The sequence below is a fragment of the Deefgea sp. CFH1-16 genome (genome assembly GCF_016881365.1).
GTDB lineage: Bacteria > Pseudomonadota > Gammaproteobacteria > Burkholderiales > Chitinibacteraceae > Deefgea.
Window position 1 is genome coordinate 2051184 of record NZ_WLYT01000001.1, and the last position, 226552, is coordinate 2277735.

The 226552-nt window shown below is 48.7% G+C and carries 232 protein-coding genes, 4 tRNA genes, 3 rRNA genes and 19 pseudogenes (2 of these 258 only partly in view); 120 read left to right on the forward strand and 138 right to left on the reverse strand.

From position 1 onward, the window contains the following. The 3 genes in view from GKO28_RS11280 to GKO28_RS11290 are tightly spaced (at most 19 nt apart) and all read right to left on the reverse strand, a layout consistent with a single transcriptional unit that may run on beyond the window. Positions 1–459: the 5' portion of a YgcG family protein gene (locus GKO28_RS11280; RefSeq protein ID WP_182076317.1), read on the reverse strand. Its footprint begins 441 nt before the window's first position; the window shows 459 of its 900 coding nt (coding positions 1–459); the start codon lies at positions 457–459; its stop codon lies beyond the left edge, outside the window. Continuing rightward, entirely contained in the window at positions 459–1052 is a 594-nt protein-coding gene (locus tag GKO28_RS11285) for a LemA family protein (protein ID WP_182076318.1), read from the reverse strand. Before GKO28_RS11285 ends, GKO28_RS11280 begins: the two co-directional genes overlap by 1 nt. Positions 1053–1071: 19 nt before the next feature. Then, a complete protein-coding gene (locus GKO28_RS11290; protein WP_182076319.1) occupies positions 1072–1536 on the reverse strand; it encodes a YhcH/YjgK/YiaL family protein in 465 nt (154 codons plus the stop codon). A gap of 114 nt (positions 1537–1650) precedes the next feature. Here GKO28_RS11290 and GKO28_RS11295 point away from each other — a divergent pair, with 114 nt between their 5' ends. Next, positions 1651–2094 carry a hypothetical protein gene (locus GKO28_RS11295; RefSeq protein ID WP_203564110.1) on the forward strand — a complete coding sequence of 148 codons (444 nt, stop codon included), beginning with the start codon at positions 1651–1653 and terminating at the stop codon, positions 2092–2094. Between the two features lie 61 nt (positions 2095–2155). On the opposite strand, the gene GKO28_RS11300 is transcribed toward GKO28_RS11295, so the two are convergent. Then, entirely contained in the window at positions 2156–4960 is a 2805-nt protein-coding gene (locus GKO28_RS11300) for a valine--tRNA ligase (protein ID WP_182076321.1), read from the reverse strand. Positions 4961–5243: 283 nt separating this feature from the next. Here GKO28_RS11300 and GKO28_RS11310 point away from each other — a divergent pair, with 283 nt between their 5' ends. The 5 genes from GKO28_RS11310 (at position 5244) to GKO28_RS11325 (ending at position 9552) form a co-directional block, all read left to right on the forward strand. After that, positions 5244–7586, forward strand: a complete 2343-nt coding sequence (locus GKO28_RS11310; RefSeq protein ID WP_282099278.1) for a glycosyl hydrolase family 18 protein — start codon at positions 5244–5246, stop codon at positions 7584–7586. Position 7587: 1 nt separating this feature from the next. Next, positions 7588–7983: a chitinase C-terminal domain-containing protein gene (locus GKO28_RS21515; protein ID WP_307838996.1), complete on the forward strand. Its 396-nt coding sequence runs from the start codon at positions 7588–7590 to the stop codon at positions 7981–7983. 184 nt (positions 7984–8167) lie between these two features. Further along, on the forward strand, positions 8168–8653 hold the full coding sequence (locus GKO28_RS11315) for an SRPBCC family protein (protein ID WP_182076322.1): 486 nt from the start codon (positions 8168–8170) through the stop codon (positions 8651–8653). Then, positions 8650–9087 (forward strand): EVE domain-containing protein, encoded by a 438-nt coding sequence (locus GKO28_RS11320; protein ID WP_182076323.1) that lies wholly within the window; start codon positions 8650–8652, stop codon positions 9085–9087. The genes GKO28_RS11315 and GKO28_RS11320 overlap by 4 nt, the downstream gene beginning before the upstream one ends. Before the next feature lie 9 nt (positions 9088–9096). Further along, the gene (locus GKO28_RS11325) at positions 9097–9552 is read left to right on the forward strand and encodes a MarR family winged helix-turn-helix transcriptional regulator (RefSeq protein WP_182076324.1); all 456 of its coding nucleotides are present in this window, start codon (positions 9097–9099) and stop codon (positions 9550–9552) included. A 237-nt stretch (positions 9553–9789) separates the two neighbouring features. Here the strand turns inward: GKO28_RS11325 and GKO28_RS11330 are convergent, their stop codons facing one another. Then, complete coding sequence (locus tag GKO28_RS11330) at positions 9790–10290, reverse strand: HPP family protein (protein WP_182076325.1); 501 nt, start codon at positions 10288–10290, stop codon at positions 9790–9792. A gap of 109 nt (positions 10291–10399) precedes the next feature. On the opposite strand from GKO28_RS11330, the gene GKO28_RS11335 reads away from it, so the two are divergent. Next, positions 10400–10588, forward strand: a complete 189-nt coding sequence (locus GKO28_RS11335) for a helix-turn-helix domain-containing protein (protein WP_203564111.1) — start codon at positions 10400–10402, stop codon at positions 10586–10588. Between the two features lie 4 nt (positions 10589–10592). Next, positions 10593–10949 carry a hypothetical protein gene (locus tag GKO28_RS11340; RefSeq protein WP_203564112.1) on the forward strand — a complete coding sequence of 119 codons (357 nt, stop codon included), beginning with the start codon at positions 10593–10595 and terminating at the stop codon, positions 10947–10949. 260 nt (positions 10950–11209) lie between these two features. On the opposite strand, the gene GKO28_RS11345 is transcribed toward GKO28_RS11340, so the two are convergent. The 4 genes and pseudogenes from GKO28_RS11345 to GKO28_RS19920 form a co-directional block, all read right to left on the reverse strand. Next, the gene (locus GKO28_RS11345; RefSeq protein WP_182076326.1) at positions 11210–12244 is read right to left on the reverse strand and encodes a hypothetical protein; all 1035 of its coding nucleotides are present in this window, start codon (positions 12242–12244) and stop codon (positions 11210–11212) included. Beyond that, complete coding sequence (locus GKO28_RS11350) at positions 12216–12671, reverse strand: DNA polymerase III subunit chi (protein WP_182076327.1); 456 nt, start codon at positions 12669–12671, stop codon at positions 12216–12218. The genes GKO28_RS11345 and GKO28_RS11350 overlap by 29 nt, the downstream gene beginning before the upstream one ends. Before the next feature lie 44 nt (positions 12672–12715). After that, a pseudogene (locus tag GKO28_RS19910) lies at positions 12716–13653 on the reverse strand (leucyl aminopeptidase). Beyond that, positions 13559–14185, reverse strand: coding sequence for a M17 family peptidase N-terminal domain-containing protein (locus GKO28_RS19920; RefSeq protein ID WP_182076328.1), 627 nt, complete (start codon positions 14183–14185; stop codon positions 13559–13561). Before GKO28_RS19920 ends, GKO28_RS19910 begins: the two are co-directional and overlap by 95 nt. Before the next feature lie 189 nt (positions 14186–14374). On the opposite strand from GKO28_RS19920, the pseudogene lptF reads away from it, so the two are divergent. The 7 genes and pseudogenes from lptF to GKO28_RS11390 all read left to right on the forward strand — a co-directional run bounded on the left by lptF (position 14375) and on the right by GKO28_RS11390 (position 19739). Next, positions 14375–15359: pseudogene (gene lptF, locus GKO28_RS19925) on the forward strand (LPS export ABC transporter permease LptF). A gap of 4 nt (positions 15360–15363) precedes the next feature. Beyond that, positions 15364–16437, forward strand: coding sequence for an LPS export ABC transporter permease LptG (gene lptG, locus GKO28_RS11370; RefSeq protein ID WP_182076331.1), 1074 nt, complete (start codon positions 15364–15366; stop codon positions 16435–16437). Positions 16438–16499: 62 nt separating this feature from the next. After that, positions 16500–17327, forward strand: coding sequence for a UDP-glucose 4-epimerase GalE (gene galE / locus GKO28_RS11375; protein WP_282099279.1), 828 nt, complete (start codon positions 16500–16502; stop codon positions 17325–17327). Next, positions 17311–17514, forward strand: coding sequence for a hypothetical protein (locus tag GKO28_RS22860; protein ID WP_282099280.1), 204 nt, complete (start codon positions 17311–17313; stop codon positions 17512–17514). Before galE ends, GKO28_RS22860 begins: the two co-directional genes overlap by 17 nt. A gap of 125 nt (positions 17515–17639) precedes the next feature. Continuing rightward, the gene (locus tag GKO28_RS11380) at positions 17640–18977 is read left to right on the forward strand and encodes a hypothetical protein (RefSeq protein ID WP_182076332.1); all 1338 of its coding nucleotides are present in this window, start codon (positions 17640–17642) and stop codon (positions 18975–18977) included. Continuing rightward, positions 18977–19102, forward strand: coding sequence for a prepilin-type N-terminal cleavage/methylation domain-containing protein (locus GKO28_RS22865; protein ID WP_374220766.1), 126 nt, complete (start codon positions 18977–18979; stop codon positions 19100–19102). The genes GKO28_RS11380 and GKO28_RS22865 overlap by 1 nt, the downstream gene beginning before the upstream one ends. After that, on the forward strand, positions 19047–19739 hold the full coding sequence (locus GKO28_RS11390; RefSeq protein ID WP_182076334.1) for a hypothetical protein: 693 nt from the start codon (positions 19047–19049) through the stop codon (positions 19737–19739). The genes GKO28_RS22865 and GKO28_RS11390 overlap by 56 nt, the downstream gene beginning before the upstream one ends. 11 nt (positions 19740–19750) lie before the next feature. On the opposite strand, the gene GKO28_RS11395 is transcribed toward GKO28_RS11390, so the two are convergent. The 6 genes and pseudogenes from GKO28_RS11395 to ispB all read right to left on the reverse strand — a co-directional run bounded on the left by GKO28_RS11395 (position 19751) and on the right by ispB (position 23521). Beyond that, complete coding sequence (locus tag GKO28_RS11395) at positions 19751–20320, reverse strand: ATP-binding cassette domain-containing protein (protein ID WP_247646500.1); 570 nt, start codon at positions 20318–20320, stop codon at positions 19751–19753. Then, entirely contained in the window at positions 20272–20622 is a 351-nt protein-coding gene (locus GKO28_RS11400) for an ATP-binding cassette domain-containing protein (RefSeq protein ID WP_182076336.1), read from the reverse strand. The genes GKO28_RS11395 and GKO28_RS11400 overlap by 49 nt, the downstream gene beginning before the upstream one ends. Continuing rightward, positions 20615–21280 (reverse strand): molybdate ABC transporter permease subunit, encoded by a 666-nt coding sequence (modB, locus tag GKO28_RS11405; RefSeq protein WP_182076337.1) that lies wholly within the window; start codon positions 21278–21280, stop codon positions 20615–20617. Before modB ends, GKO28_RS11400 begins: the two co-directional genes overlap by 8 nt. Next, positions 21273–21674, reverse strand: a complete 402-nt coding sequence (locus tag GKO28_RS11410; RefSeq protein WP_182076338.1) for a molybdopterin-binding protein — start codon at positions 21672–21674, stop codon at positions 21273–21275. Before GKO28_RS11410 ends, modB begins: the two co-directional genes overlap by 8 nt. Next, a pseudogene (gene modA, locus GKO28_RS11415) lies at positions 21671–22297 on the reverse strand (molybdate ABC transporter substrate-binding protein); the annotation flags it as partial. The gene GKO28_RS11410 and the pseudogene modA, both read right to left, overlap by 4 nt. 198 nt (positions 22298–22495) lie before the next feature. After that, entirely contained in the window at positions 22496–23521 is a 1026-nt protein-coding gene (gene ispB, locus GKO28_RS11420; RefSeq protein ID WP_203564314.1) for an octaprenyl diphosphate synthase, read from the reverse strand. Between the two features lie 406 nt (positions 23522–23927). On the opposite strand from ispB, the gene rplU reads away from it, so the two are divergent. From rplU to rrf, 16 genes and pseudogenes are all read left to right on the forward strand, one after another. Next, positions 23928–24239, forward strand: coding sequence for a 50S ribosomal protein L21 (gene rplU / locus GKO28_RS11425; RefSeq protein WP_173533189.1), 312 nt, complete (start codon positions 23928–23930; stop codon positions 24237–24239). Between the two features lie 16 nt (positions 24240–24255). Beyond that, on the forward strand, positions 24256–24537 hold the full coding sequence (gene rpmA / locus GKO28_RS11430; protein WP_173533190.1) for a 50S ribosomal protein L27: 282 nt from the start codon (positions 24256–24258) through the stop codon (positions 24535–24537). 193 nt (positions 24538–24730) lie between these two features. Beyond that, the gene (obgE, locus tag GKO28_RS11435) at positions 24731–25891 is read left to right on the forward strand and encodes a GTPase ObgE (protein WP_182076340.1); all 1161 of its coding nucleotides are present in this window, start codon (positions 24731–24733) and stop codon (positions 25889–25891) included. A gap of 242 nt (positions 25892–26133) precedes the next feature. Continuing rightward, entirely contained in the window at positions 26134–26823 is a 690-nt protein-coding gene (locus GKO28_RS19930; RefSeq protein WP_247646501.1) for a hypothetical protein, read from the forward strand. After that, complete coding sequence (locus GKO28_RS19935) at positions 26811–27398, forward strand: hypothetical protein (RefSeq protein ID WP_247646502.1); 588 nt, start codon at positions 26811–26813, stop codon at positions 27396–27398. Before GKO28_RS19930 ends, GKO28_RS19935 begins: the two co-directional genes overlap by 13 nt. 113 nt (positions 27399–27511) lie before the next feature. Beyond that, a complete protein-coding gene (locus GKO28_RS11445) occupies positions 27512–28171 on the forward strand; it encodes a hypothetical protein (protein WP_182076341.1) in 660 nt (219 codons plus the stop codon). A gap of 259 nt (positions 28172–28430) precedes the next feature. Continuing rightward, the gene (locus GKO28_RS19940) at positions 28431–30134 is read left to right on the forward strand and encodes an ATP-binding protein (RefSeq protein WP_247646503.1); all 1704 of its coding nucleotides are present in this window, start codon (positions 28431–28433) and stop codon (positions 30132–30134) included. Then, a complete protein-coding gene (locus GKO28_RS19945) occupies positions 30043–30789 on the forward strand; it encodes a hypothetical protein (RefSeq protein ID WP_247646504.1) in 747 nt (248 codons plus the stop codon). The genes GKO28_RS19940 and GKO28_RS19945 overlap by 92 nt, the downstream gene beginning before the upstream one ends. Next, positions 30786–31265: a hypothetical protein gene (locus tag GKO28_RS19950; RefSeq protein ID WP_247646505.1), complete on the forward strand. Its 480-nt coding sequence runs from the start codon at positions 30786–30788 to the stop codon at positions 31263–31265. Before GKO28_RS19945 ends, GKO28_RS19950 begins: the two co-directional genes overlap by 4 nt. A 50-nt stretch (positions 31266–31315) precedes the next feature. Then, positions 31316–31456 (forward strand): annotated as a pseudogene (locus GKO28_RS22870) (class I SAM-dependent RNA methyltransferase); the annotation flags it as partial. Further along, complete coding sequence (locus GKO28_RS11455) at positions 31451–32449, forward strand: class I SAM-dependent RNA methyltransferase (protein ID WP_374220767.1); 999 nt, start codon at positions 31451–31453, stop codon at positions 32447–32449. The pseudogene GKO28_RS22870 and the gene GKO28_RS11455, both read left to right, overlap by 6 nt. 405 nt (positions 32450–32854) lie before the next feature. Continuing rightward, positions 32855–34388, forward strand: a 16S ribosomal RNA gene (locus GKO28_RS11460). A gap of 128 nt (positions 34389–34516) precedes the next feature. Then, a tRNA-Ile gene (locus GKO28_RS11465) sits at positions 34517–34593 on the forward strand. A gap of 7 nt (positions 34594–34600) precedes the next feature. Beyond that, positions 34601–34675, forward strand: a tRNA-Ala gene (locus GKO28_RS11470). 360 nt (positions 34676–35035) lie between these two features. Further along, positions 35036–37928: ribosomal RNA gene (locus GKO28_RS11475) — 23S ribosomal RNA — on the forward strand. A gap of 255 nt (positions 37929–38183) precedes the next feature. Beyond that, positions 38184–38297 (forward strand): 5S ribosomal RNA (rrf, locus tag GKO28_RS11480). The 16S, 23S and 5S rRNA genes sit together here with 2 tRNA genes alongside, the layout of an rRNA operon. A gap of 196 nt (positions 38298–38493) precedes the next feature. Here rrf and GKO28_RS11485 read toward each other — a convergent pair. The 7 genes from GKO28_RS11485 to GKO28_RS19965 form a co-directional block, all read right to left on the reverse strand. Beyond that, complete coding sequence (locus GKO28_RS11485; RefSeq protein WP_182076342.1) at positions 38494–39330, reverse strand: NAD(P)H-hydrate dehydratase; 837 nt, start codon at positions 39328–39330, stop codon at positions 38494–38496. Further along, on the reverse strand, positions 39330–39452 hold the full coding sequence (locus tag GKO28_RS21525; protein WP_282099281.1) for a hypothetical protein: 123 nt from the start codon (positions 39450–39452) through the stop codon (positions 39330–39332). The genes GKO28_RS11485 and GKO28_RS21525 overlap by 1 nt, the downstream gene beginning before the upstream one ends. A gap of 47 nt (positions 39453–39499) precedes the next feature. Further along, positions 39500–40129: a flagellar brake protein gene (locus tag GKO28_RS11490; protein WP_182076343.1), complete on the reverse strand. Its 630-nt coding sequence runs from the start codon at positions 40127–40129 to the stop codon at positions 39500–39502. Between the two features lie 32 nt (positions 40130–40161). Further along, positions 40162–40518 carry a nucleotidyltransferase domain-containing protein gene (locus GKO28_RS11495; protein ID WP_182076344.1) on the reverse strand — a complete coding sequence of 119 codons (357 nt, stop codon included), beginning with the start codon at positions 40516–40518 and terminating at the stop codon, positions 40162–40164. Between the two features lie 426 nt (positions 40519–40944). Beyond that, positions 40945–42330, reverse strand: a complete 1386-nt coding sequence (locus GKO28_RS19955; RefSeq protein ID WP_247646506.1) for a penicillin-binding protein 1A — start codon at positions 42328–42330, stop codon at positions 40945–40947. Between the two features lie 31 nt (positions 42331–42361). After that, positions 42362–43012, reverse strand: coding sequence for a transglycosylase domain-containing protein (locus GKO28_RS19960; protein ID WP_247646507.1), 651 nt, complete (start codon positions 43010–43012; stop codon positions 42362–42364). Then, positions 43002–43247, reverse strand: a complete 246-nt coding sequence (locus tag GKO28_RS19965) for a hypothetical protein (protein WP_247646508.1) — start codon at positions 43245–43247, stop codon at positions 43002–43004. The genes GKO28_RS19960 and GKO28_RS19965 overlap by 11 nt, the downstream gene beginning before the upstream one ends. Positions 43248–43390: 143 nt before the next feature. On the opposite strand from GKO28_RS19965, the gene GKO28_RS11505 reads away from it, so the two are divergent. The 7 genes and pseudogenes from GKO28_RS11505 (at position 43391) to aroB (ending at position 49971) form a co-directional block, all read left to right on the forward strand. Then, positions 43391–44464, forward strand: coding sequence for a pilus assembly protein PilM (locus GKO28_RS11505; RefSeq protein WP_173533200.1), 1074 nt, complete (start codon positions 43391–43393; stop codon positions 44462–44464). A 14-nt stretch (positions 44465–44478) separates the two neighbouring features. Beyond that, the gene (locus GKO28_RS11510; protein WP_247646509.1) at positions 44479–45048 is read left to right on the forward strand and encodes a PilN domain-containing protein; all 570 of its coding nucleotides are present in this window, start codon (positions 44479–44481) and stop codon (positions 45046–45048) included. Continuing rightward, on the forward strand, positions 45045–45674 hold the full coding sequence (locus tag GKO28_RS11515) for a type 4a pilus biogenesis protein PilO (protein WP_173533202.1): 630 nt from the start codon (positions 45045–45047) through the stop codon (positions 45672–45674). Before GKO28_RS11510 ends, GKO28_RS11515 begins: the two co-directional genes overlap by 4 nt. A 21-nt stretch (positions 45675–45695) precedes the next feature. Next, complete coding sequence (locus GKO28_RS11520; RefSeq protein ID WP_173533203.1) at positions 45696–46220, forward strand: pilus assembly protein PilP; 525 nt, start codon at positions 45696–45698, stop codon at positions 46218–46220. Next, positions 46217–48301 carry a type IV pilus secretin PilQ gene (pilQ, locus tag GKO28_RS11525; protein WP_203564114.1) on the forward strand — a complete coding sequence of 695 codons (2085 nt, stop codon included), beginning with the start codon at positions 46217–46219 and terminating at the stop codon, positions 48299–48301. Before GKO28_RS11520 ends, pilQ begins: the two co-directional genes overlap by 4 nt. Positions 48302–48368: 67 nt before the next feature. Continuing rightward, a complete protein-coding gene (locus GKO28_RS11530) occupies positions 48369–48884 on the forward strand; it encodes a shikimate kinase (protein WP_247646510.1) in 516 nt (171 codons plus the stop codon). Then, positions 48884–49971 (forward strand): annotated as a pseudogene (aroB, locus tag GKO28_RS11535) (3-dehydroquinate synthase). Before GKO28_RS11530 ends, aroB begins: the two are co-directional and overlap by 1 nt. Here the strand turns inward: aroB and GKO28_RS11540 are convergent. Together GKO28_RS11540 and GKO28_RS11545 are read right to left on the reverse strand one after the other, a co-directional pair. Then, positions 49902–50564 (reverse strand): YhjD/YihY/BrkB family envelope integrity protein, encoded by a 663-nt coding sequence (locus tag GKO28_RS11540; protein WP_307839101.1) that lies wholly within the window; start codon positions 50562–50564, stop codon positions 49902–49904. The pseudogene aroB and the gene GKO28_RS11540 overlap by 70 nt on opposite strands. Continuing rightward, the gene (locus GKO28_RS11545; protein WP_182076348.1) at positions 50503–51132 is read right to left on the reverse strand and encodes a YihY family inner membrane protein; all 630 of its coding nucleotides are present in this window, start codon (positions 51130–51132) and stop codon (positions 50503–50505) included. Before GKO28_RS11545 ends, GKO28_RS11540 begins: the two co-directional genes overlap by 62 nt. A gap of 74 nt (positions 51133–51206) precedes the next feature. Between GKO28_RS11545 and wrbA the strand changes: the two genes are divergently transcribed. Together wrbA and GKO28_RS11555 are read left to right on the forward strand one after the other, a co-directional pair. Continuing rightward, on the forward strand, positions 51207–51809 hold the full coding sequence (wrbA, locus tag GKO28_RS11550) for an NAD(P)H:quinone oxidoreductase (protein ID WP_182076349.1): 603 nt from the start codon (positions 51207–51209) through the stop codon (positions 51807–51809). Continuing rightward, positions 51806–52177 carry a DUF2069 domain-containing protein gene (locus GKO28_RS11555; RefSeq protein ID WP_182076350.1) on the forward strand — a complete coding sequence of 124 codons (372 nt, stop codon included), beginning with the start codon at positions 51806–51808 and terminating at the stop codon, positions 52175–52177. Before wrbA ends, GKO28_RS11555 begins: the two co-directional genes overlap by 4 nt. A 370-nt stretch (positions 52178–52547) precedes the next feature. Here GKO28_RS11555 and GKO28_RS11560 read toward each other — a convergent pair. Then, positions 52548–54353, reverse strand: a pseudogene (locus GKO28_RS11560) (2-isopropylmalate synthase). A gap of 127 nt (positions 54354–54480) precedes the next feature. Further along, on the reverse strand, positions 54481–55257 hold the full coding sequence (gene pssA / locus GKO28_RS11565) for a CDP-diacylglycerol--serine O-phosphatidyltransferase (RefSeq protein ID WP_182076351.1): 777 nt from the start codon (positions 55255–55257) through the stop codon (positions 54481–54483). Between the two features lie 115 nt (positions 55258–55372). Between pssA and GKO28_RS19970 the strand changes: the two genes are divergently transcribed. The 6 genes from GKO28_RS19970 (at position 55373) to GKO28_RS11590 (ending at position 57937) form a co-directional block, all read left to right on the forward strand. Beyond that, entirely contained in the window at positions 55373–55588 is a 216-nt protein-coding gene (locus GKO28_RS19970) for a hypothetical protein (RefSeq protein ID WP_247646511.1), read from the forward strand. A gap of 35 nt (positions 55589–55623) precedes the next feature. Continuing rightward, positions 55624–56217 (forward strand): archaetidylserine decarboxylase, encoded by a 594-nt coding sequence (gene asd / locus GKO28_RS11570; RefSeq protein WP_247646776.1) that lies wholly within the window; start codon positions 55624–55626, stop codon positions 56215–56217. A 220-nt stretch (positions 56218–56437) separates the two neighbouring features. Further along, positions 56438–56596 carry a hypothetical protein gene (locus tag GKO28_RS11575; protein WP_182076352.1) on the forward strand — a complete coding sequence of 53 codons (159 nt, stop codon included), beginning with the start codon at positions 56438–56440 and terminating at the stop codon, positions 56594–56596. Positions 56597–56715: 119 nt separating this feature from the next. Beyond that, a complete protein-coding gene (locus tag GKO28_RS11580) occupies positions 56716–57090 on the forward strand; it encodes a hypothetical protein (protein WP_182076353.1) in 375 nt (124 codons plus the stop codon). After that, complete coding sequence (locus tag GKO28_RS11585) at positions 57065–57241, forward strand: hypothetical protein (protein ID WP_182076354.1); 177 nt, start codon at positions 57065–57067, stop codon at positions 57239–57241. Before GKO28_RS11580 ends, GKO28_RS11585 begins: the two co-directional genes overlap by 26 nt. A 228-nt stretch (positions 57242–57469) precedes the next feature. Beyond that, positions 57470–57937, forward strand: coding sequence for a hypothetical protein (locus GKO28_RS11590; protein WP_182076355.1), 468 nt, complete (start codon positions 57470–57472; stop codon positions 57935–57937). Between the two features lie 210 nt (positions 57938–58147). On the opposite strand, the gene ilvC is transcribed toward GKO28_RS11590, so the two are convergent. From ilvC to ilvB, 3 genes are all read right to left on the reverse strand, one after another. After that, the gene (gene ilvC / locus GKO28_RS11595; RefSeq protein ID WP_182076356.1) at positions 58148–59164 is read right to left on the reverse strand and encodes a ketol-acid reductoisomerase; all 1017 of its coding nucleotides are present in this window, start codon (positions 59162–59164) and stop codon (positions 58148–58150) included. Positions 59165–59236: 72 nt separating this feature from the next. Then, positions 59237–59728, reverse strand: a complete 492-nt coding sequence (gene ilvN, locus GKO28_RS11600) for an acetolactate synthase small subunit (protein WP_173533214.1) — start codon at positions 59726–59728, stop codon at positions 59237–59239. A gap of 11 nt (positions 59729–59739) precedes the next feature. Beyond that, positions 59740–61500, reverse strand: coding sequence for a biosynthetic-type acetolactate synthase large subunit (gene ilvB, locus GKO28_RS11605; RefSeq protein WP_182076357.1), 1761 nt, complete (start codon positions 61498–61500; stop codon positions 59740–59742). A 397-nt stretch (positions 61501–61897) separates the two neighbouring features. Here ilvB and GKO28_RS11610 point away from each other — a divergent pair, with 397 nt between their 5' ends. The 5 genes from GKO28_RS11610 to GKO28_RS11630 are packed head-to-tail and all read left to right on the forward strand — an operon-like array spanning position 61898 to position 63757. Beyond that, a complete protein-coding gene (locus GKO28_RS11610; protein WP_173533216.1) occupies positions 61898–62464 on the forward strand; it encodes an RNA polymerase sigma factor in 567 nt (188 codons plus the stop codon). Further along, positions 62461–62811, forward strand: a complete 351-nt coding sequence (locus GKO28_RS11615) for a DUF3619 family protein (protein WP_182076358.1) — start codon at positions 62461–62463, stop codon at positions 62809–62811. Before GKO28_RS11610 ends, GKO28_RS11615 begins: the two co-directional genes overlap by 4 nt. Further along, entirely contained in the window at positions 62808–63068 is a 261-nt protein-coding gene (locus GKO28_RS11620) for a DUF3106 domain-containing protein (RefSeq protein WP_182076359.1), read from the forward strand. Before GKO28_RS11615 ends, GKO28_RS11620 begins: the two co-directional genes overlap by 4 nt. After that, on the forward strand, positions 63019–63192 hold the full coding sequence (locus GKO28_RS22875) for a DUF3106 domain-containing protein (RefSeq protein ID WP_182076360.1): 174 nt from the start codon (positions 63019–63021) through the stop codon (positions 63190–63192). Before GKO28_RS11620 ends, GKO28_RS22875 begins: the two co-directional genes overlap by 50 nt. Positions 63193–63199: 7 nt before the next feature. Then, positions 63200–63757, forward strand: a complete 558-nt coding sequence (locus tag GKO28_RS11630; RefSeq protein WP_182076361.1) for an RDD family protein — start codon at positions 63200–63202, stop codon at positions 63755–63757. Positions 63758–63843: 86 nt separating this feature from the next. On the opposite strand, the gene GKO28_RS11635 is transcribed toward GKO28_RS11630, so the two are convergent. The 13 genes and pseudogenes from GKO28_RS11635 to GKO28_RS11695 all read right to left on the reverse strand — a co-directional run bounded on the left by GKO28_RS11635 (position 63844) and on the right by GKO28_RS11695 (position 73567). Next, entirely contained in the window at positions 63844–64119 is a 276-nt protein-coding gene (locus GKO28_RS11635) for a nitrilase-related carbon-nitrogen hydrolase (RefSeq protein ID WP_182076362.1), read from the reverse strand. Further along, on the reverse strand, positions 64053–64409 hold the full coding sequence (locus tag GKO28_RS11640; RefSeq protein WP_307838997.1) for a nitrilase-related carbon-nitrogen hydrolase: 357 nt from the start codon (positions 64407–64409) through the stop codon (positions 64053–64055). Before GKO28_RS11640 ends, GKO28_RS11635 begins: the two co-directional genes overlap by 67 nt. After that, positions 64393–65310, reverse strand: coding sequence for a hypothetical protein (locus GKO28_RS11645; RefSeq protein ID WP_203564115.1), 918 nt, complete (start codon positions 65308–65310; stop codon positions 64393–64395). Before GKO28_RS11645 ends, GKO28_RS11640 begins: the two co-directional genes overlap by 17 nt. 166 nt (positions 65311–65476) lie before the next feature. Further along, on the reverse strand, positions 65477–66325 hold the full coding sequence (locus GKO28_RS11650) for an HlyC/CorC family transporter (RefSeq protein ID WP_182076365.1): 849 nt from the start codon (positions 66323–66325) through the stop codon (positions 65477–65479). 60 nt (positions 66326–66385) lie between these two features. Beyond that, entirely contained in the window at positions 66386–66859 is a 474-nt protein-coding gene (gene ybeY / locus GKO28_RS11655) for an rRNA maturation RNase YbeY (protein ID WP_182076366.1), read from the reverse strand. A gap of 81 nt (positions 66860–66940) precedes the next feature. Continuing rightward, positions 66941–67910: pseudogene (locus GKO28_RS11660) on the reverse strand (PhoH family protein). 130 nt (positions 67911–68040) lie between these two features. Next, positions 68041–69378 (reverse strand): tRNA (N6-isopentenyl adenosine(37)-C2)-methylthiotransferase MiaB, encoded by a 1338-nt coding sequence (gene miaB / locus GKO28_RS11665; RefSeq protein WP_182076367.1) that lies wholly within the window; start codon positions 69376–69378, stop codon positions 68041–68043. A 483-nt stretch (positions 69379–69861) separates the two neighbouring features. Next, positions 69862–70239, reverse strand: coding sequence for a hypothetical protein (locus GKO28_RS11670; RefSeq protein WP_182076368.1), 378 nt, complete (start codon positions 70237–70239; stop codon positions 69862–69864). A gap of 150 nt (positions 70240–70389) precedes the next feature. After that, positions 70390–70815 (reverse strand): pilin, encoded by a 426-nt coding sequence (locus GKO28_RS21530; RefSeq protein WP_282099282.1) that lies wholly within the window; start codon positions 70813–70815, stop codon positions 70390–70392. Positions 70816–71114: 299 nt separating this feature from the next. Further along, positions 71115–71537 (reverse strand): pilin, encoded by a 423-nt coding sequence (locus GKO28_RS11680; protein ID WP_182076369.1) that lies wholly within the window; start codon positions 71535–71537, stop codon positions 71115–71117. Between the two features lie 59 nt (positions 71538–71596). Beyond that, positions 71597–72028 (reverse strand): pilin, encoded by a 432-nt coding sequence (locus tag GKO28_RS21535; RefSeq protein WP_182076370.1) that lies wholly within the window; start codon positions 72026–72028, stop codon positions 71597–71599. A 425-nt stretch (positions 72029–72453) separates the two neighbouring features. After that, positions 72454–72681 (reverse strand): hypothetical protein, encoded by a 228-nt coding sequence (locus GKO28_RS11690; RefSeq protein ID WP_182076371.1) that lies wholly within the window; start codon positions 72679–72681, stop codon positions 72454–72456. 172 nt (positions 72682–72853) lie between these two features. Next, positions 72854–73567, reverse strand: coding sequence for a transposase (locus GKO28_RS11695; protein ID WP_182076372.1), 714 nt, complete (start codon positions 73565–73567; stop codon positions 72854–72856). Between the two features lie 166 nt (positions 73568–73733). On the opposite strand from GKO28_RS11695, the gene GKO28_RS11700 reads away from it, so the two are divergent. Next, on the forward strand, positions 73734–74024 hold the full coding sequence (locus tag GKO28_RS11700; RefSeq protein ID WP_182076373.1) for a nucleotidyltransferase family protein: 291 nt from the start codon (positions 73734–73736) through the stop codon (positions 74022–74024). A 33-nt stretch (positions 74025–74057) separates the two neighbouring features. Then, a complete protein-coding gene (locus tag GKO28_RS11705) occupies positions 74058–74384 on the forward strand; it encodes a DUF86 domain-containing protein (RefSeq protein WP_182076374.1) in 327 nt (108 codons plus the stop codon). 57 nt (positions 74385–74441) lie between these two features. Here GKO28_RS11705 and nrdG read toward each other — a convergent pair whose 3' ends face one another. Both nrdG and nrdD read right to left on the reverse strand, forming a co-directional pair. Continuing rightward, the gene (nrdG, locus tag GKO28_RS11710) at positions 74442–74993 is read right to left on the reverse strand and encodes an anaerobic ribonucleoside-triphosphate reductase activating protein (protein ID WP_182076375.1); all 552 of its coding nucleotides are present in this window, start codon (positions 74991–74993) and stop codon (positions 74442–74444) included. Positions 74994–75501: 508 nt separating this feature from the next. After that, a pseudogene (gene nrdD, locus GKO28_RS22880) lies at positions 75502–77654 on the reverse strand (anaerobic ribonucleoside-triphosphate reductase). Between the two features lie 281 nt (positions 77655–77935). Between nrdD and GKO28_RS11720 the strand changes: the two are divergent. Then, entirely contained in the window at positions 77936–78925 is a 990-nt protein-coding gene (locus tag GKO28_RS11720) for an autotransporter domain-containing protein (protein ID WP_203564116.1), read from the forward strand. 279 nt (positions 78926–79204) lie between these two features. Here the strand turns inward: GKO28_RS11720 and hslU are convergent, their stop codons facing one another. Further along, a complete protein-coding gene (gene hslU / locus GKO28_RS11725) occupies positions 79205–80527 on the reverse strand; it encodes an ATP-dependent protease ATPase subunit HslU (protein WP_173533229.1) in 1323 nt (440 codons plus the stop codon). 264 nt (positions 80528–80791) lie between these two features. On the opposite strand from hslU, the gene GKO28_RS11730 reads away from it, so the two are divergent. From GKO28_RS11730 to GKO28_RS11750, 5 genes and pseudogenes are all read left to right on the forward strand, one after another. Next, positions 80792–82102, forward strand: coding sequence for a response regulator (locus GKO28_RS11730; protein ID WP_203564117.1), 1311 nt, complete (start codon positions 80792–80794; stop codon positions 82100–82102). Further along, positions 82071–82364, forward strand: coding sequence for an HD domain-containing phosphohydrolase (locus tag GKO28_RS22885; protein WP_203564118.1), 294 nt, complete (start codon positions 82071–82073; stop codon positions 82362–82364). The genes GKO28_RS11730 and GKO28_RS22885 overlap by 32 nt, the downstream gene beginning before the upstream one ends. Positions 82365–82580: 216 nt before the next feature. Next, a pseudogene (gene ilvA / locus GKO28_RS11740) lies at positions 82581–84109 on the forward strand (threonine ammonia-lyase, biosynthetic). 158 nt (positions 84110–84267) lie between these two features. Continuing rightward, on the forward strand, positions 84268–85722 hold the full coding sequence (locus GKO28_RS11745; RefSeq protein WP_182076376.1) for a CHASE domain-containing protein: 1455 nt from the start codon (positions 84268–84270) through the stop codon (positions 85720–85722). Beyond that, positions 85685–86467 carry a PAS domain-containing protein gene (locus GKO28_RS11750; protein WP_182076377.1) on the forward strand — a complete coding sequence of 261 codons (783 nt, stop codon included), beginning with the start codon at positions 85685–85687 and terminating at the stop codon, positions 86465–86467. Before GKO28_RS11745 ends, GKO28_RS11750 begins: the two co-directional genes overlap by 38 nt. Before the next feature lie 156 nt (positions 86468–86623). Here GKO28_RS11750 and cysK read toward each other — a convergent pair whose 3' ends face one another. Further along, a complete protein-coding gene (cysK, locus tag GKO28_RS11755; protein ID WP_182076378.1) occupies positions 86624–87556 on the reverse strand; it encodes a cysteine synthase A in 933 nt (310 codons plus the stop codon). 96 nt (positions 87557–87652) lie between these two features. Between cysK and GKO28_RS11760 the strand changes: the two genes are divergently transcribed. The 6 genes from GKO28_RS11760 to GKO28_RS11780 all read left to right on the forward strand — a co-directional run bounded on the left by GKO28_RS11760 (position 87653) and on the right by GKO28_RS11780 (position 94386). Continuing rightward, positions 87653–88876 (forward strand): multifunctional CCA addition/repair protein, encoded by a 1224-nt coding sequence (locus GKO28_RS11760; protein WP_182076379.1) that lies wholly within the window; start codon positions 87653–87655, stop codon positions 88874–88876. Positions 88877–89246: 370 nt separating this feature from the next. Continuing rightward, a complete protein-coding gene (locus tag GKO28_RS11765; protein WP_307839103.1) occupies positions 89247–90260 on the forward strand; it encodes an FIST N-terminal domain-containing protein in 1014 nt (337 codons plus the stop codon). Further along, positions 90257–92581 carry an ATP-binding protein gene (locus GKO28_RS11770; protein ID WP_182076380.1) on the forward strand — a complete coding sequence of 775 codons (2325 nt, stop codon included), beginning with the start codon at positions 90257–90259 and terminating at the stop codon, positions 92579–92581. The genes GKO28_RS11765 and GKO28_RS11770 overlap by 4 nt, the downstream gene beginning before the upstream one ends. After that, entirely contained in the window at positions 92566–93246 is a 681-nt protein-coding gene (locus tag GKO28_RS11775; protein ID WP_182076381.1) for an Hpt domain-containing protein, read from the forward strand. Before GKO28_RS11770 ends, GKO28_RS11775 begins: the two co-directional genes overlap by 16 nt. Next, positions 93243–93614, forward strand: coding sequence for a response regulator (locus tag GKO28_RS20005; protein WP_247646513.1), 372 nt, complete (start codon positions 93243–93245; stop codon positions 93612–93614). The genes GKO28_RS11775 and GKO28_RS20005 overlap by 4 nt, the downstream gene beginning before the upstream one ends. Before the next feature lie 13 nt (positions 93615–93627). After that, positions 93628–94386 (forward strand): HD-GYP domain-containing protein, encoded by a 759-nt coding sequence (locus GKO28_RS11780; protein ID WP_247646514.1) that lies wholly within the window; start codon positions 93628–93630, stop codon positions 94384–94386. 58 nt (positions 94387–94444) lie between these two features. Here the strand turns inward: GKO28_RS11780 and GKO28_RS11785 are convergent, their stop codons facing one another. Continuing rightward, positions 94445–96214: a chitinase gene (locus GKO28_RS11785; protein ID WP_210768901.1), complete on the reverse strand. Its 1770-nt coding sequence runs from the start codon at positions 96212–96214 to the stop codon at positions 94445–94447. Between the two features lie 233 nt (positions 96215–96447). Here GKO28_RS11785 and metF point away from each other — a divergent pair, with 233 nt between their 5' ends. After that, complete coding sequence (gene metF / locus GKO28_RS11790) at positions 96448–97284, forward strand: methylenetetrahydrofolate reductase [NAD(P)H] (protein WP_173533238.1); 837 nt, start codon at positions 96448–96450, stop codon at positions 97282–97284. An 89-nt stretch (positions 97285–97373) separates the two neighbouring features. Here metF and GKO28_RS11795 read toward each other — a convergent pair whose 3' ends face one another. The 4 genes from GKO28_RS11795 to GKO28_RS11805 form a co-directional block, all read right to left on the reverse strand. Further along, a complete protein-coding gene (locus tag GKO28_RS11795) occupies positions 97374–97844 on the reverse strand; it encodes a glycine zipper 2TM domain-containing protein (protein WP_182076382.1) in 471 nt (156 codons plus the stop codon). 101 nt (positions 97845–97945) lie between these two features. Next, a complete protein-coding gene (locus tag GKO28_RS11800; RefSeq protein ID WP_182076383.1) occupies positions 97946–98530 on the reverse strand; it encodes a 2OG-Fe(II) oxygenase in 585 nt (194 codons plus the stop codon). Further along, on the reverse strand, positions 98527–99081 hold the full coding sequence (locus GKO28_RS21540; protein ID WP_282099287.1) for a hypothetical protein: 555 nt from the start codon (positions 99079–99081) through the stop codon (positions 98527–98529). Before GKO28_RS21540 ends, GKO28_RS11800 begins: the two co-directional genes overlap by 4 nt. Continuing rightward, positions 99054–100547, reverse strand: coding sequence for a recombinase (locus tag GKO28_RS11805; RefSeq protein WP_282099289.1), 1494 nt, complete (start codon positions 100545–100547; stop codon positions 99054–99056). The genes GKO28_RS21540 and GKO28_RS11805 overlap by 28 nt, the downstream gene beginning before the upstream one ends. A gap of 301 nt (positions 100548–100848) precedes the next feature. On the opposite strand from GKO28_RS11805, the gene GKO28_RS11810 reads away from it, so the two are divergent. Next, positions 100849–103662 carry a M16 family metallopeptidase gene (locus GKO28_RS11810; protein ID WP_182076384.1) on the forward strand — a complete coding sequence of 938 codons (2814 nt, stop codon included), beginning with the start codon at positions 100849–100851 and terminating at the stop codon, positions 103660–103662. A 331-nt stretch (positions 103663–103993) separates the two neighbouring features. Here GKO28_RS11810 and GKO28_RS11815 read toward each other — a convergent pair whose 3' ends face one another. The 6 genes from GKO28_RS11815 to GKO28_RS11840 all read right to left on the reverse strand — a co-directional run bounded on the left by GKO28_RS11815 (position 103994) and on the right by GKO28_RS11840 (position 109192). Continuing rightward, a complete protein-coding gene (locus tag GKO28_RS11815; protein WP_203564120.1) occupies positions 103994–104803 on the reverse strand; it encodes an acyltransferase in 810 nt (269 codons plus the stop codon). A 252-nt stretch (positions 104804–105055) separates the two neighbouring features. Beyond that, positions 105056–105334 carry a YkgJ family cysteine cluster protein gene (locus tag GKO28_RS11820; protein ID WP_182076385.1) on the reverse strand — a complete coding sequence of 93 codons (279 nt, stop codon included), beginning with the start codon at positions 105332–105334 and terminating at the stop codon, positions 105056–105058. 132 nt (positions 105335–105466) lie between these two features. Beyond that, complete coding sequence (locus tag GKO28_RS11825; RefSeq protein WP_307838999.1) at positions 105467–106531, reverse strand: phospholipid carrier-dependent glycosyltransferase; 1065 nt, start codon at positions 106529–106531, stop codon at positions 105467–105469. Beyond that, on the reverse strand, positions 106440–107591 hold the full coding sequence (locus GKO28_RS11830; protein ID WP_182076387.1) for a hypothetical protein: 1152 nt from the start codon (positions 107589–107591) through the stop codon (positions 106440–106442). The genes GKO28_RS11825 and GKO28_RS11830 overlap by 92 nt, the downstream gene beginning before the upstream one ends. After that, positions 107527–108489, reverse strand: a complete 963-nt coding sequence (locus GKO28_RS11835) for a hypothetical protein (RefSeq protein WP_182076388.1) — start codon at positions 108487–108489, stop codon at positions 107527–107529. Before GKO28_RS11835 ends, GKO28_RS11830 begins: the two co-directional genes overlap by 65 nt. Continuing rightward, positions 108482–109192 (reverse strand): hypothetical protein, encoded by a 711-nt coding sequence (locus GKO28_RS11840; RefSeq protein WP_182076389.1) that lies wholly within the window; start codon positions 109190–109192, stop codon positions 108482–108484. Before GKO28_RS11840 ends, GKO28_RS11835 begins: the two co-directional genes overlap by 8 nt. A 599-nt stretch (positions 109193–109791) precedes the next feature. Here GKO28_RS11840 and GKO28_RS11845 point away from each other — a divergent pair. Further along, positions 109792–110736, forward strand: a complete 945-nt coding sequence (locus tag GKO28_RS11845) for a glycosyltransferase family 2 protein (RefSeq protein WP_182076390.1) — start codon at positions 109792–109794, stop codon at positions 110734–110736. 105 nt (positions 110737–110841) lie between these two features. Then, positions 110842–111258 carry a GtrA family protein gene (locus GKO28_RS11850; protein ID WP_182076391.1) on the forward strand — a complete coding sequence of 139 codons (417 nt, stop codon included), beginning with the start codon at positions 110842–110844 and terminating at the stop codon, positions 111256–111258. A 123-nt stretch (positions 111259–111381) separates the two neighbouring features. Here GKO28_RS11850 and GKO28_RS11855 read toward each other — a convergent pair whose 3' ends face one another. The 4 genes from GKO28_RS11855 to GKO28_RS11865 form a co-directional block, all read right to left on the reverse strand. Beyond that, complete coding sequence (locus GKO28_RS11855; protein WP_247646515.1) at positions 111382–111681, reverse strand: YidB family protein; 300 nt, start codon at positions 111679–111681, stop codon at positions 111382–111384. Continuing rightward, complete coding sequence (locus GKO28_RS20010) at positions 111638–111781, reverse strand: hypothetical protein (RefSeq protein WP_247646516.1); 144 nt, start codon at positions 111779–111781, stop codon at positions 111638–111640. Before GKO28_RS20010 ends, GKO28_RS11855 begins: the two co-directional genes overlap by 44 nt. A gap of 135 nt (positions 111782–111916) precedes the next feature. After that, complete coding sequence (locus GKO28_RS11860) at positions 111917–113992, reverse strand: bifunctional diguanylate cyclase/phosphodiesterase (RefSeq protein WP_182076392.1); 2076 nt, start codon at positions 113990–113992, stop codon at positions 111917–111919. Beyond that, entirely contained in the window at positions 113979–114926 is a 948-nt protein-coding gene (locus tag GKO28_RS11865; RefSeq protein ID WP_182076393.1) for an HDOD domain-containing protein, read from the reverse strand. The genes GKO28_RS11860 and GKO28_RS11865 overlap by 14 nt, the downstream gene beginning before the upstream one ends. A gap of 349 nt (positions 114927–115275) precedes the next feature. Here GKO28_RS11865 and GKO28_RS11870 point away from each other — a divergent pair, with 349 nt between their 5' ends. Next, positions 115276–116019, forward strand: a complete 744-nt coding sequence (locus GKO28_RS11870; protein WP_182076394.1) for an LOG family protein — start codon at positions 115276–115278, stop codon at positions 116017–116019. Between the two features lie 2 nt (positions 116020–116021). On the opposite strand, the gene hemG is transcribed toward GKO28_RS11870, so the two are convergent. The 5 genes and pseudogenes from hemG to gpmI all read right to left on the reverse strand — a co-directional run bounded on the left by hemG (position 116022) and on the right by gpmI (position 121726). Continuing rightward, a complete protein-coding gene (gene hemG, locus GKO28_RS11875; protein ID WP_182076395.1) occupies positions 116022–116579 on the reverse strand; it encodes a menaquinone-dependent protoporphyrinogen IX dehydrogenase in 558 nt (185 codons plus the stop codon). Positions 116580–117125: 546 nt separating this feature from the next. Next, positions 117126–118653: pseudogene (locus tag GKO28_RS11880) on the reverse strand (S41 family peptidase). A gap of 50 nt (positions 118654–118703) precedes the next feature. Then, entirely contained in the window at positions 118704–119573 is an 870-nt protein-coding gene (locus tag GKO28_RS11885) for a murein hydrolase activator EnvC (RefSeq protein WP_182076396.1), read from the reverse strand. Further along, complete coding sequence (locus tag GKO28_RS11890) at positions 119548–120072, reverse strand: murein hydrolase activator EnvC (RefSeq protein ID WP_182076397.1); 525 nt, start codon at positions 120070–120072, stop codon at positions 119548–119550. Before GKO28_RS11890 ends, GKO28_RS11885 begins: the two co-directional genes overlap by 26 nt. A 121-nt stretch (positions 120073–120193) precedes the next feature. Then, positions 120194–121726: a 2,3-bisphosphoglycerate-independent phosphoglycerate mutase gene (gpmI, locus tag GKO28_RS11895; protein WP_182076398.1), complete on the reverse strand. Its 1533-nt coding sequence runs from the start codon at positions 121724–121726 to the stop codon at positions 120194–120196. 192 nt (positions 121727–121918) lie between these two features. On the opposite strand from gpmI, the gene GKO28_RS11900 reads away from it, so the two are divergent. Next, positions 121919–122224, forward strand: a complete 306-nt coding sequence (locus tag GKO28_RS11900) for a helix-turn-helix transcriptional regulator (protein ID WP_226763265.1) — start codon at positions 121919–121921, stop codon at positions 122222–122224. 62 nt (positions 122225–122286) lie between these two features. Here GKO28_RS11900 and GKO28_RS11905 read toward each other — a convergent pair whose 3' ends face one another. The 5 genes from GKO28_RS11905 to cutA are packed head-to-tail and all read right to left on the reverse strand — an operon-like array spanning position 122287 to position 124637. Then, a complete protein-coding gene (locus GKO28_RS11905; RefSeq protein WP_182076399.1) occupies positions 122287–122535 on the reverse strand; it encodes a hypothetical protein in 249 nt (82 codons plus the stop codon). Next, a complete protein-coding gene (locus GKO28_RS11910) occupies positions 122510–122752 on the reverse strand; it encodes a TlpA disulfide reductase family protein (protein WP_182076400.1) in 243 nt (80 codons plus the stop codon). Before GKO28_RS11910 ends, GKO28_RS11905 begins: the two co-directional genes overlap by 26 nt. A gap of 9 nt (positions 122753–122761) precedes the next feature. Further along, the gene (locus tag GKO28_RS11915; protein WP_182076401.1) at positions 122762–124015 is read right to left on the reverse strand and encodes a cytochrome c biogenesis protein CcdA; all 1254 of its coding nucleotides are present in this window, start codon (positions 124013–124015) and stop codon (positions 122762–122764) included. 16 nt (positions 124016–124031) lie between these two features. Next, positions 124032–124301, reverse strand: a complete 270-nt coding sequence (locus GKO28_RS11920; protein WP_182076402.1) for a protein-disulfide reductase DsbD domain-containing protein — start codon at positions 124299–124301, stop codon at positions 124032–124034. Further along, positions 124302–124637: a divalent-cation tolerance protein CutA gene (gene cutA / locus GKO28_RS11925; protein ID WP_182076403.1), complete on the reverse strand. Its 336-nt coding sequence runs from the start codon at positions 124635–124637 to the stop codon at positions 124302–124304. It lies immediately after the preceding gene. Between cutA and GKO28_RS11930 the strand changes: the two genes are divergently transcribed. Beyond that, positions 124636–125049 carry an FxsA family protein gene (locus tag GKO28_RS11930; protein ID WP_173533260.1) on the forward strand — a complete coding sequence of 138 codons (414 nt, stop codon included), beginning with the start codon at positions 124636–124638 and terminating at the stop codon, positions 125047–125049. The two genes, cutA and GKO28_RS11930, sit on opposite strands and share 2 nt — an antisense overlap. On the opposite strand, the gene GKO28_RS22890 is transcribed toward GKO28_RS11930, so the two are convergent. The 6 genes and pseudogenes from GKO28_RS22890 to GKO28_RS11955 all read right to left on the reverse strand — a co-directional run bounded on the left by GKO28_RS22890 (position 124936) and on the right by GKO28_RS11955 (position 127514). Continuing rightward, the gene (locus GKO28_RS22890) at positions 124936–125346 is read right to left on the reverse strand and encodes a DUF167 family protein (RefSeq protein ID WP_182076404.1); all 411 of its coding nucleotides are present in this window, start codon (positions 125344–125346) and stop codon (positions 124936–124938) included. The two genes, GKO28_RS11930 and GKO28_RS22890, sit on opposite strands and share 114 nt — an antisense overlap. Continuing rightward, positions 125346–125588 carry a YggT family protein gene (locus GKO28_RS22895; RefSeq protein WP_374220768.1) on the reverse strand — a complete coding sequence of 81 codons (243 nt, stop codon included), beginning with the start codon at positions 125586–125588 and terminating at the stop codon, positions 125346–125348. The genes GKO28_RS22890 and GKO28_RS22895 overlap by 1 nt, the downstream gene beginning before the upstream one ends. After that, positions 125471–125857 (reverse strand): YggT family protein, encoded by a 387-nt coding sequence (locus tag GKO28_RS11940; protein WP_203564121.1) that lies wholly within the window; start codon positions 125855–125857, stop codon positions 125471–125473. Before GKO28_RS11940 ends, GKO28_RS22895 begins: the two co-directional genes overlap by 118 nt. A gap of 165 nt (positions 125858–126022) precedes the next feature. After that, positions 126023–126429 (reverse strand): annotated as a pseudogene (locus GKO28_RS20015) (pyrroline-5-carboxylate reductase dimerization domain-containing protein). Next, positions 126317–126769 carry an NAD(P)-binding domain-containing protein gene (locus GKO28_RS22900; protein WP_203564123.1) on the reverse strand — a complete coding sequence of 151 codons (453 nt, stop codon included), beginning with the start codon at positions 126767–126769 and terminating at the stop codon, positions 126317–126319. Before GKO28_RS22900 ends, GKO28_RS20015 begins: the two are co-directional and overlap by 113 nt. Positions 126770–126818: 49 nt before the next feature. Beyond that, positions 126819–127514, reverse strand: a complete 696-nt coding sequence (locus GKO28_RS11955; RefSeq protein WP_182076406.1) for a YggS family pyridoxal phosphate-dependent enzyme — start codon at positions 127512–127514, stop codon at positions 126819–126821. A gap of 88 nt (positions 127515–127602) precedes the next feature. Between GKO28_RS11955 and GKO28_RS11960 the strand changes: the two are divergent. From GKO28_RS11960 to GKO28_RS11970, 3 genes and pseudogenes are all read left to right on the forward strand, one after another. Then, a pseudogene (locus tag GKO28_RS11960) lies at positions 127603–128647 on the forward strand (type IV pilus twitching motility protein PilT). A 12-nt stretch (positions 128648–128659) separates the two neighbouring features. Then, a pseudogene (locus GKO28_RS11965) lies at positions 128660–129795 on the forward strand (PilT/PilU family type 4a pilus ATPase). Between the two features lie 448 nt (positions 129796–130243). Further along, on the forward strand, positions 130244–132211 hold the full coding sequence (locus GKO28_RS11970; protein WP_203564124.1) for a FimV family protein: 1968 nt from the start codon (positions 130244–130246) through the stop codon (positions 132209–132211). Positions 132212–132557: 346 nt separating this feature from the next. On the opposite strand, the pseudogene uvrA reads toward GKO28_RS11970, so the two are convergent. Together uvrA and GKO28_RS11980 are read right to left on the reverse strand one after the other, a co-directional pair. Beyond that, positions 132558–135412 (reverse strand): annotated as a pseudogene (gene uvrA, locus GKO28_RS11975) (excinuclease ABC subunit UvrA). 120 nt (positions 135413–135532) lie between these two features. Beyond that, on the reverse strand, positions 135533–136600 hold the full coding sequence (locus GKO28_RS11980; protein ID WP_182076409.1) for a GGDEF domain-containing protein: 1068 nt from the start codon (positions 136598–136600) through the stop codon (positions 135533–135535). Between the two features lie 153 nt (positions 136601–136753). Between GKO28_RS11980 and GKO28_RS11985 the strand changes: the two genes are divergently transcribed. The 3 genes and pseudogenes from GKO28_RS11985 to ssb all read left to right on the forward strand — a co-directional run bounded on the left by GKO28_RS11985 (position 136754) and on the right by ssb (position 140012). Continuing rightward, the gene (locus GKO28_RS11985; RefSeq protein ID WP_182076410.1) at positions 136754–137716 is read left to right on the forward strand and encodes a phosphotransferase; all 963 of its coding nucleotides are present in this window, start codon (positions 136754–136756) and stop codon (positions 137714–137716) included. Between the two features lie 329 nt (positions 137717–138045). Beyond that, on the forward strand, positions 138046–139440 hold the full coding sequence (locus GKO28_RS11990; protein ID WP_247646519.1) for an MFS transporter: 1395 nt from the start codon (positions 138046–138048) through the stop codon (positions 139438–139440). Positions 139441–139495: 55 nt separating this feature from the next. Then, a pseudogene (gene ssb / locus GKO28_RS11995) lies at positions 139496–140012 on the forward strand (single-stranded DNA-binding protein). A gap of 198 nt (positions 140013–140210) precedes the next feature. On the opposite strand, the gene GKO28_RS20020 reads toward ssb, so the two are convergent. The 3 genes from GKO28_RS20020 to GKO28_RS20025 are packed head-to-tail and all read right to left on the reverse strand — an operon-like array spanning position 140211 to position 142420. Continuing rightward, positions 140211–140552 (reverse strand): hypothetical protein, encoded by a 342-nt coding sequence (locus GKO28_RS20020; protein ID WP_247646520.1) that lies wholly within the window; start codon positions 140550–140552, stop codon positions 140211–140213. Further along, positions 140536–142149, reverse strand: coding sequence for an OsmC domain/YcaO domain-containing protein (locus tag GKO28_RS12000; protein ID WP_307839000.1), 1614 nt, complete (start codon positions 142147–142149; stop codon positions 140536–140538). The genes GKO28_RS20020 and GKO28_RS12000 overlap by 17 nt, the downstream gene beginning before the upstream one ends. After that, on the reverse strand, positions 142091–142420 hold the full coding sequence (locus GKO28_RS20025) for an OsmC family protein (protein ID WP_247646521.1): 330 nt from the start codon (positions 142418–142420) through the stop codon (positions 142091–142093). Before GKO28_RS20025 ends, GKO28_RS12000 begins: the two co-directional genes overlap by 59 nt. 251 nt (positions 142421–142671) lie before the next feature. On the opposite strand from GKO28_RS20025, the gene GKO28_RS21550 reads away from it, so the two are divergent. The 3 genes from GKO28_RS21550 to hmpA all read left to right on the forward strand — a co-directional run bounded on the left by GKO28_RS21550 (position 142672) and on the right by hmpA (position 145110). Next, positions 142672–143574: a sensor domain-containing diguanylate cyclase gene (locus GKO28_RS21550; protein ID WP_203564125.1), complete on the forward strand. Its 903-nt coding sequence runs from the start codon at positions 142672–142674 to the stop codon at positions 143572–143574. A gap of 40 nt (positions 143575–143614) precedes the next feature. Beyond that, positions 143615–143863 (forward strand): diguanylate cyclase, encoded by a 249-nt coding sequence (locus GKO28_RS21555; protein ID WP_282099294.1) that lies wholly within the window; start codon positions 143615–143617, stop codon positions 143861–143863. Positions 143864–143988: 125 nt separating this feature from the next. Continuing rightward, positions 143989–145110 carry an NO-inducible flavohemoprotein gene (hmpA, locus tag GKO28_RS12015; protein ID WP_247646522.1) on the forward strand — a complete coding sequence of 374 codons (1122 nt, stop codon included), beginning with the start codon at positions 143989–143991 and terminating at the stop codon, positions 145108–145110. A 266-nt stretch (positions 145111–145376) separates the two neighbouring features. Here the strand turns inward: hmpA and GKO28_RS12020 are convergent, their stop codons facing one another. Next, positions 145377–147152, reverse strand: a complete 1776-nt coding sequence (locus tag GKO28_RS12020) for a sigma-54-dependent Fis family transcriptional regulator (protein ID WP_203564126.1) — start codon at positions 147150–147152, stop codon at positions 145377–145379. Between the two features lie 393 nt (positions 147153–147545). Between GKO28_RS12020 and adh the strand changes: the two genes are divergently transcribed. From adh to GKO28_RS21565, 3 genes are read left to right on the forward strand one after another with little or no spacing between them, the layout of a single operon-like run. Next, positions 147546–149066, forward strand: a complete 1521-nt coding sequence (adh, locus tag GKO28_RS12025) for an aldehyde dehydrogenase (protein ID WP_182076411.1) — start codon at positions 147546–147548, stop codon at positions 149064–149066. 45 nt (positions 149067–149111) lie between these two features. After that, positions 149112–149288, forward strand: a complete 177-nt coding sequence (locus GKO28_RS21560; protein WP_282099295.1) for a DUF779 domain-containing protein — start codon at positions 149112–149114, stop codon at positions 149286–149288. A gap of 1 nt (position 149289) precedes the next feature. Continuing rightward, positions 149290–149511, forward strand: coding sequence for a DUF779 domain-containing protein (locus tag GKO28_RS21565; RefSeq protein ID WP_307839001.1), 222 nt, complete (start codon positions 149290–149292; stop codon positions 149509–149511). Between the two features lie 72 nt (positions 149512–149583). Here the strand turns inward: GKO28_RS21565 and GKO28_RS12035 are convergent. The 11 genes and pseudogenes from GKO28_RS12035 to hdeA form a co-directional block, all read right to left on the reverse strand. Then, positions 149584–151040 (reverse strand): annotated as a pseudogene (locus GKO28_RS12035) (NAD-dependent succinate-semialdehyde dehydrogenase). Then, positions 151027–152313 (reverse strand): 4-aminobutyrate--2-oxoglutarate transaminase, encoded by a 1287-nt coding sequence (gene gabT, locus GKO28_RS12040; RefSeq protein WP_182076412.1) that lies wholly within the window; start codon positions 152311–152313, stop codon positions 151027–151029. Before gabT ends, GKO28_RS12035 begins: the two are co-directional and overlap by 14 nt. A gap of 134 nt (positions 152314–152447) precedes the next feature. Then, on the reverse strand, positions 152448–153872 hold the full coding sequence (locus tag GKO28_RS12045) for a gamma-aminobutyraldehyde dehydrogenase (protein WP_182076413.1): 1425 nt from the start codon (positions 153870–153872) through the stop codon (positions 152448–152450). A gap of 41 nt (positions 153873–153913) precedes the next feature. Then, positions 153914–154741, reverse strand: a complete 828-nt coding sequence (locus GKO28_RS12050; RefSeq protein WP_182076414.1) for an ABC transporter permease — start codon at positions 154739–154741, stop codon at positions 153914–153916. Then, positions 154731–155339, reverse strand: a complete 609-nt coding sequence (locus tag GKO28_RS12055) for an ABC transporter permease (protein ID WP_203564127.1) — start codon at positions 155337–155339, stop codon at positions 154731–154733. The genes GKO28_RS12050 and GKO28_RS12055 overlap by 11 nt, the downstream gene beginning before the upstream one ends. Next, positions 155288–155671 carry a hypothetical protein gene (locus GKO28_RS12060; protein WP_203564128.1) on the reverse strand — a complete coding sequence of 128 codons (384 nt, stop codon included), beginning with the start codon at positions 155669–155671 and terminating at the stop codon, positions 155288–155290. Before GKO28_RS12060 ends, GKO28_RS12055 begins: the two co-directional genes overlap by 52 nt. Further along, on the reverse strand, positions 155668–156675 hold the full coding sequence (locus GKO28_RS12065; RefSeq protein ID WP_182076415.1) for an ABC transporter ATP-binding protein: 1008 nt from the start codon (positions 156673–156675) through the stop codon (positions 155668–155670). Before GKO28_RS12065 ends, GKO28_RS12060 begins: the two co-directional genes overlap by 4 nt. Before the next feature lie 123 nt (positions 156676–156798). Then, positions 156799–157947 (reverse strand): ABC transporter substrate-binding protein, encoded by a 1149-nt coding sequence (locus GKO28_RS12070; RefSeq protein ID WP_182076416.1) that lies wholly within the window; start codon positions 157945–157947, stop codon positions 156799–156801. 578 nt (positions 157948–158525) lie between these two features. Then, positions 158526–159278, reverse strand: a complete 753-nt coding sequence (locus GKO28_RS12075) for a LysR substrate-binding domain-containing protein (protein ID WP_203564129.1) — start codon at positions 159276–159278, stop codon at positions 158526–158528. After that, positions 159244–159459 carry a LysR family transcriptional regulator gene (locus tag GKO28_RS12080; RefSeq protein WP_203564130.1) on the reverse strand — a complete coding sequence of 72 codons (216 nt, stop codon included), beginning with the start codon at positions 159457–159459 and terminating at the stop codon, positions 159244–159246. The genes GKO28_RS12075 and GKO28_RS12080 overlap by 35 nt, the downstream gene beginning before the upstream one ends. A 225-nt stretch (positions 159460–159684) precedes the next feature. Further along, a complete protein-coding gene (hdeA, locus tag GKO28_RS12085) occupies positions 159685–160017 on the reverse strand; it encodes an acid-activated periplasmic chaperone HdeA (protein WP_182076417.1) in 333 nt (110 codons plus the stop codon). Positions 160018–160378: 361 nt separating this feature from the next. On the opposite strand from hdeA, the gene phnF reads away from it, so the two are divergent. Further along, complete coding sequence (gene phnF, locus GKO28_RS12090) at positions 160379–161089, forward strand: phosphonate metabolism transcriptional regulator PhnF (protein ID WP_182076418.1); 711 nt, start codon at positions 160379–160381, stop codon at positions 161087–161089. Positions 161090–161092: 3 nt separating this feature from the next. Here the strand turns inward: phnF and GKO28_RS12095 are convergent, their stop codons facing one another. The 12 genes from GKO28_RS12095 to GKO28_RS12145 form a co-directional block, all read right to left on the reverse strand. Further along, entirely contained in the window at positions 161093–161530 is a 438-nt protein-coding gene (locus tag GKO28_RS12095; protein WP_203564131.1) for a hypothetical protein, read from the reverse strand. Then, positions 161531–162124 (reverse strand): hypothetical protein, encoded by a 594-nt coding sequence (locus GKO28_RS12100; protein ID WP_182077541.1) that lies wholly within the window; start codon positions 162122–162124, stop codon positions 161531–161533. Further along, on the reverse strand, positions 162108–162353 hold the full coding sequence (locus tag GKO28_RS12105) for a helix-turn-helix transcriptional regulator (protein ID WP_307839002.1): 246 nt from the start codon (positions 162351–162353) through the stop codon (positions 162108–162110). Before GKO28_RS12105 ends, GKO28_RS12100 begins: the two co-directional genes overlap by 17 nt. Then, the gene (locus GKO28_RS12110; protein ID WP_182076420.1) at positions 162350–162910 is read right to left on the reverse strand and encodes a DUF2975 domain-containing protein; all 561 of its coding nucleotides are present in this window, start codon (positions 162908–162910) and stop codon (positions 162350–162352) included. The genes GKO28_RS12105 and GKO28_RS12110 overlap by 4 nt, the downstream gene beginning before the upstream one ends. 320 nt (positions 162911–163230) lie before the next feature. Continuing rightward, complete coding sequence (locus GKO28_RS12115; RefSeq protein WP_182076421.1) at positions 163231–164634, reverse strand: FAD-dependent oxidoreductase; 1404 nt, start codon at positions 164632–164634, stop codon at positions 163231–163233. After that, positions 164631–165461 carry a phosphonoacetaldehyde hydrolase gene (phnX, locus tag GKO28_RS12120; protein ID WP_182076422.1) on the reverse strand — a complete coding sequence of 277 codons (831 nt, stop codon included), beginning with the start codon at positions 165459–165461 and terminating at the stop codon, positions 164631–164633. The genes GKO28_RS12115 and phnX overlap by 4 nt, the downstream gene beginning before the upstream one ends. Beyond that, positions 165454–166581 carry a 2-aminoethylphosphonate--pyruvate transaminase gene (locus GKO28_RS12125; RefSeq protein WP_182076423.1) on the reverse strand — a complete coding sequence of 376 codons (1128 nt, stop codon included), beginning with the start codon at positions 166579–166581 and terminating at the stop codon, positions 165454–165456. The genes phnX and GKO28_RS12125 overlap by 8 nt, the downstream gene beginning before the upstream one ends. Positions 166582–166985: 404 nt before the next feature. Further along, the gene (locus GKO28_RS12130; protein WP_203564132.1) at positions 166986–168182 is read right to left on the reverse strand and encodes a putative 2-aminoethylphosphonate ABC transporter permease subunit; all 1197 of its coding nucleotides are present in this window, start codon (positions 168180–168182) and stop codon (positions 166986–166988) included. Further along, positions 168182–168682, reverse strand: coding sequence for a hypothetical protein (locus GKO28_RS12135; RefSeq protein WP_203564133.1), 501 nt, complete (start codon positions 168680–168682; stop codon positions 168182–168184). Before GKO28_RS12135 ends, GKO28_RS12130 begins: the two co-directional genes overlap by 1 nt. After that, entirely contained in the window at positions 168679–169779 is a 1101-nt protein-coding gene (locus GKO28_RS12140) for a putative 2-aminoethylphosphonate ABC transporter ATP-binding protein (RefSeq protein ID WP_182076424.1), read from the reverse strand. The genes GKO28_RS12135 and GKO28_RS12140 overlap by 4 nt, the downstream gene beginning before the upstream one ends. 259 nt (positions 169780–170038) lie before the next feature. After that, positions 170039–170293, reverse strand: coding sequence for a hypothetical protein (locus GKO28_RS20035; RefSeq protein WP_247646523.1), 255 nt, complete (start codon positions 170291–170293; stop codon positions 170039–170041). Beyond that, entirely contained in the window at positions 170214–171167 is a 954-nt protein-coding gene (locus GKO28_RS12145) for a putative 2-aminoethylphosphonate ABC transporter substrate-binding protein (protein ID WP_307839003.1), read from the reverse strand. Before GKO28_RS12145 ends, GKO28_RS20035 begins: the two co-directional genes overlap by 80 nt. A 125-nt stretch (positions 171168–171292) precedes the next feature. On the opposite strand from GKO28_RS12145, the gene GKO28_RS20040 reads away from it, so the two are divergent. The 5 genes from GKO28_RS20040 to GKO28_RS12160 all read left to right on the forward strand — a co-directional run bounded on the left by GKO28_RS20040 (position 171293) and on the right by GKO28_RS12160 (position 173863). Next, positions 171293–171472, forward strand: a complete 180-nt coding sequence (locus tag GKO28_RS20040; protein ID WP_247646524.1) for an Rrf2 family transcriptional regulator — start codon at positions 171293–171295, stop codon at positions 171470–171472. A gap of 10 nt (positions 171473–171482) precedes the next feature. Continuing rightward, a complete protein-coding gene (locus GKO28_RS20045; RefSeq protein ID WP_247646525.1) occupies positions 171483–171752 on the forward strand; it encodes an Rrf2 family transcriptional regulator in 270 nt (89 codons plus the stop codon). A gap of 17 nt (positions 171753–171769) precedes the next feature. Further along, complete coding sequence (locus tag GKO28_RS21570; protein ID WP_282099297.1) at positions 171770–171901, forward strand: hypothetical protein; 132 nt, start codon at positions 171770–171772, stop codon at positions 171899–171901. A 13-nt stretch (positions 171902–171914) separates the two neighbouring features. Then, complete coding sequence (locus GKO28_RS12155) at positions 171915–172463, forward strand: DUF1345 domain-containing protein (RefSeq protein ID WP_203564134.1); 549 nt, start codon at positions 171915–171917, stop codon at positions 172461–172463. Between the two features lie 182 nt (positions 172464–172645). Beyond that, positions 172646–173863: an HD-GYP domain-containing protein gene (locus GKO28_RS12160; protein ID WP_182076425.1), complete on the forward strand. Its 1218-nt coding sequence runs from the start codon at positions 172646–172648 to the stop codon at positions 173861–173863. A 62-nt stretch (positions 173864–173925) separates the two neighbouring features. On the opposite strand, the gene eco is transcribed toward GKO28_RS12160, so the two are convergent. Then, on the reverse strand, positions 173926–174399 hold the full coding sequence (eco, locus tag GKO28_RS12165; protein WP_173533292.1) for a serine protease inhibitor ecotin: 474 nt from the start codon (positions 174397–174399) through the stop codon (positions 173926–173928). A gap of 186 nt (positions 174400–174585) precedes the next feature. After that, on the reverse strand, positions 174586–176463 hold the full coding sequence (locus GKO28_RS20050; protein WP_247646526.1) for a protein kinase: 1878 nt from the start codon (positions 176461–176463) through the stop codon (positions 174586–174588). Positions 176464–176627: 164 nt separating this feature from the next. Between GKO28_RS20050 and GKO28_RS22300 the strand changes: the two genes are divergently transcribed. From GKO28_RS22300 to GKO28_RS22315, 10 genes and pseudogenes are all read left to right on the forward strand, one after another. Continuing rightward, positions 176628–177059, forward strand: coding sequence for a YicC/YloC family endoribonuclease (locus GKO28_RS22300; RefSeq protein WP_307839004.1), 432 nt, complete (start codon positions 176628–176630; stop codon positions 177057–177059). Beyond that, positions 177044–177496 (forward strand): endoribonuclease YicC domain-containing protein, encoded by a 453-nt coding sequence (locus tag GKO28_RS22305; RefSeq protein WP_307839005.1) that lies wholly within the window; start codon positions 177044–177046, stop codon positions 177494–177496. Before GKO28_RS22300 ends, GKO28_RS22305 begins: the two co-directional genes overlap by 16 nt. A 310-nt stretch (positions 177497–177806) precedes the next feature. Next, on the forward strand, positions 177807–178190 hold the full coding sequence (locus GKO28_RS20055) for an integrase arm-type DNA-binding domain-containing protein (RefSeq protein WP_247646527.1): 384 nt from the start codon (positions 177807–177809) through the stop codon (positions 178188–178190). Next, complete coding sequence (locus GKO28_RS12185) at positions 178120–178911, forward strand: site-specific integrase (RefSeq protein ID WP_247646528.1); 792 nt, start codon at positions 178120–178122, stop codon at positions 178909–178911. Before GKO28_RS20055 ends, GKO28_RS12185 begins: the two co-directional genes overlap by 71 nt. Positions 178912–179223: 312 nt before the next feature. Next, positions 179224–179805 carry a hypothetical protein gene (locus tag GKO28_RS12190; protein ID WP_182076426.1) on the forward strand — a complete coding sequence of 194 codons (582 nt, stop codon included), beginning with the start codon at positions 179224–179226 and terminating at the stop codon, positions 179803–179805. Positions 179806–179822: 17 nt separating this feature from the next. Continuing rightward, positions 179823–180035, forward strand: coding sequence for a hypothetical protein (locus tag GKO28_RS12195; RefSeq protein ID WP_182076427.1), 213 nt, complete (start codon positions 179823–179825; stop codon positions 180033–180035). A gap of 224 nt (positions 180036–180259) precedes the next feature. Continuing rightward, the gene (gmk, locus tag GKO28_RS12200) at positions 180260–180874 is read left to right on the forward strand and encodes a guanylate kinase (RefSeq protein ID WP_182076428.1); all 615 of its coding nucleotides are present in this window, start codon (positions 180260–180262) and stop codon (positions 180872–180874) included. Between the two features lie 70 nt (positions 180875–180944). Beyond that, positions 180945–181154 carry a DNA-directed RNA polymerase subunit omega gene (gene rpoZ, locus GKO28_RS12205; protein WP_173533297.1) on the forward strand — a complete coding sequence of 70 codons (210 nt, stop codon included), beginning with the start codon at positions 180945–180947 and terminating at the stop codon, positions 181152–181154. A 180-nt stretch (positions 181155–181334) separates the two neighbouring features. Beyond that, a pseudogene (locus GKO28_RS22310) lies at positions 181335–182483 on the forward strand (bifunctional (p)ppGpp synthetase/guanosine-3',5'-bis(diphosphate) 3'-pyrophosphohydrolase); the annotation flags it as partial. Positions 182484–182653: 170 nt separating this feature from the next. Continuing rightward, positions 182654–183355: an ACT domain-containing protein gene (locus tag GKO28_RS22315; RefSeq protein WP_247646529.1), complete on the forward strand. Its 702-nt coding sequence runs from the start codon at positions 182654–182656 to the stop codon at positions 183353–183355. Positions 183356–183409: 54 nt separating this feature from the next. Here the strand turns inward: GKO28_RS22315 and GKO28_RS12215 are convergent, their stop codons facing one another. Beyond that, positions 183410–183754, reverse strand: coding sequence for a DUF4870 domain-containing protein (locus GKO28_RS12215; protein WP_182076429.1), 345 nt, complete (start codon positions 183752–183754; stop codon positions 183410–183412). 232 nt (positions 183755–183986) lie between these two features. On the opposite strand from GKO28_RS12215, the gene thiS reads away from it, so the two are divergent. The 8 genes and pseudogenes from thiS to GKO28_RS12255 all read left to right on the forward strand — a co-directional run bounded on the left by thiS (position 183987) and on the right by GKO28_RS12255 (position 190066). Then, entirely contained in the window at positions 183987–184190 is a 204-nt protein-coding gene (gene thiS, locus GKO28_RS12220; protein ID WP_182076430.1) for a sulfur carrier protein ThiS, read from the forward strand. Positions 184191–184314: 124 nt separating this feature from the next. Continuing rightward, positions 184315–185107 (forward strand): annotated as a pseudogene (locus GKO28_RS12225) (thiazole synthase). Positions 185108–185215: 108 nt separating this feature from the next. Then, positions 185216–185662 carry a GNAT family N-acetyltransferase gene (locus GKO28_RS12230; RefSeq protein WP_182077476.1) on the forward strand — a complete coding sequence of 149 codons (447 nt, stop codon included), beginning with the start codon at positions 185216–185218 and terminating at the stop codon, positions 185660–185662. A gap of 126 nt (positions 185663–185788) precedes the next feature. Beyond that, the gene (gene trmB / locus GKO28_RS12235) at positions 185789–186511 is read left to right on the forward strand and encodes a tRNA (guanosine(46)-N7)-methyltransferase TrmB (protein WP_182076431.1); all 723 of its coding nucleotides are present in this window, start codon (positions 185789–185791) and stop codon (positions 186509–186511) included. Between the two features lie 109 nt (positions 186512–186620). After that, positions 186621–187172, forward strand: coding sequence for an LPP20 family lipoprotein (locus GKO28_RS12240; RefSeq protein WP_182076432.1), 552 nt, complete (start codon positions 186621–186623; stop codon positions 187170–187172). 32 nt (positions 187173–187204) lie between these two features. Further along, a complete protein-coding gene (locus GKO28_RS12245) occupies positions 187205–188440 on the forward strand; it encodes a flagellar assembly protein T N-terminal domain-containing protein (RefSeq protein WP_182076433.1) in 1236 nt (411 codons plus the stop codon). Then, the gene (locus GKO28_RS12250) at positions 188433–189062 is read left to right on the forward strand and encodes a hypothetical protein (protein ID WP_182076434.1); all 630 of its coding nucleotides are present in this window, start codon (positions 188433–188435) and stop codon (positions 189060–189062) included. The genes GKO28_RS12245 and GKO28_RS12250 overlap by 8 nt, the downstream gene beginning before the upstream one ends. Before the next feature lie 173 nt (positions 189063–189235). Continuing rightward, on the forward strand, positions 189236–190066 hold the full coding sequence (locus GKO28_RS12255; protein ID WP_182076435.1) for a transglutaminase family protein: 831 nt from the start codon (positions 189236–189238) through the stop codon (positions 190064–190066). Between the two features lie 118 nt (positions 190067–190184). Here the strand turns inward: GKO28_RS12255 and GKO28_RS12260 are convergent, their stop codons facing one another. From GKO28_RS12260 to GKO28_RS12290, 6 genes are all read right to left on the reverse strand, one after another. Beyond that, entirely contained in the window at positions 190185–190943 is a 759-nt protein-coding gene (locus GKO28_RS12260) for an SPOR domain-containing protein (RefSeq protein ID WP_182076436.1), read from the reverse strand. Then, positions 190940–191503, reverse strand: a complete 564-nt coding sequence (locus GKO28_RS12265; RefSeq protein ID WP_307839104.1) for a type III pantothenate kinase — start codon at positions 191501–191503, stop codon at positions 190940–190942. Before GKO28_RS12265 ends, GKO28_RS12260 begins: the two co-directional genes overlap by 4 nt. Positions 191504–191516: 13 nt before the next feature. Continuing rightward, entirely contained in the window at positions 191517–191687 is a 171-nt protein-coding gene (locus GKO28_RS12270; RefSeq protein WP_182076438.1) for a hypothetical protein, read from the reverse strand. Further along, a complete protein-coding gene (locus GKO28_RS12275) occupies positions 191687–192442 on the reverse strand; it encodes a biotin--[acetyl-CoA-carboxylase] ligase (protein ID WP_203564135.1) in 756 nt (251 codons plus the stop codon). The genes GKO28_RS12270 and GKO28_RS12275 overlap by 1 nt, the downstream gene beginning before the upstream one ends. Before the next feature lie 353 nt (positions 192443–192795). Further along, positions 192796–193371 (reverse strand): ATP-dependent protease subunit HslV, encoded by a 576-nt coding sequence (gene hslV / locus GKO28_RS12285; RefSeq protein WP_182076441.1) that lies wholly within the window; start codon positions 193369–193371, stop codon positions 192796–192798. Positions 193372–193514: 143 nt separating this feature from the next. Next, a complete protein-coding gene (locus tag GKO28_RS12290; RefSeq protein WP_182076442.1) occupies positions 193515–194417 on the reverse strand; it encodes an STAS domain-containing protein in 903 nt (300 codons plus the stop codon). Between the two features lie 410 nt (positions 194418–194827). Between GKO28_RS12290 and GKO28_RS12295 the strand changes: the two genes are divergently transcribed. The 5 genes from GKO28_RS12295 to GKO28_RS12315 all read left to right on the forward strand — a co-directional run bounded on the left by GKO28_RS12295 (position 194828) and on the right by GKO28_RS12315 (position 199318). After that, positions 194828–195580 carry a DUF748 domain-containing protein gene (locus tag GKO28_RS12295; RefSeq protein WP_182076443.1) on the forward strand — a complete coding sequence of 251 codons (753 nt, stop codon included), beginning with the start codon at positions 194828–194830 and terminating at the stop codon, positions 195578–195580. Continuing rightward, positions 195577–196110, forward strand: a complete 534-nt coding sequence (locus GKO28_RS12300; protein WP_182076444.1) for a DUF748 domain-containing protein — start codon at positions 195577–195579, stop codon at positions 196108–196110. The genes GKO28_RS12295 and GKO28_RS12300 overlap by 4 nt, the downstream gene beginning before the upstream one ends. A 68-nt stretch (positions 196111–196178) precedes the next feature. After that, entirely contained in the window at positions 196179–196349 is a 171-nt protein-coding gene (locus GKO28_RS12305) for a hypothetical protein (protein WP_182076445.1), read from the forward strand. Continuing rightward, positions 196336–198405 (forward strand): DUF748 domain-containing protein, encoded by a 2070-nt coding sequence (locus tag GKO28_RS12310; RefSeq protein ID WP_182076446.1) that lies wholly within the window; start codon positions 196336–196338, stop codon positions 198403–198405. Before GKO28_RS12305 ends, GKO28_RS12310 begins: the two co-directional genes overlap by 14 nt. A 235-nt stretch (positions 198406–198640) precedes the next feature. Next, the gene (locus tag GKO28_RS12315; RefSeq protein ID WP_203564136.1) at positions 198641–199318 is read left to right on the forward strand and encodes a 4'-phosphopantetheinyl transferase superfamily protein; all 678 of its coding nucleotides are present in this window, start codon (positions 198641–198643) and stop codon (positions 199316–199318) included. 343 nt (positions 199319–199661) lie between these two features. On the opposite strand, the gene GKO28_RS12320 is transcribed toward GKO28_RS12315, so the two are convergent. Beyond that, on the reverse strand, positions 199662–200195 hold the full coding sequence (locus GKO28_RS12320; RefSeq protein ID WP_182076447.1) for an ankyrin repeat domain-containing protein: 534 nt from the start codon (positions 200193–200195) through the stop codon (positions 199662–199664). A gap of 312 nt (positions 200196–200507) precedes the next feature. Beyond that, complete coding sequence (locus GKO28_RS12325; protein WP_182076448.1) at positions 200508–201428, reverse strand: LysR family transcriptional regulator; 921 nt, start codon at positions 201426–201428, stop codon at positions 200508–200510. A gap of 96 nt (positions 201429–201524) precedes the next feature. Between GKO28_RS12325 and metE the strand changes: the two genes are divergently transcribed. Next, positions 201525–203903 (forward strand): 5-methyltetrahydropteroyltriglutamate--homocysteine S-methyltransferase, encoded by a 2379-nt coding sequence (metE, locus tag GKO28_RS12330; protein ID WP_182076449.1) that lies wholly within the window; start codon positions 201525–201527, stop codon positions 203901–203903. Positions 203904–204120: 217 nt separating this feature from the next. Here the strand turns inward: metE and GKO28_RS12335 are convergent, their stop codons facing one another. From GKO28_RS12335 to GKO28_RS12395, 14 genes are all read right to left on the reverse strand, one after another. After that, positions 204121–205290 (reverse strand): FAD-dependent monooxygenase, encoded by a 1170-nt coding sequence (locus GKO28_RS12335; RefSeq protein ID WP_182076450.1) that lies wholly within the window; start codon positions 205288–205290, stop codon positions 204121–204123. A gap of 134 nt (positions 205291–205424) precedes the next feature. Next, a complete protein-coding gene (locus tag GKO28_RS20070) occupies positions 205425–206144 on the reverse strand; it encodes a M24B family metallopeptidase (protein WP_247646530.1) in 720 nt (239 codons plus the stop codon). 28 nt (positions 206145–206172) lie between these two features. Next, positions 206173–206733: an aminopeptidase P N-terminal domain-containing protein gene (locus tag GKO28_RS20075; protein WP_247646531.1), complete on the reverse strand. Its 561-nt coding sequence runs from the start codon at positions 206731–206733 to the stop codon at positions 206173–206175. Between the two features lie 124 nt (positions 206734–206857). After that, the gene (locus tag GKO28_RS12345; protein WP_182076451.1) at positions 206858–207535 is read right to left on the reverse strand and encodes a M48 family metalloprotease; all 678 of its coding nucleotides are present in this window, start codon (positions 207533–207535) and stop codon (positions 206858–206860) included. Continuing rightward, entirely contained in the window at positions 207535–207729 is a 195-nt protein-coding gene (locus tag GKO28_RS12350; RefSeq protein ID WP_182076452.1) for a hypothetical protein, read from the reverse strand. The genes GKO28_RS12345 and GKO28_RS12350 overlap by 1 nt, the downstream gene beginning before the upstream one ends. A gap of 46 nt (positions 207730–207775) precedes the next feature. After that, entirely contained in the window at positions 207776–208243 is a 468-nt protein-coding gene (locus GKO28_RS12355; protein WP_182076453.1) for an SH3 domain-containing protein, read from the reverse strand. Next, a complete protein-coding gene (locus GKO28_RS21580) occupies positions 208240–208527 on the reverse strand; it encodes an adenylate/guanylate cyclase domain-containing protein (protein WP_182077478.1) in 288 nt (95 codons plus the stop codon). The genes GKO28_RS12355 and GKO28_RS21580 overlap by 4 nt, the downstream gene beginning before the upstream one ends. Further along, positions 208514–210073: a CHASE2 domain-containing protein gene (locus tag GKO28_RS12365; RefSeq protein WP_203564137.1), complete on the reverse strand. Its 1560-nt coding sequence runs from the start codon at positions 210071–210073 to the stop codon at positions 208514–208516. The genes GKO28_RS21580 and GKO28_RS12365 overlap by 14 nt, the downstream gene beginning before the upstream one ends. A 112-nt stretch (positions 210074–210185) precedes the next feature. After that, positions 210186–210962, reverse strand: coding sequence for a MetQ/NlpA family ABC transporter substrate-binding protein (locus tag GKO28_RS12370; RefSeq protein ID WP_182076455.1), 777 nt, complete (start codon positions 210960–210962; stop codon positions 210186–210188). Between the two features lie 163 nt (positions 210963–211125). Next, positions 211126–211794 carry a methionine ABC transporter permease gene (locus GKO28_RS12375; protein ID WP_173533324.1) on the reverse strand — a complete coding sequence of 223 codons (669 nt, stop codon included), beginning with the start codon at positions 211792–211794 and terminating at the stop codon, positions 211126–211128. Next, positions 211788–212807 (reverse strand): methionine ABC transporter ATP-binding protein, encoded by a 1020-nt coding sequence (locus GKO28_RS12380; RefSeq protein ID WP_182076456.1) that lies wholly within the window; start codon positions 212805–212807, stop codon positions 211788–211790. The genes GKO28_RS12375 and GKO28_RS12380 overlap by 7 nt, the downstream gene beginning before the upstream one ends. Before the next feature lie 173 nt (positions 212808–212980). Beyond that, a tRNA-OTHER gene (locus tag GKO28_RS12385) sits at positions 212981–213071 on the reverse strand. A 64-nt stretch (positions 213072–213135) separates the two neighbouring features. Beyond that, positions 213136–213225: transfer RNA gene (locus GKO28_RS12390), tRNA-Ser, on the reverse strand. Between the two features lie 65 nt (positions 213226–213290). Continuing rightward, positions 213291–214805, reverse strand: a complete 1515-nt coding sequence (locus tag GKO28_RS12395) for a hypothetical protein (RefSeq protein ID WP_182076457.1) — start codon at positions 214803–214805, stop codon at positions 213291–213293. 296 nt (positions 214806–215101) lie between these two features. Here GKO28_RS12395 and GKO28_RS12400 point away from each other — a divergent pair. Further along, positions 215102–216711, forward strand: a pseudogene (locus GKO28_RS12400) (ABC-F family ATPase). Between the two features lie 272 nt (positions 216712–216983). On the opposite strand, the gene infA reads toward GKO28_RS12400, so the two are convergent. The 7 genes from infA to GKO28_RS12435 all read right to left on the reverse strand — a co-directional run bounded on the left by infA (position 216984) and on the right by GKO28_RS12435 (position 223409). After that, on the reverse strand, positions 216984–217247 hold the full coding sequence (infA, locus tag GKO28_RS12405) for a translation initiation factor IF-1 (protein WP_027469097.1): 264 nt from the start codon (positions 217245–217247) through the stop codon (positions 216984–216986). Between the two features lie 274 nt (positions 217248–217521). After that, entirely contained in the window at positions 217522–218529 is a 1008-nt protein-coding gene (locus GKO28_RS12410) for a LacI family DNA-binding transcriptional regulator (protein ID WP_182076458.1), read from the reverse strand. Positions 218530–218588: 59 nt separating this feature from the next. Continuing rightward, positions 218589–219521: a ribose ABC transporter substrate-binding protein RbsB gene (rbsB, locus tag GKO28_RS12415; protein WP_182076459.1), complete on the reverse strand. Its 933-nt coding sequence runs from the start codon at positions 219519–219521 to the stop codon at positions 218589–218591. A 165-nt stretch (positions 219522–219686) separates the two neighbouring features. Further along, on the reverse strand, positions 219687–220625 hold the full coding sequence (locus tag GKO28_RS12420; RefSeq protein WP_173533342.1) for an ABC transporter permease: 939 nt from the start codon (positions 220623–220625) through the stop codon (positions 219687–219689). Beyond that, positions 220622–222097, reverse strand: coding sequence for a sugar ABC transporter ATP-binding protein (locus GKO28_RS12425; protein ID WP_182076460.1), 1476 nt, complete (start codon positions 222095–222097; stop codon positions 220622–220624). The genes GKO28_RS12420 and GKO28_RS12425 overlap by 4 nt, the downstream gene beginning before the upstream one ends. Before the next feature lie 8 nt (positions 222098–222105). Continuing rightward, a complete protein-coding gene (gene rbsD, locus GKO28_RS12430) occupies positions 222106–222504 on the reverse strand; it encodes a D-ribose pyranase (RefSeq protein WP_182076461.1) in 399 nt (132 codons plus the stop codon). Then, positions 222501–223409 carry a ribokinase gene (locus tag GKO28_RS12435; protein ID WP_182076462.1) on the reverse strand — a complete coding sequence of 303 codons (909 nt, stop codon included), beginning with the start codon at positions 223407–223409 and terminating at the stop codon, positions 222501–222503. The genes rbsD and GKO28_RS12435 overlap by 4 nt, the downstream gene beginning before the upstream one ends. Before the next feature lie 358 nt (positions 223410–223767). Here GKO28_RS12435 and GKO28_RS21585 point away from each other — a divergent pair, with 358 nt between their 5' ends. The 5 genes from GKO28_RS21585 to GKO28_RS12450 all read left to right on the forward strand — a co-directional run. After that, positions 223768–224598: a DUF1615 family protein gene (locus GKO28_RS21585; RefSeq protein ID WP_282099298.1), complete on the forward strand. Its 831-nt coding sequence runs from the start codon at positions 223768–223770 to the stop codon at positions 224596–224598. Beyond that, on the forward strand, positions 224549–224950 hold the full coding sequence (locus GKO28_RS21590) for a DUF1615 family protein (RefSeq protein ID WP_282099299.1): 402 nt from the start codon (positions 224549–224551) through the stop codon (positions 224948–224950). The genes GKO28_RS21585 and GKO28_RS21590 overlap by 50 nt, the downstream gene beginning before the upstream one ends. Next, a complete protein-coding gene (locus GKO28_RS22320; protein WP_307839105.1) occupies positions 224928–225005 on the forward strand; it encodes a DUF1615 family protein in 78 nt (25 codons plus the stop codon). Before GKO28_RS21590 ends, GKO28_RS22320 begins: the two co-directional genes overlap by 23 nt. Positions 225006–225695: 690 nt before the next feature. Continuing rightward, entirely contained in the window at positions 225696–226247 is a 552-nt protein-coding gene (locus GKO28_RS12445; protein WP_182076463.1) for a hypothetical protein, read from the forward strand. Further along, positions 226219–226552, forward strand: the 5' portion of a protein-coding gene (locus GKO28_RS12450; protein ID WP_182076464.1) for an outer membrane beta-barrel protein. Its footprint extends 320 nt past the window's final position; the window shows 334 of its 654 coding nt (coding positions 1–334); its start codon is at positions 226219–226221; its stop codon lies off the right edge, out of view. Before GKO28_RS12445 ends, GKO28_RS12450 begins: the two co-directional genes overlap by 29 nt.

Below are 226552 nucleotides of genomic sequence, written 5' to 3' on the forward strand. Positions count from 1 at the left end.
GGCGACGCCAGCATCAATGCCGCCGACAAAATCGCCTTGCCGGAAAGCGGGCAAAATAAACTCGCGAATAATTCGGCTACTCACCACATCGGGTAGCGCGCCTTCAAGACCTCGGCCAACTTCGATACGCACTTTTTTGTCGTCTTTGGCGACCAACAGCAGCACACCATCATCTACGCCTTTGCGGCCCAATTGCCATTGATCGACGACTTTAATCGCAAATTGCTCAATGCTGTCGTCGCCGGTACTAGGCACAATCAGCACTGCCAATTGGCTACCTTTGCGCTGCTCTAAACTGGCTAACTGCTGATCTAAAGTTGCAGTTTGCTGGGCATTGAGCGTCTGCGTTAAATCGGTCACACGGGCATTAAGCTGGGGTATTGCGATGCTGGCAGCAAATAAAAAAGGGCATAGCAATATACCTAACATATAGATTAATAATTGGCAGCGGCGCTGCATTATTTTTTCTCGCCACTAAAGTCCACCGTTGGCGCACTGGAAATCGCTTTTTCGTTTTCAACGCTAAAGTTGGGTTTCACTTCGATGCCAAAAATCTTGGCTGTCAGATTAGTGGGGAAGGTTCGCGCAGTGGTATTAAAGGCTTTCACATCTTGGATATAGCGATTACGCGCGACGGTAATTCGATTTTCGGTGCCTTCAAGTTGGGCCGATAAATCGCGGAAGTTTTCATTGGCTTTTAGATCGGGATATTTTTCTGAAATCGCCATCAAGCGTGATAATGCCGAGCCCATACCCGCTTGCGCTTCTTGAAAACGCTTGAGTGCGGCAGGGTCATTGGCGAGTTCTGGGGTGACTTGAATGCTGCCAACTTTGGCGCGCGCCTCGGTGACACCGAGCAATACTTTTTCTTCATGCGCGGCATAGCCTTTCACCACATTGACTAAATTAGGGACTAAGTCGGCACGGCGCTGATATTGATTGAGCACTTCGGACCAAGCCGCAGCCACCGTTTCATCTTGTGCTTGCAATGCGTTATAGCCGCATCCGGTGAGGAACAAAGCCAAAATCCCGCTGATGAATAATCGTTTCATGCCGTGCTCCTAAAAAAATTTAATTGAGGCAGTTTATATCAATTTTAATTACGACTTTCTTAATGCTTACCGGAGTGTTGAGTGCACGACACGGTTTATGCAATTCACCAGGAAAAAAGATGGCATACATGCCAGCACTTAACACCAGCCGTGATTCATTTTCTTGTGGGTGAACAAAAGCAATATCGCGCTCGGCCAATTGATCGACACTCAAGCTGAGCGCTGGATTGGGTGGTAAATAGCCAATCACTTCTTCACCAGCAACCAAGTATTGAATATCAATATAGCGTTGATGAAACTCGGGCATGCCCGTTTCCCAAGGTTGGGTCATGGGTGTTTGCACAATGGCAATCATGCGCTCGCCATCGAGCGGATAGCGGCCTGCTGCCATGGTTGTGAAGTCGGTATGGCGTAAATAATTGAGTGCGGTTTCGATGATGGCCGGTAAAGCGCCGTTGGATTGATTTAAATGGCCAAGTAGCATGATATTGATGTCTAGTTTGAAATAAGCGTGTCTGTAATATTACAGCATCGTAATTATGTCGCTTGCCATCTTATTACCCAAACTTGATGATCTTGACCTTAAATTGAAGGGTCAATGATGAAACTCAAACTATGTTGTGCCTTGGTTTTGCTGTCGAGCAGTGTGATTGCGGCCGATCCACGGATGCCAGAACAAATGCTACGCGGCAAAAATTCGCAGTATCAAGATGGTTTTCGCGATGGTTTTCGTGAAGCGGTTCGCATGATGAATGGCGGCGGCCATGGGAACAATAACAATGGCAATAAAAATCGTGAAATTCGCATTTCACGCGCAACGTATGGCGCATCGCGCGGCAGTTGTGATTTTACCCAGCGCCTTGCCCGCTCAGCCAATGGACGCACGGCGTATGAATTTAAAGCGGGGAATCAGTGGTGTGGCGATCCGGCGGATGGTCGTAAAAAAACCGCGACGATCGAATATTTTTGCCGTGGTGATTTGAAAAAAATCGATGTCCGTGAAGGTCGCTCTGAAACCTTGCGCTGCGATAATCTGTACTGACATTGGCGATGAATTAAAAAAGGCCACTCTTGCGAGTGGCCTTTGCTTTGCGATGGATGGTTTATTTCAATTTATCCACTTGCACATTTAAGCTGTGCAATTTGTCGTGTAGCTCGATCACTTGCGCTTTGTCTTTTTCCACCAAATGCGCTGGCGCTTTTTCTGTGTAGCCTGGCTTTTCTAGCTTGGCGACGAGTTTTTCTAGCGCATCGCTGGTTTTGCCGATTTCTTTATTCAAGCGCGCGGTTTCTGCGGCTTTATCGATTTCGACTTTGAGCATCAAGCGCGTGGTGCCTGCTACGGCAACGGGTGCATCGCCTTCAGGCAACTTCGCAACGATATTCACTTCCGACAATTTCACCAGTGGCAGCAAATACTTGGCGTATTTTTGCAGCTCGGGTCCGCCTTCAACAAACATCGGTACTTTTAGCGCTGGGCTCAGGCCCATTTCGCCGCGCAAATTCCGCGCCGCAAAGGCAATCGCTTTGAGCTCAGTAATCGCCGCTACCGCTTCCGGTTTGATCTTCGATGCATCCGCAACCGGCCACGCCGCCATCATCAATGACTCGGTGTCTTTCTTGCCCGCCAGTGGTGCCACGGTTTGCCAGATTTCTTCCGAAATAAACGGCATGATCGGGTGAATCAAGCGCAGGATGGTCTCTAACACGCGAATCAAAGTACGGCGCGCCGCACGTTGTTGTGGCTCGGTGCCGTGCTGGGTTTGTACTTTCGCTAGCTCGATATACCAATCGCAATATTCATTCCACGTGAATTCGTAGATCGCTTGCGCCGCCAAATCGAAACGGAAGGTATCGAGCGCGGTGGTGATGGTGGTTTCTGTCTCTTGCAGACGAGAAATAATCCACTCATCGGCAAAGCTGTATTCCAACTCTGCACCGTCTTCGAGGCCGCAATCTTTGTCGACGACATTCATCATCACAAAGCGCGTGGCGTTCCAGATTTTGTTGCAGAAATTGCGATATCCATCGCAACGCTTCTGGTCAAAATTGATCGAGCGGCCGAGTGATGCCAATGACGCAAACGTGAAACGCAGTGCGTCTACACCATACGCTGGAATGCCTTCTGGGAATTCCTTGGCGGTTTTGGCTGCGACTTTCGGCGCGTTCTCTGGGCGACGTAATCCGGTGGTGCGCTTTTCTAGCAAGGGCTCAAGCGCGATACCGTCGATCAAATCAACCGGGTCGAGCACGTTGCCTTCGGATTTGGACATTTTCTGTCCTTCCGCATCGCGCACCAAACCGTGGATATACACGTGTTTGAACGGTACTTTGCCGGTAAAATGCTTGGTCATCATAATCATTCGGGCAACCCAGAAGAAAATAATGTCGTAGCCAGTCACGAGCACCGATGAAGGCAAGAACGCTTTCAAATCCGGTGTTTCATTCGGCCAACCGTGGCTAGAGAATGGCACCAGCGCCGAAGAGAACCACGTATCAAGTACGTCGTTATCACGCGTTACAGACTTGCCGCCAGCCTTCGCAACCGCTTCCGCTTCGGTACGCGCCACATACACTTGGCCGTCTTCATCGTACCAAGCTGGGATTTGATGGCCCCACCACAATTGGCGAGAAATACACCAGTCTTGGATGTTATTGAGCCATGAGTTGTAGGTATTCACCCAGTCATTTGGCACAAATTGCACTTCGCCGCTGTGAACGGCTTCAAGCGCTTTTTCGGTAATGCTGGTGCCATCAGTGGCAGGCTTGCTCATTGCCATAAACCATTGGTCGGTCAGCAATGGCTCGATCACCGTGCCTGTACGATCACCACGCGGCACCATCAATTTGTGCGGTTTAGTGTCGAGTAACAGACCTTGTGCATCCAAATCAGCGAGCATCGCTTTACGCGCTTCAGCTGTGGTCATGCCGGCATACGCCGCTGGCAATTCAACGCTGCCAAGGCTGGCGCCTTCAAAGCTAAATACTTGCGCTTTGGCCAAAATCGTCGCTTGCAAGCTCATCACATTGATCAGTTGCGTGTTGTGACGTTTACCAACTTGGTAGTCGTTAAAGTCATGCGCTGGGGTGATTTTTACAAAACCAGTACCGAAGGCTTTATCAACGTATTCGTCGGCAATGACGGGGATTTGGCGGCCTGTGAGTGGCAGCTCAACCATTTTGCCAACCAGATGCAAGAAGCGCTCGTCATCTGGCGCAATCGCGACTGCCACGTCACCCAAGAGGGTTTCAGGACGCGTGGTGGCGACGGTGATGAATTCATCACTGCCCACAACCGGATATTTGATATGCCACATATGGCCGTTTTCTTCTTCGGAAATCACTTCCAAATCAGAAACAGCGGTGCCGAGTTTAGCGTCCCAGTTTGATAGGCGTTTACCGCGGTAAATCAAGCCTTCTTCAAACAGGCGAACAAAAGCTTCGACGACGGCGGTCGACATTTTGTCGTCCATCGTAAAGTATTCGCGGCTCCAATCGACAGACGAGCCCATGCGGCGCATTTGGCTGGTGATGGTGTCGCCGGATTCTTTTTTCCATTCCCATACTTTCTCGAGGAAAGCAGGGCGGCCGAGTTCGTGGCGGCTAATGCCTTGTGCATCGAGCTGGCGTTCTACCACGATTTGCGTGGCGATACCGGCATGATCGGTGCCTGGCAGCCACAAGGTATTGTCGCCGCGCATGCGGTGGTAACGCGTTAGGCCATCCATGATGGTCTGATTAAACGCGTGGCCCATATGCAGCGTGCCAGTGACGTTCGGCGGTGGCAATTGGATACAAAATGCCTCGCGAGCAAGGTCCATGCTCGGTTGGAAGTAGCCTTGGCTTTCCCAAAACGGGTACCAATGCGATTCAATATTCTGTGGCTCGAAGCTCTTGGCGAGTTCCATGGTGCGTGCTCAGTTAAAGCGAAACCATAGATTATAAAGCTTGCTTGGCGCGAATGGGGAATGCCGCAAAAAAAACGCAGCGGCAATATTTTTTTTACCACTGTAAATGTTGTTGGCGGGTAATGAGCCAACATCCATCGCTCTCGATAAATTGGTATTTATTTGATTGTTGTATCAATACCAATTTGTGCTTTGTGGTTTTGTCGTTAGCGATGAAGCGGACTATTCTCGATGACACTAGGGATTGCCCTAGTGTCAAAATATAAAAACGAGGATGAGAGAGATGAAGAATCAACACCAAGGTTGGCGTTTACGCCTGTCGGTGGTCGCGCTGGGTTTGCTGCTCAGTAGTGGGGTTTTTGCTGCTGAGTGGGCCGAAGGAACGACGTATACCGCTGGAACGCAAGTAACTTATGCCGGTAAGACCTATACCGCCCGTTCAACGCATACCGCGTATGTGGGTGCAGGCTGGAATCCGGCAGCAACGCCAACGCTGTGGGAAGCCGTGAGCGCGAGCAGCACTGCCGCACCAACGAGCACACCAACGCCAGTGGCCAGTGCCACGCCAAAACCAGTTTCTAGTGCGACGCCAACGCCCACGGCAACTGCTTCACCCATCACGACGCCGACGCCCACCAGCGCTGCACCAGTGGGTAATTGTTTGGCGGTTTGGAATAGCGCCAGTACCTATAACGGCGGTCAGCGAGTGAGTTATAACGGCCGAAATTTTGAGGCCAAATGGTGGACACAAGGCAATACACCATCGGCCAGCGATCAATGGGGCCCGTGGAAAGATTTAGGCGCTTGCGGGGTAGCGCCAACATCGTCACCCACAGTGACACCGACGATTACACCGACAGTGACGCCAAGCGCCACACCGACGACCAGCCCAACAGCCACTCCAAGCGCTACGCCAAGCGCTACGCCAAGCACCACGCCGACAGCCACACCAACCGCGACACCAAGTAGCACACCAACGCCGCCAGTTGGGAATAACGACGCTTGCCGCCCTGAAGGCATGGCGGTGTCTGCGGTAGCCAATGTGCCGTATTGCTTGGTGTACGACACCGCTGGCCGTGAGCAACTTGCCAATGGTTTGCAGCGCCGTAATATTGGCTACTTCACCAATTGGCGCACCGGCAAAGACGGCAAGCAACGCTATTTAGCCAGTGATATTCCGTGGAAAAATCTAACGCACATTAACTACGCCTTCGCGCATATCGATAGCAGCAATAAAATTTCGGTCAATGCCGAAGTGGCAGGCAATGAATCCACCGATATGACATGGCCGGGGGTTGTAGGCGCAGAGATGGACCCGAGCTTGGCGTTTAAAGGGCATTTCAATTTGCTCGCCAAATACAAAAATCAATACCCCAATATGCGCGTGTTGGTGTCGATTGGCGGTTGGGCAGAAACTGGCGGCTACTTTGGCGCAGATGGCAAACGCGTGTCGTCTGGTGGGTTTTATTCGATGACGACCAACGCCGATGGCTCAATCAATACTGCAGGAATTAATACCTTTGCCGATTCAGTGGTGGCGTTCCTGCGTCAATACCAATTTGACGGCGCGGATCTTGATTATGAATATCCAACCTCACTCAAAGACGCGGGCAATCCACTCGATTGGACGGCTTCTACGCCGCGCCTAAAAGGCCTACAAGCGAGCTACCGTGAATTGATGCGTGTATTGCGTGAAAAACTCAATGCCGCCTCTGTTGCAGATAATAAATACTATCAACTCACCGCCGCCGTACCGGCTTCGGGCTATTTATTACGCGGCATGGAAACCTTCCAAGCGGCCAAATACCTCGATTTCTTAAACGTAATGAGCTACGACTTACACGGCACTTGGAGCCCCTACGTTGGCCCGAATGCGGCCTTGTTTGATGATGGTAAAGACGGCGAATTGGTGTTTTACAACATCTATAACGACCCGCAATACAAAGGCCTTGGCTATCTGAATACCGATTGGGCCTACCATTTTTATCGCGGCATGATGCCAGCAGGGCGCATCAATATGGGTGTGCCGTATTACACCCGTGGCTGGCGTGATGTGAAGGGCGGCGGTGCTGGCGGTTTGTGGGGCGATGCCACCACGCAAACCTGCCCACCGGGCTTGGTTGCACCGTGTGGCATTGGTGCATATGGCATCGACAATATCTGGTTTGACGTCGATGCCAACGGCAAGGAACAAGCCGATGGCTCCAATCCAATGTGGCATGCCAAAAATCTAGAAAAAGGCATTGCCGGTGATTACCTCGCGCAGTTCAATATGTCTGCTGCCAATATCGTCGGTAAATACACAAGGTATTACGATCCAACGCTCGTAGCATCTTGGCTGTGGAACGATACCACCAAGGTATTTATCTCGACTGAAGATGAAACCGCAATGCAAACCAAGGCCGATTGGATTATCAAAAACGGCATTGGCGGCGCGATGAACTGGGAATTGGCTGGCGACTACGATTGGGATGCCAACCAAGCCAATCTGAACGGCGGCAAAGGTCAGTACGTACCGGGTTCAAGCCTAACGCGTCTGTTGGCGGATAAATTCCGTAGCGCAGCGCCTTATGGCAATACCGTCGCGAGTAGCGCCAATCCGGTGAGCACCATTAACGCCGACTGAAGTGATTGACGTGAGTGTGGAATTGAATAAATTCCCCATGGGCGACGATAATTTCCCGATCACGCCAACGCTGCATATCGTCAACAACACCGGTGTAGCGATTCCATCGGGTGGCAAAATCCGCTTCCAATATCCTGTATCAGCGCCGGATAATTTAAGCGGCGGCGCAATCACCGCAGTGGCATCGGGCCATACCGGCAATAATATCGGCGGCTTAAAAGGCGATTTTCACACCGTGGAAATGGCACTACCGGCCTTAGCCATTGGCGCAGCCAAAGACGTGAAAGTGACGTATCGCTTACCGATTAGCGGACCAAGCAATGTGCAAATCACGCTCAAAGGCAAAACATTCGCCATCAAGCAAGAACAACCCAATAAACCAATTGGGAAGTTTTGATCCTAGTTTTTAGTTATTGAAGTAATGGGTATCTGACGCTGAGTGTTGATATTTAACGCTTGGGGTTAGATACCCTTTTTTATGCTCACTTTCAATCGCGTGATCGTTGGTTTAAGCAAGGCAATAAACCGTCGGTTTTGCTGTTCTTTACCGAAGTTGTGAACATGTTTGGCTAAAAATCGGCTTGATTTATGATATGCGCATATATAGTATGTACACATATAAAAAGGAGAGTGTTATGTTGAGTTGGTCTTTTAGTGCAACTGTCACTACACAGGCTCGCGCTGAGCAAATTTGGTCGCTTTGGTCTGAACCACAAAATTGGAGCTTATGGGACGAGGGCATTGAATGGGTGCAACTAGATGGTGAATTTGTTAGTGGCACAAAAGGTTTTTTAAAGCCCGTCGGCGCAGGAAAAATTCGCTTTCAAATTTTAGAATCCGTGCGTAATCAAAGCTTTCGTGACCGCAGCTTTCTGCCGCTAACGCATTTGGATTTTTGCCATCAATATACGCCGAATGCTGATAAATCCGGTGGCTTGCTGCATTACAGCGTTCAAATTCATGGCTGGCTGATGCCGCTGTTTTGGTTTGTTATCGGCCGGGATGTGAAGAAAAATCTAGCGCTTAATATGCGTAAACTTGCGCAGCATGCGGAGCAACTACCATGACCACGCGCTATTGGCTCGGCGTGGTATCTCGCTCGCATGTGGAGCGCGGTGTTGCTGGTGGTTTTGCGCAGCTATGTCATGGAAAGGCTGCACCACTTAAACGTATGCGCATTGGTGATTATTTAATTTACTACTCGCCAAAAACCGATATGGATGACGGTGATCCACTACAAATGTTCACCGCGATTGGCATCGTTGCCGATAATTTAGTATATCAATACGCGATGAGTGCCGACTTCGTCCCATATCGGCGTAATATTCAGTACCAAAGCTGCCGCGCCGCGCCGATCAAGCCGCTAATCTCGCAACTTGGGTTTATTAAAGACCCAGCGCATTGGGGGGCCCCGCTCCGATTTGGCCATTTAGAAATCAGTGCTGCTGATTTTCAACTGATTGCCAGTGCGATGCAATTAAGCCCTGCCCACAGACCATGACAGAACACGATGACAGACAATTCCGCATTCCCTTTTAGTCAGCCCAAAGCAAGCGACAGCACTGGCCTTTTGCTGTGGCAACTGACAACACAATGGCAGCGCGCCATCAACGCTGCGCTTAAACCACATGCTTTAACACAAGTGCAATTCGTGTTACTTGCGTCCTTGTTATGGCTAACAAAGAGCGAGCCATGCATTACACAAATTATGCTGGCGCGGCACACTAAGCTTGATGTCATGATGACTTCGCAAGTGCTACGTAATCTAGAAAAACGTGGCCTTATTTTACGGCTGCCTCATCCAAGGGATATCCGCGCCAAAATGCTAGCGCTTACGTCTGCTGGTCACGCACTCGCGATTCAGGCTGTCCCTGCGGTGGAAGGCGTTGATGAGCTTTATTTTGGTCAGATGGGTGAGGAGCGGGCAGTGTTTAATGCGCGTTTGTGTCAGCTTATTGAAAACTAAGTAGAAACGCATTGCCGCGCTAATGGCGCATAGTGAAATCGATACGAGCAAATAAATTGATTTAGATGCTAGTTTTAAGTTGTATTTGAATGGGTATATTACTGTATCTATTGATATTAAAGGTTTGTAGTAAGATACCTATTTTTTATGGTTCATGTTTCAGTGTTGGATTTTCAGTAAATTTAACCATCAAACGCAGCTTTCGCTGCGCTGCATTGGACTGTGGCACTCGGGAAATTAAAACCAATATCGAGGGTAACTACCGCGTTGCCTGAGGTTGTTGATTAGATATCCAATCCCGACAATGCTCAATGCACCAAGCAATACCGGCGTAATTAGAAAACCAAATCCCGGATGAGTTGCCATCACCAATAATGGATTTGCTCCTGCTGGGGCATGCACTGTTCGGGTGATTTGCATGAGGGCTAAAGCCAAACCAACGGCCAGCGCTTCTGACCACCAAAAATCGCCTACGGCATACAGCATGGTTAAGCCGACAAGAGTGGTTATCAAATGGCCGCCGATCACGCTGCGTGGCTGAGCTAACGGCGAATCAGGTAATCCAAAAACTAAAACACAGCTCGCACCAAATGGGGCCATCAGCCAAGAAAATTCAGAAATTTTTGATAACCACGCGGTGATTCCAATGGCTAAAAAAGCCCCTAGCATGGAGATCAATACAAATTGAGTGGATGGCACTGGCGGTGCTTTTGAGTTAAGGCGAAATTTAAAAGCCATGATCGAGCTCCAATTTGCAGGTAGATGATTAGCTAGGATACTGATCGGTGTATGATTAAGTCAACAGATCGGTATACTTGTTGTTAATGTTCATATTAAAATGACCGTTATGAATACATCTGATCAAATTGTTAATGCAGCACTGAACGAGTTCTATCAGCATGGTTTTCACGCAACCGGTGTTGATCAACTCAGCCGTGTTGCTGGTGTGACCAAGCGGACCTTGTATCGTTATTTTCCGAGTAAAGACCACTTAATTGAGGCGGCATTAAACTTGCGTGATAACGCAGTTTTTTGAACGCATGCAGGCTTTTGTTGAGGCAGCAGACGTTGTTGATCGACCACAAGCATATGTGGCTTTTTTGGCGAATTGGGGTAATGAAGACCGCTTTTGTGGGTGTGCATTTATTAATGCGGCCGCTGAGTTTGCGGAACATAGCGCCGGCCCGCATGTTTTGTCCAAAGCGCATAAATTGCGCGTCTTGAATTACCTTGAAATGATTTGTGCTCAAGCTGGCGCAATGGATCCAGCAACAATGGCAATGCAATTGTTTTTAATTGGTGAGGGATTGATTGTTGCAATGCAGACGATGGGGCCTTCTGCATTATTGCTTGAGGCGGCATCAAAATCAGTCGCGCAAATATTCCAAGCACCGTAAATAGTACATTTGGAAAGTGCAAAGTGAGGTGCTGGTCGTTAGGCTAGCGATTTTAATGATTGGTTTGAAGTTGTATTGATAGGGTATCTAGCGCTGAGTGTTGATGTTTAACGCTTGGGGTTAGATACCCTTTTTTGATGGTTTTTTCGCGGTTGCAGTTGGCTGTGCAATTCACGCTCAAACGCTGCTTTCGCTGCTTTCGCTGCGTTTGAGCTGAGTGTGCTGGTTTTGTGGCTTGAGTGTCGCGGGTGGTGTTCAGTTTATTCTGCGTTTTTAATCAGCCCTTGGCTGATTAATTCTTGTTTGACTAATTCACTAATTCTTGGCGCGAGGCGGGTTTCTAGTTCTTGGCTGATTTCGCTGGTGAGTTCGCGTAGCGTGTCGCCGTAAAATTGCGCCATGAGTTTAGAGAAATGCTGCCGGGCTAATTGCTCGACTTCGCTAGCGATGTCGACGGCTAATTGTGCGCCGACGATGGCCGTGATATCGGCGACGGCGGCTTCGCTGAGTGTGTTGGCGCTGCTCGATTCGTCTGGCGTGCTAAGTACTTGCGGAGCGCTTTCGACGTCGTCTTCCCAAACTAGCGTGCTGGTGGCAACCAGCCGTGTGGGCTGGCGGTTGGTGCTGGTCTCGATGGCGGGTGGTGCTGCCGGTTCGGATGCTAACTCGGATGCGGGCTGCGCTGGTAGGGGGGCGAGTTCTGCGGCAACTGGTTCGGCGTTTACTTCGTGATTGCTGTCGATTGGGGTTGAGAAGTCGATGATTAAATCATCGGCAACACATTCAAATGGTGTGGCAATGGGCTCGGCGAGCGGTTTACTGGCTGGGATTAGCGGAATTTCGTCTTCGATGGCGGCAAGATCTAAGCGCGGCAGATTAAAAAAGATCGGCTCGGCTGGGTTGGCTTGCACGGGCTCGCTGATGGCGATTACTGGCTTTTCGTGGATGACGATGGCCGGTGGAGGGGTGTATTGAGGCTCGCTATCGGGTGAGGACAGCGTCGAGAACATTAAAATCGGAATGCCCTGATTTTGCATGGGTTCGCGAACCAGGGCGGCAGCGGGCTCGTCGCTGAGACTACGCTCGATATGCTCGATTTTTTGCAGTAGTTCTTCTTGGCTAATCACATCGGTGAGCACCGGAATGTCGGCTAGCTTGGGCGCGAGATCGGTGAGAACGGGAATTTCATCCTGCGTTTTGCCCGCAGGGCTACGATGGCGCGCCATTAGCGCGTCCATTTTATTAAATAAGGGGCTTACCGTGTCTTCATTGAGCGGTAGGTTCTGTTCGGCCACGGTTGAGTAGCTCCTGCATGTCGGTTGCATTGGGGGTAAAGCCTTGTGCTTTATATGCGGCCCAGCGGCTGCGTGCGGCGGCTTTGAGGGCTTCGTCGCTGTCGACAATTTCGATTAAACGGTCAAATTCGCTAAAGCGGGGCGCCACGCGCTCAGTCCAGTTAAATAGCACGCTGCGCGGTGTGATTAATTCAACACGGTGATCAATAATAATCGGCGTTTGATCGGCAAACTCGGCGTCGGCTTGGCAATGCGGTAAAAATCCGGCAGGTGGGATTTCCCAAAGCAGGCGATCCAGTACGCTGGTTGCAGCTTCTGAGCCAGTTAAGATGAACATGCGATGGCCTTGCAGCAGGGCTTTACCCACTAATTGGCACAGCGCGGATTCTCGGTTATTCACATTAAAATAAAATGAAATTTCAGTCATGGTGTTTTGCGCCACGCGGTAAATAGCGTGGCGCTACACTCCTTTTAGCTTTGTTGCGCGCGTAGATATTCAACTAATAAGGGTACAGGGCGGCCAGTAGCGCCTTTGGCTGCGCCTGATTTCCACGCAGTGCCAGCAATATCCAGATGCGCCCAATGATATTTTTTGGTAAAGCGCGATAAGAACGCTGCAGCCGTGATCGAGCCGGCTGGACGGCCACCAATATTGGCCATATCGGCAAAGTTCGATTTCAATTGCTCTTGGTATTCGTCAAACAACGGCATTTGCCAGGCTTTGTCATCCGATTGACGTGAGGCGCTGAGTAAATCAGCGGCCAATTGCTCGTTATTGGCATACAGCCCCGTCGTGGTGTGGCCCAGGGCAATAATGCAAGCGCCAGTCAGTGTGGCGATATCAATCACCGCGGCTGGTTCAAAGCGCTCAACATAGGTGAGGGCGTCGCATAAAATCAAACGGCCTTCGGCGTCGGTATTGAGGATTTCAATGGTTTGCCCGCTCATGCTGGTGACAATATCACCGGGCTTGACGGCGTTGCCATTGGGCATGTTTTCACACGCCGGAATCACGCCCACTAAATTGATTTTGAGGTCCAGTTCGGCAACGGCACGGAACACGCCGAGCACGGTGGCTGCGCCGCACATATCGTATTTCATTTCGTCCATGCCTTCGCCGGGCTTGAGTGAAATACCACCAGAATCAAAAGTAATCCCTTTGCCGACTAACACTGTTGGCGCGACTTTTTTATCGGCATTACGGTATTCCATCACAATAATTGTGGTGGCACGCTAGAGCCTTTGGCGACCGAGAGGAAAGAACCCATTTTGAGCGCTTCGAGTTCGGGTTGCTCTAACACATGGCAAGAGAAATCATAGGTATGCGCTAAATGTTGTGCGGTGGCGGCCAAGTAGCTTGGCGTGCAAACATTCGGGGGTAAGTTGCCCAAGTCCCGAGTTAGATTCATGCCGTGGCCAATACCTAGGCCATACACTAAACCGGCTTCGATGGGCTCGATGTCGGTTTTTTTTCGGTGCGACCAAGCTCACGATTTCGAGTGTGGCCGCTGGTGCTGGCTCAGATTTAAACTGCTCAAAACGATAGGCTTCCAGCATTAATGCTTGCACTAATTCTTGGGCGAGGATTTCGTTGTCTTGTTTTTTAAACTGCGCTAATGACAGCGCCAAGCAAACGGTTTTGTTTTTGCTGGCCAATAAGGCCTTGGCAATCGCGCGGCTGGCGTCACGAATTGCTTTGATGTTGGGTTCTTTACCCAGCTGCACTAATAAAACGCGCTTATAGCCTAAACTGACTGGCAAACCGAGTGAGACCGTGCTGCCGACTTTGGCGGCTAATTCACCATCTTGGATCGCCGTGGTAAATAGATGGCCGCAGCTAATATCCAACTCTTTGGCAAAGCTTGGTAATTTTTCGCCTAGAACGGGTAATACGACGCAATCTGCATGCTCGGGGGCGGGGGAAACTATGGTAAATTCCACGGGGGACTCCTTATTGGGTCTTGCGCTAATAGACATTGAGCAAACCTTGCTCTAGTTCACTGATTATTCACTGACCCTCGGGCCAAGTCAAAAGACAGATTAAAATACGCCATGCTGTTTCGAAAAACACTTATTCATGAAATGACCTGGGTGGCTTTTGGGCTATTCGTGGTTTTACTGGTCATTGTCATGACCTCGCAAGTCGTTCGTTTGCTCGGAGAAGCTGCGGTGGGCGCATTAGCGTCGTCGGCTGTTTGGGCGGTGATGGGCTTTGCGGCGATTCGTTATTTCCCGATTTTATTTTCTTTAATGCTGTTTATCGCCATTTTGACGGTGCTTACCCGATTGTGGAAAGACCACGAAATGGTGGTGTGGTTCGCGGCGGGACGCTCGATTCGCAGCTTTATTTTACCGGTAATGCAAATGGGTGTGCCGGTGGTGATTTTAATCGCCATGCTGGCCCTGTATGTATCGCCGTGGGCGCAGCTTAAAGGGCGAGAATATCGCGATGCCAGTTTAAAAAACGAAGAAGTCTCGCAAGTGTCGCCCGGGGTTTTTCGTGAGTCGCGCGGCGCGGATCGGGTGTATTTTATTGAAAAATTTCTCCGGTGAGCGCGGTGAGGGCGAAAACGTCTTTGTGCAAATTCGCCAAAATGGCAAAATCTCCACCGTGCTGGCCGAGCAAGGCGGGATGTTTGTTGATGAAATGGGTGATCGTTGGATGTGGCTTAAAGACGCTACCGCGTATCAGGCACCCAGCGGCTCGCCACAATACGATATTTTAAATTTCAAAGAAGGCCGTGTTCGTGTTGAAGACCCATCGCCAGTGGTGGTGAATCCTGCAACCTCGGCGATGAGTACCGCCAAATTATGGGGCAGTGATTCGCGGGAATATCAAGCCGAGTTGGCTTGGCGAATGGCGTTGCCGATTCAGGCCTTTTTATTGATGTTGGCCGCAATTCCGTTGGCGTTTTCCAATCCGCGTGGCGGCCGTGGCTTTCATTTGGTGATTGCCGCTTTATTGGCATTTGGTTATTACAACGGTATCAATGTGATGCAAGCTTGGATTGCCGTGGGTAAAATTTCACCGCAAATCGGGATGTGGCCTTTGCATGGTTTGGTGGCCTTACTGACCATCGGTTTGTTCTGGTGGCGCAGCCGCGTACGAGGTTAAGGTCATGAGTCGATTGGGTCGTTATATATTTAGTGCCGTATTTGGCTATGTGCTGATTACGTTGGTGGTTTTGACCGGTATTTTTATCTTTTTTGACATGATTGGCGAGCTGCGCGACGTGGGCAAAGATGGCTACATGCTTAAAGATGCCTTAGTGTATGTCTTGCTGACTTTGCCAAGTCGTTTGTATCAATTGCTGCCAGTTGCCGTATTAATTGGCAGTATTTTTGCTTTGTCTGGCATGGCCGATACCTCGCAGATTACTGTTATGCGTACCGCCGGGGTGTCGATAATTCGCCTGTGTGGTTGGTTGATTGTGTGTGGTGCCAGCTATGCGGTACTGACATATCTATTGGGCGAATATCTGGCGCCGATGAGTTCTGAGGCTGCCAAGCGCTATCAAATTGAAGCTAAGCAATCGGTGTTGTTGGGCAAATTTCAGTCGGGTGTCTGGGTAAAAGATGAAAAGCAAATCATCAATGTTTCGGTGATGAATCCAGATATGACGCTAGAGAAAGTGCGGATTTATCAGCTGGGCGACGGTGCGAAGCTCGCTTATATATTGGACGCCAATAAAGCTCAATATCAAAACAATGGCAGCTGGCAGCTCACGGATGTGCAGCGCACTGATTTCTCCGAGCCCAAAGTGCAAGTAACGCCCGTTAAAGAGCAAGTTTGGCACAGCTCGGTTAATCCCGATATGTTGGCGGTGTTAATGGTTAAACCGCAAGAAATGTCAGTCGACGCGCTCAATACCTATATTCGCCATTTGGAAAACAATAAACAAAGTACCCAGCGCTATAAATTAGCCTTTTGGGGCAAATTGTTTTACCCCTTAGCCTGCTTATCGATGATGTTGATTGCACTGCCGTTTGCGTTGGCACAACGTCGGGCGGGGAATGTCGGGGTTAAAATTTTCCTCGGGATTTTATTGGGAGTGAGCTTTAACTTTGGTAGCCAATTGGTGACCTATGTGGGCGAACTCTATAACTTGCCGGCAATGTTGGCGGCTGGATTTCCAACGCTGGTGTTATTGAGCATGGCCTTGTTTTTCTTGTGGCGGCAAGAGCGTAGCTAATTGCTGGCGCAGCCGGTGTTCTTTTAGTGATCAAATTGAGTTTAAATATTTAGGAAATATCGATGTATATCTTGCTAACCGGCGGTGCGGGCTATATCGGCTCACATACCTATATTGAATTGGTCAAAGCAGGTTTTAAACCGGTCATTTTAGATAATTTTAATAATGCCAAACCTGAAGTGCTGGAGCGCTTGCAAACCATTACCGGCCAAGCCATTGAATGGGTTAAAGCTGATGTGCGTGATCGCGCAGCCTTAGATGCGGTTTTTGCGCGCTGGTCTTTTAGCGCGGTGGTGCATTTTGCCGGTTGGAAAGCCGTGGGTGAGTCGGTCGCCAAACCGCTGGAATATTACGACAATAATGTCGTTGGCACTTTGCGTTTACTTGACGCGATGAAGGCCGCGAACGTTAAAAATCTGGTGTTTTCATCGAGCGCCACAGTCTATGGCGACCCACACGCTGTGCCAATTTTAGAGGATTTTCCGCTGTCGGCGACCAATCCGTATGGGCGCAGCAAATTGATGGTAGAAGACATTTTGCGCGATTTACGCGTTGCCGAGCCAGAATGGAATATCGCTTTGCTGCGTTATTTTAATCCGGTTGGCGCGCATGAATCGGGCTTGATTGGTGAAGATCCACAAGGGATTCCGAATAATCTGATGCCGTTTGTGGCGCAAGTGGCAGTGGGAAAACGCGCGCAATTGTCGGTCTTCGGTGGCGACTATGCCACGCCCGATGGTACCGGCGTGCGAGATTATATCCACGTGGTGGATTTGGCGATTGGCCATGTGAAAGCACTACAAAAACTCGAAAAGCCAACCGGGCAATATCACGGTGAGTTTAGGCACAGGCGTTGGTTATTCGGTGCTGGATATGGTGAAAGCGTTTGAGCAGGCCAGTGGTAATCCAGTGCCGTATGCCATTGTTGAGCGTCGCGCGGGCGATATTGCCACTTGTTATGCCGATCCGAGCAAAGCGTTGGCTGAGCTGGGCTGGCGTGCAGAAAAAACTTTGCAAGACATGTGTAATGATAGCTGGCGCTGGCAAAGCCAAAATCCAAATGGCTTTCCCGATTAAGCTACTGAGGGTATAGCCCGCTAGGCAGCATATACAAAAAGCAACACCCCAATACCCATTGGGGTGTTTTTTTATGCTGCGTATTCTATGGTTTAAGCTTGCTAAAATAAACAGGCTAGCCGCCCATGTATTGTCAGAAAAAAAACCATCAACAAGCTGGCGCAGCGCTGCTGGTGCTGTTGCTGCTTATGGTTTTGGTGCTGGCATCAACCCTTGTGGCGCAAGTGCGTTATCAGCCCGATGAGCGTCGTGACAACAGTCGTTTTGCCATCGCTACCGCCCGACAGGCGCTGCTGGCGTGGTCTTTGAGTCGCGAGGGCACATCGGGCGGGCGCGCTTTGAGCCCAGCAGAATTACCTTGTCCGGCCGCAGTTGGTGCCAGTGGCGCGCTAGAGGGCGTGTCGATTGCCAATTGTGATGGCAGCAATGCCGCCAACCGCATTGGTTTATTGCCGTGGAAAACACTGGGCATCCCTAAGCTGCTGGATGGCGCTGGCCAGCCATTATGGTATGTCGTCGATTTGGCTTTTGCCGTGCGCTCTAGCGCCACCCAAGCACGGCGCGTCAACAGCGATAGTTTTGCCAATTTGTCGCTCTATGCCGCCGATGGCATCACGCGGCACAGTGATCATGGCCAAGCGCCAGCGGCGCTGATTTTTGCTGCGGGCCCAGCGCTCAGCCATCAAGTGCGCGCCGCGCCGTGGGCGGTAAATCAATATTTGGAAGGCAGTCAGGGACAAAATAACGCCACCTTGGGCGGGCCTTATATTGCTGCGGCGGTGAGCGAGACATTTAATGATCAAGTTGTCTCAATTGCTGGACGAGAGTTGATTGATCGCACTACGCATCGATTGGCGCTCGAGGTGACGGCTCAATTAAAGCGCTATTGGCAGGCGTATCAAGTTGCTTTGCCGAGTTTACCCATCACAACGCCGGCGCCTTATCCCTATCCTGCCAATCTGGTGGCCGATGCCAGCTGCCGCAGCAATAAACCCGATACCACGTCTTTATCTTGCGCTAGCCAAGCGAATTTATGCGCCGGTATTTTGCCCCGCGCCAGCAATAGTTGGACTGGGCAAGGGGTGTTCCCGCTAGCCGCAAGCAATGGTTTGGCGCAGTGGTTTTTACAAAACATTTGGCATCGGGCGGTGTTTTACGCGGTCAAGCAAGGCGATATTTGCGCGGCGCCTTTTGTGATTGATGGCGTGGTGGATGCCAGCATCGAGGCGATTTTGATTATTCCGGGCGCGAGCCGAGTGCCTCGCGCAAATAATTTAGCGCCTAGCCCCAGTTTGGCGGCCAATGCCAGCAGCGATTTAGCGCTGTATTTGGACGATAGCCAAAATCAAACGCATTGGCTCAACCCGCTAGATCGGCAGTACGTCAGCCCGTCATGCAGTAGTAATGATGTGCTGTATCTCTGCCGCTTGGGCGTCTGTAGCGCAAGGAAAAAAACATGCTAATGACGCATAAAAAGGCGGGGTTTTCGCTGCTGGAAATGGCGATTGTGTTACTGGTGGTTGGTATTTTTGATGGCGGCTGGTTTGGGAGCGCTCAATGTACAAATCAGCCAACGCCGTTGGAATGAAACACAGCAGATGTTGCGCGCCGCCAATGAGGCGCTGATTGGTTATGCGTTGAGCCATAATCGTTTGCCCTGCCCGGCGGATCCTAGCTTGGCCAATACCGCGGCCAATGCTGGCAAAGAAGCGCGTAATGGCGCAGGGGCCAATGCCTATCGCTGCAGCTTGGTGTTTGGTGATTTGCCATGGCAAGATTTAGGTTTGCCTGAATTGGATGCGTGGGGTGGCCGTTTGCAATATCAGGTGACAACGTCGACCACGGGCGGAGCTGGCAGTAGTTACGCCAATGATTTGGCCGGCCGAGACGATGCCGGTACGCCCAATTGTGGCAGCTCGGCGATGAAACCGTGTTTTACTTTGGCAACACTGGGGAAGATCGCCGTCTATTCCGCCAGTCGCCGTGATGGACAGGGGGTGAGTGCAATTAAACGCATCGACGATGCGGCAGCAGTGGTGTTTTCCGGTGGCCCCAATGGGGTAGGGAGCAGCGCCGATGAGCTAGAAAACCGCGATGCCATCGCCGATGGATCGACGCCGCGCTTTGTACAAGATGCGCCTGACGCTGAATTTGATGATTTACTCACGTGGTTACCCACGACAATTTTGTATTACCGCTTAGTCAGTGCTGAGCGTTTGCCTTAGAGTCGTTTACCTTAGAGTGTGCTCACGCAAGCATTGGCCGCAGAGACCGTGAGTGAAATCGATTGCCCAACGCGGTAGCGAGCGGCTTCTTCGGGGCTAACTAAGGTGGCCACGGTTTCGTTACCACACGCCACGGTGAGTAAGGCCGCTACGCCGGCCGATTCAATTGCGAGTAAAGTTCCCATCAGTTGTAAACGGCCACTGGCTCTTTGCGGCAGCAACACGGCCGCAGGCGTGCCATCGGCAATTATTTGGCCGTTTTCCAGTTGAATCACGCGGCTGGCTAAACGAAAAATCTCGCCCAAATCATGGCTTACCACCAGCAGTATTGCGCCCGATTGCGCCTGCCAATGGAGTAAGTGCTGCTGCATTTCATCCCGCAGACTCCGATCCAGCGCTGATAGCGCTTCGTCGAGTAAGAGTATTTTTGGCTCGGCCGCCAAGGATCTGGCCAGCGCCACGCGCTGCTGTTGGCCACCAGAGAGTTGTTCGGGTTTACGCGAGGCCAATTGCTGCAAACCCATTTGTTCGATCAGTTGATCAATTTGCGCGTCGTTGCGTTGTTGCTGAGCATAAGCCAATTGCGCGCGCACGGAGAGAGATTGGGAAACAGCGCGTAGTCTTGAAACACCATGCCAACGTGGCGATGTCGTGTTGCAACGCGTGTTTTACCGTCAAACCAGCATTGATCTCCGTAGCGAACTTCACCCTGTTGCGGCGTGTTTAATCCGGCGATCAATCGCAATAGCGTTGATTTTCCGGCGCCAGATGGCCCGGAAATCGCGGTAATGCTACCGGCTTGAATTTGCGTTTTGATTTGCAATAATCGGGCGCCATGCGCCGATTGCATTGGGGTTTGGATATCTAAATAGAGCTTATTCATGGCGGGTTTTTCCGCTGATTAAGCGCAGCGCCATCAGCACCACAAAAGAAAAGCCAACCAGCACTGCGGCATATAAATGCGCGGCACTGTAATTAAGGGTTTCAACTTCGTGATATAGCGCAATCGACGCCACTTGCGTTTGCCCCGGGATATTGCCGCCAATCATTAACACCACGCCAAATTCACCCACCGTATGGGCAAAAGTTAAAATCAGCGCACTGATGAGGCCGACTCGGCAATTGGGCAAAATAACGCGAAATAAGATATTGCTTTCGCTTTTGCCTAGCGTGCGTGCGGCATCGAGTAGGGTGGGCGAGAGCTGCCGAAAAGCACTGGTTAGTGGTAACACCATAAACGGCAAGCTAAACAGCATTGAGCCAATCACTAAGCCAGCATACGAAAACGCCAGATGCACATTAAAATGAGTGACCAACCAACCGCCGACGCTGCTGCTTGGGCTAAATAGCAGCAAGAGATAAAAGCCCAGTACCGTTGGCGGTAGCACCAAGGGCAGGCTAGTGATGACTTCAACTATATAACGTATACGGCTCTGGCCCAAGGCTAGCCAATACGCCAGGGGGATACCCACGATGGTGAGTAAAATCGTCGTATGCGCCGCTAATTGCAGCGTGAGCAATAAGGGTTGTGGATCAAGCACGGGTCACCTGCATGGCATTGGATTTAACTAACCATTCAACGCTTTGACCGCAGTGCAAACCCAGCGACTCACACGATGAGCGGGTAATTAAAGCATGCAAGGTCTGCTCACCAAAACGCAGCGTCACTCGACTTAATAGCGGGCTGTTTGCAATGTGCTCAATCTGGGCGTGAAAGCGATTACGTAGGCTAATTTGGCCGTGTAAATCAACCGCAAGTGCGACGTCGTTTTCCGCAAAAGCCAGCTCCACAGCCTGACCAACTTGCCATTGGGCAACATCGTCTTGAATGCCGAGCAGCATGGCGCTGAAGCGGTATTGCAAATAATCGGCAGCAATAAACGCCATGCCGCCATCAATATCAATTTGAGCTAAGGCTGCAGGAAGTCGATTCATGGTTGTGGCACCAAGTAACCATAGCGCAGCAAAATGTGCTGGGCACTAGGGCTGTGTAAATAACGCATAAAGGCTTTGGCGGCGGCATTGTCTTTACCATAGCGCGTTTGCACTGCGCCTTGGGCGATGGCTTGGTGCGCGGATTGCGGGATTTCGATCCAAGCGCCGCTCTGGCGTTGATCGGGGTTGCTAACAATAGATTTGGCGCTAAAACCGGCTTGTGCTGCCCCAGTGGCAATAAACTGGCTGGCTTGAGCAATGCTTTCGCCATACACCAATTTGCTTTTGAGTGCCGGAAATTGCGGTAGGGCGCTTAAAATTCGCAGCGCTTCTCGACCATAAGGGGCGCTTTCGGGCTGGGCAATGGCAATTTTTTGTACTGCACTCGATTGCAACCAAGCCGGCCAATCTTTCGGGATGCTCGCTTGCTGGGTCCAGAGCACTAACACCCCGTTGGCGTAATGCACCAGCGGCGCGATGGCCGCGCCTTGATTGAGCAATGTTTGTGGGTATTTCAGGTCGGCCGACATCAAAACATCAAACGGTGCGCCATTGCTAATTTGAGCAAATAATTTACCTGAAGCGCCAAAACTAGTTTGAAACTGATGACCGGTTTTTTTGGGAAAAGTCTTGGCTTAATGCTTGTGTCACGGCTTGTAAATTGGCCGCAGCAGCCAGACGAAATGCCTCAGCAGCGCTCATGCTTGGCCACAGCGCGAGACAACAGAGTGATAAAAACCAGTGTTTCATGTCACAGCACCCCAAGAAAAGAGTAAAGACTATAAGTCGATTCTTGACGGCTGCCCATACCTCGATGGGGTTCAGGCGTAAAAAAGCCTAAGGCGCACCTTAGGCTGATACCCATCATGACAACATAAATGAACATTAACATTTCGATCAATCGCCAAGCTTGCCAGCGCGTGCAGCGCTTGCGTAAATGGGTTGTCCGGTAAACTGGCCAAACACGCTTTGGCGCGTTCAGCTTCTTGCTCGGCAGTGTGGCGCGCGTATTCCAGCGCGCCGGTTTGCTGAACGGCCGCTAATACCGCGTCGAAGTTTTCACGCTTGGCATTTTCGAGTGCATCTTTGACGACCGCTGCAGCGTCGGGGTCGCCATGCTTCATCACATAAATCAGTGGCAAAGTGGGCTTGCCTTCAGCCAGGTCATCGCCCAGTGATTTGCCGATTTCTTCTTGTTGGCCTGAATAATCGAGCACGTCGTCAATAATTTGAAACGCCGTACCTAAATGCATGCCGTATCGAGCGATAGCGTCTTCTAGCGCTGGATCGCTGTTATTTAAGATCGCACCCAAACGCGCCGCAGCTTCAAATAGCTTGGCCGTTTTGTAGCGAATGACTTTGAGATAATCTTCTTCATCGACATCGGTGTTACCGATGTTCATTAATTGCAACACTTCGCCTTCGGCGATGATGTTGGTTGCATCTGACAGTACTTCCATCACACGCATCGAACCGCAGCCAACCATCATCTGGAAAGCACGGCTGTAGAGAAAATCGCCGACGAGGACTGAAGCGGCGTTGCCAAACAAAGCATTGGCCGTATCGCGGCCACGGCGCAGGCTCGATTCATCGACCACATCGTCGTGCAGCAGTGTCGCGGTATGGATAAATTCGATCACCGCAGCGAGTTCATGGTGTTTGTTGCCTTGGTAGCCCAGTGCTTGTGCTGCGAGGAGCACAATCATTGGACGCAGGCGTTTGCCACCTGAAGCAACAATATATTCGGCCACTTGGCGGACCAAAACGACTTCTGAATATAAACGCTCACGAATGACGCTATCTACTGAGGCCATATCGGCATCAACTACCGATTTAACAAACTTCATCGACACGCTGGGTTCACCCTAGAAATTAAGCCGCGTTGCAAAGGAGTGCACGCCGCCATTAAAAATAATCCGGCGATTTTAGCAGAAAAGCCACCATCCCGCCGCCTTGCTCGCTGCGGGATGCAATCGCCGCTATTTTGGTATGCCAAAATAGGGCGTAAATCGAGGGCTGCGCGCCGTCGTTCAGGGCGAAATAACTTTTAGATTGCATGTGATTGGTTTTTGACTTGCGCCTTGATTTCACAGCATATTGGCGCTTGCGGCTCAGTTTGTGGGTGGAATGGGCTTTGCATCAATTAAGTCATTGACTCAATTGGAAAACGTTTGTAGAATGCCCGATTCCCAATTTGGGAAGGCACGCTAGCGTTTGTGCAGCGTGTTGGGCCAAACTCCCTAGGAGCTTGTTATGTATGCAGTCGTAAAAACCGGTGGCAAGCAGTATAAAGTTGTCGTCGGCCAAAAATTAAACATAGAACAGATTACTGCAGACGTTGACAGCCAGATCGTACTCGAAGAAGTATTGATGGTTGCAGACGGCGAAGCAGTGAAGATCGGTACCCCTGTGGTGGCCGGTGCTTCCATCAAAGCAACTGTGGTTTCTCATGGTCGTGGCGAAAAGGTTACCATCTTCAAGATGCGTCGCCGTAAGCACTACATGCGTCGTGCTGGTCATCGCCAGAACTACACCGAAATCCGTATCGACGCTATCGTCGCTTAATTAAGGAGCTTAAACAATGGCACATAAGAAAGCTGGTGGTAGTTCACGTAACGGTCGTGATTCTGAATCAAAACGCCTTGGTATCAAAGTATACGGCGGCGAGTTGATCCCTGCAGGTTCAATCATTGTTCGTCAACGTGGTACTGAATTCCACGCTGGTGACAATGTTGGCATGGGTAAAGATCATACTTTATTCGCTAAGTGCGATGGTTATGTTCAGTACGCAGTGAAGGGCGCTTTGAAACGCCGCACTGTAACTGTATTGCCATACGTTGGCGAAGAAGAAGCTGCTGCTTAATTAGCGGCTTCTTTGGTAGGTTTGAAAGCCCTGTCTCTGTGATAGGGCTTTTTTGTGTTTTATAAATACGATACGGATTTGAGTCTAAGCGGTTTGCCAGATAGAGTCGTGATGTATATGGCTCTATGCGTCAAGCCACTTCGCTTGCAGTGCAATACCCCAGAGCCTGCGCCGAGATCGGTAGGAGAAAATGATGAAATTTATTGATGAAGCTCGAATTGAAGCCATTGGTGGTAAAGGTGGCAATGGTTCGGCCAGTATGCGCCGAGAAAAATTCGTTCCCCGTGGCGGCCCCGATGGTGGCGACGGCGGTAAAGGCGGTACGGTGTGGGCGATTGCCGACGAAGACATCAACACGCTGGTCGATTACCGCTTTCAAAAGAAATACAAAGCCCGTGATGGCGACAATGGCCGTGGTGCGGATTGTTACGGTAAAGGCGGCGATGATATCGAATTGCGCATGCCAATCGGTACCATGATTACTGACGCTGAAACCGGTGAAGTTGTAGCCGACTTGACCAGCAATGGCGTAAGGATTGCGATTGCCAAAGGCGGTACCGGCGGCTTTGGTAACTTGCACTTCAAATCATCAGTTAACCGTGCGCCACGCCAAACCACGCCTGGTTTTGAAGGCGAGCGCCGTGATTTGCGTTTGGAATTGAAAGTCTTGGCCGATGTGGGCCTGTTGGGTATGCCGAATGCGGGTAAATCAACCTTTATTCGTGCCGTATCTGCAGCCAAGCCGAAAGTGGCCGATTATCCTTTCACGACGCTGCATCCGAATTTGGGCGTAGTGCGTATCGATGAAAACCGCAGTTTTGTCATTGCTGACGTACCGGGTTTGATCGAAGGTGCCAGCGACGGTGCGGGTCTTGGTCATCGCTTCTTAAAGCATTTGCAACGCACGGGTATTTTGTTGCACTTGGTCGATTTAGCGCCGTTTGATGCCGATACCGATCCGGTTGCCGAAGCTAAAGCGATTGTCGAAGAACTACGTAAATATGACGAAAATCTTTACAATAAGCCGCGCTGGTTGGTGCTGAATAAAGTCGACATGATTCCAGAAGACGAACGTGAAGAACGCGTTGCGGCCTTTTTGGAAGCCTACGGTTGGGATGCGGGCGTACAAAATCCATACGCCGATTTTGAACCACTAAAACCCCGCTTGTTTGTGATTGCGGGTTTGACCGGCGAAGGTTGCCGCGATTTGACTTACGCGATTATGGATTACCTTGAAGCGGCGAAAAAAATCGCCCGTGAAGAAGCGGAAGTTGAAGCCGCACGCGTCGCTGCTGAAAAAGCCGCTTTGCTGGCAGCTCGTGCAGCAGCGCTAGAAGCGGGTGATGTGAAGTAATTAAAGATTGCCGTTGATCTACAGCGAATCTGTTTAACGCCACACTCAGATGAATTTATTTGAGGGTGGCGTTTTAATTTCAACACGGATTTGATTGCGATTTAGGCGGTAAATATCGACTGGCGCAGTGGTTGTGCTGTTTTTTCTCTCAATGAGACTTCTCTTGGCTGGCTGCTGATGTTTTGATTGTTTTTCCGCGCATTTAGCTTTAGCCTTGCTCCTCCCTGATATTTGTCATCCTCATGCAAGACGAAAACGAACTCTCTCAATTTTTTGCCAATGGCTTCGCGCCCGATGATTTGCCATCGATGGCGAGTTTATTGCGCGCGCGGCATTATCTTGATGCTTTTATTACGTTATTTCGCGGTGGCGAAGACGAAGTTTTAGTGCGCTTACTGATTTTGCGTGAAATTGGCGCGCGCGCCGATGCGCCGCGGTGGTCGCCGCAAGATTTGCAAATGCATTTTTCCTACCTCAATCCAATCAAGCTCGATACGGTGCTCAAGCGCTTGCGTGAAAACGGCTTATTGATTTGGGATGTGGATGAGCAGCTGTATGCGATGAGCGAATCGGGCCGCGTTGCGCTGGCGGCGCTTGGCACCGTGGTGCAATTTGCCGATGGCGATGCTGAGCTAGGGTATTTAACGTCGCAAGTTGCCGCTGGGCAGTCGCTTGGTCAAGTCTCGAACGAAGTGCTGCTCAATTTATTGGCGCGTTTGAACGAGCTTTATACCGACTTTGAAGCGGCGCTGGAGTCGCAGTCTGAATTCCAAATCCGCGCTGCGCGGGAAAAACTCGAAAAAGTCTGGCAATGGGTGGAAAAAGGCACGGATGTGATTCGCACGGTGCTGACCGATGAGACGACCGATCCTCGGGGGTGTATCAAATTGCTCAATCGATTGCCTTGGCGCAAGCCCGAATGCTGCGACTGACTTCGGTGTTTCATCGTCGCTTGTCCGAGCTGGCATCGCAACGAGTGCATTTGGGGCAGTCCGGTTTATCCACGACCAATGTCGCCGATTGGTTGCGTCAGCAAAAGCAGGAAAAACTGGCTGATTTGGGCCGAGATTTGGTGTTGTTTCATCCAGAGCCCGCCTTTGTGGTTTCTGATGTGTTACTCGACGTGACCGAGTTTGAAATTATCGAACGCGAACGACCCACGCATGTGATCAGCGAAATGCCGCAAGGCGCTACAGCGCAAGAGGTTGGTGCTGTCGAAGCGGAGCGTTTATTGGCCGCCGAAGCGTTGTTTGATGAGTTAAGTCTTTTGGTAGCGCAAGGTATGGGCGGCGACTTACCAACGGCGGTGCTGGCACCAACGTATAAAGAAACTGCCTATCGCTTGTCGTTATTGTCGTTATTGGGTGACGCTGAAGCGGCGCTAGAGAAAAGCGTCGTTGCCGATATTGTGAAGTTGCCATTGCGGCTCGAGATCAGCGGTGAACTGCATGAGCCCGATCACCCCGAAGTGGCCAGTATTAGCGCTGGGCGACTGATGTCACAGTGATGATAACGGTAATGACAAGACAAAATCTTTCATCGCAGCGGCACTGAGACTCAGTAGAAAGCGTGTTCTCTGCGCCTTTGTGCCGCTGTGGTTAATAAGAACTTAGGTTAAATATGGATCAAGCCCTGAATATTTTAGTCGCTCGCCTGTTGGCGCAGCGTTTTGTATTGCGCAAAGACCCGCTGGCTCGGCGTGCGTTGATCGATGAAGTGTTTCGTGAGTCGCTCGAGCATCGTTTGGCCGATTGTGGCCTGCAATTGCTAGAAAATCCTTACGCCGAACACATTGCCGTTGCGTTGCAGCCGCAAATGGAAGAATGGGTGTTTGGTGAGGGTGACGCGTGGTTGTCCAATAATATGGGCTTACCGCGCGATGGAATTGCGCTGTTAGTCGTGGTGTGGGCACTGATTATTTTGCCAAAACGTGAACGACAAATCGCCCGCGTTGCTATTGGCTCTGAAGATCAAAGCGATATGTTTGGCGCAGAAAAACCCATCGAACACGGTGAAGGCGTCGCACAAGGTATTTCAGAAGACGCGCTGTACGCTGACTTTGGCAAAGTGCTCGGCGGCAAAATGCGGTTTGCCACCAATTTGGGGCAACTGACTAAATTAGGCTTTATCAATCGCCGCAATCGGATGATTTATGAAGGCCCGCTGCTCGATCTGATGATTGACTACGCCAAACTCGCCCCGCGCATTATCAACGGCGCGCTCGCCGATATTTTGAAATTGACCGGCACGCAGATCGCCGACGATGTGGAGGTGAGCTGATGTTTCAAATTAAAACTTTAGTTGCGCCACTTTGTTACCCCGCCAAAAACCTTAAAAATCCGACGCAGAGTCGCAGAGTCGCAGAGGAAAAACGAGGCGATTTTGCCCTTTTTTATGCTAAGTCGACATCGGAACGCATTGTTTTTGGCTTTTCTCCGCACCTCTGCGCCTCTGCGTTGAAAAGTTTTTGCTGTGACACAGTGGAAGCTGGGCGGCATTGGGGTTCTCGGGAAAAAAAATTGCGGTGGAGATGCGCTAAATGTTCCAGATTAAAACTTTAGAAATGGTGCACTGGGATTTCTGGCAAAGAATTTCAGTGCCGCTCGATGCGCAAATTGTGACTGTCGTCGGGCCAAATGGTTCGGGTAAGACCACCTTGCTTGACGCGCTGCGTACCATGTTGGCGTTGAAATGCTCAGGGCGGCGCGATTACAAGCGTTATGTTCGCAATAATAAAGAAAACATCGCTTGGTTGCGTGCCGTGGTGAGTAACCCACGCCGCAGCGGTGGTGGATTTTTTCCGTATTTGTTTTTTCCGCTAGCCAGTGAAACGGTGACGCTGTTTTGCCGGATTAAAAAGCAGGGCGGGGATTGGGTGCGGCAGTATGCGATTGCCGAAGGGGATGCGCAGCTCGATGGCACGACTGAAAATCATCTGCAATGGTTGGGGGTGGGTGATTATCGCCGCCGCCTGGAGCAAGCCGGTTTAACCCCAGCGATTGCCGAGGTATTGGCCTTGGAGCAAGGTGATACCGATAAGCTATGCGAATACTCCCCTAAAACACTGCTCGATTTGGTGTTTCAGGTGTTTGGCGACAAAGAAGTGCTCGATCATTATCAAGAAGCCAAGGTGCGTCTGCGTGAGGCGGAAGGCGAGCTGGATAAAATGAACCAGCAGTTGTCGCAACTGGGCTTGGATGTTGAGCGTTTTCGGATGCGCGCCAGTAGCTATTTAGAATGGTGCTCTTTAGGCACTGATACTCAGCGCTTAGAGCAAGAGGTGATTCCAGCGTTGCAAGTGGCTGAGGCCAACGAGAATTTGCGGCATTACTTGATGCAGTTTAAGCAAAACCGTCGCAGTTTTTGGCATCGACGCGGTGATTTGGCGCAGCTAGAAAAGCAGCTGGCGGTAGCGCGCTTAGCTGCGCAGCAAACTTTGCAGGGTGAATCACAAAGCAAGGCCGATTACGATCTGCAATTTCAAGCGTTCCAAGCGGTACGGGATGCCGCGCGTGATACTGAAAAACTAATCAAAGAGGGCGAACGCCTGCGTGAGTTGGCTGAGCGTGAGCACGGCGCCGATGCCGTGGGCTTGAATGACCGTTTGGGCGAATTAAAGCAGCAAGAGGGCGATCTTAAAATTTGGCTGAAAAATGCCAAAGAAGAACGCCAGCAATTATCCGAAGCGCAATTTGCCTTGCAAGCGGGTAAAGCGCCGTCACCTGAATTTGTGCGTCAAATGCGCTCCAGCCTTGATGCCGCAGGGATTCCTCATCAATTGCTGACCGAAATTTGCGAAGTGAAAGACAATACTTGGCAAGATGCGGTTGAGGCCTTGCTCGCGCCATCGAAGCATTTGATCTTGTTGCAGCGCGAGTCGGATAAGCAGCGCGCATGGGAAGTGGGCGAGCGCCTGCGTTATCGCAGCTTTATTGTGTCTGAGCGCGAGCCTGCGCCAAGAGCGACTTTGGGCTCGATTTTAGAAATTCTCGACTTTAAAGCGCCGGTGCCCGCTTGGTTGGCGCGGCAATTGAATGGTATTCAGCGCGTTAAATCGGTTGAAGCCGGTGCACGCATTAATGGTGATTGGATTACCCGTGAGGGGTATCTGCGTGAACGCCGTGGTGCGCGATTTATCGGGGTAGATACCCGTGATTATGCTTTTGGAGAAAGCGGCACGTCATTCTCGCTTGGCCGATATTGCATTGCGTTTAAAAGCGCTGAACGAAGAAATTTTAAATAAAGAAGCCGATCTCAATAGTTTGATGCGCGATATTGCGGCGATTACTCAGCAATTAATGGGTATGCAGGCGGTGGTTCAGCTGGCGAGTCGTCAGGCCGAATTGGCGGCAGCTGCTGCGCGTTATCCTGAAGAGCAAGCTGCGGTACAGCGTTTGGGGGCTGAACTCGCTGCAGCGCAAGCGGCGCTGGAGTCTTCTCGCGAAGGTCGTGCGGATTTACGTTTGGGCGCACAAAAAATCGAGATTGAGCGCGATCAGTTACAACGCGCCATCGATGAAATGCAAGCGCAGTTGCAGCGTCAACGTAATGAAATCAGCCGGCAATTGACGTCGATTCGTACTTTGCGTGAGCAAGTGCCATCAGTTTGGCTGATGCCTGCCACGTTGCGCCAATTGAAGGAAGACTACAATAGCGTTGCTGAAGTACGGCATATGATGCTGCGACAAACTGAGCAGTTAAGCCAAGCGCACTGGGAAAAAGACGAAACCATCGTGCAGCGCCGCGATAAATTGGTGAACGATTACAAGGCGCTCGAAGGTGAGTCGCTCGGCCATCGCCAAGAAGTCGATCGCACTGCCCAGCTGACCGATGAAGCGCGTGCCGCATATATTAATAAATTGCGCGCGCGACAGTTCGCGCCTATGGTCGTAATGTGAAAGGCTTGGGCGAGCTGGCTGGGATTGATGTTGAACTCGATATGCCGCATTTGGAAAACGATGATGTGGTGCTAGCGCAAGCTGGCTTAACGGCAAGATTCAATTTCGATCAAAAAGGCATGATGGGCTTGAATGACGGCGAAGCGTCGGGCGGTCAGCAGGTGATGAAATCATTGATCTTGTTGATTGGCTTAATGATGGATGAAAGTAATCCATCGGGCTTTGTATTCATCGACGAGCCGTTCGCGCATTTGGATATTTTTAATATTGATCGCGTTGGTGCGTTCCTAAAAGCGACTAATGCGCAGTATTTGATTACCACGCCGCTTACACATAATACCAATGTATATGGGCCGTCTGAATTGACGCTGACAACGCGTAAAAAACGCCCCGGCGAGACTTGGGCACCGCTGATTATGCAAACGCGTCGCCGCACCGAGCCGCAGGATGCGAGTACACTAGCAATAACTATTTAATTTTTAAAGAAGAAACTTGTGCTACAAATTTTTGATTTTTTTTTGCTCCTTGTCCACGTGGACTTGAAGTTGTACTAGAAAAAGAGCTCGAGGCGCTGGCGGCGAAGAAAATTCACGTCACCGATGGTGGTGTGGCTTTTTCTGGCCCGTGGACTTTGATGTATAAAGCCAATCTGCATTCACGCGTGGCGAGTCGGATTTTATGGAAATTGGTTGAAAAACCTTATCGTTCAGAAGACGATATTTTCCGTTTGGCACGTGATACCGAATGGGCGGATATTTTTGCGGTAGAAAACACCATTAAAGTGAGTGTTACCGCAGTGCGCTCGCCGGTACGCAGTACCAATTTTGTTGCGTTGAAAGTGAAAGACGGTATTTGCGATCGTTTCCGCCTTAAATGCGGTAATCGTCCTAGCGTGGATACTGAAGCTCCCGATATGCGGATTAATGTGTATCTATCAGAGAAAAACGTCACGCTGTATTTAGATACTTCAGGTGAGCCGTTGTTTAAACGCGGTTACCGCGTTGAAACTGGCGAAGCGCCATTGCGTGAAAATCTAGCGGCGGGGATTTTGTCCTTAAGTGGTTGGACGCCGGATCAAGCGTTTTACGATCCGATGTGTGGTTCGGGTACGTTCCTTGTTGAAGCAGCGATGATTGCGCGTCGCGTTGCGCCGGGTATGGATCGACAATTTGCATTCCAAAAAATGCGCATGTACGACAAATCCTTCTGGCAAAACATTTTGACTGAAGCAAAAGCACAAGAACTCAGTGCTGCGCCCAATGTCATTATGGGCAGTGATGTATCGAGTACCGTATTGGTTCACGCCAAAGCCAATATTGAAGCGGCTGGCATGCAAGACAGTATTCAGTTGAAGCAATTGAATGTACTTGATGCCAAACCACCTGCAGCATCTGGCGTGTGGGTTTGTAATCCTCCCTATGGTGCACGGATGGATGAGAAAGAACATCTGGCTAGTTTGTATCCACAGTGGGCAACACTATTAAAGCAACGCTTTGCCGGTTGGAATACTTATTTCCTCACTGCCGACTTAGATATGCCTAAACACATGCGTTTGAAAGCCTCAAAACGTACGGTCTTGTTTAATGGCCCACTGGAATGCCGCCTGTTTGAATACAAAATGATTGCTGGCGGCAATCGGGATAAGCCAAAAGAAGAATAAACAGTACGTTTTAACTGTTTTTAAGTGATTTCAAAACAAGGGCGCGATAGCGCCCTTGTTTTTTTTTGTCGTTTACTGCATTTTTGAATTAAATCTGTTTCTATATAAATCAATGGCTTATCGCCTTGCCTCGATTTTCTTTGCAACTAGGTGTTGACGGACTTTAGGTGGGTGGGTATAGTTCGGCCTCTCTGCTGCTGACACAGCAAACGAAACAAGCGGTTTTCCAGCTGGTTTCGGTGTCTAAGCCACTGATCTTTAACAAAATACAGCCGATGAGTGTGAGTGCTTGGTTTGCCAGTCAAACAAGTGCTTACACTCAAGATTTAAAAGAAATCTTGGTTTTTAACCAAGTGTTTCTTTGAGTAATGAGTACTAAGCCAAGTATGTAAATTCAGCTAGATTAAACGAAAGAGTTTGATCCTGGCTCAGATTGAACGCTGGCGGCATGCTTTACACATGCAAGTCGAACGGTAACAGGGTGCTTGCACCGCTGACGAGTGGCGAACGGGTGAGTAATACATCGGAATGTACCCAGTAATGGGGGATAACGCTTCGAAAGGAGTGCTAATACCGCATACGCCCTGAGGGGGAAAGTGGGGGACCGCAAGGCCTCACGTTATTGGAGCAGCCGATGGCTGATTAGCTAGTTGGTAGGGTAAAGGCCTACCAAGGCAACGATCAGTAGCGGGTCTTAGAGGACGATCCGCCACACTGGAACTGAGACACGGTCCAGACTCCTACGGGAGGCAGCAGTGGGGAATCTTGGACAATGGGCGAAAGCCTGATCCAGCAATGCCGCGTGCGTGAAGAAGGCCTTCGGGTTGTAAAGCGCTTTTGTCGGGGAGGAAATCCTAGTGGTTAATAACTACTGGGGATGACAGTACCCGAAGAATAAGGACCGGCTAACTACGTGCCAGCAGCCGCGGTAATACGTAGGGTCCAAGCGTTAATCGGAATTACTGGGCGTAAAGCGTCCGCAGGTGGCTTGATAAGATAGACGTGAAATCCCTGGGCTCAACCTAGGAATTGCGTTTATGACTGTCTCGCTAGAGTATGGGAGAGGGGGGTGGAATTCCACGTGTAGCAGTGAAATGCGTAGAGATGTGGAGGAACACCGATGGCGAAGGCAACCCCCTGGCCTAATACTGACACTCATGGACGAAAGCGTGGGGAGCAAACAGGATTAGATACCCTGGTAGTCCACGCCCTAAACGATGTCTACTAGTTGTTGGGCTTTTCGGAGCTTAGTAACGCAGCTAACGCGTGAAGTAGACCGCCTGGGGAGTACGGTCGCAAGACTAAAACTCAAAGGAATTGACGGGGGCCCGCACAAGCGGTGGATGATGTGGATTAATTCGATGCAACGCGAAAAACCTTACCTGGTCTTGACATGTACGGAATCCTTTAGAGATAGAGGAGTGCCTTCGGGAACCGTAACACAGGTGCTGCATGGCTGTCGTCAGCTCGTGTCGTGAGATGTTGGGTTAAGTCCCGCAACGAGCGCAACCCTTGCCATTAGTTGCTAACATTCAGTTGAGCACTTTAATGGGACTGCCGGTGACAAACCGGAGGAAGGTGGGGATGACGTCAAGTCCTCATGGCCCTTATGACCAGGGCTTCACACGTCATACAATGGTCGGTACAGAGGGTCGCCAACCCGCGAGGGGGAGCTAATCTCACAAAACCGATCGTAGTCCGGATTGCACTCTGCAACTCGAGTGCATGAAGTCGGAATCGCTAGTAATCGCGGATCAGCATGTCGCGGTGAATACGTTCCCGGGCCTTGTACACACCGCCCGTCACACCATGGGAGTGGGTTTTACCAGAAGTAGCTAGGATAACCTTCGGGAGTCCGGTTACCACGGTAGGATTCATGACTGGGGTGAAGTCGTAACAAGGTAGCCGTAGGGGAACCTGCGGCTGGATCACCTCCTTTCAAGAGAAAGATTGGTAGATTAAGTACTCACACTCATCGGCTGTAGATTTGAAGAATGTCGGCTTGACGACATGAAGAAGTACTAAGCAATTAGATACTTTGACATTGAGTTGGTTTGACGACGATATGGGTCAGTAGCTCAGTTGGTTAGAGCACCGTGTTGATAACGCGGGGGTCATAGGTTCGATTCCTATCTGACCCACCAGTATCACGGGGGTTTAGCTCATCTGGTAGAGCACCTGCTTTGCAAGCAGGGGTGAACGGTTCGAGTCCGTTAACCTCCACCATTGTCTGCTGTAGAAAATAGAATTCTATGTATTGCACGTTGTTGTGTGCAGTGTATTTTATTCTGGTTTCTAAAATTAGAATGATTATTCATTTAATGATTAATTAAATATCGCTCTTTAACAAAATAGAAGAAGTAATTAATTCCAATAAACATTGTAATGGAATTTGATTTGAGAATAACTGCTTGCAGTTGTTGTTGAGTTTAGTTTCAAAGTAAAAATATTGGGTTGATTGTATCTGTTCAGTTGTGCTGGTCTCATGCCAGTGGAACTGAACCGCAAGTGAAATGAGAACTCACTTGCAAGTCGCAAATACGATTTCATTAATCTGAGATACGTTTTACGTGTTTGAGGTTATAGGATCAAGCGAATAAGTGCATCTGGTGGATGCCTTGGCGATGATAGGCGACGAAGGACGTGATAGCCTGCGATAAGCGTGGGGGAGCTGGCAAAGTGCTTTGATCCCACGATTTCCGAATGGGGAAACCCGGCCCTTTTGGGTCATCCTAGACTGAATACATAGGTCTAGCGAAGCGAACCCGGTGAACTGAAACATCTAAGTAACCGGAGGAAAAGAAATCAACCGAGATTCCCAAAGTAGTGGCGAGCGAAATGGGAAGAGCCTGTACGTGATAGCAGTAGACTTAATAGAATGGAATGGAAAGTCCAACCATAGTGGGTGATAGTCCCGTATATGAAAAGTCAATTGTGGTACTAAGCGTACGAGAAGTAGGGCGGGACACGAGAAATCCTGTTTGAAGATGGGGGGACCATCCTCCAAGGCTAAATACTCATCATCGACCGATAGTGAACCAGTACCGTGAGGGAAAGGCGAAAAGAACCCCGGGAGGGGAGTGAAATAGAACCTGAAACCGGATGCATACAAACAGTGGGAGCCCTTGAAAAATGGGGTGACTGCGTACCTTTTGTATAATGGGTCAGCGACTTACGTTCAGTAGCGAGCTTAACCGAATAGGGGAGGCGTAGGGAAACCGAGTCCGAATAGGGCGCATAGTTGCTGGGCGTAGACCCGAAACCAAGTGATCTATCCATGGCCAGGATGAAGGTGCGGTAACACGCACTGGAGGTCCGAACCCACTAACGTTGCAAAGTTAGGGGATGAGCTGTGGATAGGGGTGAAAGGCTAAACAAACTTGGAAATAGCTGGTTCTCCTCGAAAACTATTTAGGTAGTGCCTCATGTATCACTGACGGGGGTAAAGCACTGTTATGGCTAGGGGGTCATCGCGACTTACCAAACCATGGCAAACTCTGAATACCGTCAAGTGCGAGCATGGGAGACAGACCTGGGGTGCTAACGTCCTGGGTCAAGAGGGAAACAACCCAGACCGCCGTCTAAGGTCCCAAATGATCAATTAAGTGGAAAACGAGGTGGGAAGGCACAGACAGCCAGGATGTTGGCTTAGAAGCAGCCATCATTTAAAGAAAGCGTAATAGCTCACTGGTCGAGTCGTCCTGCGCGGAAGATGTAACGGGGCTCAAATTGATAACCGAAGACGCGGATATGACCATTTATGGCATATGGTAGAGGAGCGTTCTGTAAGCCTGTGAAGGTGTCTTGAGAAGGATGCTGGAGGTATCAGAAGTGCGAATGCTGACATGAGTAGCGATAAAGGGAGTGAAAAGCTCCCTCACCGAAAACCCAAGGTTTCCTGCGCAACGTTCATCGGCGCAGGGTGAGTCGGCCCCTAAGGCGAGGCAGAAATGCGTAGTCGATGGGAAACAGGTTAATATTCCTGTACTTGATATAAGTGCGATGTGGGGACGGAGAAGGTTAGGTTAGCCAACTGTTGGAATAGTTGGTTTAAGTGTGTAGGCGGGTGTCTTAGGCAAATCCGGGACGCTGTTAACGCTGAGGCATGATGACGATTCACTTAGGTGATGAAGTAACTGATACCCTGCTTCCAAGAAAAGCCACTAAGCTTCAGCTTATATTGAACCGTACCGCAAACCGACACAGGTGGGTAGGAAGAGTATTCTAAGGTGCTTGAGAGAACTCGGGAGAAGGAACTCGGCAAATTAACACCGTAACTTCGGGAGAAGGTGTGCCTTATAGGTGAAGAACCTTGCGTTTGGAGCTATATAAGGCCGCAGAGAAATGGGGGCTGCGACTGTTTATCAAAAACACAGCACTCTGCCAACACGAAAGTGGATGTATAGGGTGTGACGCCTGCCCGGTGCTGGAAGGTTAATTGATGGGGTGCAAGCTCTTGATCGAAGCCCCAGTAAACGGCGGCCGTAACTATAACGGTCCTAAGGTAGCGAAATTCCTTGTCGGGTAAGTTCCGACCCGCACGAATGGCGTAACGATGGCCCTACTGTCTCCTCCCGAGACTCAGCGAAGTTGAAGTGTTTGTGAAGATGCAATCTCCCCGCTGCTAGACGGAAAGACCCCGTGAACCTTTACTGTAGCTTTGCATTGGACTTTGAAGTGGTTTGTGTAGGATAGGTGGGAGGCTTTGAAGCTGAGACGCTAGTTTCAGTGGAGCCGTCCTTGAAATACCACCCTGACCCCTTTGAGGTTCTAACCTTGGTCCGTTATCCGGATCGGGGACCGTGCATGGTAGGCAGTTTGACTGGGGCGGTCTCCTCCCAAATTGTAACGGAGGAGCTCGAAGGTCGCCTAGGTACGGTCGGACATCGTACTGATAGTGTAATGGCAAAAGGCGGCTTAACTGCGAGACCGACAAGTCGAGCAGGTGCGAAAGCAGGACATAGTGATCCGGTGGTTCTGTATGGAAGGGCCATCGCTCAACGGATAAAAGGTACTCCGGGGATAACAGGCTGATTCCGCCCAAGAGTTCACATCGACGGCGGAGTTTGGCACCTCGATGTCGGCTCATCACATCCTGGGGCTGTAGCCGGTCCCAAGGGTATGGCTGTTCGCCATTTAAAGTGGTACGTGAGCTGGGTTCAAAACGTCGTGAGACAGTTTGGTCCCTATCTGCAGTGGGCGTTGGAAATTTGAGAGGGGCTGCTCCTAGTACGAGAGGACCGGAGTGGACTGACCTCTGGTGTACCGGTTGTCACGCCAGTGGCATTGCCGGGTAGCTAAGTCGGGAAGAGATAAGCGCTGAAAGCATCTAAGCGCGAAACTTGCCTCAAGATGAGATTTCCCTAGGGTTTTAAATCCTCTAAAGAGTCGTTCGAGACCAGGACGTTGATAGGTTGGGTGTGGAAGCGCAGTAATGCGTTAAGCTAACCAATACTAATTGCTCGTGAGGCTTGATCCTATAACCTGAAGCGCGTAGTGCGACGAAGGATATAATCGACCCAAATACGTAGGAATGTACGTAAGTGCATGAATACGAAGACAAATACTGAAACAGTGTGGTTGGAAAGTGTAGTATAATTACTTCTTCTATTGATTTTACGAGTTAGCGTTGTAGGCGGTTGTGAGATGAGGAAATAAGATTCCAAGTCAAGAGCAGAAGCTGAATGCGATAACTCTCGTGTGACTCGAAAGAGTTGCACCAGACAGTTTAATGTCTGGCGACCATAGCGAGGTGGTCCCACTCCTTCCCATCCCGAACAGGACAGTGAAACACCTCAGCGCCGATGATAGTGCGGATTGCCCGTGTGAAAGTAGGTCATTGCCAGACTTCCCTATAGAGAAGCCCGATTCGAAAGAGTCGGGCTTTTTGCTGCGCGTCGTTTCGGCGCTGGAGTACAAATTGTAGATACCGATGTACTGTATCTCTTCCTAGCCCTTGCAATATATACTGCTGAAAAATATACCTGTCGTTATTGTTTATTGCTAATCTTGTTTGAAAACTCGAATTTAGCAATGTGCTTGGCTTAGTTTAATTGTAGATTGAGTTCTTCACGCACCAATAAATAGGTTTCGCTGGCGGTTAGGCCAATACCATTGGGATGTTTTTTTCTCCATGAATCGGCGGCGCTACCATGTAAATAGGCTGCGCAACAGCTTGCTTCTATTGCGCTTAGGCCTTGTGCCAATAGTGCTAGGACAACCCCACTCAAGACATCGCCCTGTCCAGCACTACTCAGTGCTGAATTGCCACTCGTATTGATCCAAATCTCCTGTTGATTGGCGATTAAAGTGTTGCTGCCTTTAAGGATAGTGTGACAACAAAACTCATTACTCAGCGTTTTTACGGCTGTTTCACGTTGAGCTTGTACTGTTTCAGTGGGGCACTGAAGCAGACGTGCGGCTTCGGCAGGGTGAGGGGTAATGATTGTTACTGCGGCTCGAGTGCGCAGTTGTGATTGAAACTCAGATTCTTGCGCAATTAAGTTCAATGCATCAGCATCAAGTACTAATGGCAAGCTACTCATTAAGCAGTGATGTAATAGCTCGGTTGCTTGCTGTGATTGCCCTAAACCTGGGCCGATGAGTAAATGACTTGGGTTTTGTTTTAATATTTGATTCGTAGCGACAATCATCAATTCTGGCTGATTTGGATCAACGAGTAGCCGTGAGTCTAATAAGCCAATCCAAATCTTGCCGACCCCTAAATGCAGTGCTGCGCGTCCTGCAAGTAATGCTGCACCAATCATGCCTGATGCACCGCCTAGTATACCCACGCTCCCGTAGAGGCCTTTGTGGGTATCTAATGGTCGAATTAATTGTCGTAACGCAGGAAGTAGTTCAGAGCTGGGTCGAAGTGTCATTATTCGAGTGCCAAGCGCTTGCGTTCAACATGGTTGATATAGCGCTGTACCAAGGTTTGCCCTGAACCGGATAAATTAATAAATCGACAACCACTACGAATGGTGCGGATGCCGTTTTTCATAATCAGTTCATTACTCGTGCATATTTCAATATCTGCGGTAATCAGACCTACTTGGGGTAACTCAATACGGCAATTGTGCAAAATACTGCCAATTTCGAGTGAAAAATATCAGGCACAAAGCCGAGTAGGCCAACCCCACCAAGGCTAATATCTGACATTGAAATCTCGACATCGCCACCTTGTTGTAATGGTATGAGACAAGATAATGGGGTCGATAATGGAATCGAGAGCCGGTAAAAATCTCGACGTTGCAAACTCAACATTTGCGTTGGAAATAAACAATCAATAGCAGCTTGTTCATTAATACTTGTGAGCGCACTCACGATTAAATCAAATTGATAATGAATACTATTAATGTGTGCAACGCAACAGATTGTTTTTGCAGAAAGTAGTCGTTGATTTAACTCTGCATTTCGGCCTAGATCGAAAATAAGATTGTTTTGATCCACCTGAAGTAATGCGCTCAAAATAAATACATCACTTTGTTGATTGGCATACAGACAAACTAATTCAGGTTTTTTAGCTAGCCGAGTTAATACAAGAAAAATCTCATCGCGATCATGGACTAAATAAGGGCTAGGGTCTTTGAGCCGAATCGGCGTTAAATGAGGAGTTGCTAGCCATAATTTAATCCTATTCCTCTGATGCAAGAGTGTGTGTCGATTGACAGTCTGCAATCAGTTGTTGCAGTTGTCGGTAATTAGCGCGCTCATTTTTTTTTTGCGTATTGATGACGGGCGACACTGGGCAATACTTGTAAATGTACTTCTGTTTGATCAAACCAGAAAGCAATTGTTGGAGAATCGGTTTGACGATATTGCGTCTTTCTCTCTTTACTTGAGTAGTCTATTTGTTGATTTAATAAAAATATTTCAACAATTTTGGGGTCATCAGAGTAAACCAAAAGATTGATATCGGAATGCTTGCTGGCATTACCCTTGAGTACCGAACCCACGAGATATGGCTCAAATTGCTGGAAAAAAAGCATTAAAGCCAATGCTTTTTGGCGTAATTTAAGTAAATCTTCATCAAAATCGGGGCAAAATAAGTGCTGATAATGCGCCATTGCGGCTTCTATTTCAGCAGTGCAAGCGCCGATCTCTTTTGCTAGATAAGCCTAATTCGAGACAGGCTTGACGACGTGCTTGCTCAAAATTTTTGGCCCGACCCTCGTGTATTAATTGTGCCGCACGTTGGGCCATTTTATCGCGGTGGGAAGATATTAATGTCGTTGTGATAGACATACCGTCTTTCCTTGTAGCACGAGTTCAAGGGAGAGTAATGCATCAATACATCATTATGGCAGGACAATGTTTTAACAACAGCATATTTTATAGGCCTATGTATATCGATGAGGCCAAGTGAAAATCTGGCTCCTAAAGATATACATAGGTTTTTTCTATCATTGAGTCATTTAAACGACGGCGATTTAACTCACTAGATTACGGTTAATTAATCTGCGCTTGCTGCGTTATTTTTCGTCAACTGAGCGTTAAAACAATTGCTCTTTAATTTCATCGATCGGTGCTGCTTCAGTCTCGCTGCCACCACTTAGACCAAGTTGTGGATTGGTAGATTGAAACTCTTGATAAAAATATTCGGTAATCGGGCCGCGCTCTGTTTCGGTAGTTCGGCTGGTGACACCATCAGGCATTACCCAAGGCGATTCAGGAGTATCTTTGAGTGCTTTGCCCATGAAATTCACCCAAATAGGCAGCGCGGCACCGCCACCGGTTTCGCGTGCGCCGAGTGATTTAGGTTGGTCAAAACCAATCCACGTAATGGTGACTAAGTTAGCTTGATAACCTGCAAACCAAGCATCATAAGCATCATTGGTTGTCCCTGTTTTACCTGCTAAATCGCTGCGGCCTAGCACTTTAGCTTTCGTTGCGGTACCCATTTTAATGACATCGCCCATCATGGAATTCATGATAAAAGCGTTGCGCGCATCCAACGTGCGTGGTGCATTTTTTCCGGCAACCTCTGGCTGGGTTTGCGCTAATACTTTGCCGCGCGCATCTTCGATTCGATCAATAAAAAATGAGCGAACACGGTAGCCGGTATTGGCAAATACCGAGTAGCCTTCTGCCAATTGCAATGGCGTGACGCTGCCCGCTCCAAGCGCCATGGTCAGATAGGCTGGATGCTGTTTCGGGTCAAAGCCAAAGCGCGTTAGATGTTGCTGGGCATAGTCGGTACCGATGGCTTGTAAAATCCGCACTGATACTAAGTTCGTCGATAGGGTTAAAGCTTTACGCACCGAGGTCATGCCTCTAAAACGACCATCGTAGTTCTTCGGTTCCCAGCGTTGCCCACCAACTTCAATGACCAAGGGTGCATCATTGATCATGGTTGCTGGGGTGACCCCGCGCTCTAAACTTGCCGAATATACGAATGGTTTAAAGCTAGAGCCGGGTTGACGCCATGCTTGAGTGACATGATTAAAATTATTGTGATTAAAATCAAAGCCACCAACCAGGGCTCGAATCGCACCATTTTGTGGGTCCATTGCGACAATGGCACCTTCGACTTCAGGAAGTTGTTTAATTGCCCAGCCCTTTTCTGTGGCATTCACCCGAATGATAGCGCCAGGGCGGATTCTGTTCGCTGGGGTGTTTTTATCGGATAGGGCGCTACGGGCAAAGCGTAAGCCATCACCTTGAATCGTAATTTGTTCGCCACCTTGCAAGTAAGCACGAACTTCTTTGTTATTACTGCTTAATACAATGGCCGGACGTAAGTCATCTGCTTCTTTGATGTTGCTGAGTGCTTCATCGAGCTGCTCATCAACTTGATTGGCCAGTAGTGCCGCATCGATAAAGCCTTCTGGACCTTTGTACCCGTGGCGATTATCGTAATCGAGAATGCCGCTACGCAATGCACTATACGCCTCATTTTGTGCTTGGCTATTAATGGTCGTAAAGACTTGGAACCCTTGTGTGTAGGTCGCTTCTTGATATTTTTTTAAACATCATTTGCCGTACCATTTCAGCGACATACTCAGCATGAACAGGAAACTGCTGGCTATTCCGGCTAAATACTAATTGTTCGGTTTGTGCTGCTTTGTACTGTGCGGCATCAATAAAATTAAGCTCGGCCATTCTGCGCAGCAGCACATACATTTGACGTAATGTTGCTCGTTTTGGATTGACAATTGGATTGTAGGCTGACGGCGCTTTGGGTAAGCCGGCCAACATAGCAAATTCAGCAATTGAAAGGTCTTTGAGGTTTTTTCCAAAGTAAGTTTGCGCGGCAGAAGAAAAGCCGTAAGCACGCTGACCTAAATAAATTTGGTTAATGTAAAGTTCTAAAATCTGATCTTTAGATAAATTATGTTCAATTTTGAATGCAAGTAAGGCTTCGTTAAATTTTCGCGTGTAAGTTTTTTCATTGGATAAATAGAAATTTTTGGCTACCTGCATCGTGATTGTGCTTGCGCCAGACTGTGAGTGTCCCGAGAGTACATTGCCAACAATGGCGCGCAGCACACCGAGATAATCAATGCCACCATGCTGATAAAAACGCTCATCTTCTGCTGCCAGTAGCGCATTAATCATCATGGGTGGAACTTGATTGATGGGAACAAATGCCCGTCTTTCTTCGCCAAAACTCACCAATTAAAACTTTATCTTCACTGAAAATTCGCAATGGAATTTTAGGTTTGTAGTCAGTTAGCGCATTGAGCGGAGGCAACTTTGGATAGGTCACAATTACAGCTAAAGCCGCTAAACTTATGCCGATGATTGTAATTCCAAAGAAAACTATAAACAGGGAAATAATTAATTTTTTTGCCATGAGTATGAATCTATTATTCAGTGAGTGGTAATTTACGGGTTTTGTACTGATGTTGCAAAAAAAGAGATTAAGAGTTAGCTTACTTTACAGGAGTAAGGTGTCACTGATAGGATTTTTTACCAATTACAATAGGGAATATTGCGTTGAACCTCGATTTTCTTAAACCGAAAGCTCCTCCGCTTATCGGTCTAGACATCAGCTCTTCTGCCGTAAAGATGGTTGAGCTGAGTCAAGCGGGGCGCAATTTTAGCCTTGAGCGCTATGTTATTGAGCCTTTACCTAAAGATGCGGTGACGGATAATAATATCGTGAATTCCGAAGCCGTGGCACATGCAATACGAAATGCATGGCGGCGGATGGGAAGTAAGGTTAAAAATGTAGCCGCAGCGTTGCCGGCCTCTGCGGTTATTACTAAAAAGATTTTAGTGCAAGCAGGCATGAGCGAGCGAGAGCTAGAAAGCCAAGTAGAAACCGAGGCTAATCAATATATTCCATTTTCTTTAGATGAAGTTAACCTTGATTTTCAGGTGCTAGGGATTGCCGCAAATAATCCAGATGAAGAAGATGTACTGATTGCTGCGGCGAAAAAAGACAAAGTTGATGAGCGCGTAGCGGCAATTGAAGAAGCGGGCTTAAAGGCGGTTGTATTGGATGTGGAATCCTACGCCACACAGGCGGCTTTTGAATTGATGCGCCCACAATTGCCCAACGGTGGCGAAAATCAAATCGTTGCTGTTGTCGATATTGGCTCAACAGCCATGCACATGAATATCTTTAAAGATGGTCAGTCGATTTATAGCCGTGATCAAGGCTATGCTGGCAATCAACTCACCCAAGAGATTCAAAGAAAATTCAATATGTCAGCCGAAGAGGCTGAGCAAGCCAAGCGTCAAGGTGGTTTACCTGATAATTACGAGCCAGATGTATTGCAGCCATTTATGGATACGATGGCGCTGGAGATTTCTCGCTCGCTGCAGTTTTTCTACACTTCCAGTAATTACAATGCAGTGGATCATATCCTCTTGGCAGGAGGGTGTAGCGTGATTCATGGCCTCGATGAAGCAGTTTCAAGTCGTACTCAGGTCGCCAGTACTATGCGGGCAAACCCATTTTTTAGTATGTCAACTGGCAAGATCAAAGGTAAGCAAATTCAACTGGATGCGCCTTCATTGCTGATTGCATGTGGTTTGGCTATGCGGAGGTTTGACCCAGTATGATTCGGATTAATTTATTGCCACATCGCGAACAAAAGCGTGCGGCACGGCAGCGGCAATATGTGTCAATGTTGATTATGTCTTTTTTGCTGGCAGTGGTAATACTCGCTGGTTATATGGTGCTTTCAGCAAAAGTAGATATTCAAAATGGACGTAATCACTTTTTGACCGAAGAAAACGCCAAGCTCGATCGAGAAATAGCAGAAATTGACAAATTAAAAACCGAGAAACAAGCTTTGCTTGATCGGAAAAAAATTGTTGAGCGTTTGCAATCTAATCGAACAGAAACAGTTCATTTACTTGATCAGTTAACACGACAAGTGCCTGAGGGTGTCTATTTGAAAGAGGTTAAGCAAACCAATGAGCAATTGGTATTAACCGGCTACGCGCAATCTAATGCGCGCGTGTCAACATTAATGCGCAATTTAAACGATTCTCCTATTTTTGAGCAGCCACTGTTGATCGAAGTAAAATCAGCTTCTGTAGGTAATCAAAGATTATCTGACTTCACATTAAACATAAAATTAACACGAGTTGATGAGCCAGCAGAAAACACAGCTAGCTCAGTGAAGAGAGGCCAGCAATGACATTGGATGATTTAAGAAATTTAGATCCAAAAGATGCAGGGAATTGGCCAATACAGGTTCAGTTAGGCTCATTGATCGTCGTATTAGTTTTAACAATTGCTGCAGGTTATTTTTATGTTTGGAGCGCTCAGGTTGAAGAACTGGATGCGGGGCAAGCAACAGAAGTTCAATTAAAAACTGAATTTATTGATAAGAAAAAACGAGCCATTAATCTTGCTGAATACAAGCAGCAGTTGTTAGAAATTCAACAATCGTTTGGTGCTTTACTCAAGCAATTGCCAAATCGCTCTGAAATGGAAACATTGCTGACTGAGATAAATCAAGCAGGTGTAGGGCGTGGTTTATTGTTTGAACTATTCAAACCTGGCCTTGAGATAAAAACAGCTGAATTTGTCGAAGCACCGATCTCAATTAAAGTCACTGGTAGCTATCATGATCTAGCTGCTTTTGTGAGTGATATTGCGCAGCTTTCACGAATTGTGATTTTAAGTGATATTAAATTAAGCACTTCAAAAGATCAGCTGCTGACCATGGAAGCGACAATCAAAACTTATCGCGCATTGGATGAGGCTGAACTACAAGCGATTCGTCAGGCTGAAGCTGAAGCGCGTAAAAAGAAAAAATAAAGGTCTATCGGAGAAAATATTGTGAAAAGATGGCTCCTTTATGTATTGTTGCTAACGGGATTAACCGGCTGTTTTGGCGATGAACATAGTGATTTAAAAGAATGGATGGTCGAACAATCAAAAGGCTTGCGAGGAAAAATAGAGCCCTTGCCTGAGGCAAAGGTATATATTGCATTTCCTTATGAGGCTTTTGAAATCGCTGATCCATTTCGAACTAGTAAAATGGAATTGGCTAAAAAGACCAATGGTAGCGGTTTAGCGCCGAATATGAATCGTGTAAAAGAGGTTTTAGAAAATTACGACCTTGAAAAACTACGCATGGTTGGGACTTTACAACAAGGTGCCGCAGTACAAGCGCTAATTCGTGCGCCTGATGGTAATTTGTATCGAGTTAAGCAAGGTAGTTATATGGGGCAAAATTTTGGCATGGTCGCTAAAGTGTCAGAAACTGAAATTACATTAAAAGAAATTGTTGAAGACAGTGGTGGCGATTGGGTAGAGCGAACGACTGTCTTGGGCTTGGATGATGCGGAGCAGAAAAAATGAAAATGAATAAGAGCCTAGCGCGTTTAAGCTATTTTGCTTTATGTTTGTTAACGCCATTTGCACTTGCAATCGACGCGGCCAATATCACCAATGTTGAAGTCAGCAACGTCAGTGCCGATAAGCAAATTATTAAAGTCACCTTTAATAGTGCGCCACCAACACCAACCAGCTTCTCTGTGAATACGCCGCCTCGGATTGCATTTGATTTTGCCAATACCGCAAATCAAACTGGGAAGAATGTTTATCCAGTCAATGGTGCCGCATTGCGCTCGGTAAATGTTGCCGAAGGTACCGGTCGCACTCGCTTAGTGTTTAATTTGCAAAAACAAGCCAGTTATGAAACCAGCGTTGAAGGCAATTCCTATTTGATTACGGTTGATGCAGCAGCCGCTGCAAATACCGCCGTCAATAGCGCACCTGTTCGGAGTAATACGCAGTTTTCAGATGCGAAATCCACCAGCAAAGCAGAAGGAATTCAAGCGATTGATTTTCGACGTGGTTCAGCCGGTGAAGGTAAAGTTATTATTGATTTATCCAGCCCTAATGTTGGTATTGATATTCGCCAACAAGGTAAAAATCTAGTGGTTGATTTTTCAAAAGCGGGCTTGCCAAAAAATCTAGAGCGTCAGCTTGACGTGACTGACTTTGGCACGCCAATTCAGAAAATCGAAACGCATGCGCAGGGCGACTCAGTCAAAATGCTGATTGAGCCTAAGGGCAATTGGGAATACTCGGCTTATCAAACAGAAAATCGCTTTGTTGTTGAAGTACGTGATGCCAGCGCCAATAAGGATAAAGTAGCCAGTAAAGCGAATTACAAAGGTGAGAAATTATCTTTGAATTTCCAAAATGTTGAAGTGCGTACGGTATTGCAGGTGATCGCAGAGTTTACGGGGTTAAATATTATTACCAGTGACTCGGTGGGTGGTGCATTAACCTTGCGATTAAAAGACGTGCCTTGGGATCAAGCGCTGGATATTATTTTGCAAGCCAAAGGGCTTGATCAACGCAAAACCGGCAATGTGATGTGGATTGCGCCACGGGATGAATTGGCGGCGAAAGAAAAATCAGAATTAGAAAATCGTAAACAAATTTCTGAATTAGAACCAACTCGTACTGAATATTTCCAATTGAAATATCATAAAGCCGATGCGTTGAAAACGATTTTAAGTGATGAAAAACAGAAAATCCTTTCGCCACGCGGTTCTGCGGTCATTGATCCACGTACCAATCAAGTGGTGGTGCAAGACATTCCATCTAAGCTTGAGCAAATTCGTGAGTTGTTGACCAAAATTGACATCCCAGTGCGGCAAGTGATGATTGAGGCACGGATTGTTGAGGCTGAAGACGGTTTTCAACGTGAACTTGGGGTGAAGTTGCATGGTTTATATGCCAAAGGCGATACGGCGTTTGGCGGTAATTTAACCAGCAAAGACTATACCAGTCCAGGTGGCTCTACGTTCCCGGGTCCTGCCGTTGGTGGTAATGTACCTTCGGTAAGTTTGCCTGCCGCAGGGATTGGTGGTTTTAATCCGGGCTCAATTGCCATGTTGATTGCCGGTTCTGATGGTATTTTGGGTCTGGAATTGAGTGCATTAGAGCAAGATGGCAAGTTGAAAATCGTTTCCAGCCCGCGCTTGGTGACTGCTGATCAAGTTGAGGCGGTGATTGAAGATGGTCAAGAAATTCCATATTCGACTTCATCGCAAAATGGCGCCACTACGGTTGAGTTTAAAAAAGCGACGTTGTCATTAAAAGTTACGCCACAAATTACGCCAGATGGCAGCGTATTTATGGATGTGCACGTGAATAAAGACAGCCGAGGAACCGAAACCTTAAATGGCCCAGCGATTAATACTAAGCAAATCAAAACCAAAGTTTTGGTTGAAAGTGGCGGCACCGTGGTGATTGGTGGTATTTATATTGAAAATACCGGCAATACGATTACGCAAGTGCCACTCTTGGGTGATATTCCGATGTTGGGTAATTTGTTTAAAAATCGATCTACCAAGAAAGAGCGTCGTGAGTTGTTAATTTTCTTGACGCCTCGGGTATTAGAATCAGATCTAACGCTGCGATAATCTAGCAACGTAGCGAGGTGATGGCTCGCTAAGGGGCTTAGATTCAAGTAAAATGCCTGGCATGAGAATGCCAGGCAATTTTTATTTAGTCGGCCTAATGGGGGCTGGCAAAACGACCGTGGGGCGTGCCCTTGCGCGTGCAACCCAGAAAACTTTCTATGATTCGGATCATGAAATCGAAGCGCGAACAGGCGCTCGTATTCCTATGATTTTTGAAATCGAAGGAGAGAGTGGGTTTCGTGAGCGAGAAGCAGAGACCATCGCCGAGCTTTCCAAATTACAAGGCATTGTATTGGGAACCGGTGGTGGCGCGATCTTAAACCCAATTAACCGGAATCATTTACGGCGTAATGGCTATGTGATTTATTTGCGCGCTAGCCCTGAAGAGCTGTATTCACGCACTTGCCACGATAAAAATCGGCCTTTATTACAAACGGCAGATCCCTTAGGCAAACTCAAAGAACTCTACGAACAACGCGATCCGCTGTATCGCGAAGTGGCCGATCTGGTGATTGATACCAGCCAACAAACTGTAAATACCCTTTTGCAATTACTGCTAAAAGAATTGGAGCGTCAGGCATGATCCGTAATGTACACGTTGATATTGACCACGCTCCGTATTCGATTTTGATCGGCGAAGGTTTGCTTCAGTCTGTTGAGCCACTGCTTGCATTGCTTGCGCAAAAGCGCGTTGCCATTGTCACCAATGAGACCATTGCACCGTTGTACTTGGCGGGTTTAGTGGCTCAATTAGAAGCGGCTGGCGTTGAATGTCAGTCGATCATTCTGCCAGATGGTGAAAAATATAAAACTTGGGACAGTTTAAATTTAATTTTTGATGCGTTATTAACTGCACGTGCCGAGCGCAAAACAACCCTAGTCGCCTTAGGTGGTGGCGTTATTGGTGATATGACCGGCTTTGCAGCTGCGGTCTATCAGCGCGGCGTGCCGTTTATTCAAATTCCAACGACGCTACTGGCTCAGGTTGATTCATCGGTCGGTGGTAAAACCGCGATTAATCATCCTTTGGGTAAAAATATGCTGGGCGCGTTTTATCAGCCCAAGCTGGTACTCGCAGATTTAAGTACGCTAGCGACTTTGCCGCAGCGCGAGTTTTCCGCAGGCATGGCCGAAGTCATTAAGTATGGCTTGATTGACGATCTAGAATTTCTCGTTTGGCTTGAAGAAAACATCGATGCTTTAATGGCGCGTGATGTGGATTTAATCGCCTATGCCGTTGAACGCTGCTGCCAAATAAAGCGCGAATTGTGGCTGCCGATGAAAAAGAAACCGGTCAGCGCGCCTTACTCAATTTAGGTCATACCTTTGGCCATGCCATTGAAGCGGGTTTGGGTTATGGCGTTTGGCTGCACGGCGAAGCCCGTGCCGCGGGGATGGTGCTCGCAGCGCATGCTTCGCGCGCATTAGGGCATTTGCAAGCCGCTGACGTGGATCGCGTGATCAATCTATTGCAACGAGCCGGTTTGCCGGTAGTTTCTCCGGCTTTGGGTGGCGAGCGTTATAAAGCTTTAATGGCGCAAGATAAAAAAGTCGACGCTGGTCGAATTAAATTTATCTTGCTGCGCCAATTGGGTGAAGCTTATATCGGTGAATTACCCGAGATCGCGATTGATACCGCGCTGCTAGCAGGTTGTGAATCTAGCAAATAATCTGCAAGCGATAGATCTAAAGCCGAGCGGGCTAATTCTAGATGCGATTCTAGCCCGCTATCGACTTCACTATTGAGTGGACTTACCACCAATTCAAATACCGTTAGCAAACTAATTCGCTCGCTGCTACACGCTAAAATCCATTCACCATCCCGAGTTGACTCAACCCATTGTTTAGCGGTCATTTGCTCTAATAATTGCTGTGTGGCATCGATGCCTAGCTCAACTTTGCGGCGTAATTGATCGATGTGCAGTACTTCACCATTTTGATGGGCGCGGGCTAAGGCGGCTAAAATCTGTACCGCTTGCTCAAAGCGCGTGCCGTGATGATTATCCCAGCGCCAGCCATTGCCATGCCAATACGATAAGCTCGCAGACAAGACCGCCCCCGCCAAAATCAATACCCAGCACAAATACAACCACATCAAAAAGATCGGAAAGCTAGCAAAAGTGCCGTAAACCAAGTTGTATGTGGTGAATTGCTTGATATACAAACCAAACAGCATCTTCATCAATTCGAGGCACGCGCTACTAAACAGTGCCGCAATTAGGGCGTGCGAACGTGGGACAAAGCAATTGGGAGAGCGTGAGATACAGTAATCCCAAAGTAATAAACATCAGCAGCCATGAAGATATCTGCAACATGGGGATGTTGAGTCCACCTAGGCCCGAATTTTGTGATATCCAGCTGGTGAGTGACAAACTTAAACCAATTAAAATGGGCGCTAAAGTGAGTGCGGCCCAATAAGTGAGCGTGCGAGACAGTAGTTTTCTGGGGCGTTTAACGCGCCAAATAGAATTAAACGTTTTCTCAATGGTAAACATCATCAATAGCGCCGTGGCCAATAAGCCAATCATGCCCATGGTGGTGAGACTATCGGCATTGGCGGCAAATTGGCGCATATACACCCCAATCACTTTGCCGGAGGCTTCGGGCACTAAGTTATTGAGGATAAAACCGCGAAATTTACCCACATTGATGCTGAACATCGGAAAAGCCGAAATCAGCGTAATCGCGATAGTAAACAGCGGCACTACCGCCAGCAAAGTGGTAAATGTCAGGCTACCGGCGGTTTCTAGGCAACGATCATTGAGTAGACGTTGACCGACGAAGCGAGAAAAAACCGCTAATTCGGGCCAATTGCGGGAAAGTGTTAGCAAAATTCATAGCAGACAACGATAAGAAGCGAATCCCATTATAATAGCGCATCCTGAAAGCCGCCCCTGTAAAGATCATGACTGAAATCCTTGTTTTGTATTACTCAACCCACGGTGCTACGCGTCAGATGGCGCAGCTGATTGCACGTGGCATTGAAGCAACTGCTGGCTGTTCTGCGCGGTTACGCACTGTGCCGCGGATCTCGACAGTGTGTGAAGCCACCGAGTCTGATATTCCAACTACAGGGGCGCCGTATGTCACGCTCGACGATTTACTTGAGTGTGATGGCCTTGCGTTAGGTAGCCCGACCCGTTTTGGCAATATGGCGGCACCGATGAAATATTTTTGGGATTCGACCATTGCCGATTGGCTCAAAGGCACTTTGATCGGCAAACCGGCTTCGGTCTTTACCAGCTCCGGTACATTGCACGGTGGCAATGAATCTACATTACTGACGATGATGTTACCGCTATTGCACCATGGCATGCTGATTGTCGGGACGCCGTATTCAGAAACCGCTTTGATGTCGACCACCACCGGCGGCACACCGTATGGGCCGAGCCATTGGGCTGGGACTGAGTCCAACCAAGCGATTTCCGACTCTGAACGCGTGCTGTGCTTGGCGCAAGGGCGTCGATTGGCCGAGATCGCACTGAAATTAAAAGGAAGAAGTGAATGAAATTAAGTCCCGCCAATTTGCCAGCATTGCAAACCATTACCGTGATTGCCTTGGTGGCGATGATTTTGCTCACCACGGCATGGGAATTATGGCTGGCGCCGCTTAAGCCCGGTGGTTCATGGGTAGTATTAAAAGCGCTGATTTTATTTTTGCCGTTACGCGGTTTATTGCATGGCCGCCGTTATACCTATCAGTGGTACACCATGTTTGTATTGGTGTTTTTTATGGAAGGCGTGATGCGAGCATGGAGTGACCAAGGTTTGTCACAAGTATTGGCAGGGATTCAAGTCGTGCTGACGGTGGTAAGTTTTGTGAGTGCAACCTTATACGCTAAATATTCACGACCGAGCTTATTGGCACAAAATTAATTGGCGGTGGAGTGGGTATATGGCTGAATTGCTTTTCTTTAAACGCCTTTATAAATATACCCATGATTTAGTACTAATTAGGTTTATTGTTTCGGCTTGAGCTGCTGCAAATACACCGCTGGATAGATAGAACAAAGCCCCGCTGGATCGCAGCGGGGCTTTGTAGTTTATGCGTTCGGTTTCTTCAGTTGTGGTTTAGGTTCACCAGACTGAAAGCTTGAGCGCGCGCAATTTGTGATTGCTGCCTCCGCCAATCGATGGGGTGGTATCGATCGGTGCCGTATTTCGCAAATGCTTGTCATTGAGCAGTACCAAAAAGCGTGCTGCTCATCGACAAAAACGTAGTTGATGGCGCGGTAAACGCATCAACTTAAACTGGCTGTGGATGCACCCGATTAATATTGTTGTGGATTTTATTGAGTGCTGAAATATACGCTTTGGCGCTGGCAACAATAATGTCGGTATCTGCGCCTTGGCCGTTGACGATTTTGGCATCCTTCATCAAACGGACCGTCACTTCACCTTGGCTATCCGTGCCCGAGGTGATCGCATTAACCGAATACAGTTGCATTTCTGCGCCACTATTAAAGAGTGATTCAATCGCTTTAAAGGTGGCATCCACCGTACCATCGCCGTGCGCCGTCGCATGACGCTCGATCCCCGCTTCGCTGACCACTAGATCGGCGCTTGGCGTTTCGCCGGTTTCGGAAATCACTTTCAATGAAATCAGTTTGATGTGTTCTTGCTCAATCGAAATCAACTCATCGGACACCAAGGCGTGCAAATCTTCGTCGTAAATTTCGCGTTTTTTATCGGCCAAAGTTTTTAAAGCGCGCAAAAGCGGCATTTAATGCTTCTTCTGATTGCAGCTCAATGCCCAATTCAATCAATTTGGTTTTTAAACGCATTGCGACCAGACAATTTGCCCAAGCTTAAGCGATTCGTGCTCCAGCCGACCGATTCCGCACTCATGATTTCGTAAGTTTCACGGCACTTCAAAATGCCATCTTGGTGAATGCCTGACTCGTGAGCAAAGGCGTTGGCACCGACAATGGCTTTATTCGGTTGCACTGGGTAGCCAGTAATTGTTGACACCAATTTACTGGTTGGCACGATTTGCGTGGCATCGACATTGCATTCAACATTGAAAATATCGCGGCGCGTGCGCGTCGCCATAACGACTTCTTCGAGTGAGGCATTACCAGCACGTTCGCCCAAGCCGTTAATCGTGCATTCAACCTGGCGTGCGCCACCCAAAACCGCCGCCAAAGAGTTAGCCACCGCCATGCCCAAATCGTTGTGGCAATGCGCCGACCAGATGACGCAATCGCCGCCTTTGGTTTTGGCGATCAATTCGCGGAAAAACGCTTCAGTGCGTTGGGGTACGGCGTAGCCGACGGTGTCGGGTACGTTTAATGTTGTTGCGCCAGCTTCGATCACTGCGCCAAAAATCCGCGCCAAAAAGTCGATATCGCTACGCAAGGCGTCTTCAGCCGAAAACTCAACATCATCGGTGTATTCACGCGCCATTTTGACGGCTTTCACTGCGGCTTCAACCACCTGATCTGGCGTCATACGCAACTTGTGTTCCATATGGATCGGGCTGGTGGCGATAAAGGTATGAATGCGGCCGCGTTTGGCATCTTTAATTGCTTCACCCGCCGCGCGTACGTCACGCTCATTGGCGCGCGCCAAAGAGCAGACCGTGCTGTTTTCGATAATGCCAGCGATGGTTTTGATCGCGTCCGCGTCGCCTGGGCTGGCGGCGGCAAAACCAGCTTCAATCACGTCAACGCCGAGTTTTTCCAATTGGCGGGCGATACGGATTTTTTTCTTCTTTGGTCATCGATGCGCCAGGAGACTGCTCACCATCACGCAATGTCGTATCAAAAATCACCAAGCGGTCATTACTGCGTTCAGTCATGCTGTGCTCCTGAGTCTCTGAGGCGGTGGTTTGATCACGGCCCATATAATTTTGGATATTGAATTGCCGGCCTTGCTGACTTGCCAATTGAGCCAGTTTATTCACTTGAGCGAGCGGCAAGCTGCCGCGTTCGCGCCATTTATAAATCGCAGCTCGGGATACCGGATCATCTGGAAAAGCAGCATTAAGCTGATCGGCCAGTGTACTGGGTCCACCAAAATCAGCGATTAGACGGTCGATGTCTAATGACACAGTGTTCTCCTTTGCAGCGATGACTTGAGATTAGCCATATTTAGACTTAGTGTCAAACCTTAGCAATAAAAAAGAGCGACCTGTTGTTTTGGCCGCTCTTTTTTCTACATTTTATTTATCAATTGGACTATTTGTCTAATTTTGTACGTTGTTTTGGACGTTTCATCACAAGCCACAGCCAATACACATAACCTGAGGCGGCGTAGCAGATAAAGAAACTAAACAACACCAAGGCTGGGCGTGATGCGCCGATGAGTAAAATTAAGGTCGCGATCAATAAACTCACAAAGGGCACGGTTTTGCGCATATGTAGCTCTTTAAAGCTCCAGTACGGCACGTTGGACACCATGGTTAAGCCGGCAAACAGCGTAAAGCACAGCGCAGCATAAGGCAGTAGCTCAACCAAGGGCGACAAATCGTCATGGTATTCAATATTGATCCACACCAATCCTGCAACTAAGGCTGCAGCAGCAGGGCTGGGTAGACCTTGAAAAAAACGTTTATCAACCACTTCGATATTGGTATTAAAGCGCGCCAAACGCAGCGCAGCGCCAGCGCAGTAGATAAAGGCCACTGCCCAACCGAGTTTGCCAAAGCCAGACAAACCCCATTCATACATAATTAAAGCCGGAGCGACCCCAAACGACACCATGTCGGACAAGCTATCAAATTGCGCCCCAAATTCAGATTGTGTATGCGTCATTCTAGCAACACGGCCATCCAGGCCATCTAAAATCATCGCCGCAAAAATCGCTAAAGCCGCCGATTCAAACTGGCCATTCATGGCTTGCACTATGGCATAAAAACCAGAAAACAGTGCGGCGAGGGTAAATAAATTGGGTAGCAGGTAAATACTTTGACGGCGCAAAGTTTGTGCGCGGCTTGATGGGGGTTGCAGTTGCATGAAAGCCTCGATTGCATAGCATTTGAGGCGACATTGTAACTGACGTCTCGTGCCATCGGTAGCATGTGGGTAGATACGTTATAATCCGCGCTCTTATTTGTCCTAGGTGACTTTCGTGTCTGAGCGTCTATTTGTACTTTTGCAGCATGTCATCCCCAAATTGGCGTTGACTCGATTGATGGGCTACTTGGCCGGATTACGTGCTGGCAGCCTGACTCACGCAGTGATTACTCGCTTTGTCGCCAAATACCAAGTCAATATGGCCGAAGCGGCCAATCCCGATCCGACTGCGTATGCCACATTCAATGAATTTTTTTTACCCGCGCCTTAAAAGACGGCGCGCGGCCACTGGCCAAAGCGCAACTGCTGTGTACGGTTGACGGGGCAATTAGTCAGTTTGGGCCAATAGAACACGGGCAAATTTATCAAGCCAAAGGCAAGCAATTTACCACTACGGCTTTATTGGCTGGCAATGCGGCGCTGGCCAAGCAATTTGATAGCGGCCTATTTGCCACGATTTATCTCAGCCCAAAAGACTACCACCGCATTCATATGCCATGCCGTGGTCGTTTGTTAGAAATGACTTATGTGCCGGGCGAGTTGTTTTCGGTGAATCCAGCCACAGCGCGCGGCGTCGATGGTTTGTTTGCGCGTAATGAGCGGGTGGTATGCGTGTTTGAAGCCGACAACGGTCAGCCTTTTGTGCAAGTTTTAGTCGGAGCGACCATTGTGGGCAGTATGGCCACCACATGGCACGGCGTGGTTAATCCGCCGCGCAGTAAATCGGTGTGGACTAAAGATTATCGCGATCAGCAAATCGTCCTAGAGCAGGGGGCCGAAATGGGCCGCTTCTTACTGGGTTCAACCGTGGTATTGCTGTTTCCTGAAGGCGATTTGGAATTTAATCCCGACTGGAAAGCGGGCCGCGGTGTGCGCTTAGGCGAGGTGATGGCGGATTGATAGTAAGGGTATAGGTTGCTAGGGTCTGTTGACGTTTGGTTTTCGGTCGCGCTGGCGCGATTTTCGCGGCAGATCAAGGCATTTTATGCGACCAATAACCCGTTATTCGAGCATGAAATAACGCAGAGATGCCGCGAAAAGCGCCCAGCCCTTAGGGTTTGGCTGCGGCTTTTTTTAAATCAAGTCAGCCTGACACTGCGTTGAAAAACGCTTGCATAGAATGACTATGCCACGCGTCTTTCGCCTTGTTTCAGGCCAAAATCAGCACAAACGCGATCCGCAAACCAAACGTCAACAGACCCTAGCCATTATTAAATATGATTTGCTGGCTTATACTGCCGAACTTTCTTTTTATGACTTTCGTTCAGAAATCCAATGATTTCGTAGGCTCGGCTTTAGCCGACGACTCGGGCAATGCCGCCGCTTAAAAGCGGCCCTACAAAAACCTGCTGCAACAGAGTCATAATCAGGATTGTATTAAACGCTTTGGAGCTGAAAATGAATGCGATAAGGGTATTAGGCCAGATTACGATTCCTGAATCGCTCAAGCAAAACCTCGGCGAAATTCGGCAAACACGCAGTTCGGCGTTTGCCGCCAAAGGCGTGATTGAGGTGCATTATTATCCGCAAGGCAATCCCAACTTGCCGACGGGGGATGCGTGGCAGCTGGATGCGGAAAAAACCGCATTTGGCATCGCCTTATTAAATCGTTTGGGCCTTGCCCCCGAATATATGCACGATGCCAATTTGATGGGCTACGCCCAGCTTGATCCGCATACCGATATTGGTTTTTTTGGTGCAAAACGAGCCCGTCGCGTTTTTGCATGTGGTACTGCAAGGCGAGGGCGTGCTGCGAATGACTGGCGCGAGTAATCCACTTGAGCAAGCCACAGCGGTGAGCGAAGGCATGGTCTTTATCCTTAACCCAGAAATCGAACACGCTTTTGGCGATTGCCCAGATATTTTATTTTCAATATCGATGGTTGTGCCCCGCTCGAAGATGGCGGGGCTGACGTTGGTTTGATGCGGATGATGTGCCTGCGTAGGGCAACAATGAGTGAAACGAATTGCGCCGAATCAACGTGGAGCAACAACCCAGTGTGATTCCAGCATTACTCATTTTACAAACAGATGGATTCAATTTACGCAAAAGCCGGTGCAATTCGCTAAAGCTCATTGCACCCTACGACTGCATCGTATTCGGTACGATTGCAGTTAGTCGAAGCTACGATGGTTTTTTTGAGGAGAATAAATGAGTTCAATCAAAATAGGGTGTAGTGCTGGTACTTCTATTCGGCACAATACGCATATTATTATGGCCTCTTTTTTACTATCAGCATTGCTTGCTTATGCTCATTACCAATATGGCTTTAAGTTTGCGCTACTTTTTGTGGCTATAAATCTGCTTGGTCTTTTAATTCATTTGGCAAGTAAAATTGAGTGTACTTTTGATGCTGAATTAAATGCTCTTTTCTTAGAAAAATCTATTTTTGCTTGGCGAATGGCGAGTGAAAAAACGATGCCTGTTTCTGATTTTTCTTATGTTTATGTGAAAGAGGGACGTTATGGTTATGAGCTTACTTTGTTTAGCACGATCCGCGACGAGTTGGTTTTATTTAATGTCGAGGCGGAGAAGGCTGAGTTTGAGGCGCAAAGAGTAGCGGGCATTTTAAATATCATGAATAAAGGTGTATTGAGCTCAAAAGGTTTTTCTCATTAGCGCCGTATAGTATAAGGCGCTGTGATTTGAGAAAAAATATACAGATTGATATCAATAGATGAATAAAAAACCGGCGCGAAGCCGGTTTTTTATTTGATCCATCATTTAAGCGAGCGAAATGCGATAGGGCGCGAAGCTAGCGGCGACGTGTACGAGTAGTACACGAGCCGCGCAGCGACAAAGCTTTATCGCGTTGCAGCCGCTTAAAAATTAGTTCTTAGTTTGGTCAACGATTTTGTTCGCTTGAATCCAAGGCATCATTGAGCGCAATTTGTTACCTACTACTTCAATGCCGTGTGCAGCGTTGTTGCGGCGCGCTGCAGTCATTGATGCGTAGTTGGTTTGGCCTTCCAAGATGAATTGTTTCGCGTATTCGCCAGACTGAATGTTTTTCAGTGCTTGACGCATTGCCTTGCGAGATTCTTCGTTAATAACTTGTGGGCCAGTCACGTACTCGCCGTATTCAGCGTTGTTCGAGATTGAGTAGTTCATGTTGGCGATACCGCCTTCGAACATCAAATCAACAATCAATTTCAATTCGTGCAAGCACTCAAAGTACGCCATTTCTGGCTCGTAACCAGCTTCAACCAAAGTTTCGAAGCCCATTTTTACCAATTCAACTGCGCCGCCACACAATACCGCTTGTTCACCGAACAAGTCAGTTTCAGTTTCGTCTTTGAATGTCGTTTCGATAATACCAGTGCGCCCGCCACCCACGCCTGAAGCGTAAGACATGGCGATTTCCAGCGCTTTGCCTGAAGCATTTTGGTAAACAGCGATCAAATCTGGCACGCCGCCGCCACGCACGAATTCTGAACGTACAGTGTGGCCTGGTGCTTTTGGCGCGATCATGATGACGTCGAGGTCTTTACGTGGCACCACTTGGTTGTAATGAATCGCAAAACCGTGCGCGAAAGCCAATGTGGCACCTTGCTTGATGTTTGGCTCGATTTCGTCTTTGTACAATTTTGATTGGAACTCATCCGGCGTCAAAATCATGACAACATCTGCGCCAGCAACGGCAGTGGCAACGTCAGTCACTTTTAAGCCGTGTGCTTGGGCTTTAGCTACAGTAGCAGAACCCGTGCGCAAACCAACAGTCACATCAACGCCTGAATCTTGCAAGTTGCAAGCGTGAGCGTGGCCTTGTGAACCGTAACCGATGATGGCTACTTTTTTAGATTTGATGATGCTTAAGTCGCAATCTTTATCGTAAGAAACTTTCATTTTATTTCCTTAGTGGTAATAGGTATTGGGTTGTAGGTCTTGCCTGTAAATAGCTACAGGCAAATACCCAAACTATAGTTTCAAGATCCGTTCACCACGGCCGATGCCTGAGGCACCGGTGCGCACGGTTTCTAATATCGCTGATTGGTCGAGTGCATTGATAAAAGCGCTAAGCTTTTCACCAGTGCCAGTCAGTTCAATCGTATAGGTTTTTTCGGTCACGTCGATGATACGCCCACGGAAAATATCCGCCATGCGTTTCATTTCGTCGCGATCTTTGCCGGTAGCGCGGACTTTAATGAGCATCAGTTCACGCTCAATGTGATCGGCCTCGTTCAGGTCGATCACTTTAACCACTTCGATCAGCTTGTTGAGCTGCTTGGTGATTTGTTCGATCACATCTTCTGAGCCATGCGTGACAATCGTCATACGGCTCATGGTTGGATCTTCGGTGGTTTGCACCGTTAGTGAATCAATATTGTAGCCACGAGCCGAAAACAGGCCCGTTACGCGCGATAGCGCACCGGCTTCGTTTTCAATCAGGACAGATAAAATATGGCGCACAACATCTCTCCTTAGCAAAGATTGCCGTAATCACGGTTGTTTTCAAATGGCGTGAGCTGCATCGATTGCATATGCGGCGGCAAGTCCATTTGGTTAAGCCCTTTGCCGTTTTGGATCATTGGGAACACATTGGCTTTTGGATTGGTTAAGAAATCCATAAATACCAAGCGCTCTTTCATGGCAAACGCTTCGCGTAGTGCTGGCTCAACGTCGGCTGGCTTAGTGATTTGCATGCCAACGTGACCATAGGCTTCCGCCAACTTCACAAAGTCAGGCAATGCATCGACATACGATTCAGAATAACGCGTGCCATAGAAGAACTCTTGCCATTGGCGAACCATACCCAAGTAGCCGTTGTTCAGATTAATAATCTTCACTGGCGTGTGGTATTGCTTGCACGTCGACAATTCTTGGATATTCATCTGGATCGAGCCGTCGCCGGTAATACAAGCCACATCGGCATACGGATTAGCCAGTTGCGCGCCCATCGCGGCAGGTAGACCAAAGCCCATCGTGCCCAAGCCGCCAGAGTTAATCCATTGGCGTGGACGGTTAAATTGATAGTATTGCGCGGTAAACATTTGATGCTGGCCGACGTCCGAAGTAATAATCGCTTCGCCACCGGTGACTTCGAACAATTTTTGCATCACAAATTGCGGCTGAATAATTTCATCGTCTTGTGGGTACCACAAGCTTTTTGGTGCACGCCATTCGTTAATTTGATCCCACCACGCATTCAAGGCTTTTTCGCTTGGACGGGCGTTGGTTTCTTTGAGTACTGCGATCAGATCTTTCAGTACGTCTTTTACGTCGCCAACAATCGGCACGTCGACTTTAACGCGTTTGGCAATCGACGATGGATCGATGTCGATTTGCACAATTTTTTTGCTTTGTGACAAAAACTGCGCCGGATTAGAAATCACGCGGTCATCAAAACGAGCGCCGATGGCGATAATGGTGTCAGCGTATTGCATCGCCATATTGGCTTCATACGTGCCGTGCATGCCGAGCATGCCGACGAAAAGTGGGTCCGATCCCGGATAAGCGCCCAAACCCATCAGCGTATTGGTACATGGCACATTGAGCATGCGAACCAATTCAGTGACTTCTTCTGAGGCATTACCCAAGATCGCGCCGCCACCCACATAGATATATGGGCGTTTAGCTTGCTCGAGTAATTGCGCTGCTTTTTTGATTTGCCCCGGATGGCCTTTCACTGGCGGGTTATAGCTGCGAATGGCCACCGATTTAGGGTATTCAAAAACGGCTTTGGCTTGCGTCACATCTTTAGGGACGTCAATCACCACTGGGCCGGGGCGACCCGTTGTGGCAATGTAAAACGCTTTTTTGATCGTTGTGGCTAGATCTTTAACGTCTTTGACTAAGAAATTATGCTTCACAATCGGGCGCGAACAGCCGACCATGTCGACTTCTTGGAAGGCATCTGAGCCAATCGATGGCGTACCAACTTGGCCAGAAATCACCACCATTGGAATCGAGTCCATAAACGCTGTGGCAATGCCGGTTAAAGCATTGGTAGCGCCTGGGCCTGATGTTACTAACGCGACGCCAATTTTATCGCTGGATCGTGAGTAAGCATCAGCGGCATGAACGGCAGCTTGTTCATGACGAACGAGTACGTGTTTGAATTTGTTTTGTTTGAAAATCGCATCATAGATTTCCAAAACCGCGCCGCCGGGATAGCCGAATACAAATTCGACATTTTCTTCGGCAAGACAGCGCGCAAGAATTTCAGCGCCCGAGATCTGCATGGGTTAAGTCCTGAGTCAATCGTTGATCGGTTGGTGCAAGCTGCTAGTTAGGCAGCAGGCAACTATTGAAGAGCGTTCAATAGCCAATGCCGCGCATGCAAGCTTTACTAGCTTATCTATTAGAGCGGGCATTTTATTAACTGGACTTGCCGCAGTTCACTGGCTTGTGGCCATCAAGAACGAAGTGTGATGCGCTTGCGGTGTCGATCCAGTGCCCCTGCCGTCTGTTTAAACGACCGGTCGCTTTAGTGACTTGGTGTAGGGGGTTAAAGGTAAACGATAGGCTTTATTTTGGCAAGTTTTTCTGGCTGAATATTTTTGCTTTTGTTAGTATCAATCCCCTGTTTTTGCTGGCTATTTGGCAGCAGTTTTACGCTTTCCTGTTTTGGAGTCCCGTTTGGCAAGTCAGCAACAATTGAATGATTTTTTAGCCAGTGTAGAGCGCCGTGCATGGCGGCAAGCTCAGTACGCCGTGCGCGATCACGAGCACGCTTTGGATATAGTGCAAGATGCCATGCTGAAATTAGCCACACATTATGCTGACAAACCAGCATCAGAATGGCCGATGTTATTTCAAACTATCTTGCAAAATACAATACGAGACTTTCTGCGTCGGAATAAATTGCGTCAATTTTGGGTGAGTTTATTCTCTAAATTTTCATCTAATTCTAATGATGAAACTGACTCAGCCGATCCGCTATCTTATGTTCCGCACAATAGCGAGCTCAATCCCAGCGCAGAACAAGCCGTATTGCAGCAGCAAAATATGGCGTTAATCGAAGAAGGACTGGCTTTATTGCCGGCACGTCAACGTGAAGCCTTCTTGCTGCGTTATTGGGAGGAGATGGATGTGCAAGAAACCGCGCAAGTGATGGGCTGCTCCGAAGGCAGTGTCAAAACGCATTGTTCGCGCGCTTGTCATACCTTGGCCGATTGGCTTAAACAAAGGGGGCTCACCCTATGAATGAATTTGATGAAGCAAAGCAGCAGCATTTAGCACAATTGAGTCGCCAGGTGGCTGATGCGCCGATTCCTGAGGATATTCGTGCCCGTTTAATTCAGGCCCGCCAAGCGGCGGTAGCACAGGCCGGGGCACCGCATTCTCGCGCGAGCGAGGTGTTAGCGCTGGTTAATGCACACCCTAAAATCAGCATGGTGAGTGTATTGCTGGTGCTGTTATTGAGTGTCACTTTCGTGCAACAGCAGCAGTCCAAACCAATGACAAGCTCGATTGATTTGGCTTTATTAAGTAGCGATGTAGCGATGGATGATTTACTTGACCCTACTTTATTGGATGCGCAGCCACGATGAAACGATGGATCATATTGCTGTGTACGCTGCTGTTTTGGAGTGGCGCGGCGCAAGCGGCACCTGCTTGGTCGGAATTAACGCCAGCTCAGCGCGAGGTATTAAGCGCCATGCAAACGCAATGGGATGGTTTGCCAAATGAAGATCAGCAACGCTTTTCTGCCTTGGCTTTACGCTGCTCGCAAATGCCGCCACATCATCAGAGAAAAAATGCGCGCGCGTATCAATCGATGGGCCACATTAAGCCCAGAGCAGCGTGAACGTGCGCGCGAAAACTATCGGCGTTTGCAAGCGATGTCGCCTGAAGAGCGACAAAAACTGATGCAACAGCGCCATCATCGACGAGCTAGCCAAGCTTGCTGTAATTCACCAAAAACTGAGTAGGACCAATATGTTAATTAGCGCGGGTTTAACACGCCGTTTTGTTTCTTTTTTGTATGAGATTTTATTACTCACCGCCTTATTGCTGATTGCCGAAGGGTTGTTTCAAGGCGGTTTTCAGCTGCTCTCTGGCCAAGCGGTGACCGAGTTGAGTGCTTATCCTTGGCTCAATGCGCTTAATTTTGCCTGGCTGACGCTGGTGACCTTGTTATATTTTGGCTGGTGCTGGATGCGTGGTGGGCAAACCTTGGCGATGAAAACATGGCGCTGCCGCTTGCTGATGCAAGATGGCGCCAATTTAACACCTAAAGCGGTGTTGATTCGTTTTGTGGTGGCGAGCGCCTGTTATCTGCCGTTATTGCCGATTTATCTGTTGGCGCGTAAACAGCCGGAATATCAATTGGGCTTGTATATTGCGGGTGGCTTATTTGTATTGCCGTTTATTTGGGCGCTGTTTGATCGCGATAAGCAATTTATCTACGATCGTTTTGCTAAGACCCGCACGGTGTTTTTTCCCAAAGAAGTACCATCAAAATACGCTAAGCCCAGTCAGGATGAGGCAGCGTAGTCTAGGCTAAAGCGCAGGCAGTTAGCGACGAAAAAACCGTTGTCACTGGTGTATGCAGCAGTGCAACGGTTTTTTTTATGCCGGGTTTAGTTTTGGCGGCTACGGAAAAAAGCCAGTACTAACAGTGCCAGCAAAAAGCCAATTACGGGTTTATCACCAGCCCACTGATACGGGGTATGGCCTTGCATATGGCGAACTTCGCCTTCTAACACCGCTTGGGTTTGCTCGGGTAAGCTGCTCACAATCTGGCCTTTAGCATCAATAATCGCCGTTTTACCGGTGTTGGTGGCGCGAATCAGGTAGCGGCCGTTTTCCAGCGCGCGCGGGCGCGCGCCATTTGGGCGTGTTGCTCGGCCGCCCAAGAGCCATCAAACCACGCCATATTGGTAAAGTTAGTCAGCAATGTGGCATTAGCGGCGTTAATGCGGATTTCGTCGCCAAACACGTCTTCGTAGCAAATATTGGCTGCAATTTGCCCGCCGTTGAGATTGAATGGCGTTTGCGCCAGTGGCGCGCGCTGAAAACCGCTCATTGGCATCTCAAGCATTTGATACGCCCAGCCAAATAGCCACGGCAGCGGAATGTATTCTCCAAAGGGCACCAAGTGCGATTTGGCATACTGTTCTTGGGCTGGGTTAGCTAAATTCACCACGGAGTTTTGATACTGATCTGGCTTTGGCCCCGCGCGTGGCCACGCCCATTAACAGCGTGGCGGATTTTTGCTGAGCGATTTGGCGTAGTTCTGCCAAATAGTCGGGCGGGATCTCGTTAAAAAACGATGGAATCGCCGTTTCGGGCAGCAAGATCAGTTGGCCTTGGGCGGCTTGGCTGAGCGTGAGATAGCTTTTGAGGCTGTCAAAATAAAAATCGCTATTCCACTTCATACTTTGCCCGATATTGCCCTGCAAAACGCTGACTTTGAGTGGCTCGCCGATGGGGTAGGTCCAATTGATTTTTTGCAGTAATTGGCTGCTACTGAATAATGCAATCGCCAAACCGAACGCGAGTTTTTTATCCCATAAAAATACGCCAACACACCAAGCCATTAACCAACCCGCGCCATAACTGCCAATAATAGGGTATAGCCCGCCAAGCCAATCAATCTGTGCGCTACCGACCGATGCCCATGGGAAGCCAGTAAACAGCCAACCGCGCAGCCATTCACACAAAATAAACATCGTTGGCGCAATCAGCGTAAAGCGCCAGCGATTGCGGCAGGGTATTTTCCATGTGAGCCAGCCAGCCAACATTGGAAACAAGGCTAAATAAGCGGCAAACAATAGCACTGCACCGGCAGCCGCTGGTGCTGGCATTTTGCCGTGGGTATGTAGACTGATGTAAATCCAGCCGGCATTGGCAACGAAATACCCCAGCCCCCAAGCTAAGCCCGGCCATAAAGCTTGCCGTGCAGAACCGGCTTTTTGCCAGCCGGTAAATAAAATCCACAGCGAAATTGGCAGCAACCAAAATTGCGACAAAGGTGCAAAAGCGGCCACAGCGCTAGCACCGGCCAAGCATTGAATCAGAAGCAAGAGAGTGCGATTTTTAAGCATTTTTGGCGTCTAAAGGCGGTGTTGAAGTCGCAAAGTCGTTTGCGCAGAAGGGGCAGTTTGGATCACGAAGCATTGAGTTGATCGTGATCCATGGATGATTTAGGCGCTGATGACACTGGGTTTGCCTTGGCATCAATACGGCTGGCAAACGCAGTATCAAGCCAGCTTAAGCCTCGTGATGCTCGGTGATTTTTTCGAGCAAAATTGAATGCACGCGGCGGCTATCGGCGCGCAAAATTAAGCAGTGGTAGCCGTGGCAATCGATGCTTTCGCCACGTTTAGGCACATGGCCAAAGCAATCCATCATCACCCCAGCAATGGTATCAAATTCATCGGTTGGAAAGCGGCTACCGATGGTTTCATTTAGATCAGTCAGTTCGGTCACGCCTTTGACGCGCCAATGGCCTTTGCGATCTTGCACCATATTGTCTTCGTCTTCATCTTCGTCGTATTCGTCTTCGATATCGCCGACGATTTGTTCCATGACGTCTTCAATGGTGACTAAGCCGGCAACGCCGCCGTATTCATCGACCACAATCGCCATATGGTTGCGATTATTCCGAAAATCTTTAAGTAGCACATTCAGGCGTTTGGCTTCGGGGATATACACCGCAGGGCGCAGCATTTCGCGGACATTAAATTCGCTGTCGCTGGCATAAAAACGCAGTAAATCTTTGGCTAGCAACACGCCCAATACATGGTCTTTGCTGCCGTCGATGACCGGAAAGCGCGAGTGGGCGGTTTCAATCACCAAGGGGATAAATTCGGCGGGGGAGTCGTTGATGTCGATGACATCCATTTGCGAGCGCGGCACCATCACATCGCGCACTTGCATATCGCCCACATTGAGCACGCCTTCGATCATACCGAGGGCATCGGCATCGAGCAGTTGGCGCTCGAAAGCGGTGTGGAGAATTTCAACCAGTTCGCCGCGGTTTTCCGGCTCCCGTAACAGGAAATGGGTCAATCTTTCTAATAAGCTGGGCTTATAACTCGGGGACGGAACGTCGTCCATAATGCGTATTGCTCCTATGGGTGGATAGCAGGGCTGGCCTGCAGCGATCAATGAGCGAAGTTATTCACGCTCGGTCAGATAAGGGTCATCATAACCCAGCTGCGTGACAATTTGGGTTTCGAGCAATTCCATCGCTTCGGCCTCGGCCTCTTCAAGATGATCAAAGCCTTGTAAATGCAGCGTACCGTGCACCACCATATGGCAATAATGCGCCAATAAAGCCTTGCCTTGCTGCTGCGCTTCACGCTCAATCACCGCGCCACACAACACCAAATCGCCCATTAAAGGCTGACCCGCAAGCTGTGGTAATTCGTCATCAAAAGTAAACGTGAGTACATTGGTGGCGTAATCTTTTTGCCGATAATCACGGTTCAGCGTTTGCCCTTCGTCGGCATCAACAAAGCGCAGCGTGATTTCAGCGCTCTCAATTTGCGCGGACAAGGCGGCGCTCACCCATTTTCTTAATAAACTTTTACGTGGAATGGGGCTGTTGCGGCTTTCGTTTTGAATGGCGAGCTGGATTTGGCTTTTCATTGTTGCGACGATCTTCTTTACAAGTGTAGGGTGGGCTTTAGCCCACCGAATTGATTGATGCGTGGTGGGCTAAAGCCCACCCTACGGCTTATCGCCTGCTGTGCGTTTGGCTGCGGCTTTTTCGTAAGCGGTAACAATTTTTTGCACCAGCGGATGGCGCACCACATCGGCGGCGGTGAAGTGGTGAATGCCAATGCCGCGCACGCCGAGCAAGACTTCTTGCGCGTCGGTCAGGCCGGATTTTTGATGCTTAGGCAAATCGACTTGCGTCGCATCGCCGGTAATCACCGCTTTGCTGCCAAAACCAATCCGCGTTAAAAACATCTTCATTTGTTCTGGCGTGGTGTTTTGCGCTTCGTCCAAAATAATAAAGCTGTGGCTTAGCGTTCGGCCACGCATAAACGCCAGCGGGGCGATTTCGATAATTTGTTTTTCAAATAACTTGGTGACTTTTTCTACGCCCATTAAGTCGTACAGCGCGTCGTATAGTGGTCGCAAATACGGATCGACTTTTTGCACCAAGTCGCCCGGCAAAAAGCCCAGCTTTTCACCCGCCTCAACGGCGGGGCGAACCAAGACTAATCTTTGAACGGTATCTCGCTCTAGCGCATCAATGGCGCTGGCTACCGCCAGATACGTCTTGCCAGTACCGGCCGGGCCAATACCAAAAGTGATGTCGTTGTCGGCAATGGTTTTTGATATACACATTTTGCCCCGGCGTGCGCCCGCGTAAATCACCGCGTTTGGTACGCAATTGCGGCACGGTGGGGTCGATAATTTGCGCGTTGGGATTACGCAAGATTTCCATCAAACCCAATTGCACTGCATCGACGTCGAGCGGCGACGCGCTGTCTTCGTAAAAACATTCCAGCGCATCGAGCGCCTGGCGCACTGATTTTAATTCACCAGAAACGCGAAATGCTTCATTGTGGCGATGCACCGTGACATCAAACGCCACTTCGATTTGTTTTAAGTTTTCATCCAGCGCGCCACATAAATTGGCCAAACGCAGATTATCGATGGGCGTGAAATGCAGAGTTTCTGTATGCAAGGTTTAATTCTCTCTGGCTGAAAATCAGTTTGGCGCACATTGAGCCAGCTAAAAAATCCAGACGCATCGGTCGGTTTGACCGATGGTGATGGATCTCTTGGCGGGGTGATCGCAAGCGCGGGTTTATTCTTTAATGATGATTTTCGCCGCGCAAGCTGCGTGGGAAGGCATCGGTAATGCGAACTTCAACAAACTGATTCATCAGGCGTGGGCTACCTTCAAAATTCACAATACGGTTATTGTCAGTGCGGCCAGCGAGCTCGGTTTTGTCTTTTTTGGCAAAACGCTCCACCAACACACGCTGCACGCTACCAATCATCGATAGATTAATCGCTTCGGCTTGTTGCTCTAGGCGTTTTTGCATGCGTTGCAAGCGCGCCAGTTTGACTTCTTCTGGCACATCATCGGGTAAATCAGCAGCAGGCGTGCCAGGGCGACGGCTGTAAACAAAGCTGTAGCTGGTATCAAAGCCGACGTCTTCGATTAGCTTCATCGTGCGCTCGAAGTCTTCTTCGGTTTCGCCCGGAAAGCCGACAATAAAGTCGCTCGAGAAACACAAATCAGGGCGCGCTTCGCGTAATTTGCGAATCACTGATTTGTATTCCAGCGTGGTGTAGCCGCGTTTCATATTCACCAACACGCGATCAGAACCCGCTTGCACTGGCAAATGCAGTTGTGAGCACAGCTTTGGCAAGGTGCGGTAGCAATCGATAATCCGCGCCGTCATTTCTTTGGGGTGGCTGGTGGTGTAGCGAATACGCTCGATGCCGGGGATTTCGTGCACGTATTCAAGTAGTGTCGCCAAATCAGCAATTTCGCCTGCGTCTTCACCATCCAAAATCACGCCGCGATACGCGTTCACATTTTGGCCGAGCAAATGCAGCTCTTTCACGCCTTGCTGCGCCAAATGCGCGACTTCGGTCAGGATGTCTTCAAACGGGCGCGAAACTTCTTCGCCACGGGTATACGGCACCACGCAGAAACTGCAGTATTTCGAACAGCCTTCCATAATCGACACATACGCCGCACCGCCTTCAACGCGCGCGGGTGGCATGTGATCGAATTTTTCGATTTCTGGAAAAGAAATATCCACTTGGCTAATGCCGGATTTGCGTTTTTCGGCAATCAGTTCTGGCAAACGGTGCAAAGTTTGCGGGCCAAACACGATATCTACATACGGCGCGCGCTTGATAATCGCATCACCCTCTTGCGAAGCCACACAGCCGCCCACACCGATGACGATATTTGGATTGGCCAGTTTAAGCTCACGAACGCGGCCTAAATCCGAGAATACTTTCTCTTGCGCTTTCTCGCGCACGCTGCAGGTGTTAAATAAAATAATGTCAGCTTCGTCGACATTCTCGGTTTTCACCAAGCCATCGGCCGCATTGAGCACGTCGACCATTTTGTCGGAATCGTATTCATTCATTTGGCAGCCGAAGGTTTTAATAAATACTTTTTTGCTCATGGCTTTCTTCTATAGGGGTATTGGTTTTACTGCTTTTATCAACAAGGGCTGCATAGCAATACCCATGGAAGGCAATAAAATAAGAATTTTCTTTGAGCCACTGGGCACAATGCCAGCAAAGGCTAGGGCGTGATTTTAACGCAAATCGACTCGCAAGCGGCGCTCTTATGACATGGGATTTGTTACACAGAGAGGAGCAGCGGCAATCAAGAAATCGCCGCCGATTCGTCTAAAGCAACAGGCAGCGGCAGCAAGTGCTTTTGTGGCAAGAGCTGGTGCTGAGATTGGTAGCGCCCGCGCAGCGAAACATCTCTGCGTAGCCGATGGATTGCAATTGCTACGCGGGCGATTCCGCTGCGCAAATCGCACCGACGCTCGTGCAAAAGTTTGCTAGCAAGGCGTTAAAGCCCTAGACAGTACATTGAGTACGACAAGTTGGTACAACGGCGCAAGACCGCTTTTGCTGTATCACGGATAAGCGCGCTATTGCACCGCATTGCAGTCAACAAACCAGCAGCCTATCCCCAAAAAACCACCGCGTGCATCTTTGATTCGACCGATGGATTTGAGAAAATCAATCTCAGCTGGCGATAGTAGCCACGCTTTCCACACCAAATCCTTGCGATTGGCCTCAAGCTGCACCCAAACCGGCGCATCACGCGGCACACGCTGGATTGGAATCAAACGATTTTGCTGATCACGCACCTGAAACGCCGCTGACACCAAATAATCCTTGCCATCCAAACGAATCACCGGCGGCGCATAATAATCCATCTGCGCATAAGCCCCTTCCGGCAAAATCCGCGCCGCAAAGGCGGGCAGGGCGCTGAGCAATAAGCAAACTACCAAAAATAAACGCATACGCCACCTCGTTAACTGATGCGCTTGATGGTAACAAGCCCAGATTTGTCAGGGAAGTATTAATGTGTGAGTGGGGTGGAAAGGTTGAATCAAAAGCAAAAAAATACCCCGCGAATTGCGAGGTATTTAGCTTATGAATTTTTAAACCACTTAGGTCGCGTCTTGGCAGCTTTTTGAAGCTAATTTAGTGTTACCTACGTCTGAAGAGCAAGTCCATAAACCTTCGGCATCACGTGTATAGGTAATGATTTTCCCTGCGACAGTTGCTGGGCCGCCAATAATTGTGCAAGTCATTGTGCCTTCACCTGCTGAAGATATTTCAGCAGTTGCTGTGCAGTTAGCTGTTGTTTCTTTCAGGCCAACGTCAGCGAAGGTGGCAATTGCTGTGCCATCATTTAGCAAGGTATCAGCGGCCGTTTTGGCTGCAGCAACTTCTGCTTGCGCCGCAGTAAATTTAGATTTTGCGGTGTAGTCTTGGTAGGAAGGAATAGCCACTGCAGCCAAAATGCCGATAATCGCAACAACGATCATCAATTCAATTAATGTAAAACCTTGCTGAGCTTTATTCATAGTCATTTTATAAATCCCTTGTATTTGTAAATGGTTTTTTCAAACCTGAGGCAATTATTTAGCAGATGTTGTGCCAGATTTTTATTTGCAATTTGGCATTATTTACAAAATGACAATTAAATATGCTTGTGGAATTTAATTCTTTTCTTGGTGAGGTCTTTTGTGATTTTCAAGTGGTTAATTTCGAATTTTTTGTTGTTTGATTTTAATTTGGTATATAAATTAATTGTTTTTTATTAGATAAAATAAAAAAGCCCCAGCAGTTAAGCTGGGGCTTTTTGAAGCAGCTGATTAACTTAAATTAATTAACCTTGGCAAGATTTAGATGCTAGTTTCAATTTGGTTGCCGCATCTGCTAAATCAGATGCACATGTCCAAGCGCCATCACTTGCACGAGTTAAGGTGATTTTTTTACCTGCAACTGTTGCTGGACCACCAACAATAGTACATACAATCGTGCCTGCAGTTACGGTTGTTGTGCAATTGCTAGTTGATCCTTTTAAACCAACCAAAGCTAAACCTGCCGCATCTGCAGTAATTGCTACACCATCATTCAGTTGAGAGTCAAAGCCTGTTTTGCCTGCGGCAATTTCAGCTTGAGCTGAGGTGAATTTAGCTTTTGCGGTGTAGTCTTGATATGAAGGAATCGCAACTGCCGCTAAAATACCAATAATTGCAACGACAATCATTAGCTCGATTAAAGTAAAGCCTTGCTGTGCTTGTTTCATGTTCATGATTTAACTCCGAGTTAAAATGTATATTTAATTTTGTTATTTAAATTAAAAAATTAGCCTTGACAGCTTTTTGAACCAAGCGTGGCTTTGTCACCGGCAGCTAGATCCGAAGAGCATACCCAGCTTCCATCAGCAGCCGTACGTGTGTAAGTGATTTTTTTACCAGCTACCGTTGCAGGGCCGCCATTAATAGTACAAACCATGGTGCCATCGGTACCATCAGCAGCAACAAGTGTGACTACATTTGTAGTGCAGTTTGCAGTACCTTGTTTAAAGCCAACTAAAGCTGTTGTTGGTGGGACGCCATCGTTTAAAGACGCATCAAATGCAGTTTTACCAGCAGCTACTTCAGCCTGTGCTGCAGTAAATTTCGATTTGGCTGTGTAATTTTGGTAAGAAGGAATTGCCACTGCAGCTAAAATACCAATAATTGCGACGACGATCATCAATTCGATGAGTGTAAAACCTTGTTGTGCGCGTTGCATGTTCATTCTCCGAAAGTTAGGTAGTCATTCTGACTTGAAACATGACATGCAACTATCGTGCCAGCTTTTTATAGTTGTTTTATTGACAGATAATTAGAGGTGATTTGTAAATTTTGCCGTAAAACGTCACTTTGTTTGACTGATTTTGGCAGTAAGTAGGAGCTAAACATTAGCTAGTAGCTCTGATTGGCGTAGCGTAATCGGAGACAGATATTATTTTAGCGGCCGCTTCATGTGTGTAAATACGCTGCGCTATTCGACCTACACATTTCATAAACCCCAAATCCCGATACGATGTCGCATCTAATCGCCGCCACGATTGCGGTGATGCTTGAGTTCGATCAGGCGTTGGTTGCTGGAGCCGCGCCAGGGTTGGCTGGTGCAAATCAAAGGGGTCAGAGTCGATTGATTTGTTTCCATTCAACTCAGACCTGTTTGCCACTGCGAAATGCGGCTGATTTATGGTCGCCGCCTCGGGCTAAAGGCTCAACTCGGCGCTCCAGTTGGCAGGTAATACGCGCCTTGAATTGCGAGTTACCCAGTACCCACGCCTTGTTGACTGCCACGCGCAATTCGTCCAAGGTTTTCGCATCTAGCGCCGTATCAAACAATGCGCGGTAAGCCGCTTGCCGCGCCTCGGCAGAATCGCCCAAGGATTGATACAAAGCATGTGGGGTCAGTACCGGATTATCTACGCCCAGAGGGAATCAAAGGGGTCGGAATCAAAGGGGTCAGAGTCGATTGATTTGTTTCCATTCAACTCAGGCCTGTTTGCCATTGGAAAATCAAAGGGGTCAGAGTCGATTGATCTGCTTTCCATTCAACTCAGACCTGTTTACCATTGCGAAATGCCGCTGATTTATGGTCGCCCCCTCGGCCCAAAGGCTCAACTCGGCGCTCCAGTTGGCAGGTAATACGCGCCTTGAATTGCGAGTTACCTAGTACCCACGCCTTGTTGACTGCCACGCGCAATTCGTCCAAGGTTTTCGCATCTAGCGCCGTATCAAACAATGCGCGGTAAGCCGCTTGCCGCGCCTCGGCAGAATCGCCCAAGGATTGATACAAAGCATGTGGGGTCAGTACCGGATTATCTACGCCCAGAGCATGACTGCGATAACTCGACCATGGGTAATCCACCGCATGAGCTACCATTCCTGCGCGAACCGGATTGAGCTCGATATACCGATGGCAGATCAATGCATAGGCCTCGCTATCGATCAGGCTGGCCTTGTAGCGACCTTCCCACAATGTCCCGCTGCGGCGATAGGCGTAATTAAAATACTGCACATAGTAGCGTCCAAGCTGCTGGATCAGTTTTGCCGTGCTGGTTTCGGCCAGCGGAGTCAGTAGCAAATGCACATGGTTGGTCATGAGCACATAGGCATGAATTTCGCAGCCATACGCGTTAGCGGCATCGCGGAGCTTCTCCAAATAAAAATGGTAATCTTCATTAGCGATAAATATCGGGTCACGATTATTGCCGCGAACAATGACATGCTGCGGATGGCCTGGTAGTACAAAACGGGGTCGGCGTGCCATGGGAAAGCCTCTGTGCAAGGGGGGATTCAGCTTAGTGCAGCTGAGGGCGCGGGAAACAAGAAATCAATCGACTCTGACCCCTTTGATTTCCTTTGATTTGCGATTTCCAGCGCGTGCGTAGTTACGATGTTATTATTTCAATGCGCTTCGACAAACCGAGAACCCTATGCGACCCTCTATTGCTCTTAACCAGAAACGCAGTGCCGTCCGCGAAGTGGCGCACCGCTTTCGTACTGCCAATCCGCGCATTTTCGGATCAGTGTTACATGGCACCGACCAAGATGGTAGCGACCTCGATCTGCTGGTTGATGCATTGCCAGGCGCCACGCTGTTCGATCTAGGTGGCTTGCAAGTTGAGCTGGAGGCTTTGCTCGGTATTCACGTTGATCTGCTCACCCCCGGCGATTTACCCGCTAAATTTCGGGCTCAAGTGCTCGCTGAGGCGTTGCCGGTATGAATGAAAATCGATTGCCTGATTACTTAGAAACACATGCAACAAGCCGCGACCGATGCATGTAGCTTCATTGAGGGTTTGAGCAAGGCGGGTTTCCTTGAGGATAAACGGACTCAGCAAGCGGTTGTCATGAGCCTGATTATCCTTGGCGAAGCTGCCACGAAAGTCATGGATAGCTATGCCGAGTTTTCGCAGGCGCACCCCGAGGTGCCGTGGCGTAGCATGCGCGGGATGCGCAATCGCATCGCCCATGGCTATTTCGACATCAACCTTGATGTGGTGTGGGATACCGTGCAGATGGCATTGCCGGCATTATTGGCGCAGTTACCTGCCGTACAGGAACAAGCTCGTAGCTCCGATTAGCTCCGCGTAATCGGAGGCATTGCCGCGTCTGCACTGCATATTATTTCAACAGCCGCGTCATGCGTACGAATATGCGGCGCTATTCGTACCTACACTTTCCAACCCCAAATCCCAAATCCCCATACACAGCCGCAAATTAATTATCACCACCACGGCTACGGTAGTTTTTTTGAGTTCGATTAGGCGTTGGTTGCTGGAACCGCGCCAGGGTTGGCTGGTGGGGTGGTTTTGTTCGAATTTGCCGTCGATGAGCACGTCGATGTATTGCAAGATGGTGAGGTCTTGTAGGTCTGCAAAGACGTAGCCGGTCCAGAGCCAGATGTTTTTTTCGGGGTAGCGCTGTTTAAAGGCTTGGCAGAGTTTGAGGATGGCGTCCCGATTGGCGGGGTGCAGTGGATCGCCGCCGGATAGACTCAGGCCATCGTGTGATTCGCAGGCTTGCAGTAGTTGTTGCTCGATGTCGGCGGTGAAGGCTTGGCCGGATTTTCTATCCCATGTCGATGGGTTGTAGCAACCTTCGCACGCATGTAGGCAGCCGCTGACAAACAGCGTCACGCGGATGCCGGGGCCGTTGATGAGATCATGCGTGTAATAGCGGTCGTAATTCATGGGTATAGCGCTGTGGGCTTTTCGTTAAAATGCGGGTATGGATATACCTGTTGTTTTTGGTTGTGTTTAGATTGCATGTTGATGCTATGCCGCGCTCGTCGAGCTGGGGCTTAAAACCCGTTCAAGCGCACCGAGTGAGGAGGGAGACAAACAGTTTTATCGTTTGGCTCACGACAATCGAGGGCACAGCGGAGCTGGGCGCGCTCGGGTCGCCTTTCTTTTCCCCTCTTTTCTTTGGCGAGACAAAGAAAAGAGGGTCCACGTCGCGGACTGCGACTGTAAAATAGTGTGCCGCAGGCACTTAAAAGCATCGACGTCATAGCTGAACAAAGCCTGTTTTTTCGGTTCGCTTTGATGGGCTTCGCATCATCGCAGGCATTACCGCGCCAGCGCCGCATATTACATTTCAGCCGCCGCTTCATGCGTGCGAATACGCTGCGCTATTCGCACCTACACTTTTTCCAACTCCCAACTCCCAACTCCCAACTCCCAACTCCCAACTTCCCACTCACTCAGCCGCCTGCGCGTGGTGTTTAACTCGGCGCATGACTTCTTTTTGTTTGCCGTTGTTAAACGGCCGGGCGTTGGGGCTGCCGAGGTAGCCGCAGACTCGGCGGGTGACCGATAGCGTGGCGCTGTCGTGGTTGCCGCAGTCGGGGCAAACAAAACCGTTGGCGGTGGCGAGGGTTTCGCCCATAAAGCCACAAGCGCCGCAGGCGTCAACCGGCGTATTACTGCCAAAATATGGCACACGTTCGATGGCGTAATCCCAAATGCGTTCGAGCGCCAACAGATTGTGCTTCATATTGGGCAGCTCAACATAGGTAATGTGGCCGCCGGTCGCGAGCTCGGCATAGCCGGTTTCAAAGTCGATTTTTTCAAATGGATTGACTTTGCGATACACGTCCAGATGGAATGAATTGGTGTAATAGCCTTTGTCGGTGACGTCGCTGATGTCGCCAAAGCGTTCTTGGTCGAGTTTACAAAAGCGGTAGCACAGCGATTCACTGGGCGTGGAATAGAGCGAAAAGCCCAAGCCGGTTTCTGCTTTCCAGCGCTGCGTGGCATCCCCCATGGTTTTGACCACATTGTGCAAAAAGGCTTGCGCGGCGCTGGCATCGGCAGGGTGTTGACCAAAAAGTAATACGCCGACTTCGTGTAAACCGATATAACCCAAAGAGATCGAGGCACGACCATCTTTAAATAGCGTCATGATGTCGTCTTGCGGCTTAAGTCGAATCCCAAATGCGCCTTCGGTATACAAAATCGGGGCCACATTGGCTTTGACGCCTTGCAGACGTTGGATGCGAATATTGAGTGCGCGTAAGCACACTTGCAGGCGCTGCTGTAATAACTGATTAAATTGCTCGATATTGCCTTGCGCTTCAATCGCAATGCGCGGCAGGTTCAGGCTGACTACGCCTAGATTATTGCGGCCATTGAGGACTTCTTTACCTTGTTCATCGCGCCAAGCGGGCAAAAAGCTGCGGCAACCCATGGGCGATACGGGCACGCTAGAGCCAGTAATTTGGCGATTGAGTTTGGCCGAGATAATGTCCGGTACATGCGTTTTGAGGTGCATTCGAGCGCCAATTGTTTGATGTCGTAATTGGGATCGGTGGGCTTGAGGTTGATGCCTTCGTCGATAAAAAACACCAATTTAGGGAATACCGGTGTGGTGCCTTCTTTGCCCAAGCCTTTAATTCGCACCCGCAAAATCGATTGCTGAATAATCCGCTCGGCCCAGCTAGTCCCCATGCCGAATGAGAACGTCACAAAGGGCTGCTGGCCGTTAGAGCTAAATAGCGTGTTGATCTCATATTCACACGCTTGAATGCCATCGTAGGCTTCTTTTTCGGTGCGCTCGGTGGCGTAGCGTTCTGGATCGGTAATGCCGTATTCATGGGCAATGGCTAAATTTTTGGCGTGGCTTTTCAGCACATACGGCGCTAGCACTTGGTCCAAATTGGGAATGGTGGTGCCGCCATATTGATGGCTGGCCACTTGAGCAATAATTTGCGCGGTGACCGCGCAAGCTACGCCGACGGATTTAGGGCTTTCGATTTTGGCATTGCCAAGGCGAAAACCGTTTTTGAGCATGCCTTCTAAATCAACGAGGCAGCAATTGGTCAGCGGCAAAAACGGTGAGTAATCCAAATCATGAAAATGGATATCGCCTTGGTGGTGCGCTTCTAAAATATCTTTGGGCAAAAAGGTGCTAGCAAATTGTTTCGAGACAATGCCGGCCATCAAATCGCGCATCACCGGAAACACATTGGCGTCTTTATTGGCGTTTTCTGTAGTGGCTTCGCTGTCGGTTTTATTCACTAAGCCCATGAGTTTGGCGTGTAGCTCCGAGCCTTGCGCGCGCGTGCGATCTCTGTCGTAGCGATATTGGATGTAAATTCGCGCCACTTCGGGGTAATCATGCATCAAGGCGTCTTCGACCCATTGCTGAATCGTTGGAATATCTAATAAGCCGGTAGGGGCATTGTGCTGGCTCAAAGTGCGGCATTGCGCTTCAACTTGGCTAGTGATTTGCTCGGCCAATTGTTCTGGCTGCGGGTATTTCGCAGCAGTGGCAGCGCGGCGGCAGGCTTCAAAAATTTTGGCACTGTCGTAGGCGGCTTTGGCACCGTCGCGTTTAATCACTTTGAGCATTGCTGTTTTTTCCTTGATGCGTAATCAGTGGTACAGGTATTGAGATTCTTGGCTGACAGGGCTTTTGCTTTTGGCCTGCAGCTTATTGTGTTGGTTTGTGGCTTTATCTCGAAGCAAACACAATATATGGTGTTTTTATACTTGCTTGCTGCACATAATGAGCTGATTTTGATGATGGTCAATATTTGTTTTTTTTGCTTGGTTGAGGCCAAATAATGACAATTTGTCGTGTTCATGCTGCCCCAATGCTAGGCTTTGCTGGGCTGCAAAGACTTAGTGCTATGCTGAAAATCTCTTCGCAATACTTCTCATTGAACATTATTTATGTGCAAAATTGGCTTGGTTTTTTTTTGCTCGGTTGCAGCCTCGCGCTACCGACGTGGGCGAACGACAAAAAAGAGCTGCATTTATTGCCCAATAGCAATGTGCAGCGCAGCGCGAATGCGGTGTTGTCTTTGATGTCGTATTCGGTGATTTTGGATTTAGCCGCCAGTAGTTTGTCGATTAAAGGCGCACAAAGCGAAAATCAAAAATTAATGATGACGCAATTGGGCGGCGGCGCAACCTTGAGTAAAGAAGTGCCTCTGTATCTTGAGGGCGCAATCGCGGGCAGCCGTTTTGACCCGACGTTTGTCGCCACCAATGGTGAACAAGAGCGTGCGATTCCCCTCAAATGGACTTCTTTGAGTGGTACTGGCGGTATCGGCTGGGATTTTCCGATTGCAGAAAACTGGGTGTTGCGGCCGATTGTTAACTTTTCATTGGGCACAGTGGCGAGTGATTTAAAAATCGCCAACTGGTGGATTAATTATAAAACCGGTAAAGAGTTTAATTTTTTTGATAAAGGCAGCATGAATGTGTACGGAGTAGGCGGCGCTTTAATGCTCGATTACGAGCTGGTCAAGCCCGAATATGAAGTGGATTTAGAGCTGCGCCTATCGCAAGTGCATTTACAAACCTTTAAAACGGACGCTGCGGTAGCTGGCAGTGCTAAGTCGCAAACTGCCAATGTCTGGACGCGATATCGCGCACCCACTGGCATGACTTTTTTAAGCCGCCCGCTGCGTTATGTTTTAGAAGCATCGCATTCACATTATTACGGCGATCAGGCTGGGGTTTTGGGCTTTGATTATTTATCTACCGTGGGCTTGGGCTTTGAAGTCGATAGTAGCGCCCACCCCGTGTTTGTAACCCGTACCCGCTTTTTAATGCGCTATATGTTTGGCCCGAATGTATCAGGCTCGGGGATGAGTATTGCGATGAGTTTTTGAGGGGATTAGCTTTCAGCCAATATAAAAAACAATGCCATTGTAGGGTGGAATAAGCACCGCGCATTCCACCTGGTCGCGAAGCTTATGGTGGAATGCACTGCGTTAATTTCATCGAAATTGCTGGGCTTGCGGTGGAATGCACTGCGTTTATTCCACCCTACGGTTGGCCGGTTTTAATTGTTTTATGATTGGGTATTACCTTCTGGCCATTTAAATATAAAGGCTAGAAGGCAATACCTTGGTAGTTGAAGTTTTAAATTCCAGCAGTTTGGCTGCGATTTAAAGCATAAAGCGGGCAAGGTCGTCGTTGCTGGCGACGCTGGCGAGTTTGCTGCTGACAAATTCAGCATCAATGGTCACCGTGCCGCGTTTAGCGTCAAACGAAATATCGGCGAGTAAACGCTCCATCACCGTATACAAGCGGCGCGCGCCGATGTTTTCGGTGCTTTCATTCACTTGCCACGCCATGTGGGCCAGTTTGCGAATGCCGTCTTCGGTGTACACCAGTTCAACGTCTTCAGTCGCTAGCAAAGCTTGATATTGCTTGGCGAGGCAGGCATCAGTGCCGGTCAGAATGGTGGCGAAATCGTCCACTGTAAGCGAATTGAGCTCAACGCGAATCGGGAAGCGGCCTTGTAATTCTGGAATCAAGTCCGATGGTTTGGCCAAATGAAACGCGCCAGAGGCAATAAATAAAATATGGTCAGTTTTGACCATGCCGTATTTGGTGGTCACGGTGGTGCCTTCCACTAGCGGCAGCAAATCACGCTGTACACCTTGGCGAGAGACTTCGCCGCCTTGCCCTTCGGAGCGAGTGGTTACTTTGTCGATTTCATCGATAAACACAATGCCATTTTGCTCAACTGCGCGCAGCGCCTCGGCTTTGGTGTCTTCATCATTGACCAGCTTGGCGGCTTCTTCGTCGATCAATGCTTTGAGCGCGTCAGGTACTTTGAGTTTTTGCGCCTTGGTTTTTTCACTCATTGCGCCTTTAAACATGTTTTGAATCTGGCTAGAGAAGTCTTCCATTCCCGGTGGCGCAAAAACTTCCATTGTCGGTGCTGTGGCGGCGACTTGGATTTCGATTTCTTTGTCGTCAAACTTGCCTTCACGCAGCATTTTTCTGAACTTTTGCCGGGTTTCGCTCATGCCATCATTGGCATTGACTTCGCCATAGGCTGGCGTTGCTGGCGGCAGCAGCACATCCAGTACGCGGTTCTCTGCGGCATCTTCGGCCTTGATGCGGTTTTTGCTGATGGCTTGATCGCGAACTTGCTTAATGGCGATTTCGATTAAATCACGAATGATGCTGTCGACATCTTTACCGACATAGCCGACTTCGGTGAATTTAGTCGCTTCGACTTTAATAAATGGCGCGTCAGATAATTTGGCCAGACGGCGGGCGATTTCGGTTTTACCCACGCCAGTTGGGCCAATCATCAAAATATTTTTTGGCGTGATTTCGCTACGCAGTGGCTCGGCCACTTGCTGACGACGCCAGCGATTACGCAGCGCAATGGCCACCGCTTTTTTGGCGGCCGCTTGGCCGACGATGTGTTTGTCCAGTTCGTGGACAATTTCTTGTGGGGTCATTTGAGTCATTGCGTAGTCCTTAATTCATACGGTTTTGAATCACATCAGGGCATTTGGCAATTTTTAAAGGTCTGAGTGTGACTTGGAGGAGACGTGAGTGCGATTGCTGATGTGATAGCTAGTGCATTTCGCTAAATTTTGACTAATCTACTAGGTGTGGCTTGCGTGGTGATGACGTTTGCTTGTTTGAATCCTTGTTTCATAATGATTTAAATGTATAAAATTTTTCGTGTGTTGTAAGAGGCGACCACACGATGGGGTTTAACAGGGCGCATGATGATTGATGATGAAAACTGGCTCGAAGAAGATACTGATTTATCGCTGCATGCGGAGATAGAACCGTGGAATGTATTGGTGGTGGATGATGAGCCTGATATTCATCATGTGACCAAATTGGCTTTATCCAATATGATTTTTTTAAATCGACCGCTCAATTTATTGTCGTGTTATTCAGGCGCAGAAGCCTTGGATATGCTCAACACGCGGGATGATATCGCCTTGGTGTTGCTCGATGTGGTGATGGAATCAGAAGACGCCGGTTTAAATGTGGCGAGAGATATTCGCGAAAAACTGCACAATCATCATATTCGCATTATTTTACGCACCGGCCAGCCCGGTGTTGCACCAGAACGACACGTCATTGAAAACTACGACATTAATGATTACAAAGCCAAAACCGAGCTGACCCGCGATAAATTGTATACCGCGGTGCTAGGGACGCTGCGCTCTTATAACGACATTATGTTGATTGAACATCAACGTCGACAATTAGATGCCAATCGTCGTGGACTGGTGAAAGTCGTGGATGCGTCGACGACGATTTTTAAACAGCAATCGGTGATTAAGTTCGCGCAAGGCGTGCTCGAGCAATTGCAGTCATTATTGTTTTTTGAACAAGACGCGTTATATGTGGTGGTTACTGGTGGAATAGCGGCTTTATCGCAAAGCGATGATTTGACCATTATGTATGCCACTGGCGGCTATCAGGCTTTTTGCGGTCAGAGTTTTGCCAATGCCGATTTAAGTCGTTTAAAGCCATCGATTGATCAAGCTCGCGAACAGCGGCATAGCATTTTTGCTGCCGATCATTTTATTGGTTTTTTTCAAGCGCCTCTTGGCTCGGTGAATTTACTGATTATTGATGGTCCGGTGGCGCTGTCGCACCCTGATGCTAATTTAATCGATATGTTTTGTAAGAATGTCGCGATTGCGTATGAAAATTTGATGCTCAATAAAGAGATCGAAGAAACGCAGCGCAGCATTATTTATCAGCTGTCTGAAGTGATCGAAAATCGTTCCAAAGACACCGGTAAACATATTCACCGCATGGCTGAGTTTTCTTATGCCTTGGCCATTGAGCTGGGGCTGAGTGAAGAAGAAGCCGAGATTATTCGCATCGCCAGTCCATTGCACGATATTGGCAAAGTCGGTATTCCCGATATGGTGCTCAATAAACCCGGCGTGTTAGACGCTGAAGAGCGGGCAGTGATGAATACGCATGCGCAGCTCGGCTATGAAATGCTCAAAGCGTCTAAACCACGGATTTTTAAAAATGGCCGCCGTGATTGCCCACCAGCATCATGAAAAATGGGATGGTAGTGGTTATCCGCAGAAATTGGTCGGGGAGCAGATTCATATTGCGGGGCGAATTATTGCGTTGGCGGATGTGTATGATGCGCTGGCACATTCTCGTTGCTACAAACCACCCTGGTCGCGTGAGCGGGTGTTGGATGAAATTAAAGCCGGATCGGGTAGTCATTTTGATCCGCAAGTGGTGGATGCATTTTTCCGTTGCTTACCAAAAATTGAAGAAATCAGAATGTCTTATCGAGATTACGCTGACTAATCTATGCGTAAGGCGTGACTTTTACGGTTAGAATGGGCGATTGTAATAAATCGCCCCTTTTTTTTGCCGTTAGCAAACGATTGCTGGACTAAGTCGTGAAGCAAAATGTTTTTTGGCGTTGTTCTCTTATCGTAAGCTACGGCTTGTAGGACGCCTTACCTCAATTTTGCACGTGTCACTTAGCCAATCAGTCGATTAAACCAAGGTCATGCGCCAATGAATAAAGACTACCTCGAACGAACACTCTCAGCCCGTGTATACGATGTTGCGATTGAATCGCCGCTAGAGCACGCTCCGAATTTATCTCGTCGTATTGGAAATACGGTGTATTTCAAGCGCGAAGATATGCAGCCCGTGTTCTCGTTTAAAATTCGTGGCGCGTATAACAAAATGGTGCAGTTATCACGCGCGGATTTAGAGCGTGGTGTGATTGCGGCTTCGGCGGGTAATCACGCACAGGGTGTGGCGATGGCCGCGCAATATTTAAAGTGCCGTGCAACGATTGTGATGCCAGCGACTGCGCCGCGCATCAAAGTGGATGCAGTAACGCGTCGTGGCGCTGAAGTGGTGCTCATTGGTGATTCTTATTCTGATTGCTACGAACATGCGATGAAACTGGCGGCGCAATCGGGGGCCACTTTTGTTCATCCTTATGATGATCCTGATGTGATTGCCGGGCAGGGCACAGTGGCGATGGAGATTTTACGCCAACATCCTGATCCAATTGATGCGGTGTTTATTCCGGTGGGTGGTGGTGGTTTGCTGGCGGGCATGGCGGCATATATCAAACGTTTACGCCCAGAAGTTAAAGTCATTGGCGTTGAGCCCACTGATGCCAATGCGATGTATTTATCGCTTTAAATTGGGCGAGCGTATTACCTTGCCGCAAGTGGGTATTTTTGCTGACGGCGTGGCGGTCAAGCAAGTGGGCGAAGAAACCTTTCGCTTAGCCCAAGAATTTGTCGATGACGTGATCTTGGTCGATACCGACGCGATGTGCGCGGCGATTAAAGACGTTTTTGAAGACAATCGCTCGATTTTAGAGCCCGCTGGTGCCTTGGCCATTGCGGGGATGAAGGCGTGGGCGGCACGAGAAGGCGCTCAAGATCAAACTTTTGTGGCGATTGCTTCTGGCGCCAATATGAATTTTGATCGCTTGCGCTATGTGGCCGAGCAAGCCGAAATGGGCCGAGCAGCGCGAAGCGATTATGGTGGTGACGGTGCCGGAAAAACCGGGTAGTTTCCGCACCTTCTGTAGCTTGATTGGCGCGCGTAATGTGACTGAATTTAATTATCGCTACGCCAAAGAAAGCGAAGCGCATGTGTTTGTTGGTCTGTCGATTCAGCATCGCTCAGAAGTGGTGGATTTAATTGCCACGCTGGCCAGTCATGAATTGGCTGCGGTGGATTTAACCGACAATGAATTGGCTAAATTGCATATTCGCCATTTAGTCGGCGGGCATGCGCCGCAAGCGGTGAATGAGCGTTTAATTCGCTTTGAATTTCCAGAACGCCCTGGCGCTTTGTTGAATTTTTTAAACGGCATGAGCGACAACTGGAATATTTCATTATTTCATTACCGCAATCATGGCGCAGATTATGGTCGAGTCTTGGTTGGGATTCAGGTGCCGCCAAGTGATGATGCCGAATTTAATGCCTTCCTAACACGTTTGGCTTATCCGTATTGGCTAGAGACACATAATTTGGCGTATCAGTTATTTTTGGGTACTGAAACTGTGAATTGATTTTAAGCTGACTGTTTTTGTTATTTTGATGGCAGGTGTTGTTTGATATCTGCCATTTTTTAATGACACTGTTCTTTTGTAACGTTCTCACTTTATAGTGGCATGTTTTATTTTGCGCTTAGCGCAACGCGTCATCATTGCCTAATCAATAGAGTGTTATGTTTGAACTAAAAAAATACACGGTTTTTATCGTTACGCTATTGCTCGGCATGCTGTTAACGACTGCGAGTATTAGTTTGTATTATTGGCAGCTCCTTGATTCGGCGCGTTGGCGCTGGCAGCAAAGCCAAGATCAGTTATTGGATCAATTTCGGACGCAATTATTACTGGCTCAGTCCGATTTGCACCTCATTCAAGCGGCTTTTATCGCGCAAAATCAACTTTCCCCCGAGCAATTCAGTCAATTGCAATTACAAAGTCAAGCCCGAAAAATCAGTGCAGAAGTGCTGGCGATTGGCTTTGTACGTCCGGTTTCTGCTGACTTTCTGAGCCAATATATTGAGCAAAATCGCAGCAATACCCGCTTTGCCACTGAGTTTTATTCGGTGTTTGATGTCGCTGGTCCGCAGCAAAAAGAGGCATTACAGATTGTGGATATGCTCAGCCCACTCAATAGTACGACTGCGCAGTGGCTGGGTTTTAATTTGGCGCATGATGCGGTGCTAAAACGCGCTTTAGAGCGTGCCAAAAGCAGTGGTCAGCCCTGGATGAGTGATGGCTTTACCGCCAGTTTGGTGCGTACCGAGTCTTTGGTGTTTTATTTACCGATTTATCGGATGTTAGTTAATCCGAGCACGCCAGCATTAAGATCGAGCAATTACTTGGGTAGTGCGATTGTTTTGCTACCCAGCAAGCCTTTTTTTGCCGCGCTAGATCGCTTGGCCGCAGCTGCTGGTCTGTCTTTTCGCGTGATGGATCAGGGACTCATTGATGCTGCAGGGCGTACCGAGGTTGCAAGCAAAATACGTTATACCTCGAGTCATTTTAAGCCAGAAGTGAGTGAGTCCTTGGCCATGGTGCCGCTCAATGTTTTGGGGCGGCAATGGCGATTTGAATTTCAAGCTAGCGCCAGTGCGCTTAGCTTGCAGCAAATGCAGTTCATGGCGTGGTTGGCGGTTTTGGGCTTGGTGTTCAGTTTATTGTTGGCCAGCTTATTACAGCGTCGCTATCGTTTGTCTTCGCCAGCGGTGGAGGACAACGTGGACAAGCAAAGTTTGCATTTAACTCAGGAGCTACAAACGCGGGCTTTACTTGAAGCGGTGAGTGATCCTTTGATATTGCGCGATGCACGCGGGCAAATTACTTATGCCAATGCTGTTGCCGAGTTGCGCTTGGGGCAACATGACCGTAGTTTGCTCGGTGGTACTGATCCGGTATTTGATGCCGCTGAATTAGGCCGATTAAGTATGCCGCAGCAACTGATGGTGAGTCATATTGATCGTGATGAACAAGTGCGGCAGTACGAACTGATGCTCAAACCCTTGCGTGATGATCGCTTGCAGTGGATCGGTACGGTAATGCAGGCGCGCGATATTAGCGCCAGTTCGGCCACGATTAAAGCTCTGCGTGAGCAAGTTGAGCGCTTTAAGCATGATGGTGGATATTTCCAATGACTGGTTTTGGGAGCAAGACACTGAAGGGCGATTTACTGCGGTGTCGGGCGGGTTTTTTACTGATTTAGACGTTAATCCGGCGCTGTTTATTGGTAAATGTCGCTGGGAGTTGGGGCACGGCGGTTTATCGGCGGCGCAATGGGCAGCGCATCGCGCAGTACTGGCATCGCAACAGGCGTATCTTGATTTTGAGTATCAAACCGAATTGAATCAGCAGTCGCTGTATTTAAGCGTTTCAGGGCGGCCGGTGTTTGACCATAACGGTGAATTTATCGGCTACCGCGGTGTGGGCCGCAATGTCACGGCGATTCGCTTGGCGCAAGCCGCGCTCTTGGCCGAACAACAGCGCGCCCAAGCTACCTTGGCCTCGATTGTTGATGGGGTAGTGACGACGGATTTAAACGGCCGGATTTATTATTTAAACCCGGTTGCGTCCGCCTTATTAGGCTGGGAGCCCGAAATGGCGCAAGGGCAATATTTAAGCTCGGTTTATCAAACCATCGACACCAAAACGCGCTTGCCGCTGGCAGGTTTAGCAGCACTGGCGTTACAACATTCAGCACCGAGCCAGAGCGCACGGCGCAGTATTTTACTCAATAAACTTGGCCTGCATTTTTATATTGAAGAAAGCGCTGCGCGAATTCGTGACGATGCGCACGGCACGTTGGGGGTTGTATTGGTGTTTCGTGATATTAGTAATTGGCAAGATGAAGAGCGAGAGAGTGTTTGGGTTTTAGTGGTATAACTTGCTAGGCTTTATATAATTTCGCTTTGCAAGTTATACCTATAATTTGTAGATGATGCTGAAATTTGATGCTGTGCCGCTCTCGTTGAATTGGGGCTTAATAACCCGTCCAAGCGCACCGAGTGCGTCAGAGGCTTGTTGACGACTTAACCGAGCTTAGTCGGCCAGACCTTCAAACAGTTTGGTGGATAAATAGCGCTCACCAAACGACGGAATAATAATCGCAATCAGCTTGCCGGCATTTTCTGGGCGTTTGGCTACTTGTAGCGCTGCCCAGACTGCCGCACCGGCTGAAATGCCGCATAAAATGCCTTCTTGTGTCGCCATTAAGCGGGCAGTCGCAAAGGCATCGTCATTACTCACGCCAATCACTTCATCGTAAATCTCGGTATTGAGCACTTTAGGCACAAAGCCAGCGCCAATACCTTGAATCGGATGCGGCCCTTTGGCGCCGCCAGATAAGACTGGGCTAGCTTCTGGTTCAATTGCAATCGCTTGAAACGAGGGCTTTTTGGCTTTAAGCACTTCGGCAACGCCAGTAATCGTGCCACCGGTGCCGACGCCAGCGACCAAGATATCAATTTGCCCATCGGTGTCTTCCCATAATTCGATCGCCGTGGTTTGGCGATGAATTTCTGGATTAGCTGGGTTTTCAAACTGCTGTGGCATTAAGTAATTGGCGTTTTCTTCGGTGAGCGCTTTAGCTTTAGCAATCGCGCCGCCCATGCCATCCGGTCCCGGCGTTAAAATCAGCTCAGCACCATAGCCGCGCAATAAGGCACGGCGCTCTTTAGACATGGTTTCTGGCATGGTTAATACCAATTTATAACCGCGCGCAGCGCACACCATCGCCAAACCAATCCCCGTATTGCCCGAAGTCGGTTCAACAATCACTGTATCGGCGTGGATGAGGCCGGCTTTTTCTGCGGCATCGATCATGCTCACGGCAATCCGATCTTTCACCGAGTGTGATGGATTCATGTATTCAAGCTTGGCCACCAAGGTGGCCACGCAGCCTTCGGTAATGCGGTTGAGTTTAACTAATGGGGTGTGGCCGATCAGTTCAGTCACATTGTTCGCGATCTTCATAACAGCTCCAGCTAAAATTAAACGGCAATCGGCAGATTGTAGACGGTATTATGTGCACAGTTAAAAGCACTTTTTTGCCTAAGGAAAGAAGAAGTAATGCAGATATACCGTGTTGGCGGCGCTGTGCGTGATCGTTTATTGGGCTTGCCAGTCAAAGACATCGATTGGGTGGTGGTGGGTAGTACGCCACAAGCGATGCTCGATTTGGGCTATCAAGCGGTAGGAAAAGACTTCCCAGTTTTTTTGCACCCTAATACACATCAAGAGTATGCGCTGGCACGCCTTGAGCGTAAAAGCGGCCATGGCTATACCGGCTTTGAAGTGCAAGCTAGCCCCGATGTGACTTTAGAAGAAGACCTGCTGCGCCGTGATTTAACCATCAACGCCATTGCCGAGGACGAGCAGGGCAACTTGATCGATCCCTACGGTGGGCAGGACGATTTAGCCGCGAAAGTATTACGCCATGTTTCACCGGCTTTTGCCGAAGATCCGGTACGAATCTTACGTTTAGCTCGGTTTGCGGCGCGATTTGGCTTTAGTGTTGCCGATGAAACCATGACTTTGATGCGGCAAATGGTCATCGACGGTGAAGTCGATCATTTAGTTGCTGAGCGCGTTTGGCAGGAAATGGCCAAAGGCTTAATGGAAGATCGACCGAGTTTAATGTTTGCCATTTTGCGTGAATGCGGCGCATTGGCCAAAATTGCACCAGAGGTCAACGCACTATGGGGCGTGCCGCAACGTGCCGATTATCATCCCGAGGTCGATACCGGCCTGCATACCATGCTGGTGCTGGACTATTGCGCCGCGCAGGGCTGGCCATTGGCGACGCGCTTTGCCGCGCTGTGTCACGACTTAGGCAAGGCCATCACGCCAGCCGATGTCTTGCCGCGCCATATCGGCCATGAAGCACGCGGCGTGCCGCTGGTGGAGCAGCTTTGTCAGCGCTTGCGAGTGCCCACTGAATGTAAAGAATTGGCAGTTTTAGTCTGCCGCGAACATACCTTGGTACATACCGCCGAGCAATTACGCCCAGAAACGCTGTGTGCTTTATTCATGCGCTGCGATGCTTTGCGCAGGCCAGAGCGATTTAAGCAATTACTTGACGCGTGTTTGGCCGATGCACGTGGTCGCTGGCAGTTTGAGCAGTGTGACTACCCGCAGCAGAGCTATTTGTTGCATTTGCGCGATGTGGTCGCCGCTGTAGATGCGGGGGCGATTGCGGCGCAATGTTCACAGCCGCAAGACATTGCCAAAGCAGTACAAGCAGCCAGAATTGCTGCGCTTGCCCAGGCGAAGCTAGCGCTTGGATTGAATTGAGGTGTGCTGAGCCGTGATTTGTTGAAATCATGGCTTGTTAATCACTGATTTAAAATTTGCATGATGGCTTAGGGAGGGTGTGAATCTTGAACGATGGATTGTTTGGATTTTGATTGTCAGTATTTGTTAAGAATTGTTTAGTCGCTATAGACGGCACTCTCACTAGAGAGTGCTTTTTTTCGGCGAAAAAAAAAATGCCTTTGCTAAGCTGAAACATCCATGTTGCGAGGCAATATCATGAAGGTGGCTCAGATTAAAGTCAGTAATATTAAGGATTTGGCAGTAAAAATAGAGAAAATAAGTCAGATTGATCCTCATTTCTTACTGGTTTTTGCTAGTCGAGCCTTATTAACTGATACGCAATGGTTTAATCAGTTGCGCCAGTTTTTTTCCAGTTGCCGCATTATTGGGCTGTTCCACTGCCGGTGAGATTGCCAATGACGGCGTGGATGATGATTGTTGCGTGATTACTGCAGTACATTGGCAGGCCGGCGTACCTTTTTGTGCCATCACGCAGTTAACCTCAATGGACGATAGCGATGCCGCAGGGCGGCGATTAGCCGATGCACTCAATCAGCATCCACTGGGTGGCGTACTGCTATTAGGCCAAGGGGTCGATATTAATGGCAGCGCTTTGGTACAAGGTTTGATTGCCAATTTAACTGCCAAGGTGCCAGTCATGGGGGGGCTCGCAGGAGATGGCACTGCATTTAGCCAAACCTTGGTGCTCAGCAATGAAGGAATTGCCAGTAATACTATTGTTGCCATGGCCATTGCGCCTGAGATTACGGTGGGTCATGGCTCGTTTGGAGGCTGGCAACCCTTTGGTCCTGCTCGGCGCGTGACGCGCAGCGTGGGCAATGTGTTGTATGAGCTCGATGGCGAGCAGGCGCTGGATGTGTATAAAAATTACCTTGGTGAATACGCCGCACAATTGCCGTCATCGGGCTTGTTGTTTCCATTTGAAATGCTCGGGCAAGATCATCAGGCAATGGGCGTGGTGCGAACCATTTTGGGTATGAATGAGGACGATGGCAGCTTGATATTAGCGGGTGATATTCTGGATGATGGGTATTTACGGCTGATGCATGCCAGTAATGACGCATTGATTGAAGGCGCAGAAGCCGCCGCCCATGCCGCACAAATTTTGGTGACGCCCGCTGATCAAAGTTTGGGCATCTTGGTCAGTTGTGTAGGGCGAAAACTAGTGATGGGGAGCCGAATCGATGAAGAAATTGAAGCGGTTGCTGATGTGTTTGGTCAGCGTGTGACATTAGCTGGATTTTATTCTTACGGTGAAATCAGCCCGTTTGTGAGCTCAACCGAATGCAAATTACACAACCAAACCATGACCATCACAACACTCAGTGAGCCGCAAACATGAATCGATTGCTTGCTCGTCAGTTAAAACGCCATTTGGCGTGGGCCGATGAAGCAATGTCCGAGGCCCAGCTGTGTGCCATTGAGGACTATATTACAGCGCACCCTGAGTTTCCGTGCCAGAATTTAGGGCCCAATTTTCGGCGTTTATTAACCGCAGTTGATGAAGCTTATCAGCAGTCTGAACGCGATTTGGCATTGAGTTCGCGTAGTCTACAAATTAGCTCGGATGAATTAACCCGCAGTAATGATGCCTTGCGGCTCGAAAGTGCCGCCAAACAAAGAGCGATTGACGCTTTATGGCAGACCGCGTGTCAGCTGCAGGTGAGCTTAGGTCTACCGGTGGCAAATAATGCGACGGCAGATTTAGAGCAATTGTCGATTTTGATGGGACAACTGGTTGATGCGCGCCAACAAGCTGAGCTCGCCTTGCAAGCACAAGCGGCGCAATTTCGTACATTAGTCAATAATATTCCGGGCGTTGTATTTCGCCGAGAAGTGAATCAGCCATGGGGTATGCAGTACATCGATAAGGAAATTGAGGTACTCACTGGTTATACCCCTAGTTTATTTTTATCATCGTCACCACAGTTAAGCTACCACAGCCTAATTTTGCTCGATGATGCGGTACTGCTCGATCATGCCATTCATGCCGCTATCGACGGCGGCGAGCGCTATAGCGTTGAATATCGAATTCATGATGAGCAAGGTATTTTGCACTGGGTCTATGAGCGTGGCCAAGTGCTGCGAGATACGCTCGGTAAGGTGCAATATTTAGATGGGATTTTGTTTGATATCACCGAACAAAAACAGGCTGCACTGCAAGTAAGACAACTCTCTGCCGCCATTGAGGCCAGTCCAAATCCGGTTTTAATTTCAAATTTGCAAGGATTCATTGAGTACGCCAATCCAAAATTTGAGCAAACTTTTGGTTTTACTACCTTAGAAGTCCTGGGCAGAAGTCCGGTCGATGTACTGGGTGGTGGCGTACCTAACCCAGCGGCGCACAATAAAATTTTGGAACAAATATCACAGGGTCAAGAGTGGCATAAAGACTTACGTAATGTCTGTAAAGATGGTCGTTTAGTTTGGATGTCGGTTTCAATTTCTCCGATTCGAGAGCAAAACGGTGATATTACGCATTTTGTTGCTGTTTATGACAATATTGAATTAAGAAAAGCGGTAGAAACTGAATTAATCAATGCTAAAGAAGCGGCCGATCAGGCGAATCGCTTAAAGAGTGACTTTTTAGCCAATATGAGCCATGAAATTCGCACGCCAATGAATGCCATTATTGGTATGACACATTTAACGCTGCAAACTGAATTGAATAATAAACAGCGGGATTATTTAAGCAAAATTAGCTTTGCCGCAGAATCATTGTTGCATATTTTAAATGATATTTTAGATTTTTCAAAAATAGAAGCAGATCGGTTACGTATGGAGTTAATTCCATTTAGATTTGATCAGGTGTTAACTCAAGTTCGATCTTTACATGAAATTAAAGCAGAGGAAAAGCAGCTTGAATTAGAGATCTACCTTGCACCACAGTGCCCATCTACTTTATTGGGTGATCCACTTCGCTTCGGACAAATACTTAATAATCTGGTGAGTAATGCAATTAAGTTTACCCAACAAGGAAAAATCAAAGTAGCAGTGGAGGTCGTCGCACAATTAGAAAATAAAATTCGTTTGCATATTGCAGTACAAGATAGTGGTATTGGCCTTACTCCGATTCAAATGAATAGTTTATTTAAACCATTTTCTCAGGCCGATAGCTCAACCACTCGCAAATTTGGTGGAACAGGACTCGGCTTATCGATTTGCAAAAGCTTGGTTGAAATGATGGAGGGAGAGCTTTGGGTTGAAAGCCAAGTCAATCTGGGTAGTACTTTTCATTTTACGGTATGGCTAGAATGTGCCTCGGTGGATATTGAGGTTGATAATCCAAGCCATAACCGGAAAAAACTAAATGGTGTTCGAATTTTATTGGTTGAAGATAATCCATTAAACCAACAAGTAGCACAAGAATTACTCACCGGTGCTGGCGCTAGCGTGTTATTAGCCCAGCATGGCGGCGAAGCATTAGGTTGGTTGTCGATTGATCCATTGCCGTGTGATTTTATTTTTATGGATTTACAAATGCCGGTGCTCGACGGGCATCAAACGACGCAATTAATTCGTAGTGATCCACGATTTGCTGATTTACCAATTATTGCCATGACGGCGCATGCGATGTCAGATGAGCGGCAGCGTTGCCTAGAAAATGGCATGAATGATTATATTACTAAGCCGATTCGCCCTGTTTTTTGTTTGCCACCGTGATTAAATGGGCGGCAACGCAAAATATTATGCTGGATGATATTGAGGTCAGTGAGCAACATTATGATGAAGATCAACTCGCTCAATTTCCAGGAATCAATACGCAAGAAGTATTACAGCGATTTATGGGTGATAAAAAATTATATACCCAGTTATTTAAACAATTTTTACATGAATATAAGCAGGGCAGTGCAGTATTAACTCAGCTGCTTAAGAAAGATTTGACTGCTGCTAATTTATTCGTGCATTCAATGAAAGGCGTTGCAGGAACATTAGGAATGCATTCGCTTGCCGAAGCCGCGATTGCCCTAGAAACTAATTTAAAACAAGACCCCAATTCAATCGCAAAAAATGCGACGGCATTTTGCTTGGAACTCGACCGAATGATTGAATCGGTTTCTACTGCTTATCGTGAATCTGCAGTCAGTCATTTGGTCGTAGAGTCTAATCCAGCAGAGACAGAAATTATAATTGAGCAGCTGTTTGAATTATTAGATGCTTGCGATGGTGAGGCTGTTGAGGTTTATTATAAATTACGCGATGATTTGGAGAGTGTCGTTGATTTAAATTTACTCGATCGACTAGGGTGTGCGATTGCCAATGAATTTGATTTTTCGGCGGCAACCAGATGGTTAAAGGAAATTCAATTGGCCAGAGGTTTGTCATGAATGACGTATTGATTAGCCATCGACGCACCATATTATTGGTGGATGATACGCCAAATAATTTGACGGTACTCAACGCCATTTTAAAAGATACATACAAAGTAAGAATTGCGAATAATGGTGAGCAAGCATTACGTTTGGCCGAGCGCTTACCGATACCGGATTTAATTTTGCTGGACGTTATGATGCCGGGAATGGATGGCTTTGAGGTATGCCGGAGTTTAAAAAGTAACGTCTCCACTGTCGATATTCCGGTGATTTTTTTAACCGCGAAGACCCAAGAAGTGGATGAAATCAAGGGCTTTAATGTGGGGGGCGGCAGATTATTTACACAAACCATTAAGTCCAGCGATTGTCTTAATTCGAGTTAAAAATATACTGTTAATGCAAGATTTAAAAAACTCGATCCGAGAACATAATTTATTACTAGAAGATCGTGTAAGCCAAAGAACGCAAGAACTTTATAAAATGCAAGATGCCATTATTATGGCGATGGGGGTTATGGCTGAATTGCGTGATGAAGAAACTGGTTTGCATTTAAAACGCACGCAAGAATATGTTCGATTACTGGCTAATGCGGTGATGAATCACCCACGATTTATTGTTGAGCTCGATAGTATTAGTATTGAATGGATGACTAAATCAGCGCCTTTGCATGATATTGGCAAAGTAGGCATTCCTGATGCAATTTTGCATAAACCGGCGCGCTTAACGCCGGAAGAATTCACCATTATGAAAAATCATCCAACGTATGGCCGGAATATTATTTTAGAAGTGGAAAGAATGTTGGGGGGTGAAAGCTTATTTTTACGCTATGCGCGTGAAATTGCCTACGGTCATCAAGAAAAATGGGATGGCTCTGGTTATCCACTCGGCGCGAAAGGTGAAGAAATACCGGTGAGTGCTAGATTAATGGCGATCGCCGATGTGTATGATGCCCTGCGTAGTCGGCGTGTCTATAAACCACCATTTTCACATGAGATGGCGATGAATATCATTATTGAAGGGCGTGGCAAGCATTTTGACCCTGATTTAGTCGATGCGTTTGAAATCTGTGCCGATCGATTTGCACAAATCGCCGAAGAATATGCCGATCCAAATGATGAAGACATTAACGATATGGCATGCTCGGCGAATCATTAATCATTAATCAGCAATCAAACGCTAAATGAATCTGCGATTATTTGATAATAATAATTCATCACAAAAAAGCGGCCTCATAATGAGGCCGCTTTGCTTTATGGCGGCGTTTTATTTTTTTAAAGTAAGCGCTGTGGCTTTTGGCAAATTGGTAGGCTTGTTTGCTATCCCAATTGATTGACCAAGTCATAATGCCGCGTAAATCGGGCTGCGCTTTCAGTGGTTTGTAAGTGCCACAATTTTGCAATTTCATCAAACAATCCAAGGCTTTTTGCGTTTCGGCAATCGACAGGTAACCGCCACCGGCGGCACTGGTGGTGGCTGGTAAACCAAAACCCACTTGGTCAGCGCGTAATGCTGGGAAGGGTTTATTCACATCGCCACCCAAATTAAAGCCGGTGAGCAACATATCGGTCATCGCTACTTGGAAATCCATCGTGCCTTGCGAGTATTGACGGCCGTCCGTGCCACCAATGCTGCCGGTGTTGTAATGCTGAACGTGTAGCAGGTTGAGCTCATCACGCAGGCCATGGATGATCGGCAAGTAGCCGCCCCATGTGCCGCCGTAAAAGCCATGGCCACCTTGAACGTAATTCACCTCTGGCGCCATCGTCAGGATAAATTTGTCACCAAAGCGAGCTTTGATGGCTTTTACGCCGGCGATCACATTCACAATTTGTGGTGTAACGGGTTTGCGGTAGTCGTCTTGGGCGGTAATGGTTAGATTGTTTTCCATGTCTAGATCGAGACCATCGAAGCCATATTTGGCAATGATGTCGCCCAGCGTTTTGATAAACCGTTCACGTGCTTCGAGTGAGTCGATCACAATCACCCCATTGGCACCGCCTAAGGAAACCAAAACTTTCACGCCTTGGGATTGCTTGAGTTTAATGTCGGCGATAAATTCAGCTTCGTTAAACAGCTTGTCGAGTACAAAAGCGGCAGTACCTTTGGCAGCGCTTTGATCACCTTCAGCAAAAGAGACATTGATGATGTTGTATTCGGCTGGTACGTCTTTGAGGCGCATTACGCCAGAGCCATTGTCAAAATTGTGCCAGTAACCCACCACCACGTGTTTCGGTAGCAAGTCAGTGCCCGGTGTGGTGCTTGGAGTTGGGCTCGCTGTTGGTGAGGTGGTTGGTGTGGGCGATGGTGACGGCGTTGGTGTTGGCGGCACCCAATAGCCGCAAGTGCCTGGTGTCGTTGGTGGCACCCAAGTGCTGCCTGGGATTGGGGTCACAATCGGGCAAGGGGTACTGGTTGGCGTCGGTGTTGGCGATACGACAGGCGTGGGCGTTGCAGGTGGTGTGGCCGTTGGTGTTACGGTAGGTGTGGCAACTGATCCTGAAATTAACTTCCACGGCCCCCATTGGTCGCTCCCTGGCAGATTGCCTTGGGTCCACCATTTGGCTTCATAAATTGCCGTGCCGACACTCACGCGTGCGCCACCGTTATACACTTTGCTGGCATCCCAAGCGGCCACACCGCTGATTGGCGGTGAGGTTGGGGTAATGCTTGCAACTGGGCTGGTGGTGGGTGTGGCTGTTGGGCTGGTCGTTGGATTAGCGCTTGGGCTGGCTGTCGGTCCTGCCGATGGGGCGGGGCTAACGCTGTTGCCGACTTCTTTCCACAGCGTTGGTGTTGCCGCTGGATTCCAGCCGGCACCGACATAAGCGGTGTGCGTGACTAAAGCGCTATAGGTTTTTCCGTTGTAATCGATGATGGTATTGGCTGAATACGTTGTGCCTTCTTGCCAGGTTGCCGCCTGAACACCGGCCGCTAATAGTAGTGCGCCGAGCAGGCTGGCGATGCGAATTGTGTTGCGTGTCATGATCGTCTCTTCCTGTTTGTGTATTGGTATTGAATAACCAAGCCTGAGTCGAATGCTCAAGTTCACAGGAATATTAAGCGCTTTTCTTACAGACATAAACGTCTGACTGAATAGTGTTGCGGCTTTATAGTCATTGATAAAAAGATTAATCTGACTATGAATTACCTTCATGATGATGATAGAAACTCAGTGATATGATTCATCTATTGAGATTGTAAACAAGCGGCTGTGCCATGACGAATCCTTTGCGTCCGATTAGTTTTGAGTTCTTTCCACCAAAAACCGACGAAGGTGCGGCTAAATTGGCCACGACTCGGCGGCAATTAGCGCAATTTAATCCTGAATTTTTCTCGGTAACCTTTGGCGCTGGCGGCACCACGCAAGAAGGTACGTTGCGTGCCGTGGTGGATATTCAAGCCGCTGGCCACGCTGCTGCGCCGCATTTATCTTGCATTGGCTCGACCAAAGACAATATTCGCCAAGTGGTTCAGCAATACAAAAATCATGGCATTAAACATATCGTCGCTTTGCGCGGCGATATTCCATCGGGCATGGGTGAATTTGGCGAGTTTCGTTATGCCAATGAACTAGTGAGTTTTTTGCGCAGTGAATTTGGCGATTGGTTTCATATTGAAGTCGCCGCTTACCCCGAATTTCATCCGCAGTCGCCCAGTGCCGAAGCTGATTTGCGTCATTTTATTAATAAAGTGAATGCCGGGGCTGATTCTGCAATTACGCAATATTTCTTTAATGCTGACGCGTATTTTCGCTTTGTTGACGAAGTGCAAGCGCGTGGCGTGAGCATCCCGATTGTGCCGGGAATTATGCCGATTCAAAATTACAGTCAATTACAGCGCTTTTCGGATATGTGTGGGGCGGAGATTCCGCGCTGGTTACGCCTGCGGTTGCAGGCTTATTCGGATGATACCGCGTCGATTCGCGCGTTTGGTTTGGACTTTGTGACCGAGTTATCGGACCGCCTATTGGCGGGCGGCGCACCGGGCTTACATTTTTACACGCTGAACGCCGCAGGCGCGGTGTCGACGGTGTGTCAGCGTTTGGGCTATTAATTTGTATCGACGTCCGATGCGGCATTGCGCCTCGGACGTCCGGCTGCTGACGTTTGGTTTGCGGATCGAGAACCAAATGCCAACAGACCTTAGGGCTGGGCAGGCACCACTCGGGCGTTGTTGGCGTTGGCAATCACATCTACCTTTTGCCCCACGCGCAGCGCTGGGTCGGCATCTTGCACAATTACTAGTCGCTCGCCATTGTCGTGCATGCGCACGGTAATTTCTTTGGCCATTTTTGTGCGCATATTGTCTTCGAGCTGATTGCCGACAAAACCACCTAATAAAGCGCCAAACACGCTGCTAATCACACTGCCCGTGCCTTGGCCGATGTGATTGCCCGCCAATAAGCCACCGACCACACCGCCAGCCACACCACCGATGCCCAATTGTTTGCCCGGTTTAACTTCAACATCACGAATTTGCTCGATTTGACCGCTGCGTGCACGCGCCACTTGCAGGGTTTCATTTTGCGTATAGATGTTGGCTGCATCATTGCTGGCGCAACCCGTGAGTAAGGCGGCGCTGAGCAGCCCGATTTTAATCCAATGCGTTTTCATCCAATGCTCCTTGGGCTGCGCTGAGGGTGCTCAACGATCAATTGCGTAAAAAAAACCATACCGATTTTACTCGGTATGGTTGGTTTTGGCTGTGGAGTGGTTCACGGGCGGCGGCGGTACCAACCGGTGAGTGATCGCCGCTCTCGTCTGGCGGGCAATACCTCGTGCTCAAATCGGTTGGATAAAAACACCACCAAGGTGCCACCATACGGCGTGACATCCAGAGTTTGCTCGTCGTCTAAATAAATTCGCAATTGCCCGCCATCGTCCTCGTGCCAATTTTGGTTCAGGTATTGCACCACGGTGACTACACGGCTGTCTTGATGCCGATGTTGGTCAAGATGGCGCTGGTAAAAACTGCCAGCAGGGTAACGGGCAAAGTGCCATTCCAATTCATCCAGCCCCAAATACAGCTCGCGATTCAGTGTTTGCTGTAAATCGCGCATTCTTTGATTGGCTTGTTGCATCGCCGGATCATCGTTTTCGACCCAAAGCACGGCATCGCCGCGAATGTCTTGCCGCACTTGCAGCGCAGCCTCACGGCCTACGCCAGCGGCAACGAAGTCTTCTTCTCGGCTGGCAAATAATTCATTTAACTGCGCTAAATGGTTGGCGTCTAAAAAATTGGGCACGACCAAATAGCCCGGGCCGGTTAAAGCTTCAACGATCTCAAGATCAATACTCATCCTTGTTTTTCCTCTAGCGGCGGTGTTTTGACTGCTTCGATGGCCGGTTTGGGGGCAATAAATAAATCAATCGGTCGGCTCATCGCCCGACGCCAGAATTTGCCCCATAACGGTTTTAGCTCGCTCATGCGGCGTTTACGGGAGCGCATTGCGACCCAAAGCGCCAAAGTAAAGCTGACAAATAAATTGGTAACACCAATAGCAGCAACACCCACAGCGCCCCAAGCCACAATCGGCCACGCTAAAGTAAAGTTATACGCCGATACCGCATAAGCGAGGTTGGCCGCAGAGAAGGTAATGTGACGTATATCGAGCGGCAGCCCGAGTAGAAAGCCCAGCGTGCCCATACTGCCCAGCATAATCCCGAAATAAAAATTACCCGCCAGCGCGCCCAGATTGTGCTCGATATATTGGCCAAGGCGGCGGCTGCGATATTCGCCAAAGATTTTATTCAGGAGTGGCATCGCGGCAATCCGTTGCGGGATTTGGTTGTATAGCGATTTATTGTCGTAATAGCCCGAAATCAAAAACCAGCCAAGAATAAGCAGCAACCGGCAATCGCCGCATAAAAAATCCCCATCCCGGCAATTGGCATCAGCTCTTGCAGCATTTTGTCAGCCTTGGTGGTGTCGACCACATGCTGACCAAATTCATACCACCACAGCCAAGCAATGCCCAGCGCCACGGGAATGGCGAGTAACACGTTACCGACAATCGCAATAAATTGCGTGCGAATCACCTTGATCATCAATTCGATCAGCTCGGTATAGGCTTCATTTTTTTTGTTTTCTATCGTTGGCAACGCCGCTGCAATCCGTGCTGCGGTCATCGCTGGCTGCTTGGTGGCAACGGTAAAATGCAGGATATGAATCAGCATAAAGCCCAGTGCGTAATTCATACTAAAAGCAAAGGCTTCGAGTAATGGGGGTAAATGCGCTTTGGCGAACAAGATTTTAATCAAAGCCATAAAACCAACAATCACCCCTGCGCCAGCGGCCGAGCGAAACATTTGCAGCCATTCGCTGCGGGTTTCACTGATGTAATGCTCGCCTGTGTGGCTGGCATGCTCGGTGATTTGTAGTGCCAGCAATTCGGTGTTTTCTTGCAATACATCGCGAACGCTGTATTTACGGTTTTCAGCTTTCACCAGCTCAAGAAATAAGCCAAGCAAGGCCGGGCCGTGTTTTTCTGGCGTCATCGAATCGACCAAATCAAACAGCACTTTTAAGCGATCAATATGCTGCTTGAGGCGCAGCAAATGATAGGTCAGGCTCACAGACGCGCCATTTTTGGCGGCCATTTTCCACACTTTGGCGATGATTTGCTCGCATTGCTGCAGCAAAACCAAAATATGCGAATGATCTTCATCCGGTGGGCGGCGCGCAGTGAGGTCTTCGCGATAGCGCTCGATATAGCTTAAAACTTCGGCATTCAAGCGCACAAACGGCGATTCAAAGCGCTCAACATCGGGATGGTGCAAAACGATTTCTGGCTCTAAACCAATCGCCGACAGCCGGCACGACAACACTTGAATCGCTTCGAGCTGCTGCAAGCGAATATGCGTAGGAATCTCGGCTAAACTCAGTTCTTCTAAATGCGCGGCAGCGCCGACTTCAAACCAAACTTCGGTGGGTATATCGTTAAGCCAAACATAATCATTAGTATTGGGGAACAATACCCCGAATAAATCTTTAAGGTATTCGGGCTTCACCGGTGGCGGTAATAGCTTGGAGCCGACACGGCGAACAATCGCGGTAAAGACGCTCTCATTGGATAAAATGCCGGTATCGGTATAGAGCTGTACTTGGCGCGTGGTGCCCAGTAGCGTAAACAACTGCTTACGTAGCGCCGCCCGATATTCAGCGTGTTGCTCGAGCAAATAGCACAGCGCGCGCGCATTATTAATCGCAGTAACGCCATCAATCACCTTGCCCGGGCGCAAGGCGTCAATGAGTTCTTTTAAGCTCGTTAACGGATCGCTTTTGGCATCCATCATTCGAATCAGGGTTTGTTCCATGTCTGATTTTCCATCGTGAAGTTGGGGGCTAACGCACCGCAGTTCATTGGGTTGAACTGCACGATGAGGCGTTCGGTTGGCGCTTACTGCGTGCCACCGCCCGTGTAAAACGTTTGATTGTACCTTGTTTTTTTCCAGGCTCTAAATGGACACTCAAATCGCGTAAGGCTGGGTTTGGCTGATCATTGCTGGATTGTTCACGCCGCCGCTGGGCGATCTTCAACTTAAAGCTGACATAAGTTCAACTGAAAGAAAAGACTAACAGAGGTATAGTACGACGGCATAATTTCTTGAGGCTGTCATGAAAAAAACAAACCTACTATTTATAGCCCTATTTAGCGTGGCATCGTTGGCTGGCGCGGTAGAAAAACTGCCGCTGATTCCGCACCTGCACCCCAGTGTCATCCAAGGGCAATTGCCCAATGGCCTGCGTTATTTAATCAAACCGATTGCGCCACAAGCTGGGCAAGCCAGCGAAGTCGAGCTGCGTTTGCTGGTTAATAGCGGCTCGCTCAGCGAAGCCAAAGACGAGCGCGGCGTTGCGCATTTGATTGAGCATATGGCGTTTCGGCAGACAGAAAGTTTTGCTAAAGATGAAATCAAAGAACTGTATTCCAGCAATGGGATGCGCATGGGCAATGACAGTAATGCATTTACTGGCTTCGAAAATACCACGTATTTTTTTAAACTCAAGCGTGAGTCTTTAGATCGTGGCCTGTTGCTGATGGCGGATTGGGCCAATGGCAAAATTGTATTTGCCCCTGAAGAGCTCAAAACCGAGCGACAAGTTGTTCTTGATGAAATTAATTTACGCAAGGGCGATTCAAGCGCTTGGCAGCAGTTTTATTCGGTGCTGATTCCGGATGCGCCACACCTTGAAAATATGCCGATCGGTTTTGAGGAAAATGTACGCGACTTGTCGCCTGAGCGGGTTGAAGCACTGTATCGCAAGCTGTATCAGCCACAAAAAATGACTTTGGTCGTTGCCGGTGACGTGCCAAAAAATATCGAGCAAACCATCAAAACGCTGTTTGCTAAAGCGCCGATGGGCGATCAGGCCAGCCAATATCCGGCTTTGCCGCTGACGCCGAAAGTACGCAGCTACCGAGGCAATCCTCCTCCTTGGCCGCAGAATGCATTTGCCTTATCGTGGAATTTCATTCAGCAACCAGCTACGGATGCTACACAAGTTCAGTTGCAAAGTATTGCGATGCAGGCAATGCAGCAGCGCTTGCAAAAAATGGCGACGCAAGAGAATCAGCACTTTTCTTCCGTGGAATGGGTCGATTGGAGTGGTAGCTTTGTTAGTCGTGAACGCTATCTGACTTTGTATGCTGTTTTAAATGCTGAAGCGTTGGGTGATGGATTAACGCAGTTGTATCGTGAAGTGCGCCGTGCGCGTGAAACAGGCTTTAGCGATGCTGAAGTGGCCGATGCCATCGCTAGCTTTGCTTTGGTGGTGAAAAATATACCGGTGTCGAATGAGATATGGGCAAACTCATTATTAGGTTCTGCCAAACTAGGCATTCCTACTTTTTATGCCGCTGAGCAAAAAGCTATTTTTGACCCTGCAACGATAACACCGCAGGCGGTGAATGCCGCATGGCAAAGCGTCGTCACGACGCCCGATCAAATCGCAATGATATTGCGCCCCAAAGATTCGAGCAGTAGGAAGGACGGCGATACTTGGCACGATGAAAAACTAGCCGCGATGATGGCCGCTGTGGATGCTGAGACATTGCCAGCGCAAGTGGCGCAAGCCGATAAGCCGCTAATGAGCGAGCAGCCCGCGCGTGGACAAATTGTTCAGACCCAGACTGAGCGTGGGGTAACAGTGTGGACGCTGAGTAATGGCGCGCAAGTACTGGTGCGAACGCAGCGCCAAGCGGATGAACGCATCGGCGTGAATGGTCGATTTGCCGGTGGTGCTTTGGCTTTGCCTAAAGAATGGCGCTTTGTCGCTCAAATTTTGCCGAACTATATGACGCAAGCAGGGGTGGGGGATTTAAATACCGCGCAATTGATGCAAGCGATTCGCAATGAAGAATTGCAATTGCAGCCGATGTTCGAAACCGCCCGGCATGGTTTTGGTGGTAGTGCGGCAACGCGTTCTTTTGAGCCCTTGATGCAGCTGATTTATCTCAGCCTGGCTAAGCCGCGCAGTGATCACGCCGCTAGAGAAAAAGCGACCACGCAAGCGTATCAAAGCTATTGGCCTAATGGCCCGGGGTTTAACCAAAATCTATTTGGTGCGGCATGGCCGTATCGTGCTTGGGGTAGTTTGAGTGATTTTGCGATTAGCACCGAAAAACTCGATCAATTACGCGCGCAGTTGTTCGGCAATCCAGCGCAATTGCGGATGGTGTTGACCGGCGTTGCCGATTTGGCGCAGGCCAAAGACTTGGTTGAGCGCTATATCGGCAGTATTCCTGCAGCCCAGCCCGATGCCGTGCCCTTGTTACCAAGTAAGATCGAAGCCAAACAACACGCTTTATCCAATACGCTGTTGAGCGAGCGTTTAAAAGAATCACTCAAAACGTTCTCGTTTCATAATCAGGCGTATACCGTCTGGAGCGTTGCGCTAGAAGGCGTAGCGGCAAATACCCAAAATGCATTTTTGCAAGAAGGCTTAAACGACGTGATTAAACAACGCTTGTTGACCACATTGCGCGAGCAGGCTGGTGATTCTTATACCGTAAATGCCTGGGGTGAAATGTCGCAATACTTTGGTCCAACACTGGGTTTGGAGTACAGCGTATCGCGTGAAAAATGCGGTGAGGCTTTAGTGCTGGCCGCGCAGGAATTGCGAAAACTCAGTCAACACTCAGTGACCGATACCGAGCTCAAAGCGATGCATGAATTCATGCAAAAAGGCCTTGATAACGGACCTAAATATCCTTACTGGTATGCGTATTCGCAAATGTTTCACTGGGTTTATAACCATGACTTGAGCTGGGTGAATCCAAAACCAGAGCAGATTTTGACCCGTGCCAACGTCGATGCGGCGGCCAAAAGCTGGTTTGTGCCGGAAAAATGGATTGTGGCTGCCGACGCCTGCAAAACCTTGCCCGATCTAACCGTGCTCGATCAAACGGTGACTGCAGCAAGTTATTAAAATCCGCAAAAAATAAAGCCACTGCAGATATGATTGCAGTGGCTTTATTTATTGGCCGCAATGGCGCTGTGGCGAGGTAGCGATTCCAAACTACGTTAACTAAAACATCGCCTGTTGGGCGTTCTCGCCGCAGTATTGCGGTATTAAATCACTCGCTTTAGGTAGGGCACTGTATTAATGAGCCAAGCAGTAATTAAAGACAAACTAAAAACCACAACAGTGATGACGGGAATTGAGACTATAGGGTGAAAGTTGAGCGGACCGTAACCAGCAGCATTAATTATATTAATTACTATTGGATGTACTAGATAAACACCCAGGGTTAATGCGGCTATTTTTTAGTAAGTACCATGCTGCCAATTGGCTTGGTCAATTTCTTAAGTAGATAAAAAGCACTGATTGACATAGGGATTACGGTAACACTTAAATAATGATAAAAATATAGCCCAGCCTCTAAACCTTCTTTTATTGCAACAATATAACATCCTGCCGCAGTCAAAATAACCGATCCAAGAAATACACCCCATACAATAGGACTTGGATAGTCACTCTGGTCTTCCTTGATCAAATAACCAAGAAAGAAGTAGGGTATGTAAGATAGGAACCAGTTAATAAAAATATTAGATTCTGGCAATAAAAAGCTGTTTAATGCTGATATTATTAATGTTAATAAAACAAGAGCTAAAATTTCATTTTTGGATGAATTTGCAACTATTTTTCTGAAAAATGGCGTAAACAAATAAAGAATGATGATCATATACAGAAACCACATATGATAATACGGACGGCCAGATAAAATGATCTTTGCCCATTCTAAGATTGGCAGAGACTCACCTTGGATAATGTTTTGCAAGTTGGCAAAAAGCAAGAAAAAAGCCGACCAAAAAATAAGTGGTATTAATATCCGTGACAATCTTTTTAGGTAAAAAGTTTTTAAGTCTTCTTTTTTGCTTGGGTCAAGTAATAATGCACCGCTAATCATGACAAAAACGGGAACGCACCATCTTACGAGCGAATCATAAATATTGCCAATCCACCAATGGGTGGTGCCAATATCACTTTGAATCACGACGCGCGCTGAAATGTGTAAAAGCACCACTGCAAAAATTGCGATTATTCTTGAATTGTCCAGCCAAACCATAAATTACTCCAAGGGTGCTTTCACACCTGTATGTTCAAAATTGATACCTATCGTTGATGACTTTCGAGCTGACTTAAAAAATGCCGACTCGGCTTATGCCTGAGTTTTATTGCGCTCATGTCGCTTTTCGCTGCAATAAATCTGATGATGGTTCGGTTTTAGTCGACCTAGTAGGAACTGGCTTACCCACAAAGGTTTTCCTTATTTAGCCAGTGGGCGAGTCCACATTTACAAATTCCACACTCGAATGATTTATTGCTGCTTGGGGTTTTGCGGTGCGGTGGCGATTTCAAGCTGCGTTAAATAAAACATCGCTTGCGGGGTGTTCTCACCGCACATTTCTAATGACGGTTGCAGCCCAGCGCAGACGGCTGGGCGCTCTGGCTGGCCAAAGATTTTGCAGGCTAGATTTTCGTCGAGTTGAATACAGGCAATACCAGCGGGCTTGCCATTGGGCATGCCGGGAATCGGGCTAGAGATAGAAGGGGCGGTGCAGCAGGCGGCACACAGGGGGCGGCATTGAAAAGTCATGGCGCGATTTCAGCGTATTTGCCGTGATTGGGCAAGGATTATTACTTACCATGGTTTTGCTGGTGGGCGCTTCGTCGTTTTAGCCCCTAATAAAAAAACGACCCGCAGGTCGTTTTTTATTGGGCTGAGCGTTTAAAAATACAAAGCAATCGGTCCGTGGCTGATGAATTCGAGCCAGCCTCGGGGGACGGGTAGGCCGCTGATGGCGGGGAAGTAGGCGATAAATAGGATAAGGGCGACGCCAAAGACACTCCACGGCAGATATTTGGCCCAAGTGCGGTTGGCATTGTTGAGCTGCACGGCTTGCAGCAACCACACCAGCGCCAAAATAATGAACGGTACCGAGGCAAAAAAGTGATAGATAAACACCAGTTTGCGCGGGATCACTGCCCAAGGTAAAAACTGCGCCAAGCCGGCAATCAGGATAAAGCCCATCGCCATTTTTTGCTGCGCGCTGAGTGTCCAGAGTGCCGCGCTGGTTTTGGCATTGCTCAGTAGCAGACGCCAGCCGAGCAGCACTAAAAACGCCAAGGTACCCAAATACCAGGTGATTGGGTTGCCAAAAGCACTAATGGTGGAGACTTTGGCTGGGCCAGTCCATTCGCTGCCGCCGTAATACCACATCGGTTTAACCATCGTTGGCCATTCATACCAGAACGAGCTAAAGGGGTGGGTGGCTTTAAGCTGGCTATGGTATTGCAACATGCTGCTTTGGTTGGCGAGCATGCCGCCAATCCCTTGGCCAGTGGCTTGCATGAGCGGAATATACGCGGCGGTATAAATCAGTAGCGGAATCACAATAAAGCCCAGCACCGAAACCAATAGCGTTTGGATCAGCCATTGCGCGTAGCCGCGCTGATCGGGTAGCGCCGGTGGCAATTGGCGCGCGACTTGAGCTTGTCGCCATAGATGCCACGTATAAAGTGCCGCGAGGCCAACGCCGTGATACAGCACAATCCACTTGCTGGCTGCGCCTAGGCCAAACATCGTGCCACAGAGTAATAGCGACTTGATATCGGTTTGCCAGTGGTTTTTGGCGGGCTCGCTTTGCATAAAGCGCAGCATCCAATAGGCGCTGGCGAGGATGAAAAACACCCCATAGGTGTCAATGGTGGCAATGCGCGTTTGTGTGAAATGCATAAAATCGACCGCCAGCAGCGCGGTGGCCAAGAGTGCAAATGGCTCGGAGCGTAACAACCGCCGCGATAGACCAAAAAACCGGCAGCATCAAAATCCCAAAGGTCACGCCCATAAAGCGAAAGCCAAAAGGATTCATGCCAAAAATGGCCACGCCGATGGCGATGATGATTTTGCCCAAAGGCGGGTGGGTGTTTTCGGTGGCATCTATGCCTTGCAGGATTTCCCAAGCGCTGTGCGCGTGATACACCTCGTCAAAATACATGCCATTGAGCGCAGTCGATAGCGTGACAGTTTTGTCTTGTTCGTCAATCAAGGCATTGGCTTGGCTTGGCCCGCTAATTTGCTGTAGCGCGAGTAATTGCCCTTGATGGTCGCGCAGCGCCAGCTCGTTCATTTGCAAGGCGCCGGTGCTGAGATTGACCTTCAAATAGCGCGCAGGCAGATTAACCGGCAGGGTGCGCCAGCGAAATTCGGCAAAGCGATTATCAACAATAATCCCGGCGCGATTCACCCAGTTTTGCCCATCACTTGACCAAGCCAGCGCATATTCACCCGTACCTAAACCATGGTGGTATTGCACGCTAGCCACCGATTTGATTTGGCCCAAGTCATATACTGCTGATTCCTTGCCAATATTGGGCTGCCAGAATTTTTGCGGCGAAGCAAAATTGCCCAAATAGGTAAAGGCGGCAATGCTGTACAGCAGGCAAATTCCCGCCAAGGCCAACCACGCGGAACGACTCACTGGCGCTAAAGGTAATGGCTCGACCAGATCAGTGCGCGGCGTTTGCTGTTGTGTCTGAGCGGCTGGATCGGCGGCTTCAGTTTGATCGGTATCGGTATAAGTTTTGATTTGGCCACGCCAAAAAATATCGTAGCCAATACGCAAGGTTTGGATCAGTAAAATCACATTCAGCAAACTGCAGAGCAGCATAAAGCCATTGCTATTGGGGACTTGCGAGCTTTGTAGCCGCGTCATCATATCCAGCGTCACCAGCGTATTGGCAAAGGTTGTTATGCTGGCGGTGATGGCCAACCACAATACGCGTTTATCACCAATGACCAAAAATACCGTTAAACCCATAAAGGCCGCTGGGAATAAATAGCGCTCGTGCATTTTGGGGCCAAAGCACAAAAAACAGCACAAAAATAGCAAAAGCACCGTACAAGAATCGGCCAGTAGCTGGGCCGCGTTGCGGGCTGGCAATGACGCCCCAGCAGACGGCAGCCAAGGCGCTTAATGTCAGCAGCCAAGCCCAAGTACTCACTTGCAAACCCAGAAACAGCGTTTCATTCGGTAGCCAATTTTGGCCTAGTAGCGCGTAAAGATTAAATGCATTCAGCGTGAGGTAGTTGTAGCTGGCGAGCGTGCCGCCATACAGACTGAAAATCCATAAGGGTTCGCGTGAAATGGTAAACGGCAGAGACAGCAAAATAAAAGTGCCGACGGCGGCAGCGAGCGCTTTGAGTTGTAACGTCCGATCACGCAGCGACAATAGTGCGATTAAGGCAATCGGCCCGACCAATAAAGCCTGCGGCTTAAACAGCACGGCAACGGCGTACAAACTGGCCGCCAAGACGATGCGGCGACGCTCGAGCATTAACAATGACGCGGCTAAAATCAGCGTAAAAATGCTGTCGACCTGTCCCCAAAATGCGGAGGTGACGATAGCCAAAGGATTGAGTAACCATAACAGCGCCGCGATCAGCGCCCATGCGCGATGTGGCTCGCGCGCCACGTAGAGTAAAAACACCACTCCGGCGATATCGGCCAGCATGGCCGGCATTTTGAGTAACACCAAAAATCCCGGCGTGCCGTAATGAATGCCAAAGGTGTTGGAGATCGCGCCAACCAGCCACAGTACGGTGATATAGCCGGGTGGATAATCGGCAAAATAACCCGGTTGATAAAAGCCAGCAAAGCCACGGCTATACATATCAAGCGCCCATGCGCTAAATGTGCCAACGTCTTGGGTGTAACCAAGGTATGACCCCGCGCCCCATGCTTTAGCCAAAAATCACTACGGCGATTAAAGTCAGTGCGGACGCAGTTTGCTGCCAAGAGAGAGTGCCATTTGCCAAGTCAGCAAAGCGATGATTGAGTACGCTGCGGTTTTGGATGGCGAGCCATGCTAAGAGTAAAAAGGCCAAGCTTGCACCAATGACCACGCTATTGACCAGCGCCGCAGAGGAGCTAGTTGTGGCCGCAGGGGCTGGCGGTGGCGGCATAAAGCTGATGATTTTTGCGCCCGCTGGCGGCTCGCTTTGGCTTAGGCTGATATCGTCAAACCAGACGGTGCCGGTGGCTAAACTGCCGTAAAAGCCCAGCCGAGCGGCGATTTTGATTTCTTTTTGTTCAGGGCCGGTTTGCCCCCATGCAACGATTTGTTGCCAGTCTTGATCGCCTTTGATGTCGCCAACAAACTCCATTGCGTCAATCACGCTCAGGTTGGCGCCAGTTTTGACTGCATTGGGGATGCCGACGGTTTTTACCCAAGCCGATAACCGATACCAGGTATTGGGTTCAACTGGCACAGCTTGGATTAGCTTGCCATCATCGCCTTGTGGCAGGCTGATTTTGAGCGAAGCGCTGCCACTATGGCTGACCGTGCTGTCGCGGCTAGCCTGACTGGCGGGCTCGCCTTGCGTCCAGTGATCAAAATTCCAGCCAGCAGCGTTGCCCGATGGGCTCGTCGTTTCGGCATCGGCATTGTGCAATAAATTGGCCGCAGTTTCGGCATGCGCAAGGCTGCTTAAGATTGGGAGTAATAATCCCAGCAGAAAAAATCATCACCCATTGGCGGGCGAGCATAGGTGCAGCATATCGAGGCATGTCAGGCTGACTCAGTCACAAGCAAAGTGAGCACTATAACGACTCTAAATCCTTACGCCTAGCACGGCATTCAGAATCATTTGGCGCTGATCGCTGGCCATCATGATTGAGAAACCGCGCTTTTCTTACAAAATGAAGCCAGCTATGGTTTGGCTGCGATACTGCAGTGCAATATCGATGGCGCTATATTAGTGAACGCTAAAGCGTTTGCTGGCGTGGCTTTGTCGTGTAATTGCATCACTCTGCGCAGTGGACTCGCTGAAAACAAAACCCCAGCTCAGCTTGAGACGAACTGGGCTTTCCAAGGTCACGGTGATGCTGTAAGGTTGTGAATCGTTGGCGGGGTACTGCTAGGGTCTGTTGACGATTGGTTTCCCGCCGCGCTGGAGTGCTTTTTCGCGGCGAATCAAACGTCAACAGACCCTAGCAAAATAAAAATTAAAAATAGCCTTAGGCTGAGCGCCATCCGAGCGCAGGAGGGGACATGCAACAACGTTTATCTGTAGTCATTCCGTGTTACAACGAAGAAGAAGTGATTGCCGAAACACTGCGGCGTTTGGCCGAGTTTCGCGCCATGGTGGTGGATATGGATTGCGAGTTTATTTTTGTCGATGACGGCAGTAAAGATCGGACTCGCGCCTTATTACTCGCGGCACAAGCTGAAAACCCAGAAATGCGGGTGATTGGTTTTGCGCGTAATTTTGGTCATCAAACTGCGGTTACCGCCGGCATTGATGCCGCCAGCGGTGATGCGGTGGTGTTAATCGACGCTGATTTGCAAGATCCACCCGAAGTCATTAGTGAAATGATCGCGTTATGGCGTAATGGCTATCATGTGGTCTACGGCACGCGGGTTGATCGTCCCGGCGAATCGGCGTTTAAGCTGATTACCGCCAGAGCATTTTATCGGGTGCTCAATCAACTCTCCGATGTGCCGATTCCGCTCGATACCGGCGATTTTCGTTTAATGGACAGGCAGGTGGTTGAGGTGCTCAAAGCCATGCCCGAACGCGATCGATTTGTTCGCGGTATGGTGAGCTGGGTGGGGTTTAAGCAGGTGGCATTGCCTTATCGCCGCGCCGAGCGTTTTGCTGGCGAAAGTAAATATCCGCTGCGCAAAATGGTGCGTTTTGCTACCGATGGCATTTTGTCTTTTTCGACCAAACCTTTGCAGTTATCGATCACGATTGGTTTACTTTCGTCATTTTTGGCCTTGATCGGGATTATCAATACCTTGATCGTGCGTTTAACCACCACCGATTGGGTGGCCGGTTGGGCTGAGATTATGGTGGCGATTCTGTTTATTGGCGGGGTGCAATTGCTGTGTATTGGGATTTTGGGGGAGTATATCGGACGGATTTATAACGAAATAAAACGTCGCCCTTTATACGTGGTGCAAGATCGTATTGGCTTTCCACCGAAAGAATAAGGTTGAGTTTTGGCATCCTTGTCTTGCCTAGTCGTACTTGATGTACTGACTAGGCGTTCACGCTTTGACATAACAATGTTGCACCAGCACTTATTGGGTTAATCGATGCATCGCACGGTAAAAAAATTCTTCATCTTTGCCGCGGTAGGTGTTTGCGGTACGGCGATTCAATATTTGGTGCTGTGGCTGGGCGTTGAACTATTGGCGTTGAAAGCGGCGGTGGCATCGGGAATTGGCTATGCGCTGGGCTCGGTGGCCAATTACTTATTAAATTACTTTTTAACGTTTAAGCAGCATGGTCAGCCGCATCGAGAGGCCATCAGTAAGTTTTATACCATTACCGGTATTGGCTGGTGTATCAATACTGGTTTGATGGCGCTCTTGGTTGGGCATTGGCTTTGGGGTTATTGGCCAGCGCAACTATTGGCCACGGCGGTAGGTTTACTGTGGAATTTTAGCGGTAGTCATTGGTGGGCGTTTCGTCAAAAGCAGGCAGAGGGTATTGCTGGGGGTATTGATTAGCTGGTCTTTTAGGGTATGGCTTAGAGTTATATACCTACGTATTTTTTGCTATTTTGATTCGGTGTTGATGGTTTTAAGTGCTTGCGGCACAGCATCAACACCCAATCAGAATATCAGCGGCAATTAACCGAATAATTTACCTTTGATTAAATTCATTGCCGCACCCATGACATCCGGGTTGCCAGCTTCGATTTGGCCATTTGGCGTTAAGCCATCGATTAATTGTGGCAAGAGTGTCGAGATTTGTCCTGCGGCAGTTGCGGGATCAATACCCAGTTTGCTGGCGATGCCCGCGACGGTTTCGTTACCGAGCACAGCTTCAATTTGCTCGCTGGAGATCGGCAGGTTTTGACCACTGGCCACCCACGATTGTGCGATTTCACCTAAACCGCCATTTTGAAATTTTTTCCACCACGCCAGCAACGCCGCCTTGTTGTTCAAGTAAGGTGCTGAGCATGCCCATTGCGCCTTCGCTATTGCTGCCACCGAGAAATTGACCAGCTAAAGAATCGAGTAAACCCATGATATTTTCCTATGAAAGTAAGGGGATAAGTGCTCAGCGCATAATTTGGCTTGCGACTTATTCTTATGGAGGGGGTCGATAAAAACAAGTTAAATTTTAGATTCGCGATGCTGATGTTTGCCAATAGTGGGGAAATTATCGTGTTTGCTTGTGCTGAAATTGTTCAAGATTGCGTGTAAATAACACGGCAAATTCATCGGCGGGAATTGGGCGGCTTAATAGATAACCTTGAATTTGATCACACGCCGTTTTTTGTAAAAAGCTTAATTGCTCGGCGGTTTCAACGCCTTCAGCAATCAGTCGTAAATTTAAGCTACTGGCAATTCCGCAAATGGCGTTGACAATGCCTGCGCTGCCGGGGTCATTTGGCAAACCACGGATAAAGCTTTGATCAATTTTAAGGTAGTCGAGCGTAAATCGTTGTAAGTACGATAAATTGGAATAACCCGTTCCAAAGTCGTCGAGTGCCAAAGAAAAACCTGCGGCTTTAAGGTTAAGTAATAGGCTAAGCGTTGCTTCATCATTTTTCATCAGCATGGATTCAGTGAGTTCGAGTTCAATACGTTGCGTTTGAATTCGATGCTGTTTGAGTTTGTTTAATAACAGATCAGTTAAATTGATTTTAAATTGTTGCGCCGATAAATTGATCGATAAACGATTGAGCTCGATTCCGGCTTGATCCCAGCGCGCTAACTGTTCAATCGCTTCGGACAGCACCCATTCACCAATCGGCACGATCAAGCCAGTTTCTTCGGCAAAAGGGATAAATTCAGCTGGCGAGATAAAGCCACGAACTGGATGTTGCCAGCGAATCAAAGCTTCTGCGCCCACAATGCGGGTATTTTGCGTGTCGTATTGTGCTTGATAAAAGAGTTTTAATTCATTGCGCTCTAAGGCATGGTGTAATTCGTTAGATAGTTTTAAACGGGCCATCGAACGTTGATTCATTTCGGGTGAATAAAACAATAAATCTTGCTGCGCTTGTTTGCCTCGATGCAAGGCCACAGCGGCTTGATTGATGAGTTTTTCAGCGTCGCGACCATCGTCGGGATAAATGCTGATGCCGATATACGCTTTGAGGAGTATTTCTTCTTCTGAGAGCAGAAAAGGCTGACTAATGCGAAGTAAAATCCTTTGCGCTACCATCGCCGCATCATCACGGTGGCGAATATCAAATAAACCAACATAAAACTCATCGGCAGCAAAGCGCGAGACGACGTCTTCATCGCGTAAGCTGGCGCGTATTCTTTGCCCAACTTCGATTAAGACTTGATCGGCAGCGGTATGGCCAAAAGAGTCGTTTAGCGCTTTAAAGCGGGCAATGTTAAAGCACAATAAGGCGCCGTGATGGTGGTTGCGGCGCGCCTCGCTAAGCGCTTGTTCCAGCAAGGTAAAGAGCATGGTGCGATTGGGTAAATTGGTGAGAGGGTCAAAATACGCAAGGCGATGCAATTGGGCTTCGGCGTGCTTTTTTTCAGTCAGGTCGGAAAAAATTGCAAAATAATGCGTTAGATCGCCACGTTTGTTTCTGACTCCGCTGATGGCCAAATGAATCGGGTAGCGATCACCCGAGGCGCGCTCATCCCAAAGTTCTCCTTCCCAATGTCCTATACGCTCAAGTAAATCGTACATTTGCTGCAAGATGGACGATTCTCTTTGTTGCGCCAGCATAAAGCTGGGGAGCTGCCCCAGCGTTTGCTCTAATTTTCGCTCAGTAATGTGGTGATACGCTGCATTACAGCCGACACAGCTAAAGCGTAAATTGGTGATCACAATCGCATCAGGGGCTTGCTCAAGAATGTGGCTATACAGCTTATTTTTTTCTTCGACCGCCAATTGTTCGGTGATATCGGTCAGATAACCAATCATGCGGACGGGTTTTTGCTCGTCATTACGAATAAGGGTCAGGTGAATATTGGCCCAGAATACCGCGCCATTTTTTTTGCGGCGTAAAACTTCCATTTGCGCATGACCGCTCATCATCACGGCATGCAGCAGCTCACTGTCATCGCCACTTTCATCGGCATAGAGCATCAAAATATGTCGGCCAAGCACATCATCGGCACAATAGCCAAACAGCTGCTCAGCGCCTTTATTCCAGCCGGTAATATAGCCTTGTAAATCCAGGGTAATTAAGGAGGCGGCTAGATCATTAACAATCAAGCTGCTGGGGCCAAGTTCATTGAGTGTCGACACGTTACAGCGACTCACGTACTAAGCGATGCACCCAAGCAATGGCTTGAATTTCGCTATTGATCCACGTTTTTTGTTTGGCTAATAAAGGCGTAATTAAGGGATGCTCTGCATCACCGGCTTCCAGTGCGGTCAGTTGGACTAAGGCGGCACCCAAAATACCGTCGCCTGAAATCAGCGCTGAACGTAAATGCTCATCCAGTGGTAAGGGGGCGAGTAATTGCTGCAAGGGCTCACCAAACAACCGATCCAGCAGTGATAGCATGCCGCATAAAAAAGCTTCATCGGCTTGGGTATTGCCAAGCCAGCCTTGCTCGGCCCATTGTGCCATGCGTTTGCCACGCAGTGCCGCGGCAATCAGCAGTGCCGGTTTGCCACTGTCGCCATATTGTTCGGCATAGATCAGTAGCTGTAGCCAACGCTGTAGTTGACGACGACCTAGTAGGGTAATGGCTTGGCGGATGCTGCGCGCCGGCGTTGCGCTGCCCATACCGACTGAATTGACCAGGCGTAGCAAGTTCAGCATCAGTTGCGGGGCTTTGGCTAATGCGGTTTCAAGTTGGGCAATTTCAGCGTCGCTTACAATCAAACTCAATACTTCAAGTAGTACTGGTCGGCTTGGATTACTGTTGCTGCTTGAGTTAGAGGCTTCGGTAAACCAAGACCCGCAGGCCGCGTCATGGTGGCTAAGATGGCTTAAGTCGGCAGTATGTTGCACCTTGAAATGCAAATGTCCGCCTTGTGGCAGTGCAATACCCTGCTCGTCGCGGATTAATGCCATTAATGGCGATGCCAGAGGCGTTGCGGTTTCATCGAGTAGCATGCAGGGCAGGCTAAGTAATTCGTAGGTATGACAGACCTCGCTGAGCGCATCGGCATCGTGTTGTGCGTGATGGGCAAAGAGTCCGATCCAATTTTGCTGTGTGTCCCAAACTAACTCAAAAAAAATCATCGTCTGAGTTCTCACGAAGGTGTTTTTTTAAGGCTAGGACTTGGATGTACTTACGGCAAGATTTACTTTTTTGAATTTTACTTTTGTTTTTATTGACATCGAGTGGTAGATTCTAAAGGCTGATTGGATGGCAAGGTGTTGAATCATGAAAATTGGTTTTTTCTTTGCCCCGCATGCAGTGTGCCGTCTTGCATCAGTGCAGGCATATGCTGTATTTCCAATGACTTTGTATAATGGATCTGAGCAAGATATTGCAGTGCGGCCTCGTTTTTAGCGTCAGCAATGAGCGACGTTCATTCTAAGATCAAAGCGTCTGTAGTCTGATGGCGCGTAACTGAAGTGACTCATCATGATTAATGAATATAACAAACCCATCGGTACGATTGACGATGAAGAGGCGCTGGATATTGTTGGTTCAGCGGTTTTAAAACTTTGGGATGCGGTGGATGATTTATCGCGCCTGCGGCCAGCGCATACGCCAGATTATCATGTGACGATTTTTGGTTCGGCTCGAATTGAAGACAATACGCCAGCGTATGAAGCGGTGAAGCAATTGGCTTCGCAATTGGCGGCAATGGGCTGCCATATTGTGACCGGCGGTGGTCCGGGCTTAATGCAGGCGGCCAATGAAGGCGCGAGTCAAGGTGCGCCCAATAAGCCTGAGGCGTCGGTGGGGATTCGAATTGATTTGGATTTTGAGCAAAATGTGAATGATTTTGTAGGGCGTGTGTTTGAACATAAAACGTTTTTTTCGCGCTTACATCATTTTATTATGCGCTCGAATGCGTTTATTGTGACGCCCGGTGGCATTGGCACTTTGCTTGAATTGTCGATGGTTTGGCAGTTGATTCAGGTGCGAAAACTTTACGATACGCCGATTATTTTAGTTGGCGAAATGTGGCATGAGCTGGTGGATTGGGCGCAACGCCATATGGTCGACAATAACGCTGGTTTAGCCAGTGCCGTTGATATGCAAATTCCGATTGTGGTTGATTCGATCGAAGACGCGGTGCAGCTGATTCGTGAGCATCATGCGCGTTGGCAAAAAATCGATGGCGAGCTCAAGCAAATTCGAACTTCACCACCACGTTAAGCTTAAGCACCAAACTGCGATAGCGGTTTGGTGTTCGGGTTTTGTTCTTGCTGAATATAGCGACTCACTGTGCTAGCAAATTCGGTAACGTGTTGCCAATTGGTATATTCAACGCAGCATTTTCCATCACTAGGACCACCAGTCATTTTCATGATCAGGCGCATCATCAGCCGATCAAACCAGCCATAACGTGGGTAATCCAGACGACCAGCGACCGACATTGCGGTAAATGGCTGCAGGTGGTGCTGCGCTAACAGTTTTTTTAAATAGCTATTCGGTGTGCCATCGCCTTTGCGGGCATTTAAGCTGACCGAAATAATGGCCAATGGTACTAGTAATGTATTTCGCTCAAAAAACTGCTGCACTTCGGCATGGTGTCGGCCATAACGAATCGAAGCCACAACGATAATGGCCTGCCAGTTTTTGGCCATATTGGGTGGCGATTTTAAGTCGGCGAGTTCGCTATGCACGGCTTGTTGCGTTAAATGCTGCTGCACCCTTTGCGCGATGAGTTTGGCTTGTCCATCGCGGCTGGCGTAAAGAATTAAAGTCGGGTTCATTTACACAAGTATAAATTACGCGACGTCGCGCGATATTGAGCGGTATCAGATGGGCGCGTTAGCGGCGTTTTATTTTGATTCGCGAGCGTTACGCTGCAGTGTTTTTGTGGTCACGGTGCGAGCGGTGAGCAATAAGCATTGAATCTGAGTTTATATAAACTCAAGATCTATTCGATCAAAGTAAAGAACTTTTTGTTTTGGTGGTAAAAATACAACGCACTGAGGTTTTGAGTCGCGTATTATTCAACTCATGGAATGCGCCTTGAACACGCTACCAAAAGATATAACCATCGAATGCCCCGTACTGAACAACGGGGCATTTTTACTTGTTGCGACATCATGCGCTGATTTTTCGCAGAACAAGTCGATGTTTATGCGAATGGCTTATGTAAATTAGTACACTATAATTATGGCAAAATTGCAGAGATTTGATTAAGTGCCCTCGGTATGATGAATTGAAGTTAGCGCTTTGAACACGTTAGCTGATACGAGAGTAAGACCCCAATGCCCCGTACTGAACAACGGGGCATTACTTTTATCTGAATGCTAAATTCGTTGTGTAATTGACCTTATTGACGAAAAAAAGCCACTCGAATGAGTGGCTTTTTGCTGGGCGCGAATTATTTTTTTCGCGCCGGGCTTGTCTTTATTAAGCATTAATTGCTGTACTTTGAGTACATTGAGTGCCTGCTGCAATTGGAAGTCAGATTTTGACACCAATTCGCGCGGATTTTCATCCGGATCAATACCGCTGGCATTGAGTTTGGCTGGCTTTTTGATCTCGGTTTTCACCACTGCTGGTGTGGCTTCAGTTTTGCCAGCATCTTTATCACTTGGATTATCTAAATGCTTGCCCAGATCGGATTCACGCAAACGTAAACCAAAGTCTTCTTTACCATTGAGTGTAGCGTCTTCGACGATAATATCAGGGGTAATGCCTTTGGCCTGAATTGATCTGCCGTTTGGCGTGAATATACCGTGCAGTAGTGAGCTTGAGCGCACTCTTGGCATCAATCGGCAGAATCGTTTGTACCGAGCCTTTACCAAACGTTTGCGTGCCAACCACTAAAGCGCGTTTATGGTCTTGCAAGGCGCCAGCGACAATCTCAGAGGCCGAGGCTGAGCCACCGTTGACGAGCACGACCAGCGGTACATTTTTTGCGTCAGCAGGCAGATCTTTGAAAAAGTCTTTTTTGCTATCGCGCTGATAAAATTGTGGATTCGCGGTTAAACGAATTTTAGAGTCGGCAACACGGCCTTCGGTGTAAACGACCAAGGCGTCTTTCGGTAAGAAAGCGGCTGAAACGCCGACTGCGCCATCGAGTAAGCCACCTGGATCATTGCGTAAATCCAACACGATACCTTTGAGCGGCGCTTTGTTTTCTTTGTAAAGCGCTTCAATGGCTTGGCCGAGGTTTTCGCTGGTGTGTTCTTGGAATTGCGTTACGCGGATATAGCCATACCCAGGTTCCGCGAGTTTGTATTTAACCGATTGCACTTTAATAATCGCGCGTTTCAGTGTCACGACGATAGGCTTGGTTTCGCCTTTGCGGAGTAAAGTGAGGGTGACTGGTTCGCCCACTTTGCCGCGCATTTTGGCGACGGCTTCGTTAAGGGTTAAACCTTGCACTTGGGTATCACCAATTTTAGCGATAAAGTCGCCCGGCTTAACACCAGCACGGTAGGCAGGTGTATCTTCGATTGGCGAAACCACGCGCACTAAGCCGTCTTCCATATTGACTTCAATGCCTAAACCGCCAAATTCGCCTTGGGTATTCACTTTTAACTCTTTAAAAGCGGCTTCATCAAGGTAGCTTGAATGTGGATCTAGCCCGGCAACCATGCCTTTAATGGCTTCATTAATGAGCTTTTTATCTTCAACTGGCTCGACATAACTTTGTTTAATAACGCCAAAAACGGTTGAGAATGCACGAAGCTCATCAATCGGCAATGGATTGCTTACGGAATCTTTATCTGCCGAAGCATTAAATGAAAGGCTAAGAGCTACGCCGAGGCCAGCGCCTGCAGCGAGGAGGCTGACTTTTTTCCAGCGACTGTAAGGCTTATGCGACATCCGATTATTCCTGTTTTGAATCGTTAAGGCTCATAAAGGCCTCTAAATAATTATTTTACCCAAGCCGCAGGGTCAAGCGGGCGGCTGTTTTGGCGTATTTCAAAGTATACGCCGGAATCTGCCATTCCGCCGCTATTGCCTGCGTTGGCAATGAGGTCGCCAGCTTTCACCGAATCGCCAACACGTTTCAGCAAGCTTTCATTAGCGCCGTAGAGACTCATATAGCCGCCACCATGATCAATGATCATTAAATTACCAAAACCACGCAACCAATCAGCAAAAACAATGCGTCCTGTTGCTACAGCATGGACTGATTCACCGGTATTGGTGCGGATAAATAAACCTTTCCAAGTTCCGCCTTCACCGCGTTGAGCGCCAAATCGGCCAATGATTTCGCCTTTGGCTGGTAAACGCATCTTGCCTTTGAGTGTCGCAAATGCAAGCCCCGCTTGGCTAGCATCTGGCACGGTATTATTAACTTCATTGTCACTTTCAGGTTTTGTCTTAGGCTCTGGTGGTGGGGTTGGTGCCGGTTTGCCTGCGGCTTTGGCCGCTTGCTCCAATTTGGCTTGCTGTGCCGCACGTTCGGCTTTGGCTTTTTCTGCGGCTTTTTTCGCTGCGATTTGTGCTGCTTTGCGCGCTGCCGCTTGTTTGGCTGCGGCTTTGGCCCTGGCGATTTCTTGTTGTTTGATAATCGCGTTTAAGCGTTCAATCAACTGAGTGATACGCTTTTCATCGGCAGCTAATTTTTGAATCTGATTGCGTTGGCTGCTGATGGTCTGTGACAGTTGGCTGTATAACTCTTTTTTCTCTTGTTGCTGTGAGACTAAGGCTTGGCGCTGGCGTTGTTTGTCGCTCGCGATTTCTTGCAAGGCTTGGTTTTTTTCTTGAATTTCATTTAGCGAGCAGATTGAGTTCATTAAGTTGAACTTCTAACTGTTTGGCGAGCTCTTGTTGTGATTTGGCAATATAGCGGTAGTAGCTTAAGTCACGCGTGGCTTGGCTGGGGTCTTTTTGGTTGATCAGCAAGCGCCATGCGTCCACATTGCCGGTTTTGTAACGGCTACTGAGTAAATCGCCTAGGCGTTTTTGGCTTTCGCGAATGTGACCGCGGGTGTTGCTAATATCTAAGTTGAGCTTGGTGAGTTCTTCTGCGGTCAGTTGGCGCTGATTATCTAATTCTTTGAGCACCCGATTGGCTTCTGAAATTGAGCTTTCAGCATTTTTAAGCGCATCGGCGGCTTCATTGCGGTTGGATTCGTTGGCAGAAAGGTCTTTTTGCAGGGATTTAATTTGGCCGCGCAATTCTTGCAGCTCGGCTTGTTGTTCTTGGGTATTGCTGGTATTGGGCGTTTTAGGCGCAGCTACAGCAAAGCCGACCATGCTGGTCGTTAGGATAAAGAATAGTCGTCGCAACACAACATCGACTCGAGTAAAGAATGATCAGAACCGCTACTGTACTCGATTCATTGCAACGACTAAACCTTTAGCTGAAATTGCCGCGTGATTCAGTGTGAATTACGCGGCTTTTTACTACTTTTTACAAAAAACTAATCAAAGATTGACCAGTCATTTCGCTCGGTTGTGATACACCCATCATGGCCAGTAACGAAGGCGCGATATCTTTGAGTGCGCCACCCGCACTTAGGCGTGCCTTACGGCCGATATAGCAAAATGGCACTACGTCGGTAGTGTGTTGGGTATGCGGTTGGTTTGAATCGCGGTCATACATCATTTCACAGTTGCCGTGATCGGCAGTGATGATGACTTCACCACCCGCAGCCAACATAGCGTCGACGACTTTATTGACACATTGGTCTAGGGTTTCAACCGCCTTCACTGCCGCATCAAAAATACCACTATGACCGACCATATCGCCATTGGCGTAATTACAAATAATGGCGGCATATTGTTGGCTATTGATCGCGCCGATCAGTTTTTCGGTCACTTCATGTGCTGACATTTCTGGTTTTAAATCGTAAGTGGCCACTTTAGGCGATGGCACCAAAATACGATCTTCACCAGCGTATTCTTTTTCTTCGCCACCGGAGAGGAAATAAGTTACGTGTGGGTATTTTTCAGTTTCGGCAATACGTAATTGTTTTAAGCCCAAACTTGCCACATATTCGCCAAAGCCGTTTTGTACTTTCGGTTTGGTATACGCCACAGGTAAATCGTAAGCCGAGCCGTAATCGGTGGCGGTGCAGAAAAAGCCAAACTGCGGTTGACGCTGTGGGTGTTCAAAACCTTGGAAGTCTTTGGCGGTGAGGGCGGTGGTTAATTGGCGCGCACGATCAGCACGGAAATTCATAAAGATTACCGCATCACCATCGGCCATTTGGCTTGGTTCGCCAATGACAGTTGCAGAAACGAATTCATCGTTTTCATCGCGTAAATAAGCTTCTTTTAAGCCTTCGATGGCGGTTGGTGCGCTGTAAAGGCCAACACCATCAACAATCAGTTTGTACGCTGGTTCAACACGTTCCCAGCGATTGTCGCGATCCATTGCCCAGTAACGGCCGACGATGCCAGCGATTTTGGCTCCATTGGTATCACAAATGGCTTGTAGGCGGTCGATGTAACGTTCGGCACTACGCGGAGGGGTGTCACGGCCATCTAAGAAGGCGTGAACGCGAATATCTTGTACGCCGTATTCATGCGCGGCTTTGATCAAGGCAAAGACGTGCGCTTCATGGCAATGCACGCCACCATCGGACATCAGGCCCATGATGTGTAGCGCTTTATGATTATCTTTGGCAGAGTCCATCGCGGCTTTGAGTACCGGATTATCTTTCAGTGTATTTTCGGCCACATCGCAGTCGATGCGGCTAATATCTTGCTGTACGATACGGCCGGCGCCGATATTTAAATGGCCGACTTCTGAATTACCAAACTGACCCGCAGGTAAACCCACAAATTGTTCTGAGGCGTTAATGGTGGTAAATGGGTATTGGCTAAACAAACGATCGAAATGCGGTTTGCGAGCATGTAAAATCGCATTGTCATTGCCGCCTGTACGGTAACCAAAGCCATCTAAAATAAGTAGTAATACAGGCGTGATTTTTTGCGTCATATCTCGATCCTTGAGGTTTAAATAGAAGAATGGAATTGCTTGGCGCGCAATTAATAAGTAAGTGCGGTTGGAATCAAATTCAATAGTAGGTAGTATTCTAACCTAAGCAGGTATCATGCCGTGTGCGTTTGGTCTTTTTGCTGATGGAAAGCAGAAAACATACAGTTAGATTTAATAAAAAAGATAAGAGACATGATGGATTCTATTGCATTAATGGGCGATGAGCATATTGACCAAGCTTCACGAGCGATGAAGGCGATGTCGCACCCGTTGCGCTTGAAAATTTTATGCGTATTGGCCGATCAGGAAGTGAGCGTGCAAGATATCGTTGAGCGTGTTGGTACCACGCAATCGAATATTTCGCAGCACTTGGCTTTGATGCGCGAAAAAGGCGTGTTGCGAACGCGTAAAGACGCCAATCGGGTCTATTACCGCGTCGGTGATCAGCGCACACTGGATGTGGTGGCGATGATGCGCGACGTATTTTGCGGCTTTTAGGGTATATACCTCTAGCCATTATTTACTAGTGGCTAGATTGATATACCTAAGATATTAGCGCCTTATTGACTTAATGAATTTAAAGCGCGATCAAGCCGATCTTTCTTGATCCGACCTAACTCGACGGCGATTTTTTGTCCCTTCGCATCGAAAATCACCGTAAAGGGCAGTCCGCCATGCAGATTGCCCTGTGCACGCATCATTTCCATTGCCGTGTTGCCACCAATTAACATTGGATAATTCGCTTTGAGCGGCTTAATAAAGGCGCTGACGGCGGCAGCATCATCAATCGCAATCCCAATAAACTGCACTTTCCCAGCGTATTTGGGCTTGTAGCTCGATGAGCTCTGGCATTTCTTGGCGACACGGGCCACACCATGTTGCCCAATAATTAATCACTAGTGGTTTCCCGCGCCATTGCGATAGCGCTTGCGGCTTGCCGGTCAAATCAGGCAATGTGCCCGCTAGATCGTTGGCAGCAAAGCTGCTGGTATGCAATAAAAACAGCGCTAGAAACCATTTTTTCATTGCTGGGCCTCAATCTTGGTCAGCGTTTGTAGAAAGTCGCGTGGATTTTTGAAAACCAATAACCCGAGGTTTTAATTCTTGACCGGCCGATGAATAAAAAATCAGTGCCGGTGGACCATATAAACCAAAGCGGGCTAATAGCGCGGCATCCTCTGGACTGTTTTTAGTTACGTCAACGCGAATCAAGACGATTTGTTTGAGCTTGTCCTGCACGGCATCGTCGCTTAAAGTTTCGCGTTCAAATTCAATACAAGCCACGCACCAATCGGCATAAAAGTCGACCATGACCGGTTTGCCACGTGCCGCCAATAGCGCTTGATCGAGCTGGCTGGATGAGGTCACTGTAGCAAAGTTAAGTTGATGGGCAGCAGGGCGTAAATAGACTTCCCACAATGGGCGTGATACCCACAGCGCCATTCCCAGTAGTGCAATCCCAAAAGCGATTTTAATGCCTTGCATGATGCGGCCAGAAAGGCGCGGTAAGATCGTTGAACCAAATACACCAATCAACAATAAGGGCAAGCCAAGTCCAAGCGCCATCATATACAGTGCCGCACCACCAAGTAATAAATCACCGGTTTTACCCAGATAAGCTAAGGCGGCAGCCAGCGGAGGGGCAATGCAGGGGCCGACTAATAAGGCCGAGAGTAAACCCATCACAAATACTGATAACCAGCGCCCACCTGGTAATCGGTTGGCTAGATTATTAATAAAATTGTGCGGGCCTTGGGGTAATTGCAAATGAAACACGCCGAGCATGGCCAAAGCCATCATGACAAAAAATAAAGCAAATGCGGCAATCACGATGGGTTGCTGCAAGACCACCACCAATAACGTCCCAGTTGCTGCGGCGGCGATGCCAATCGCGGTGTAGGCCAGTGCCATGCCTTGTACATAAATAAAAGTAAGGGCAAAAGCTTGCCAGCGTTGTGGCTTAATTTGTTTGGCGTTATGCCCAATGACAATGCCAGACACAATTGGAATGAGTGGATACATGCAGGCGGTGAGTGCTAGGCCAATGCCGGCCAAAAAAAACACGCCCAGCGTGCCAAGAAAACTGCCAGCAAAATAATCGGGTTCATCTTGTGATGGGGGACTATTACTATTACTGCCAAATAAATCATTCACGGCTTTATTTTGGGTATTTTTCCCAGGCTGTAAAATTTGGGTTTGTGGTGGGTAGCAAATCCCCGCATCGGCACAACCTTGATATTTGAAGGTGATGGGCAGCGTTGCGTCGACGGCTTGTTTGAATTTCAGCACAATGCGGGTATCGTGTTTATATACCTCGACTCGACCAAAAGCTGGGATCGTCTTTCATCTCGCCTTTGGGAAATACCGTTTCGATGTCGTGGCCGTTAGCAGAAAAGCTGATTCGATCACGATATAGATAATATTGCGGTGCCACAGTAAAGTCAGCTGCAAAGGTATGGGGGTCAAGCGCAATTAAGCTGGGAATAAATGCTTTATCTGGGGCTAGTAACTCAGTTTGAGCTTGCGAGCTAAAAGAAATAAAGATTAAAAAAATAAAGCTTAAAAAACGTTGCATTTAAATGTTCTCTGCAGTGGTGGTACGAACCCAGTTTAGATAGGCGGGCAAGCCTGCGGTGACCGGCGTGGCGATAATTTCAGCGATTGTATAAGGGTGATGAGTTTGTAACCAGTTTTCAAGTTGGCAATAGTTGGCGCGAGTGGTTTTGATCATCAATGGAACTTCTGTGGCATTTTCTAACCTATTCTCCCAATGGTAAATAGATTCCACTGCAGGTAAAACATTCACACAAGCGGCTAGTTTTTCTTTAACCAAACCCGATGCCAATTGCGTTGCAGTGGCATGATCGGGGCAGTTGCACCACACGATTAAAATTTCAGTTGGAGTTGTCATGCCTTACCTTTTGTTCGGATGCCTGTTGGCTTATCCTTTTCTTGAAGTCATGTCTTTGATCTGGCTTGCCGATACCATTGGCACTTTTTGGACGCTGATTTGGGTGATCGCATCGTTTTGCTTGGGTATTTTGATGCTACGTCATCATCGCTTGGCGATGGGTTTAAAGCTGATGCACGATATTCGCACTGGCCAAGTTGGGATCAATAGTTTATTAGGCATTGCGCGCTATTTTATTGCTGCGGTGCTGTTGCTTATTCCGGGTTTAATCAGTGATGCAATGGCTTTGATTTTGCTCTTACCCTGGAAAAGTAAATCTACCATCGGCCAGCCTAGACCGGACGATGGCATCATTGAGGCGGAGTATCGCCGAGTTGATCCTGTCGATACCACGCCACGTATTGATCGCTAAGTTAAAAGCTGGGTTTAGCTTCTCGGGCGATACCTTGCTACCTGTGATGGTGAAAACTTTATTCTGCGAGTTTTCACCACTATTTAGCCCCACCTGCTGTGGGCGAACTCCAAATTGATCGGCCAGCCAAGTGACTAAGCACACATTCATTTTGTGGCTAACAGGGGGCGTTGCCACCCTGATTTTTAATGCATCACCATAGTAACCAATACATTCAGTTTTTTTGCCACTGGCTTGAACATGTAAACGTAGGGTGAGGGTTGTTCCATTTTGAGTGAACCAGCGATTGTGCGCCATTATGCAGATACCACGACTTGTTGAAGAATCATCGGCTCCATTTGTGCAACAAACACATTGAGTAGGAGCTGAATGAATAAAATAAGAATAAATGGTGTGATATCAATCCCACCAATCGGATGAATTACTTTCTGGATTGGCCGTAAAAACGGCGCGCGGTTAAGCCGGTTAAAATCGCCATAAATGGGTTGTAGGGCGAAAGCCAGCTCATTAGGGCTTGGCCAATGACAGCAGCAAACAATAGATATAACGACATTTTGAACAGCTCAAGTGTCGCAATCAGCGTCAAAGCTAAAATTGAATTGCCTGACATAAAGTTAAACGGCCACGGGCTAATCGCCAAAAGTAAGGCATGCATTGCGAGTGCAAATAGCCAAGCCAAACCCAGGCTGGTGCTGTCATAGCCTTTAAATGGCGGAATAAAGCGGCGAATAGGCAGTACAATCCAATTGGTTAGCGCGAGCGTAAATTGGCCAATCGGATTCCGAAACGAAACCTGAGCTGCTTGCAAAATAAAATCGAACCAACAGCAATAAAATGAAGAAGTCGAGTACATTGCGTATTAAAAAATCGAGTACGCTGGTGAGCATAGAGCCTCCTAATTATTATTCTGGATCTCGGCTGAGTTCGTCACCCAGCTCGATTGAGCGCGTAGCGGCAGCAGCAGCGGCGGCAATCAACGTTGCGCGCACATTGTGCGATTGCAAGGTTTGTGTATCGCTTGCTCAGTCGTTCCGCCTTTAGAAGTTACTTTGACCTGTAAAGTTCCTGCGTCATCAGGACTAGCTAGTGCCAGTTTTACCGCGCCAGCAAAGTTTGGTAGGCCAGTTTATTGGCGATTTCAGCATCAAAGCCTTGCGCCAAAGCCGCTGCCTGCAAGGCTTCCATCAAATAAAAGACATAGGCAGGGCCACTGCCAGAAATCGCGGTAATACCGTCCATTTGCGATTCGTCTTGAACCCAAACTTGCTCACCAATAGACGCTAAAATGCGCGTCGTTAAGGTTTTGTCGGTATCGGTCACGTGTTCGGTGGCATACACCCCAGAAATCCCCGCTTGAACTAAAGCCGGAGTATTGGGCATCACGCGAACAATGCGTTGATAGCCAGCGAGCCATTGGCTGATGGTCGCGCGCGCGAATGCCAGCGGCAATAGAAATCACTAACGCTGTGTTCAGTTTCGGCAAGATGCTTTGTGCCACTGCGCGAAATTGTTGCGGTTTAATCGCGAAAATAATCGCTTGGCTCACTGGCAGCGCTTCATCCGGTGTGCTGCAACTAATACCATATTGCTGCGCAAGTTCTGCGCGTTTGCTGGCATCGGGCTCAACAACATGGATGTCATCACTGCTAAAGCCTTGTGACAACATGCCGCCAATCATTGCGCTGGCCATATTGCCACCGCCAATGTATGTAATTTTCATGGTTATTGGATGTCCTGATCAAACCGTGTGCCTGAGCATCTTACGGCGTTCATGATGAATAATGTCGCTGGCCAAAAATGGCGCTACCTACGCGAAGTAAAGTGGAGCCCGCAGCAATAGCGGACTCTAAATCGTTCGACATGCCCATCGATAGGGTGTCTAAGGCCAGTCCGCGCGCTTGGAGTTGCTCTTTTAATTGCACTAAAACTAAAAATTGCTGTGCCAGTAGGGTTGAATCATGGCTTGATTCTGGGATGCACATCAAGCCACGTAAGCAAAGTTGCGGTAATTTGACCACTTGTTCGGCTAAAGCGATCACTTGATCTGCGGCGAGCCCTGATTTGCTCGCTTCACCAGAAACATTGACTTGCAGGCAAATATTTAAGGGTGGCAAATGCTGTGGTCGCTGCGCGGACAAACGCTCGGCAATTTTGAGTCGATCAATGGTGTGCACCCATGCGGCGTTTTCAGCCACTAAACGGGTTTTATTGCTCTGTAACGGACCAATAAAATGCCATTCGATGTCTTTACACTTGGCCAGAATTTGGCATTTATTGACCAGCTCTTGCACATAGTTTTCGCCGAAGGCACGTTGACCAAATTGATAGAGTGCGTGGATATCGCTAGCCGGAAAGGTTTTACTTACCGCTAACAGCTTCACCTCTGCGGGGTTTCGCCCTACAGCTGTGCACGCAGTGTCAATCCTCGCCTGTACGTCTTGCAATGCAGTAAAAATCGTTGCCATAATGGGAAAATTAACTCAAAAGCCCAAGCCCATGCTTAATGCTGGGCTGTTGTTGGGCCAATTTGATGGATAAGAGGAAGAATTATAAATGGAAATCTCAGAACTCTTAGCCTTTTCGGTAAAGAATAAAGCATCCGATTTACACCTTTCTGCGGGTTTGCCACCGATGATTCGGGTTCATGGCGACGTGCGGCGCATTAATTTACCGGCAATGGAGCATAAAGACGTCCACGATATGGTGTACGACATTATGAATGATGGCCAGCGAAAAATTTACGAAGACACCTTGGAATGCGACTTTTCCTTTGAAATTCCCAATTTAGCGCGTTTTCGGGTGAATGCCTTTGTGCAAAATCGCGGCGCTGGCGCGGTATTTCGGACGATTCCCTCTAAGGTGCTGTCATTAGAAGAACTGGGCTGTCCCAAAGTATTTCAAGATATCGCGCAAAATCCGCGTGGTTTGGTGCTCGTCACTGGGCCAACTGGCTCGGGTAAATCAACCACACTCGCTGCCATGGTTAACTTCATTAATGACAATGAATACGGCCATATTCTGACGGTGGAAGACCCGATCGAGTTCGTGCATCAATCTAAAAAATGCCTCGTTAATCAGCGTGAAGTCGGCCCGCACACAATGTCGTTTTCGAATGCATTGCGTAGCGCCTTACGTGAAGATCCGGATGTGATTTTGGTGGGTGAGATGCGCGATTTGGAAACCATTCGTTTGGCACTCACCGCCGCAGAAACTGGGCATTTGGTGTTTGGCACCTTGCATACCACATCGGCCGCGAAAACCATTGACCGGATTGTTGACGTTTTCCCTGCTGCAGAAAAAGAAATGGTTCGCTCTATGCTTTCTGAATCATTGCGCGCAGTGATTTCGCAAGCCTTGTTAAAAAACCAAAGATGGGCAAGGGCGCGTTGCGGCACATGAAATTATGATTGGGATTCCGGCGATTCGAAATCTAATCCGCGAAAATAAAATTGCGCAAATGTATTCATCGATTCAAACCGGCTCACAATATGGCATGCAAACCTTGGATCAGTGCCTGCAAAATTTAGTGCAACGTAATGTGGTATCAATTATCGATGCGCGCGGTAAAGCGGCGATTCCAGATAATTTTAAGGGTTAATTTCAGTCGATTATGGAAAAAGAACAAGCAGCCAAGTTTATGCATGATTTATTGCGGCATATGCGCAGTAAAAATGCTTCGGATTTATTTATTACCGTTGATTTTCCGCCCGCAATGAAAATTGACGGGCGAGTGACGCCTGTTTCAAATCAGCAACTCACCGCACAACACACCAAAGAATTAGCGCGGGCGATTATGAATGATCGCCAAGCTGAAGACTTTGAAGCCAATAAAGAATGTAATTTCGCAATTAGCCCAGGATCAATGGGGCGCTTTCGGGTGAATGCGTTTATGCAGCAAGGCCGTGTGGGCATGGTGCTGCGAACGATTAATTCGGAAATTCCCAAACTTGATGAATTAAATTTGCCGCCAGTATTGCGTGATATTGCGATGACTAAGCGCGGTTTAGTGATTTTGTTGGTGGGACTGGCTCAGGTAAATCCACATCGTTAGCGGCAATGATTGGTCATCGCAATGAAAATGCCTATGACCATATCATTACCATTGAAGATCCAATTGAATACGTGCACGAGCATAAAAATTCGATTATTACCCAGCGAGAAGTGGGCGTTGATACTGATTCTTGGATGGCGGCGCTGAAAAATACTTTGCGCCAAGCGCCCGATGTGATTTTGATCGGCGAAGTGCGTGATCGTGAAACCATGGATTACGCGATTGCTTTTGCCGAAACTGGCCATCTTTGTATGGCAACCTTGCATGCCAACTCGGCCAATCAAGCACTGGATCGGATTATTAACTTTTTCCCAGAAGAGCGCCGTTCTCAGTTATTAATGGATTTATCGCTTAACTTAAAAGCTTTTGTGTCGCAACGCTTAGTACCGCACTTATCCGGTAAAGGCCGCGTTGCTGCCGTTGAAGTGATGCTCAATTCGCCGTTGATTTCAGAGTTAATCTTTAAAGGTGAAGTTCACGAGATTAAAGAAATTATGAAAAAATCGCGTGAATTAGGTATGCAAACATTTGATCAGTCGCTATTTGATTTATTTGAAGCCAATCGCATTAGCTATGAAGACGCCTTGCGTAATGCCGACTCGGTGAATGATTTACGCTTGCAAATCAAATTAAATGGCTCAGAATCGAAAAATCGTGACGTTTTGTCTGGTCTAGATCATCTTGATATTGTATAAAATCAATCGCTAATAATTAGTTAAGCATCCTCAAAGCACTACAACTCATTTTGTGTTGTAGTGCTGTTGAAGTTATTGAGTGTGGCGCTTGATTAATTCATGCTGATGGAATCTGTTTGGTGTGGTTTGAGTTAATAGATGAATTTTAGTTGCTGATTAAATGCATCAACAATACGGATCGGAGGACCCGTTTTATTGAAGTATTGAATTGAATGAGTGACCGAGGTTGAGCAAAAAGATAAGCGCCAAGCGTACAGCAAGCGGGTTTGTTGCTGGACAAGAATGGATAGCTCAGAGTGGGCCTGAGCGATTTATTTCAGCGTACTGCGGGTTATGCGATGGTGTTTTGTTGATGTGTGTTTGAAGTGTCTATGAAAAAATAATGATAAGAAAATTGCATCATCTGCTGCGCCTTCCCCAATTTATTTTCGTTTTCGCTGCAATGTTGATGATTGCGGCGGGCGCGCGCGCGGCGATGTTGGGCGATTTGCGAGTGTATTCGGCATTGGGTGAGCAATTTTCGGCGAGTGTGGCGGTTGCCGCTTTAGAAGAAGAAACCCTCAATAGCCAATGTTTTCGTTTAGTGGGTTTACATAGTGGCGAAGAACTCAATGTATTGCGCCGTGCCAAACTGGTTTTTCAGCAAGATGGTGCGGGTGGGCGACTTTTGGTGCAGGGGCTGGATGCTTGGCATGAGCCCATATTGAATTTTGCCGTTCGAGTGAAATGCCCAGGGGAAGAAAATCGGGTTTTTCAACGTGATTACAGCGTACTACTCGATCCGCATGAATACCAAGCGCCAAATAAAAAACGCAATGCACCGATTAATCCCCCTATCAGTCAACGTGATTTACCGCGCTTAGGCTCGGTGTGGTTAAGCGAAGAGGGGGATACGGTGGCCAATATCGCTCGCCGTTATTACCCAAATCAAGCGCAATTACGGACGCGTTTTGTTGAACAGCTGTATGAATTGAATCCTGATTTGCCACAAGGCACGACAGTACGTTTAGGCAATCAATGGCGAGTTCAGCTGCCAGCGCCAATAACAAATTCAAATCCAAAAACGAAAGTCACAAGCGGACAGCATGTGCTGCCACTCGCCACTGAAGCCAGACTCAGTTTAACGCCAGCCAATCCATCAGCGGAGGCGATCGAACCGCTCGCCGTACCTGCTGCGGATGGTGAGTTTCGTTTGCGCCTGTCTTTGCCGACATTGGATTTAAAACAAAAAAATAATTTATCTCCGTCGGAAATCTTGCGCTTGCGAGAGCGTTTATTGTCGCTTGAATCCGATGAACAAGCTGCGCAAATGCTGCAGCTTAAAGATCAAATTAAGCAATTAGAGCAGCAACTGCATCAAGTGAGTGCGGCTAAGGTTTCGCCTGTAGAGAAAGGCAAGAGCAAGATTGAAGAAGACATTTTATTTTCTTGGCAATGGTTTTTATTTTTAGGCTTAATTGCATTGGCGATCGCGGTGCTGATTTGGCGGCAACGGCAGCGTGTTACTGAAGAGACCTCGTATTCTGCATTGGGCGTTGCCACCTTACATGGCAATCCAACGACGATTTTGACGCAAAGAACGCCAAGTCATTTTCCGCATTCACTCACGCGAACCAGCGGCTTTACACCGGAAGAAACACACAGCGCGCCGGAGTATGACGAGCGTGACGAGCGGGATTGGCGTAATGAAGCAGTGGATGTGGTTTCGCCAAGCTCGGTTGCAGAAGAGGCTCAACTTTTACTCGACTATGGCATGCAGGCCCAAGCCATTCAGCTACTTAGCGATGAATTGCTGGATCATCCGCATGCATTGGCTTTGTGGATGAAGCTGTTAGAGGTCTTTGCGCAAGAAAACATGCTCGAAGCATTTCAAGAGCGCGCCGTGGCGTTTCGCTTGCAATTTGCTAGCGACTCATTGTGGCAGCAAGTGCAAAGCATGGGGCAGCAAATCGATGCCAATAATCCTTTATATCAATCGCTAGATGCGCGTAGCGCCGCGCATTCATTGGCGCACAGCACAGAAATGATTGCGCCAATTTTAGCGGTTAGCCCAGTTAGTAGCGACTTAAGCACAGCGCCGCAGGATGCCTTTCATTTTGACTTAGATTTGTTGTCCACTGCGCAGACTCATCCGCGAGATGACCAACTCAGTGTGTTTGCTGCCAAGGTCGATCAAGCTGAAACTATTTCGACGCCTGCATCAGCGGCTGTTTCGCAGCGCAGTACCCAATTTGAAGCGAAAGATTTTGTTTCTGACGACGCAACCTTGCAAGCCATTGCCGTTTTGATTGCCGACAATCAACGCCGTGAAGCCTTTGAGCAACTCGAAACGCTCTTGTATAAAGGCACCATGCCGCAGCGTTTAAGCGCGTCGAAATGGCTAGATAAATTACTCAGCCACTATGGGCAACCCTAGTCAGCAAATTGAAAGACAAAAAAACCGCCAATCGATTGTTGGCGGTTTTTTTTGAGGTAATGTTCAGATTACGTGTTCATGGTTTTAAGTGCCTGCGGCACATTGTTTTACAGTCGCAGTCCGCGACGGGGACCCCAACTCTTTGTCCGCCAAAGAGTTGGGGGAAAAGAAAGGCGATTTTGATCTCGCCCAGCTCCGCTGTGCCCTCGATTGTCGTGAGCCAAACGATAAAACCGTTTGTCTCTGACGCACTCGGAGCGCTTAAACGGGATTTTAAGCCCCAGCTCGACGAGCGCGGCACAGCATCAACACCAAATCTGAATATCGCCTTTTTTGATTGGGTATCTTACTCTGGCGCTTTATTTAAAGAGCGTGCAAGATAATACCCTGTATGGCTATGTGGATTTTTAGCGACTTCTTCAGGTGTACCGGTGGCAATAATTTGTCCACCGCCAGCGCCGCCTTCAGGGCCCAAATCAATTACCCAGTCAGCGGTTTTAATCACGTCCAGATTATGCTCAATAACGACAATTGAATTGCCATGACCAGCCAAGCGCTGCACCACGGTCAGTAGCAGGTCGATATCATGAAAATGTAAACCCGTGGTTGGTTCATCCAAGATATACAAAGTGCGACCGGTATCGCGTTTGGAGAGTTCCAGCGCCAACTTCACGCGCTGTGCTTCGCCGCCCGATAGCGTGGTGGCGCTTTGCCCGAGGCGAATATAGCCCAAGCCAACGTCCATTAAGGTTTGCAGCTTTCTGGCAACGGTGGGCACTGCGCTAAAGAAGGCCAGCGCGTTTTCCACCGTCATTTCTAAAACTTCAGTAATGTTTTTGCCTTTGTACAAGACTTCCAGCGTTTCACGGTTATAGCGTTTGCTATGGCAGACATCACACGGCACGTACACATCGGGCAAGAAATGCATTTCGACTTTAATCACGCCATCGCCTTGGCATGCTTCGCAGCGACCGCCTTTGACGTTGAACGAGAATCGCCCGGCCCATAACCGCGTTCGCGGCTCATCGGCACGCCAGAAAACAGTTCACGAATCGGCGTAAAGAGCCCGGTATACGTGGCTGGATTGGAGCGCGGCGTGCGGCCAATCGGCGATTGATCGACATTAATGACTTTATCTAGATGCTCAAGCCCATGCACGCTGTGATAAGGGGACGATTCGATCCCAGCGCCATTGAGTTCACGGGCGGCAATGGCATACAAAGTGTCGTTAATTAGCGTGGATTTACCCGAGCCAGAAACCCCGGTAATGCACACCATCATGCCCAGCGGCAAATCCAGATCGACTTCTTTTAAGTTATTCCCGCTGGCGCCTTTGATATGCAGCCAACGACCTTCGGTCGGTACACGGCGGGTGGCGGGCATCGCAATTTTGCGTTTGCCGGTCATAAATTGGCCGGTGACGGAATTGGGGTTGTTAAACACGTCTTCGGGTTTACCAAATGCAATGACTTCGCCACCGTGCACGCCAGCGCCCGGGCCCATATCAATCAGCCAATCGGCAGCCCGCATCGCGTCTTCATCGTGCTCGACGACAATCACTGTATTGTCCAAATCGCGCAGATGAATCAAAGTACCGATCAAACGGTCGTTGTCGCGCTGATGCAGACCAATGGATGGCTCATCAAGCACATACATCACCCCAGTGAGGCCAGAACCAATTTGGCTGGCTAAGCGAATACGCTGTGCTTCGCCGCCCGATAATGTATCGGCGCTGCGTTCAAGGCACAGGTAATCGAGGCCCACGTTGACCAAAAAACCGAGTCGTTCGCTGACTTCTTTGACAATTTTTTCGGCAATCTGCGCTTTGGCGCCTTCTAAATGTAAACCGGTAAAAAATAGCAGTGTATCTCGCAAAGGCATTTTGGATATGGCATGCAGAGTAATACCCCCAACTTGTACATGGCGCGCTTCGGTGCGTAACCGCGCGCCATTGCAGCTTGGGCAAACTTGATTGTTTTGATATTTGGCGAGCTCTTCACGCACCGCCATTGAATCGGTTTCTTTGTAGCGACGTTCTAAATTCGGAATAATCCCTTCAAAAGCATGGGCGCGCTCGAACTTATTGCCACGTTCATTGGTATACATAAACGCGATTTCATCGCGCCCCGAGCCTTGCAAGATCGCGTCTTGTACTTCGCTACTTAATTCATTCCACGCCGTATTGATATCAAAGCCGTAATGTTCGGCAATGCTCATCAGCATTTGGAAATAAAACTGATTGCGTTTATCCCAGCCTTTTACTGCGCCGGCGGCCAAGCTCAGATCAGGATGCGCCACCACGCGTTTGGGATCAAAAAAGGTACGGTGACCGAGTCCATCGCAGGAAGGGCACGCGCCCATTGGGTTGTTAAACGAGAACAAGCGCGGTTCGAGTTCTGGCAAGCTGTAGCTACAAATTGGGCAGGCAAATTTAGCCGAAAACCAATGCTCTTTGCCGGTGTCCATTTCAACCGCAATGGCGCGGCCTTCGGCGTGGCGCAAGGCGGTTTCAAAGCTTTCGGCAAGTCGTTGCTGAATGTCGGCATGTACTTTCAGCCGATCAATGACGACGTCAATGGTGTGTTTTTTGTTTTTGTCCAGTTTCGGCGTTTCGTCGAGCTCGAACACTTCGCCGTCGATGCGAACGCGAACAAAACCTTGCGCGCGCAGTTCTTCGAGCAAGTCGGCGTTTTCGCCTTTTTTGCCCATAATCACTGGCGCTAAAATCATCAGTTTGCTGTCTTCGGGCAGCGCCAACACATGATCCACCATTTGGCTGACGGTTTGGCTTTGCAGCGCCTGATTGTGTTCAGGGCAAAACGGCGTGCCAACACGGGCAAATAGCAGGCGTAAATAATCGTGAATTTCAGTTACTGTGCCCACGGTTGAGCGCGGGTTGTGGCTGGTGGCTTTTTGCTCGATTGAGATGGCTGGCGACAGCCCTTCGATCAAATCGACATCGGGTTTTTCCATTAATTGCAAAAACTGCCGCGCATACGCTGAGAGTGATTCAACGTAGCGGCGTTGCCCTTCGGCATACAAAGTGTCGAAAGCCAAAGACGATTTACCTGAGCCAGATAAGCCGGTGATGACAATCAACTTGCCACGCGGCAAGTCTAAGTTCACGTTTTTGAGGTTATGTGTACGGGCTCCGCGAATGCGGATCATTGGCTGGTCAGTGGCAAGTGCAGAGCGGTACATGGCATTATCCGGCGGCAAAAGTAACCGTGCATTGTAGCGCTTTGCTGCAGCGTGGGGTAGTGAAGAGTACGAATGTTCACTTTGCCACCAAAGTGCGGTCCCAGCGCGCGAAGTTGGCGCTTAGAATAATTCAATGCTGCCATTATTCGGGCTGTGGGCTTTGATGCTGTTGGCATCGACTGCAGCGCTAACGACGCGATTTCGTCCTTGGTCTTTGGCTTGATATAAGGCTTCGTCAGCACGGCCAAGTACGGTGCTTAGGATTTCAAAATCCAGTAATCGAGTGATGCCAATGCTGATGGTGACTTGACCTACTTGTGGAAAAGCAAACTGCGCCACCCGCTCGCGAAATCGTTCGACGGCATGTATTGCACTGTGCTCTGATTGTGGACCGATCATGATAACGAATTCTTCCCCGCCAAATCGAAACAAATGATCTTCGCTGCGAAAGCTAGCCTTCATCAATTGGGCGATCAAAAGCAATACCTCATCCCCATAAACATGCCCAAATTGATCATTGATGCGTTTGAAATGATCAATATCCATGACCGCTAGGAAATAGACTTCTTCATTCGGGTCGAGGCGGCGTTCATATTCAATGGTTGCGGCGCTGTGCTCGGGATTATTGAGATTTTTCTGATGCGCCATTACTTTACTAAATTGTTGTTCCAAAGTTTTTCGATTGAGTAGACCAGTCAGGGTATCGGTTTGGCCGTAGTCGAGCAGGGTGCTGTGGTTTTCATAAATTCTCGCCATGCCGTGGAGTACGTGTAAGTCTTTGGCACTTAACGCTGTTGTGCTGCGGCAATCGATCAGCAACTGTGGCTGATTGCTGGTGCATAGGCAACGCACAACACGGCAGTCATCGATTGCTAAAGCGATGGCTTCTTTTGAACTAAGTGCTTGGATAATGAGCGGGTCAAGCTCGGGCGAGAGGTTGCTGATGATTTCATTTTCGTGCCAATGCCAAGATTGGGATATTTGGCCGTCTGCCAGATGAATCGTACGTTTGATTTGCCATGCACTGTCATTTTGAATCGGCGCCGGTCGGTAATGATAGAGATCGAGCTGATTGAATTCAAAAATTTCTTGCAAGGTAATACATAAGCTCAGAGAAAGTGCGTCGCGATCATGCAGGCGAGTCAGTTCTGCTAAGGCATTTAACATCGTGGTTGGCGCTTGTAGCATAAACCACACTCCTGATCGCGCTAAGTCGCAAAAAAATCAAAAAATATTGATTTGTACTTTATAGTTGGCGCGAGCGGGGCTTGCAATGACCATTATTAGATGAAGGTTACTTGAGCCTTAAAATGTGAGTACGAGGTCAATATTGTGAATGCGATGAATCCTTCAGTTTACCCAGTGCCAGCATTGGCCTTTGCCGCGCAAGCGGGCTTAGCCAATCCGCAAGTAACGCAAGAAATTCCGTCTTTTTATGGGCATGTGGTGTTGCTGCGAGCCGAGCAGGGTGAGTTTGTCGTTAAATTTTCTCGGCAAGCTGGGCGTTTGGCATCGGAGGTGACCGCCTTGAATCGCTTACGCCCACATAGCGTATTGCCGATGCCCGAGGTTTTAGAGCATCGCGAGATTTGGAGTGAGCATGGCAAACTCGATACCTTGTTGATGCCGCGCTTATTGGGCGTTCCTGCTTGGGAATTACCCAATCCCTTGCCTAATCCGGCGCAAACGGCGCAGCGGATTGTTGAGCAAATGTTGGCGTGGCATGCCGTGAGTGATGCGCGAGGTTTTGAACATGCCAATGGCGAATTCACGTCGGCGTTTTTACCTGCATTTGAATCGTGGACGCGGCCATTGCTGGATGGCTTAAATACCACGGCCTCGCCGTTTTCTGCTGAATTACGCAGTGCGTTTGCCAAGCTTTGGGCAGAGCGTGAACGGCTGTTAGCACCGATTACGGGGCCATCGTCACTGTGCCACGATGATCCCCACGCGTGTAATTTTTTATATGACGCCAGTAGCGGCTTGCCGGTTGCTGCGATTGATCCGTGCGATGTGGCATTTCGCCATCGTGAGCAGGATATTTTTCATTTGGCGGATGCGTTTCCCGATTGGCGTTTATTGGAAACCTATCTCGAGCACCAGCCGCTGGCCGATGGCTTTGCGGCGCGGCGCTGGTTTTTTTCTTTGTGGGACGATGTAAAGCATAGCCAGAATGTGGCTTGGTACGATGCGGCGTGGTTCGCGAATAAATTCGCGCAATTGGCGCAAGTGGATGCGGATTTTCAACATGTGGCCGATGCAGTGCTTGCAGCCCATGGTGACGCCTTAAGCAACGTTGGCTGACCGCCACGCACGGATAGTCAGTGATGACCTGCCATTCAACGATGGCAAGGCGTATTGGGCTTCGTTGGCGCCAATCTATTTACCCGCGCACGCTATGCCTTAATTTGCTGCAAATATTGCGTAAGCCGAAGTAGCCAAGCAAAAATCCATAGCCAATAGGTATCGAGCCATAGGCTTTTATTTTAATAGGCTTTGGCGATATACCCAGAGTGAATTGATTAAATCGTGTTCGCCATGGCGTAGAGATTCTGGCTCAATCACAAAGCAAACACTGCCATCCTGAGGCTGAGCTGTTAAAATCGCCCATCCTTTTGTTGATGTGGCTGCTGATGTCTGTTTCTCCTACTATGTCGGCGTTAGAATTGCGCGCCGCAAGCAGCCTAGCTGGGCTGTACGCACTTCGCATGCTGGGTATGTTTTTGATCTTGCCGGTGTTTGCGGTCTACGCGGGGCATTTGCCCGGCGGTGAAAATCACACCATGGTCGGTTTGGCCTTTGGTGCTTATGGCTTAACGCAAGCTTTGCTGCAATTGCCATTTGGTATGTGGTCTGATCGCGTTGGCCGCAAAAAGGTCATTTATATCGGCTTGGCGCTGTTTGCTATCGGCTCAATTATGTGCGCCATGGCGGACCATATTGCGTGGCTGATTGTGGGCCGTGCAGTGCAGGGGGCCGGGGCGATTTCGGCGGCAGTGACCGCGCTATTGGCTGACTTAACCCGCGAAGAGCATCGCACCAAAGCGATGGCGATGATTGGCGCCTCGATTGCGTCAACCTTTGCTATTTCTCTGGTGGCTGCGCCCAAGCTCGCTGAATGGATTGGCTTGCCGGGGATTTTCTTACTTACTGCCGGCCTGACGATTGCCGCCTTGATTGGGGTGTGGAAGGTGGTACCCAATCCCGCGGTGTCGCGTTTTCATTCTGATGCCGAAGCCAATACCAGCCGCTTGCCGCAAGTGCTAAAAGACCCGCAATTACTGCGTTTGAACTACGGTGTTTTTGCGCTACACGCGTCGCAAATGGCCATGTTCACCGTGATGCCCTTGTTGCTCAATCAAATTGGTGGCATCGATGTGGCTCATCATTGGTGGGTGTATTTGCCCGTTGTGTTGATCGGCTTTGTGCTGATGGTGCCGGCGATTATTTATGGTGAGAAAAAAAATCATCTTAAAGAAGTGTTTTTATTTGCCATCGCGTTAATGTTTGCCGCGCAACTGGGCATGACTTTATGGATGCCGAGCTTAACTTGGATTGTGGCGTGGCTAGGGGTGTATTTTATTGCCTTCAATATTTTAGAAGCCACCCAACCGTCGTTGATTTCTAAAATCGCACCCACTGCCGCCAAAGGCACTGCGATGGGTGTTTACAACACTTGCCAAGCGGCGAGTATGTTTATGGGCTCGGCCTTAGCTGGGTATTTATACCAAGAGTTTCAAAGCCCTATGCCGGTGTTTGCGCTGTGCGCATTACTCATGGCCGTGTGGCTTTTAGTCTCGTGGGGAATGCAAGCGCCACTGCCAGTCAAAACCAAAATGTTCCACATTGGTGAGGAATGGTCAGGCGATGTAGGCCGACTGTCTGCTAAACTAGGCGCCATTGATGGTGTAAAAGAAGCCGTGGTTTTGATCGACGAGCGCGTCGCCCTGCTCAAAGTGATGCAAGCGGGCTATGACGAAGCTGAAGTGGATCGACTCATTGCTGAAACCAATATCGCTACGACATAAATTGTGCGGTGCTAGCCGTAAAAATTGAATTGATTTAAAAAACTGGAGCAAATGAATGGCCTCATTAAATAAAGTATTGCTAATTGGTAATTTGGGTAGAGACCCAGAAACCACGCTTTATGCCCAACGGCAACGCAGTATGTAATTTTTCAATTGCCACCACTGAGAGCTGGAAAGACAAGCAATCTGGCCAAAAGCAAGAAAAAACCGAATGGCATAACATCAGCATGTATGGCCGCTTGGCTGAAATTGCCGGTCAATACTTAAAAAAAGGCAGCAGCGTGTATATCGAAGGTCGTTTGCAAACCCGCAAATGGCAAGATAAGCAAACCGGTGCTGATCGCTACACCACTGAAATTATCGCGGATGAAATGAAAATGCTCGGCGGGCGTGGTGATACCGGTGGTAACGCCGGTGGTGGTTACAACCAACAAGGCGGTGGCGATGATTTCAACCAAGAATACAGCGCCCCAGTGCAGCAGCAACAACAAGCGCCACGCCAAGCACCACCGCAAGCGGCAGCAAAACCAGCGCGTAATTTTGACGACTTTGAAGACGATATCCCGTTCTGAGCCCAGACGGTTTAATTAATAAGCAGTCAATAGTTATAAAAAAAACCCTCAATTGTTTTGAGGGTTTTTTTTTTATGGCGCATCGATGGGTTGCGCCAAAATTCGGCGCCAGCCATTCAACGTTTTATGTATGTATATGACTGTAGCCATTATTTAATAATACTTGCAGCCATATACCTATAAAACATGCCTTAAAGCTTAAGTGTTCGATATCCCTGCGGCCTTCGCGCGTGCGGTGTGCAGTTTTTGGTAGCTGTCGATGATGCGCTGGTGGCGATCGAGCCCTTCTAGTTGCATGCTGGTTGGGGTCAAGCCGTAAAAGCGGATGGTATCGTTGATTGAGCCGATCACCGCGTCCATGCGCTCATTGCCAAACATGCGGCGGAAGTTAGCCTCATAGTCAGCCAGTTCCATTTCATCATCCATCTCAACTTCAAGCACTACATTCATCGCTTGATAAAACAGCACGCGATCAAGGGTATTGTCATTGTATTGCAAGAAAGCACCGACTAGCTCATGCGCTTCAGGATATTGATGCAAGGCCCAGATGAATCAATAGTTTGAGTTCGAGTACGGTGAGTTGACCCCAAACGGTATTTTCATCAAAGGCAATGCCAATCAAGTCGGTGATGGTGGAGTAATCGCCCAGCTCGTTGTCTTCTAAACGATCGAGCAGTGCGACCAGACGCACATCGCTCAGACGGTGTAAGTTCAAAATATCTTCGCGGAACAATAGCGCTTTATTGGTGTTATCCCAAACCAAGTCTTCGATTGGGTAAATTTCCGAATAGCCAGGTACCACAATGCGGCAGGCGATGGCACCGAGTTGATCGTAGACCGCCATATAGGCTTCTTTGCCCATGTCGGCCAGAATGCCAAATAGGGTAGCCGCTTCTTCGGCATTGGCGTTGTCGCCCTGAGAAGAAAAATCCCACTCAACAAATTCGTACTGCGCTTTGGCACTGAAAAAGCGCCAAGACACAATGCCGCTCGAATCAATGAAATGCTCAACAAAGTTATTCGGCTCAGTCAAAGCTTGGCTCTCAAACGTTGGCCGAGGTAAATCATTTAAACCTTCAAAACTGCGGCCTTGCAGCAGCTCAGTCAAACTGCGCTCTAAGGCCACTTCTAAGCTCGGATGCGCGCCGAATGAGGCAAATACGCCGCCAGTACGCGGGTTCATTAGCGTGACGCACATCACCGGATACAATCCGCCCAGCGATGCGTCTTTTACGATGACTGGGAAGCCTTGCTCTTCCAAGCCTTGAATGCCAGCCAGAATGCTTGGGTATTTTTCCAGCACGGCTTGCGGCACATCCGGCAGCGTGATTTCGCCCTCGAGAATTTCGCGTTTCACTGCGCGCTCAAAGATTTCTGATAGGCATTGCACTTGCGCTTCGGCTAGCGTATTGCCAGCGCTCATGCCATTACTCACAAACAGATTTTCGATCAGATTACTCGGGAAATACACCGTTTCGCCGTCTGACTGGCGCACAAATGGTAAGCAGCAAATGCCGCGTGCGGTATTGCCGGAGTTGGTGTCAAAGAGATGCGAGCCGAGTAGTTCGTCATCAGGGTTGAAAATTGGCAGGCAATAGTCATCAAGGATTTCAGTCGGTAGCGCATTGTTGGGGCCTGGCTGAAACCAGCGCTCGTTCGGATAATGCACAAACTCGGCGTTGGCAATGTCGGTGCCCCAAAACTGGCCGGCATAAAAGAAATTGCAATTGAGTCGCTCGATAAACTCGCCCAAGGCCGATGCCAAGGCACTTTCTTTGCTTGCGCCTTTGCCATTGGTAAAACACATTGGTGAGTGCGCGTCGCGAATATGTAGCGACCAGACATTGGGGATGATATTGCGCCACGAAGCGATTTCAATTTTCATGCCCAAGTTGGCCAATAGGCCAGACATATTGGCGATGGTTTGCTCGAGCGGTAGATCTTTGCCAACGATATAGGTGGCGGCATCCGCATCGGGATTTAAGGTCAGCAAAGCCTGTGCATCGGCATCTAAATTATCCACTTCTTCAATGACAAATTCAGGCCCGGTTTGCACCACTTTTTTGACCGTGCAGCGCTCAATCGAGCGCAAAATCCCTTGCCGATCTTTGTCTGAGATTTCTTTGGGTAATTCCACCTGAATTTTTGAATATTTGCTGATAGCGGTTTTCAGGATCAACAATATTGTTTTGCGATAGACGAATATGCTCGGTCGAAATACCGCGCGTATCGCAATACAATTTCACAAAATACGCCGCGCACAACGCCGATGAGGCCAAAAAGTAATCGAACGGACCCGGTGCCGAGCCATCGCCCTTGTAACGGATCGGCTGATCGGCCACCACCGTGAAATCATCGAACTTGGCTTCAAGACGAAGCTTGTCGAGAAAATTGACCTTAATTTCCATGGCAGAATTCCTTAAATAGCGCGCATATTGATTTAGCGCGCATTATCCGGATTTTTGCCGCTGTAGTCCTGCGCTTTGCAGTAATACCGCCAACTGGCTAGTCTCATCAAGTGCGTTGCGCTTCATTTTGCTGCTGATCAATGATGGCGCATTGCTCTGTTTTGTACCACTGAGCTTGGCGTAACGACCGTCGTGTTTGTTTTATTAATAAGTAAGTTCTAATATAATTTAGTGTAATGATTGATGATTGAATGCGTGATCTTTATTTTAGTAATGCAGTATTTCTTGATTTAGCGCTGAGCATTACAAAATTCACTGGCGTCATTTTTTTTGGGCAAGCGTTGACCGAGTTATCATTCTTTATCAATCAATTAAGTTTTGGAGCACGCATGTTACCGGCCCCCATCCCGAGCAATGAAGACGAAAGAATGGCCTCATTGCGTAAGATGTTATTGCTGTCTACGCCCGACGAAGAGGTCTTCGATCGCGTCGTTCGCATGACTAAGCGGGTGTTTAATGTGCCGATTGTTTTGGTGTCGCTCATTGATGAAAACCGGCAGTGGTTTAAATCTTGCATGGGTTTACCGGTGAGAGAGACTGGGCGGGATATTTCTTTTTGTGGCCATGCCATTCTTGGCGATGATTTATTTGTCATTCCCGATGCACGCCAAGATATTCGCTTTGCCGATAATCCGCTGGTGCTGGATGCGCCTTACGTTATTTTTTATGCCGGTCGGCCATTAAAAAATAGCGATGGGCATAATGTCGGGACCTTATGCATTATTGACCACATCCCTCGTGGACTTTCTGATGAAGAACGCCATTGTTTGCATGATTTGGGCAGCTGGGTAGAGCAAGTATTTTTAACGCGAGAATTGAGCGAATCGCAGCAAATGATGTTTGCTGAATTGTGCGAAGTGAAGCGAGCTTCTGTTCTTGATCCTTTACTGAATATTTGGCATCGCGGCGCCATTATGGACTTGCTCAAGCGCGAAATGGCACGCGCTGGACGTAGTCATACGCCTTTGGCTTTAATGATGGTGGATGTGGATTATTTTAAGCAGGTGAATGATGAATACGGTCATCCGGTTGGTGATCAGTTATTGATTGAATTTGTGCGGATGATTAAGTTGTGCTTGCTTACGCTCTTATGATCATTTAGGTCGCTATGGCGGCGATGAATTTATTATTGTTTTGCCTGATATTCAACACGAGCACGCGGTTGAAAAAGCCAATGCGATTTTACTCGCCATTCAAAACACACCATTATTAATCAATCAGCAAACCATTACGATGTCCGCGAGTATCGGTGTGGCCACTATGCCGGTTGAGATGTCATGCAGTGTCAGTGACATGATTCAGCGGGCGGACGATGTTTTATTAGTGGCCAAAAAGAAGGGGCGAGGGCGAGTTGAAGTCGCTCCAGTAGTCGCGAATCACTAAAGCATAAATCCTTACATTGAGTATTGCGATGCGAGTCTCGGCAAAATACCGCAATGCCGTGTCTTTTCTTATGCCTATAAATATGTATAATAAATACATATTTATGAACTGATGTAGGAATAACCATGCTTAATTTGACTGATCGCGACTTAGTTCGTGCCACCGCGCCGATTCTTAAACAGCATGGCGTAGCGTTAACCACGCATTTTTATGCACGTATGTTTCAGCATAATCCTGAACTCAAGCAGATTTTTAACGAAGGTAATCAGCAGTCTGGTGCTCAGCAACAAGCCTTAGCGATGGCGGTTGCCGCGTATGCCGAGCACATTGATAACCCGAGTGTGTTGGCGCCGGTACTCACACGTATTGCCAATAAACACATGAGTTTGGGCATCCGCCCTGAGCATTATCTGATTGTCGGCCATCATTTATTGGCTTCGATTCGAGAAGTGCTGGGTGCTGCCGCTACGGATGAATTGATTGCTGCTTGGGCCGCCGCTTATGGCCAACTGGCGGATGTATTGATTGCCGAAGAAGCGCAATTGTATGCTGCTGCCGCATTCAAAAGCGGTGGCTGGACGGGCTGGCGTGGTTTTGTGGTGGCAAAAAAAGTAGTAGAAAGCAGTGAAATTACGTCGTTTTATTTACGCCCAGCCGATGGCGGCACAGTGCCGGATTATTTGCCGGGGCAATATATTTCGGTGCGGATGTTTGTGCCTGAGTGGCAATTGATGCAACCACGGCAGTACAGTTTGTCAGATGCGCCGGGGCAAGATTATTTGCGTATTTCAGTCAAGCGTGAACAAAACCAACAAATCATTGGGCAAGTCTCAAACCTATTACACGGCACGATTGAAGTGGGCGATGTGATTGATGTAGCACCACCGGCTGGTGATTTTGTCTTGCATACCGATCGCAGTAGTCCCGTGGTGTTGATCAGCGGTGGCGTTGGGATTACCCCGATGATGGCGATGCTGCAGCATTTGCATGCCACCGGCACTGAGCGCCAAGTGAGCTCAGTTCACGCTTGCCGCAATCCGGAGGTGCATGCATTTAAACAGCAGGTGCAGCAATTGACTGCGGCCAAGGCTAATTTCGCCGCGACGGTGTTTTATGATCAAGCCGATCCAGCAGCCAGCCATCACCTTGGCCCAATTGATTTGGCCAAGCTGGTTGATCGGGTGATTTTTGCCGGATGCCGATTATTATTTGTGTGGCCCTTTGGCGTTTATGCAGGCACAGATTAAATCATTACATGCACTGGGTGTGAGTGGTGAGCGAATTCATGCCGAAGCATTTGGCACGGGTGGCGTGAGCGTTTAATTGCTGAACGAATGACTGGTTTACCTCAGAACATGACAGTACAGCGACGTGCTGCTTGGGTGGGTATGTTGATGGGATTTAATATTTATATAACCTGCATCAATATACCCTTGTAAACACAGATTAAAAATCTTAATTGCAACGATGAAACGGTGCTGCTGATCAATCCGTTGTGTCGTCTGAATCTTCATCATTTATTGCGGTAAACCGTATTGCGCGAAATGCCCAGAGCGCGGGCGGCGGCCGAGATATTGCCATGATGCTCGCTAATCGCCGCTTGAATGGCTTGCGTTGAGAGCGTGTGTAAATGTTTTGCTTGCTGATGGTTGGCCGCAATCGCGTCGATAAAATCATCCGAAAAATGCGCAATATCGAGTTGCTTTTCATCACCAGCCAAGACCGCTGCAGTGCGTAATACCGTGTAGAGCTGCCTAAAATTGCCCGGCCAATCGTAGTTTAAGCACAACGCCAGCGCGGCAGATGACAGTTCTTTTTGGCCTAAGCTATGCAACATTTTGCGTATCACAATCGCCAAATCCCCACGTTCGCGCACCGGTGGTAGTTTTACGGTGAGTCCTTGAATTCGATAATACAGATCTTCACGAAACAAGCCTTGCGCCACTTGCGCGGCTAAATCACGGTGGGTGGCGCAAATCAGTGCCATATCTATGGCAATTGAACGATCACTGCCCAGCGGCGTGATTTCTCTTTCTTGTAACACCCGCAGTAAGCGCGCTTGCAAAGCCAAGGGCATATCACCTATTTCATCCAAAAATAGAGTTCCGCCATGCGCTTGAATGATTTTGCCGTTATTGCCACTGCGTTTCGCGCCAGTAAATGCACCTTCTGCGTAGCCAAATAATTCAGATTCAATCAGTGATTCAGGGATCGATGCGCAATTGACGGCGACAAAATTTTTGCTCGCTTGCGGTGAGTCTTTATGAATGGCTTGCGCCAGTAGCTCTTTGCCGCTGCCGGTTTCGCCGGTAATTAAAATCGGAATGCCATGGCCTAATACTTTGCTGACGCGCTCAATAATCCGAGCCACTTGGCTGTCGCCAGTATTGAGGTAATTCAAGTGTGAAAAGCGTTTGCTGAGCGTCGCTTGCGGCGTGTTCGCAAAGCGGGCAATGGCCGCAATACGCATGCCATTGTGCAAAGTGAGTGTCAGTTGCGCAGGATTAACGCGGCAGGCGCTGATGATGTCGTTGATCGATTGTTGGCGCGCATCAAAACAATGAACAAATGGCGTTGGCACAGCAGCACCGAGCTGAAACAGCGCGCTTTGATTGGCTGCCAAGCAGTGTCCATCGACATCAAACACCAAAATGCCTTCCATCGCTGTGCCCATAAATTCAGCTCGGCTATGAAAACTAATATAAAGGGCATTACGAAAGGTGTGATACAGGATTTTATTTTCTAATTCTTGTGCTGACATTTTAATTAACGACAGCGTCGATGCATGGTAACTGCGGTAATCGCCGGTTACATCAATCACGCCAAGCAAGCTGGAATCTGGACTAAAAATCGGCACGCTGGCGCAAGTGAGGACTTGATTCGCGCGTAAAAAATGTTGCTCGGCATGGACGGTGATGGCGCGTTGCTCGGCCAACGCCGTGCCGATGGCGTTGGTACCCTGATATTGCTCACTCCAAATGGCACCAGGCTTGAGGGCGACTTTGTGGTTTTTGGCTAAAAACTGATCTTCACCCAAAGCATGCAGCACCAGCCCATTGGCGTCAGTGAGCACAATCGTGCTGTGACTTTTTGCGATTTGTTGGTAGAGCGTACTCAGTACCGGCAAAGCTTGTAGATAAAAACCACGCTGCTCTTCTTGCTGCGCTTGTAGTTGCTTGGCCGATAAAATCACATAGTCAGCTTGCGTCACCGCATCCAAACCATATTGCTGTGAGCGTTGATGCGCTGCCAATAAATGCGGCGATTGGCTGAGTTCAAATTGATCCACAACAAGCTCCTTGCAAAGGATGAATCAGGGATTGATCTGGGTTGATTGTGTGGCGCAAAGACTGAGATTTATTGTGTGTCTGTCCGATTAAAAAACGCAACACTTGCTGCTGTTGGACTGTAACAGCTGTGCAGTACAGTTGTTCCAAATTGACACGATTTATGTCTTTTATTTAGCGAGATAAAAAATTAAACCCAATAAAATCATGGGTTAAGCGTGATTTAAAAACTTGGCATGGCTTTTGCAACTCATTGTTGGCGCAACAGTCAACGGGCAGTGAATCAAAGCGGCTCCGCATGCTTTGAGCCTATGATGCTCAACGGTATTGGGAGCAACTGTTGGCGCGGGATTGAGTGCAGTTTTTATATTTCCTCGCTTAGGAGTGAGAGCAAAATGAACCATGCTGAAATGAAGTTTTTGAATATTGCATTTCCTTATCGTCAGCAGTATGGCAATTTTATTAATGGCACATGGCAAGCGCCGCTTGATGGCGAATATTTTGACAATATCACGCCGATTACCGGACAAGTTTTTTGCCAAGTGGCGCGATCGAAAGCGGCCGATGTTGAATTGGCGCTCGACGCCGCACATGCCGCAAAAACGGCTTGGGGTCGCACCAGCGCAGCGGAACGCGCCCGCATATTGAATCAAATTGCCGATCGGATGGAAGCCAATTTAGAAATGCTGGCCGTGGCCGAAACCATCGACAATGGCAAACCGATTCGTGAAACACGGGCGGCTGATCTACCACTGGCGATTGATCATTTTCGTTATTTTGCTGGCGCAATTCGCGCGCAAGAAGGCGGTATTTCAGAAATTGATCATGATACGGTGGCGTATCACTTTCATGAGCCGCTGGGCGTGGTTGGGCAGATTATTCCGTGGAACTTCCCGATTTTAATGGCCACTTGGAAGCTCGCTCCGGCATTGGCCGCAGGCAATTGCGTGGTATTAAAACCGGCTGAGCAAACGCCTGCTTCGATCTTGGTGTTGGTGGAGTTGATTGCTGATTTATTACCGCCAGGGGTACTCAATATCGTTAATGGCTATGGTTTAGAGGCCGGTAAACCGCTAGCCAGTAGCAAACGCATTGCCAAAATCGCCTTTACCGGAGAAACCACCACCGGTCGTCTGATTATGCAATACGCCGGTCAAAATTTGATTCCGGCGACGCTCGAATTGGGTGGTAAAAGCCCGAATATTTTCTTTGCCAATGTAATGCAAGCCGATGACGCTTATTTTGATAAAGCACTCGAAGGCTTTGCGATGTTTGCACTCAACCAAGGCGAGGTGTGTACCTGCCCATCACGCGCTTTGATTCAAGAATCCATTTACGAGCAATTTATGGAGCGGGCGGTGCAGCGGGTGAAAGCGATTCGCCAAGGTCATCCACTTGATGGCAATACCATGATTGGCGCCCAAGCATCACAAGAACAGTTTGAAAAAATCCTGTCGTATTTAGATTTAGGTAAGCAAGAAGGTGCCAAATGCTTAACCGGCGGTGAGGCAACACGGCTCGATGGCGAATTGGGCCAAGGGTTTTATATCCAACCAACGATTTTTGTTGGGCATAACAAAATGCGCATTTTCCAAGAAGAAATTTTTGGCCCAGTGGTCTCGGTTACCACCTTTAAAACCGAAGCAGAAGCGCTAGAAATCGCCAACGACACCTTATACGGTTTGGGGGCCGGTGTTTGGAGCCGAGATATCAATCAGGCGTATCGCTTTGGCCGTGAGATTCAAGCGGGCCGAGTTTGGACCAATTGCTATCACGCGTATCCGGCCCACGCGGCGTTTGGTGGCTATAAGCAATCGGGCATCGGTCGAGAAAATCACAAAATGATGCTCGATCATTATCAACAAACTAAAAACTTACTCGTGAGCTATTCCAACCAAGCGCTGGGTTTTTTCTAAAATCCGCTGGGCGATGCGGTTTGCGGATCGCCCAGGAGAATGTCAATGACGAATATAGATCTGGTCGTACCGCGAGTGATCGCCACCGAGGCCGCATTGCAGTTAATTGATTCGCTAGCGCAGCGCTATGGTGCTTTGTTGTTTCATCAATCGGGCGGCTGCTGTGATGGCAGCGCGCCGATGTGTTTTTCACGTACTGAGTTTCAGGTGGGGCGCGGGTGATGTGTATTTGGGCGATATTGGCGGTGCGCCGTTTTATATGAGTGCTTCGCAGTTTGAATACTGGCAGCACACGCAATTACACATCGATGTGGTGGCTGGAATGGGTGGGATGTTTTCTTTAGAAAGTGGCACCGGCCGCCGATTTTTAACGCGTTCGCGCTTGTTTACCGATGAGGAATGGCAATGGCTTGCCGCGCATCCAGTGACATTTGCTGCGGATTGACTCAAAGAAAAAACCATCAGGGCTTGCTTGCGCTGATGGTTTTTTTTGGTCAATTTAATCGATTGGAGCGACTTACAAGCCAGCAATACACAGATACTTCAACTCAACATAATCATCGATGCCAAAGCGCGAGCCTTCTCGACCTAGACCTGATTGTTTGATGCCGCCAAATGGGCCGACTTCATTCGAGATCAAGCCGGTATTGATGCCCACCATGCCGGACTCCAGCGCTTCGGCCACGCGGAAAATTCGGCCGATATCGCGGCTATAAAAATACGCCGCTAAACCAAATTCGGTGTGATTGGCCAAATCAATCGCTTCGCGTTCGTGGTAAAAACGAAATAGCGGTGCCACCGGGCCAAAGGTTTCCTCGTGGGCGATTTTCATCGCGGTGGTGACATGGCTGAGCAAAGTCGGTTGGAAAAAACGGCCACCTAAAGCATCCAGACCGCCGCCGAGCAAGAGCTGTGCGCCATGCTCGAGTGCATCGCTCAGGTGTTCTTGGACTTTAGCAATCGCTTTATCGTCAATCAAAGGTCCCGAGCATGACGTCTGAATCCATGCCATTGCCCACTTTGAGCGCTTGCATTGCGACGCGCAGCTTGTGGCTAAATTCGTCATACACCGCGTCGTGCACCAATATCCGGTTGGCACAGACGCAGGTTTGTCCGGCATTTCTAAATTTGGCAATCATTGCCCCGGCCACGGCGGCATCCAGATCGGCATCTTCAAACACAATAAATGGCGCATTGCCGCCCAGCTCTAAAGACACTTTTTTAATGGTATCGGCGCATTGCGCCATTAAGGCTTTGCCAACGGCGGTGCTGCCAGTGAAGCTGAGTTTGCGCACAATCGGATTACGGGTGAGCTCGCCACCGATTTCGCTGGCCTTGCCGGTAATCACATTAAACACCCCAGCCGGAATACCGGCGCGTAATGAGAGCTCGGCCATGGCCAAAGCGGTGAGTGGCGTTTGGCTGGCGGGTTTAACCACCATGCTGCAGCCCGCAGCGAGCGCTGGCCCAGCTTTACGCGCAATCATGGCGGCGGGGAAATTCCACGGGGTAATGGCTGCCGTTACGCCAATGGCTTGGCGGAGGACCAAAATGCGTTTATCCGCTTGTGGATGCTGCAATACATGGCCATCGAGCCGTTTGGCTTCTTCGGCAAACCATTCAATAAAGCTGGCGGCATAGGCGATTTCGCCTTTGGCTTCGGCCAAGGGTTTACCTTGCTCGGCGGTCATGATTTTGGCCAGATCGGTTTGATGCTGCATGAGTAAATCAAACCAGCGGCGCAAAACAATCGATCGCTCTTTGCCCGACCGCGCGCGCCATTCGATTTGCGCCGCTTGTGCGGCAAAAAATGGCGCGTTGCGTCTCGGCAACGCCCATGCAAGGCACCAAGGCCACTGGCGAATTATCTGCCGGATTATTCACCGCTAGCGTTGCGCCATCGTCGGCCGATTGCCACAGCCCGTCGATCAGTGCGTGTTCGCGCAGCAGGGTTGGATCATCAAGTTGCAACATCTGCATTCCCCTTTAGTGCCGCCTCTAATATATCCAGCGCCTCAGCAAAGACCGTGTCTTCGATGGTCAGTGGAAATAAAAAGCGGATTACATTGGCGTAAGTACCACAGCTTAGCAGAATTAAACCTTGGGCTAAGGCGTGCGCTTGAATGGCTTTGGTTTTGGCAACGTCAGGCTCACCCGTCGCCGGGTCAATTAATTCAATGGCCACCATCGCACCCAAGCCACGGATTTGTGCGATGTGTGGCACGGCGCTGGCGATGATTTGCAAGCGCGCTTGGAGTCGATCTCCGAGTTGATTGGCGCGTTGATTGAGTTGTTCTGTCTCGATCACATCTAATACCGCGTGTGCGGCGGCAATGGCCAGCGGGTTGCCGGCATAGGTGCCACCTAGGCCGCCTGGGCTCGGTGCATCCATGATTTCGGCGCGGCCACACACGGCGGATAATGGATAACCGCCGGCTAATGATTTGGCCAGCGTCATTAAATCGGGCAATACATCGTAATGCTGCATCGCAAACCATTGTCCGGTGCGGGCAAAGCCAGTTTGGATTTCATCGGCAATCAGCAAAATACCGTGTTGATCGCACAATTGCCGCAGCGCGCGTAGCCATTCTGGCGGCGCAATATAAAAGCCACCTTCGCCTTGCACCGGCTCAAAAATAATCGCCGCCACGCGCTGCGGATCGACATCGGCTTTAAACAGCTCATTGAGTCTTTGCAGCGATTGCTCGATGCTCACACCGTGTAATTCTTGTGGAAAAGGTGCGTGATACACCTCGCCGGGGAAGGGGCCAAAGCCGACTTTATATGGCGTCACTTTACCGGTGAGCGCCATGCCCATCATCGTTCGGCCGTGAAAGCCGCCGGTAAAAGCAATCACCGCGCTGCGACCGGTTGCGGCACGCGCGATTTTGATTGCGTTTTCGACCGCTTCGGCACCGCTAGAAAAAAAAGCGGTTTTTTTGGCATGCGTTCCCGGCGTTAAAGCATTAATGCGTTCCGCTAACGCAATATACGATTCATACGGCACAACTTGATAACAGCTATGGGTAAAGGCGGCGAGTTGCTTTTGCACCGCGGCGCTGACGGTGGGGTGGCAATGCCCGGTATTGAGCACCGCAATGCCGCCGGCAAAATCAATAAAACGGCGACCTTCCACATCCCACAGCTCGGCATTGAGCGCGCGTTCAATAAAAAAGGGTGCCATCACACCCACGCCGCGCGGTGTGGCCGCAGCTTGGCGTTGGCGCAGGGTTTGATTATTACTCATCGCGATCTCCTTGAATCTTAACTATAGGTATTGCTTTGTTGACTTTATAAAATAAGACTTAGATTGATATACCTGATGGATGTATTTTGATGCTGAGCGCGCCATTTATATAGTGCACCGCCATGCCGTTTGGATCACAGTTTCACCATCACATGACGAACACAGCTGTAGTCTTCCAGCGCATACATCGACAAGTCTTTGCCATAGCCCGATCGTTTCATGCCGCCGTGCGGCATTTCACTGACCAACATAAAGTGCGTATTGACCCAAGTGCAGCCGTATTGCAGTTTGGCTGCAAATTGCATGGCATGGCTCACATCGCGCGTCCAGACCGAGCTGGCCAAGCCATAATCGGAGTCATTAGCCCAAGCGAGCGCTTGTTCTGGCTCGGTAAAGCGGGTGATCGACACCACCGGACCAAAGACTTCGCGGCGAACGATTTCATCGTTTTGCAAAGCGCCAGCAATCACGGTCGGCTGGTAAAAAAAGCCGCGCCCTTCAACTGCTCGCCCGCCGGCGGTGACTTCAATATGCGGCAATTGCGCGGCGCGTTCGACAAAACTAGCGACGCGGCTGCGTTGTCGCTCGGAAATCAGCGGCCCCATTTCAACGCCATCCAAATGTTGCTCGCCATATTTAATGCTGGCGACCGCGCTGGAGAGCTCAGCCACCAGTTTGTCGTAGATTTTGGCACCGGCATAAATGCGGCACGCTGCGGTGCAGTCTTGTCCGGCGTTGTAATAGCCAAAATTGCGAATCGCTGCGACCACGGCGTCTAAGTCCGCGTCGTCAAAAACAATCACTGGCGCTTTGCCGCCCAATTCAAGATGGGTGCGCTTCACCGTTTTGGCGGCCGCTTCTAAAAACCGCCCACCGGTTGAGACGTCGCCAGTTAAAGAAATCATGCGCACTGCCGGGTGGTTAATCAGTGGGCTGCCAACGCTATCGCCGCGCCCAGTAATCACGTTGACCACGCCGGGTGGCAAGACTTCAGCGATTAAGGTCGCTAATTTGAGCGTAGTGAGCGGGGTTTGCTCTGAGGGCTTGATCACCACCGTATTGCCAGCGGCAATCGCTGGGGCGATTTTCCACGCGGCCATCATCAGTGGGTAATTCCACGGCGCGATACTGGCGACAACGCCTAAGGGATCGCGCCGAATCATGCTGGTAAATCCGGGTAAATATTCGCCCGCTAACGCGCCATGTTGATTGCGAATCGCGCCAGCAAAAAAACGAAACACATCGGCCACAGCGGGGATTTCATCATTGAGCGCCGCCAAATAGGGCTTGCCACAGTTGAGCGACTCTAAGCGAGCAAATTCGCTGGCGGTGGCCTCAATGCGCTCGGCCAATCGCAGTAACAGCATGCTGCGATCTTTAGGCACCATCAGCGCCCAATGGCGAAAGGCGGCATTGGCGGCGGAAACGGCGGCTTGGATTTGCTCTAAAGACGCCTCGGCAATGCGCTCGATGACTTCGCCGGTGGCGGGATTGAGAATCTCTTCAACAGCACCTTCGCCAAGCTGAAACTGTCCATTGATGAGTAATTGTTTATTCATCGCGCTATCTCCTGTGGGGCGGGTTGTGGTTGCTGGTCGCATTATTTACTGGCACCGGCGGTGTCTTCAGTGCCTTGGGTTAATCGCCAAGCCAATAAAATCGGCAGGGTGGTGAGCAACATAATGCCCAGTGCCACAACATTGGTGACCGGCACATCGCGCGGGCGGCCTAGTTGATTGAGTAGCCAAATTGGTAAGGTTTGTTGCTGGCCTGCGGTAAAGGTGGTGACGATAATTTCGTCAAAGCTCAAAGCAAAAGCCAGCACTGCACCCGCGAGTAAGGAGGTTGCGAGTTGCGGTAGTAAGACATAGCGAAAGGTTTGCCAGCCATCGGCACCTAAATCCATCGACGCTTCAATTAAGCTATACGCGCTACGGCGCAGGCGAGCGACCACATTGTTGTAAATCACCACCACACAAAACGTAGCGTGGCCGATGGCGATGGTCCAAAAGCCGGTTTCGACATCGGCCAAACGAAAGGCGGAAAGCAGCGCAATCCCCGTCACAATGCCGGGCAGCGCAATCGGCAAAATCAGCACCAGCGTAATGGCTTCTTTACCAAAAAAATTTCGGCGGTATAGCGCTGCAGCCGCCATCGTGCCTAGCACTAAGGCCGATACGGTGGCGATGAGTGCAATCTGAATCGACAGCCAAACTGCATCGAGTAAATCGCTGCGCTCGCTAGCGGCAATAAACCAGCGCAAAGTAAATCCTTGCAAAGGAAAGCTAAACGCCGACTCTTCGGTATTAAACGCATATAGCGCGACCATGATGATCGGAAAATGCAAAAAGAAAATACCGCCGATTGCCAGTGTGGTTAACCACCACGGCGCACGAGGGGTATTGGCATCTGTGGGATTAAAGCGCATCAAAAGCTCCTAAGCGGCGGGCGATGGTCAGGTAGAGCGCAATAATCAACACCGGAACGACGGTAAACGCCGCGGCCAGCGGCATATTGCCAATCGAGCCTTGCATCGTATACACCATGGTGCCGATGTATAAACCCGATGGGCCAATCAATTGTGGAATGATGTAATCGCCCAGCGTGAGGCTAAACGTAAAAATCGAACCGGCGACAACGCCGGGAAACGCCAGCGGCAAAATCACCGTGAAAAACGTTTGCCGTGGTGTGGCGCCTAAATCGGCGCTGGCTTGGATTAAATTGGCGGGAATGCGCTCGATTGACGCTTGAATCGGCAAAATCATAAACGGCAGCCAGATATAGGTGAATACGGTGAAACGCCCTAGGTTGGACGTCGACAAAGAGTTGCCACCGATGCTGGGTAGCGCCAATAAGGCATCAATAACGCTGCTTAAACCCAGCTGGTTATAAAACCAGTACACCACGCCGCCCTTGGCCAAAATCACTGTCCACGCATAGGCTTTGACGATATAGCTCGCCCACATCGGCAGCATTACCGCCACATACATCGCGCCTTTTTGCCAGCCCTTGGCGTAGCGCGCCATATAGTAGGCAATCGGAAACCCAAAATGGCCGCCGCCAAGGTCACCGCACACGCCATTACCAAAGTACGCAGTACCACATCGTAATTGGCGGCATCAAACAGCGCTTGGTAGTTGGCCAAGGTCAATTGCTGCGTGACGGCCATGGTGAAGTCATCAAAGGTATAAAAACTTTGCCATAACAAGGCCAGCAAAGAGCCCAAATAGACAATGCCAAACCAAGCCAAGGGCGGCAAAAGCAGCACCAGCAACAACAGCTTGGGTTGACGCCAAAATAAATCAGACAGCCTGCGTAGTGGCATCCATTGGTTTGGGAAATGGTTTGGGCTGCTCATGATGCGGCCTCGTTGAGTAAGACCATGCTGTGCTTGGGCCAATGCACGGTGAGCGCGCTGCCAATTTCTGGAATAACGGCGCTATCGTTCGCCAGCGTGACCCAAACGCGCTCGCCGCTACTGACTTGCAAAGCCAAACGGCTGCTGGCACCAAGGTAATGAATGTCGGCCACTTGGCCAATTAATTGCGGCTCGCTGGTGCTGGCGCCAAGGCGAATTTGCTCTGGGCGCACGGCAAATGGCTGCGTAGTCCCAGTGATTTGTTCGGCCAGTGCGCCGCGAATCACATTGGCTGTGCCGACAAAATCAGCGACAAACACCGTTTTGGGTTGGGAATACAGCATTTTTGGCGTATCAATTTGCTCGATTTTGCCTTGATTAAAAACCGCCACGCGATCGGACATCGACAAGGCTTCGCCTTGATCGTGGGTGACATAAATAAACGTAATGCCCAGTTGTTTTTGTAACGCTTTGAGTTCTGACTGCATTTGTTCGCGTAGTTTTAAATCGAGCGCGCCCAATGGCTCGTCGAGCAATAACACCCGGGGTTGATTAACTAAGGCGCGGGCGAGTGCCACACGCTGGCGTTGTCCGCCTGACATTTGACCGGGTTTTCTCGCACCAAATCCGCCAAGCGCCACCATGTCTAAAGCGGCTTCCGCTTGTCGATAGCGCTCCGCTTGGCCAATGCCTTTAACTTTGAGCCCGTAGGCGACGTTATCGAGGATATTCATATGCGGAAACAGCGCATAGTCTTGAAACACGGTGTTGACGTCACGGCGATAGGGCGGCAAACCTTGCGCGCTCACGCCGTGAATGAAGATGGCTCCGGCACTGGCTTGCTCAAAGCCAGCAATCAGTCGTAAACAGGTGGTTTTGCCTGAGCCAGATGGCCCGAGCATCGAGAAAAACTCGCCATCCATGATTTGTACGCTGACCTCATCGACCGCGCGCACGCCGCCAAAATGACGACTCACCTGCTGAAATTCGACGGCAATGTGCATATTGTGTCCTTGCGGGGGCGCAGCCCGATGCGCCGCCGCGTGTATCGGGCGGCGAATGGTGCACCATCCATTGAAAAAACCAGCGAGGCGCTCGGCTTGCTAAAGCCGCCGAGTCATAGCGCGCTAACGACCACCCATAATGGCGATGTAGTCTTTCGTCCAGCGGCTATAAGGGACGCATTGCGTTTGGCTGCGGCATTGCGCTTGCGGTGTTTTCCAAAAAGCGATTTGCCCAAAACGCTCAAAGCCATTGCTTTTACAAAAATCACTGCCGCCGGGGGCTTTTTCGGTACAGGCTTTGCTCACCACGGGGTTGGAGCCAAACCATTCAGCTAAACCCGATTGCAGTTTGGGATTGAGTGAATGTGCCATCCATTTGTAAGCGCAATTGAGGTTTTTAGCTTCGCTATGCAGCATGGTGGTATCGGCCCAGCCGGTAGCGCCTTCTTTGGGAATCACCGCTGCGATCGGGAATTTTTCGCCCTGCAGTGCATTGATTTGGTAGCCCCAAGCGCTACTGGCGGCAATGCCTTCGTTTTTAAAATCATTCATTTGCACGGTGACATCGTGCCAATAGCGATGGCTAAGCTGCTTTTGTGCGCGCAGCAATTTGAGCACTGCTTGGTATTGCTTTTCATTGAGCTCGTACGGATCTTTAATGCCTAAGGCTGGATTTTTCTGCATTAAATACAGCGCGGCATCGGCGATATAAATGGCACCGTCGTAGGCTTGAATTCGGCCTTTATTGCTTTTGCCATCGGGAAGTTTTTGCTCTTCAAATACCACTGACCAGCTGTCTGGCGCTTTGCCTGCAAAAATTTTGCTGTTATAAGCCAAGAAATTCGCCCCCCACTGATAAGGCACGCCATAGTGTTTGCCATCAACGGTATGCCAAGCGCCATTGCTTAAACGCGGATCAAGCGTATTCCAGTTGGGAATCAGCGCCGGATTGATTTCTTGGACTTTCTTACCGTAAATCAGTCGCAAACTGGCGTCGCCTGAGGCGGTGACTAAATCGTAACCGCCTTGATTCATTAAGCTGACCATTTCATCGGACGTGGCGGCGGTTTTTACGCTGACTTTACAGCCAGTTTCTTTTTCAAACTGCGTTACCCAATCGTATTTTTTATCCGACTCTCCGCGCTCGATATAACCGGGCCAAGCAATGATATTGAGCTTGCCTTCGGGTTTACCCAAGCTGCTTGGTGGATTGGCAATGGTGAATGAGCTGGCGACTAACAGGCTGACAGCAATCGGGCTAAACCGTTTCATGATGGCGCTCCAAGAGGTGGTTTACTGATTGTAGGCAATGGCTGGAGCACGACTAGTTGGCATTGCCAATCGACACTATCGAAAAAACCGATAGCGTGGCTGGCCATATTGGGGTTGCGGCAGCGGCAAATGAGTCAGCGCGGCTTGGCAGGGTGGTTTTGCATCGCGAATGCGGTGCTAGCTCAGTCTTTATCTTGAGCCTAATGCATCAATTGAAAGTGAATCGGGGCGTAGTGCTTGCAAGATCCAAATCAAATGGTTTTTAAATTGATATTTGGTATATGCATGTAGCCATTAATTTATAAGGCTTAGATTTATATACCTACAATATATTTGGACTTGGCTTTATCTGAGGGATCGCTTGATGTTGCTGGAATGGGCAATGCTTGGCTTTCAGTGCGCGGGGGAGTTGGGGTTTAAATCGGCGTATTGCGCTGCGTCATGGCCGCCGTAGCGGGTGGGCGTAGTTATGGCTGTGCCATCGATTTATTAGAACGCACAGCAGCAGAATTCTTTTTTTTGGATTGCAAAGTGCCAAGTCGATACTGCAAATCAATGTGGAATCAATGCAACAGACCCTAGGCCGGATCAATCCGCGCGGCAGGTAGCCCGCGAGAGCGGGCGAACTCTCTGGCAATCAGTAAGAAATTTTGAGCCGCTTCAGACAGCGGACTACCACGTCGCCATGCCACACCGATTTCAAGCACCGGCATGCTCTCTTGAATCGGTCGCACCTCCAGCCGATCACCATCTAATGACCATGGTCGATAGAGCATTTCCGGCAAAATCGATAAACCCGCGCCTGTGGCCACCAAGCTACGCACCGCTTCGACCGATTGCGTTCGCATGGCCACGCGCGGTTTTAATCCGGCGGCGCGCCAAAACGCGGTGGTGTTGTCATCAAGCTCATCGAGCTTGAGCATAATCATCGCTTCATTGGCGATTTCTTTTAAATTAATGCTGCCGAGCTCTAACAGCGGGTGATTGCTAGGCAGCCAAATTCGCCATGGCGCCACCTGTAATACTTCCACTTCAAGCGCTAAGCGGTTTTCGATATTGGAGGTGAGCACAATGGCGAGATCCAGCTCGCCATTAACCAGTAAATGCTCAAGATAGCCGCGTTCGTCTTCAACAATACGCACTTCGACCTTGGGTAAAGTCCGGCGAAAACGATCGAGTAAATATGATAAAAAATACCCCGACATTAAACCCGTTACGCCCAGATTAAGCTGGCCGGTCATTGCATCGGGCCGCGCATTGAGCGCTTGTTGCGCGTTACGCACCACCGCCAAAATTTCATGCGCATGGCGCAAAAAATTGATGCCCAGCATGGGTGAGCACCATGCCGCGTGCATGGCGCTGAAACAGCGGCACGCCCAAATCGGCCTCGAGTGATTTAATCGCTTCGGTAATCACCGATTGAGAAATATTCAGTGTTTGCGTCGCACGGGTCACCGACTCCGCTTCGGCCACGGCAATAAAATATCGAACATTGCGAAACGAAAAACTCATCTTGTCCCCAAGCAGCGTGAAGGGTTGGCGTGTTTCAGATTGGTGTCATTTTGGCGTTGTGAGCATGATGCTATCACAAGCACTTTATGCCGCTGGCTTGGCTTAGCAAGTCATGTCAGTCGCGATAAATTTTGTCGTAAATTTGGCCTGTCTTTGGCGCTAGCAATAAAAAAAGCCAGACAAAATCTGGCTTTTTTGGCGGTGCGATTACGATGACCATTGCGATTACATATCGGCTTTGACTTTCGCCCAGCTGGTTTTCACTTTGCCCCAGAATGATGATTTAGGGTCTTTCTTACATTCTTGAATCACCATCGGCACGATTTTTTCAATGCCATCCACATCCATAACTGAATCAACAGGTTTGTTTTTCTTATTAAAGCCTTCAGCAAAATACACCGCTTTAGGCTGATAGCTTTCATCGATAGCGAGAAAGTCTTCGCACATCCATTTAGATACGGGTTTTTTGGCGCTCGCCGTACTGCTGGCAGTGGCAGCAACAGCGCCTTGTGCGGCAATAGCGATTAATACAGCAGCAGTGAGGGTTAGTTTTTTCATCGCAACATCCTTATTTAAAAAAAGAAATATTCAGCAAAAAAAATCATCGAAAAGAGCAGACCTTAAATCGGTACTGCCTGCCAACAGACTAGACGATGGGCTGCAATAGCGTAGTGAAAAGACGAATTTGGTCGGCTTAACTGCTGGTTACCACCAAAAAATGCAGAGCGCAGTTAATCTAAGTTGAGAGTCCAGCGCCGCCGTGTTGAATCGATGGCGTGCAATACGGCGCTAAATGAATGGGTGCTGTTCTTTCGTGCTGAGCGTGTTGATGTAGAAATCGAGGTATAAATGCGTCATTTTTCTTTCGTCTAGACGTCATCTTCGCACCGTATAATGGCGCAGACTATAGAGGATCATCATGCCAAAGACCCCGCCCAAATGGCAGCAAATCGCCACCTTGCTGGCTGAAGAAATTGCCCAAAAAACCTTACGCGGTCAATTGCCGGTGGAGCCGATCTTGGCGCAGCGCTTTGCCGTCAACCGGCATACCGTACGCCGTGCGGTGCAAGCTTTAGAAAGCCAAGGCTTGGTGCGGATCGAGCAAGGGCGCGGCACCTTTGTGCAAGAAGATTTAATTGATTATCAAATGGGGCGGCGCGGGCGATTTTCGCATAGCTTGGCAGCGCAAAGCTTGAGTGGGGCAAGCCAAATTTTACGCAGTGATGTCATCATTGCCAGTGATGAGGTCTGCCAGCAACTCGAAATTGCCGCCGGTAGTGAAGTGTTAAAAATCGAAGCGCTCGATTTTGTTGCCGATCAAGTGGTTGGTGTTTGCACCGAATATCTGCCTTTGCCACGCTTTGCCGGTTTTCATGCTCTGCTGGCCGAGCATGGCGCAATGAGTGATGCGTTGCGCGCAGCTGGGGTGGTGAGCATGAGCAGAAAGTCATCCAAAATTACCGCCCGCATTCCGCGTGCTGAAGTGGCCGCACAATTGGCGCAACCCAAAAGCCAGCCGGTACTGTATGTCGAGAGTGTTTATCAAGACGATCACGGGCAAGTGATTGAGTACGGCATTACGCGCTTTGCCGCCCATGCGATTCAATTGGTGATTACGCCTGAGGTATAATTCCTAGCGTGGGATTTTCATCGACCAATACGCCAAAGCCCAGACGCCATACATGGCAATAAAATAAGCGTTGATCAGCTTCACAATCAGCAGCAAATGGCCGGCCAAACTCTCGCTTGGCCAACTGGCGCTTACGGTATTTACCGCCATTAAAATCAGCACCGACAGCGCCAATTGCCATAAAAACAACCAGCGATAGGCGAAGCCCTTGGCGTTGCGATAAGCAAACGTGGCCGGATCGGCACGCTGGATTTCGACATACGCTGGAATGATCAAATACCAAAACAGCTGGCGAATAATGGGTTGATCCCAGTGGGTGACGATGGTTTTGGCGTTAGCAAGATTCATAATGGCAAATATACAAGGCAGACCATCAGTGTGCCACAGCCCTAGCCGCCATGCTTGCCTTGGCGCAAGAAGACGTGCGTGAGTTCTGGTCACTTACCAATCACAGCCTTCATCATTCACACTGTCTTTAATGAGCAACGGAATCGCCAATAAACCCATGCTGCGATAGGCGTTGCGACAATCGCGGCGAGTGGCTTTTTTCAAATCTTTGCTCAGCGTGGTTTCGTGTTCGTTAAGTTGCGTATTGAGTTGAGTTGGTTTTTGCGGGCGATTGACTAATTGTCGCCGCTCTGGCGGGATGGCTTCGCTCGGCAGAGCAAGATTTAAGGCTTGATTTATGGGTTTTTCGGCATCCATGCTGCTGGCCGATAAACGATTAAGCGTACTGATTTTAGAGCGAACTGGGTTCGCTTGTATTTCTGCAGCAGGGCGAACAGGGACCATTCGTGTTGTAGGGCGAGTGCGAGGCTGTGGCTTGATGGCTGGCGCGGGGGGGATAGGTTTGGGCGGTTTCACGATGGGCGTGGCTAATACTGTGAAAACCAGCGGCGCTTGAAGGGGAGTGACTGGCTGGCTGCTAGGCCAGCCAATAAGCACCACCGCATGCAGAATGACTGAGAGCAGCAAAAGCCAGCGCCAGTGAGGCGTGGCGATGGCTGCGGAGGGCGTATTAATCGCTAACTTCATGGTCGGGCGGGCTATCGCGGCTAAATTGCAATAAATCACCAGGCTGGCAATCGAGAAAATCGCAAATCGCCAGCAAAGTCGAAAAACGTAAGCCTTTGACTTTGCCTTGTTTCAGTAGCGATAAATTTTGCTCAGTAATTCCGATATGCTGAGCGAGGTCTTTGGACTTCACTTTTCGTTCGGCCAACATCACATCGAGTTTGACTAAAATTTGCATATTGCGGCTCACACGAACTGCTGATTTTCTGTGGCCAATGCACTGGCTTGCTGCAAAATATGCGCAATAACGCTCAGGCTCAGCCCTAAAAACACCAGCATCAAACTGGCAGGCGTTAGGCTAATGCTCAGTACACGTTGCCCGACTGGATTGAGCATCGTGACCCATAAAATCAGCAGCGGCGAGCAAATAAAATCCAGTACCGCCCAGCCGATTGCGGCATGCGCCACTTTAGCTAAGTGGCTGGCCGCGGCCAGCGAAAAATAGTCGCCACGGGCATAGGTTTGAAATAGCGCGCGTAAATGGAATAGACCAAAGCTCATCGCCAGCAGTGGAATGCTCGACAACACAATCGCGCCAGCCACTTGCCACATGGGCAGCGCCGTCAGTGGGTTTATATAGGCTTGCGCTCGTTCAGTGAGTAAAAATCCCAAACCTGCTTGTTGGCTGGATGCGGCCAATGTCGGAAACAGCCAAAAGGCGGCGTTCAAGAGCAAAATCGTTAAGGCTAGGCATAAAGAAAAGTAGGCCAGCTTTTGGCTGGTTTGCGCCATTTTAATCGGTGTCATTATTTCGCATCCGCAGCAAATAAAATCGCAGAATATGATTAAAATGATCGTAAAACAATCATTAATGATTGTAAAAAATACATATTTTGAGTTTATGAGGCTGAAATACAGCTGTGTGCTAGCCAATAGATTGCGGCTAATGTGCGCTGGCGTGATCAAATTCCATCAGGCAATAACTGAGGCGTCGTGCCGCGTGCGCAAGCTCTGTTGGCATATTGGGTATATGGCCATAAGCTTTGAATATAAAGCGATGGCAGAAAATACCCCGGTAGGGTGTGCAAATCTTCTGGATTTGCGCACGCGGTAGATTCGTTGGTGACTTAGGCTTTGTCCGCTTTGCCGGCGGCGTTGGCAAAGCGGGCGAGGATTTTGTCAAAAAACATCGGGCGTTGATTGTTGTCTTCGCAGGCTTCTTTGCGGCGAATGGCGTTGCGTACCAACATACTGCCTAGCCAGCGTATTGGCTCGGGCGGGAAGTAACCCAGTGGCCCACTGACCAAAGCGCATTGCGCCCAACCATCTTTTTCCCCTCGCACCATACTGCTTAAAATCTGCCCGCCCAAATAGCAGGTGCTCACGCCGTTGCCAGAATAACCAAAGCCGTAGCAAATATTGGGCTGTTGATCGAGAAACCCAAAAAACGGCAAACCGGTGACGGAGCGATCTGACGCACCATTCCACGAGGCGGCAATTGGCACCTCAGCCAAACGCGGGAAAAAGTCGTGCAGCGTTTGTGTTAGCTGGGCTTGGTAGCGGCTAGCTTGGTCAAATTCGGCCAGCATTTTGCCGCCAAAAGCAAAGGTATTGCCGCCTTTGCCGAGCATTAAACGGCCATCGCTGGTGCTGCGATAGTAATGAACAAATATCCGCGAATCGCAAATCGCCGCGCCATGCGTGAGGCCAAGCGCTTGGATTGCTGCGGGGCAGGGCTCGGTAATCACCATATCGGACGACACAATCGCAATGCTGCGCGCAAATTGGCGGAATTGGCTGGCCATCCACGCATTCATCGCCAACACCACTTGCTGGGCAACCACCTCGCCATCGGTGGTGATCACGCGCGCAGGCTGGCCATATTCAATGCGCTGCATGGCGGTGTTTTCATAAATCAGCACGCCCAAAGATTCGGCAACGCGCGCCATGCCACGTACCAACAGCCCCGGATGCACGCTGCCCGCAATCGGTGAAAATTCTCCGGATAAATGCCGAGTTGAACCGGCGATTTTTTGTACTTCATCGCGCGGTAAAGTCTGCCAGCTATTGATGTCATGCGCGTTGAGCGCTGCTAATACGCCATCCATACTGCCGCTTTGTGCGCGATTAGTGGCGGTATACAGCGCGCCGTCAATGCGTAGGTCGGCTTGCAGCTGATACTGCGCACAAAAATCCCGAATCGCATAAACGGCGGCTTCTGAGGCTTTGACAATTTTGACGGCTTCAGCTTCACCAAATAGCCGCGTCAGCGTGCTTAATTTGGGGGCTAAAGTTAGCACGCAACCGCCATTGCGCCCCGATGCGCCACTGCCGCACAGGCCTTTGTCGATGATGACAATCTGCAGCTCGGGCTGCTGTTGTTTGAGTAAAATCGCTGTCCACAATCCGGTATAGCCGCCGCCGACAATACACACATCAGCGTGGTGTGTGCCATTCAGACTTGGCCGTGGCGGGCGGTTTTCTTGCGCTAGCGCGTCGGCAAACCACCAAGGTTGAAAAGTCTCACTCATGGCCGCTGGCCTTGGGCTAATGCGTGTTCGATTTGCGTGATCACGCTAGGTAAATCCGCGATGCTGTCGATGACAAAATGCGCGCCAGCGGCGCTGAGTTTGGCCGTGGCTTGTTCGCGCAACGGCGCTTGCTCGCTGGGAGTGAGCGCCAACCAGTCGTTTTCAGTGAGACCGACTTCATTGCCGCTAATGGCTAAACCGACGGTCCACATGCCCGCGTTTAAGCCCTCAGCAATGCCCGGCACGGTGTCGTCGACTTTAACGCAGGCGGCAACATGGCTGATGCCGAGCTCAATTACATTGGCCAGCGCCATCCATGGCCCCGGGCGTGCGCCGGCTTTAAGGTCATCGGCTGCAACGGTGTAATCCGGCGTAAAGCCGTATTGTGTGGCGATGGGCTGCAGCGCGTTCATCACTGCGCGTGGGTAGCCGGTGCAACTGCCGATTTTAAGGCCGTCCTCACGCAATTGTTTAATGGTGTTGATGGCGCCAGTGATCGGTTGCGAAAACTCGCCCACATGCGCAATTTGCAGCGGCATAAACAGCGCATAGATCTGGTCCACGTCGGCGTCGTTCATTTCGCGACCATATTGAGCTTGCCAGCGCGCAGCAACGCTCGCGAGTCGGCCAACGGCTTTGATGTGATCCCATTTGGCTAAGCCCATCGGCACGCGGGCTTCGGCCAAGGTGATTGCGATGCCGCATTGTGCAAAAGCTGCAACTAAGACTTGGGTGGGGGCAAATGAGCCAAAATCGAGCACGGTGCCAGCCCAATCAAAGATAACGGCTTGTAATGGACCGGTGTAAGCGCGTGAAGTATTAAGCATGATGTTTCTCCGCTGGGCTAAGCCAGTTCAATTGAGTGAGGACGTCGATAATGGCGTGCGCGGCTTGTTGCAGTTGCGCTGGATCAATCGCGCCAATGCAGCCAACGCGAAAGGTTTCTACTGTGGTGAGTTTGCCCGGATAGAGTAAAAATCCACGCTGGCTCATTGCTTGATAAAAAGCGGCAAATTGATATTCGGGATGGCGCGGCGCGTGGAAGGTCAAAATAATTGGCGCTTGTAACTCAGGCGCTAAAAATAAAGCCAAACCGGCTTGGCCTAATGCGCTGATTAATACGTTGGCATTGGCGGTATAGCGCGCCAAGCGAGTAGGGCGACCGCCTTCAGCTTGATACTGGTCAATCGCGGCGCGTAATGCCGCCACCACATGCGTCGGCGGCGTAAAGCGCCATTGCCCTGTGCGCTGTAAATAATCGTATTGATCGGCCAAATCGAGCGCCAGCGATGGGCTATTGCCGTGGGCTAGTGCGATGGCGCTGGTTTTGGCAATCACAAAACCCATGCCGGGAACGCCCTCTAAGCATTTGCCCGAGGCGGCAATCAGCGCGCAAATCGGCATTCGCGCTAAATCAATGTCCAGCGCGCCAAAAGACGACATCGCATCCACAATCAGCTCGGCGCCATGGCTGGCGACGATGTCGGCGATCTCGCTTAGGGGGTTTAAAAGACCGGTGGCGGTTTCGCAATGAATCAAGCCCACGTAGCCAATGCTGGGATCGGCGCTCAGCGCCGCATCGAGCGCAGTTGGATCGACAGGCACGCCATCAGGCCAGCTTAATGTCGCGACATTTAAGCCGATTTTTTGCGCGATTTTGTGCATTCTTTGCCCGTAAGCACCGTTGTTGAGCACCAATATTTTGCTGCTCTTATTCACCAGCGTACCGATGGCCGCTTCAACAGCAAAAGTGCCTGAGCCTTGCAATGGAATGCAGCAGTGCTGCGCTTGGCCGTTGGCAATCGCCAACAGATCAGCGCAAACCGACGCGGTTAGGGCATTAAAATCGCCATCCCATGAGCCCCAGTCTTTGAGCATTGCGGTGCGCGTTGCCAAGCTGGTGCTCAGTGGCCCGGGGGTGAGTAAGATTTTTTCTTGGCGCATCATAGTCCTTTCATCTAGATGAATTTTTGTCCCCGAAAAATGCGCATAAAGCGCCGGGGTATTGCGGTGTGATCAATATTAAATAATGCTGCTAGTTAAATACCTAGGAGCGCTGATTAGGTGCAGTGCGTGCCGCGCTCGTCGGTCTGGGGCTTAAAAACCCGTTTAAGCGCACCGAGTGAGGAGCGAGACAAACGGTTTTATCGTTTGGCTCGCGACGATCGAGGGCATCGGGGACCGATGCGCGCTCGGGGCGCCTTTCTTTCCCCCTCTTTCTTTGGCGAGTCAAAGAAAGAGGGTCCCCGTCGCGGACTGCGACTGTAAATCACCGTGCCGCAGGCACATAAAACTACGAATGCTTAAGCCAAACCAAATCGTTGCTACGCTGAGCTTGAGCTCTGCCTCCTTCATTCTTGTCGCCGCCAGCGTTGGCTGCGTTGTTGTAAAAAATGACTGACGACGGCAAAAATAGCGCAGGCGGCGGCGGAGCTGATGACGATTAAAGTCGCCATCGCTGCCGAAGCGGCAGTGTCGCCAGCGTCGTCCATATTGAGCACCGATACCGAGGCCAGCATGGTGTCGGGGGTATAAATAAACACCACGGCCGACACCGTAGTCATGGTGGCGATAAAGAAATAGCGCGCAATTTCAAGGCCAGCGGGTAGGCAAATCGGCAGCGTCACTCGCCAAGCGGTGGTCCAAAACGGCACTTTGAGCGAGGCGGCGACCAATTCAAATTCAGCGTCCAGTTGCTTGAGTGCGGTGACAGCAGTTAGGTGCGCGGTGGTGTAAAAATGCGCGATCGAGCACAGCACCAAGATCGACATCGTGCCGTAGAGCGCATGGAGCGGATTGCTTGGATGATTAAAAAAGAACACATAACCCAAGCCCAGCACCAATCCCGGCACCGCCATCGGCAGCATGGCTAAGAGATGCAAGATGGGTCGCCAGCCACGGCAAGTGGCGACTTTTTCGGTAAGCCACGCGCCGCTAAACACCAAGATCGAGCCAAATAGCGCGGTATACGCCGACATTTTTAAGCTATTGCTAAACGCACTCCAACCGCCGCCATCCACATCATCAAAATTAAAATGCTGTAAAGACAGTTGCATTTGATACGGCCATTGCTTAATCAACGCCGCCGCGATGGCCGTGCCAAGGATCAGTAGCAAGGCGCCGCTGACGACAAGGCAAAACAGCAGCGCGCAGCGATCTAGCCACGGTGTGGCCTTGATATGGAGCGTTTGCGCTCGCGCAGTGAGTAGCGCTTGTTGCTTTTTTTGTGCGTAATGATCCAGTACAAAAGACAATACCGCTGGCACTAATAGCAGCAAGCCAATGACTGCGCCGCGCGAGAAGTTTTGCTGACCGATCACTTGCTTATACGCTTCAAGCGCCAACACGTTAAAAGAGCCACCGATCACTTTGGCGACGCCAAAATCAGTGATCACCAAGGTAAACACCACCACCGCCGCCGACAACACCCCGTAGCGAACGCTAGGCAAAGTAACGGTGAACCATTGCCGAGTGCGGCCTGCGCCGAGCGCGCTCGCTGCTTCGTATAAGCGGCCATCGGCAACGCGCAGAGCGGTAAGTAAAATCATCAGCGCGTGCGGAAAAGTAAAAAAAACACTTGGCCGATCACAATGCCCCAAAAGCCATAAATACTGCCGTCAGGAAACCAAGACTTCAGTAAACCTTGATTGCCAAATAAATACACCAGCGCAATCCCCGGTAGCAGCGACGGCGCTAACAGCGGAATCAAGGCCAACATGCGCAGCGCGCCTTTGGCGGGCATGGCCGAGCGAGTGAGGGCGGCGGCGTATAAATACGCCAGTGGAATCACAATCAGCGTGCTCATCAGCGCTAATTTGACGCTATTGAATAAGCTTTGCAGCAAGCTGGCTGAATCGAGTACCGCTTCAATACTGCCTAAGCCCCATTGCTCGGTTTTAGGATCGAACAACGCTTGGCTTAAAATTGCCAATAAGGGGCCAGCTAAAATCAGTAGCAAAATCAGCACAATGCCGCTAGCAATCAGCGTGGCCCAGTATTCATTGCGCCAGCGAGTGCGCGGTGCTTCGAGGGTGAGTGTGGGGTTCATGCGCTCACCTCGGGCAAAAAGCAGCGCAGCTTGTCGGCAGGCAAATAAATCGGAATCAGTTGCTGCTCGGCAAGGCGCAATTGCGCCATTTCGCGATGGCTAATAATGACTTCCAGCTCAATGCCATCCCATTCATTAACCAATAGCCGCAGTCGGTAAACGCTGCCTAATAGCTCAAGCTGCAGTAACTTTCCTAAACCCACTTGCGGATCATTGCGCCATTGCGGCAATAGCTCAATGTCTTCTGGACGAATAAACACATCGTAGTGTTGGCCTTGCACCAAGGCGTTGGCGTGATGCGTTGCCAGCGTGTGGCGACCTAATTGCACCTGTTGGCTGCTGACGGCCTGCGTATGAAGCCAGTTGCAATGGCCAACAAAGCTGGCGACAAAACGGCTAGCAGGGTGTTGATAGATTTCTGCTGGCGTGCCAATTTGCTCGATGACGCCATGATTCATCACCACAATCCGGTCGGCCATGGTGAGCGCTTCTTCTTGGTCGTGCGTCACCATGATGGTGGTGATGCCCAGTTGCTGTTGCAGCGCTTTAATTTCGCCGCGTAAATGCGCGCGAACTTGCGCGTCGAGCGCCGAGAGCGGCTCGTCCAGTAGCAGTAAATTCGGCGAGGTGGCCAAAGCACGCGCCAGCGCAACGCGTTGTTGTTGGCCACCAGAAATTTGCGACGGATACTGTTCGGCCAAAGCCGAAAGACCAATTAAATCGAGCAATTCGTTAACGCGGCGCTGCTGATCTTGTGCGCGCCCCTTGAGGCCATAGGCGATATTGCGGGCAATTGTGAGATTGGGAAACAGCGCATACGACTGAAACACAATGCCGTAATCGCGTTGATTCGGGGCGGCGTAGGTAATGTCGCGGCCCGCTTGAGCAATCAGCCCGCGATCACACGATTCAAGACCAGCAATAATGCGTAGCAAAGTGGTTTTGCCACAGCCAGATGGCCCCAATAAGCAAACAAATTCGCCTTTTTTAACGGCCAGTGAGATATCGCGCAAAGCGCTAAATGCGCCAAAATTTTTACTCACGCCATGAATGGATAATTCAGCCTGCTGGCTGGCGATGGCGGGTGCTCGGTTCATACGAAATCCTTACGGTGGCTGGCCTTTTATGCAGTAGACCCAAAACAATGCTGCCCTACTCTTGCTGGTACAGGATGTTGCTGCGCGGTGGCGCGGGTTAAATAATTTGTAGGGGTATTGATATCAACCCTTTATTTAAAATGTGCTATGTGGATATACCTATGCAATTTACTGGTATTCATACTGAGTGTTGATGCTGTGCCGCAGGCACTTAAAACCATCAACACCCAATCTGAACATTTGCTGCCAATCTGCGGGCTTACTTTTTCGGCTCGGATTTGCTGTCGTAGCGCTTAGTCCACTCGGCGAGGGTTTTGTCGCGCATGGCGGCCGAAACGCGTAGATCTTGTTTGATCAGGCGTTGTTCGTAGTCCGCTGGAATATGTGCATTCGGTTTGGCAATGCCGGGCATGGCGACGATGGCGAAGTTCTTTTCATACAGCTCGTTGGCCGATTTTGATGCTGACCAATCGGCGAGTTTTTTCGCTGCTTCGAGGTTTTTGCTGCCTTTCATAATCGCAGTGGCTTCTAGATCCCAGCCTAGGCCTTCTTTTGGAAACACCAAAATCAATTGGCGCGCCACCGTCTTTGATTTTGGCTGCGCGGTATTCAAATGAAATCCCGATTGGGAATTCGCCGGCAGCGGCTTGTTTGCAAGGTTTTGAGCCGGAGTGAGTGTATTGCGCGATGTTATCGTGCAGTTTATCCATATACGCCCAGCCTTCTTTTTCGCCCATGATTTGCAACCAGGCACTCACGTCAAAGTAACCGGTGCCACTTGACGCTGGATTGGGCATCACGATTTTATTTTTGTATTCAGGCTTGGTGAGGTCTTTCCAGCTTTCGGGTTTTTTAATGCCTTGTTTGGCCGCTTCAACGGTGTTAAAGCAAATCGCCGCGCCCCATACATCCATGCCCACCCAAGCTGGTGGCGTGCGATCATCGACATAAGCTTTACTGAGTAGCTCAACGCCTTTGGGCGCATAAGGTTGCAGCATGCCGTCTTTTTCAAAAATCAATAATGACGATGCAGCTAGGCCCATCACCACATCGGCTTGTGGATTGGCTTTTTCTGCAAGTAATTTTGCGGTAATAATGCCGGTAGAATCTCTCACCCATTTGATTTTAATGTCTGGATTTTCGGCTTCAAATTTGGCCTGATACGCTTTGAGCTGATCGGCTTCCAGCGCGGTATACACGGTGAGTGTGGTTTCGGCCAAAGCCAGTGGTGCCGTCAAAAGTAGCGCCAGAGCAAGCGACAGCGAGGTGAGGGTTTTCATTGCACAAGCCTTATTGCGTGGGTTTAAAGTGGCGCTATTATGCTCAGCGCAAAGTGACAAACCGGTTACATCTAGATGAATTTTTTGTGCGCGATGGGTTCGCTGCACGAGCTCGCTGCTTGGCTGTTTTGGCTTATTTTGGCGTTGAATGCGTTGGGCCATTCCGTTTGCTGAGGCACGTTGCCTGCCGATTCTGTGTATTATGGATTCTCAATTTTGCCGAAGGGGGCGTAATGCGTCTGAATGTGTTTACCGATTATTGCTTACGCACATTGATTTATGTGGCAGTCCAAGAAAGGGGGATTGTGACGCGCAGCGAGATCGCCCACGCTTATGGCATTTCGGATAATCACTTGATGAAAGTGGTTAATTTTTTATCTCGGCATGGTTTTTTTAGAAACCTTACGCGGTAAAGGCGGTGGTATGCGTTTGGCTGTGCCCGCAGAGCAAATTATGGTTGGACGCTTGGTGCGTTTAAGTGAGGCCGATAGTCCGATGGTGGAATGTTTTGATCCAACGCATTCAATGTGCAGTATCGATGGCATTTGTCGTTTGCGCGGCGTGTTGAGTGAAGCCATGGCCGCTTTTTATTCGGTACTGGATCGCTATTGTTTGGCGCAGTTGGTGCTCAATCCGGTTGAGCTTAATGCGGTATTTCATGTGGCCTTGCCTGAGCGGCATCGCCCAAGCTAAAAGGCACTGCTAAATCCATGGCGTTTGAAAACGATAAATTAAAGCCGCAGGGACAATTTGCGGCGTTGCGGCATTTATTTGTCGCGCGACCACGGCTGATGTTTTCGGTGGTCGCTGGCGTAATTATGTTTTTTTGCTTTGTCGGCTGATTTTTCGCTGCTAATGCGCTTTTTACTGGCTTGGAATACCTGTTCGTGGCTGTATTTGATTAGCTTATCGATTTTAATGTTTCGTGCGCCCGGCAAACATATTCGGGCGGTGGCAAAAGTACAAGATGAGAATGCCAAGCAGGTGCTAGCCTTTGTTTGCTTGGCGGCAGTGGCCAGTTTGGTGGCGATTGTCTTGGGTTTAGCGATGGATAATCAGCTTAAAGCTTGGTTTAAATATGCACCATTGCTATTGGCTTTTATGACTGTGGCGGGCTCTTGGTTATTAGTGCCGACGTCATTTGCGATTCACTATGCCCATCTGTATTACCAGCACCAAGGAAAAATCCCTTTATTGCTGTTTGCCGAGCAGCCTGCTGAACCGACGTACCCCGATTTTTTGTATTTCTCTTTTACCATCGCGGTGGCATCGCAAACTGCCGATGTCGGCGTAGGTAGTGGCGCAATGCGGCGTTTGGTGTTGTTGCAGTCGATTCTATCGTTTATTTTCAATATGATAATTTTGGGATTATCAGTCAATATTGGGGCGAGTTTGTTGGTCTAAGCCAGCACACGAGTATTACCCTCCTTTTCACGCCTTGCTTATTCTTTGTAGCCAGCTTTAACGTTGATGCTGCCAAGTCAAGATAAAAATCGAGATGTTTGTCAGTGCATCGCTTGGCGTGTTTTCGTGCGGCTTGCGTCAGCCTGTACTAGTATGAATCAATCTTAGCCAGTGCGATTCCCATGATAAAAAAGATCCCTGCTGAATACATCAAACCGGGTATGTATATCCATGATTTAAATGTGGATTGGATGAATCATCCCTTTGTGCGTAACCGATTTGTGATTCAAACCGATGAAGAAATCGCCAAAATTACGGCTACCGGTGTGCGTGAAATTTATATTGATACCGCGCTTGGCCTGGATATGTCAGATGCGCCGACAATAGAAGAAGTGAATGCTGAATTAGATGCGGACTTATTACGGATTGCCGAAGCACCACCGATGATTATCAAAGTTTCATACGAAGAAGAGATCGGCCGGGCGAATAAAATTCATCAGCAAGCGACCAATGCCGTTAAAACCGTCATGCGTGACGTGCGTATGGGCCAAGCGATTCAGATGGATGATGTGGCCAATGTGGTCGGCGATATTACCGAATCAGTATTAAGAAATAGCGGTGCTTTGGTTGGTTTATTAGCGATTAAAAATAAAGATGAATACACTTTCTTGCATTCGGTTAGTGTTTGCACCTTAATGGTGACTTTCGCGCAATCATTAGGTATGGATCGCAATTTAATTCGTTTGGCTGGCATTGGTGGTTTATTGCATGACACTGGAAAAATGAAAGTACCTAATGAAATTTTAAATAAACCTGGGCGTTTAACTGAAGCTGAGTTTGCCATTATGCGCAGTCATCCTGAGGAAGGATGGAGTATTTTGCGGCAAATCGATGGTATGGAGGCGATTCCGCTGGAAATTACTTTGCATCATCATGAACGGATGGATGGTACTGGCTATCCACATAAATTACCGGGTAATGAAATTAGCCAAATGGCGCAAATGGCCGCCGTGGTGGATGTGTATGACGCAATTACCTCAGACCGTTGTTATCACGTAGGGATGCCTGCGACGGAAGGGTTAAGAAAACTCTGGGAGTGGAGTAAATTTCATTTTAACCCTGAATTGGTACAAGCTTTTATGCGTACTGTTGGGATTTATCCAGTTGGCTCTTTAGTACGTTTAGAATCAGGTCGTTTGGGAATTGTGATTGAGCAAAATGAAGGCAGTTTATTGCAGCCAAAATTAAAAGTAATTTTTAGTGCTAAATCCAACACATATATCACGCCTATTATTGTTGATTTAGCCAGACCCATGGGTAAGGGTGGGGCGGATAAGATAGTGGGCCATGAAGACCCCGCCAAATGGCAGATCAACATCGCCCGTTTTTTATTGCCTTAAACTCACCATTTATAAATAGATTGAATAAGGCAATTCTTGCTTATTTTTTGGCTTAAATTGGATTATTTATCCATTGCCATTTGCGTTTTTTCTTTTGCCGAGAAAATTCTGTAGCGTAATTCGATGCCTTCTGGCACATAAACCACGACTGGCAATTTGGCATTATAGCGATAGAGTTTTTCTGAATAGACCGCCACAAAAGCTGATTTTTTAGCTTCTTTTGGGTTGCAAGCCATCATTGTGCTGATACCGCTTTTTACTTCTGGTAATACCCAATAATTATAACCCCAGCCTTGTACGGTTTCTTCTTTGAGCTCGCCGGCTAAACGAGTTTGATTGCAATCGACTTCCATCATTTTACCGGCCAATAATTGCACACGATAAAGTTCAGGATTTTTAACTTTAGGTAATTGAATCACTTTACGTACAAAGCCCGCTTCTGCGGCTGGGTAAGCTTGCAGAGGATCTGGGCTAGAAGCAAATGCAGTTGCGCAAGTAATAGCACTTAAAGCAATGATGGCGTTGTGAAGTTTCATTTTTTTGTCCTATCTGGGCTTGCACGAATTATGGATATCGACGTGCAAAAAGCTTTGATTAATAGCGGATTTATCCATATAAAAGTCAATGCAGCCAGCTGCAACTGACACAATTTGAAGCATCATAAGGAATCTATTTGCTGAAAAGTAGCAACTATTCACAGAGAGCTAATGAAGTGCGTCACTTTATTTTGAGTATTTATTAATTGCCGCTTGGATTTCGGCAATGGCTTTTTCAATATCATCTTCACTAATTTCTGGCGCGGTCATAAAACTTTGATCATCAATATGGGTGCTAATGGTATTGATGTCTAAATTTTGAGTCGAAACAAATGCTTCGGTATCGTCAAATTCAGTATTTTCATGCCAATTAATCGCCAGTGCCGTTAGGTTATCACTATGCGCGCCACCACGTAATTCAGCCCGATCCATCAGTTGTGGTACCGAGAATAAAACCGGGAATGAAGACAAAAAATGATTGATTTCTGCTGCGCTTAACGAGCCCCAAAAGCCATCGGTGCACAATAAAATCGCATCGCTATCATTGAGGCTGACTTTACCGCCAATGTCTATTTCTGGTAATAAACTACCGCCTAAACAATTGTAGATTTTGTTTTTTTCTGCGTGATATAGGGCTTCTTCTTCTTCAGTAATGATGCCGGCATCCACTAATTTTCTTACTTTGGAATGGTCTCTGGTTTGAGCAATGGTTTGGCCGTTGCGAATCAAATAAAAACGCGAATCGCCAACGTGCGCCCAATACACGATGCCATCTTGGATAATACAGGCCACAATTGTTGTACGTGGCACTTCAATCAGGTGATGGGTAATTGCGTAGTTATAAATGGCATCATGGCAGCGCAATAAAGCATCATGCAAAAACTCATTGGGATTATGAATAATTGGCGTGGCTTTTTTTTGGAATTGGTCGCTGAGTAATTCGACGGTGATTTGCGCCGCGACTTCTCCGTGTAAATGGCCACCCATACCATCGGCTACGACCAAGAGCAGTGCATCACGGCTATATGAATAGCCATAACGGTCCTGATTATATTGCCGGCCACCTTTGCGGCTTTCTTGGAACACGGTAAATTTCATGATTGATCTCCGCGTTTCGGGCGAATCAATTCGGTCCATTTTTCGCTTGATCATATGAATAAGGCTGCCTTTTTTACGCGGCACTGAGCCCGGCTCCAGCAGTAATTTTTGTATTTGCAATACGCTTTGTGGGCGTTTTTCATGGTCAATTTCAAGGCATTGATGAATAAGGGCTAATAATTCAGGCGAATAACGATCACCATAAGCTTGCTCTAAACGTTGTACTTTATCTTCTTTCTCTCGACCATCAGCCGGTTGTGGTGCGGTGCCGGCGATGCATGCAAACATCGATGCGCCAACGCCATAAATATCAGTCCAAGGACCTAATTGTTCTTTTTTGCGATATTGCTCGGGTGCAGCAAAGCCGGGGGTATACATTGGCGTAAGTCGTGATTGCTCAGCAGTCAACGATTGGCGAGCGGAGCCAAAATCGAGCAAAACCGGCGAGCCATCTTTACGAATATAAATATTGGCGGGTTTAATATCTAAGTGCAGTAATTTATTCAGGTGAACTTCACGCAAACCATTGAGTAAATTAAAAAACACACTGCGAATGAGTTTTTCATCAACGCCTTCACGTTCATGATTAATTTGAATCTCTTTTTGTAAAGTACGGCCGCGCTCATATTCCATCACCATATACACGGTGTCATTGGCACGGAAAAAATTCAGCACTCGGACAATATTCGGGTGCTGAATTCTGGCGAGTGTTTTGCCCTCTTCAAAAAAACATTTCAAACCATGCCGAAACAACGCGATATGTTCTTCGCTCACGGCTTGCACGGCGACCCCTTCTTTGCGCAGCGCTAAAGAATTGGGTAAATATTCTTTGATTGCGACCGGGTAGTCGTGCTCATCGTGGGCTAAATACACAATACTAAAGCCGCCAGCAGATAAAAGCTTGGCGATGGTGTAGTTCTGTAATTGGTATCCGCGCGCGAGCGGTTGATTGCTTGGGGTGGCCATGCTTAGTTTTGGTTATACTCTGAGTAAATAGTCTAGGGCCTGTTGATGTTTGGCATTCTGCCGCAGCTTACGCAATTTTCGCGGTGAATGTAGCGTCAATAGACCATTAGTGTCAGCCCTACCGTCGTAAGTGTAAAGCGGCGCGTATTAAAGAAGGAAGTTATATGATTTATAGCATGACTGGATATGCAAGTGCCCAAAGAGAATTGTCCCATGGGGTGTTATCGGTTGAGTTGCGCGCCGTCAATCATCGTTTTTTAGATCTAAGCCTAAGATTGCCTGAGGAATTCCGTGCTTTAGAGGGCGCAATTCGTGAGAAGCTCAGTGGGCGTCTTAACCGTGGCAAATTAGAATGCCGTTTAAATTTTAATGTTCGTGAAGCGGCTAATACGCAGTTGCGCTTAAACAACGCTTTAGTCGCAGAGTTGCTGCGTTTAGCCGATCAAGTCAAAGAGCATCAAGCGAGCGCGGGCGATTTACGTATGGCCGATATTTTACGCTGGCCCGGTGTGATTGAATCGGATGCATTGCCAACCGAGCTATTGCAAGCGACTGCGCTTGAAGTGCTGGATGTGTGGCTTTGGTTGACTTCTTAGCCAGTCGTGCTCGCGAAGGCAGTAAGTTGGCGGCGATTTTATTAGAGCGTGTCGACGCGATGGACGCCTTGATTGCTGGCGTAAAACCATTATTGCCGCAAATTATCTCTGATTATGAAGCCAAGCTGACTTTACGTTTTGTTGAGGCCATAGGCTGTGGCGACGACGACCGAGTTCGCCAAGAAATGGTGATCTTTGCGCAAAAAGTGGACATTCTGGAAGAAATTGATCGCCTGCAAACGCATATCGCAGAATTGCGTCGAATTTTGCAAAAAGGCGGTAATGCCGGTAAGCGTTTAGATTTCTTGATGCAAGAGCTTAACCGTGAAGCCAATACATTAGGCTCGAAATCGGTTTCGGTTGAAACCACCAAAGTGGCGATGGAACTGAAAGTCTTGATCGAACAAATGCGCGAACAAGTACAGAACATTGAGTAGTGTTTTTTGACGTGTCATGACAGAGCATTTTTTCCCCTCTAAGCCCAGCAAATGCTGGGTTTTTTGTTTCTTGATGTGTCACGCCATGCGGCGTAATCTCACGTTTAGCTTGTACCCAAACATGTACCCAAACATGTACCCAAACATGTACCCAAAGCCAATTTTGGGTACAAGCTTTGGGTACAAGGTGTTTTCATACAGGGGTGGGGTATAGGGTTATGACTAAGTTTACGGATGTTGGATTAAGGCGCTGATTACGGGCGATATTCGCTTTGAAGGACGTGCTGACTCGATTGTTGCCGGCTTAGTTTTGAGTTTTAGTAAGAATGACAAAGTGCCGCGTTGGTTGTTTCGATATTCTTTTGCTGGGACACCACGAAAAATGGTCATCGGTAACTATGGGAATATGAGTTTGTCAGAAGCTAGAGCTCGGGCGCGTGAGCTGGCCGCGCACGTGCAGCTTGGCTATGACGTACAAGGTGAAAAAGACGCACGTATTGTCGAGGCTGTCGCAGCCATTGAGGCCGAACGCGCTTCGATTACGGTCAATGAGCTGGCTGAGGAATATTTAAACCGTGAAATCATCGGGCGCGTTAAACATCCAAATATCCCGATCAATCAATATGAAAAAAAATATCCGCCCATTTATCGGCGCATTAAAAATCGAGGCGGTCACGTCTTTGCATGTGGATGACATTCTTGAAGCCGTCCGCAAACGTGGAGCGCCCAGTATTGCGAATAAAGCATTGCGGATGCTGCAAAACATATTCGATTACGCCATACGCCGCCGCATGATTGCGGTAAATCCAGCCGCTGCATTTCGCACTAAAGACGCTGGCGGTGAATTAACTGCTAGAGATAGGGCGCTGTCGCGTACCGAGTTGGCCTTGTTGTTTGCCGCCATGAAGCAGGCCAAGGGCTTTAGTGTGCAAAATGAATTAACCATCAAGCTGCTGCTGGTGCTGTGCTGTCGCAAGATGGAGCTGTGTGCGGCGCAATGGGATGAATTTGATTTGGAAGCGGCAATTTGGCACATGCGCGACGACGATGTGAAAACAGGGAAGGGCTTAGACGTGCCTTTGCCACCGTGTGCTGTGGAATGGTTGCGCGAGTTGAAGCGCCTGTCTGGTGCAAGTCCGTATATTTTGCCTGCAAGAAAGATGCAGCACCGTGGATTACCGCATATTTGCGAAGGCACGATCGGTACGGCAATGGGTAAGCTCAAGCCGCACATGCCCGATGTGGAGGCCTTTACCGTGCATGATCTACGCCGCACTGCGCGTACTCAATTGGCTGCGCTGGGCGTGGACGTAATCACTGCCGAGCGATGCCTGAATCACAAAATCAAAGGCGTACACGGCACGTATGATCGGCATGATTACTTTGATGAGCGCAAAGCTGCGCTAATTAAGTGAGCGGACTTAATGCGAGAGCTGGAACAGGGCGGGAATGACAAAGTGGTGAACCTAAAAGACAAAAAGCGTAAAGCCGCTTAATCGAGTTTGCCGCGCCTATCTCGACGGAGAGAAAACGGGTAGCCCTGGGCCTGCTGGCGCGGCAATCAATTACAGGGATTGCGCCGAAGGGGGGCGTAATATGAGCATGAATGATTATTCATGGCTAAATAACGTAATGTACGACTCATTACAGAAAAGTTCACATTACATGACTGGTCAAGAGCATTAGCATTTAGAGCTGAATTATTAAGCGACAATAATTCGCGCTGGATGAGTCATAATCCGACAGGCCAAGGAAGAAATCCTGATGAAGTGGCGGCGCATGTTATCGACACTATTAACGGTCTACCCCCTCACCAAGCAGCCCTTATTCGTGCAGCCTTTACAGGGAGGCCGATACACATTGATAAGTTAGCTGAAACAATCCCAGAGCTAATGCCTTGCAAGCATGATGGTTGTATTGCGCTGCCATTTGAATATCGACAGAATTGCGTGTTGCAATGGACTGGTGCAATTCAACAAATCAACTTTAGAGCCGCAGGCAAAACCTATTGGCCGAATCATAGTCACATGAAAGCTGCGCGATTGTACTGGCGATTACGTGATAATTTGCTAGACCCTTGGTTGAGCGAAGCATTGGCAACACTAGCGGTGAATCATCAATCCTTGATCGAAATGCAGCCAGCCCAGCCCAGCAAGCCAAAATATAAAAGTGCCTCAAATCAATTATCGAGAGCGCAAATAAAGCTAATCTCAGTTCTGGCAGCTAAAGAAATCAGCAATGAAGTAATTGCTAAAATAATTGCTTTAATTCCAGATTTGGTGAGTAACGAAAAATCGGGTAAACAGTAAAACGAAGGAATTGCATAATGGTTGGCAGCTCAAAATTAGAAGAGTTATTAACGCAGCAAGAACTTGAGTCGCTGAACGGCGTATATTTTGCTGAGCTAGATGAACGTCCCTATCTCACATTTGAAGGGGTACGCGAAGCAAGCCGCGAACGAATGAGAAAGCGAAGGCGAGAGGCTATTGAAAAGTATGAAAGTGAAAGGCTACAAGATTTGCCAACAAGCACAGAATAATCGCCCATGGTGGTTTTTTTGTTGGCGCGAGATATTTGCAATTAAGCTAAAATTAACCTCGAATAGTGGGTGTCGCGCCGTGGGTTGTACCCAAGCTTGTACCCAGTGATAAATATGCATTTACAGAGCCTAGCTAGAATGCGGGTTTGAGTGTGATACTTAGTAATCAAGTTCATATCGAATAAACTATTGCGACTTGTTTGCTGGTTGTAGAGGATTTAAATATGGTCAAAGGTAATTTGCTGGTGGTGACAGCACCATCAGGTGCAGGAAAAACGACTTTGGTGGCAGCTTTGCTTGCTGCCGATAACCAAGTTCAACTCTCGATTTCGTTTACCACTCGCCCACCACGCGACGGCGAAGTGAATGGTAAGGATTACCACTTTGTCGATCGCGCCGAATTTGAGCGAATGATTGCGGCGGGTGAGCTGTTGGAATTTGCCGAGGTGTATGGCAATTATTACGGCACTTCGCAGCTGTGGATTAATGAAGTCATGGCCAATGGCCGGGATATTTTATTGGAAATCGATTGCCAAGGCGCCGAGCAAGTGCGTCGTTTATTCCCCGCGGCCATCGGCATCTTTATCTTGCCGCCTAGCTTGGCAACTTTGGAAAGTCGGCTGCGTGGTCGTGGCAAAGACAGCGATGAAGTGATCGCGCGCCGTTTGGCGGTCGCCAAAGAAGAGGTCAATCATGTCGATGAGTTTGATTTTGTGATTGTGAATGAGCATATCGATGATGCGATTCGTGACATCATTGCCGTGGTGCGTACACAGCGATTGACCTTAGCGCGTCAATCCGAGCGCCATACCGCCTTGATTTCAAGCTTAAAAGGCTAATTTTCGCAGTAAGTGATATAATATGCGGTTTCGCCCATCCACGGGCTAGCCGCACTCGGAGATAAACCCTATGGCACGTGTAACTATTGAAGATTGCCTTGATCGCATTCCTAATCGTTTTGACCTGACTTTGGCGGCTGCATTTCGTGCGCGCCAAATCGAAAACGGTTCAACCCCACAAGTAGAAAACAACGGCCGTGAAAAACCAACTGTGTTGGCATTGCGCGAAATGTCGGCAGGTTTGGTCGGTGTTGATATTCTGACTCGTACTCGTTCTTAATTGTAAACGATGCAGAATCTCTCTCTCACTTCAGCGGATGTACCGGCGTTAATTGATGCACCGGAAGTGATTGAGGAGGCGAGCCGGTTTTTAAATGAAAAAACGGCTTACCTCAAAAATGAAGACCGAGAGATGTTGTTCTCGGCTTTTTTGTTTGCTGAGGCGGCGCATCGTGGTCAGATGCGTCAGTCTGGTGAACCTTATATTTCGCATCCCTTAGCTGTAGCCGGCATTCTCACGCTATGGAAACTGGACGCACAAGCTTTAGCTGCGGCTTTATTACATGATGTGATGGAAGACAGCGGTGTGACTAAGCTCGAATTAACTGAGCGCTACGGCAAAGCCGTTGCTGAGCTGGTTGATGGTATGAGCAAGATCGACAAGCTGGAATTTCAAAGCCGCGAAGAAGCTCAAGCTGAAAATTTCCGTAAAATGCTCTTGGCCATGGCGCGCGATTTACGCGTGATGCTGATTAAGCTGGCGGATCGTTTGCATAATATGCGCACGATGGATTCGATGCGGGCGGATAAGCAAAAACGCATTGCCCGCGAAACCATGGAAATTTACGCGCCGATTGCCAATCGCATTGGTTTAAATGGTGTTTATCAAGAGCTAGATGATTTAGCGTTTAAATACATTCATCCGCGTCGATATTATGTTTTATCCAAAGCATTAAAAGCAGCGCGCGGCAATCGCCGAGAAGTGCTGCAAAAAATCCTCGATTCAATTCAAGCCAAATTACAGACTCAGCAAATTGATGCGGTTGTTACCGGTCGAGAAAAAAACTTATTTTCGATTTATCGCAAAATGCAAGAAAAGCATCTGAGCTTTTCTGAAGTCTTGGATATTTATGCGTTTCGAGTCATCGTTAAAGACGTTGCCCATTGCTATCTGACTTTAGGTGCTTTGCACGCCTTATTTAAGCCGATTCCGGGTAAGTTTAAAGATTACATTGCCATTGCTAAAACCAATGGTTATCAAAGTTTGCACACGACCTTATTTGGCCCTTACGGTACACCGATTGAGGTGCAAATCCGCACCAATGAAATGCATCGCATTGCCGATGCGGGTGTTGCCAGCCACTGGATGTATAAAAGCGGTGATGAAGGCTTTTCTGAAGTTCAGCAAAAAACCCATCAATGGCTGCAGTCTTTACTTGAGCTGCAATCTGAAAGTGGCGATGCGGTTGAGTTTCTTGAGCACATCAAAGTCGATTTATTCCCTGATCAAGTGTATGTGTTTACGCCAAAAGGCACGATTTTAAGTCTGCCCAATGGCTCGACCTGCGTAGACTTTGCCTATGCCGTGCATACTGATATTGGCAACCGCTGTATTGCTGCCAAGGTTAATCACGAGCTCGTGCCACTGCGTAATAAGCTTAAAAATTTGGCGATCACGTCGAAATCGTCATGGCGGCACATGCCAAACCCAATCCAAGCTGGCTGGCGTTTGTCACCACCGGTAAAGCGCGCTCACAAATTCGGCATTTCTTGCGCACCATGCGCTTTGATGAATCGGTGCATTTGGGCGAGCGCTTGCTCAATCAAGCTTTTTCCGCCTTGCATCAACCTTTGCAAGTCAGTGATGACGTGTGGGAAAAATATCTGCGCGAAAGTGGCGAAAAATCGCGTGATTCGGTACTGGCTGATGTGGGCTTAGGGCAAAAATTAGGCGTGGTGGTCGCTAAGCGCTTATTGCAATTAGCTGGCACTTGGTCGGAAGACGGACGCCAAGGTAAAAAACCAATGTCGGTGTCGATTCGTGGTACCGAAGGCATGGCAATTCAATTTGCCCGCTGTTGCAATCCGATTCCTGGCGATCCGATTTTAGGCTTTGTGAAAAAAGACCAAGGTTTGGTGGTGCATACGCATGATTGCCCACAAGTTTCTAAAGGCCGCATCGACGCTGAAAAATTGATTGATGTCGATTGGGATCCTGAAGTTGCTCGAATGTTTGATGTGCCGGTGAAAGTATTAGCAGAGAATGAGCGCGGTACTTTGGCAGCATTGGCGGCAGCTATTGCCGATGCCGATGCTGATATTTCGGCGGTGACGATGGGCGATATGGTCGATTCACATGAGCGCTATTTGAGCGTGCAATTTACGCTGCAGGTGAGTAATCGCTTACATTTAGCGCGGGTGTTAAAGAGTTTACGCAGCTTGCCGACGGTGTATCGTTTACAGCGGGTGCGCGCGCTGTAGCTAAAACAGCGCAAGCAAAATTAAGCATTCCCCTCGATCGAGGCGAATGCTTTTTTATTTCAGTAAGCGCAAATTGAATGGCAGGCGATACGGCTGCGCTTTGCTGGCGTTGACCACCCCTAAAATGCAAAAAATCAAATGGCAAATTGCCACCACCGGCAAGATTAAAAAACCGATCAAAACAAACATCAGTACCCAGCCTACGGCGTAGCCCAGCATGGTGGTGATCGACCAATTGAGTGCTTCTTTGGCTTGATCTGTTACTGCGGCATCGTCTTGTTTGACTAAATAAATAATCAAAGACGGGATAAAACCAAAAAATAAAGTGCCAAGCCAGATTAGCAAAATAATATTTTGGCTTTCGTGACTGGGTGTTGGGTTGATTTCGATTTCATTCATAACAACTCCTTGTTCGTGCTTCGGGTGACGCATTCAATTGATAAGCATACTACAAACTTACTAATCCTTGGTGCGTTAGTCAAAATTCACCATCCAACGTCGTTCTTCGGCCAAGCGCGCACAAATTTAACCCAGATTGACAGCTGCAATGCGGGTTAGAGCTGCGCGGCGTCAAAAAAACACCCAGTTAGCATGATAAACTGACGATCTCTTTGCCTCGGGGGCTGATTTCATGATTCAAATTTCAATCAATGGAGAAGCGAAAACTTTTCCTGCTGCGCTCAATGTCACTGAGTTAGTGGTGGCTTTAGATTTGCTCGATAAGCGGATTGCGATTGAGCGCAATGGTGAAATCATTGCAAAAAGCCAATATACGGCGACCATGCTGGCCGATGGGGATGTGCTAGAAATGGTGGTTGCTGTGGGTGGTGGTTGAGGTATAAGCCTGTAGGTATTATTTAATATGGTCCACAGAAAGATACCACTAAAAAATTCGTACCACCCATAGCCCGCTTTGGTGTTGAGCGCAAAATAATTCATTGCTACGCAGGGAGTTTACTATGTCAGATGTGTTTCAAATTGCCGGTAAAACGTATCAGTCACGCTTGATTGTTGGCACAGGTAAATATAAAGATTTCCAAGAAACGCGTGCCGCCGTGGATGAGTCGGGCGCAGAGATTGTCACTGTAGCGATTCGCCGCGTCAATATTGGCCAAGATGCCAGTCAGCCGTCGTTATTAGAGGCTCTGCCACCATCGCAATACACTTACTTACCCAATACTGCCGGTTGCTACAATAGTGAAGACGCAGTGCGTACTTTGCGTTTGGCGCGTGAATTGCTCGATGGCCATAAATTAGTCAAGCTCGAAGTCTTGGGTGACCCCAATACGCTGTATCCCAATGTGCGTGAAACCTTAAAAGCGGCAGAAATCTTGGTTGCTGATGGTTTTGATGTGATGGTGTATACCTCGGATGACCCGATTATTGCCAAAGAACTCGAACAAATTGGTTGTTGCGCGATTATGCCGTTAGCGTCTTTAATTGGCTCGGGCATGGGGATTATTAATCCATGGAATCTGCGCCTGATTATTGATTCGGCCAAAGTGCCGGTGTTGATCGACGCCGGTGTTGGTACGGCCTCGGATGCGGCGATTGCGATGGAGCTCGGTTGCGATGGGATTTTGATGAATACCGCCATTGCCGGTGCGCGCGACCCAATTCGGATGGCCAGAGCGATGAAATTGGCGGTCCAAGCCGGTCGCGATGCCTTTTTGGCGGGCCGTGTTTCCGCGCAAACTGTATAGCGCTGATCCATCAAGCCCAGTGACCGGGATGATTGCTGCTGCGAAATAAAAATTAGAGAACAAGCTGTTCTGAAATTTTGAGTAATCAGGGTATTGCCTTGCTGCTATCGCTAATCGTATGCTGCAAGCCAATACCCTTTTTTTATTTGAGATGCATATGTGCTTAATTCGCTACGCTAATTTAGATGATCTGGATGCTCTGGCTGCCGTTTTTGATGCTTACCGAGTGTTTTATCAAATGCCCAGTGATCTGGCTCTCGCGCGGCAATTTTTAGGTGAGCGCTTGGCTTTGGGTGAGTCGGTGATTTTGCTCGCCGAAGGTGATTCTGGTGCGGTGCAGGGTTTTATCCAACTTTATCCTTTGTTTAGTTCATCGCTATGCCAGCGCATTTTATTACTCAATGATTTATACGTGATTGAAGCGGCGCGCGGGCAGGGCGTTGCACGTCAGTTAATGCAAAAAGCTGCAGCACATGCCAAAGCTGTTGGTGCGGCGCGACTTGAACTCTCTACCGCGCACAGCAATACCCGAGCGCAAGCATTGTATGAATCATTGGCGTATCAACTTGATCGTGAATTTCGTAATTATTCCTTGGCCGTTTGAGCCTTGAAACGTGGGTAAAGCTTGGTGAAATCGGCCAGTCGTTTTACCATACGCGTATTCAATAAAAATGCCGCTGCTAAACCGATGCTGCGGCATTTTTTATCCGGTAAAGCATAAGGAAATAGCATGGAAAACGAACAAAATCCCGCAGTTGACAGCGAAGACAATGCGCTCAAACAACGCCGTATTCGTAGCTTTGTTTTACGCCAAGGTCATTTGTCGAGCGGCCAAGCGCGAGCTTTAGAAGAATTTGGTCCGCAATTTTGTATTGATTACAGCCCCAATGCGCTGGATTTAGACCAAGTCTTTGGTCGTAAAGCGCCGCGCGTTTTAGAGATCGGTTTTGGCATGGGCACGGCAACGGCAGAGATTGCGGCGCAGCGCCCAGAGACCGATTTTTTAGGCGTAGAAGTGCATACGCCAGGCGTGGGTAGCTTATTAAAATTGATGGGTGAGCAGTCATTAAGTAATTTGCGCATCGTGCAACACGATGCCGTTGAAGTATTAGAAAACATGCTGCCAGTGGATAGTTTGGCTGGCGCGCATATTTTCTTTCCTGATCCATGGCATAAATCGCGCCACAATAAGCGCCGCTTAATTAAGCCTGAATTTGTTGCACAATTGGTCTCGCGGATTCAATCGGGTGGCTATTTGCATTTGGCAACCGATTGGGAAGATTATGCGATGCAAATGTTGGCGGTGTTAAGTGCTGAACCAACATTAGAGAATACTGCGACCAGTCCAACAGGCTTTGCTGAGCGTCCTGAATACCGCCCGCTGACTAAGTTTGAAAACCGCGGCATTAAATTAGGCCATGGTGTTTGGGATTTAGTGTTTAAGAAAAAATAAGCTTGGGGCGATTACGCTTTAGAAAAGTCATTTTCCGCCGATATAAAAGAACTAGCGCCTGTCGCTAGGCTTGCTAGAGTTAATCATATTGTATGGGCGGGAGCGTAATATGCACCAATTAAAACTGATTCTTGTCTTGCTGGTGACCGTGTTCGGTCTAACAGCTTGCGCTAGCTCGGGAAAAATAGCGGGCGACGACATGCCTCCTGCGGTTTTACCCACTAAAGTGACCGCAGTGGGACATGGCGCAATGCCGCTTGGCGAGGGTTTGAGCCAAGCGCAGCGACACTTATTGGCGATGCGAGCTGCTAAGCTCGATGCGTATCGATCATTAGCGGAAACCGTTGCTGGCATTAAAATTGTCGGTAGCAGCACCGTTTCTGCAATGGCGCTGACGAGCGATAGTTATAAAGCCTATGTTGAGGCTTATCTACGTGGCGCTAAAATCGTCAGTATTACGCCATTGCCGGATGGTGCTTTTGAAACCATTTTAGAATTAACGCTTGGTGGTGATTTTTATCGCGCCGCGCCACCAGTGAAAGAGGCTGTTGTCGCACCGCCAGCAGCGCATACCCCCGCTGCACTAACGCCAATGCCCGCAGTGCCGCAACCCTTAGCAGCGCAAATTTCACCGACTCAAAATTACTACCTCTCCTTGTGAAAAAATTGATTGTTTTTTGCCTGTTATGCCAAATGGCATGGGCCGCTGAATTTGAAGGAATTGCGCCGGTCGGTTTAGATGGGCTGGCTGCGGCGCGAACATTGGCGGTGCAAGACGCGCTAGAAAATGCCGCGCTGTTTAATGGCGCGCAAGTGACGAGTTTAAGCGTCAAACAACAAGGGCAATGGGGCGAAACGACCAAAGTGAGCGGTACGCCGCAAGGTGATTATCAGCTGCTGCGAGAGTGGCAAAGCAATGGCTTTATCCACGTTGTTGTCAATATTGCGCCACCTGCTGCGCCAGTGAGTAAAGCCAATACGCCCACTCAGCGTCCAGCCAATACCGCCCGTTGTGATTTAGATGATTTACGCCGTAAGGTGCTGATTTCGTATTTTTGGATTGAGCATCCGGCACAAACGCAAGATTTAGATCGGTTTCCCGAAGGAATTCAAATCGAGCTGGTTCGCCAGTTGTACGACAGCCAACAGTTTTTACCGCAACGCGCACCGGGCGTGGCGGTGTTTGATGTGTTGCCGCAATTTGTCGATCCTTTATTGCAACCTGAACGAGTACGTGCCTTGGCGCAGCAATATTCAGTGCAATTTATCGTTGGCGGCATTGTGCGCGATACCTCAATGCTCGGCGAGCGCTACACCCTGGCCTACGGCTCTGACCTTCGCCCGTATGAAAAAAAATCAGTGGCGAGCTTACCGATTCTCAATTTTGCCCAAGTTGGCGTTAAAGCCGTGCCTGCCGCACGTCGCTTTGATTTAGATTTATTTGTCTTTGATGGTGTATCGGGAGCGCTAGTTAATCGGCACCGAATTGCTGGTAAAGCCAATGGCGAAGTGGTGCAAGATCTGGGTAGTGCTTTGGGTACCGCAGGTTTTGCTGCGACTGATTATGGCCGGTTGGTGAACGATAAACTGAAAGAAGCCAGTCGCTTAGTGGCACAAGATTTAAGCTGTATTCCGTTTTCGGCCAAGATTACGCGGGTTGAAAAAAACTCGGTGTATATCGATGCAGGCTATACATCTAATTTGCGGCCTGGCGATACCCTGCAGGTTTATCGTATTTCACCGACGGCAATGCCGGTTGATTCGGCAAATTTTGCGCCGACAACGCGTTTAGGTATGCCAGAACAAAAAGGCGGCACATTCACGGTGCAACAAGTGCAGCCTTTATTTGCGATGGGAAGGATCGACGGCTTGAAAGTGGAGCCGGGTGATTATGTTCGTTTTGTTGGATCGGAGCGAAATAATGATTAAGAAAACACTACTAATATTTTTGATGCCCACCGTGCTGTGGGCCAATGAGCCAGCGCATAAAGCTGAAACCAAACCGATTAAGGCCGCTGAATCGCATGCGCCGGCGGGCGCTGAAAAACCGGCGGAAAAATCGCGTCATGCGGCACCTCAGCAAATGAGTTCGCCGATTAAAATCGCTCAACCCGAAGGCGGGCATGCTGCCGAGCCTGCCGCCGCCCCTGAAGTGATGCCGGTCAAACCGCCGCCGGTAGTGCGATATGTTGCGCCACAATATACCGCGCCTACAGTGCATCGGCCGGTGGTTCGCTCTAAAGCGCCGGGGGCGCATGGTGCGGCAAAATCCAAAACACACGCCAAGTCGAGCACTCATGCTAAATCGTATCGGGCAACACCGGGTTTTGTGCGGGTATTGCCGGCATCGCAAATTCCAAGCTATGCCATTTTGCCGCCAGCTAAAGGAATGAGTTCGGCGACAAAAAATCGCCCAGCTTGGGGACAAGAAGTTGAGGCGACTAAAGTGCCAGAGCCTGAAATGCCGGTGCCGGGACGCAAATTAGCAGCACCGCAATTTTATACGGAGAAAAACTCCGAACTGCGCTGGCAATATTATAGTTACCCTTAATTTGAGCCATGATTGGATGAGCAAAAAAGCAGCGTTTTTACGCTGTTTTTTTTTTTGTTGTATTTTTAGCTTGATTAATTCAGATTGAATTTCGATTGATGCAGTCGCTGTAGCAGTGTATTAAACTCGACGCTGAATTTATCGCAGTGCTGGTGTTTAATTGAGGGGGTGCAATGTTACGCAATCGACTGCAGCGTTTTAAATTATTTAAAAAAATAAGTTCATTGGTTGCACCCATTGATCAGCGTATTGATTTTGATAAGCAAGCATTGTCTGTATTAGAATCGCATTTTGCCAGCGATCAAGATGAATATCTAACCCAATTTAGAATTAAATATGCATTAGATGAATTGATTGAATCAGCATCAACAGATACCGTGCGTTTACAGCGCGTGATGCATTGGGTACATCATCTTTGGCAGCACAATGGCCAAAACACCCCTAGCCAAAATGATGCGATGACGATTGTTGAAGAGGCCGCGCAAGGGCAACAGTTTCGCTGCGTTGAATATGCCATCGTTTTAGCAACAGCCTTGGCAGCCTTGGGTTTCCCAGCCAGAATACTGAGTTTGATGACGCAGAATGTTGAGCATAAACGCTCAGGTGCCGGTCATGTGGTCACGGAAGTGTATTTACATGATTTAGCCAAATGGGTGATGGCAGACGCACAATGGAATATTATGCCAATGCTCAATCAGCAAGCGGCGAATGCGCTGGAACTCACGCAGGCGATTTATCAAGGAGATGATAATTTGAGTTTGCAGTCAACGACGGTAATTAAACCTAAATATTATTTAAAATGGATTAAACCGTATTTGTATTACTTTACTACGCGTTTAGAGCATCGCTATGATTTTAATGCGAATGCAACGCAAATTCGCTTAATGCCAATTGGCGCGAAAACGCCTAAAGTATTTCAAAGAAAATATCCTATTTCTGCCGCAACAATGACGCATATTTTGGCAGATTTTTATCCAGATAAAGATCGAATTAAAATAATTTAGTTTGGTTGTAAATAAAAAGGCATAAACCTAAAAGTTTATGCCTTTTTATTTCAATGTTTGCATTACAGTGTTCTGTTTATGGCCTCAAAGGCGAGTCATCAAACTTTTGCATGAACACTCATTTGCATTTGTTTTCGCGTAATACCGAACCACTAAATTGCGCGCTGAGTTTAGCCAGTTTATCGCTTTGCTGCAAATTGAGGTTTTTAAAGCTAAAGCTCGCTTGTTTTAGGGTATCGTCTTTTTCGCGCACCACGGCTGATTTGACGCCAAGGGCTTTGAGCTCAGCCAAATGGCGCTCGCCTGCTTCACGATGACTAAATACCCCAAGTGAAATCGAATTTTGCCAACGACCGCCATTGTTGACGACAAAATAATCCGTGACGCCCATTTCGGCCAGTTGCGCGGCTTTTTGTTTGGCGATTTCTAATGTGGCCTGCGGCGGCATATACACCCAAACCTTACTCGATTCGCCACTGGCGGTTTCGCTGGCGTTTAAGCTTAGGTTTTGAATTTTAGTGCGGGCATTGTCGATTTGATCGCCAGTAATCCCAGCCCAGCGCCAGCAACGGCCAATCTCGGCCACCGGCGTTGGCGTTGGTTTGCTGGTTGGGGTTGGCTTCGCAGTTGCAGTTGCAGTTGCAGTTGCAGTTGCAGTTGCAGTTGCAGTTGCAGTCGCCAGCGGTGCGCTCGTCGTCACAGGCTCACTGGCGACGTTAACCGCAGTGGCTTGGCCTAATTGCCCGGTGACGACTTTCACTGCGCTGGCATTTTTTTCGCGCTGACTGAGCTCAATAGAAGACGCTGGCGTTTCGAGTTGAGAAAAACCATAGACCGCTAAATTGGCAATAACGAGTGTAATAAACAGCCATTTCATGGGCTTAATGTTCCTGCGTCTGCAGTGAGTAAAGCGGCTAAACCGTCGAGCACCAGATTATCCACCGCAATCGCCTTGGCGTTAAGTAAAGTTTGTAAATAGGCGGCATCGCCACCGAAAACAATCACTTGCTCGATAGGATGACCATGGGCGAGTGCGGCGCTGAGTGCTTGCTCGATGGAACCGATGATGGCCCGAACACAACCGGTTTCGATGGCGTCTAGTGTTGATTGGGGAAAGGCTTGCAGTGTGCCGTTCGCATGCGGCAAGCGGGCGGTGGCTTGATGTAGCGCCGATTTCATTAGCCCAAGGCCCGGGGCGATGCTGCCGCCTAAATAATCGCCATTGGCCAGTAGGGTATCGATGACAATGGCGGTGCCCGCCGAAATAACCAAGAGGTTTTGCTGTGGAAAGTGCTGGCGAGCGCCTAAAATGGCCGCCCAGCGATCAGGGCCTTGCTCGTGAAGCTGTGGATAGTGATTCACAATGCCTAGCGCATGGCGAGTGACTTGCAGCCATTGTGGTCGCACTTGCCAGTGCTGGCTAAAGAGTTGATCGATTTGCTGTTGTAAATCAGCGCCGCCGACTGCGCCAGCCTAAAATTTGCGCGCCAGCGGGTAAGTTGGCGCATTGTTGCCAAAGCTCGCTGCTGGTATGGGCAACGCCGCTGCGGCCTGATGGGCTGTGTCGCCATTTGATTCGGCTATTGCCTAAATCAAGTAATAAATAGGGCGCTTGGCACATTATGTAGCCCGCCTTAAGCTCACATCGCCGGTATGAATCAAGCATTCACCATCGGGGGTATTGAGCCGCAGAGAACCATCAGTGCTTAGTCCTGCAAAATACCCTGTTTTTATTTGCCCATTCGGGGCAATGGCATTGAGTAATTCAGTGGGCCATGCATGAAGTGCTTCCCATTGCGGACGTATCGACGAAAAACCGCTTTGGGCAAATTGGCTGAGCGTGGTTTCTAATTTATTGATTAATCTCGCCAGTAATTCATTACGCCCGCAATTTAAGCCTGCCGGCACTAAGCTGGCGGCCACTTGATCGAGTTGGTTTTGCGCTTGAGCGGGTAGGGCGATATTGAGCCCGATGCCAATCACCACGTGCGAAGGGCCAAGGGCATCGCCTTGCATTTCAATTAAAATACCGCCCACTTTGGCCCATTGTTGGCGATCAAGTTGCAGTAATAAATCATTTGGCCATTTTAGCCCGATTGCCGTGACGCCTGCTTGGCGCAGCACGCTAGCTACCGCAACGCCAACGGCCAGAGGTAGACCTGCCAATTGCGCCGAGCCACCATCAAAGCGCCACGCTAAAGAAAATAATAAACTGCCACCGAGCACGCCCATCCACGGGCGACCTAAACGCCCTCGGCCGCCATCTTGCCATTCGGTGACCAGTAATTTGCCATGCTGTGGATCAAGCAATAATTGTCGATTGGTTGAACCTAGGGTATTGCTCACAAGAACATTGGCGACGCTACTGGACTGCAAATACCCCTGGATTAGGGCTTGGTCTAGCCAATCAATCGGCTGTTCAAGGCGGTAGCCAACTCCGTGGCGACGTATTAGGTTAACGCCGTAGGCTTTCGGCTTTGGCTAGCCCCAGTGAGACACTCGCACGGGAAATAGCCAGGCGTTGGGCAATCTCGGCACCCGAGGTGAAATCGTGCGCATTAAGCTCGCGCAGAAGGCTGATGGTATCGTGCATGGGGCGATTTTACTGCAGATTGGCGCTAGCGTGCGCGTAGATCGACGCGGTAGGCGCGCAAGTTGGCGATTGAGTTCAACATTGTGGCGATGGATGTTGGATTTGCCGCTATGGGCAAACCCAACGTGAGTCGAGCTTAGTTCGTTGGTGCCGCAATCTTCGCCGGTTCACTACCACCCATGGTTTCAATGGTGTGGTTTTGATTGGTATAGATACAGATATTACCGGCAATTTCGAGGGCTTTTTTCACCACAACTTCAGGTGATAAATCGGTGTTTTGCAATAATGCGGTCGCCGCCGCTTGCGCAAATGCGCCACCGGAACCAATAGCGGCAATGCCTTCTTCGGGCTCAAGCACATCGCCATTACCGGTAATGACCACCAAGGTCGCCGTTGGGTCTGCCACAATCAGCATGGCTTCGAGTCGACGTAGCATCCGATCGGTACGCCAGTCTTTAGCCAACTCAACCGCCGCGCGGGTTAAATGGCCCTGGTGTTTTTCTAATTTGGCTTCAAAGCGTTCAAACAACGTAAAGGCGTCCGCCGTGCCACCGGCAAAGCCGACAATCACTTGGTCGTGATACAGCTTGCGCACCTTTCTGGCTGTGCCCTTAATGACGACATTGCCCAAAGTGACTTGGCCATCGCCGCCAACGGCCACGTGTTTGCCACGACGTACTGAGACGATTGTTGTGCCGTCAAATTGTTCCATGCTGAACTCCTGTTTTTAAATAAATTTGGGTTCTAGATGGCATCAGTTGGATGAAAAGCAAGCCAGCTTGGGATTATTTGCGTCTTTCCATTTGCAACATGTCAGCAATGCCCATCACCCGCAGTAAACCCAGCACCAATTCATTAATGTTGATAATGCGAATTTCTTTTGCCTTGCTGTAACCATGTCATGGCCAAATTGAGGATTTGTCCGGCAGATTCAAAATCAATCTGATCAATTCGCGAAAAATCCAGCGTGGTCACGGATTGATCGTTGACCAGATCGGCTATTTTTTGGATCAACTGCGGTTGTTCGGCCGTAATAATGCCGATGAGTTGGGCTTCTTGATCGGCCTCATTGGCCAGTTCAGCGCGCGCTTTGGCTTCATCGAGCGCAATTTGTTGGCTGTCTTTCGGCGCTTGCGCAATATCCCAAGAAGGTGGCGACACCTCATAGGTAATTGCATAATCAACCGCTAAATTTTCAAACGCTTCTTGCTGACCTAAAATCTGATGTATTTCGATCAACAGCAGCCAAAATGGGGCTTCGGCAGGTATACGTCGACCCACTTCAATTTTATTATTAATCAGCGAGATTAAATTTTGTGCACCAATCAATTGCAACTGACCTTGCTCTTTATTGCGCCGTGGTAAAACCGCAACTAATTCAGCCGCACCTAGTGCATCGATTTTTTGCACCTTACTAAAATCGACACGAATATTTGGATTTTTTTTACGTAATGCCAAAAATTGCTTGGCTTCTTTTTCTATGGTTTCAATCCCTAGTTTCGCTGGGAAGACATAGTAAGCAGAAGTGCTGGCAACTTGCGGTTGATGCTGACTATGCTGACGCCAAATTGGCGGAGTTTTTTCAAAAGTGATGACAAATTCAAGCGCTAAAGCATCAAAGGCTTCGCGATTGTCTTGTTGTTGGTATAGCTCAAACAGCATTAACCAAGGCTCAAGCCGGCGTTGACCAATAAATTCAGGCCGATCGGCCTCTAAAATGCTGATTGCTGCTGAAAGTTGACTGTTGGCGTGTAGCATGGCAGCCTGCTCTTCAGCTGCCGATAAACTATCGTGATTAGTTTCGACTTCAATTTTTAATAGCGATAAATCGTATTGCTGAGTCTCATGATGTTGCGGCTCAGTCGGCTCTGTAGCGAGGGGAATGATGGTTTCCGGACCAAATGGGCGAGATTGTGTTGCAATGCCTTCTCGGCTTGCCGCTACCGTGATGGGCGCGGTCTGCGTTAAAACTTCATTACCATCTTGATCTTTTTTTACGAAAAAAACGAAAACACTGCTGATATCCTATTGGTGAAATCACTCAAAGCGCTTAGATTTTACTGCTAATATTCATTAAGTATAGGTGAACGAATGATGCGCAGCCTAGGGTCTTATTTACAAGCAAAATATTCGCTAATTCTTTGTGACTATCTCATTTAAATCTATATATGCTTAAATCATTTTTTCAGCGCCAGCGCTGGTTTCGTTTTGCAATATATGTGCTGGCCAGTATTTTATTGCTGGGCGCATTGGTGCATTGGGCATTACCACCGCTGCTGCGACCGTGGCTAGAAAAAGAAGCCAGCCAAATATTACACCGCCCAGTTAAAATTGGTGAATTGGCGATTAATCCTTATTCACTGCAATTTGATTTAAGTGATGTCGCCGTGCGTGATCAATACGGTCCATTTGTGAGCTTTAAATCTTTGCAAGTGAATGCCGAATGGCGCTCAATCTGGCGAATGGCGCCCGTGGTGCGCAGTATTACTTTGGATACGCCTAAGGTAACACTCATTCGTCTGGCTGCCGATCGTTATAATTTTTCTGATTTAATCCCCCAAAAATCCCAAACGACTAAAACCGATGAACCGCTGCCGCGATTTTCGCTAAATAATATTCGCATTATTGGTGGCGATATTCGCCTAGATGATCGTGTGGTTGGCGCAAATCAAACTCTTGATCAGCTCAATTTTTCATTACCATTTTTATCGACCTTACCCCAAAGAATTAACGAATATATTCAGCCGCAACTTTCCGCTCGGTTTAATGGCCGTCCCTTTGAATTAAAAGGAGAAAGTAAACCGTTTGAAGATAGTTTAGATACCTTACTAAAAATTAAAATTAATCAGCAAGACCTGACACCATTTTTGGCTTATGCGCCAAATTTCCTCAGGGGATTGCGGTGCCATCGGCGGTATTGAGCGCTGATGTCGAGATGGTGTTTCGCCAGCAAAAAGATCGTGCCGATTTATTATTTAATGGTCATTTACAGCTGAATCAAGCCGCGATTACGCAAAACAGCCAGTCTTTTATTGCGCTCGACCAGCTAAAGGTCGAACTGAAAAGTGTTAAACCCCAGCTGGCAGAATATCGTTTTGGTTTGATTGATGTACGTGGTTTGGATGTGCAATTGTCGCGCAATCAGGCTGCCGTTTTTAATTGGCAAACGTTAGTTCCTGAAACCACGGCCAATGCAAAAGCAACGGCAGAGCCAGCTGAAAAAAATTCAACTTTATTGGCGTTTAATGAGTTGAAAGTGACGGATAGTCAGCTGCATTGGCTCGATCAAGCGGTCAACCCCAAAGTAGAGACTGCATTGCAAGCGATTGATTTGAAGATTAAAAATTATTCAAATCAAAACCACGCGCCATTCCCGGTGCAATTTGCGCGCGAAAACGCAGCAAGCGGCGAGTTTAGCCGCAGAATTGCAAGTGACAGCCTCGCCACTTAAATTATCCGGAAAAAATAAACGCTTCACAGGTTCGAATTGCTGATTATGCTGGCTATTACCAAGCTCAATTGCCAAGCCAATTAGCGGCCACGGTTGGCTTTGCCACCGAACTCGAGCTGCAGGCAGATCCAATGCAATATGCATTAAAAAATCTGCAGCTGGATATTGATCGCTTTACTTTAACCGCAGCGAAAACCAAAAAAACCAGCGTTAAGCATCGAGCAATTGCAATTGACTGAAGCCAGTATCGACTCAGCCACTAAAGCCGTTAAAGTGGGCAATCTACTCAGCAAAAATGGGTATTTAAACGTATTGCAGCAAAAAGATGGTGAACTTAACCTCTTGCAATTACTGCCAGAGTCCAAGGGTAAAAAACCAGCACAATCTAAAGCGAGTCCTGAGTGGTCTGTTTTATTGCAATCTGGACAATGGCAAGATTGGAAGGTTGAATATATTGATCAGCGCATTGCCAATAGTAAACCCCTGATTTGGAAAAATATCGCATTAAATTTAAATAATGTAAACAGTCGGCCCAATTCACGCGCCACGATGAGTTTGCAGGCGCAAGGCGGGCGTAGCGCCAAAATCAAAGTGGCTGGTTCATGGGTGCCACAGCCGTTTGCTGCGAATTTAGATTTAGATTTAGCCAATTTTGATGCCGCGTATGGCCAGCCGTATTTTAATCAATATGTAAATATTTCTTTAGCACGTGGCTTTTTAAACGCTAAAGGAAATTTACGTTTGGCTTTAGAGCCCAAACTATCGGCGACTTATACGGGTAATTTGAGCGCAAATAATGTTTATGCGCTGGATAAAATAACGGGCAATGACTTTTTGAAATGGAAAAGTTTTTATATTGGTGGCATCAAAGCGCAGTTATCACCGCTGAATATTGATATCAATGAAATCGCGTTGAGTGATTTTTATTCGCGCTTGATTTTGTCTGCCGATGGTCGTTTAAATTTACAAGACGTCATGGTTAAAGATGCTGGCGAAGTTTCTGTGACCACCGAGCGTACCACTGAGCGCAGCGCCGCGACTGCCAGCGCGCCCATCGAAGCCGAAAAAACCTTAGCCCAAAGTAGTGGCCTAGATATTCCGATTAAAATCAACAAAGTAACGCTGAATAATGGGCAAATTCAATATACCGATTTATTTATCAAACCGAATTTTTCTGCCAATTTAACCGAAATGGGTGGGGTGATTGGTGGTTTGTCGAGTAATGAAAACGATAGAGCTACGTTGAATTTGCGCGGTAGTATGGATTATGTGGCGCCGGTGGAGATTCAAGGTAGTTTAAATCCGCTGTCTAAAACCTTATTTATTGATTTGAAAGGTGGTGTTAAAGGTTATGAATTAACCAATGCATCGGCTTTTGCCATTAAGTACGCAGGATACGGCATCGAAAAAGGCAAAATGTCGATGGAGGTTGCGTATTTGATTGAAAATCAAAAATTAACCGCCAGTAATAAAATATTTTTAGATCAATTGACTTTAGGGCCAGCCGTTGAAAGTGTGACGGCAACTAAATTGCCGGTTAAATTTGTGCTGTCTTTACTCACCAATCGCAAAGGGCAAATTAATTTGAACTTGCCGATTCAAGGTTCACTCAATGATCCGCAGTTTAGTTTGGGTGGCATTATTTGGCAGGCGCTGGTGAATGTGGTTGAAAAAGTGGTGACCTCACCCTTTGATGCATTATCCGATGCCTTTAGCGATGGGCCGCGTTTGTCGTATATTGATTTTGCTTCGGGTAGCGCACAATTAAATGATCAGGCGCAATTGGTAATTCGTAATTTGTCACAAGCCTTAATCGACAGGCCAAGTTTGAATCTAGATATTATCGGTTGGGCGAGCCTAGCGAGTGATGCCGAAGGCTTGCGGATGCAGGATTTAAATAAAAAAATGCTGAAAATAAAAGCTGCTCAATTGGGTGAAAAATCTGAATCAATGGATTCGGATACTGATTTGGCCATTAGCACCGCTGAACGTGATGCATTGCTCACGCAAGTGTATAAAAATGAAAAATTTGATAAACCTAAAAATGTACTCGGTTTAAATAAATCACTGCCAGCAGCAGAAATGGAAAAACTCATTTTAGCCAATACGGTGATTAGCAATGAGCAATTGCAGGCTTTGGCCATGCGCCGTGCGCAGCAGGTAAAAACCGCATTACAAGCGGCGGGGGTCGATAGTGCGCGATTATTTATTGCTCAAGCCAAAATTAATGCCACGCAAAGCGATTTGGCGGCCGATCAGGGCTCATTGTCTAGAGTGCAATTTAAACTTAAATAAATATCAATTGCTGGTATTAAAGCGGATTCGCCAGCAATCAAGCTGCAGGCAAATCCGCTTTTTGCTTGATGAATGAATGGATTTTTTGCGTTAATCTTGTTGGCCAAGACGTCGGCGTTATATGACAAGGTAATGCAAGTACGCCTGAGGTTTGTGCCGATTTTTGTCGTCGATTGCGCTTTTATCAGCCGCTTGGTTTTATGGCGGTGTCGCGTTTAAGTTTGGGATTTAAGCTGTGTTAAGTTCATATTTTCAATTTCAGTCTATCGATCCAGAGGCTGATTTTTCGAGCACTATTGATCAATTGAATGCGTTGCAATTGGCGCGTTTATCGCAAATTCAAAATCAGGCCCGCCGTGGTCAGTTTTTGGCCGCCCGCGCTTTAGCCCAGCAGTTATTGCACAAAAATCACCGCCAATTGGCGTTAAGCCAAGACGATAAAGGCCGCCCTGTGGCGGAGGATTGGCCATTTTCGACCGGATTGTCTTGGAGTCATGGGCAAAATTTTTGCGCGGCGGCCTTGGGGCAGGGGCGGGTTGGGGTTGATTTAGAAACCATACGCGCCCGCCGACAATGCTTGGCGATTGCCGAGCAATATTTCGACCCACGCGAGACCGCGTGGCTGGCCGCGTTGAGTGATACGGCGCAGTTGCGCGCTTTTTATACCCTGTGGGTGGCCAAAGAAGCCTTGCTCAAAGCCTTGGGGCTGGGCCTTGTGGGCGGTTTAGCGCGCTTTGTCTTGTTGCTCGAGCAAGGCCAATGGACTTGTCATAGCCCCGATGCACATCCGTGGTATTTGCAGGTTTGGGAGGTGAAACCCAATGTTTTATTGGCCTTAGCCAGCGATACGCCGCAAGTATGGCAGCAGCTAAATCCAGCGGATGATTGGCAGTTATTGCTTGAGATTGCTTAGAGGCTGTTGATGTTGGGTTTGTTAACCGAGTTTGTGCAAAATCTGACTCGATTTATCCACCCAAACTGATCGACTTTCGCAAGTACGCTGACCAATCTCGCCACCAGCAAACTAGGGTTAATGCTCGGTTGAAATGACTGGGTTAGACTGGGGGATAGGTTGTTGTCAGCCCAGAGCAGAAGGTTTTTGTAGGTTGGTGCTGAGCTTGCGCAGCCCAACAATCGCGGTAAATGTTGGCCGTCAGCCATAACTGCAACACCCCAACATACGAGATGCGCAGGCGCAGCGCCATACAAATTCAATTTACCGTGTTTATTTACAAGTAGGCATTTCAGCAGCAAGCTCATTCAGGTTTTTTTTGAACCGCTAGACTATATGCCGTAAGACCACTCTTAGTTTGTATGCATGGGGATGCCCCGTGCCGTAATAAGATGGAAGATGCTGCTGTATTTTTATTTTTTACAGTAAAAAACAAAGGATAATAGCCATACTCTGAATCTGCAAAATTAGGGTTTGCTCCATTATTCAAAAGCAATGAAACCATATTTGTATCTTGTTGGTATGCCGCGATATATAGTGGTGTCTCATTATGCGAATTTGTTGCGTCAACCACAGCCCCTAATTTCAGCAATAGCTTTAATGTTTCAAAGTCATGTTGTTCTACTGCTGCGTGCAAAAATGTACGCTTATCCCCGCCCAATTTAGCATTCATATCAATATCACCACTAAGAAGCATCTTTTTTGCTGCGATTTTATTTTTTGATTGAATTGCGATTAATAACTCATATTCTTTGCTTGGTTTAATTGCAAGCCAAGCACCGAATACAATTGTCAACGTCACCGCAAAAAAAGCCCACCATTTCATTTTTGATTGCATTTATCGCAAGACTCCTTCTGAGCGTTTTTATATGGATCGCCACCTTTTATTGCAACCGCTGAATAATATGCAGCATTGTAGCTCCGATTAGCGCAGCGTAATCGGAGGAATGGCATGCGTACGATTACGCTACGCTAATCGTACCTACCCATTATCATTGTGCATTTGCTTTGGTTCGGCTGCCGCCTCTCCACCCACTGAATCAATTCGTGAGTTGTGATGTTTATTTACGACTAATGCGGCTCAATTGGCTGCGCTTATTGTCGCCCGACTGTAGATTGAACTTGACGTACATCCGCAGTTTTTCGCAGCTTAAAGCAGACTCACGCCGGGCAAGGTTTGCACACTTACGCTGCGCATAATTTCCACAAAATCGGCTAAATACACGCTATGACTGCGCTCGCTGGGCATGGCGGCATAGAGTTCTGACGTCAAGCCATGCTGGGTAATCGGTTTGGCGACGACATAACCGCGCTCTAAATAATGCTGCACGCTCCAGCGCGGCAAGGCGGCAATGCCGCGGCGGCTAGCGACCAATTGCAGCATTGCCACGGTGAGCTCAGTAGGGCGGCGTTTGGGGTTGATGCCGGCCGGTTTGAGGACCTTTCGCAGTAAATCGAGCATTTCATCGGGCACGGGATAAGTAATCAGCGTTTCATTGGCAAAATCTTCGGCGTCTAAATACGCTTTATTGGCCAGCGCATGATCGCTCGCCAGCAGCGCCACCATATCGTAGCTAAAGAGCGGCAAATGGCTTAAACCGGCTTGCGGCTCAACTTCCGACACAATCGCCAAATCGGCGCGATCTTCAAATAACAGCTGTACCGGATCGGCATGAAAGCCCGAGACGATATCGAGCTCGACCTCAGGCCAATGTTGGCGAAATTGGTCCATCGCTGGCATTAACCAATCAAAACAGGTGTGGCATTCGACCGCGATGCGCAATTGCCCAGCTTGGCCTTCGCGTAAACGGGCAATATCGCGCTCGGTGCTGGCAATGGTTGGCAACACCGTTTGTGCTAATAAAGCCAGTTTTTCACCGGCGGCGGTGAGTTTAAGTGGCGTTGATTTGCGCGCAAATAGCGGCAGGCCGTAATGGTCTTCAAGTAAACGCACTTGGTGCGATAAAGCCGATTGGGTTAAATGCAGCCGCTCAGCAGCGCGCGTTAAGCTGCCGCTGTCTTGAATTGCAAGAATGGTTTTGAGGTGACGCAATTCGAGGAGTGACTGCATTAGTAATTCTCATGGCTGGTGTGAAAATAATGAGCTGTAATCATAATCAGCTGCGCCGTATGATGCAAATACTATTCATAGAAAGAGGTGTTTGTGATGACTACGACTCATACTGCGAAGGCGCATATTTTAGGATTTCCGCGTATTGGGGCACAGCGCGAATTGAAATTTGCACTAGAAAAATTTTGGCGCGACGAAATCTCTGAAGCCGAATTAGTCAAAGTCGGCCAGACCTTGCGTCGTCGCCACTGGGCTTGGCAAAGCGAAGCCGATCTCGATTGGGTCAGCGTGGGCGATTTTGCTTGGTACGATCAGATTTTAAATACTGCCGCTTTATTGGGTTGCTTGCCAGAGCGCTTTGCTTTTGATGCCAAGCGCCTGAGTTTAAGCCAGTATTTTGCCTTGGCTCGCGGCAACGCCGAGCAGCCGGCGCTGGAAATGACCAAGTATTTTGATACCAATTACCATTATTTGGTGCCTGAGCTGTCAAGCGAGAGCACGTTTGATGGCGGTGTTGAATGGTTTTTTCATGAAATTGAAGACGCGCAAACCCAAGGCCACGCAGTGAAAGCGGTGTTGCCCGGCCCCTTGACCTTTTTGTGGTTAGCCAAAGCGAAAGACGGGTATAACAAGCTAGACCTTTTGCCTAAAGTGCTAGCGCGCTATACCACCATTATTGAAAAGCTATCGGCCAAAGGCGTGCGCTTATTGCAACTGGATGAGCCGATTTTAGCTTTAGAGCTGCCGTTAGAATGGCAGGCGGCATTTGCGCCAACGTATCAAATGCTGGCTGGCAAAGGCACGCAAATTTTATTGGCGACGTATTTCGATTCGGTTGAGTCGCACGCACAATTGCTGGCGGATTTACCGGTGGCTGGCGTGCATTTAGATTTGGTGCGCGCACCGGCGCAATTGGCGGCGTTTATGGCGGTTTGGCCCAAAAATAAAGTGCTGTCTTTGGGCGTGATTGATGGCCGCAATATTTGGGCCAGCGATTTAAATCAGGTATTGGCGGCTATTGCTGAGCCAGCAAAGGCGCTAGGCGGATACGTCTGGTTGGCACCATCATGCTCCTTGCTGCATTGCCCAGTCGATTTAGCACAAGAAACTCAGCTCGATGCCGAATTAAAATCGTGGCTAGCGTTTGCTAAGCAAAAATTGGCTGAACTGAGCGTACTTAAAAAAGCCATTAATGGCAGCGATGTGGCCGATATTTTGGCGCTGAATGCGTTTTCACAAGCGGCGCGCCGCGCCTCGACGCGGATTCATAATCCGGCGGTTGCTGAGCGTTTGGCCAATTTACCGCCGCAATTTGATCAACGCCATGCGCCATTTATTGAGCGCCAAACCGCGCAGCAACAACGCTTTCATTTGCCGCTGCTGCCAACGACCACTATTGGTTCTTTCCCACAAACCAGCCAGATTCGTGCCGCTCGCGCGGCGTTTAAACAAGGCAAGTTAAGCGCTGCTGATTATGAATTGGCGATGCAGGCCGAAATCGCTTTGGCAGTGCAAAAGCAAGACGGGCTGGGCATTGATGTTTTGGTGCATGGCGAGGCTGAGCGCAATGATATGGTTGAATATTTTGGTGAACAATTGGCCGGCTTTGCCTTTACGCAATTGGCGTGGGTGCAAAGCTACGGTAGCCGCTGCGTGAAGCCGCCGATTTTGTTTGGTGACGTGAGCCGCCCGCAAGCAATGACCGTAGCGTGGTCGACTTACGCGCAAAGCCTGACTGACAAACCGATGAAGGGCATGTTGACGGGGCCGGTGACGATTTTGCAATGGTCGTTTGTGCGCGATGATCAGCCGCGTGCCTTAACTTGCCAACAAATTGCTTTGGCGATTCGCGATGAGGTGCAAGACCTTGAAGCGGCTGGCATTGGGATGATCCAAATTGACGAGCCGGCGTTTCGCGAAGGTTTACCGCTGAAAAAATCCCAATGGGCCAGTTATTTGGCTTGGGCTGGACAAGCGTTTCGCGTTTCGGCATCCGGCGTGGGCAATGCCACGCAAATTCACACCCATATGTGCTATTCGGAATTTAACGATATTTTGCCGGAGATCGCGGCGATGGATGCCGATGTGATTACCATCGAAACCAGCCGCTCAGATATGAAGCTACTCGAGGCATTTGGCAGCTTTCAGTATCCAAATGAGATTGGCCCGGGGGTTTACGATATTCACAGCCCACGCGTGGCGTCAGTCAATGAAATGCTGCGTTTAATCGCCAAAGCGCTAGAAGTGGTGCCGGCAGAACGCTTATGGATTAACCCCGATTGCGGGCTAAAAACGCGCGGCTGGCCAGAGACTGAGGCCGCATTAAATAATATGCTACTGGCGACGCAGCAAGCGCGAGCGGCCATTGCGGCCGGGCAAACCTTGGTGTTTGACGCTTCGTCAACCCGCATCGCGGCGCAGGGCGCTTGTGCTTGTCATGGTGCGGCAGAGGTTGATCCAGTCTCATTGGCCTGATGCTGAGGTTGCGAGCAAAAATTCTACCGTTTGGGCGGTCATGCGGTTCACTTAGAAAAACTTTTTGACGCAGAGACGCTGAGACGCAGAGAAAAGCAAATTCAGAATTTAAACCGATAGCATTACGGTGATTAAAGCTGTGATTTGCTTTGCGTCTCTGCGCCTCTCCGCCTCTGCGTCGGCTTGTTTCAGTACCGTTTTCGCGGTGGATTTTTGCTTAGCGCGCGCCGTATACCATGCGCTCGGCAAAGCCTCGGCGCAGCCACGCGCATTGATCCATGGCCAATAAGCCCAAACTGCGCGCATGTTTGAGCGGCAAGGATGAAGAATCAAATAGCGTAATCAATTGATCGGTGACGACAGTCACCAGACCCGCATCGCGCGAGCGCAACTTGGCGTAGCGTGCCAAACTGGCCGCTTCGCCCAGTTCTCGCGCTGGCGTGGCGGCCAATACATCGGCAAGCGTGCTGGCATCACGTAAACCTAAATTTAAGCCTTGCCCAGCAACAGGATGCAGCGTTTGCGCGGCATTGCCAATCAGTACCACGCGCTGGCCGACCACCGAATTGACGGTTTTTAACGCCAGCGGCCAGCTAGCGCGGCCGGTCACCGCAGCAAATCCGGCGACACGATCGGCAAAGCGTTGTTCGACTTCGGCAATAAAATCGGTATCAGATAGCGTTAAACGCGCAGCCGCTTGTTCCGGTGTTTGCGTCCACACCAAGGTGTAGTCATTACCTGTAGGGAGTAATGCCAGCGGGCCATCATCGGCAAAGCGCTCAAAGGCAATACCCTTGTGCGGCTGCTTAGGTGTCAGCGTGGCAAGCACCGCGTGTTGCTCGTAAGATTTAATCGTTTGGCGAATTTCCGGCAGTTGATTAAGTAGCTGTCCACCATCGGCCAAGATCACCAAGCGGCAGGATATTTTTTGCTCCCCGCTGGGGGTGGCTAAAGTCAGTTGTGCAAAGCGCGCTAAGCGCTGGATGCGGGTGACTTTGCTGGCGAGCGCCAAACGAGCGGGACCGGTGCTGAGTTGATCGAGCGCGAATTGCGCCAGATTTTGGTATTTCACCACGCTGCCGAGCATCGGCAAGTTCAGCTCAGCGGCATTGAGCACGGTACGGCCTAAAGTCCCCGCTTGCGAAACGTGCACTTGGGTAATCGGCGTTGCGGCGAGTGAGTCGGCCCACAGCTGGCTAGCGGCCAGGCTTTGTTGGCTGGCATAGGCAATCGCTAAGGCGCGTGGATCATTGCCGATTGATGCTTTGGCTTCAACCAATAGCGCATCATGCCCGCTGGCGTAAAGACGCTGAGCGAGTAAGGCACCAACTGGGCCCCCGCCAACGATGACTATGTCAACGTGCGGTGGAAGTTTGCTGATCAGCATGAGATTCCTAAAGCGGTTTTGTTGCTCTTTTTGACCGCGCGAAAAATAGAAAAGCAGTGGTGGTAAACAGCATCGATTGCCGCAGCAGACCAGCCTAAGCGTTTGAGCGAACGCGCTTAGGCTGGCTGTGCGGTTTATTTTGCCATGATCGCTTCAATGTCGGCGATGGTTTTTGGGCAGGCTGCGGTCAGATTTTCATAACCGTCAGCAGTCACCAGTACATCGTCTTCGATGCGAATACCGATGTTTTCGAACTCTTTGGGTACATTGGCGGCGGGGCGAATATAAAAGCCCGGCTCAACCGTCATCACCATACCGGCTTCTAGTTTGCGCCATTCACCATCGACTTTATACGCGCCGCAATCGTGCACATCCAAGCCCATCCAATGGCCGGTGCGGTGCATATAAAATTGTTTATAGCTTTCTTTTTCGAGGACTTCATCGAGCGAGCCCTTGAGCAAATTCAAATCAATCATCCCTTGCGCGAGTACGCGGGTGGCGGCGTCGTGCGGAGCGTTCCACGTGCTGCCAGCGTAAATGCTCGCCAATGCGGCTTCTTGCGCGGCAAGGGTGATTTCGTACACGGCGCGTTGTGCTGGCGTGAATTTGCCGTTAACTGGGAAAGTGCGGGTGATGTCGCTGGCGTAGCCAGCCACTTCGCAACCGGCGTCGATCAGCAATAAATCGCCGTCATTCATGCGGGCATTGTTCTCGCCGTAATGCAGCACGCAACTATTGGCGCCACTGGCGACGATGCTGTTATACGCCGGAGAGCGGCTGCCTTGGCGATAATAATCGTGCAAGATTTCGGCTTCGACTTGATATTCCATTTGCCCAGCTTTGGCAAATTGCATTGCACGTATATGCGCCTGAGTGTTTATTTTAGCTGCTTGGCGCAAAGATACCTACTTCATAAGCATCTTTGATTAAGCGCATTTCATCCAGCGCTGCGCGTACATCAAGCATCATTGTCGGCGCGCTGACACCAGTGCGCGCGAGGCCACGCACATCGCTTAACCAGCGATTGATACGACGATCCCAGCGCATTTCTTTGGCCAGTGGGTAATAGATGCGCGGCTGATTTTGGATGAGTTTTGCCATCCGCATATCGAGCTCTTCGATGGGGTAGGCGGCATCAAAACCGAACTGTTCGGCCGCAGCGGCCGGGCCAAAGCGGTAACCATCCCAGATTTCGCGCTCAATATCTTTGGCGCGGCAGAACAGGATATTTTGCACTTGATCTTTACTGATGACTTGCACTAAAACCGCGTCGGGCTCAGTAAAGCCAGTTAAATAGTAAAAGCCAGAATCAAAGCGAAATGGGTAATGGCTGTCGGCATTGCGAAGAATCTCTTGGCTGCTCGGTACGATGACAATGCCGGGCTCTAAACGAGCGGCGAGGTTGGCGCGGCGGGTAATGCAAGCGTTAATCAATGCAGACATACAAACTCCGAGTGAAGCCTTCAGGGCAGGGGGTAATTATACGACCGCGCCACTGTGCACGGCCGTCAATTTTTACAAAGCAAGGACAGATGCGGGAAATCAAACGTCAATAGACCCTTGCAACTTAGCGAGCAATTTTGCTAAATCGAGCAGTGTTATCAACACCATTGGCGTAGGCTTCGAGTTGATCACCAATTTTACTGTCGATCTGATCGATTCGATCTTGCGGACTAGGATGGGTGCTAAAAAACAGCGCTACCGCACTATCACTCGGGCTGACATTGCCTAAGGTTTGCAGCATGCTCACCATGGCATAAGGGTTGTAGCCGGCGCGTGCCGCCAGCAGCATGCCGTTGAGATCAGCCGCATATTCTGTGTCTTTAGACAGCCCTTTGATATACAGCCCTTCGGTGGCCGCTTTAGTGGCTTTTTTAGCAAGATCCAGCCGCTCGCCTTGGACTTTGTAATTGAGTACGGCGGTAATGAGCTCTTCGGTAATCGCGCCGCGATTGGTGTTTTTCATCGCTTCGATTTGGTCTTTATTGATCACATGACTGATTTCATGCGCCAAAATCGCCGCCAGCTCAGCTTCGCTACGCAATTGATTCCACAAACCCCGGGTAATCAACACATAGCCGCCGGGCGCAGCAAAGGCATTGATATTGGGGCTATCAATCACGCCAAAATGCCAATTAAGCTGCGGTTGCGCTGATTGCGCAGCAATCCAAGTGCCTACTTGATTGACGTATCGTTGCAGCGCGGCATCTTTGACTAAAGGCGCGGCACCCAGCAAGGTGGCCATCACATTTGCCCCATGATGACTTCTTGGCGCGGACCGACCACTTGGTTGGCTTCAACCGTGTTATTGATGATTTTGGTCGCCGATTCGATGTTTTCTGGCGTGAGGTATTTACTCAGCTCGTTTAAATCAAAAGCGTGTGCTGGGGCGCTCAGCGCACCAGCGGCGACGAGGCTAAGACATAGGCGGCGGATCATGGACGTCTCCCGGTATTTGGCGTATTGACGCTGGTGTTGCTATTGCTCAGCGGGGCGACTTTTTTTTCGGGCTGAGCTGGGCTTGTCTGGCGAGTCGGCTGGCTTCTGAATTGGAGCTTGAATAGCTTTCCATTTTATTGACTTCAGCCATATTCGGTTCTGCGGTTTGGATTTGTTCGGCAGACAGGCCTTTCACGCCGGTGGTCACGGTTTGTCCTGACGAGCCGGTTTTGATTACATTCCCGAGGGTGGCTAGGCCATTATTGCGCGTACCTGATTGGGTGCGAACGTTAAGCAGTTTAATCCAGCCAACTAGCCCCTGACTGGTTTTAACTTGCATCCACGCACCTTGATTTTTTTGGATCTCAATTTTGCTATTGCTACTTAAAGTGGCAATGCTGCGTGAGTCTGAAAATGGTTTTTCACGTAAATCACTATTGCGAATGACGGTACCGCTATCGGCGAGGGCAGACTGAGCGATCAGTAAGAGCAGGGCGCAAACGAGAGGCTTCAAAGTGCTTTCTCCTTGGGTTCAAATAATAAAACGTTTTGCTCACGGCCTTTGACCGGATGCTGGCCGTGGTCAATAAATTCAAAGGGTGCCGCGCTGGCTGCACACGCAGCGCGAGTCGCATCCGAGACTAAAATTCGCGCACAGCCTTTGGTGAGCCCTTCGATTCGAGAGGCTAGATTCACTGTATCGCCAATCGCTGTGTAATCCAAGCGCGATGCCGAGCCAATCAGACCAACTACGGCGGGGCCCGTGTGTAGGCCAATGCCGATTTCAAAATGTTCGATATCGCTTAATTGCCTGTTTAAAGGTGTCCAGCGCCGCCGACATTTCTAGCGCGGCGGCCACGGCGTGGCGAGCATGCTCTGCATCGTTGGCCGGCGCCCCCCAAAAGGCCATGATGGCGTCACCAATAAATTTATCTAGCGTGCCGCCATGCTTAAAAATGATGTCCACTTGCAAGGTAAAGTATTGATTGAGTAATTGCACCACTGCCGCTGGATCGTGTTTTTCTGATAGGGAAGTAAAGCCGCGAATATCAGAAAACAGCACGGTGATTTCTCTTGATTGGGCCACTTGGCCTAAATCGATATCGCCACTGGCAATCAGTTGCTTGACGACGCGCGCGTCCAAAAATCGAGAAAACAGCGCCACGGCATGTTCACGCGAGTTTTTTTCGGCCCAATACGCGATCAGTGCCGCCAGCCAAAAATAAGCCCAAGCCCACAATAAGCAGGAGATCAGCGGCAAATAATAATTGTGGGTCAATCCCAACCACATCAAGCCGAGCGTTAAACCGCTAGTTACGATCAGAGCCAGCGCTAAGCGCATGGTATTGATGCCGCGTGTAAATCCCCAAGCGAGTAGGCCGCACAGCAATAGGGCGAGTAAACCATAGGGCGGGCGTGGCGATTCGATCAACCAATCTTGGTATTTCAGGTTGTCGATGGCCGTCGCCAAAATATCCACGCCAGGATAGAGCGGCCCCATCGTGGTTGGGCGTAAATCTTGTAGGCCCGGCGCAGCGGTGCCGATGATCACGATTTTGTCGGTAAATTCATTGGGTAAGCGGTTTGAGTGCTCGCGATTGGCGGCCTGATAGAGCTCGGAATAGGAAATATGTTGGCGCTGCGTTTGCCAATGAATTCGCATGCGCTCAGCTTGCGGCAGGGGCCAATTAAAATCTCGCGCTAAGCGCGCAGGGAGTGATGGGATGTGCCAACCTGCGATATCGTGATAAATCGCATAGTGACGACCAATGCCATCACTATCGGCATTAAAATTAATGGTGCCACCTTGCCATTGCTCGGGGTTAAGGACCCAAGGTAGTAGCAGTATTGCCTTGGCGTCTTTATCAAATATGGGTTGTGGCAATATACCCAGTTGCGTGGGTAGATCTTTGATCGGCGTCGCTTCGCCATCACTTAAAGTGAGATAGGGAAAATAAACCTTGTTTTCTTGTTGGGCGGCAGCGCGTAAGGCTTCATCATGTTCCGGACGAAATACATCGCGCTCATTAAACAATAAATCGAAAACGATGGCTTGTGGTTTTTGTGCGGCGATGTAATGAATCAGTTCGGCATGAATCGAGCGTGGCCACGGCCAGCGACCGGCATCGGCGGCGAGATCTTCCAGACTTTTTTGATCGATATTGACCACGACAATATCAGAATGCGCAGGGCGCGCGCTGGCTAATTGGCGTTGTAATACATCACCAAAACGTTGATCGGCGATTTGGCCAAATTGCACGCCAACAAAATCGAGCGCAATAAGACTGGCCAAAAAAGCCCATAGCGCGAAATACGCATGTTTACGCAGCAGCGGCGATATCACAATAAGCCTTGGGTTTAAACAATGGAAAAAGAGGTAAAGCGTGGCTTTACCTCTTTGTGGTTTATTTTAAACAATACCGCCATTGAGATCTAGTTCAATGGCTTAGGGCCAATTAAAACGCTGGAATCACTGCGCCTTGGTATTTTTCTAAAATAAATTTCTTGGTTTCTGGGCTATGCAAAGCAGCACCGAGTTTTTTCATGGCGGCACTGTCTTTATTATCCGGACGAGCCACCAAGATATTGACATACGGTGAGTCGTTACCTTCGATAATCAAAGCGTCTTTGAGTGGGTTTAATTTAGCTTCAAGTGCGTAGTTGGTGTTGATCAAAGCAACATCAACTTGACCCAAAATACGTGGCAAGGTGGCGGCTTCTAATTCACGGATTTTCAGTTTTTTCGGGTTTTGAACAATGTCTTTGCTGGTAGCCAAAATGTTTTTATTGTCTTTCAGTTTGATCACGCCGGCTTTGTCGAGCAAGAGTAAAGCACGGCCGCCGTTGGTAGCATCATTAGGAATGGCGATAGTCGCGCCATTTTTAAGGTCAGCCAATTTTTTAACTTTGCTTGAGTAAGCGCCAAATGGCTCAATGTGTTCACCAACCACACTCACCAGATTAGTGCCTTTGCCTTTGTTAAATTCATTCAAGTACGGCTGATGTTGAAAGAAATTACCATCAAGGCGTTTTTCGGCTACTTGCACATTAGGTTGTACATAGTCAGTGAAGACTTTAATTTCTAAGTCAACGCCTTGTTTGGCTAGTGTTGGTTTAACAAACTCGAGAATTTCAGCGTGTGGTACTGCAGTCGCACCAATCGAGAGTTTGTCAGCAGCGTGCGCAGTAAAAGCCAGCGTAGCAAGGGCAATAGCAGTGAGTGTTTTTTTCATCTTTAGCATCCAAGCGTAGAAATTAAACTTACAGATAGATTGTGCAGTGTTTAGTTGTGCCGTGGGATAAGGGTTTTCCGCTGCGGCACAAGATGAAAATCATTGTAAGTTATTTGCGATGAAGTTTATAGAACGGTTTGTTCTTTACTAATTCAAGCGCAGCTTATTTGCGACTAAAATGAATCACTAGGCGATCGCCGATCATTTGCAAAACTTGCACCAAGACCAGCAGTAAGACCACGGTGACCACCATCACATCGGTTTGGAAGCGCTGGTAACCAAAACGAATCGCCAAATCACCCAAGCCACCACCACCAATTACACCCGACATCGCCGCATACGACACTAAAGTAATCGCGGTGACGGTAACGGCAGCCATCATGCCGGGCATCGCTTCGGGGAGTAAGGCTTTAAACACGATTTGCCGTGTATTAGCGCCCATGGCTTGCGTGGCTTCAATAATGCCGCGATCCACTTCACGTAAAGCGGTTTCGACTAAGCGTGCAAAAAATGGCGTTGCACCGACAACTAGGGGCGGAATTGCGCCAGCAACACCGAGTGATGTGCCAGTCAGTAGTACGGTGAATGGAATCATAATGATCAGTAAGATCACAAACGGCACTGAGCGCAGAATATTGACCAAAAAGGACAGCACGCCGTAGACATAAGGCTGCTCTAATAATTGGCGCTTGGCGGTTAAAAATAATAATACGCCCAGTGGTAAGCCCAAAATGAGCGTAAACAGTAGCGAGCCACCGAGCATAGATAAGGTGTCTAGCGTGGCGTAGCCAATTTCGCTCCAATCGATATTGCTCATCAATTCATTTAGCATGCACGTAACTCCTCAAAATCAATACCTTCGGCAGTAAAGCGCGCTAAGGCGGCGGCAACGCCACTGTCGTCCCCGGTAAACGCGAGGGTCAATTGACCACAGGCAGTGCCTTTGATTCGCTCGATGCGGCCGGCCAAAATTGAAAAATCAATGCCAAAATCGCGCGCCATATCGCCAAGTAGCGATTTATACGTTGATTCACCAATGAAAGTCAGCCTAACGATCTTGCCGGGCACATGGGCAAAGTCTTCAAATTGTTTGTTTTCGTCAACGTGCTCGCTTTCAAACACAAAGCGACGTGTGGTTGGGTGTTTGGGGTGCAAAAAGACTTGGGTTACTGGCCCCATTTCGACAATTTCACCACCATCAATTACGGCAACACGATCGCAAACGGTGCGAATCACATCCATTTCATGGGTGATTAAAACAATCGTCAGATTGAGCTTTTGATTGATTTCTAATAACAGCTGCAGCACCGATTGCGTGGTTTGCGGATCAAGTGCGCTGGTGGCTTCGTCACAAAGCAATAATTTAGGATTATTGGCCAAAGCACGGGCAATACCGACGCGTTGTTTTTGTCCGCCAGAGAGCTGGGCTGGATATTTGTCAGCGTGCTCACTTAAGCCAACCAGCTCAAGCAATTCGGCAACGCGCTGCTCGATTTGGGTTTTATTGAGTCGGCCAGCCACTTGCAAGGGGAAGGCAATATTATTAGCAACGGTTTTGGCCGACAGCAAATTGAAATGCTGGAAAATCATGCCAATTTTTTGCCGCTCTAAACGCAGTTCTGCGGTTGAGAGTGTTGTGAGGTCGATGTCATCGAGTAAAACAGTGCCACCACTAGGACGCTCGAGTAAATTAATTAACCGAATCAGTGTGGATTTACCCGCGCCAGAATGTCCAATCACCCCAAAAATTTCGCCAGCCTCAATATTGAGATCAATGCGCTTGAGGGCAGGGATGTCTTTGCCGTCGACACGATAAGATTTACTTAAGTTTTTTAACTGGATCATGGCTAACCTATTGGCCGCTAAACTGACTGGCATAGTATTCAATCAGGCAATTCAATACGGCAAGGTAAATGTGTGAACTTAAGCGCAATTTTGCGCGTAATTACGCGGGGGAAATAAAATCCGCGCTAGAAAAAACACAAACCCACTGACAAGTCAGTGGGTTTTTAAATTTTTGGCGGAAGCGCAGAGATTCGAACTCTGGGAGGACTCACATCCTCGACGGTTTTCAAGGACCGCTGCCTTAAACCACTCAGCCACGCTTCCGTACTTTATTTTGTATCTGAATAAAAAAGCCCCGACAGCGTCAGAGCTTAATTATGTGTTCATTTGGCGGAAGCGCAGAGATTCGAACTCTGGGGGGACTCACATCCCCGACGGTTTTCAAGACCGCTGCCTTAAACCACTCAGCCACGCTTCCGTTCTTGAACAGGTGCGCATCATAGCAAGCATTTCACTGTTTGTCTCGCTTTTTTTTGAAAATATTTATAATTTTTCTAAAACAGCGAAATTGGCCAAGGAAGCGCTGGCCGTGTGTTCAATCACCGGAGTGAGGCGAATGCGATAGCTTTTTCCTTGTGCGGCTAAGCGAAACTCTCGGTTATCCGCAAAAAATGCTTGGGGTATCACTAAAAAACGCGCCTGTTGAATGGCGGCGTTTTCTGGCGAGTAAATCCCTAAAAAGCTGCGATTACCCAGTAGTGGTGTCAGTTCAACCACAATTGGGGTTTGCGAAATGGTTTCAATTCCGGCGTTGACTTGCCCATCGCGCTTTTTGGTGATGCGCCTAACGATGCCGATGGATACTGCATTTCGACCTATGCCATCGAGTCCGACAATCTCACCCACCTGCAATTGATCATCACGGCTGGTTTGATAGTTGATGCCAACGCCGGTGCTACTTTCATTATCCAATGTCCAGCTGGCGGCTTCAGTTAGATTGGCTGCACCGCTTAAACGAGCAATCACATCATCTAACCCACGAGTCACTTGAATTGATTTTTGGCTAATATGGCGCTCAGCTTTGCGCACGGGGGTGGGGGTGTCGCGTGACCATAAATTGATGAGATGCTGCATCAAATCTAAATGAGCCACTTGTGCTGATTCTGCTGGTAAACCTAAATCAATTGGATCGATGCCTTGCTGTAATTTGTCAATGGTATCTTTGATGTGCAGTGTGAGGGTTTCAGTAAACCAATAGCGCCAATTTTCACCGACCATGTCGCGACGAAGTCGTTTGGGTGGGGTTGAGCCGGCAATATTTATGGCAAATAGCTGGCGATTGGGTTTGATTTGCACTTCAAGGTCGACACGACTCGCCCAGCGCTTGAGCCACTGTGTGACCAATTCAATTTGTGCCGATTGTAGTTTTTCGGGCACGGCCAGCGATAGCATTAAGAGTTGAATGAATTCTCGACGAATATCAGTGATTTCTGCATTGGGGTAGGGTTGCAATGGTTGAGTTGCAAAACCTTTTTGCTCGGCAAATAAGTAGAGGCGATTTAAATTACGCCAAGTGCGACTATCTAACTCTAGATAACGCAAATAAGACCAGCGCGCTTGCTCGGCAAAATACATCAAGCCACGCAAAGTAAATAATGGTAATTCTTTATCGAGTCCGCGTGGAATACTGGCGCTAGCTTGTTTAATACAGAGCCGATAGCCATCGCCCATTTCGTTCCAAAATGCGAGCAAACTTGGCAATACTTGACTGGGGCTGGCATCGTCGTCGAGGAGTTTGCCTTGGTAAATGGCGACTAAATGATTTTGTAGCGTACGCGCTTTTTCATCTAAATAGGGAATGGTTTTAAAGCGTTCTTTGATATTGGTGCGTGGATTGCTATTAATTTGTTGTAGTGCTTTGATGATTTCAATTTGAGCTTGCAATATGTCACTTTCGGGCAATTCATTCATCATGACGGTCGCAGACTTTAGGTCATAAACCCCTTCGTTTTTATTTTTTCCGAGCAAGGCGTTAATGAGGCTTTTAAAATCGAACATGATAGGCTTCCGGGCTAATTTAGCTATTTTTGATTTTTTATGTCAGTAAAGGTAAACTTTTTTTATGAATTTACGCAAGTGCCGTGAAATACAAGTGCTTGTATTTGTAACTATTTTGTGGGGACGGCATTAAAATGCGTCCCTTTTTACTGGGTCGATTCGACGGTCATCTTAGTTTTTAGCATTGTGCTAAAATATACTGTTTAGAGCCTTGGGTGGTTTTTTGCACTCAAGCGTGACTCTCACATCTTACACCTTGCTGGCATAGTTATGTTGGCGAGAAAGCGTAAAAGACAATGATTAGTTCGAATGGCATCACAATGCAGTTTGGCGCTAAGCCACTGTTTGAAAAGGTATCTGTTAAATTTGGCGATGGAAATCGCTACGGTCTGATTGGCGCCAATGGCTGCGGTAAATCGACCTTTATGAAAATCCTTGGTGGCGATTTAGAGCCGACTGCAGGTAATGTGGCGCTCGATCCGGGCATCCGTTTGGGTAAGTTAAAGCAAGATCAGTTTGCTTTTGAAGATCAGCGCGTGATCGACGTGGTGATGCAAGGCCATGGCGAATTGTGGGCGGCGATCCATCAGCGTGACGCGATTTACGCCAATCTTGAAGCGACTGAAGATGACTATATGCTCGCGGCTGAGCTGGAGGGCAAAGTAGCAGAGTACGATGGCTACACTGCCGAAGCGCGCGCTGGCGCGTTGTTGATGGGTGCAGGGATTCCAATTGAGTTGCATAACGGTCCGATGTCAGACGTGGCGCCGGGTTGGAAATTGCGCGTATTGCTCGCACAAGCTTTGTTCTCAAATCCGGATGTGTTGCTGCTCGATGAGCCGACCAATAACTTGGATATTCACACCATTCAATGGTTGGAAGACACGCTTAATCAGCGTGATTCAACGATGATTATTATTTCCCATGATCGTCACTTCTTGAACCAAGTGTGTACGCATATTGCCGACGTTGATTATGGTGAAATCCGTATTTATCCAGGCACGTACGATGATTACATGTTGGCGTCTACGCAAGCGCGTGAACGCACACTGACAGATAACAGCAAGGCCAAAGAGCGCGTTGCTGAGTTGCAAGCTTTTGCCCAGCGTTTTGCCGCAAATAAATCAAAAAGCCGTCAAGCAACCAGCCGTTTGAAACTGGCTGATAAGATTAAAGACGGTATGGTCGAAGTGAAACCGTCGAGCCGTCAAAATCCGTATATTCGTTTTGACGTTGACGACAAGCAAAAAACTGCATCGTCAGGCGTTTGAATTGACCAATTTGTCGAAGTCATTCGACAAACCGCTCATCCAAAGCTTGAATTTGATCTTTGAAGCGGGCAATAAACTCGCTGTCATTGGTGGTAACGGTGTGGGTAAATCAACATTGATGAAAATGTTGGTTGGCGCATTGAAACCCGATGCCGGTTCAGTGAAATGGGCAGAAAAAGCCGACGTTGGTTATTTTGCTCAAGATCACGAAGAAGACTTCGCTGAAGACATGACGCTGTTTGACTGGATGCGCCAATGGGCTGAAACCGGTGTTGAAGAGCAAGTGATTCGCGGGATTTTGGGTCGCTTGCTATTTAGCGGCGATGACGTGAAAAAATCAGTCAAAGTCTTGTCGGGTGGTGAAAAAGGCCGCATGTTGTACGGCAAACTGATTCTACAAACGCCGAATGTATTGGTGATGGACGAACCAACCAATCATATGGATATGGAATCAATTGAGTGCGCTGAATATGGCTTTGGACTTGTATAAAGGCACATTGATTTTTGTTTCGCATGACCGTGTATTTGTATCGTCACTGGCAACGCAAATTTTGGAACTCAATGGTGATGGCACCTTTAATCACTTCTTGGGTGGCTATGAAGAATACTTAGAAAGCCGTGGCTTAGCGACTTAAGTGTTTTATTAGGGTCTGCTGACGTTTGGTTTGCGGCGAAAAGCGCTCCAGCGCGGCAGGAAACCAGTCATCAACAGACCTTAGGTTAAGCCCGATTCTCTTTGGAGTAATCGGGCTTTTTTTATGCACAATGAGATTGTCTCGGTGGCGGTCATTATGATGATTTGTATCGCGGGCATAAAAAAACGAACCCATGGGTTCGTTTTTTTAATGACGTATTACCCTGCAGCACTTGTTTTATAAGTGCTGGAGCAATATACCTCGCCGATTAATTAACGACGGCGGAATTGGTTATTGCGTGCAGGAGCAGGGCGATCATCTTTATGGCGGAAGCTCACGCGGCCTTTGGTTAAATCATAAGGTGACATTTCAACCGTTACACGGTCACCCGCGATAATGCGGATGTGGTTTTTACGGATTTTGCCTGAGGCATAGGCCGTGATTTCGATACCATTTGTCAGGGTGACACGAAAGCGAGTGTCCGGGTAAACCTCGGCCACTACACCTTCCATTTCTACAACGTCTTCTTTTGACATTTACTTTTCCAGTTCTTGCACATAAGCAATTGAATACGGAGCCTGCCGCTGCAATACCTATCAAAGGTCGCTGTCGGCAGTCTCCCGCAATGCGGGAGTGTGATCTATGCGGGAATAGCCGAACTTGCGAACGATCAGATGCCGGACATAGGCTAATTTGTAGCAAATAAAGGCGTTAGCAACTTATTTGCCTGCGTGTTACGGCCAATCTACAGAAGGGCGGTTCACGAACAGCCCTACACTATACAGGTATTTTGCCTGCTGCAACAGCCGACTATACTTTTTGCCGCCAGTTGATATGGGCGGCGACCCAACTTGATTCCACCGTTTCGCCCGCGAGTAAAGCCTGTATGCGTTGTAAACTTTGGGCGGCCAGCTGGGCGCTATCTTGCACTACGGTATTGATCGGTAGTGGCATGCAGTCTAGCAAACGATGATCATCAAAGCTCAGTAAATGTTGCGGTGCATTGTTAAAGTGATTGTGTTCATTCATAAAGGCTAAAACGCCTTCGAGTAATGAAATCGAGGCGGTAAAAATCGCTTCAGGGTAGCGCCCTAAAAGGGTGTAGCACTCACTCATCATGGCGTAACCACTTTGATTTTGATAATCACGCTGCCAAATAAGTGCCGGATTGAGTGCTAATTGCCGAGTTTGCCAAGCGCGTTGGTAGCCAGCGAGCCGGTCAATACTGGGAGAGAGCAGCATTTGCCCACCAAAATAGGCGATCTCAGTCACGCCTTGCGCGAGTGTATGCTCAATTAAAGTAAACACTTGTTCTTCGGCATTACTCACTACAAAAGGTAAATTGCTATCGATCACGCGGCGATCGACCAACACCAGCGGCAGGCGCTTGGCCCATTTGGCGTAGAGCTTGGCATTGTTGGTGCACGGTACCAACATCAGCCCATCGACTTGGCGGGCTAATAATTGCTCAACCGCTTTGGTTTCCATATCCGCTTGATCGTTACTGCTGACGACAAACAGTTGAAATCCAGCATCACGGCATAAGGGCTCGAGAGCTTGAGCGAGCAGCGCGTGCGCAAAGTTGGTGAGCTCTGGCACCACTAAACCCAAAGTGCCGCTGCGGCGTGAGCGCAATAAGCGTGCCGATGCCGAAGGCTGAAAATGATGCTCCGCGGCAACTTGTCGCACTCGTGCTACGGTACTGGCAGCGATGCGGTATTGTTCCGCTTGGCCATTGAGTACCATACTGGCCGTTGTTTTAGAAACACCGGCCAGTTGGGCAATATCCGCCATCGTCAGGCGTTGAAAAGCGGTCATGCTAATCCATATAAAAAAGCCGACACCTTGGTATCGGCTGATCTTGTTGCGGTGAAGCGTTATTGAGTCACTAATGCCAGTGGCACTGGAATCGATTTTTCAACAGCTTCGCCTTTGCTTAATTTGATTGCGGTATCGACGCCCATTTTACCGATAAGTTCGGGTTTTTGTTGCACAGTCGCACTCAATTGACCGGCTTTTACTGCTTTTACAGCATCGGGGGTGGCATCAAAACCAACGATGACGACATTTTTTAAGCCTGCCGCTTCAATTGCTTTAAATGCACCTAAGGCCATTTCATCGTTGTGAGCAAAAACGGCGGTGACGTTTTTATTGCCTTGCAAGATGTTTTCCATAACCGATAAACCCTTAGCACGGTCAAAATCTGCAGTTTGTTTGGCAACGAGTTTGACATCGGTATGGCCATCTACCACCGAATGAAAGCCTTGACCGCGTTCGCGCGCTGCTGATGAACCTGGAATGCCTTCCAGCTCAACTAAATTGCCTTTATTGCCGATTTTTTCCAGGATGTACTCGGCAGCCATTTTGCCGCCGGCTTTATTGTCTGATGCAATATGTGCGCTAACGTCGGCACCATTGACATTACGATCCAGAGAAATCACTTTAATGCCGGCATTCATCGCTTCTTTAACGACACCGGCAACCGCATCTGAATCCGTTGGGTTAATCATAATGATTTGAACTTTTTTCTGAATCAAATCTTCGATATTGGCAATTTGTTTTGCCGAGTCGTCTTGTGCATCCACTGTAATTAAAGTGACGCCTTGGGCTTTGGCTTCGGTGTCTGCGCCATCACGTAGCGCAACAAAGAAGGGGTTGTTTTGGGTTGAAATCGCCAGGCCGATGGTGACTGCGCCTGAGGCTGTTACGGCAGGAGCGCTTGCAGCTTGTGTATCCGGACCTTGTTTGGAACAGGCCATTAAACCTGCAGCCAATAAACCAACTAAAAGCGGGGAAAGAATGCGTTTCATGTTTGACTCCAATCAAATATAGAAAAACTACGGGGTATTGCTTCTTATGCACTGCTTGTTATTCGTTGTCGGGCAATACTGCTATTATTTTTATTGTTTTCACAAAGCCGATTGAATTTATATTCAAGCCAACCGGCCTCTAGGTGAGTTTATTTTTCTAGGCGATTATTTTTTATTCGCGCGATCCAGTAAGACGGCGAGCAAAATCACCACGCCTTTGATCACTTGCTGGTAAAACGATGAAACGCCAAGCAAGTTCAAGCCGTTATTCAAAATCCCGATTAACAGGGCGCCGACTAAAGTGCCGAAGATCCAGCCACGACCGCCAGTCAGACTGGTTCCGCCCAAGACCACTGCCGCAATCGCATCCAATTCATAGCCAGTACCTGCTGTTGGTTGCGCTGAGCTGAGTCGAGAGGTCAAAATCATCCCGGCCGTTGCCGCCATTGCGCCAGATAAGGTGTAAACCCAGATTTTGATGCGATCGGTATTGATGCCAGAAAGCCGCGCCGCTTCTTCATTGCCACCGACGGCATAGACGTGACGACCAAATACGGTCTTTTTGAGGACAAACCAAAACACTGCAAACATCACCAACATGATAATCACCGGCACCGGAATCAAGCCGGCGACATAGCCACCGCCGAGCATGGCAAAAAAGTCGCTGTGCAAACCCGAAATCGGGCGGCCATCAGAAAACACCAAAGACAGTCCACGCAAAATAGTCATCATGCCGAGCGTGGCAATAAACGGCGCAACCTTGCCTTTACTAATCACCAGCCCGTTGAGCATCCCCATACCGGCGCCGGCCAAAACCCCTACGCTGGTTGCGACCACCGGATCAATGCCATGACTGAGCATCAATGCGGTAAGGACCGATGACAACGCTAAAATCGAACCGACCGAGAGATCAATGCCACCGAGTAAAATGACTAGCGTCATCCCAAAGGCGATCAAAGCATTGATAGAAACTTGGCGAAATACATTGAGTAAATTGCCAACTGTTAGAAAATCTGGGCTGGTAATGGCCAAGCCAGCGACTAAAACTAAGAGCGCCAAAAAAGGACCTAATTTTTGGAGCGTAGCTTTTTGTTGTACATTCATTTCAAACCTCCTGTTGCGGCAGTCATAATGGTTTCGGCGGATGCTTGGCTAAAAATGCCAGCCTGACGGCCTTGGTGCATCACTAAAATTCGATCACTTAAGGCCAAGACTTCGGGTAGCTCAGACGAGACCATGACAATCGCAACGCCAGATTGGGCTAATTCATTAATAATTTGGTAAATCTCGGCCTTGCCACCGACGTCAACACCGCGAGTAGGTTCGTCCAGCAGTAATACTTTTGGCGCAATCCCCAACCATTTGGCAAATACGACTTTTTGTTGATTGCCACCGGAAAGCGATTGCACTTCCAACTCGGCATCGCGAGTTCGAATATGCATACGGTCGATTTCGCGCTGCACTACTTGCATTTGCCGCGCATGGTGGATGACGCCGTAGCTGGCATGGGCCGATAAATTGGCTAAGGTGGCATTTTCACGCACCGACATACCCAGTACTAAACCTTGGCTTTTACGGTCTTCGGTGACAAAGCCGATACCGGCAGCGATAGCGTCACTGGGCTGATTACAAATGAGCGCTTGGCCATCGAGCTCGATGCGACCGGCTAATTTTCGGTTAATCCCAAAAATTGTTTTCAGAATCTCACTGCGCCCAGCGCCCATCAGTCCCGCAATGCCGAGCACTTCTCCGGCCCGCACTTCAAAATCAATACCGCTAATGCTGGCGTCGGCTAAATCACTGACTTTAAGTCGAATTTCACCCAGTTGGGCATTGCGTACTGGAAAGCGATCGCCGATCTCACGACCGACCATCATGCGAACAATTTCATCAAAATTGGTTTTGACAATCTCGCGCTCGCCAACAAACTGCCCGTCGCGTAGCACTGAAATTTTGTCGCAGACTTTAAAAATCTCTTCCATCCGATGTGAGACATAAACAATGCCCACGCCGCGTGATTTCAAATCGGCAATAATGGCAAATAGTTTTTCAGTTTCGCGCTCAGAAAGGGCCGCAGTGGGCTCATCCATAATCAGCGTTTGTGCATTGAGCGATAGCGCTTTGGCGATCTCGACCATTTGCTGCTGACCGATTGATAATTGCCCAGCTTCAATATCGGGATCGAGATTTTCAATGCCGAGCAATTGCAGATATTCCAGACATTGTTCGCGCATTTTGATGCTATTGATCACGCCAAAGCGTTGTGGCTCGCGGCCTAAAAACATGTTCTCCATCACCGACAATTGCGGGATGAGATTGAGTTCTTGGTGAATAATCGCGATGCCGTACTGTTCTGCGTCATTGGTGCTGTGGATTTTGACGGTTTTGCCATCCACTGCGATTTGACCTTGATCGGCTTGGTGTACGCCGCATAAGATTTTCATCAGTGTCGATTTGCCTGCGCCGTTCTCACCCATTAAGGCATGGACTTGACCGCGTTCAAGCGAGAACTCAACGTTTTCCAGTACTTTAACCGGGCCAAAAGCTTTGCTGATGCCACTCATTTTAATCAACATGCCACCCCCTAAAAAATAACACCGGAATACAGCACGATATTGGCGTAAGGGCTGGCTTCACCGGTACGAATAATGGCGCGTGCATGGTGGCTTAACTGTTTGAATTGTTCGTGCGGCACAAAGTCAATGTTGATGCCTTGTTGGCGCATGGCTTCAGCTTGGCTGGCGACGGCTGGATTGAGACTTTGGCATTCACTGGCAAGTACTGCCCGCTCGACTTGAAAGTCGGCCAAAATGCTATCCAAAACTGTGAAATAAGCTGGGTTGCCGAGTTCAATTGATAAATCGATACACTCAACATGCGGTGGAATCGGTAAGCCACAATCGGCAATGACGATGCAATCGGTATGGCCCATGCTGGCCAGCACCCGACTGATATCTCGGTTGAGATGACCATGTTTTTTCATACCAGCTCCTTGGCATCATTGGCGGCTAAAAAAGCCTGCAATTGCGCTAAAGTTGGCATGCCGCCTTGGGCACCGGCTTGAGTCACCGATAAAGCGCCTGCGGCACAGGCCATTTTACTGGCCTCGGCTAAGCCCAAATGCCAGAACGCAGCCAATGCGCCATTAAACGTATCCCCAGCACCCGTGGTATCAATTGCCGTCACTTTATAGCTGGCTTGCTGCTGAAGTTCGCCTTGTGCATTGGTGTAATAAGCGCCGTCTTGACCGGCAGTCATTAACACTTTACCTGGATGCGCCGCTAGGCTGGCTTGCCAATCGGCTTCAGGAAGACCTAATGCGCTAGCAAGCTCATATTCATTGGGCGTGAGTAAGCTCACTTGCTCTAGCAATGCTGTGGATAACGGCATTGCTGGTGCTGGATTGAGAATAAAGGGTTTGTTGTGACGTGCGGCGAGTTGGGCCGCCATCTCGATGGTGGCCATCGGCGATTCAAGTTGGGCTAGCACGACATCGGCATTGATAAATGCCGCTTCAGCTGCGAGTAAGTCCGCAGGACATAGATCGGCATTAGCGCCTGGAACAACAATAATGGCGTTGTCGCTACCGGCAAGGGTGATTGCGGCAATGCCTGTTGCTTGGTTTTTGCTTTGACTTAGCCATTCAGTATTGATGCCTTCATCGGCGAGTGCTGCGATGAGTTCTTGACCAAAGGCATCATCACCGACGCGACCAATCATTGTCACTTGCGCTCCCAATCGCGCAGCTGCCACCGCTTGATTAGCACCTTTCCCACCGTGATGCGTAGCAAAAGATTGCCCAAATAAGGTTTCACCCAATCGGGGAAACTGTGCGACTTGAACAACTAAATCCATATTGATACTACCAACCACTAACACCTGACTCATGATGCCTCCGCAACGATGCTAAATCGGATTAGGTGATGAATATCTCATCGATTTGGTATGCTAAACCGTAATCAGCAGCGCAAAATTGATTTATATCAAACTAATGTAGTGAAAATAAATACACTACACAACCCTAGTGCGGTAAGCCTGTAGATGACGCAAAAAGGAATAGAAAAAAGAAAAAACATGCCGCGTGTTCGTAATGAGTGCGCTGACATCAATGAAGCTAAAAGTGAGCATTTTTATGCCCTTCATGGGCGCTGTGAGCTTAAACTCGGGTAACCATTTGTATTTTTGCTTGCTGTTGTGAAGCGGATTTTTTAAGCTGCGCGATTAAGAAAATAAAATGAGTTAGAACATGAATTTACGTAGTCTGGGGGCTTTAGCCATCAGCATGGCCTTGGCGGCATGTGCAACACCTTCACCGCAGCAAAATGTGGCGCCTATGCCGACAGCAACGCCGACTGCGCTCACCACACCAACCATTTTGCCAACGCCGACCCCCACGGCAACCCCGATCCCCCCCGTCGTCGTCATCGAGCCGATATTGACTCCAGCCCCAGTTTCAAGCGCAAAACCGTTGAGTGTGCAAGAAGCCCGTGCTTTGTTAAATCAATTACTGCCAGCCAAAATGCCCGAGCGAGCAGGGTGGTCGGCCGACATTTTGGATGCTTTTACGGCATTAAAATTGCCGTATACCGCAGCCTATTTTTGCGCGGCCGCAGCCACCATTGAACAAGAATCAAGCTGGCAGGGCGATCCAACGGTGCCGGGATTGCCAAAAATTGTGTGGCGTGCGATTGGCGATCGGGCGGCGAAATACCATATTCCGTTGATAGCAGTGCAAACGGCATTGCTAAAAAAATCACCGACAGGACAGAGTTACAAAGCGCGAATTGATACGCTACGCACCGAGCGTGAAATGAATGCTTTATTTGAAGATTTGGCTGATGAAGCTGAAAATCTTAATTTGCCGCTGAATATGAAAAATCCGATACGTACCGGCGGCCCAATGCAAGTGAGCGTTGAATTTGCACAAGGTCACGTTAAGGCATGGCCTTATCCGTATGCAATGAAGGGGAGCGTACGCAGTGAAGTATTCACTCGCCGTGGAGGCACGTATTTCGGTCTAGCCCATTTTGCTGCAATACCCAGCGCCCTATACCGATATGGTGTATCGCTTTGCTGATTACAATGCCGGACGTTATGCCAGTCGTAATACCGCATTTCAACAGCTGGTTTCTAAACTCACGGGCCAAGCCTTAGAACAAGACGGCGATTTGCTCCGCTATAGCAATGGCACGCCGACAGGCACCAGCAGCACGCAAACAGCGCTTTATCGACTTGCCAAGCAATTAGGCATGAGTAATGAAGCGATTTTACGCGACCTGAAACTAGAAAAATTATCTGGGTTTGGCCAAACCGAGTTGTATAAAAAAACCTATGCACTCGCAGAAAAAAATGGCCAGACTTTTCCGCGTGCGGCATTACCGCAAATCGATTTAAAAAGCCCCAAAAATCACCCGAAAATTAACCACTGAATGGTTTGCTAAACGTGTTTTATGGCGTTACGAAACATGTATGGCACGACGCTGAAATATCGATATGAAGCAACTGCATTTTCATTAGAGGGATGTGCCAAGCAAAGCCAAAAAATTAAATGAGTCATAGTTTTATTTGCTTACAAAAGGCCACGCATTGCGTGGACTTTTGTAATTTTAGATTGGTAATATTCATTTCCGCTCACTCGATTGCGGCTCCTCAAGCAATATCTCGCATATGCACATTCGTAAGCTTTGCTGCGTAGACGTTTTAAAGACGGATTCGCTATCTGCAAGGCGATTATAAAAAAAGGGTGTCATCTTGACCGAAAAAATAGCGTGTAAACGTAGCTAAAATGAGCGGATAAGTATGTGCTGAAGTCATTGATACGCAGTAATACATACGGATAATAAATTATATAATTTAAGCACTTAATTAAATCCGTACGACTTTGTTGTAAGTCGAGCAGTAAAAGTATTCGTGTCCAGTGTGTGCGATACTCGGTGCGCTGAACCTATCCATAAAGGTCGTATTAAAGTACTGACGTATAGATGAATTTTGGTGGATAATTTCGAGTTTTGGCGTTATTCGTGGATGGTATAGTATTTTTTTACTTACATAGTAATGTTGTTTTATTTTTGTTTCTTTCGTAAGTATTGTTTTTTTAACATACTTTAATCTGACGTGTAGTAAGATTGATGGCGGGTATATTGATTAAACGCGCAGTGATTGGAATATAATTTAATGTTGAAAAAAAAATTAATATTGTTGAGCGCCCTTATCATTGGAAACTCGCAAGCGGCATTCGATAGTACCGACACCGTCAAGCTATTTACTGACATTGCTGCTTATAAATATGACTCAAACGTGTTTCGGCTCTCAGATCAGCAAGAGAACAATTCGACCCGCAAACATCAACAAAAAGGCGACTCTAGCCTCTCTGCTGGCGTGCGTTCACGCATTGACGTTCCGTTAAGTCGACAAAATGTCTACGCAGCAGCTGACTTTACTTATAACAAATATTTAGTTTTTGATGAGCTCAATTCACCCGCTTGGAATGTCAGTTTGGGTTGGGATTGGGTTGTTGGTAATCAACTGAGTGGCAACCTCAGTGCTGCGACGAGTCGGGAGTTGTCTTCATTTGATGATGTACGAATTTCGGTAGTCGATACAGTAAAAAGAGATAGTGCAAATTGGGCTGGAAGCTGGCAGTTACTCAGTAATTTTTCTGTGCTGGCCAATGCATCGTACATCCAAGAAAGCCACGATGTTAGAAAGTTCCAAAAACGCAAATAATAAGCAAGTAGGCGCTGGTGTGAGATATGCATCTGGCCGCAGCTTTGCACTTACCTTACTACACCATTGGTCAGAGCATAACTACGATGAAAATCTAATTATTCCCGCTGATTTGCGTGGATATAACGAACAAAATACCAGTTTAAAATTGAGTTGGCCGGTAACAGAACAGTTTGGCATTAATGCCAAGGCTGGATACAGCCAGTGGAAATCTCAATTTAACGGCTCAAAAAGCACAAAGCCTACCGGCGCGATTGATTTAACTTGGCAAGCGACAGCCAAAACGACGCTGAGTACTGGGGTAG

What these genes read in the sequence shown, in the direction of transcription:
- GKO28_RS11700 (WP_182076373.1), top strand. Translation starts at nt 73,734, where the DNA reads ATGCGACCCTCTATTGCTCTTAACCAGAAACGCAGTGCCGTCCGCGAA.
- GKO28_RS12380 (WP_182076456.1), bottom strand. Translation starts at nt 212,807, where the DNA reads ATGATCCAGTTAAAAAACTTAAGTAAATCTTATCGTGTCGACGGCAAA.
- GKO28_RS11785 (WP_210768901.1), bottom strand. Translation starts at nt 96,214, where the DNA reads ATGACACGCAACACAATTCGCATCGCCAGCCTGCTCGGCGCACTACTA.
- GKO28_RS11705 (WP_182076374.1), top strand. Translation starts at nt 74,058, where the DNA reads ATGCAACAAGCCGCGACCGATGCATGTAGCTTCATTGAGGGTTTGAGC.
- GKO28_RS12250 (WP_182076434.1), top strand. Translation starts at nt 188,433, where the DNA reads ATGATTAAGAAAACACTACTAATATTTTTGATGCCCACCGTGCTGTGG.
- GKO28_RS12295 (WP_182076443.1), top strand. Translation starts at nt 194,828, where the DNA reads ATGCTTAAATCATTTTTTCAGCGCCAGCGCTGGTTTCGTTTTGCAATA.
- miaB (WP_182076367.1), bottom strand. Translation starts at nt 69,378, where the DNA reads ATGAGCAAAAAAGTATTTATTAAAACCTTCGGCTGCCAAATGAATGAA.
- GKO28_RS11745 (WP_182076376.1), top strand. Translation starts at nt 84,268, where the DNA reads ATGTTTGAACTAAAAAAATACACGGTTTTTATCGTTACGCTATTGCTC.
- GKO28_RS11720 (WP_203564116.1), top strand. Translation starts at nt 77,936, where the DNA reads ATGCTGAAAATCTCTTCGCAATACTTCTCATTGAACATTATTTATGTG.
- GKO28_RS12185 (WP_247646528.1), top strand. Translation starts at nt 178,120, where the DNA reads ATGAAAAAAAATATCCGCCCATTTATCGGCGCATTAAAAATCGAGGCG.
- GKO28_RS11985 (WP_182076410.1), top strand. Translation starts at nt 136,754, where the DNA reads ATGAATCCTTCAGTTTACCCAGTGCCAGCATTGGCCTTTGCCGCGCAA.
- GKO28_RS11670 (WP_182076368.1), bottom strand. Translation starts at nt 70,239, where the DNA reads ATGCGTTTATTTTTGGTAGTTTGCTTATTGCTCAGCGCCCTGCCCGCC.
- GKO28_RS11630 (WP_182076361.1), top strand. Translation starts at nt 63,200, where the DNA reads ATGTTAATTAGCGCGGGTTTAACACGCCGTTTTGTTTCTTTTTTGTAT.
- GKO28_RS11310 (WP_282099278.1), top strand. Translation starts at nt 5,244, where the DNA reads ATGAAGAATCAACACCAAGGTTGGCGTTTACGCCTGTCGGTGGTCGCG.
- GKO28_RS21570 (WP_282099297.1), top strand. Translation starts at nt 171,770, where the DNA reads ATGGCGTTTGAAAACGATAAATTAAAGCCGCAGGGACAATTTGCGGCG.
- adh (WP_182076411.1), top strand. Translation starts at nt 147,546, where the DNA reads ATGAACCATGCTGAAATGAAGTTTTTGAATATTGCATTTCCTTATCGT.
- GKO28_RS11380 (WP_182076332.1), top strand. Translation starts at nt 17,640, where the DNA reads ATGTATTGTCAGAAAAAAAACCATCAACAAGCTGGCGCAGCGCTGCTG.
- GKO28_RS11920 (WP_182076402.1), bottom strand. Translation starts at nt 124,301, where the DNA reads ATGCAACGTTTTTTAAGCTTTATTTTTTTAATCTTTATTTCTTTTAGC.
- GKO28_RS11340 (WP_203564112.1), top strand. Translation starts at nt 10,593, where the DNA reads ATGCAGGCTTTTGTTGAGGCAGCAGACGTTGTTGATCGACCACAAGCA.
- eco (WP_173533292.1), bottom strand. Translation starts at nt 174,399, where the DNA reads ATGAAACTTCACAACGCCATCATTGCTTTAAGTGCTATTACTTGCGCA.
- thiS (WP_182076430.1), top strand. Translation starts at nt 183,987, where the DNA reads ATGATTCAAATTTCAATCAATGGAGAAGCGAAAACTTTTCCTGCTGCG.
- GKO28_RS12100 (WP_182077541.1), bottom strand. Translation starts at nt 162,124, where the DNA reads ATGAAGTTAGCGATTAATACGCCCTCCGCAGCCATCGCCACGCCTCAC.
- GKO28_RS12350 (WP_182076452.1), bottom strand. Translation starts at nt 207,729, where the DNA reads ATGATCCGCCGCCTATGTCTTAGCCTCGTCGCCGCTGGTGCGCTGAGC.
- GKO28_RS11620 (WP_182076359.1), top strand. Translation starts at nt 62,808, where the DNA reads ATGAAACGATGGATCATATTGCTGTGTACGCTGCTGTTTTGGAGTGGC.
- GKO28_RS11885 (WP_182076396.1), bottom strand. Translation starts at nt 119,573, where the DNA reads ATGAACTCAATCTGCTCGCTAAATGAAATTCAAGAAAAAAACCAAGCC.
- galE (WP_282099279.1), top strand. Translation starts at nt 16,500, where the DNA reads ATGTATATCTTGCTAACCGGCGGTGCGGGCTATATCGGCTCACATACC.
- GKO28_RS12045 (WP_182076413.1), bottom strand. Translation starts at nt 153,872, where the DNA reads ATGAATAAACAATTACTCATCAATGGACAGTTTCAGCTTGGCGAAGGT.
- GKO28_RS12270 (WP_182076438.1), bottom strand. Translation starts at nt 191,687, where the DNA reads ATGTGCCAAGCGCCCTATTTATTACTTGATTTAGGCAATAGCCGAATC.
- GKO28_RS11290 (WP_182076319.1), bottom strand. Translation starts at nt 1,536, where the DNA reads ATGCTACTTGGCCATTTAAATCAATCCAACGGCGCTTTACCGGCCATC.
- GKO28_RS22885 (WP_203564118.1), top strand. Translation starts at nt 82,071, where the DNA reads ATGGCCGCCGTGATTGCCCACCAGCATCATGAAAAATGGGATGGTAGT.
- GKO28_RS21550 (WP_203564125.1), top strand. Translation starts at nt 142,672, where the DNA reads ATGCGTGATCTTTATTTTAGTAATGCAGTATTTCTTGATTTAGCGCTG.
- GKO28_RS11300 (WP_182076321.1), bottom strand. Translation starts at nt 4,960, where the DNA reads ATGGAACTCGCCAAGAGCTTCGAGCCACAGAATATTGAATCGCATTGG.
- GKO28_RS11805 (WP_282099289.1), bottom strand. Translation starts at nt 100,547, where the DNA reads ATGGAACAAACCCTGATTCGAATGATGGATGCCAAAAGCGATCCGTTA.
- GKO28_RS19935 (WP_247646502.1), top strand. Translation starts at nt 26,811, where the DNA reads ATGCTGCGACTGACTTCGGTGTTTCATCGTCGCTTGTCCGAGCTGGCA.
- rpoZ (WP_173533297.1), top strand. Translation starts at nt 180,945, where the DNA reads ATGGCACGTGTAACTATTGAAGATTGCCTTGATCGCATTCCTAATCGT.
- cutA (WP_182076403.1), bottom strand. Translation starts at nt 124,637, where the DNA reads ATGACAACTCCAACTGAAATTTTAATCGTGTGGTGCAACTGCCCCGAT.
- GKO28_RS12320 (WP_182076447.1), bottom strand. Translation starts at nt 200,195, where the DNA reads ATGCAATCAAAAATGAAATGGTGGGCTTTTTTTGCGGTGACGTTGACA.
- GKO28_RS19965 (WP_247646508.1), bottom strand. Translation starts at nt 43,247, where the DNA reads ATGGCAAAAAAATTAATTATTTCCCTGTTTATAGTTTTCTTTGGAATT.
- GKO28_RS12110 (WP_182076420.1), bottom strand. Translation starts at nt 162,910, where the DNA reads ATGACACCGATTAAAATGGCGCAAACCAGCCAAAAGCTGGCCTACTTT.
- GKO28_RS11330 (WP_182076325.1), bottom strand. Translation starts at nt 10,290, where the DNA reads ATGGCTTTTAAATTTCGCCTTAACTCAAAAGCACCGCCAGTGCCATCC.
- GKO28_RS12070 (WP_182076416.1), bottom strand. Translation starts at nt 157,947, where the DNA reads ATGAAACGGTTTAGCCCGATTGCTGTCAGCCTGTTAGTCGCCAGCTCA.
- GKO28_RS19930 (WP_247646501.1), top strand. Translation starts at nt 26,134, where the DNA reads ATGCAAGACGAAAACGAACTCTCTCAATTTTTTGCCAATGGCTTCGCG.
- GKO28_RS11910 (WP_182076400.1), bottom strand. Translation starts at nt 122,752, where the DNA reads ATGAAAAAATGGTTTCTAGCGCTGTTTTTATTGCATACCAGCAGCTTT.
- GKO28_RS11990 (WP_247646519.1), top strand. Translation starts at nt 138,046, where the DNA reads ATGTCTGTTTCTCCTACTATGTCGGCGTTAGAATTGCGCGCCGCAAGC.
- GKO28_RS11650 (WP_182076365.1), bottom strand. Translation starts at nt 66,325, where the DNA reads ATGGACGACGTTCCGTCCCCGAGTTATAAGCCCAGCTTATTAGAAAGA.
- GKO28_RS12335 (WP_182076450.1), bottom strand. Translation starts at nt 205,290, where the DNA reads ATGCTGATCAGCAAACTTCCACCGCACGTTGACATAGTCATCGTTGGC.
- gmk (WP_182076428.1), top strand. Translation starts at nt 180,260, where the DNA reads ATGGTCAAAGGTAATTTGCTGGTGGTGACAGCACCATCAGGTGCAGGA.
- GKO28_RS12425 (WP_182076460.1), bottom strand. Translation starts at nt 222,097, where the DNA reads ATGTTGATTAAAATGAGTGGCATCAGCAAAGCTTTTGGCCCGGTTAAA.
- GKO28_RS11495 (WP_182076344.1), bottom strand. Translation starts at nt 40,518, where the DNA reads ATGGCGCATTATCAGCACTTATTTTGCCCCGATTTTGATGAAGATTTA.
- ybeY (WP_182076366.1), bottom strand. Translation starts at nt 66,859, where the DNA reads ATGAAAAGCCAAATCCAGCTCGCCATTCAAAACGAAAGCCGCAACAGC.
- GKO28_RS11820 (WP_182076385.1), bottom strand. Translation starts at nt 105,334, where the DNA reads ATGACTTTTCAATGCCGCCCCCTGTGTGCCGCCTGCTGCACCGCCCCT.
- cysK (WP_182076378.1), bottom strand. Translation starts at nt 87,556, where the DNA reads ATGAAGATCGCGAACAATGTGACTGAACTGATCGGCCACACCCCATTA.
- GKO28_RS21535 (WP_182076370.1), bottom strand. Translation starts at nt 72,028, where the DNA reads ATGCAACGCGCACAACAAGGTTTTACACTCATCGAATTGATGATCGTC.
- hemG (WP_182076395.1), bottom strand. Translation starts at nt 116,579, where the DNA reads ATGAACCCGACTTTAATTCTTTACGCCAGCCGCGATGGACAAGCCAAA.
- GKO28_RS11285 (WP_182076318.1), bottom strand. Translation starts at nt 1,052, where the DNA reads ATGAAACGATTATTCATCAGCGGGATTTTGGCTTTGTTCCTCACCGGA.
- GKO28_RS12325 (WP_182076448.1), bottom strand. Translation starts at nt 201,428, where the DNA reads ATGCAGTCACTCCTCGAATTGCGTCACCTCAAAACCATTCTTGCAATT.
- GKO28_RS11555 (WP_182076350.1), top strand. Translation starts at nt 51,806, where the DNA reads ATGAAATTAAGTCCCGCCAATTTGCCAGCATTGCAAACCATTACCGTG.
- gabT (WP_182076412.1), bottom strand. Translation starts at nt 152,313, where the DNA reads ATGAGTAATAATCAAACCCTGCGCCAACGCCAAGCTGCGGCCACACCG.
- GKO28_RS22315 (WP_247646529.1), top strand. Translation starts at nt 182,654, where the DNA reads ATGCGCTTTGATGAATCGGTGCATTTGGGCGAGCGCTTGCTCAATCAA.
- GKO28_RS11760 (WP_182076379.1), top strand. Translation starts at nt 87,653, where the DNA reads ATGCAGATATACCGTGTTGGCGGCGCTGTGCGTGATCGTTTATTGGGC.
- GKO28_RS11900 (WP_226763265.1), top strand. Translation starts at nt 121,919, where the DNA reads ATGATGGATTCTATTGCATTAATGGGCGATGAGCATATTGACCAAGCT.
- ilvB (WP_182076357.1), bottom strand. Translation starts at nt 61,500, where the DNA reads ATGCAGATCTCGGGCGCTGAAATTCTTGCGCGCTGTCTTGCCGAAGAA.
- GKO28_RS11730 (WP_203564117.1), top strand. Translation starts at nt 80,792, where the DNA reads ATGATGATTGATGATGAAAACTGGCTCGAAGAAGATACTGATTTATCG.
- GKO28_RS11850 (WP_182076391.1), top strand. Translation starts at nt 110,842, where the DNA reads ATGCATCGCACGGTAAAAAAATTCTTCATCTTTGCCGCGGTAGGTGTT.
- GKO28_RS12115 (WP_182076421.1), bottom strand. Translation starts at nt 164,634, where the DNA reads ATGAGTGAGACTTTTCAACCTTGGTGGTTTGCCGACGCGCTAGCGCAA.
- GKO28_RS11780 (WP_247646514.1), top strand. Translation starts at nt 93,628, where the DNA reads ATGCAAGATTTAAAAAACTCGATCCGAGAACATAATTTATTACTAGAA.
- hmpA (WP_247646522.1), top strand. Translation starts at nt 143,989, where the DNA reads ATGCTTAATTTGACTGATCGCGACTTAGTTCGTGCCACCGCGCCGATT.
- GKO28_RS12260 (WP_182076436.1), bottom strand. Translation starts at nt 190,943, where the DNA reads ATGAAATGGCTGTTTATTACACTCGTTATTGCCAATTTAGCGGTCTAT.
- GKO28_RS11810 (WP_182076384.1), top strand. Translation starts at nt 100,849, where the DNA reads ATGAAAAAAACAAACCTACTATTTATAGCCCTATTTAGCGTGGCATCG.
- GKO28_RS11930 (WP_173533260.1), top strand. Translation starts at nt 124,636, where the DNA reads ATGCCTTACCTTTTGTTCGGATGCCTGTTGGCTTATCCTTTTCTTGAA.
- GKO28_RS12215 (WP_182076429.1), bottom strand. Translation starts at nt 183,754, where the DNA reads ATGAATGAAATCGAAATCAACCCAACACCCAGTCACGAAAGCCAAAAT.
- GKO28_RS20010 (WP_247646516.1), bottom strand. Translation starts at nt 111,781, where the DNA reads ATGGGTTTACTCGATTCTTTAGCTGGTCAATTTCTCGGTGGCAGCAAT.
- GKO28_RS11815 (WP_203564120.1), bottom strand. Translation starts at nt 104,803, where the DNA reads ATGGTTTGGCTGGACAATTCAAGAATAATCGCAATTTTTGCAGTGGTG.
- GKO28_RS20005 (WP_247646513.1), top strand. Translation starts at nt 93,243, where the DNA reads ATGAATGACGTATTGATTAGCCATCGACGCACCATATTATTGGTGGAT.
- GKO28_RS22300 (WP_307839004.1), top strand. Translation starts at nt 176,628, where the DNA reads ATGATTTATAGCATGACTGGATATGCAAGTGCCCAAAGAGAATTGTCC.
- GKO28_RS11335 (WP_203564111.1), top strand. Translation starts at nt 10,400, where the DNA reads ATGAATACATCTGATCAAATTGTTAATGCAGCACTGAACGAGTTCTAT.
- GKO28_RS11800 (WP_182076383.1), bottom strand. Translation starts at nt 98,530, where the DNA reads ATGAGTATTGATCTTGAGATCGTTGAAGCTTTAACCGGCCCGGGCTAT.
- GKO28_RS12130 (WP_203564132.1), bottom strand. Translation starts at nt 168,182, where the DNA reads ATGATTTTACTTACCGCTCTGCGCGTTGCCGATGGCCGCTTATACGAA.
- lptG (WP_182076331.1), top strand. Translation starts at nt 15,364, where the DNA reads ATGAGTCGATTGGGTCGTTATATATTTAGTGCCGTATTTGGCTATGTG.
- GKO28_RS11485 (WP_182076342.1), bottom strand. Translation starts at nt 39,330, where the DNA reads ATGACACTTCGACCCAGCTCTGAACTACTTCCTGCGTTACGACAATTA.
- GKO28_RS12155 (WP_203564134.1), top strand. Translation starts at nt 171,915, where the DNA reads ATGCGCTTTTTACTGGCTTGGAATACCTGTTCGTGGCTGTATTTGATT.
- trmB (WP_182076431.1), top strand. Translation starts at nt 185,789, where the DNA reads ATGGAAAACGAACAAAATCCCGCAGTTGACAGCGAAGACAATGCGCTC.
- GKO28_RS11325 (WP_182076324.1), top strand. Translation starts at nt 9,097, where the DNA reads ATGACAGACAATTCCGCATTCCCTTTTAGTCAGCCCAAAGCAAGCGAC.
- GKO28_RS12140 (WP_182076424.1), bottom strand. Translation starts at nt 169,779, where the DNA reads ATGAACCGAGCACCCGCCATCGCCAGCCAGCAGGCTGAATTATCCATT.
- GKO28_RS11955 (WP_182076406.1), bottom strand. Translation starts at nt 127,514, where the DNA reads ATGGCAACGATTTTTACTGCATTGCAAGACGTACAGGCGAGGATTGAC.
- GKO28_RS20035 (WP_247646523.1), bottom strand. Translation starts at nt 170,293, where the DNA reads ATGAAAGGCAGCAAAAACCTCGAAGCAGCGAAAAAACTCGCCGATTGG.
- GKO28_RS12255 (WP_182076435.1), top strand. Translation starts at nt 189,236, where the DNA reads ATGTTACGCAATCGACTGCAGCGTTTTAAATTATTTAAAAAAATAAGT.
- rplU (WP_173533189.1), top strand. Translation starts at nt 23,928, where the DNA reads ATGTATGCAGTCGTAAAAACCGGTGGCAAGCAGTATAAAGTTGTCGTC.
- metE (WP_182076449.1), top strand. Translation starts at nt 201,525, where the DNA reads ATGACTACGACTCATACTGCGAAGGCGCATATTTTAGGATTTCCGCGT.
- GKO28_RS12230 (WP_182077476.1), top strand. Translation starts at nt 185,216, where the DNA reads ATGTGCTTAATTCGCTACGCTAATTTAGATGATCTGGATGCTCTGGCT.
- GKO28_RS12055 (WP_203564127.1), bottom strand. Translation starts at nt 155,339, where the DNA reads ATGGCGCGCTACGCCAAGGGCTGGCAAAAAGGCGCGATGTATGTGGCG.
- GKO28_RS12420 (WP_173533342.1), bottom strand. Translation starts at nt 220,625, where the DNA reads ATGAATGTACAACAAAAAGCTACGCTCCAAAAATTAGGTCCTTTTTTG.
- GKO28_RS11830 (WP_182076387.1), bottom strand. Translation starts at nt 107,591, where the DNA reads ATGCACGAGCGCTATTTATTCCCAGCGGCCTTTATGGGTTTAACGGTA.
- GKO28_RS12050 (WP_182076414.1), bottom strand. Translation starts at nt 154,741, where the DNA reads ATGCGCTTTAATCCCACAGATGCCAATACCCCTCGTGCGCCGTGGTGG.
- GKO28_RS11390 (WP_182076334.1), top strand. Translation starts at nt 19,047, where the DNA reads ATGGCGGCTGGTTTGGGAGCGCTCAATGTACAAATCAGCCAACGCCGT.
- infA (WP_027469097.1), bottom strand. Translation starts at nt 217,247, where the DNA reads ATGTCAAAAGAAGACGTTGTAGAAATGGAAGGTGTAGTGGCCGAGGTT.
- GKO28_RS21585 (WP_282099298.1), top strand. Translation starts at nt 223,768, where the DNA reads ATGAATTTACGTAGTCTGGGGGCTTTAGCCATCAGCATGGCCTTGGCG.
- gpmI (WP_182076398.1), bottom strand. Translation starts at nt 121,726, where the DNA reads ATGACGCAAAAAATCACGCCTGTATTACTACTTATTTTAGATGGCTTT.
- GKO28_RS12435 (WP_182076462.1), bottom strand. Translation starts at nt 223,409, where the DNA reads ATGAGTCAGGTGTTAGTGGTTGGTAGTATCAATATGGATTTAGTTGTT.
- GKO28_RS11575 (WP_182076352.1), top strand. Translation starts at nt 56,438, where the DNA reads ATGACTATGCCACGCGTCTTTCGCCTTGTTTCAGGCCAAAATCAGCAC.
- GKO28_RS12125 (WP_182076423.1), bottom strand. Translation starts at nt 166,581, where the DNA reads ATGATGCGCCAAGAAAAAATCTTACTCACCCCCGGGCCACTGAGCACC.
- pilQ (WP_203564114.1), top strand. Translation starts at nt 46,217, where the DNA reads ATGAAAATGAATAAGAGCCTAGCGCGTTTAAGCTATTTTGCTTTATGT.
- rbsB (WP_182076459.1), bottom strand. Translation starts at nt 219,521, where the DNA reads ATGAAACGCATTCTTTCCCCGCTTTTAGTTGGTTTATTGGCTGCAGGT.
- GKO28_RS12370 (WP_182076455.1), bottom strand. Translation starts at nt 210,962, where the DNA reads ATGAAAAAAACACTCACTGCTATTGCCCTTGCTACGCTGGCTTTTACT.
- pssA (WP_182076351.1), bottom strand. Translation starts at nt 55,257, where the DNA reads ATGCAACTGCAACCCCCATCAAGCCGCGCACAAACTTTGCGCCGTCAA.
- GKO28_RS11515 (WP_173533202.1), top strand. Translation starts at nt 45,045, where the DNA reads ATGACATTGGATGATTTAAGAAATTTAGATCCAAAAGATGCAGGGAAT.
- GKO28_RS11410 (WP_182076338.1), bottom strand. Translation starts at nt 21,674, where the DNA reads ATGAATCGACTTCCTGCAGCCTTAGCTCAAATTGATATTGATGGCGGC.
- GKO28_RS20040 (WP_247646524.1), top strand. Translation starts at nt 171,293, where the DNA reads ATGCGTCTGAATGTGTTTACCGATTATTGCTTACGCACATTGATTTAT.
- GKO28_RS11295 (WP_203564110.1), top strand. Translation starts at nt 1,651, where the DNA reads ATGATGAAACTCAAACTATGTTGTGCCTTGGTTTTGCTGTCGAGCAGT.
- GKO28_RS12160 (WP_182076425.1), top strand. Translation starts at nt 172,646, where the DNA reads ATGATAAAAAAGATCCCTGCTGAATACATCAAACCGGGTATGTATATC.
- GKO28_RS12065 (WP_182076415.1), bottom strand. Translation starts at nt 156,675, where the DNA reads ATGCACATTGCCGTCGAATTTCAGCAGGTGAGTCGTCATTTTGGCGGC.
- rbsD (WP_182076461.1), bottom strand. Translation starts at nt 222,504, where the DNA reads ATGAAAAAACATGGTCATCTCAACCGAGATATCAGTCGGGTGCTGGCC.
- ispB (WP_203564314.1), bottom strand. Translation starts at nt 23,521, where the DNA reads ATGAAGTTTGTTAAATCGGTAGTTGATGCCGATATGGCCTCAGTAGAT.
- GKO28_RS11865 (WP_182076393.1), bottom strand. Translation starts at nt 114,926, where the DNA reads ATGATTTTTTTTGAGTTAGTTTGGGACACACAGCAAAATTGGATCGGA.
- GKO28_RS20075 (WP_247646531.1), bottom strand. Translation starts at nt 206,733, where the DNA reads ATGTCTGCATTGATTAACGCTTGCATTACCCGCCGCGCCAACCTCGCC.
- GKO28_RS22860 (WP_282099280.1), top strand. Translation starts at nt 17,311, where the DNA reads ATGGTGAAAGCGTTTGAGCAGGCCAGTGGTAATCCAGTGCCGTATGCC.
- rpmA (WP_173533190.1), top strand. Translation starts at nt 24,256, where the DNA reads ATGGCACATAAGAAAGCTGGTGGTAGTTCACGTAACGGTCGTGATTCT.
- GKO28_RS19960 (WP_247646507.1), bottom strand. Translation starts at nt 43,012, where the DNA reads ATGATGATTAATGCGCTACTGGCAGCAGAAGATGAGCGTTTTTATCAG.
- hdeA (WP_182076417.1), bottom strand. Translation starts at nt 160,017, where the DNA reads ATGAAAAAACTAACCCTCACTGCTGCTGTATTAATCGCTATTGCCGCA.
- GKO28_RS12060 (WP_203564128.1), bottom strand. Translation starts at nt 155,671, where the DNA reads ATGAGCAGCCCAAACCATTTCCCAAACCAATGGATGCCACTACGCAGG.
- GKO28_RS20070 (WP_247646530.1), bottom strand. Translation starts at nt 206,144, where the DNA reads ATGCAATTTGCCAAAGCTGGGCAAATGGAATATCAAGTCGAAGCCGAA.
- GKO28_RS11695 (WP_182076372.1), bottom strand. Translation starts at nt 73,567, where the DNA reads ATGGCACGCCGACCCCGTTTTGTACTACCAGGCCATCCGCAGCATGTC.
- GKO28_RS11580 (WP_182076353.1), top strand. Translation starts at nt 56,716, where the DNA reads ATGAATGCGATAAGGGTATTAGGCCAGATTACGATTCCTGAATCGCTC.
- GKO28_RS12135 (WP_203564133.1), bottom strand. Translation starts at nt 168,682, where the DNA reads ATGAACCCCACACTCACCCTCGAAGCACCGCGCACTCGCTGGCGCAAT.
- GKO28_RS11615 (WP_182076358.1), top strand. Translation starts at nt 62,461, where the DNA reads ATGAATGAATTTGATGAAGCAAAGCAGCAGCATTTAGCACAATTGAGT.
- GKO28_RS11590 (WP_182076355.1), top strand. Translation starts at nt 57,470, where the DNA reads ATGAGTTCAATCAAAATAGGGTGTAGTGCTGGTACTTCTATTCGGCAC.
- GKO28_RS21530 (WP_282099282.1), bottom strand. Translation starts at nt 70,815, where the DNA reads ATGACTATGAATAAAGCTCAGCAAGGTTTTACATTAATTGAATTGATG.
- GKO28_RS19940 (WP_247646503.1), top strand. Translation starts at nt 28,431, where the DNA reads ATGTTCCAGATTAAAACTTTAGAAATGGTGCACTGGGATTTCTGGCAA.
- wrbA (WP_182076349.1), top strand. Translation starts at nt 51,207, where the DNA reads ATGACTGAAATCCTTGTTTTGTATTACTCAACCCACGGTGCTACGCGT.
- GKO28_RS12445 (WP_182076463.1), top strand. Translation starts at nt 225,696, where the DNA reads ATGTTGAAAAAAAAATTAATATTGTTGAGCGCCCTTATCATTGGAAAC.
- GKO28_RS20045 (WP_247646525.1), top strand. Translation starts at nt 171,483, where the DNA reads ATGCGTTTGGCTGTGCCCGCAGAGCAAATTATGGTTGGACGCTTGGTG.
- nrdG (WP_182076375.1), bottom strand. Translation starts at nt 74,993, where the DNA reads ATGAATTACGACCGCTATTACACGCATGATCTCATCAACGGCCCCGGC.
- GKO28_RS22865 (WP_374220766.1), top strand. Translation starts at nt 18,977, where the DNA reads ATGACGCATAAAAAGGCGGGGTTTTCGCTGCTGGAAATGGCGATTGTG.
- GKO28_RS22890 (WP_182076404.1), bottom strand. Translation starts at nt 125,346, where the DNA reads ATGGCGCACAATCGCTGGTTCACTCAAAATGGAACAACCCTCACCCTA.
- GKO28_RS11350 (WP_182076327.1), bottom strand. Translation starts at nt 12,671, where the DNA reads ATGACTGAAATTTCATTTTATTTTAATGTGAATAACCGAGAATCCGCG.
- phnF (WP_182076418.1), top strand. Translation starts at nt 160,379, where the DNA reads ATGCCAAAGACCCCGCCCAAATGGCAGCAAATCGCCACCTTGCTGGCT.
- GKO28_RS12395 (WP_182076457.1), bottom strand. Translation starts at nt 214,805, where the DNA reads ATGTTCGATTTTAAAAGCCTCATTAACGCCTTGCTCGGAAAAAATAAA.
- GKO28_RS21560 (WP_282099295.1), top strand. Translation starts at nt 149,112, where the DNA reads ATGACGAATATAGATCTGGTCGTACCGCGAGTGATCGCCACCGAGGCC.
- hslU (WP_173533229.1), bottom strand. Translation starts at nt 80,527, where the DNA reads ATGACTCAAATGACCCCACAAGAAATTGTCCACGAACTGGACAAACAC.
- GKO28_RS12290 (WP_182076442.1), bottom strand. Translation starts at nt 194,417, where the DNA reads ATGCTACACGCCAACAGTCAACTTTCAGCAGCAATCAGCATTTTAGAG.
- GKO28_RS12410 (WP_182076458.1), bottom strand. Translation starts at nt 218,529, where the DNA reads ATGACCGCTTTTCAACGCCTGACGATGGCGGATATTGCCCAACTGGCC.
- GKO28_RS12345 (WP_182076451.1), bottom strand. Translation starts at nt 207,535, where the DNA reads ATGGCCACCTTGCTGGGTGCCGCGCCTTTAGTCAAAGATGCCGCGCTG.
- GKO28_RS11980 (WP_182076409.1), bottom strand. Translation starts at nt 136,600, where the DNA reads ATGCTACAAGCGCCAACCACGATGTTAAATGCCTTAGCAGAACTGACT.
- GKO28_RS22900 (WP_203564123.1), bottom strand. Translation starts at nt 126,769, where the DNA reads ATGAAAATTACATACATTGGCGGTGGCAATATGGCCAGCGCAATGATT.
- GKO28_RS12195 (WP_182076427.1), top strand. Translation starts at nt 179,823, where the DNA reads ATGGTTGGCAGCTCAAAATTAGAAGAGTTATTAACGCAGCAAGAACTT.
- GKO28_RS11970 (WP_203564124.1), top strand. Translation starts at nt 130,244, where the DNA reads ATGATTGCGGCGGGCGCGCGCGCGGCGATGTTGGGCGATTTGCGAGTG.
- GKO28_RS11320 (WP_182076323.1), top strand. Translation starts at nt 8,650, where the DNA reads ATGACCACGCGCTATTGGCTCGGCGTGGTATCTCGCTCGCATGTGGAG.
- GKO28_RS11795 (WP_182076382.1), bottom strand. Translation starts at nt 97,844, where the DNA reads ATGAAAACGCATTGGATTAAAATCGGGCTGCTCAGCGCCGCCTTACTC.
- GKO28_RS11870 (WP_182076394.1), top strand. Translation starts at nt 115,276, where the DNA reads ATGATTAATGAATATAACAAACCCATCGGTACGATTGACGATGAAGAG.
- GKO28_RS11770 (WP_182076380.1), top strand. Translation starts at nt 90,257, where the DNA reads ATGAATCGATTGCTTGCTCGTCAGTTAAAACGCCATTTGGCGTGGGCC.
- obgE (WP_182076340.1), top strand. Translation starts at nt 24,731, where the DNA reads ATGAAATTTATTGATGAAGCTCGAATTGAAGCCATTGGTGGTAAAGGT.
- GKO28_RS12190 (WP_182076426.1), top strand. Translation starts at nt 179,224, where the DNA reads ATGAGTCATAATCCGACAGGCCAAGGAAGAAATCCTGATGAAGTGGCG.
- ilvC (WP_182076356.1), bottom strand. Translation starts at nt 59,164, where the DNA reads ATGAAAGTTTCTTACGATAAAGATTGCGACTTAAGCATCATCAAATCT.
- GKO28_RS20025 (WP_247646521.1), bottom strand. Translation starts at nt 142,420, where the DNA reads ATGGAAATTAAGGTCAATTTTCTCGACAAGCTTCGTCTTGAAGCCAAG.
- GKO28_RS11400 (WP_182076336.1), bottom strand. Translation starts at nt 20,622, where the DNA reads ATGAATAAGCTCTATTTAGATATCCAAACCCCAATGCAATCGGCGCAT.
- GKO28_RS12375 (WP_173533324.1), bottom strand. Translation starts at nt 211,794, where the DNA reads ATGCTAAATGAATTGATGAGCAATATCGATTGGAGCGAAATTGGCTAC.
- GKO28_RS12075 (WP_203564129.1), bottom strand. Translation starts at nt 159,278, where the DNA reads ATGCTGGGCATCAATTTTTTGCGCCATGCGCATGAAATTTTGGCGGTG.
- GKO28_RS11680 (WP_182076369.1), bottom strand. Translation starts at nt 71,537, where the DNA reads ATGAAACAAGCACAGCAAGGCTTTACTTTAATCGAGCTAATGATTGTC.
- hslV (WP_182076441.1), bottom strand. Translation starts at nt 193,371, where the DNA reads ATGGAACAATTTGACGGCACAACAATCGTCTCAGTACGTCGTGGCAAA.
- metF (WP_173533238.1), top strand. Translation starts at nt 96,448, where the DNA reads ATGACGAATCCTTTGCGTCCGATTAGTTTTGAGTTCTTTCCACCAAAA.
- GKO28_RS12245 (WP_182076433.1), top strand. Translation starts at nt 187,205, where the DNA reads ATGGCATGGGCCGCTGAATTTGAAGGAATTGCGCCGGTCGGTTTAGAT.
- GKO28_RS22875 (WP_182076360.1), top strand. Translation starts at nt 63,019, where the DNA reads ATGCGCGCGCGTATCAATCGATGGGCCACATTAAGCCCAGAGCAGCGT.
- GKO28_RS11445 (WP_182076341.1), top strand. Translation starts at nt 27,512, where the DNA reads ATGGATCAAGCCCTGAATATTTTAGTCGCTCGCCTGTTGGCGCAGCGT.
- GKO28_RS11845 (WP_182076390.1), top strand. Translation starts at nt 109,792, where the DNA reads ATGCAACAACGTTTATCTGTAGTCATTCCGTGTTACAACGAAGAAGAA.
- GKO28_RS11645 (WP_203564115.1), bottom strand. Translation starts at nt 65,310, where the DNA reads ATGCTTAAAAATCGCACTCTCTTGCTTCTGATTCAATGCTTGGCCGGT.
- phnX (WP_182076422.1), bottom strand. Translation starts at nt 165,461, where the DNA reads ATGCTTAATACTTCACGCGCTTACACCGGTCCATTACAAGCCGTTATC.
- GKO28_RS12240 (WP_182076432.1), top strand. Translation starts at nt 186,621, where the DNA reads ATGCACCAATTAAAACTGATTCTTGTCTTGCTGGTGACCGTGTTCGGT.
- GKO28_RS12080 (WP_203564130.1), bottom strand. Translation starts at nt 159,459, where the DNA reads ATGAGTTTTTCGTTTCGCAATGTTCGATATTTTATTGCCGTGGCCGAA.
- GKO28_RS21525 (WP_282099281.1), bottom strand. Translation starts at nt 39,452, where the DNA reads ATGAAAAACGGCATCCGCACCATTCGTAGTGGTTGTCGATTTATTAAT.
- GKO28_RS11530 (WP_247646510.1), top strand. Translation starts at nt 48,369, where the DNA reads ATGCCAGGCAATTTTTATTTAGTCGGCCTAATGGGGGCTGGCAAAACG.
- GKO28_RS20050 (WP_247646526.1), bottom strand. Translation starts at nt 176,463, where the DNA reads ATGGCCACCCCAAGCAATCAACCGCTCGCGCGCGGATACCAATTACAG.